Genomic DNA, 227475 nt, shown 5'->3' with positions numbered 1-227475 from the left:
CGCTGTTCACCGCCTTCATCAAGGCGGCGATCGACCAGAGCCGTCTGGTCTGATCCCAAGCCTCGTGCAAAAAGCCCCGCCTCCCGCCGGAGGCGGGGCTTTTTGCGTCCTGCCCCCCGGCCGCAAGCGATGCGGGGGGTGAACGGGGCCGACTCCGCTCCATATCAGGGGCGGATTTGCCAAAGGAAGGATGAGGACGCCATGTCCGAGGTGATGATCGATGCTGCCGACGGCGGCCGTTTTTCCGCTTATGTCGCCAAGCCGGCGATGACCCCGGCCGGCGGGCTGGTGGTGATCCAGGAGATCTTCGGCATCAACGCGGTGATGCGCGAGCTGTGCGACTGGTACGCCGCCCAGGGCTTCCTGGCCGTGTGCCCGGACCTGTTCTGGCGGCAGCAGCCTGGGGTGCAGCTGACCGACAAGACCGAAGCGGAATGGAACCAGGCCTTCGCCCTGATGAACGGCATGGACCAGGACAAGGCGGTCGACGACCTGAAGGCGACGCTGGCCTGGGTGCGCGGGCAGGACGATTGCACCGGCAAGGCCGGCAGCGTCGGCTATTGCCTGGGCGGCCGCCTCGCCTTCCTGATGGCGGCGCGCTCGGATGCCGACGCCAATGTCGGCTATTACGGCGTCGGGCTGGAAGGACTGCTGGGGGAGGCGCCGAAGATCGGCAAGCCCCTTCTGCTCCATGTCGCCGAGGACGACAAATTCTCCAGCCCCGACAAGCGCGACGCGCTGCTGGCCGGGGTGAAGGACCACACATGGGTGACGGCCAAGCTCTATCCCGGCATGGACCATGCCTTCGCCCGGCCCGGCGGCGAGCATTATGACAAGGACGCCGCCGACGAGGCCAACCGCCTGACCGTCGAGTTCTTCCGCACGCATCTGGCCTGACGCCGGGGCTGTTGACGCAATTGTGGACAAGCCTCCTGCCCCCTCTCCCGCCCAAGGCGGGGGAGGGAGGGGGCATTCGTCGGGCGCCTGAGTGGCTTGCAGATCTCCATGCCGCCCGCCATTGACCATCCGCCCTGTTTAATGGGATGCAAAGGTCCACGGGCGCCCTCTCGCCCGTTTTCGTTTTGGAGCACTCCGATGACCACGCCGCGCGCCGTCCAGATCGGCGACCTGACCATTGCCAACGACCGTCCTTTCGTCCTGATCGCCGGTCCCTGCCAGATGGAGAGCCGCGACCACGCGCTGGAGACCGCGTCCGCGCTGGTGGAGATCACCAAGGGTCTCGGCATCGGGCTGATCTACAAGTCGAGCTTCGACAAGGCCAACCGCACCTCGATCACCACGGCGCGCGGCCTCGGCATGGACAAGGCGCTGCCGATCTTCGCGGAAATCCGCGAGCGCTTCGGCTGTCCGGTCATCACCGACGTCCATGATTCCGGCCAGTGCGCTCCCGTCGCCGAGGCGGTGGACGTGCTGCAGATCCCGGCCTTCCTGTGCCGCCAGACCGACCTGCTGATCGCCGCCGCCGAGACCGGCCGGGCGGTGAACGTCAAGAAGGGCCAGTTCCTGGCGCCGTGGGACATGAAGAACGTCGCCGCCAAGCTGGTGGCGTCGGGCAACGAGCGCGTGCTGCTGTGCGAGCGCGGCGCCAGCTTCGGCTACAACACGCTGGTATCGGACATGCGCTCCCTGCCGATCATGGCGGAGACGGGATTCCCGGTGGTGTTCGACGCCACCCATTCGGTCCAGCAGCCGGGCGGGCAGGGCACCACCTCGGGCGGCCAGCGCGAGTTCGTGCCGGTGCTGGCCCGGGCCGCCATCGCGGTCGGCGTCGCCGCCGTCTTCATGGAGACGCACGAGAATCCCGACTGCGCCCCCAGCGACGGCCCGAACATGGTCCCGCTCTCTGAGATGCCGGCGCTGCTGGCGAAGCTCCAGGCCTTCGACCGTCTGGCGAAGGCCTGACGCCGTTCCATTCCGCTTCAGCCGTGACGGACATGACATGATGATTGGACGGATGTTGATCGGGCGGATGTTCAGGGGCGTGGCGGTCGCGCTCCTGCTTCTGGTCGCCGCCTTCCCGGCGGCGGCGCTGGAGAGCTTCCAGAAGTCGAAGCTGACCGTCGAGACGGCGGGCGGCGGCAAGTTCCGCTTCGACGTCGAACTGGCGCTGACCCCCGGCCAGCAGGCGCAGGGGCTGATGTACCGCCGGACGATGGCGGCCGATGCCGGGATGCTGTTCATCTACGACCGGGTGCAGGCGGCCAGCTTCTGGATGAAGAACACGCTGATCCCGCTGGACATGCTGTTCATCGCCGCCGACGGGCGCATCGTGAACATCCACGAGCGCGCGGTGCCGGAATCGCTGGACTCGGTCAACTCCGACGGCCCGGTCAAGGCGATCCTGGAGCTGAACGGCGGCATGGCGGCGCGGCTGGGCATCCGCCCCGGCGACCGCGTGGTCTCCGCCGACCTTCCGAAGCCGTAAGCGGAATGACCGACCGCCCCCCCGTGACTTTGGCGTAATCTCCCCCAGATTCAGTGCGCGGGGACAATGCGGCGCGGAGGGCAGGGATGGGCAGGCGGGCGGCGATCATCGTCGGGGCGGCGCTCTGCGCCGTTGCCGGCCTGTCCGCCTATATCATGCTGGCGCGGGCGGAGCCGGGGCCGGCCTATCGCCTCGCCCGCGTGGAGCAGGGGCCGCTGGTCAGCGCCATCACCGCCACCGGCACGATGAGCGCCCTGGTGACGGTCGAGGTCAGCTCCCAGCTGTCCGGCCAGATCGCCGAGCTTTACGCCGATTTCAACAGCCGGGTCAGCAGCGGCCAGATCCTCGCCCGGCTGAACGGCGACCAGCTGGCGGCCCGGCTGGCCCAGGCCGGCGCCGACGTCGACTCATCCCGGGCCTCGCTGGTGCAGCAGCAGGCGCTGCTCGACAAGGCGCGCGCCGACCTTGCGAGCGCCAAGGCGAGCGTCGCCAACACCGATGCCCAGATCCTGCTTGCCGACCTCGCCCAGCGCGACGCCGAGCGCGACCTGCGGCGCCGGCGCGACCTGCAGGGCCGCGGCGTGGTCGCCGCCGCTGATCTGGAGAAGACGGAAACCGCTGCCCACAGCGCCCAGGCGCAGCTGGTCGCATCCCGTGCGCAGAAGCGGCAGGCGGAAGCGGCGGAGGCCTCGGCCGCCGCGTCGCTTGCGGTCGCCGCCGCCCAGGTCGACGTCGCCCGCGCCCAGGTGGCACAGCGCGAGGCGGCCCTGCAGCTGGTCCGCGTCGACCTGAACCGCTCCGTCATCCGCTCCCCCATCGACGGCGTCGTCGTCAACCGGGCGGTCAGCACCGGCCAGACGGTCGCCGCCAGCCTGTCGGCCCCGACCCTGTTCACCATCGCCCAGGATCTGCGGCAGATGGAGGTTCTCGCCAACATCGACGAGGCCGACATCGGCCGGGTGAAGGAGGGGATGCCGGTGCGTTTCACCGTCAACGCCTTCCCCGGCGACAGCTTCAGCGGGCGCGTCGCGCAGGTGCGGCTGGCGCCGAAGGAGGATTTGACCGTCGTCACTTACATTGTCGTCATCACGGTGGAGAATCCCGACCTGCGGCTGCTGCCGGGCATGACCGCCAACCTGCGCATCACGGTGGACGAGCGGTCGGCGGCGGTGAAGCTGCCCAACGCCGCGCTGCGCTTCCGCCCGCCGAGCGCCGGGCCGGGCATGGACGCCCCGGCGCCGACCACCGGCGGTGCCGACGGCGGGCGCGGTGCCGCGGCGCTGGAGGCCGCCGCGAAGCGGGTGATCGACGGGCTCGCTCTCGACGAGGGCAGGCGCCGCGACATCGCCGCACTGGTGGCCGAGGCACGGGAGCGCTTCGCCGCGCTCGATGCCGAAGGGGGCGATCCGGAGCGCCGCCGGGCAGAGGCGAACGCCATCCGCATGGCGGCGCTGGAGCGGATGGCGGCCCTGCTCGACCCGGCGCAGCGCGACCGCTTCGACGCGCTGGCCGAGCCCGGCCGGAGCGCCGACGCCACGCGTACGGTGTGGGTGCCCGCTCCCGGCACCGGCAGTCCGGTCGGCGTGCCGGTGCGGCTCGGCATCGGCGACGGCAGCTTCACCGAGCTGGTGTCCGGCGATCTGCACGCCGGCCAGGAGGTCATCACCGGCATCCTGCCGCCCGACCGCGACAGCCGCCGGGGGCCGCGCCTTGGCTTCTGAAGGGCATGGCGGCCCGCCCCTCATCGCCGTGGACACCCTCAGCCGCCGCTACCGCATGGGGCCGCAGACCGTCCATGCGCTGGACGGCGTCACCGTCGCCATCGGCCGCGGCGAGTTCGTGGCGGTCATGGGGCCGTCCGGCTCGGGCAAATCGACCTTCATGAACCTGCTGGGCTGCCTGGACCGCCCCGATTCCGGCCGCTACCGGCTGGACGGGCAGGAGGTCGCCGGCCTGTCGTCCGACGCGCTGGCGGCCTTGCGGAACCGCAGCATCGGCTTCGTCTTCCAGTCCTTCAACCTGCTCGCGCGCCAGACCGCGCTCGCCAACGTGATGCTGCCGATGGTCTATGCCGGCGTCGGCCCTGCGACACGGGCGGAACGGGCGCTGGCCGCGCTGGAGTCGGTGGGCTTGCGCGAACGGGCCGGGCACCGGCCGACCCAGCTCTCGGGCGGCCAGCAGCAGCGCGTCGCCATCGCCCGCGCGCTGGTCAACGAGCCGCTGCTGCTGCTGGCCGACGAGCCGACGGGCGCGCTCGACAGCGCCACCAGCCTGGAGATCATCGCCCTGTTCCAGCGGCTGAACCGCCGCGGCATCACCGTGGTGCTGGTGACGCACGAGCCGGAGGTGGCACGCTTCGCCGGCCGCGTCCTGCATTTCCGCGACGGCCGCCTGATCGGCGACGTCAGCCAAGCCCCGGAGATTGCGGTATGACCGATCCGGAGATGGCGGTATGACCGCCTGGGACGCCTTCCGCGCTGCGCTGGAGTCGCTGCGCGCCAACCCGCTGCGCAGCGCGCTGACCATGCTCGGCATCGTCATCGGCGTCGCCGCGGTGATCGCCATGGTCGCGGTCGGTGCCGGCGCGCGCGATCAGGTGCTGCGCCAGATCGCCAGCCTGGGCACCAACCTGATCATGGTCGGGCAGGGCAGCATCGTCCGCAGCGGGGTGAAGCTCGGTGCCGGCACCGCATCGTCGCTGACCGAGGACGACGCGCTGGCGGTGTCGGCGGAGATCCCCGGCGTGGTGGTGACGGCGCCGTCGGTGCGCTGGGGCCTGCAGATCGTCGCCGGCAACCAGAATTGGGGCAGCGTGCTGTTCGGCGTCACCCCCGACTACATGGACGCCCGCGACTGGACGCTGGCGATGGGCCGCGGCCTGTCGGATGAAGATGTCGCGCAGGCCAACAAGGTGGTGGTGCTGGGCCGGACGGTGGTGCGCACTCTGTTCGGCGGCGGCGACCCCATCGGCGAGCCGGTGCGCATCTTCTCCACGCCGCTGACCGTCGTCGGCGTGCTGGAGGAGAAGGGCCAGAACACCCAGGGACAGGACCAGGACGATGTCGTCTTCGTGCCGCTGTCGACCGCCAAGCGCAACATCCCCGGCATGGCCAAGAGCAACCCGCGCTTCATCCATACCATGGTGGTGAAGATGCGCGACGGTGCCGACATGGCCGAGGTCCAGATCCAGATCCGCGACCTGCTGCGCCAGCGCCACCGGCTGATCCCCGGCCAGGACGATGATTTCTGGATGCGCGACCTGTCGGAGGTTTCGGCGACGCGCGACGCCTCCTCCCGCGCACTGTCCTTCCTGCTGGCGGCGGTGGCGGCGGTGTCGCTGCTGGTCGGCGGCATCGGCATCATGAACATCATGCTGGTCTCGGTGACCGAGCGGACGCGGGAGATCGGCCTGCGGCTCGCCGTCGGGGCCCGGCGGCGCGACATCCTGGTGCAGTTCCTGATCGAATCGACCACCCTGTCGCTGATCGGCGCCGCGGTGGGCGTGGCCCTGGGCATCGCCGCCGCGATGGGGGTGGCGATGCTGGCCGGCTGGCCGACGCTGATCCGGATCGATTCGGTGGTGCTTGCGGTTGTGGTCAGCGGGCTGGTCGGCGTGTTCTTCGGCCTCTACCCGGCGCGGCGGGCGGCGCAGCTCAACCCGATCGAGGCATTGCGGCACGAATAGCCGTCCGGTCGGCGCCGGCGTCGCCATCCAGCAGCACGAGCGTCGCACCGCTGCGCGCCAGCCGCAGCGCCAGCCGCCCCACCCAGGCGGCCTCCCGCGGCACGGCGAGCAGCAACGGCTGCCGCTCCGTCAGCACCCGGGCCAGCGCCAGGAACGAGGTCGCGGCATGCCGCTTGCCGAGATCGATCTGCCCGACAGCGGGGTCGAGCGCCGCCCGCAGCGGCCCGCCGCCCGTCGGCGCCACGACATCGACCGCAGCACCCGCGCGCAGCAGGTCATTGGCGAGCCCGACCGCAGCGACCCGGTCGGGCCGGTCGCCGAGATCGGGCAGGAAGAGGGCGATGCGGAGCGGAGCGGCGGCGAGGGACGGCAACGGACGGACCTTGTTGGATGGTGAAACCGGATGGGGTGAGCGACCGAACGCCGCATGGCGGCAGGCAGGATGGAGAAAGACCGGAAAACCGGTGCGCCGTTCGCTTGCCGTGGGCGTGGCGTTCGTGTATCTCACAACGCGGCGACGGGGCGTAGCGCAGTCTGGTCAGCGCGCCAGTTTTGGGTACTGGAGGCCCCCGGTTCGAATCCGGGCGTCCCGACCATCGCCGAGGCCAAGAACCGTGTCCCAGCCGGAGCGCCGGGACGCATGGGCAGACATTTGGGGGAGACGAGCGAGCCATGAACGTCCGGATCTATCAGCCGAGCAAGACGGCCATGCAGTCCGGTCGCGCCAAGACTCACCGCTGGATTCTGGACTACGAGATCGAGACCCCGCGCCGTCCGGAGCCTCTGATGGGCTGGACCAGTTCGGGCGACACGCTGAACCAGGTGCGCCTGTCCTTCGAGACGCGTGAGGAGGCCATCGCCTTCGCGGAGCGCAAGGGCTTCGACTACACCGTGCAGGATGCTCCCGTCCGCCGTGTCCGTCCGCGCAACTACGCCGACAATTTCCGCACCGACCGCCCGCGCTTCTGAGCGTGGCCGGGGATCGGGATAAGGCCCCATAGCTCAGTTGGATAGAGCAGCCGCCTTCTAAGCGGCAGGTCGTTGGTTCGAATCCAACTGGGGTCGCCATCTCGGAAAATGACTGAAATTTTAAGCGTTTAGAGACCTTCAGCACACATATTTTGCATACACATCGAAGGCGCCGCGGATAGTGACCGCGGCGCCTTTTCTGTTTGGCTAGCGGTTCCGGTTGAACCGGTTAAAGCCGTTCGCGATGATTGCTCCCCACAACACCCCGCCATGAAGGCGGAAATAGGGCTTTGAAGCAGGGCGTTGTCAGGTAGTGGCTCACAGCTGCATTCACCAGCGCTACTGTCAGCGTCGCGACAAAGCCGCCGCTGGACGCAAATCTATATGGACTTGTGACGTTGCGTATAATTCTCCCCGGTTGCGCATTGCGCACGCTGGCGAACTGTAGATTAGTTCGCTCCATGGATGCATAATTTGAGCAGTACAATCTGCCTTGAGGAAGCTGTGACAGGAGCGAAAACGTGTCGGAGAACCAACCAGTAGACCCCACAGGCGGTTGGGCTAGAGCTACTCACGCTTTGGCCGTGTTCGGTAAAGAGGCACTAGACACCGGCCGGGCTATTGGTCGCTTTGTGGCGGCCCCTACAGGTGAAGTGGTGGGGATGCTTCATGACCACCTGAAAGTCGTTCGGTTCGAGCGTCAAGTTCGGCTCTTGGATCGAGCAGCCGAATTTATGGCTGAACGTGGGAAGGCTGGGCCAGATAGAAAGATACCGTTGAATGTAGCACTTCCTTTGCTCGAGGCGGCTACACTTGAAGAGGATAATGACCTGCAGGATTTGTGGGTACGCCTGTTAGTTAATGGCACTGACGGCGATCGGCCCGATGAGATTGAGCGCTCCTTTGTCTCTATCTTGCGCGATATGTCCCGGTTAGACGCTGAAATCCTACAGAAGATTGGAGACGCGGATAATGGGACGGGCGTCTGGACGGCGGAGCTTCCAGAACTCGCTATCTCTTATCGGAGAGGGAGTGAAAGGCCGGCGGAGAAGCAAGAGCCGAGTGACGATGTCAACATCAGCTTAAGCAATCTCACGCGCCTGGGTGTGATTGACCCCACCGCAGGGTTTGGCGGTCCAATGTCCCGTGGATTGGTGCGGCTAACGCCGCTAGGCCGTGCGCTCTTGCGAGCAGTGTCGGCCTAAATCTGAACTTTTCAGCCACAGCGCATTTAGCAAAACGGCTTCCCGGGTTTGAGATCACCGCGTCGGTCCCCTCCAACGGGGGCGCCATCTCGGCAAGCCATTGCAGAACAAGGCGAAGCCCGCTTCGGCGGGGCTTATTGATCATGCCCCGAGGAGTGGTGTAGGATCTGGGTCGCTCATCAGGTTCTCCGGCCGGTCTGGCCGGATGGTCAGGCGGCCACAGCGGGCAGGCTGACGATGGGATCATCGCCGAGCGGGGCGATGGTTTCCAGCGTCATGTAGCGTGCCCGCTGAACGGCCCATTCATCGTTTTGCTCCAAGAGGATGGCGCCGATGAGCCTCGTAATCGCTTCCTCGTTGGGAAATATGCCGACAACCTCGGTGCGCCGCTTGATCTCGCCGTTGAGACGTTCAATCGGGTTTGTCGAGTGGAGCTTGGCCCGATGCTCCCTGGGAAAGGTCATGTAGGCCAGGACGTCTTCTTCCGCCTCGTCCATCAGGGTGGCCAGCTTCGGCAGCTTGGCCCGGACCTGATCGGCCACTTGCCGCCACTGCGTGCGAGCAGATGCCGCATCGTCCTGGGCGAAGGCCGTGGCGATGAAGGCCGCCACGACACGGCGTCCGCTCTTGCCGGCGTGGGTGAGCGCTGTCCTGGAGAAATGGACCCGGCACCTTTGCCACGTCGCCTGGAAGACCCGGGTGACGGCGGCCTTGATGCCGCCATGGGCGTCGGAGATCACCAGCTTGACGCCGCTCAGACCACGGCGCTTGAGCTTGCGTAGGAACTCGATCCAGAAGGTTTCCGCCTCGGACGGGCCGATGTCCATGCCCAGCACCTCGCGCCGGCCGTCGGTGTTGACCGCCACCGCGATGGTCACGGCGACCGAAACGATGCGTCCGTTCTGGCGCACCTTCACGTAGGTGGCATCCAGCCACAGGTAGGGCCAGTCGCCCTCGATGGGACGGCCGAGAAAGGTCTTAACCCGCTCGTCGATCTCGGCGCACAACCGACTGACCTGGCTCTTGGAGATGCCAGACATTCCCATGGCCTGGACCAGATCGTCCACCGAGCGCGTCGAGATGCCCTGGATGTAGGCCTCCTGGATCACCGCCGTCAGCGCCTTCTCAGCCATCCGCCGCGGCTCCAGAAAGCCGGGGAAGTAGGAGCCCTTGCGCAGTTTGGGAATGCGCAGCTCGACGGTGCCGGCTCGAGTTTCCCAGTCGCGATCGCGATAGCCGTTGCGCTGAACCAGTCGCTCGGCCGACCGTTCGCCATGACCGGCGCCGGTCAGGCCCTGCACCTCCAACTCCATCAGCCGCTCGGCAGCAAAGCCGATCATCTCGCGCAGAACATCGGCATCCGCGCCCTTCTCAAGCATCGCGCGAAGCGCCATCATCTCGTCGGTCATCGTGGTCACCCTTCGGTCGGGTTGAGGTGTGGTGACCAGACTCTATCGAAGAACCGCGATGACCGCCCCGCTATGGATAACCGGCCCGCCTACGCCAGCCATCGGAGGGCGCTACGGCGGGCCGGTTCCCCACAGCTCCTACACCACCCCGTGGGGCACGACCGGCTTATTGCGTTGACGTGATTAAATTCTGGATTCCTGGTCCATTTTTTTGGCGGGTTGACGCTGGAATTTACGCTAACGGTTGGCATGACGTGATGTTGGCGTACTCCCAAGCCGCCATATGCGGCCCGTAGAGCCGCCTGAAGCATTCAGGTGCCCCGTCCTAAACACCTCGGAGATCCTGATCTACGGGGCCTCCCAGACCCTTCGCCTGTGGCTGTGGTGCCGCGTCCCGGGCAGGCGTGCGGCTTTGCCCCAAAACGTTCCCCGGAACGCCGAAGGGGTCGCGGAAGCGACCCCTTGAGGAAGGCTAAGACCTTGAATTGGTTGGTGATCCGGGTGGGATTCGAACCCACGGCCACATGATTAAAAGTCACGTGCTCTACCGACTGAGCTACCGGATCATCCTTGCAAGGCGGTGGGGCAACCGACCCCCGCCGAAGGTGGGCGCACCATAGAAAGACGCGCGCGAAAGGTCAACCATGGGCTTGATGGCAAAGGCAGGAAATCGCCATCAAGCCCAACACCGGGCCACTCAGGTCTGGTTGGTGATCAGTGCCGTGCCGTTGCCGGCTTCCAGCGCAAAGCGTTCGGCCAAGCGTTCCGCCACACGGGCCGAAACGAAATGGCGGATGTCACCACCGAGCCGACCGATCTCCTTTACGAATCGAGACGAGATGAACTGATGCTTTTCCGACGACATCAGGAAGATCGTCTCGACCTTCGGGTTCAGACGCGCGTTCATCCCCGCCATCTGGAATTCATATTCGAAGTCCGAGACGGCGCGCAGGCCGCGGATGATGACCCTGGCATTCATCTCGATGGCGAAATGCATCAGCAGATTGTCGAACGCCCGGACCTCGATGCTCGCGCCGGCGGCATTCAGCCCTGCCACATCCTCGCGGACCATGGCGACCCGCTCGTCGGTGGAGTAGAGCGGGCCCTTGCCGGCATTCCGCGCGACGCCGACGATCAGGTGGTCGACCTGACGGGCGGCGCGCTGGATGATGTCCATGTGACCGTTGGTGATCGGATCGAAGGTGCCGGGATAGACACCGATTCGACGACCCGTGCTGGTCTCGGTCTGGCTGGTCGCCATGGAGATATTCCTTTACGCCTGTCCGTTACTCGTTCGGCACGGCCGGGCCGCCGGCATCGCCGCCGGTCCCGACACCGCTTTCACCGGTACCGTTCTCGGTCATGCCGCTCTCGCCCACGCCGTTTTCACCGGCACTGTTCTCGCTGCCGGGTTCGGCGTCTTCCTCGGCGATGGTGGCGACGGACACCACGCGTTCGTCCGCGCCGACGCGGAACAGCGTGACGCCCAGCGTCTTGCGGCCGGCCACCCGCACATCATGCAGCGGCATGCGGATCACCTGGCCGCCATTGGTCACCATCATCACCTGATGGGTCGATTCGACCGGGAAGGCGGCGACGATCGAGCCGTTGCGCTCGCCCATCTCCATGTTCCAGATGCCCTGGCCACCGCGGCCGGTCACCCGGTACTCATAGGAGGAACTGCGCTTGCCATAGCCCTTGTCCGAAACGGTCAGGATATATTGCTCCAGCCGCTTCAGCTCCTCGTACCTCTCCGGCGTCAGGGTGACGGATTCGGCGGACACCTCGTCGGCTTCCGGCGCTGCCTCGCCCTCCATCTCCAGACCTTCGTCGCGCTTCATCTTGAAGAAGGCGGCGCGCTCGGCAGCGTCGGCCTCGACATGGCCGAGGATCGACAGCGAGACGACCTCGTCCCCGTCGGCGAGCCGGATGCCGCGCACACCGGTCGAGGTGCGGCCGGCGAAGACGCGCACGTCGTCCACCGCGAAGCGGATGCATTTGCCGCCGCGGGTCGCCAGCAGCACGTCGTCGGTTTCCGAGCAGGTGTGGACGCCGATCAGCCGCTCGCCCTCCTCCTCCAGCTTCATCGCGATCAGGCCGTTGGACCTGATGTTGGCGAAGTCCGACATCCGGTTGCGGCGGATGTTGCCCTTGGAGGTGGCGAAGACGACATGCAGGTCGGCCCAGGCCGCCTCGTCCTCCGGCAACGGCAGGACGGTGGTGATGGTATCGCCGTCGACCAGCGGCAGCAGGTTGACGAAGGCCTTGCCGCGCGCCTGCGGGTTGCCCAGCGGCAGGCGGTAGACCTTCAGCTTGTAGACCATGCCGCGGTTCGAGAACAGCAGCAGCGGCGTGTGGGTGTTGGCGACGAACAGGTCGCTGACCGCATCCTCCGCCTTCATCGACATGCCGGACCGGCCCTTGCCGCCGCGCTTCTGCGCCCGGTACGTGGACAGCGGCACGCGCTTCACATAGCCGGACTGGCTGACGGTGACGACCATGTCCTCGCGCTGGATTAGGTCCTCGATGTCGGCCTCGAACTCCAGATCCTGGATTTCGGTGCGGCGCGGGTTGCCGAACCGCTCCTTCATCTCGACCAGTTCGTCGCGCAGGATCCCCAGCAGCTTCGGCCGGTTGGCGAGCGTGGCGAGGAAATCGGCGATCTGGTCGGTGACGTCGGTCAGCTCGGCGCCGATCTTGTCGCGCTCCAGCCCGGTCAGCCGGTGCAGGCGCAGATCGAGGATGGCGCGAGCCTGGACCTCCGACAGGCGGTAGGTGTTCTGTGGGCTGACGCCGCGGCCCGGCTCGTCGATCAGCTCGATCAGCGGGCCGACGTCGTGGACCGGCCATTCGCGGGTCATGATCTCCTCGCGCGCCCACACCGGATCGGGGGCGCTGCGGATCAGCTCGATCATCGCGTCGAGGTTGGCGACTGCCACGGCCAGACCGACCAAGGTGTGCGCCCGCTCGCGTGCCTTGCCCAGCAGGAACTCGGTCCGCCGGGTGATGACCTGCTCGCGGAAGCGGACGAAGGCCTCGATGATCTGCTTCAGCGTCATCAGCACCGGCCGGCCGCCGTTCAGCGCCAGCATGTTGACCCCGAAGGAGGTCTGGAGCTGGGTATGGCGGAACAGCTGGGCCAGCACGACGTCGGGCACGGCGTCGCGCTTCAGCTCGACCACCACGCGCACGCCGTCGCGGTCGGATTCGTCGCGCAGGTCAGAAATGCCCTCGATGATCTTGTCGTTCACGACCTCGCCGATGCGTTCCATCAGCTTGGCCTTGTTGACCTGATAGGGGATCTCGGTCGCGATGATGGCGGTGCGGTCCTTGCGCACCTCTTCGAAATGGGTCTTGGCGCGCAGGATGACCGAACCGCGCCCCTGCATCAGCGCCGCCCGGCTGCCCGACCGGCCCAGGATCAGGCCGCCCGTCGGGAAATCGGGGCCGGGGACGATCTCCAGCAGTTCCTCGTCCGAGACGTAGGGGTTGTCGATGTAGGCGCAGCAGGCGTCGATCACCTCGCCCAGATTGTGGGGCGGGATATTGGTCGCCATGCCGACGGCGATGCCGCCGGCGCCGTTCACCAGCAGGTTCGGGAAGCGGGCCGGGACGACGGTCGGCTCGCGGCCCGAATCGTCGTAGCTTGCCTGGAAGTCGATGGTGTCCTTGTCGATGTCGTCCAGCAGCGCTTCCGCCGCCTTGGCCAGACGCGCCTCGGTATAGCGCATCGCCGCCGCCGGATCGCCGTCCATCGAGCCGAAATTGCCCTGGCCGTCGATCAGCGGCAGGCGCATCGAGAAGTCCTGCGCCATGCGGACCATGGCGTCGTAGATCGCGCTGTCGCCGTGCGGGTGGTATTTACCCATCACGTCACCGACGATGCGCGCCGACTTCTTGTAGGGCTTGGTCGAGTCGTACCCGCCCTCCTTCATCGCGTAGAGGATGCGCCGGTGAACCGGCTTCAGCCCGTCGCGGACGTCGGGCAGGGCACGGCTCACGATCACGCTCATCGCGTAGTCGAGATACGATTTCCGCATCTCGTCTTCGATGTTGATCGGCGCGATGTCGGAGGCGGGAGGAAGGGGCGTATTGATCAAGCAGGACACTCGTTCTTCAGTTGCGCCGCACCGGATAGCCCGGGGGCCTCAAGCGGCGGACGCTGGCCTGGACGGCCGAAGGTTTTGCCCAGAAAATATAGCAACTCTCGCAATTGCACACAACGATTCGGGCCGGAAGAGCCTGGTCAAGACGTTGGTCAGTGCCGGCTCAGACGTGCGAAGCGCAGCGACAGGATCGTCACCGATACCACACTGGCGATCAGAATCCCCTCGAAAAGCCCGTGCGGGCCGTGGCCGAGGCCGAAGACCAGGAACGCCGACACCGGAATCATCACCACCGCATAGGAGAAGAAGTGCAGGGCGGTCGGAACCCAGGCGTCGTGCCGGCCGCGCAGCGCGTTGGCCATCACCGTCTGGCCGCCGTCGGCGATCAGGATCCAGGCGGCGAAGGCGATCAGCGGCACCACCGCTTCCAGCAGCTCCGGATCGTTGGTGTAGATGGCGCCCAGCGCTTCCGGCAGGCTGCGGTAGAGGATGCCGACGCCGGCCAGGATGGCGCTGGTGACGCCCAGCCCGGTCCAGCCGGCCAGCGCCATGTCGCGGCGGTCGCCGCGGCCATAGGCCACACCCACCCGGACCGCCGTCGCCGACGCCAGCCCGACCGCCGCCATGAAGGGCAGGGCGGTCAGGTTCAGCCCGACGGTGTAGGCGCCCAGCGCCAGCGGCGAGATCATGCCGGCGAACAGGCCGAGCGCGGCGAAGGCGCCGCTCTCCACCCCGATGCTGAGCCCGGCGGCATAGCCGAGATTGCGCTGGCGCCGCGCGCCGCTCCACCAGCCGGCCACCGGCCGGCGCAGCTCCCACCGGTCATGGTCGCGCATCCACCAGACATAGGCGACCAGACCCAGCCCCATGCCCCAGCGGACGATGGTGGTCGCCCAGGCGGAGCCGACTGCGCCCAGCGGTTCCAGCCCCATATGCCCCCACACCAGCGCCCAGGCCAGCGCGGCATTGACCAGGTTGCCGATCACCATCGCGACCATGCCGGGCAGCGGGCGCTTGACCCCCTCCAGGAAGAAGCCGGTGGTGATGTAGAGCATCATGCCCGGCGCGCCGAGCCCCAGCACCGCCAGCACATGGGCGCCGCCCGCTGCCATGTCCGGCGTCTGCCCGCCGGCCTGGAACAGCGGGTCGCCCAGCAGCGAAACCAGCGCGAACAGCACGCCCAGCAGCAGCGCGTAGGGCACCGACCGCCGCCACGCCCGGCCGCATTCCGCGTCGGAGCCGGCGCCGAAGGCATGGGCGGTTATCATCACCGTGCCCATCAGCAGCCCGACTCCGGTGCCGACCATGATGTTCCCGGGCAGGTGGGCCAGCCCGTAATAGGCCAGCTCCTGCGCCGAGAATCGGCCGACGATGGCGGTATCGACCGCCATCATCACCATCAACCCGGCGCGCGAGACGATGACCGGCGCCGCCAGCCGCAGCAGCTCGCCGATATGGACGGCAAGGCGCGCGCGCAGCGGCTCGGGGGCGGGCAGGGTGGCGGTGCTCATGGGACTGGACCGTGGGGCAGCTATGGAGACGGATGGCGACCGGTGGATTTGGCGCCGCCGGAGCGTAGTGCCTGACCGGAAATCAGGCAGGCTGCGCAAAAGCCGGTCATCTTGACCGGTCGGCGTACCGCGTCAAGGCTTTCGCAGCGCCTGAATGGACGGTTGCGCTCCACGCATGGCCCGTTGCCGCCAGGCGGAACCAACCCGCCGCCGCCCCGTTGTCAGAAAACAGCCCCGTTGTTGGTAACGGAAGCGAACGACGCACGGACCGGTACGCACCCACCTCACCCCCTTGACCGGAGAGACACCATGCAAAACGCCAAGCACCGTGCCCGGCAGCGCGCTGCCGCCCGCGCCGTTCCGTTTCCCGCGCGTGAGATGGTGCTCCTGACTTTCCTGGCCGCCCTCGCGGCGATGCTGGCCGGCTGCAACACCGTGGAGGGCGCCGGGCAGGATGTCCGTGCCGGCGGCCGCGCCATCGAACGGGCGGCCGATTGAGCGCCATCCGACTGACCGCCATCCGACCGGGGCTCTCTTCCCAGAATCTTCGGACCAGCAGGAGTTTCCGCATGAGCGAACCGCAGAAGCCGTCCACCCCCGGCGAGATCCCGCCGCCGTCGAACCCTAATCCGCCGCAGCCCGACCGCCCGACCACGCCGGATCCCTATCCGGTGCCCGAGAATCCCGGCATCCTCCCGGAAGTGCCGCCGCCGGCCGACGAGCCGATGCCCGGCATGCCGAATCCGACGACGGCATGAAAGCCACGGCATAAGCTGCGGGGCGGGGGAGCGGCTGCGAAGCCGCCCCCTCAAACCGCCTCGGGCGCCGCCTCCACCGTCGCGACCGTCGCCAGGATCCAGCTCTCGATCCGTTCCGCCACCGCTTGCCAGTCCCGTTCCAGCATCATCGCATGGCCCATGCCGGGCATGAACACCGGCTGGGTGCCCAGCGCCATGGCGGTGGCGACCACCTCGGCATGCGGAAACAGCATGTCCTCCGCGGCCCCCAGCACCAGCACCGGGGTTTCGCGCGGGGGCAGAACGGGGAAGGGGATCCAGCCGCCGATGTCCATCAGGACGCGGCGCGATTCCTCCTGCAGATAGGATTCGTATTGCGCGGCCTCGGCCGCCGGCATCGCGTCGGAGAACATGGCCCGGCGAATCGCCGCCGGGTCGATGGCCTTCTCGCCGAAGCTGGTCAGCATCGCCATCTGCTGGAACACGTAGGGCGAGCGCCAGGCCAGCCCCATGGTCGAGGACCACAGCCCATGGGGCGGGGCGGACGCCATCAGCACGCCGCCCGGAAAGCGCCGCTTCGCCAGCGCGCGCTGCACCACCATGCCGCCCATCGAATGGCCGATCAGCAGCGGCGGGGCCGACAGCCGGTCCGCCGCCTCCAGCACGTCCTCCACATAGTCGGCGATGCCGAAGCCGTGCAGCCGGTCGCGCCCTTCGCTGCCGCCATGGCCGCGCAGCGAGACGGCATGCGCCTCCCACCCCCGTTCGGCAAACCAGGGCAGGAACTTGGCGTCCCAGATCCAGGCCCCGCTGAAGGCGCCATGGACGAACAGCAGCGGCGGAGCCTTCGGCGTGCCGGCGGGACGGCGGCTGATGATTTCCAGGTTCGACATCGGATCGCCGATTGTGATTGTGCGTTGCGGCAAGGATGGGTCGCCGGTCCGCGCCTGTCCAGCCGCGGCGGCGGCATCCCTGCCACTCGTCTGGATTCGCCGCCTGGACTTGCATCATTTGACGCCACCGGCCCGGTTTGCGACAGTCCGCCCGCGCAAGCGCCCTCAACGCCACTCCGGAGACGGCCCGTGCCGAAACAGCCGCCAAATCCGACCGTGCCGAATCCGCCAATCATCGACCCCGCGGCCCTGACCGCCGAGACCGGCGCCACCGACTATCCGCAGCCCTTCCGGGCGCAGGTCGCCGGGCGGCACCGGGTGGCGCTGGGCGATCCGCTGGGGCTGACCAATTTCGGCGTCAACCTGACCCGGCTGGCGCCCGGCGCGTCCTCCGCCCTGCGCCACTGGCACAGCCGGCAGGATGAGTTCGTCTATGTCGTCGAGGGTGAGCTGACCCTGGTCACCGATGCGGGCGAGACGCCGCTGACCGCCGGCATGTGCGCCGGTTTCCCGGCGGGGGTTGCCGACGGCCACCGGCTGGTCAACCGCGGCGACCGCCCGGCCAGCTATCTGGAGGTCGGCGACCGCAGCCCCGGCGACGCCATCGACTATTCCGACGAGGACATGGTCTGGCGCGACGGCGCCTATGTCCACCGCGACGGGACGCCCTGGTGATGGCGGGAGTGATGGCGGGGCTGATGGCCGGCGACCTCACGCTGGTGCTGGGCGGCGCCCGCTCCGGCAAGAGCCGCTATGCCGAGGGGCTGGTCACCGCGCTCGGCGGCCCGCGAGTCTACATCGCCACCTCCCAGATCTGGGATGCCGAGATGGCCGAGCGGGTGGCGGCGCATCGCGACGACCGCGGCCCCGGCTGGACGACGGTGGAGGAGCCGCAGGACCTGACCGGCGCGCTCCGCCGCCACGCCGCCGAGGGCACCGGCCTGCTGGTCGACTGCCTGACCCTGTGGCTGACCAACCTGATGATGGCGGAGGCCGACATCGCGGCGGAGACGGCGGCGCTGGTGGCGCTGCTGCCGGAGTTGCCCGGCCGGGTGGTCCTGGTCTCCAACGAGGTCGGGCTCGGCATCGTGCCCGACAACGCGCTGGCGCGCCGTTTCCGCGACCATGCCGGCCGCCTGCATCAATCCATCGCGGCCGTCGCGCCGCGCGTCGTGCTGACCGTCGCCGGTCTGCCGATGTACGTGAAGGGAACCCCCGCATGACCGACACCCCGGCCGCAGACGACACCGGAGACGATTTCGAGGCCAACCGCCGCCATGCCGAGAAGATGAAGCGGCGCAAGGCGTTGCAGGAGCGGACCCTTGCTTCCAAGACGCTGGAGAAGGGCCTGCTGATGGTCCACACCGGCAAGGGCAAGGGCAAGTCGACCGCCGCCTTCGGGCTGATGATGCGCGCGGTCGGCCACGGCATGCGCGTCGGCATGGTGCAGTTCGTCAAGGGTGCCTGGTCCACCGGGGAGACGGTGGCGCTGGAGCGCTTCGAGGATCTGGTCGATTTCCACACGATGGGCGAGGGCTTCACCTGGGACACCCAGGATCGCGCCCGCGACATCGCCGCCGCCGAGGCTGCCTGGGCCAAGGCCAAGGAGCTGATGGACGACCCGCGCTATCGCCTGATCGTGCTGGACGAGCTGAACATCGTCCTGCGCATGGAGTATCTGCCGCTCGACGAGGTGCTGGCGACGCTGGCCGCCCGCCGGCCCGACCTGCATGTCTGCGTCACCGGCCGCAACGCCAAGCCCGAGCTGATCGCCGCCGCCGATCTCGTCACCGAGATGACCCCGGTCAAGCACCCGTTCGAGGCCGGGGTGAAGGCCCAGGCCGGCATCGAGTTCTAAAGCCGTGCGGTCGCGGGCGATCATGCTGCAGGGCACCGGCTCCGACGTCGGCAAGTCGCTGCTGGTGGCCGGGCTGTGCCGGGCGCTGGTGCGGCGCGGGCTGGCCGTCCGGCCCTTCAAGCCGCAGAACATGTCCAACAACGCCGCGGTCACGGCCGACGGCGGCGAGATCGGCCGCGCCCAGGCGCTCCAGGCCCGTGCCTGCGGCGTGGCGCCCAGCGTCCACATGAACCCGGTGCTGCTGAAGCCGCAATCCGACCTCGGATCCCAGGTGGTGGTGCGCGGCGTCGTGGTCGGCACCGCCCGGGCCGCCGACTATCAGGCACGCAAGCGCGAGCTGCTCGGCACCGTGCTGGACAGTTTCGGGCGGCTGAGGGCCGAGGCGGACATCGTGGTGGTGGAGGGGGCCGGCAGCCCGGCGGAGGTCAATCTGCGGGCCGGCGACATCGCCAACATGGGTTTCGCCACTGCCGCCGACGTGCCGGTGATCCTGGTCGGCGACATCGACCGCGGCGGCGTGATCGCCAGTCTGGTCGGCACGCACGCCCTTCTTCCAAAGGATGAACAGCAGCGGATTCATGGCTTTCTCATCAACAAGTTCCGAGGCGATGTTCGCCTGTTCGATGAAGGGCTGCGGGTGATCGAGAGGCACACCGCATGGCGCGGATATGGCGTGGTGCCCTGGCTTGGCGAGGCGGCGACCCTGCCGGCGGAGGATGCGGTGGCGCTTGACCGTCCGCGCCTTGCCGGCGGCGGCGCCTTGCGGGTCGCGGTGACGATGCTGCCGCACATCGCCAATTTCGACGATTTCGACCCGCTGTCGCAGGAGCCGGGGGTTGCCCTGACCATGGTGCGTCCGGGGCAGCCGCTGCCGGGCGATGCCGATCTGGTGATTCTGCCTGGCACCAAGACGACGATTGCCGACCTCGCCTTCCTGCGGGCGCAGGGTTGGGACATCGACCTGCTGGCCCACTGGCGCCGCAGCGGCCGGGTGCTCGGCATCTGCGGCGGCTACCAGATGCTGGGCCGCCGCATCGCCGACCCCGACGGCATCGAGGGGCCGCCGGGCGAGGCCGCCGGGCTCGGCCTGCTCGACGTCGAGACGGTGCTGAAAGGCCCGAAGGTGCTGGAGGAGGCCCGCGGCAGTGACCGCCGCACCGGCGAGCCGGTCGCCGGCTACGAGATGCACATGGGCCGCACCGAGGGACCGGACCGGGCGCGTCCGGTGCTGGAACTGGCGGGCGGCATCACCGACGGCGCCGAGTCGGCGGATGGGCGGGTCGCCGGCTGCTATCTGCATGGGCTGTTCGGCGCCGACGGCTTCCGCGCGGCCTATCTGCGCGGTCTGGGCGGCCGGTCGGACCTCGCCTATGGCGTCGCGGTGGAACGGGCGCTGGACGCCATCGCCGAACGGCTGGAAGGCGTGGTCGATGTGGACGGGCTGCTGGCGGTGGCGGAGGGGGCGTAGCCGGGCGACCGTAGCCGGGCGACCGATGCCCCCTCCCTAACCCTCCCCCGCCTTTGGCGGGAGAGGGAACTCCGCTGCTCCGACGCCTACCCCCTCTCCCGCGTTAGCGGGGGAGGGTTGGGGAGGGGGCAAGCGCATGCGCCTTCCCTCAAACCCCCTCCCGCTCCTCCGTCAGGGCGCGGGGCAGCTTGAAGACGATGTTCTCGGTCGCGGTGCGCAGCTCCTCGACCGTCACGTCGAAGCGGGCGCGGGCGGCCTCGATCACCTCCTCGACCAGCACCTCCGGGGCCGACGCTCCGGCGGTGATGCCGAGCCGACGCACGCCGTCCAATGCGCTCCAGTCGATGTCGGCGGCGCGCTGTACCAGCTGGGCGGCCGGGCAGCCATGGGTCTTCGCCACCTCGACCAGCCGCTTGGAGTTGGAGGAGTTCGGCGCCCCCAGCACCAGCAGCGCCTCCACCTTCGGCGCGATGGCCTTCACCGCCGCCTGCCGGTTGGTGGTGGCATAGCAGATGTCCTCCTTCTTCGGCCCGGCGATGGCGGGGAAGCGGGCCTGGAGCGCGGCCAGGATCTCCGTCGTCTCGTCGACCGACAGGGTGGTCTGGGTGGCGAAGGCGAGGTTCTCGGGATCGCGCACCTCGACGGCCGCCACGTCGGCCACGGTCTCCACCAGGACGACCGCGCCTTCCGGCAACTGGCCCATGGTGCCGACCACCTCGGGATGGCCGGCATGGCCGATCAGGACGATCTGGCGGCCGTCTTCGAAATGGCGCTCGGCCTCGCGATGGACCTTGCTGACCAGCGGGCAGGTGGCGTCGAGATAGAACAGCCCGCGCGCCTCGGCCGCCTGCGGCACCGATTTCGGCACGCCATGGGCGGAGAACACCACCGGCCGGCCGTCCGGAACCTCGCTCAGCTCGTCGACGAAGACGGCGCCCTTGGCCTCCAGGCTTTCGACCACGAAACGGTTGTGGACGATCTCGTGCCGGACATAGACCGGCGCGCCATAGCGGTCGAGCGCCGTCTCGACGATCTGGATCGCCCGGTCCACCCCGGCGCAGAATCCGCGCGGGGCCGCGAGGAGGATGGTCAGGGGAGTGGTCGTGGTCATATGCGCTGCGCAGCCCTTAGGTGGATGAGGTCGCCCTTAGGTGGTCCTGTGCCGAACGGCCGCAAGGGATAGAACCGCCGCGCGGTCTTGTGCCGGTCAAGCTGGGACACTAAAGTCGCGGTCCAACAGCCCGTTAACCGATCAGGCCGAACCGATGGACCGCCGCGACCGTAATATAGGATCCCCCGCCCGGAAAAGCCCGCCGGCGTCCCTCCTGCGGATGGGCCGCCCTGCGTTGCTCGCGGCCGGGGCCGTGCTGGCTTTGTCCGGATGCTCCGGCATGGGGCCGACCAACCCATCGGACGCGGCGCTGGCCTGCCCGAAGGTCAACATCGTCCGCGACCTGCAGGAAGTCACCGTCTTCCGCCCCGGCGGCAAGGACCTGACCGACCTGGAGTCGCGCGCAGCATTGACCGACTACACTGGCAACTGCGAATACACCAGTGCCGGCGTCACCGTGAACGTGAACGTCTATCTGGTGGCCGAGCGCGGCCCGGCGCTGAAGGGCGACGTCGCCAAGTACCAGTATTTCGTCGCGCTGGCCCAGCCGGATGATACGCTGGTGTCGAAGGCCTATTTCGACACCGACGTCACCTTCGTCCCCGGCCAGCCGCGCGCCGGCAGCAAGGAGGAGCTGGCCCCGCGGATCCCGCTGCCCAAGGATGGCAACGCCAAGGACTGGAAGGTCTATCTCGGCTTCCAGCTGACGCCGGAGCAGCTGGAGTTCAACCGGACGCAGGTGAAGAAGTAAGGTGCGCTGCCGGCGCGCCGCACGCCATTCCCAAGCCATCCGCCAGGGAGAGTACGATCATGGTCCAACCCGTCGCGGCGTCCAAGGAACCCATCACCATCGAGATGGAGGCCGGCAAGACCTATTGGTGGTGCCGCTGCGGCCGCAGCGCCAAGCAGCCTTTCTGCGACGGCAGCCACGCCGGTACCGGGCTCGAACCGATGAAGTTCTCGCCGACCACGACGATGAAGGCGCGCTTCTGCGGTTGCAAGGCGACCAAGAAGCCGCCGTTTTGTGACGGCAGCCATCTGGATTTGTGAGGATGCCGGTGGAGGGCCACTGAAACATGAAGCCGGACAAAGGTCCGGCTTCATGCATTTCAGGTCAGGGCAAGCGGGTGGCGGTGAAGAAGGTTGCGGTCGGCGTTCCATCCAGGATGCCGTCGGTGATGATGGTGTTGAGCACTTTCATCTCGACATAGTCGGTCGTGCCGTTGAGGTAGCAGATGGAGCTTGTCGCGGCGTAGGTCGGCGTCGCGATAGGCGTCAGCGACCGGCACAGGGAAAGGTTGGTGCCGTTGACGTAGAGGCCGGCATAGATGGATCCATTCACACCGCAGTTCATCATCACCTGGGCATGAAGCAGATACTTGCCGGCAACCAGCGGCAAGAAGCGGGACGTGGACGTATCGAACGCGTTCCCGACATTGATATCCGTCGTCGTCAGCAGGGCCTTGGCCCAGGCGTTGTTGGTGACCCCGCTCTGGCCGACGTTGTTCCGATGCGCACGAACCACCACGGAATTCTGGGTCGCCGGTGTTTGATCGACGAGCGTCCGCTCGTCCACGATCAGATCGTTGCCGATAGCGTCCGTCGTCGGCAGCAGCATGACACGCGCCACCGGCAGCGTGCCGGTCGGGATCGCCGGCGGGGTCAGGTTGTTGACGGTGCCGGTGACGATGGTCGCGGCGCCGGTGCTGCGGTCGATCACCACGCGGTCGATGCGGAAGCCGTTGGATGGCGGGGTGAAGGGGCCGACGGACTGGGCGTTCACCTCGGTCAGGGTGGTGCCGTTCAGCAGGTTGCCGGGGTCGAGCGCCACCGTCGGGTTCGGCACGATCTGCGCATGGGGCGCGAAGGCGCCGACGATGCGCTGGGAAACCGCCCAGTTGGCGGTGGACTGCGACAGATCGGTCGGGTTGAAGGTCTGCACGGTCATGGATGGGGCTCCGCTGCATCGGTGATTGGAAGGGCACGCGACGTACGAAGGCTGGCCAGCTCGGCGAAACGCGCGGCGCCACCATGGTCGGCTTATAAGCCTGTAGTAAAGATAAAAATCCTAAAACAAGGAATATAAACAGAATGCGGCTGTAGCTCTGCCGTGTGCCGCCGTCCGATACCCCGATTGACAATCGCCCCCATCCGCGACAGTGTGCCGCCATCACGCCGATGATCCCTCGCGGGAGAGATCACCCACGGACGCGCCGGTAACGGCAGGTCCGCAGGTGGCGCCGAAGGAGCAACCGCCCCCGGAAACTCTCAGGCAAAAGGACCGCAAGGGGATAAGGCAACTCTGGAAAGCAGCCTCGGCGCTCATCCGCCGCGACTCACCGAAGGAGTAAACCGGCTGCCCGGCTCGACCCGGCGGCGGTGAATCTCTCAGGTCCAAGACAGAGGGGGCAGCTCACCCGTGCCGATCCCGGCGCGGGGGCGAACCCCTGTCGGAGGACCCGCAGCGTGACCGAGGCCGCAACCGCTCTCAAGACCACCCCGCTGCACGCGCTCCATGTCGAGCTTGGCGCCCGCATGGTTCCCTTCGCCGGCTACGACATGCCGGTGCAGTATCCGCTCGGCATCCTCAAGGAACACCAGCACACCCGCGAGAAGGCCGGGCTGTTCGACGTGTCCCACATGGGGCAGGTCCGCCTGACCGGCGCCGATCCGGCCGGAGCCTTGGAAACGCTGGTTCCCGGCGACATCAAGGGTCTTGCCCAGGGCCGCATGCGCTACACGCTGTTCCTGAACGACCAGGGCGGCATCCTCGACGACCTGATGGTGACCAATGCCGGCGACCATCTGTTCCTGGTGGTCAATGCCGCCTGCAAGGAGCAGGACGTCGCCCATCTGCGCGAAAAGCTGGCCGGCAAGGCCGAGGTCGAACTGCTGGACGATCTCGCCCTGATGGCGCTGCAGGGCCCGGCGGCGGCCGGGGTGATGGCCCGCTTCGTGCCGGAAGCCGCCACCATGAAGTTCATGACCTGCCTGTCCGCCACCTTCAAGGGCGTGCCGGTGATCCTCACCCGCTCCGGTTATACCGGGGAGGATGGCTACGAGATCTCCTGCGACAAGGCCGATGCGGAGATGATCGCCCGCGCCCTGCTCGCCGAATCGGAGGTCGAGGCGATCGGGCTGGGCGCCCGCGACTCGCTGCGGCTGGAGGCGGGGCTGTGCCTCTACGGCCATGACATCGACACCACCACCACCCCGGTCGAAGCCGCGCTGGAATGGACCCTGCCCAAGCGCCGCCGCGCCGAGGGCGGGTTCCCCGGCTACGACATCATCCACCGGCAGCTGACCGAGGGGGCGTCGCGCCGCCGCGTCGGCATCCAGCCCGACGGCCGCCAGCCGGCCCGTGAGCACACCGAAATCCAGGATACCGCAGGCGCGACGCTCGGCGAGATCACCAGCGGCGGCTTCGGCCCGACTGCCGGTGCGCCGGTCGCCATGGGCTATGTCGACACCGCCAATTCCGCGGTCGGCACCGCGCTGACGCTGGTCGTCCGCGGCAAGCCGCTGCCCGCCCGCGTCGCCGCCACGCCCTTCGTGCCGCAGCGTTATTACCGGGGCTGATGCTCCGGGGCCGCAAACCAATCAACCGTTCCGAACAGGGAAACTTTCAGATGACCAGGAAATTTACCAAGGACCATGAGTGGGTTCTCGTCGAGGGTGATGTCGCCACCGTCGGCGTCTCCGACTTCGCCCAGAGCCAGTTGGGCGACGTGGTGTTCGTCGAGCTGCCCGAGGCCGGCCGCGTGCTGGAGCAGGGCAAGGAAGCCGCCGTCGTCGAATCGGTGAAGGCCGCCAGCGACGTCTATGCCCCGGTGTCGGGCACCGTCCTGGAATCGAACCAGGCGCTGGTCGATGACCCGTCCAAGGTCAACGGCGATGCCGAGGGCGAGGGCTGGTTCTTCAAGCTCCAGCTGAGCGACGCCGCCGAACTCGATGATCTGATGGACGAAGCGGCCTACAAGGCCTTCGTGGAGGCGTCGCACTGACATGCGGTATCTGCCCCTGACCGAGGCCGACCGGCAATCGATGCTGGAGGCCATCCGCGCGAAAACGGTGGACGACCTGTTCCGCGACGTGCCCGAGGCGGCCCGGCTGGCCGGCCCGATCGGGGGCTTGCCCAACCATATGGGTGAGCTCGAGGTCGAACGGCTGCTGGGCGCCATGGCGGCGAAGAACATCCCGGCGGGCGCGGTGCCGAGCTTCCTCGGCGCCGGCGCCTACCGCCACCATGTTCCGGCCACCGTCGACCATCTGGTCCAGCGCGGCGAGTTCCTGACCGCCTACACCCCCTATCAGCCGGAGGTGAGCCAGGGCACGCTGCAGGTACTGTTCGAATTCCAGACCCAGGTCGCGCTGCTGACCGGCATGGATGTGGCCAACGCCTCGATGTATGACGGCGCCACCTCCTGCGCCGAGGCGGTGATGATGGCCAACCGCATCACCAGGCGGAAGAAGGCGATCCTGTCCGGCGGCCTGCACCCGCATTACCGCGACGTGACCACCACCGACGCCCGCTTCATCGGTTTCGAGGCGGTGGCCCTGCCGCCGGCCCCGACCGGCGGCGAGGATCTGCTGGCGCTGGTCGATGACCGGACGTCCTGCGTCGTCGTGCAGAATCCGGACGTCTTCGGCCATGTCCGCGACTACACCGACCTTGCCGCCGCCTGCCAGGCCAAGGGCGCGCTGCTGGTCGTCGTGGTGACGGAGGCGCTGTCGCTCGGCCTGCTGACCCCGCCGGGCGACATGGGCGCCGACATCGTCGCCGCGGAAGGCCAGTCCTTCGGCAACGCGCTGAATTTCGGCGGCCCCTATGTCGGGCTGTTCGCGGTGAAGGACAAATATGTCCGTCAGATGCCGGGCCGCCTGTGCGGCGAGACGGTGGACGCCGACGGCCGCCGCGGCTTCGTGCTGACGCTCTCCACCCGCGAGCAGCACATCCGCCGCGAGAAGGCGACGTCCAACATCTGCACCAACTCCGGCCTGTGCGCGCTGGCCTTCTCGATCCATGTCAGCCTGCTGGGCGAGGCCGGGATCACGCAGCTGGCCCAGCTGAACCACGCCAAGGCGGTGCAGATGGCCGACCGGCTGGCCGCCATCCCCGGCGTTGAGATCCTGAATGACGGCTTCTTCAACGAATTCACCGTGAAGCTGCCGAAGCCGGCCGCCGCGGTGGTCGAGGAGCTTGCCGGGCGCCGCATCCTCGCCGGCGTCCCGGTGTCGCGACTCTATCCCGGCCAGGGGATGGACGACCTGCTGCTGGTCGCCGTCACCGAGACCAACACCGACGCCGACATGGACGCCTTCGCGGCAGCCTTGACCGAGGTTCTGGCATGAGCATGAACACCCAGGGCCGTCCCTCGGCCATTCCCGCCGGCAGCGCCGGGTTCGACGGCGTGACCGGCACCGTCACCGGCAACCGCGGCCTGCAGATCGAAGAGCCGCTGATCTTCGAACAGGACAGCGCCGGCCGCACCGGCGTCGACCTGCCCGACGTGCCGAAGGTGGCCAGCCGTCTCGGCGCGGTGAAGCCGCGCGCCCGGGTCGGGCTGCCCGGCCTCGCCGAGCCGCAGGTGGTCCGCCACTACACCCGGCTGTCGCAGAAGAACTACGCCATCGACAGCGGCTTCTACCCGCTGGGCTCCTGCACGATGAAGCACAACCCGCGCCTGAACGAGAAGATGGCGCGGCTCCCCGGCTTCTCCGACGTGCATCCGCTCCAGCCGGTCAGCACGGTGCAGGGCGCGCTGGAACTGATGGACCAGCTTGCCCACTGGCTGAAGACGCTGACCGGCATGGCCGCGGTGACGCTGGTGCCGGCTGCCGGTGCCCATGGCGAGATGTGCGGCATCATGGCGATCCGCGCCGCCCATGAGGCCAACGGCGACAGCGGCCGCACCAAGATCCTGGTGCCGGAGAGCGCCCACGGCACCAACCCGGCGACCGCCGCCGCCTGCGGCTACGGCGTCGATGCGATCCCGGCGACCGCCGACGGCCGCGTCGACCTGGAGGCGCTGAAGGCCAAGCTCGGCCCCGACGTCGCCGGGCTGATGCTGACCAACCCCAACACCTGCGGCCTGTTCGAGCGCGACATCATCGAGATCGCCGAGGCGGTGCATGCGGCCGGCGCCTATTTCTACTGCGACGGCGCCAACTTCAACGCCATCGTCGGTCGGGTGCGTCCGGCCGACCTCGGCATCGACGTCATGCACATCAACCTGCACAAGACCTTCTCCACCCCGCATGGCGGCGGCGGGCCGGGGTCGGGTCCGGTGGTGTTCGCCCAGTCGCTGGCGCCCTACATCCCGGTGCCCTATGTCACCCACGGGGCGGAGGGCTTTGCGCTGGTGGAAGCCGCCGGCGACGGTCCGGCCTTCGGCCGCATGAAGGCCTTCCACGGCCAGATGGGCATGTTCGTCCGCGCGCTGTCCTACATGCTGAGCCACGGTGCCGACGGGCTGCGGCAGGCGTCGTCCGACGCGGTGCTGAACGCCAACTACGTGATGGCGCGGCTGGAGGACGTGATGACGGCGTCCTTCGAGGGGCCGTGCATGCACGAGTGCCTGTTCGACGACCGTTTCCTGAAGGGAACCGGCGTCACCACGCTCGACATGGCGAAGGCCCTGATCGACGAGGGCTTCCACCCGATGACCATGTATTTCCCGCTGGTCGTCCATGGTGCCCTGCTGATCGAGCCGACCGAGACGGAAAGCAAGGCCAGCCTCGACCAGTTCGTCGATGCGTTGCGCGCGCTGGCCGAGCGGGCGAAGTCGGGCGACGCCGCCTATTTCCAGGCGGCTCCGCGCCTGACCCCGCGCCGCCGCCTGGACGAGACTGCCGCCGCCCGCAAGCCGGTGCTGCGCTGGACCCCGCCGGTCACGGTCGAGGCCGTGGCGGCGGAGTAGGGGCCGCGGCGGTTGCCCCCTCCCTGACCCTTCCCCGCCCTCGGCCGGCCGAAGGCCGGTCCGATCGCGGGAGAGGGGGACTCCGCTGTAATCCCGCAAAGCTCCTGCCCCCTCTCCCGCGGAACGCGGGGGAGGGGTGGGGAGGGGGCCATCACTCACTTGTCGGATTTGTCGACGTAACGGTCTGCCTGTTTCTGCTCCTCGGCGGCCTCGCGCGACATTTCCTCGCCGATCTTCGGGTCGAGGCGCTTGGCCTCTTCGATCAGCTCGCGCGCCTTGCGGGGATCGCCTTCGGCGGCCCGGTCCAGCGCCTCCTCGGCGATCTCATGGGCCTTCTTGTGCTCCGGGGTCTGTTCGTGGCGGGTTGCCATCGCTGCGTCTCCTGGACATTGCGGAAATCCGTTCGGACGTCCTCCAACAGCCCGCGGCCGCCCGGGTTCCAGCCGCCGCAGCGCACAAAATTTTTTTGGAAGCGACGGAATAGGGAAGGCGGGCTGCCCGTTTGTGCGGGTGTCCGGTGGCACACGGCCACCCTGCAACAGGGCACGCGAACTCCCCATGAGCAACCCGAAGAACCCGATCCGGCGCGCAGCCATCGTCGCCGCTCTGCTGGCCGTGACTGCCGGCCACGCGTCCTTCTGGTCCTGGCGCAACGCGCCGACGCCGGTGGAGGCGGAGCCCGGACGCATCGAATCCGTGTCCTACTCGCCCTCGGGGCGCAGCTACGATCCCAACCACCAGCCGGTGGTGCCGCGCCGGGAGATCGAGAAGGACATGACCGCCATCGCCGGCTTCGCCGACGGCGTGCGCACCTATTCCACGCTCGGCTCGCAGGGCGAGGTGCCTGAGATCGCGGTGTCCAAGGGGCTGGACGTCACGCTCGGCATCTGGCTGAGCAAGGACAAGGCCCGCAACGAGCGCGAGGTGCTGCACGGCATCGCGCTTGCCAAGGAGTTCCGCGGCATCAAGCGCATCGTCGTCGGCAACGAGACGCTGCTGCGCGCCGAGCTGACCGACGCCGAGCTGGCGTCCTACATCCGCCGCGTGCGCGCCGCCGTGCCCCCCGGCATCAAGGTCGGCACCGCCGATGTCTGGTCGGAGATGATCAAGGCCGACGCCACCGTGAAGGCCTCGGACTTCATGGGCGTCCACGTCCTGCCCTACTGGGAGGGCGTGCCGGTGGCGGACGCGCTGACCTGGATTCGCGACCGGCTCGACACCGTGCGCAAGGCGCATCCGGGCAAGCCGCTGTTCGTCGGCGAGGTTGGCTGGCCGTCGGGTGGCGAGAACTTCCATGACGCCTACCCGACGCCTGAGGCCCAGGCCGCCGTCGTCCGCGGATTCGCGGCGGAGGCCAACGCGCTAGGCATCCATTACAACGTGGTCGAGGCGTTCGACGGCATCTGGAAATCGACCATCGAAGGCTCGCCCGGCCCGACCTGGGGCGTGCTCGACGCCGACCGTGCGCCGAAATGGGCGATGACCGGCGCGGTCGCCGCCCCCTATGGCGAGCGGGTCGGCGCCGGGGTGGCGCTGGCCGTCGGCCTCGCCCTGTCGGCCTTCGCCGTGTTCCGCCGCCGCACCAATGTCGGCTTCGCGCTGGCCGCCGCGCTCGGCGCCAACGTCATCGGCTTCGCCATCGGTTCCGCCGTCGCCGGCGCTTTCGCCGAGTATCTGACCTTCGGCGCCGTCACCACCTGGGGCTCCGCCTTCGCGCTCGGCGCCCTGATGATGAGCGTCGCCTTCGCCGATCTGGTCGACGTCGCCCGCCGCCTGCTGACCGGCCGCGCCCCGGCGCTGCTGCCGCAAGCCGTGCCTGAGGTCGGACACCAGCCGGCCGGGCACACGCCCATGGTCTCCATCCACGTCGCCGCCTGCCGCGAGCAGCCGGACGTCCTCAACGCCACGCTTGCCTCGCTGTCGCGGCTAGACTACCCGAACTACGAGGTTGTCGTCCTGATCAACAACACCGAGGAGGAGCATCTTGTCCGCCCGGTGGAGGAGATGTGCCGGGCGCTCGGGTCCAAGTTCAAGTTCCACTGGTACAAGAAGATCTCCGGCTTCAAGGCCGGCGCGCTGAACGCCGCCCTGCGCCACACCGATCCGTCTGCCGGGATCGTCGCCGTGCTCGATGCCGACTATACCGTATCGCCCGACTGGCTGTCGAAGCTGGCCCCGGCCTTCGCCGATCCGTCCGTCGGCATCGTCCAGGCCCCGCAGGAGCACCGTGACGGCGACGAGACCGCGTTGAAGGCGGCGATGACCGCCGAATACCGCCCCTTCTTCGACGTCGGCATGCAGGAAGGCGTCTCCAGCCAGGCCTTCATCTGCCACGGCACCATGATCATGCTGCGCCGCTCCGCCATGGACCAGGTCGGCGGCTGGTCGGAAGCCGGCATCTGCGAGGACACCGAGCTGGGCCTGCGCATCCTGTCGGCCGGCTACCGCGCCGCCTACACCGACGAGCGACTCGGCGCCGGCCTCGCCCCGGACAACTTCATGCAGTTCCGCAAGCAGCGTGACCGCTGGGTGTTCGGCTCGACCCAGATCGTCCGCGCCCATTGGAAGAAGTTCCTGCCGGGCTCGGCCGAGCTGAACGCGCGGCAGAAGCTGGGCTACGTCACCAACTGGATCCGCTGGTGGTCCGACGCCGTCGGCCTGTTCGCAGCCGCCGCCGCCGTGGTCTGGACCTTCGCCTCGCTGGTCCTGCCGCTCCACCTGCCGCCGGTCGCCGCGACCGCCGCCGTGCTGGGTGCCCTGGTCTTGCGTGCCGGCTCCAGCCTGCTGGCCTCGCGCTACGCCTCGGGCAACAGCTGGAGCCACAGCCTGGGTGCCTGCGCAGTCGGCATGGCGCTGTCGACCACGGTGGCGCTGGCCGTCGTCCGCGGCCTGTTCCGCAAGCAGGACGCCTTCCGGGTGACCGCCAAGGGCGGCAAGCGCGCCGCCGGCCGCTTCTGTGCCAAGCCGGAGGCGATTCTGTCCGGCGCCCTGGTCGCCGCCTCGACCACCGCCGCGCTGGTCAACCCGCTGGGCACCCTGTCGCTGGAGCTGTGGTCTATCCTGCTCGCCGCCATGGCGGTGCCGAACCTGATGGCCGTCGCCTTCGGCATCGGCGACATGCTGCCGGTCCGCGAGAGCAAGCCGGCCCCGGTACCGGCGGTCCAGCAGAACGCCCCGGCCGGTCAGGAGCAGGGGGCGAACCGTCCGATCGCCGCGTAACTCCCGCCCTTCTCCCGCCCGTTTCATCCCCATGGCCCCTTTCCCGCCCGCCCGGCGGGGGAGGGGCCGGCTTTTTTGGGGGAGGGTACGCATGTCCCACCAAGGTCAAACTTGTGAGCGGCGGCGCTTCGTGCCTACCATCTGCGCGTCAACACCGCGCGAACCAATGCGCCCCCGCACTCCATGCTGCGCTTCACGCCCTGGGAGAACGCCATGCACGTCGTCACCGCGTCCGACCAATCGCCGCGCTCGCTCCTGGCCGATGACGACCGGGTGCGGCTGGAACGCTTCCTGGCCGATCAGGCCGGTGCGGCCCGGGTCACGGTGATCGAGGACGGGCGGCTCGGCGGTGGCGCCATCTCCCTAAATCTGGCGGTGACGCTGGACATCGACGGCGGCCGGCTGGCCGGGCGTCACGCCTGCGTGCTGCGGATGGAGGGGGCCGGCCGCATCTCCGCCAGCATCGGCAAGCTGCGCGAGTTCGTGGTGCTGCGCGCGGCGTTCGCCGGTGGCGTGGCGGCGCCGGAACCGCTGTTCGCCTGTGACGATCCGGCGGTGCTGGGGCCCGACTTCTACATCATGCGCCGGGCCGAGGGGCTGGGCGCCGGCCATGCCGTCACCCGGTCCGACGCGCCGCAGCCGGACTTGGCGCGCGAGCTCGGCCGGCAGCTCGGCCTGTTGCACCGGGTGTCGCCGGACACCGACGGGCTGGAGCGGCTGGGCGACCTGCCGGACTGCCCGGCGCAGGAGACGCTGGCGCAGCTCCGCCGCTGGTTCGGCGATCTGGCGCGGCGCGATCCGGTGATCGCCTGGGGGCTGCGCTGGATGGAGATCAATGCTCCGTTGCCGGGGGCCGTGGTGCTGTGCCACCGCGATTTCCGCACCGGCAACTATCTGGTCAAGGACGGTGCCCTGACCGCGATCCTTGATTGGGAGTTCGCCGGGTTCAGCGACCCCATGGAGGATCTCGGCTGGTTTTGCGCCCGGTCCTGGCGCTTCCGCCGCACGGACCGCGAGGCCGGCGGCATCGCCGATCGTGCGGATTTCTATGCCGGCTACGAGGAGACCGCCGGCCGCCGCGTCGATCCCGCCCGCGTGGCCTATTGGGAGACGGCGGCCTATCTCCGCTGGGCGGCGGTCGCGCTGGAACAGGGGCGCCGCCACAGCTCGGGCGCCGAACCGTCGCTGGAGCTGGCCCTGACCGGCCGCATGCTGCCGGAGATCGAGATGGACCTGCTGCGCCATCTGCGCTCGACCGGCGCGGTGATGGCTAGCGCCGTGGACAAGGTGGCCTGATGCTGAGCGATGCCGATGCCCGCGGCTTGCTGGAGATCGCCGCCGCGACCTTCCGCACCGACGTCCTTCCCCATGTGGCCCCGGAGGCGCGCTTCAAGGCGCTGATGGTCGCCAATGCACTGGAGGTCGCCCAGCGCGAGTTGAAGGGCCTCGATGCCGCCGGCCATTCCGTGCTGGGGGCGCTCGCGCTGCTCTATGGCGAGGACGCCGACGATGGTCTGGCCGGCGACGAACTGCGCCACCGGGTCGAGGCGTTGGAACACCGTTTGTGCATCGAGATCGCCGCCGGCGACTTCGATCATGACGGCCAGGAGGTGCTGATGGACTCGCTGGATGCAATCGTCAGGGCGCGGCTCGGCATTACCAATCCGAAGGCGCTGGGGTAGGGCGATCCGGCGGAGACCCCGATGCCGGCACTTGGGCGCCGCCTATGGCGACGGACCCCGAAGTCGCTCGCAAGTTTCTCGACTGCCTTCCACCTACGACCGCCTTCGGCATTTATCCGGCCTATGGGCGACGGCTTCATGCCCTCTTCCGGGGCGGGAGGGGGAGCAATTTGCGATTGCCCTCGCCCCGTCCGAAGGCAGCTTGACTTTCGCGCCCGTCCGGTGTGGTGTGTCGAACCGTTTTTTTCGCCGGAATCCGACCTTTTCAAGGTGTTTCGACCCATGCACCCCTACCGCACGCACACCTGCGGCCAGCTTCGTGAAGAGAATGCCGGTGAGACCGTCCGCCTGTCGGGCTGGATGAACCGGAAGCGCGACCATGGACAGCTGCTGTTCATCGACCTGCGCGACCATTACGGCCTGACGCAGTGCGTGGTCGATACCTCCAATCCGGCCTTCGAGGTCGCGAACCGGCTGAAGCTCGAATCGGTCGTCACCGTCACCGGCAAGGTGGTCAAGCGCACCGCCGAGACCATCAACGACAGGCTGCCCACCGGCCGCATCGAACTACAGATCGCCGAGTTGACGGTCGAGGGCGAGGCGGAGCAGATCCCGCTGCAGGTCAACCAGGACACCGACGCCGGCGAGGATGTGCGCCTGCGCTACCGCTTCCTCGACCTGCGCCGCGAGCGCATCCACGAGAACATCATGCTGCGCTCGCGCGTGATCGCCTCGGCGCGCCGCCGCATGATCGACCAGGGCTTCACCGAGTTCCAGACGCCGATCCTCACCGCCTCCTCGCCGGAAGGTGCCCGCGACTATCTGGTGCCGAGCCGCAACCATCCCGGCAAGTTCTACGCGCTGCCGCAGGCGCCGCAGCAGTTCAAGCAGCTGCTGATGGTGGCCGGCTTCGACCGCTACTTCCAGATCGCCCCCTGCTTCCGCGACGAGGATGCGCGTGCCGACCGCAGCCCGGGCGAGTTCTACCAGCTCGACTTCGAGATGTCGTTCGTCACCCAGGAAGACGTCTTCGCCGCGATCGAGCCGGTGCTGCACGGCATCTTCGACGAGTTCGGCGGCTTCCGCCGCGACTCGAAGCCGGCGATCGACCAACTGCCGTTCCGCCGCATCTCCTTCGCCGAATCGATGCTGAAGTACGGCAACGACAAGCCGGACCTGCGCAACCCGCTCGTCATCACAGACGTGACCGAGGTGTTCAAGCGCGACGACGTCGAGTTCCGCGCCTTCAAGCAGACGCTGGAGAAGGGCGGCGTCGTCCGCGCCATCCGCGCCCCGAAGGTCTCCGACCGTCCGCGCAGCTTCTTCGACAAGCTGAACGACTGGGCGCGCGGACTAGGCGCTCCCGGCCTCGGCTACATCGTTATGGAAGCGGGCGGCGGCAAGGGGCCGATCGCCAAGTTCGTGCCGGAGGCGGCGCAAGCCCAACTGCGCGAGCTGGCCGGCATGGAAGACGGCGATGCGATCTTCTTCGTCTGCGACCAGCCCGGCCCGGCGGCCAAGCTGGCCGGCTTCGCCCGCACCCGCATCGGCGAGGAACTGGACCTGATCGAGAAGAACGCCTTCCGCTTCTGCTGGATCGTCGACTTCCCGATGTACGAAATGGATGAAGAGACCAACAAGGTCATCTTCAGCCACAACCCGTTCTCCATGCCCCAGGGCGGCCTGAAGGCTTTGGAGACGATGAACCCGCTCGACATCAAGGCCTACCAGTACGACATCGTCTGCAATGGCGTGGAGCTGTCGTCCGGCGCCATCCGCAACCATCTGCCGGAAGTGATGTACAAGGCCTTCGAGATCGCCGGCTACCCGCCGGAGGAGCTGGAAGCCCGATTCGGCGGCATGCTGAGCGCGTTCAAGCTGGGCGCCCCGCCGCATGGCGGCTCGGCTCCCGGCATCGACCGCATCGTCATGCTGCTGGCCGACGAGCCGAACATCCGCGAGGTGATCGCCTTCCCGCTGAACCAGCGGGCCGAGGATCTGCTGATGCAGGCTCCGGCGCCGGTCGATACGGCACGCCTGCGCGAGCTGCACTTGAAGCTCGACCTTCCCAAGCCGAAGGTCGCCGCGCCGGCGGCGCCCCAGGCCTAATTAAGCCGGACCCGATCAGGACTTCCGAACCGCTTCCGGTTCAAGGAAAAAAGGCCGCGCGGACAGGGCTCCGCGTGGCCTTTTTTCTTGTCAACACAGGTTCGCGGGGCTATGTAAGCGCCGTCGTCAAAACCTCACGCGGGCTGGCGGACCGTCGGTTTCGTCCGATGGCCCGATCCGGTGTCGTAGGCCATGGTTTTCATGCGCCCGACAACGCCCGCGGCGGAGCAACCGGAAAAAGGGATTTTTTCCACATGACCATGCCCACCTTCACCATGCGCCAGCTGCTGGAAGCCGGTGTCCACTTCGGCCACCACACCCGCCGCTGGAACCCGAAGATGAACCAGTACATCTTCGGCGTCCGCAACGGCGTGCACATCATCGATCTCGAGCAGACCGTCCCGATGCTGCACCGCGCCCTCCAGGCCGTGCGCGACGTCGTCGCCGGCGGTGGCCGCGTCCTGTTCGTCGGCACCAAGCGCCAGGCCCAGGAGCGGATCGCCGAAGCCGCCGCCAAGTGCGGCCAGTACTACGTCAACCACCGCTGGCTCGGCGGTATGCTGACCAACTGGAAGACCATCTCCCAGTCGATCAAGCGCCTGCGCGAGATGGAAGAGCGTCTGGGCGGCGACACCTCGGGCCTGACCAAGCGCGAAGTGCTCGAGCTGACCCGTGAGCGCGATAAGCTTGAGCGTGCGCTGGGCGGCATCAAGGAGATGGGCGGCCTGCCGGACGTCATCTTCATCATCGACACCAACAAGGAGTCGATCGCGGTCAAGGAAGCCAACAAGCTGGGCATCCCGGTCATCGCGGTCCTCGACAGCAACTCCGATCCGGACGGCGTGGCCTTCCCGATTCCCGGCAATGACGACGCGCTGCGCGCCATCGAGATGTACTGCGACCTGACGGTCGGCGCCGTGCTCGACGGCCTGCAGGCCGAGATGAGCGCCGCCGGCATCGACGTCGGTGCCGCCGAGGACGCCCCGGCCGAGCAGCTGCCGGAGGAAGAGACCGCAGAGACCGCCGCCCAGGCCTGACCCTGACGGTTGAAGGGCAGCCGGGCCTTATGACCTATGGCCCGGCTGCCTTTTTTATGGCTTGCCACCCGTTTTGACTTTGTGACTCAATCCGATCCGCTTGCCGGATCGCTTGGAAGGAAGAGGGCGCAACATGGCCGAGATTACCGCCTCGCTCGTCAAGGAACTGCGCGAGAAGACCGGCGCGGGCATGATGGACTGCAAGAAGGCGCTGAACGAGACGCAGGGCGACCTCGAGGGCGCCGTCGACTGGCTGCGCAAGAAGGGCCTTGCCGCTGCCGCCAAGAAGTCGGGCCGCGTCGCCGCCGAAGGTCTGGTCGCCGTCGCCACCGCCGGTACCAAGGGTGCCGTCGTCGAGGTGAATGCCGAGACCGACTTCGTTGCCCGCAATGACCGGTTCCAGGCGTTCGCCGCCACGACCGCCGAGCTGGCCCTGGCCACCGGTGGCGATGTCGAGGCGCTCAAGGCCGCCACCTATCCGGGCACCTCGCACACCGCCCAGGACGAGCTGACCAGCCTGATCGCCACCGTCGGCGAGAACATGAACCTGCGCCGCAGCGTCACCCTGTCGGTCTCGGCCGGCGTGGTTGTCAGCTACGTCCATTCGGCCATCGCGCCGGGCCTGGGCAAGATCGGCGTCCTGGTCGCCCTCGAGTCGACCGGCGATGCCGCCAAACTGGCCGATCTCGGCAAGCAGATCGCCATGCACATCGCCGCCGCCCGTCCGGATGCGCTCGACATCGCCGATGTCGACACCTCGTCGCTGGAGCGTGAGCGCAGCGTGCTGGCCGAACAGGCCCGTGCGTCCGGCAAGCCGGAAAACATCATCGAGAAGATGGTGGAAGGCCGCGTTCGCAAGTACTACGAGGAGGTCTGCCTGCTGGAGCAGACCTACGTGATCGACGGCGAGACCAAGGTCCGCAAGGTGGTCGAGAACGCCGCCAAGGACATCGGTGCACCGGTCAAGGTCACGGGCTTCACACGCTACGCGCTGGGCGAGGGCATCGAGAAGGCCCAGTCGGACTTCGCTGCCGAAGTCGCCGCCGCCGCCGGCGTCCAGGGCTAAGCAAGGTTCGACCGTCAGCCGCATTCCGAAACAACAAGGGAGCGTTCCCCCAATGGTCGAGACCACCGGGACCACCGCGTCGGCCGCGAGCCCCCGTTACAAGCGGGTTCTCCTCAAGGTGTCGGGCGAAGCGCTGATGGGTCAGCGCGACTACGGACTGGACCCCGAGATGGTCAACCGCATCGCCAATGAGGTGAAGGCGGTCATCGCGCTCGGTGTCCAGGTTTGCCTGGTCATCGGCGGGGGGAACATCTTCCGGGGTGTGAAGGGTGCGGCCGGCGGCATGGAACGTGCCTCGGCCGACTATATCGGCATGCTCGCCACTGTGATGAACGCGCTCTCGATGCAGAGCGCGCTCGAGCGGATGGGCGTCATCACCCGGGTGCAGTCGGCTATCCCCATGTCCTCGGTCTGCGAGCCCTACATCCGGCGCCGTGCAGTCCGTCACATGGAAAAGGGCAGGGTAGTGATCTTCGCCGCCGGTACCGGCAACCCCTTCTTCACCACCGACACCGCCGCCGCTCTGCGCGCGTCGGAAATGGGGTGCGACGGCCTGCTGAAGGGCACGCAGGTGGACGGCGTCTACACCGCCGATCCGAAGAAGGATCCGGCTGCGACCCGCTATGAGCGCCTCACCTACATGGATGTCCTGACCAAGGACCTGCAGGTGATGGACGCGTCGGCCATCGCGCTTGCGCGTGAGAACCACATCCCCATCCTCGTCTTCTCCATCCACACGCCCGGCGCCTTCGCAGAAGTGATGCAGGGCCGTGGCAAGCACACCATCATAACGGAAGAAAGGGAGTAGGCCCGTGGCTGCGCCCGACCTATCGGATCTGAAGCGCCGCATGGAAGGCGCGCTCGAATCGTTTCGCAAGGAACTGAGTGGCCTGCGTACCGGCCGCGCTTCGTCCAACCTGCTTGAGCCGGTGATGGTCGAAGCCTACGGCAGCCGCATGCATCTGCGTGAGGTCGCCACGGTGTCCGTTCCGGAACCTCGCCTGATCTCCGTGCAGGTGTGGGACCGCGGCATGATCAAGGCGGTGGAGAAAGCCATCCGCGACAGTGGTCTGGGGCTCAATCCCCAGTCCGAAGGCCAGGTCATCCGCGTGCCGCTGCCCGATCTGACGCAGGAGCGCCGCGCCGAACTGGCGAAGGTCGCCCACAAATATGCCGAGCAGGCCCGCGTCGCCATCCGCAACATCCGTCGTGACGGCATGGATGCGCTGAAGAAGGCGGAGAAGGCCAGCGAGATCACCCAGGACGAGCACAAGGTCCAGGCCGACAAGGTGCAGACGTTGACCGACCAGCACATCAAGCTGGCCGACGATGCGCTTGCACAAAAAGAAAAGGAAATCATGCAGGTCTGATCCGGAATGCGCGACGCGGACGACAACCGGTCCCAGAAGGCCCCGGCACACGTCGCCATCATCATGGATGGCAACGGGCGTTGGGCAAAGGCGCGCGGCCTGCCGCGCACCGCCGGTCACAAGAAGGGCGTGGACGCCGTCCGCCGCACCGTGGAAGCGGCGCGCGAGCTTGGCATCGGCACTCTGACGATCTTCAGCTTCTCTTCGGAGAACTGGCGCCGGCCGGAGGAGGAGGTCAGCGACCTGATGGGTCTGCTGCGCTTCTACCTGCGCAGCGAGGTCGCCGAACTGCACAAGGCGGGTATCCGACTTCGGGTGATCGGTGATCGCGCCCGGCTGTCGGACGACATCAACCGCCTGATCGTCAATGCCGAGGACCTGACCGCCGCCAACCGGGTCATGACCCTGGTGGTGGCGCTCAGCTATGGTTCGCGGCTGGAAATCGTGCAGGCGGCGCGGCAGCTTGTCGAGGATGTCGCGGCAGGGCGTCTGTCGCCCGGCGCCATCGACGAGGGTGCGCTATCGGCCCGGCTCTATACGGCCGACATTCCCGACCCCGACCTGATTATTCGCACCAGTGGCGAGAAGCGGATCAGCAATTTCCTGCTGTGGCAGGCCGCTTACGCGGAGTTCGTCTTCGTGGACACCCTCTGGCCCGATTTCACCAAGTGCGACCTGGAGGCGGCTATTGAAGAGTTCCACCGACGGGAACGCCGCTTCGGCGCCACCACCGCCGGGACCCGCTGAGGCGCCGGAGGCTGCGTCGCCACCGCTGCCGGTGAAGGCGTCCAGGGCGGGGGACCTCAAGGTTCGCGTCCTGTCGGCCGTCGTCCTGGCACCGGTCGTGCTGGGAGCTGTCTGGATGGGCGGCTGGGTGTTCCACGCCCTGATGGCGTTCAGCGCGGTGGTAGCCGTTTCCGAATGGACGAACATGGTTCCCAGCGCCCGGCGCCTGCCGGCGCGGCTGATGGCGGCCATCGGCATTATGATCGCCGTGATGGCGCAGATCGCCGCCGGCCCCGCCGCGGCATTGGGGGTTGCGGCGGCTTTCGCGGTCCTGACCGGTATTGTCGGCGGCGGTAAGGATCGCGGCCTGCTGGGATTCGGCGTGCTCTATGTCGCGGTCGGAATGGCCGGGCTGATGTGGCTGCGCGACCTTCCCACTGTCGGGCTTTCTCTTTTCCTCTATGTGATGCTCGCCATATGGGCGACCGACATCGGCGCCTATGCTGCCGGCCGGAGCATCGGCGGACCGAAGCTGGCGCCGCGCATCAGCCCCAAGAAGACCTGGGCCGGCCTGCTCGGCGGCATGGTTTCCGCTTCGCTGTTCGGCTGGCTGGTGGCACTGGCCTTTGGTGCCGCAAGGCCGGATGTCGCGCTGGCAGTCGGAGCAGTCGTCGCGGTGGTCGGACAGGCCGGCGATCTCTTCGAGTCGGCGGTCAAACGGCGCTACAATGTGAAGGATAGCGGCCAGCTCATCCCCGGGCACGGCGGCATCCTCGACCGCATCGACGGGCTTCTGGCCGCAGCCCCGGTGTTGGCCTTGTTCCATGCGGCCGCTGGATCGGTTCTCTCATGGTGGTGATGGCGGGAGCGGTGTCCGATACGCCGCGCAGGGTGACGATCCTCGGATCGACCGGTTCTGTCGGTACCCAGACTGTGGATCTCGTCGCCCGCGATCCGGATCGCTTCCCGGTAGAGGCGCTGACCGCCAACCGCAACGTCGATCTGCTGGCCCGGCAGGCCCGGCAACTGAACGCAAGACTGGCGGTCGTCGCCGATCCCGCCAGCTACGCCGGATTGAAGGAACGGCTGTCCGGAACCGGGATCGAGGCCGCGGCCGGGGCCGATGCCGTCATCGCCGCCGCCGAACGGCCGACCGACTGGGTGATGGCCGCCATCGTCGGCGCGGCCGGGTTGGGGCCGACATTGGCCGCAGTGCGCCGTGGCGCCATCGTCGCCTTCGCCAACAAGGAGGTGCTGGTCTGTGCCGGCGCCCTGATGATGGAAGAGGTGAAGGCGCACGGCGCCACGCTGCTACCGGTCGACAGCGAGCATTCCGCCATCTACCAGGTCTTCGACTTCGAGCGGACCTCCAGCGTCTCACGTCTGATCCTGACCGCTTCCGGCGGCCCCTTCCGCAGCCGGGACCGTGCCTTCATGGCGACGGCGACGCGGGAGCAGGCGGTGGCACACCCGACCTGGGAGATGGGCGCCAAGATCTCCGTCGACAGCGCCACGATGATGAACAAGGGACTGGAGCTTATCGAGGCCCATTTCCTGTTCGGCATCCCGGAAGAGCGGATCGACGTCCTGGTCCATCCGCAGTCGGTCATCCATTCCCTGGTGGAGTATGTCGACGGTTCGGTCCTGGCCCAACTCGGCACGCCGGACATGCGCACCCCAATTGCCTACGCGCTCGGCTGGCCGGCACGCATCGCCACTCCGGCGGAGAGGCTCGACCTGGTCAAAGCCTCGACCCTGACCTTCGAGGCACCTGATCCCGTGCGTTTTCCGGCTCTCCGGCTGGCCCGCGCCGCCTTGCAAAGCGGGGGTGCCGCCCCTACTATTCTCAGTGCCGCCAACGAGGTGGCCGTCCAGGCGTTTCTCGACCGCCGGATAGGCTTCCTCGACATCGAAAGGATCGTCGAGGAGACGTTGGCGGCGTTGCCCCACCGCCCGCTGAGCGATCTCGCCGCCGTGCGGGACGCCGACGCGGACGCCAGGCGTGATGCCGCCGGACGCGTGACGGCCAGCGGTGCGATGGCGGTTGGCAGCCGATGATCCGCGTTCGAGGCGCTGGAAGGCGCAAGGGTTGAAATGGACGTTATCGGCGGTTTCTGGACTTCGGTGCTGGCCTTTTTGCTGGTTCTCACCGTGCTCGTCTTCGTGCATGAGCTTGGGCACTATCTGGTCGCCCGACGCAATGGCGTAAGGATCGAGACCTTCTCCATCGGATTCGGACCCGAGCTGTTCGGGTTCACCGACCGCGTGGGCACACGCTGGAAATTCAGCGCGCTCCCGCTCGGCGGCTACGTCAAGATGTTCGGCGACGCGGATCCGGCCAGCACCCCCGGCGCGCATCTGACGGCCATGTCGGCGGACGAGCGTGCGGTTTCGTTCCATCACAAGCGGCTGGGTCAGCGTGCCGCCATTGTCGCCGCCGGCCCGATCGCTAATTTCGTCTTTTCCATCGTCGTGCTGGCCCTGCTGTTCATGACGGCCGGCCAGTCCTTCACTCCACCCGACGTCGGCGGGATCCAGCCCGGCAGTGCGGCGGAACGCGCCGGCATCCAACCGGGCGACCTGATCCTGGCGGTCGATGGGACCGGAGTGCAGCGGTTCGAGGAAATCCGGCAGATCGTCTCCATCCGCCCCGGGCAGCCGCTTGCCATCGAGTTGAAGCGCGACGGCCGGGTGATGACCGTTACTGCGACGCCTGATTCCCAGTCCGTCACCGACCGACTCGGCAACAGCCATCAGATCGGATTGCTCGGCATCAGCCGTGGCAGCGTCGGAATGATGCGCCACGACCCGCTGACGGCCGTCTGGCAGGCGGGGCGAGAAGTCGCAGGCATGATCACCGGTACCTTCACCGCGCTGGGCCAGATGGTCCAGGGGTCGCGCGGAACCGAGGAACTCGGCGGGCCGTTGCGCATCGCCCAGATGTCGGGCGAAGTGGCTCAATCCGGCTGGTATCCGCTGGTCTGGTTCATGACCTTCCTGTCGGTGAACCTGGGGCTGATCAACCTCTTCCCGGTGCCGATGCTGGACGGCGGCCACCTGCTGTTCTACGGCATCGAAAAGCTGCTCGGCCGACCCCTTGGAGCGCGAGCGCAAGAATACGGTTTCCGAATTGGATTGGCCTTGGTATTAACGCTCATGGTCTTCGCCACGTGGAACGACCTTGTTCAATTGCGCGTGGTCGATTTCTTCCGGGGACTGGTCTCCTGAGTCCAGCCCCTTGCCAGGGAGCGTGATTTGCCGGTGTCGAGCAAAGTTCTGGTGGCGGGCCTGCTGGCCGGCTGCGCCATGACGACGGTGTCTGTCGCCCACGCCCAAACCGCCGCCTCGCCCGGGCGGGCGCCGGCGGGATCCGGGTCCATGGTCGCCCAGGTTTTCAGCGGCGGCACGGTGCGTGACATCCGGGTCGAAGGCACTCAGCGAATCGAGCCGTCCACGGTCCGCTCCTACCTCACCATTCAGCCGGGCGACCCGTTCGATCCCGATCGGATCGACCAGTCGCTCAAGGCACTGTTCAACACCGGCCTGTTCGCCGATGTCGTGCTGAAGCGCGAAGGCGATGCGCTGGTGGTGACGGTGGCAGAGAACCCGATCATCAACCGCATCGCGTTCGAGGGGAACCGGCGCATCGACAAGGAGACGCTGGAGAAGGAAATCCAGCTGCGTCCCCGGGTCGTCTATACGCGCACCCGGGTTCAGACCGACGTCCAGCGCATCCAGGAAATCTACCGGCGCCAGGGCCGTTTCGCGGCGACGGTGGAACCGAAGATCATTCAGCTCGACCAGAATCGCGTCGATCTGGTCTATGAGATCAACGAGGGTGTGCGCACGGGCGTGCGGGGAATCACCTTCATCGGCAACGAACATTTCTCGGACGGGACGCTGCGCGAGTCGGTCCAGACCAAGGAATCGGCATGGTGGCGTTTCCTGTCGTCCGACGACAACTATGATCCGGACCGTCTGAATTACGACCGCGATCTGCTGCGCCGTTTCTACTTGAAGGAAGGCTACGCAGATTTCCGCGTGGTATCCGCCGTGGCGGAACTGACGCCTGACAAGGAAGACTTCTTCATCACCTTCACCATCGAGGAAGGCGAGCGCTACAAGTTCGGTAAGGTCGATATCAAGACCTCGTTGAAGCAGCTCGATCCCACGGTGCTGCAGAACAGCGTCACGACCGGCGAGGGCGACTGGTACAACGCGCAGAAGGTGGAAGACAGCATCACGAAACTGACGAACGCCGTCGGTGATCTGCAATACGCCTTCGTCGACGTGCGGCCGCGCATCACGCGCAACCGTGAAAACCATACCATTGACATCACATACGAGATCAACGAGGGACCTCGCACCTTCGTCGACCGGATCGACATCACCGGCAACGTCCGCACGCTGGACAAGGTTGTGCGGCGCGAGATGCTGCTTTCGGAAGGAGATCCGTTCAACTCTTCCAAGTTGAAGCGGTCCGAACAGCGCATCAAAGATCTGGGCTTCTTCGAGCGCGTGAACATCACGACCGCGGAGAGCAGTGCACCTGATCGCACCGTCGTGAACGTCGATGTGGCTGAGCAGTCCACCGGTGAAATCTCCATCGGTGCCGGCTTCTCCACCTCCGATGGTCCGTTGGGTGACTTCTCGATCCGTGAGCGCAATTTGCTCGGCCGCGGTCAGGACCTGCGTCTGGGGGCGACGCTGTCCGGCCGGCGCCAACTGTACGACCTCTCCTTTACGGAGCCGTACTTCATGGACCGCGACCTGTCGGCCGGCGTCGATATTTTCCGGACGCGGTACAATTACCAGGATGAGAGCTCGTTCAACGAGAAGAATACCGGCTTTGCCCTGCGTCTGGGCTATCCGCTGACCGAGACTCTGCGGCAGCGTGTGTATTACCAGCTCCAGGACACCTTGATCGAGGAAGTGCCGACCACTGCGTCGAAATACATCCAGGAGCAGCGTGGCGAACGCTTGACGTCGTTGATCGGCCAGGAACTGACCTACGACGTCCGAAACAGCAAGCTGACTCCGACAGAGGGGTACTTCGTCCGCTTGACGAACGATATCGCCGGTCTGGGCGGTTCGGTGCGCTTCCTGCGCAACAAGCTGGCAGGTGGTTACTATCTTCCGCTTGGCGAGGACCAGTGGGTCCTGAGCACGACGGGCGAAATCGGCTATATCCATGGCATCGGCAAGAAGGTCGATCTCGGGGACCGCTTCTTTATCGGCGGTGATACGTTGCGCGGCTTCAACACCGCCGGCATCGGTCCGCGCGACGTTTCGACCGGTGACGCGCTGGGCGGCACGCGCTATGCCCGCGCATCGGTCGAGATGAGCTTCCCCTTTGGTCTGCCTGAGGAATTCGGTCTGCTCGGCCATGCCTTCACAGATGTCGGCACATTGGGCAAGGTCGATATCAACGATCCGAACGTGAAGGACGAGGAGTCCATCCGTGTATCCATCGGCACCGGTGTGTCGTGGAAGTCTCCGTTCGGCCCGATCCGGCTCGACGTGGCGTTGCCGATCCGCAAGGAAGGCTACGACAAGAAAGAGCTCATCCGCTTCAGCTTCGGAACCAGGTTCTAAGATGCAACCCATCCTATCGAAGGCGCCTTTCCGCGTCGCCGTTCTATCGGCTGTCACGGCCGCCGGTTTCCTGTTCGCCATGACCTCGGTCCAGGCGCAGACCACGCCCAAGGCGGAGGCTCCGAAGGCTGACGCTGCCAAGCCCCCGGCGCCGGGGGCGGAGCTCAAGGCTCCCGTGATCGCCGTGATCGACGTCCAGAAGATCATGCAGGAATCCAGTGCATCGAAGGGTATCACCAAGTCCTTCGAGACGCTGCGCGACTCCTATCAGAAGGAAATCTCCGCTCTGGAGGACAAGCTTCGGAAGAACGAGGACGAGTTGCGCAAGCAGCAGACGGTCCTGTCGCCGGAAGCTCTTGCCAACAAGCGCCGCGACTTCGAAAAGCAAGTCGCCGAGGTGCAGAAGACCGTCCAGAACCGCAAGCGGGCTCTGGAAACCGGGTTGAACGAGGCGATGGCTGTTGTCCACAAGACGATGGTCGAGGTGGTCGCCGACATCTCTCGTGAACGTGGCGCCAATCTGGTGTTGGCGCGTCAGCAATTCGTGCTGGTGGACACCCAGCTCGACGTCACCGATACGGTGATGGAGCGGGTTAACAAGAAGCTGCCTCAGGTTGCTCTGAACGTTCCGAAACAGTGAACCATGCTTGAGCAGGGCCGCTGCCGTCCTTGGAGGGCGGTGGCGGCCCTGTCCCGTTTCCAGGTTGCCGCGGTTGCGGTCGCCGCGGAAATGGGGCAAGAAGGCGGAACATGCGATATGGCGCCGTGCCCCTGATCGGGGCGGCGGTGCCCGTTCCCTTCGAAGACGGGAACATCGAACCCTATAGGTTGGTGGAAAGGCGGGCGGCCGGGCAATGGACGTGACGGCGGACAACAACGCACAGAGCATGAAGATCGACGACATCGACATTGGGCGGATCATGCAGATGATTCCGCACCGTTACCCGATCCTCATGATCGACCGGGTGATCGATGTGACGCTGGGCGAAGGCGCCACCGGCGTTAAGAACGTCACGATCAACGAGCCCTTCTTCCAGGGTCATTTCCCGTCACGCCCCGTCATGCCCGGCGTGCTGATCATCGAAGCGATGGCCCAGACATCGGCTGTCCTGGTGGTTGCAACGCTTGGGTCGGACGCTGAAGGCAAGCTCGTCTATTTCATGACCGTGGACGAGGCACGTTTCCGTAGACCGGTAACGCCCGGCGACACCATCCATATCCACGTCACCAAGCAGCGTAAGCGCGCCAACGTGTGGAAATTCAAGGGCGAGGCCAAGGTCAACGGCGTCCTTGTCGCCGAAGCCATCTATTCCGCCATGATTTTGGACGAAAAATGACCGTCACCATCCATCCGTCCGCCATCGTCGATCCCGCGGCCAAACTGGGGGAGGGGGTCGGCATCGGCCCCTTCTGTGTCGTCGGTCCCGACGTCACGCTGGGCGACGGCGTTCGGCTGGTGTCGCATGTGGCGGTCGACGGGCGGACCAGCATCGGCGCAGGCACCGTCATCTACCCGTTCGCCTCCATTGGCCATCGTCCGCAGGACCTCAAGTTCCACGGTGAACCGTCCGAACTGGTCATCGGTGCCCGCAACCAGATCCGTGAGCATGTGACGATGAACCCCGGCACGGAAGGCGGCGGCATGATCACCCGCGTCGGCGACGATGGGTTGTTCATGATGGGATCGCACGTGGCGCACGACTGCATTGTCGGTGACCACGTCATCATGGCGAACAATGCCACCCTGGGAGGCCACGTCACCCTGGGCGATTACGTCATCATCGGTGGTCTTTCGGCGGTCCGGCAGTTTGTCCGCATCGGTTCCCACGCCATGATCGGCGGAATGTCGGGCGTCGAGAACGATGTCATCCCCTTTGGGCTGGTGATGGGGGACCGCGCACGGCTGGCCGGCCTGAATCTGGTGGGGCTTGAGCGGCGTGGTTTCAAGAAGGATGATATCCACGCCCTTCGTGCGGCCTATCGTATGCTGTTCGGTTCGGAGGGAACCTTTGCGGAGCGTGTGGAGGAGGTCGGACGAGATTTCGGCGAGAGTGCGCTGATTTCCGACGTGCTCACCTTCATCCGCGCCAAGGAGGCACGATCCCTCTGCCAGCCGCGCGAGAGCTGAGGGAGGCGGCCGATGGCCGATTCCGGGCAAATGGACTCTTGCGATTCGCTCGGCCCAAAACTGGCGATCCTGGCCGGCGGCGGCACGCTGCCGGCCAGGATCGCCAGCGCGGTGCGCGGCCAAGGTCGTGAGGTCTTCGTGGTCGCATTCGACGGCCATACAGATCCGGAGACGGTCGCCGGACTACCGCATCTGTGGAGCCGATTCGGTGCCGCGGGCACCATCCTACGACGCCTGCATGACGAGGGCGTTGGCGAGGTCGTTCTCGCCGGTCCGGTCAAGCGTCCCTCCTTCACTGAATTGATGCCGGATTGGCGAACCGCGCGCTTCCTCGCCCGCGTTGGAACCCGGGCGCTCGGTGACGACGGGTTGCTCCGCGCGGTGATCCGCGAGATGGAGGAGGATGGTTTCCGTGTCATCGGGTTGCAAGAATTGCTCAAGGACCTGCTGACGACGCTGGGGCCGGTCGGGCGTCGGATACCGGATGCCGAGGCCGAGCGCGACATCGCCCGTGCGGTCGAAGTCGCCCGTGCTCTGGGCGCTCTCGATGTCGGACAGGGTGCTGTGGTTCAGCAGGGCATCGTCCTGGCGGTGGAGGCGATCGAGGGCACCGACGAAATGCTGGCACGCTGTGCCGGGCTTGCGCGGCCCGGCCCCGGCGGTGTGCTGGTCAAGGTCAAAAAGCCGAGACAGGACCGACGCATCGACCTGCCGACCATGGGCGTCACCACGGTGGAGAAGGCAGCCTCCGCGGGTTTGCGCGGTATCGCGGTGGAGGCGGGCGGCAGCCTGCTGGTCGACCGTACCGCCGTGGCGGAGGCGGCCGACCGGCTCGGTCTGTTCGTGGTGGGCATCGAGGCTCCCCAATGACGCTGATCGACACGGCCGATGATGGGCCAACCCTGTTCCTGATTGCAGGCGAGCCGTCTGGCGATGCGCTGGGCGCCCGTTTGATGGCGGCGGCACGGAACCTCACTGGCGACAAGGTGCGGTTCGTCGGAATCGGCGGCGAAAAGATGATCGCCGAAGGGTTGGTCAGTCTGTTCCCAATGGGGGAGTTGACGCTGTTCGGCGTTTTTGAGCTGTTGCCGCACCTGCCCAATTTGATTCGCCGCATCGACCAGACAGTATCGGAAATCACACGGCTGCGTCCTGACGCGGTGGTCGGCATCGATTCTCCGGGCTTCACGGTTCGCGTTGCCAGGAAGGTCCGCGCCGCGTCCCCGGATATTCCGTTGATCCATTACGTAGCCCCGACCGTATGGGCCTGGAAGCCGAAACGGGCGGCGAAATACGCGGCAATCTACGATCATCTACTGGCCGTGCTTCCCTTCGAGCCTCCCTATTTCCTGCGGGAGGGATTGCCTTGTACATTCGTCGGCCATTCCGTGGTCGAGGGTGGCGCGGGAAAAGGCGATGGCACCCGGTTCCGTGAGAGGCATGGGCTGGCGCCTACCGACCGGGTCGTCGCAATGTTGCCGGGTAGCCGTAAGGGCGAAGTATCACGCCTGTTGCCGGATTTCCGCGCCACGCTCGAGGTTCTTCGCCCAACCCATCCCGATCTCGTGGCGGTCGTCCCCACCGTGGCCACGGTGCGCGACCGGGTCGCCGCTGCGGTTGCGGATTGGCCGGTGCGCACCCTGCTTCTCGAGGGTGATGCTGACAAATATGATGCCTTTGATGCTGCAGAAGCGGCGCTTGCTGCATCGGGGACCGTGGCGCTGGAATTGGCGCTCGCGGGGCTGCCGACGGTGATTGCCTATCGACTGAACCCGGTGACAGTCGCCCTGTATCGCCGGCTGATCCGAGTGAAGTACGTCAATCTCGTCAACCTGATGCTTGATCGGATGCTGGTGCCGGAACTGCTGCAGCAGGACTGCCGACCCGATAGACTGGCTGCCGAGTTAGGCCGCCTGCTTGACGAGCCGGAAGCGCGCCAGATGCAGATCGATGGCGTCGCCGAGGTCGCGCGCTGGCTGGGGCAGGGCGGTACGCCGCCCAGCGAACGCGCGGCCCGCACCATTCTGGACGTCATCGCCGACCATCGACCAAACGACCGCCAAGCGGGAGAACAGAGACCATGAGCGAATTCCGTCTGCTGCATACGATGTTGCGGGTGCTGGATCTGGAGAAGTCTTTGGACTTCTACACCCGGCTTCTCGGCATGAAGCTGCTGCGCCGCAGCGATTACGAGGGGGGGCGCTTCACGCTGGCTTTTGTCGGCTATGGCGATGAAGCCGATACCGCAGTTCTGGAACTGACTCACAATTGGGATCAGAAGGAGCCGTACGAGATCGGAACCGCCTACGGCCACATCGCGCTCGGTGTTCCCGACATTTATTCCACCTGCGAAACGCTGGCGGCTGAAGGTGTCAAGATCCCGCGTCCGCCGGGGCCGATGAAGCACGGCTCCACCGTAATCGCCTTCATCGAGGATCCCGACGGTTACAAGGTCGAACTGATCGAGGCCAAGTAGGCGTTCCAATCGATGTTCTTTGCGTGACGCATTTCGGCAGCGGTTTGGTCGGTGGTTATTTTTCACACCGCTGCCGCTCGTGCGTCACGTCCTGCCAGAAAAATATACTGTAGAACGCCCGCGCCCTCCGCATGGCGATCAAACGCGACCAGAGAGATCGGGAGTGCGACCGCTCCTATGGATGGCTGCGCGACATTTCGTCGAATTTATCCCGGACGCAGGCGGAAATAGAAGCGACCAGCGGTCACACGTCGCTCGTTGTCGTGGCAGGCTCCTGGACGCGCTTCAGGCCGAGCAGCTTGAGCACATAGCGCTCGTACCCCGGCTCGCTGAGGCCTTTGCGGACCTTGCGCAGGAAATAGCGCTCGAACCCCACTTTGGCGAGATGCACCCAGCGTCCGTGCGACGACCAGTTGATGTTGCGTGGCGGAATCTGCGGCATGGCGACGAAGGCGACGCCGCTGTCCCCGAAATCGGCCAAGCATAGCGCATTCCAGGTCGGTTCCTCGGTTGGCTCCGTTCCATCGAGCAGGGCGCGGATGTTGCGCGCGGTGGCGGTGACCATGGTCTCGATCATGTAGCCGGTCTTGGGCACGCCGACCGGCACCAGCGTCTTCTCGACCGGCGGGATGGCGATGCACACGCCAACGCCGAAGACGTTTCGGTATGTCGGGTTGCGCTGATGCTTGTCGGTCAGCACGAAGCCGCGCGGGTTTACCAGCCCCTCCGCGCCACGCAGGGCGTCGATCCCACGGAAGGCGGGGAGCATCATCGTCAGACTGCTGTCGAGAACGTGCCTGGCCTTCTCCTGGCCGTCTTCGCCGATCTCGGTGACATGCACCGCCTGCGGCTCGAATCTGTCGGTACGGGCGTTGACGATCCACTTGATGTGACGCTCACGCAGAGCCGATTCCAGCAGCCCCTTGGTGTCGCCTACGCCGCCCAGGCCGAGATGGCCGATGTAAGGCTCGGAAGAGACGAAGGTGATGGGTACCTTGTGCCGGATCTTCCGGCGCCGCAGGTCTGAGTCGACGATCATCGCGAACTCATAGGCCGGGCCGAAGCAAGAGGCACCCTGCACGGCGCCGATCACCAGCGGGCCGGGGGCGCGGCAGAACGCTTCCCACCGTTCGGCCGCCTCCACCGCATGGTCTACGTGGCAGATGGAGATCGTGTTGGCCTGCGGTCCGAATCCGTCGATCTCGTCGAAGGCAAGTTCGGGGCCGGTGGCGATCACCAGATGGTCGTAGTCGAGGCTGGTGCCGTCATTCAGTTCCAGTCTGTTCTCCTCCGGGCGCACCCGACGGCAGCCGACCGGCTTGAAGGCGATGCCTTTGCGGGCGAAGGGTTCGCTGAGCGGGATCGTGATGTCTTTCCGCTTGCGCCATCCCACGGCGACCCAAGGATTGGACGGCACGAACTGGAAGCTGTCGCTATTCGACACGACGGTGATCCGGTCCTCCGCCCGTGCCAGATCCTTCATCTCGTAGGCCATCGGAATGCCACCGATGCCCGCCCCGAGGACGACGATGTGTGCCATGATGGTTTCCTCTCCATGGTAGGGCCTTGTTCTCGGATGCCGTTCTCGGATACCCGGCGGCCCTTGGGTTGTTTGATGGGGAATGCGCGAAGACGGACGTTTCCCGGTCCGCCCTGACCGGAGGGCATACCTCCGGTATTGATGATTGCCGCATTACATTAGAATAATCTAAAACGCCAAAACGAGCAGCGCTTCGATGCGCCTCGACACCTTCGATCACCCGGCTAGATCTCCGCCTTGCGGCCATGCCGCTGTCCACCGGATCGAACTCCGAGGTGAGGATTGACATGGTTGTCGGGTATGGCGGCCACCCAAATCATTCATTGACACTAATTTAGCATATTCTAAATTACAGATCAAGAGGTGCTCACTCACCCCATCCAAGGTGGCCTGTCATGTCCCGTCGACACACCCCTCTCGCACTGATCGCGATGCTCCTGCTCTCCACTGCTCCACTGTATGGCGCACAGGCCCAGATGAAGGCAGATGCCGACCGCATCACCGTGCAGCCCCGGCCGGTCGAAGATCTGAAGGCCGTCTTCGCCACTGTGGAAAGCGTCCATGAGACGCTGGCCCGTACGCGCATCGGCGGCACGCTCGCTGGTCTGAAGGTCAAGGAGGGGGACAAGGTGACCATGGGCCAAGTCGTTGCCACCGTGCGTGATCCGAAGCTGCCGCTGCAATTGGTAGCGCTGGACGCACGCATCCAGGCACTCCAGGCACAGCAGCACCAAGCTGAACTCGAACTAGACCGGGCGCGGCAACTGCGTGCCAGCGGCACCGGCACACAGCAGCGGCTTGACGATGCGCAGGCCGCGATGGACGTGGCACGGGCTAAGATCGCTGCCATGAGGGCCGAGCGCGCGGTAGTGGACCAGCAGCTGCGCGAGGGCGACGTGTCCGCTCCCGCCAACGGCCGCATCCTCCAGGTCAAGGTAATCGACGGCGCGGTGGTGCTGCCTGGCGAGCCTGTGGCGAGCATCGCCGTCGAGACCTACGTGCTGCGCCTGCATCTGCCCGAGCGGCACGCCCGCTTCATGCATGAGGGTGACCCGGTGCTGGTCGGCGACCGTGGGCTTGGGCCGGTCACTCCGTCCGGCGGAGGGGCGGCCCAGGAACCGAAGGCTCCAAACCTGAAGCGCGGCACCGTTCGCCTAGTTTATCCCGAGATGGCGAATGGCCAAGTGGTCGCCGACGCCACGGTCACCGGGCTCGGCGACTTCTTCGTGGGCGAACGGGTGCGCGTCTATGTGGCCACCGGCACGCGGGATGCCGTCATGGTGCCCCCCGACTGGATCATCCGCCGCTTCGGAACCGATTTCGTCCGCCTGACCGATGGTACGGAGACACCGGTGCAGGTCGGCAACACGATTCCCACGATCGGCGACCAGCCCGGCGGGCTGGAGGTGCTGTCCGGCCTTAGGCCCGGGGACGTCATCGTCAGGCCGGAGGGTGTGTGATGAAGCTCGGCATTTCCGGGGTGCTGACGCGGACCTTCATCCGCTCGCCCCTGACCCCGCTGCTGCTGCTCGCCTCCCTGGTGGTCGGGACGGTGGCCCTGCTTTCGCTGCCACGCGAGGAGGAGCCGCAGATCAGCGTGCCCATGGTGGACATCCTGGTCCACGCGGATGGGCTGAAGGCGGACGACGCCGTCGAACTCATCACCAAACCGTTGGAGGAGATCGTCAAAGGTATCGACGCGGTCGAGCACACCTACAGCCAGACCAGCGACGACCGCGTTGTCGTCACCGCCCGCTTTCTGGTCGGCACCTCGCCCGACGACGCGATCCTGCGCGTGCATGAGAAGGTGCGGGCCAACATGAACCGCATTCCGCTCGGCATTCCAGAGCCTCTGATCGTCGGACGCGGCATCAACGACGTGGCGATCCTGACCCTGACGCTGGCACCGAAGCCGGAGGCCGCCGGGCGCTGGGCCGACAATGCTCTTCATGGTGTGGCGGACGATCTGCTGGCGCAGCTGGTGGCGGTGGAGGACGTCGGCCTGACCTTCCTGGTTGGCGGTCGGCCAGACCAAATCCGCGTGGAACCGGATCCGGAGCGGCTGGCACTCTACGGGGTGACGCTCAACCAGCTCGTCGACAAGGTCAAGAATGCCAATCGCTCCTTCATCGTCGGGCAACTGCGCTCGCAGGGCGGCAGCCTGCCCGTCGTGGCCGGGCAGACGCTTCAGGGAACGACGGACATCGGCCTCTTGTTGGTGACCACTCAGGACGGCCGCCCGGTCTACGTGAAGGATGTTGCCAACGTGGTGGTCGGCGCCCGACCTGACGAGAGCAGTGCATGGCACCTGGTGCCGGATGGCAAGGGGGGGCTCATCCGCTTGCCGGCGGTCACCATCGCCGTCGCCAAGCGTGCCGGGGCCAACGCCGTGACCATCGCCGAACATGTGCTGGAGCGCGTCCACGCCATTGAGGCTGCCGGACTGCCCAAGGATCTGACGGTCACCGTCACCCGCGACTACGGCGAGACGGCGAACGAGAAGGTCAACGAACTCCTGTTCCATCTGGCGCTCGCCACCGTGACCATCGTCGGGCTGATCGTGCTGGCGATCGGCTGGCGCGAGGGGGTGGTGACCTTCATCGTCATCCCGACGACGATCCTGCTGACCATGTTCGCGTCCTGGCTGATGGGCTACACCATCAACCGCGTCAGCCTGTTCGCGTTGATCTTCTCCATCGGCATCCTGGTGGACGACGCCATCGTCGTGGTGGAGAACATCGACCGTCATTGGTCCATGCGCGATGGCCGCACCAAGGTCCAGGCCGCCATCGAGGCGGTGGCGGAGGTCGGCAACCCCACCATCATCGCCACCCTGACGGTGATCGCGGCGCTGTTGCCGATGATGTTCGTCTCCGGCCTGATGGGGCCCTACATGAGCCCGATCCCGGCCAACGCTTCCGCCGCCATGCTGTTCAGCTTCTTCGTCGCCATGGTGCTGACGCCCTGGCTCATGGTGAAGCTGCGTCCCGGCGATGCGCATGCCGGGCATGGCACCGGGCAAGGTAATGGCGACCATGGCCACGGTGGTGTGCTTGGGCGGATGTACCTGGCGGTCGCCCGGCCGGTCATCCGGAGCAAACGGACCGCCTGGATCTTCCTGCTGGCCATCGGGGTGGCGACGCTGGCGTCCACGGCGCTGTTCTACACCAAGGACGTGACGGTCAAGCTGCTGCCCTTCGACAACAAGTCGGAGCTTCAAATTGTCGTGGATCTGCCGCGGGGGGCTTCGGCGGAGGATACCGAGCGCATCCTGCTTGCTGCCGCCCGCAAGATTGGCGATCTGCCGGAACTGGCGAACATTCAGGCCTACAGTGGCACGGCGTCACCCTTCAACTTCAACGGTCTGGTCCGGCACTACTACCTGCGCGACCAGCCGGAGCAGGGCGACCTCCAGGTCAACCTTGCCCCCAAGGAGAAGCGCCGGCGGGCCAGCCACGACATCGCGTTGGACATCCGCGAGCGCCTGACCGACCTGCCTGTGCTCCCCGGGACCTCCATCAAGGTGGTCGAGGTGCCGCCCGGTCCGCCGGTTCTCTCCACGCTGCTGGTGGAAGTTTACGGCCCCGACGCCGAAACCCGCCGCAAGGTCGCCATCCTGGTCGGGGGCGTCTTCCGCCAAGTGGACTTCATCGTGGACGTGGACAACAGCTTTCGCGAAGCGGGCGAACGCCTGCGCTTCGCGCTGGACCGCGAAAGTCTGGAGTTCCACGGGGTAGAGGAACAGGCTGTCTACGATACCTTGCAGGCGCTGATGGGTGGCGTGCCGGTTGGCTACTCGCACCGGGGGGCCGGCCGTAACCCGATCGAGATCGCGATCCGCCTGCCCAAGTCCGGCCTGTTCCTGTCGGAACGCATCCTCGCCACGCCGGTTCCGGGTGCGCGGGGCACGGTGGAATTGGGCGACCTCGTCACCATGACGCGGGAGGCTGCCTCCTACCCGCTGTTCCGCCGCAATGGCCGCTTTGCCGAGATGGTAACGGCCGATCTCGCCGGGCGGTTCGAGGCGCCGATCTACGGCATGCTGGCCGTTGAGGAGCGCTTGAAGGAAGTCGACTGGAAAGCTGCCGGTTTGCCGGGTGAACCCGAGATCCTTCTGCACGGCCAGCCCGACGACCAGAGTGCGCCCAAGCTGCTGTGGGAGGGCGAGTGGGAGATCACCTACGTCACCTTCCGTGACATGGGGGCGGCGTTCGCTGTGGCGATCCTGGGCATCTACCTGCTGGTGGTCGGTCAGTTCGGCAGCTTCAAGCTGCCGCTGGTGATCCTGGTCCCGGTGCCGCTGACGTTGATCGGCATCGTGCTGGGCCACTGGCTGTTCGGCGCAGCCTTCACGGCGACCTCGATGATCGGCTTCATCGCATTGGCAGGCATCATCGTGCGCAACTCCATTCTGCTGGTGGACTTCATACGCCATCTGCGAGAACGGGGGATGGGCGTTCGCGAGGCCGTGCTGGAGGCAGGAGCGATTCGCTTCAAGCCGATCCTGCTGACTGCCGTTGCAGCGATGATCGGGGCGGCATTCATCCTGACCGACCCGATCTTCCAGGGATTGGCCATCTCGTTGCTGTTCGGACTGTTCAGTTCCACGCTGCTGACCGTGCTGGTAATTCCGGCAATCTATATCGTCCTGCGCGGTGACTCTCCCCTCCCGCGGCGTGCAGAGGGCCAGGGTCGATCGTATGGTGCAGAGGATGTCTGAATCCGTTTCGGGAAGTTCCGGCCGGTGATCGGGACTTCCCGGAAATGATGCCCAGTCTCGTCACCGAAATTCAGGCGGCTCCGTCGGCAGAAGCCGCCGATCATTTTGCGAGACGCCTGTCGTTCGAAACGGATTGCTGGGTGTCCATGAGTCCCTGAAATCCGGCTCACTGGATTTCATGCTGCTCGATGTGCGCGGGCCGGCGGCGTTTGCGCACGGACATGTCCTGGGCGCGATCAATCTGCCGGACGGCAAGATTACAGAGCGCAGGATGGCGGATTGGCCGGAGGGAACGCTGTTCGTCGTCTATTGTGCCGGGCCCCATTGCAACGGGGCGGATCGCGCTGCGTTGCGGCTGGTGCGGATCGGGCGGCCGGTCAAGCTGATGATCGGCGGCGTGATGGGCTGGATCGATGAAGGGTCTACGCTGGCATCAGGCAACGGCCAGGACTGAGTCCAATCGTCAGATGAAGACGATTCCGGCGATCAGCGCCAGGATGAGCAGATAGACGATCATTCGGCGGACCCGCCAGGCGAACGGCGCTTTGTTGTCGTTCGCCGGCGAGCGCAGACGCACCCGCCGGACCGGAACGATGTACGCAGTCGGGTCCTGGGCGGCTCCGTTGGAGCCGCCCATTCCCTTATGGGCTGTGGGCCGGTTAGCCACGCTCGTTCAGCGGCACGAAGGGCCGCTTGGTGTGGCCGGTGTAGAGCTGACGCGGACGGCCGATCTTCTGCACCGGATCCTCGATCATCTCCTTCCACTGGCTGATCCAGCCGACGGTGCGGGCCAGCGCGAACAGCACGGTGAACATGCTGGTCGGGAAGCCCATCGCCTTCAGGATGATGCCCGAGTAGAAATCGACGTTCGGATAGAGCTTCTTCTCGATGAAGTACTCGTCCGACAGGGCGATCCTCTCCAGCTCCATCGCGATGTCGAGCAGCGGCTCGTCCTTGATGCCCAGTTCGCCGAGCACCTCGTGGCAGGTCTGGCGCATCACCTGGGCGCGCGGGTCGTAGTTCTTGTAGACCCGATGGCCGAAGCCCATCAGGCGGAAGTTGTCGTTCTTGTCCTTGGCGCGGCGGACGAACTCGGGGATGCGATCGACCGAGCCGATCTCCTCCAGCATCTTCAGCACGGCCTCGTTCGCACCGCCATGGGCCGGCCCCCACAGCGAGGCGATGCCGGCGGCAATGCAGGCGAACGGGTTGGCACCCGACGAGCCGGCCAGACGGACGGTCGAGGTCGAGGCGTTCTGCTCGTGATCAGCGTGCAGGATGAAGATCTTGTCCATCGCCTTGGACAGGATCGGGTTGACCTTGTAAGGCTCGCACGGCGTGCCGAAGGTCATGTAGAGGAAGTTTTCCGCATACGACAGGTCGTTGCGCGGATACATGAAGGGCTGGCCCGTCGAATACTTGTAGGCCATCGCGGCGATCGTCGGCATCTTGGCGATCAGGCGGTGCGCAGCGATCTTGCGCGCCTGCGGATCGTTGATGTCCAGCGAGTCGTGGTAGAAGGCGGACAGGGCGCCGACGACGCCGCACATGATCGCCATCGGATGCGCGTCGCGGCGGAAGCCGCTGTAGAACTTGGTCAGCTGCTCATGCACCATCGAGTGGCGGCGCAGGATGTTCTCGAAATCCGTGCGCTCGGCGGCAGTCGGCAGGTGGTTGTTGAGCAGGAGGAAGCACACTTCCGGGAAGGTCGAATGCTCGGCCAGTTCGTCGATGGCGTAACCGCGGTGCAGCAGGACACCCTCGTCGCCGTCGATGTAGGTGATGCCGGATTCGCAGCTGCCGGTCGAGGTGAAGCCCGGATCGTAGGTGAAATAGCCGGTCGCGGCGTAGAGCTTGCGGATGTCGATCACGCTCGGCCCGACGGCGCCGTGCAGGACCGGCATCGTGACCTGGCTGCCCGTTTTGTTGTCGATGAGGGTAACGGTATCCTTGCCGTCCTCAGTCTGGGTCATCTCGGCACGTCCTTATCGTTGAGGGTCGGGCTTGGCGCCCTTTTTTCGTCGGCGCAGCATAGTTCCATGGCAGCCTGATGGCAACGCACGGAAATGACCTTCATGCTGCACCCGCTGCATCGCGGATGCGAGAAAGAGTCGCTTCCCTGCCCAACAGTTCAGCCACTTCGAAGATCGGCGGCGACACCGTCGATCCGGTCAGTGCGGCGCGCAGCGGCTGTGCCACTTTGCCGAGTTTTTCCCCCCGCGCCTCGGCGAAGGTGCGGACCCGTGCTTCCAGAGCCGTGGCGGTGAATTCCGGCTCCTCGGCGAAGGCGGCAGCCAACTCCGTCAACAGGCCACGGCCCTTCTCGTCGAGCAGAGCAGACGCCTTTTCATCATAGCCGAGCGGCTGCGCCGCGACATAGAATCGAGCACTCTGCGCCAGGTCGACGACGGTCCGGGCGCGCTGCTTCAGCCCGCTCATCGCCCGCGTCAGAAGGTCGCGGTCGGCGTCGGTCAGGCCGCGGCCCAACTCGGCCTCCAGCCGCGGCGCGATGAGCCCGACCAGTCGCCCGTCGTCGGCCAGACGCATGTAATGGGCGTTCAGATTTTCCAGCTTGGCGAAGTCGAAGCGCGACGGTGAGCGGCCAATGCTCTCCAGGTTGAACCACTCGATCGCCTGTTCGGTCGAGATGATCTCGTCGTCGCCATGCGACCAGCCGAGCCGCAGCAGGTAATTGCGCACAGCCTCCGGCAGATAGCCCATGTCGCGGTAGGCGTCGACGCCGAGCGCGCCGTGGCGCTTGGACAGCTTGGCTCCGTCGGAGCCGTGGATCAGCGGGATGTGGCCGAAGCGCGGCAGGTCCCATCCCATCGCATTGAAGATCTGGATCTGGCGGAAGGTGTTGGTCAGATGGTCGTCACCGCGGATGACATGGGTCACGCCCATGTCGTGGTCGTCCACCACCACGGCCAGCAGATAGGTCGGCGTACCGTCGGCCCGCAGCAGGATCAGGTCGTCCAGCTGTGCGTTCTGAACCGTGACCTCGCCCTGGACCAGATCGTCGAGGACGGTCTGGCCTTCCTGCGGAGCCTTGAGGCGGATGACGGGCGCCACGCCCTCAGGCGCGTCGGACTCCGGGCGGTCGCGCCAGCGGCCGTCATAGCGCATCGGCTGGCCGGCAGCCTTCTGGGCGGCGCGCATCTCCTCCAGTTCTTCCGGGCTGCAATAGCAACGATAAGCCTTGCCGGCGGCCAGCATCCGGTGCGCCACCTCGGCATGGCGGTCCTTCCGCCCGAACTGGCTCACCGCCTCGCCATCCCAATCCAGGCCCAGCCACTTCAGCCCGTCGAGGATGGCGTCGACCGCCGCCTCGGTAGACCGTTGCCGGTCGGTGTCTTCGATCCGCAGCAGGAAGGTGCCGCCCATCCGGCGGGCGTACAGCCAGTTGAACAGCGCGGTACGGCCGCCGCCGATGTGAAGAAATCCGGTGGGCGACGGAGCGAAGCGGGTGACGACGGTCATCGGTCTCTCAATTTCCGGTTCGGCGCTGGTATGATGCGCCGGTGTAACGACACTGTGGTTTAACACAGCCACCCGGTTCGGAGGCAATGCGATGCGCGCATGGAGGATGGCGGAGAGGCTTGCGGGCGGCATTGCTGCGGTTGGAATCCGTTACCGGTGACGGCCGCGGGCTGGCCGGAGGAGGAGACCGATGGTCCGCCGTCATTCGGCGGGCGTTGGCGTCGTGCGCTCGCGTGGATCCGGGGCCGACTCGCGGCACTTGCGGAGGCGGAAAGCGAGCGCTGGGTGCTGTGGTTGCCGGTCGCCTTCGGCTCGGGGGCATCGCTCTATTTCGGGCTGATGCAGGAACCGCCCTGGTGGATCGGATTGGTAACGGCGGGTGGCGCTGGAATTCTGCTGCTGATCGTGCGTCGGCGGTTCGTGCCGGCGGCGGTGACGGTGGCCCTGTTGACGGCGGTGGGCGGGTTCCTGGTGGCGCAGGGTCATGCGGCGCGCGTCGCAGCGCCGGTACTGACCCGTGGCATAACGGCGGCGACCGTCACCGGTCGGGTGATGGCGGTGGAGCGGCGACCGGGTGCGGTGCGGCTGACCCTGCATGCACCGTCGATCAGCCGGCTGTCGCCCGAGCAGACGCCGGCCACCCTGCGAATCCGCCTGTCCGACCGTCACCCGCCGCCCGCTCCGGGATCGGTTGTGCGGCTGCGTGCAACCCTGTCGCCGCCGCAGGCGCCGGCCGAACCTGGGGCTTTCGACTTCCAGCGCCGCGCCTGGTTCATGGGACTGGGAGGAGTCGGCTTCGCGACCAGCGCGGTCGAAGCCATGGAAGCCCCGCCCGTCACCGGATGGAGCACCGTCGCCCTTGCCTTCGAACGGGCGCGCGGCGTCATCGCAGAGCGGGTCGCCGCCACCATCGGCGATCCGGTCGAGGCCAGCGTCACCACGGCCCTGCTGAACGGCGAAGAGTTCGGCATCCCCGAAGAGACATTGGAAGACTTCCGCAACAGCGGGCTGGCGCATCTGCTGTCGATCTCCGGCCTGCATGTGGGGATCGCTGCCGGCATCCTGTTCTATGTGGTGCGGGCCATGCTGGCGACGGTGCCCTACATCGCGCTGCGCTGGCCGATCAAGAAGATCGCGGCGCTGTTCGGCATCCTGTCGGCGCTGGCCTATACCATGCTGGTCGGTGCGCCGCTGCCGACGGTGCGGTCGGTGCTGATGACCGGGCTGGTGATGGGAGCGATCATGCTGGACCGCGACCCGCTGAGCATGCGGCTGGTCGCATTCGCCGGGCTGGTCACCATTGCCCTGGATCCGGAAGGGATGCTCGGACCCAGCTTCCAGATGTCCTTTGCGGCGGTGGTGGCGCTGATCGCCGCCTTTGAGCGCGGCAGCCTGCGGCTGGCGGCGATACGGCGCGATGCCGGATGGCTTGTGCGCAGCCTGCTCTATGTCGGCGGCATCCTGCTGACCAGCGTGGTCGCCACACTGGCGACCCTGCCGTTCTCGCTTTTCCATTTTCAGCAGATCGCCTTCTACGGCGTGCTGTCGAACCTGATCGCGATCCCCATCACGTCTTTCTGGGTGATGCCCTGGAGCCTGATCGCCTATGCGCTGATGCCCTTCGGGGCGGAGGCGCCGGCATTGATCGCCATGAACTGGGGCGACAGGGCAGTGATCTGGACGGCGGAGCTGTTCGGCCGGTTGCCCTGGGCCTCCCTGACCGTACCGGCGATGCCGGTGGAAGGGTTCGCTGTGTTGGTGGCGGGCGGGCTGTGGCTCTGCATCTGGACGCGGCGCTGGCGCTGGCTCGGGCTGGTGCCCATCCTGGCCGGCCTCGCCTCGCCGGCACTGGTGACGAGGCCGGATGTGCTGGTCGCCGGGGACGGGGCGGTGGTGGCTGTGCGCATGGCGGATGGACGTCTCAGCGCGTCGGGCAAGGGCGGCGGACGTATCGTCGAGACCTGGAGGGAGCGGGACGGCGACCGGACGGCGGCCGATCCCTGGCCGGCGGCGGGCGGATGGGCCGACGGCGCAGGAAGGTCGTCGATGGCGTGCGACGACTGGGGCTGCCTGTACCAGCTGCGAGGGAAGATCATCGCCCTACCGCGATTGGCGGATGCGCTGGACGAGGATTGCGGCGTCGCCGACGCAGTGGTAACGGCGGCGGTGGCGCGCGGATGCCGGGCCGGACTGGTGATCGACCGCTGGGCGCTGCGGCACGGAGGCGCGCACACGCTGACGGTCACGGGCGAGGGAATTCGGATCGAGACATCCAACGGTCGGCAGGGAGAGCGGCCCTGGTCAGGACCTGGACGGTGAGTCAGAGTCACTGGCCCCCCCCTTCGGCGGGGGAGGGGCCAGGGCGGCTTGATGACGAGCCGTCAGCACTTCCGCAGTCAGTACTTCCTTACCAGCCCGACCAGCTTGCCCTGCACGCGGACGCGGTCGGCACCGAAGATGCGGGTCTCATAGGCTGAGTTGGCCGGCTCCAGGGCGATGGTGTTGCCCTTGCGGCGCAGACGCTTGAGCGTCACCTCGCCCTCGTCGACCAGGGCCACCACGATGGCGCCGTTGTCCGCAGCGTCACAGCGTTGGATGATGACGGTGTCGTGGTCGAGGATGCCGGCCTCCACCATCGAATCGCCGGACACCTCGAGGGCGTAATGGTCGCCGGCGGTGAGCATCGAGACCGGGATGTCGACGAAGGCGCTGTTGTCGCGCAACGCCTCGATCGGCGTTCCGGCGGCGATGCGGCCGTAGAGCGGCAACTGCACCGTTTCCGGCGCGGCAGTCGGGGAGGGTGGAGCCACATCGCGACCGACGAAGGCGAAATCGCCCCTGATGACGTTGGGATGGAATTTCGGCTTGGACGCCGTACGGGACCGGGCGGTATCCAGCCCCTCGGGCAGCCGCAGAACCTCCAGCGCGCGGGCGCGGTGGGGCAGGCGGCGGATGAAACCGCGTTCCTCGAGGCCGGTGATAAGGCGGTGGATGCCCGACTTCGATTTCAGGCCCAGGGCGTCCTTCATCTCGTCGAACGACGGCGAAACGCCGCCCTGGCCGAGCCGCTCGTGGATGAACAGCAGCAATTCGTGCTGCTTGCGCGTGAGCATGGATGCCTCCCGGCGGTCGCCAGACTGAAGATGGAACAAATACAAAACGTTGCTCCATGTTCTAGTTTGGTTCCCGCTGCGCGTCAAGCCCCTGTCATCTTCGCGGCGACGGGAAATGGAACATTTCGCCACTCGTCTCAGCAATTGGATGCGGTCAAGGTCTCGACAGACGGCAGGGCGGCGGCCATATAATCGGTTCCTGTTCCGTACCCCTTTCCCGATCCGGATCGCCGCCCCATGGCAAGCCCAGTCCTCTCCGCCATTCCCGCCAAGCCGCTTGCGAAGCTGGAAGCCGGGAAGCAATTCGTCCTCTCGTCGGAGTTCAAGCCGTCGGGCGACCAGCCGAACGCGATCGAGGAGCTGACCGCCGGCCTGCGCCAGGGTGAGCGCGACCAGGTCCTGCTGGGCGTCACCGGGTCGGGCAAGACCTTCACCATGGCGCACGTCATCCAGCTGCTGCAGCGCCCGACGCTGGTCCTGGCGCCGAACAAGACGCTGGCGGCGCAGCTCTATGGCGAGATGAAATCCTTCTTTCCGAACAACGCGGTGGAGTATTTCGTCTCCTACTACGACTATTACCAGCCGGAAGCCTACGTCGCGCGGACCGACACCTACATCGAGAAGGAATCCTCGATCAACGAGCAGATCGACCGCATGCGCCACGCGGCGACGCGGTCGCTGCTGGAGCGCGACGACGTCATCATCGTCGCCTCGGTGTCCTGCATCTACGGCATCGGCTCGGTCGAGACCTATTCCGAAATGACCGTCGACCTGCGCAAGGGCGAGATCATTTCCCAGCCGGAACTGTTGCGCAAGCTGACCGAGCTGCAATACAAGCGCAACGACGCCGCCTTCGGCCGCGGCCTGTTCCGCGTGCGCGGCGATACGGTGGAACTGTTTCCCGCCCACATGGAAGACCGGGCGTGGCGCATCTCGCTGTTCGGCGACGAGATCGAGGCGATCCACGAGGTCGATCCGCTGACCGGCGAGAAGCTGGCGGCGCTGGAGGCGGTGCGCGTCTACCCCAACAGCCACCACGTCATCCCCAAGCCGACGCTCCATCAGGCGATCGGTCAGATCAAGAAGGATCTCAAGGTTCGGCTGGAGGAGTTCGCCGCCGAGGGCAAGCTGCTGGAGGCCCAGCGGCTGGAGCAGCGAGTCACCTTCGATATCGAGATGATGGCGGCGACCGGCGCCTGTGCCGGGATCGAGAACTACTCGCGCTATCTGACCGGACGCGCACCCGGCGAGCCGCCGCCGACGCTGTTCGAGTATCTGCCGAAGGATGCCCTGCTGATCGTCGACGAGAGCCACGTCATGGTGCCGCAGATCGGCGGCATGTACCGCGGCGATCTGGCGCGCAAGACCATCCTGTCCGATTACGGGTTCCGTCTGCCGAGCTGCAAGGACAACCGCCCGCTGAAATTCGAGGAATGGGAGGGGATGCGGCCGCAGACCGTCTTCGTCTCCGCCACCCCCGGCCCGTGGGAGATGGAGCGCACCGGCGGCGTCTTCACCGAGCAGCTGGTCCGCCCGACCGGCCTGATCGACCCACCGGTGATCATCCGCCCGACCGAGACCCAGGTCGACGACCTGATCGGCGAGTGCAAGGAGGTGGTCGCCAAGGGCTATCGCATCCTGGTCACCACCCTGACCAAGAAGATGGCCGAGGCGCTGACCGAATACATGCACGAGGCCGGCCTGCGCGTCCGCTACATCCACTCCGACGTGGAGACGCTGGAGCGCATCGAGATCATCCGCGACCTGCGGCTCGGTGCCTACGACGTGCTGGTTGGCATCAACCTGCTGCGCGAGGGGCTGGACATTCCGGAATGCGCGCTGGTGGCGATCCTCGACGCCGACAAGGAGGGCTATCTGCGCTCGAAGACGTCGCTGATCCAGACCATCGGCCGCGCCGCGCGCAATGTCGACGGCCGTGCCCTGCTCTATGCCGACAAGATCACCGACAGCATGAAGTACGCCATCGACGAGACGGCGCGCCGCCGCGAAAAGCAGATGGCCTACAATCTGGAGCACGGCATCACCCCGGAATCGATCAAGAAGGCGATCGGCGACATCATGGAAAGCGTTTACGAACGCGCCGACCATGTGACGGTGAAGACCGGGCTGAACACCACCGAGCTGGTCGGCCACAATCTCAAGACCGTCATCGCCGACCTGGAAAAGCGCATGCGCGCCGCCGCCGCCGACCTCGAATTCGAGGAGGCCGCGCGCCTGCGCGACGAGCTGCGCCGGCTGGAGGCGATGGATCTCGGGTTGGAGACTCCCGGCAGCATCGGCATCAGCAGCGCCCGCCAGGGGCGCGGCATCCCGGAGGGTGCCCCGAAGAAGCAGGGCCGCCGCCGCCGCGGGCCATAGGCGGCAAGGGGTTGGCGGCCTTGTCGGCGGCAGGTTGCATCACCATACTCCGGGTTCCCGCGGGATGACACCGGGGCAGGAGGAGGACAGGGGGTTGCGGTTTCGTTGGGTCGTCATGGGATCGCTGGCAGCATCGGCGCTGTGGGGTGCCGGGCTGGGACCGGTCCCCATGGCTGCGGCGGCTGCAACCAAGCCGGCCGAAAAGCCCGCCGCGGTGGCCGAACTGCCGCTGCCCTCCCTGAAGACGAAATCCACCGACTGCGAATTGGCCGAGCAGGGCGATGCCAACGCCGCCTATCGGCTGGCCCGCCGTTACCTGTTCGGCAAGGGCGTGGCGAAGAACCGGCGGCTCGGCACCGCCTGGCTGCGGGCCGCCGCCTCGCGCGGGCATCCGGAGGCGCGGCGGCTGGTCAGCTATGTCCCCGGCCGCATGGGGCGCATCCGTCCCTGGTGCCGGCCCGGCGCCGGGCCGGTGCGCGAGGTCGGCCCGCCGCCGGCCGAGGTGGTGGCGCTGGTAAAATCCATCGCTCCGAAATACGGCATCGACCCGGCGCTGGTGTTGGCGGTGATCCAGGCGGAAAGCGCCTTCCGGACCGACGCAGTGTCGCCCAAGGATGCGTCCGGGCTGATGCAGCTGATCCCCGACACGGCGGACCGCTTCGGCGTCGGCGACATCTTCGACCCGCGCGAGAACATCACCGGCGGGGTGAAGTACCTGCGCTGGCTGCTGGCCTATTTCCAGGGCGACGTGACGCTGGCGCTGGCCGGCTACAATGCCGGGGAAAAGGCGGTCGACCGTCACAAGGGCGTACCGCCCTATGAGGAGACGCGCAATTACGTGCGCATCATCCGACGCAGCTACGACACCGTCCGCCACCCCTTCGACCGCTCGGCGGCCGAGCCGTCGCCGGCCCTGGCCGCCATCCGCCGTGCCACGGCGGCGGATGTGGAGGCGGAGTTGCCACGCGCCGCCGAATCGCCGAAAAAGGGGTGACGGAAGCCCTTCCCGGAACAGGAGTATACCGCCCGTGCCGATGTCCGAACGCAGCGTCCTCGGCCTCAGTGCCGCCGGTTTCCACAAGATCGCCTACACCCAATGGGGACGTGACGACGCGGCCCGGACCGCGGTCTGCGTCCATGGGCTGACCCGCAATGGCCGGGATTTCGACCGGCTGGCGCTGGCACTGGCCGACCGCTGGAGGATCGCCTGCCCCGACGTGGTGGGGCGCGGCCGCAGCGACTGGCTGCCGGTGCCGGCGCTCTACGGCTATCCGCAATATTGCGCCGACATGGTGGCGCTGATCGCCCGGATGGGGGCGGAGACGGTCGACTGGGTCGGCACCTCGATGGGCGGGCTGATCGGCATGACGCTGGCGGCCCAGGCCAACAGCCCGATCCGCCGCATGGTGATCAACGATGTCGGCCCCTTCATCGCCCAGGCCGGCTTGCAGCGCATCGCCGACTATGTCGGCAAGGATCCGGTGTTCGAGGATTTGGCGGCGCTTGAATCCTACCTGCGCTTCGTCCTGATGGGCTTCGGGACGATCGGTGACGAATGCTGGCGCCACATGGCGCAGCACAGCGCCCGCCCGCTGCCCGACGGCCGCTTCCGCCTCGCCTATGATCCCGGCATCGGCGATGCGTTCAAGACCGCGCCCATCGGCGATGTCGATTTGTGGGCCTTGTGGGACCGCATACGCTGTCCGGTGCTGGTGCTGCGCGGTGCCGAGTCCGACCTGCTGAGCGCCGAGACGGCCGAACGGATGGCCGCGCGCGGTCCGGGGGCCGCCGGCCTGGTACGGGTGGTGGAGATCCCCAACACCGGCCATGCCCCATCCCTGATGACCGACGACCAGATCGCCATCGTCCGCAGCTTCCTGGCGGAGGACTGATTTTTTGGGGGAGAGGGCCTCAATTCACCCGGCGCAGCACCGTATCGAGCCGGCCGCGGCCGTCCTTGTCCAGCCAGGTGGCGGCGACACGGCCGTCGGGACGCAGGCGGTAGCGCAGGAGGTTGCGGCCCTTCTCGTCGAACACCAGCTCACCATTCTCGATCCGGCCCTTCCGGCGCACCCGCTCGAAGGGCTGGTCGGCCTCCATTCCGGCGCCCAGCAGGTAATCGGCATAGACGGCGTCGCCCTCGGCCTTCTCCACCGACAGGGCGACCTCGCGGCCGTTGATGTAGCTGCCGTACCACATCCCCATATAGGGCCGCAGGGCGGAGATGGTGTCGGTGTCGCCCTTGCCGGAGCCGGACCCGTTGGCGGGCAGGGCGGCCTGGAGCAGCTCGGCGCTCGGGTTGCGGCCCCAGGATTCGTCGCAGGGCGGATCGTTCGCGGCCGGCGGTGCCTCGGCGAAGCGGACGATGCAGGCGCCGAACCGGCGGACGAACAGCCCGGTGTTGGCGGCGCCATGGCCGGTCAGCAGCGACGGCTGGTCGACGATCAGGCTGTTCAGGCCGCGCTGGGCCAGGATGCTGCGCGCCGGCTCGGCCCGTCCGCCGGGATCGAAATCGTCGCCATGGAAGAGGAACATCATGACCCGTGCCCGCCGCACCTCGCGCAGGATCGGCCAGAGCTGGGCCGCGTTCTCGCGATAGCTGTCATAGGCCTCGGTGAAGTTGCCGAAGGCGGCCGGAGCGGTTGCAATGACGGCATCGATGGCAGTGGACTGGCCGGCGGCGATCAGCGAGATGAAGGCGCCGAACGATTGGCCGGTCAACGCCACGCGGCGGTAGCCCTTGCCCTTCAGCATCTCCGAATAGCCGGCGAGTGCGCGCGCGCTGTTGGGCAGGGTGTCGCTGACACGCATGCGGTCCAGCCGGTAGACGTCCCAACCGGCAGCGCGCAACGCCTTCATGTAGAGCGGGGTAGGCGCTTCGGAATCCTCGGAATCCACCGAGCGGCCATGGCTCCACACCACTGCGCCCCGTGCCCGCGCCGGACCGGCCAGCGACGCCTCGCCATAGGCCGGTTTCAGAACGATCTGAGCGGTCGCCGGTCGGGCCGTCGCCAGGCCACCCGCCACGGCCAGTCCGATCATCGCAGCCAGTCCGAGAACCACTCCCCGAAGCGTCAGCATCATCCCCACCGATCCCCGTTGTGCTGCGATGTCGGTTCAGGATTGGCTGCGGTGGTTAACGCGCCCTTTCCTTTGTTCCACCGAGATTACCGAAGCCACATTTTGTCACAGGGCAGCGATCGCAAATAAGAATGACTCGCAATTGATCGCGGGTGACGCTAGGATGCTTCCGCAACCGAACGAAGGAGCATCGGCATGTGCGAGACGGTGGGAGAAGGGCGGCCGTCGCCCTGGACGGTGACGGACCTGACGACGGCCGAACGCGCGCTGTTGACCGGTGTCCGCCAGTGGTTCCGCGCCGGAACCGCTGGGGCAATGGCCTCCATGCGGATCGGGCTGAACGTCGCAGGCGTGCCGAACACGGCGCTGCTTCCGCTGTTCGCGTTGCTCGGCACCTTTGCGGTGGCCGGTGTCCGCAAGCCGGAAATCCGCTGCCCGGCTTGCAGCCGGATCAGTGCCGATGAGGCTGCCCTGCTGGACTCCCTGGCCGCCGTGCAGAGCGGGGATGCGGAGGTGGCGGCCCAGTTGCTGGATCGCTGGCTGCCGCTCGTGGCGCTTTGCATGGCCACCGATGCGATGCGGGAGTTGTCCGGCGTCCTGGACGGTGCGCGCATTTATCTGCCGCGGCGCCGTGCCGCCCGGCTGGTGCCGCTTCCGGCCGGGACGGCGCTGGCGGCCGAATGACCGTTATCCCCGGTTAACCGCTATTCCGCGGCGAGGCGCAGGCCGGAACCGCTATCCGGCTCCTCTTTTTCCGGAAGCTGCTTGCACAGCAGCCATTGGTCGATGGCGACGCGGATCAGCTTTCCTTCCGGCGTGTGGTAGAGGAACTGGCCGCGTTCCCGGCCGCAATGCTCGTAACCCAGCCGTTCGTAGAAAGGCAACACTCCGGAATTGTCGCGGTCGACGCCCAGTTCCGCGACGGTGACGCCGCGCCTTATTACAATCTGCTCCGCGGCCCGCACCAGCATGGCACCGAGCCCCAGTCCACGGAAGGGCTGGAACACTCGCAACGCCCATAGGGTGGCGCGACCGCTCGGCCGTTTGCGCAAAAAATCGATGCAGATCTGGCCGACGGGAAAGCCGTTTACGTCGGCCAGGAGCATCGTGCCGTCGCCACGCTCCTGGAGCCGATAGGCGTCGGCGATGATTTCCCGGTGGGGAGTGTGCAGGCCGTACCATTCCAGTGTCGGCAAATCCTCTCGCTTGGCCCGGCGTATTGTCACCGCCATCGCCAGGGTCGTGTGGTCAACCCTATCTCTATCCGTTTCTGATCCGAACCGGCTTTTTCCAGCCATTCCGCCCGCGCCGGTGTGCCGGTGTGCAGTTGCCATGATGCCGATGCCTCGCAGGTGTCTCCCGCCCGCCTTGCCACAGGGGGCGGCTGCCGATGACAACCCTACACGGAGCGCGGCCGTTCCGACGCTATGCGGTCGGGATAGTGCTTTCGGTCGGATAGAGTGCCGATAAAATAAATAAAATTTAGCGCTAAAAATAAGATAATCATATATTTATATGAATAAAATTCGCGCAACATTTCTTTTGGTTGAATTTATCTTATGAGACTGAAGTGATGTTGCCTGACGGAAGCGTTATTGACATCTATTTTAAGTGTTTGATATGCAGTCTTCTCGAAGAGAGTGCATGCTCTGTCGATGAATAAAACTAATTTTCTTTAAAATGCGAACAATTTGGTGGGGGATCCAAGCATGATGAGGATAGTCAATCTGGGGCGTACAGGGTTGTTCGTGGCAATACGTGGCGGAATTGTGACCAGCCTCGGTGGGCGCAGCCACTGGCGCACGGCGGATGAAGTGCGCCGTGCAGCGCAAGCGGAAAGCATTCCAGTCAGCGACTACGTGATTCGGACGCATCCCTGAATTGTCGCGACGGGCAGCCGGGCATGGAGCTACCGAATGGGCGCATTTCTACGAACGCGCCCTTATTTCGGCGTGAGGGAGGGTGTTTCCAAAAAGCCTCCATACTTATGGATCGAATTGGTCAGCCGGCTCGGACACGGGTTAGAAAACGCTCCACCTCGGCGCGAAGTGTGGCGGATTGGCGCGACAACTCATTCGTAGCATCCAGCACATGGCGAGCCTCCTCACCGGCATTGTTGGCCGAAGCGTTCACCGCAACGATGGTTTCGCTGACCTCGCGCGTACCGATTGAGGCCTGCTGAACGTTGCGGGCGATCTCCGTGGTGGCCGCGCCCTGTTCTTCCATGGCGGTGGCAATGGACGTTGAGATCTCGTTGATGCGGGCGATGGTGCCGGAGATGGATCGGATCGCCCCTACCGCTTCCTGCGTGGCACTCTGAACTGCACCGATCTGGGAGTTGATCTCCTCCGTCGCCTTGGCTGTCTGGTTGGCGAGGCTCTTGACCTCGCTGGCGACCACGGCGAACCCCTTGCCGGCTTCGCCCGCGCGCGCCGCTTCGATGGTGGCGTTCAGGGCCAGTAGGTTGGTCTGGCTGGCAATATCGTGGATCAGCTTCACCACTTGGCCGATGCGGCTGGCGGCGTCGGCAAGTCCCTGTACCGTGGCGTTGGTCCGTTCGGCTTCCGTCATCGCTGCATTGGCGATGGCGGCGGACCGGGTCACCTGATGGCTGATCTCGCCGATGGAGGCGGTCAATTCCTCTGCCGCAGCGGCGACCGTCTGGATGTTGACGGAGGCCTCCTCGGCGGCGGCAGCGACCTGCGTCGACTGTTCGCTTGTGATTTCAGCGGTGCGGCTCATTGCCTGGGCCGTACCCTGAAGCTGATGGGCCGCTGATGCCACCGCCTGGACCACGCCCTTCACTTCCCGTTCGAAACCATCTGCTGTGCTGCCCAATTCGCGTGCGATGATCGCTGCGGTGTTCAAGTCGATATAGACCGACGTAGCGAGGTCCATGTCGAGGAAGACCGCCTTGTTGATGGCCTGGAGCAATTGCGAGAGCTTCTCCGGCTTCTTGCGGTGGATCTGGCTCGCCAACTCGATCAATTTGTTCAGCGTGAAGCAGTAGGCGCCGGTATACCAGCGCGGTTCCAGCCCGATGCGTTGATGGGTCTGGCCGATCTTCAGCACCTGATTGACATAGGCCTCATCGAAGGTGCCAGTGAAGACATTCCGCAGCCAATGCTGTTTTTGCAGGTCGCGCGCTCGACCGGTCACGGCCAGATCGGTCAGCATGGGGGCAACGTCGGGTACCGAACGCAGATAACCGTAAAACTCTTCAAGTATCTGATCGATCCGCTGCGTCAGATGGGGCTGGAATTCCCGCAGAGTTGCCTTTGTCGCGTCATCGATGCGCAGGAAGTTGATACGGCTGACAATCGATTGAGTCTGGGCAGCGTTCGACATGGAGCCCCTCTCCCATTTGAGATATGATTAGCGTACTAAGAATTGACGAAAATGCAAACTTTACAGAGAGCGGCACATCATGCTCAAGCAGTGACATCTTTAAACATGTCACTTTGTCGCAGAACGTTTTTGAGAGGGTCGCAAGGAAAGCAATAAAAGGACTAATAAAGCGAAATAAAAAATGTGGTTCCCAATGAAAAGTACCGGCGGAGCCTGGGGCGCCGCCGGCTGACAGTTGACAGGTTTGGAGGCAACAAGCGGAGCCGCGGCCCGCGGAAGCTATGCGGCAGTGGGCAATGACCGTCCGGTGCCGCATATGGCCTCATCCAGAGCGTAGCTGCACCGGACGGGGCGATAGAGTTCCTTTAGGCCACCATCGGAGTGACCGGACGGCGCAAGGCCTGCGCAGCGCTGAGCACTGCCTTCTGGAGTTTCTCGAAGGCCCGAACCTCGATCTGGCGCACGCGCTCGCGCGATACCGAGAATTGCTGGCTCAGTGCCTCCAAGGTGGATGGGTCGTCCTTCATCCGGCGCTCGAACAGGATACGCCGTTCGCGAGCGTCCAACCGGTCCAATGCCTGCCCGACCAAACGGCGGCGCAGCGCCAGTTCGTCAGCTTCGGCCAGCATGGTATCCTGGGTGGGGCGGTCGTCGGCCAGGAGCTCCAGCCAGTTTGTCTCTCCGTCGCTCGAGAGCGTGGCATCAAGCGAACTGTCGTTGGCGGCAAGCCGGCGGTTCATCTCAACCACCTCGGTCTCCGGCACATCCAGTTCCGCGGCGATGGTCGCCACAGTCTCCGGCGAGAGGTCGCCCTGTTCCAACTCGGCCATCTGGCTCTTCAGACGGCGCAGATTGAAGAAGAGCTTCTTCTGCGCAGCGGTCGTGCCCATCTTCACCAAGGACCAGCTATGCAGGATATATTCCTGGATCGCGGCCCGGATCCACCAAGTGGCGTAGGTGGCGAAGCGGAAGCCGCGCTGCGGATCGAATTTCTGAGCTGCCTGCATCAGGCCGACATTGCCTTCCGCCACAAGGTCGACCAGCGGGAGGCCATAACCGCCAAAGCCGCGGGCGATCTTGATGACGAGGCGCAGATGGCTGCCTACGAGCTGTTCCAGCGCCTGCGGACTTCCACGCTCCCGCCATGCGATGGCAAGATCGCGCTCGACATCCGGTGCGAGGATGGGGAAGCGCTTGGATTCTTCAATGTAGCGGGTCAGGCTGGCGTTTTCACCGGTCAGCAGTTTCTTCAGCACGCGAATGCCTCCTCTCCAACGCTTCCTGGGGCGGCCCGCGACAGGGGCCGGCCCCTTGTCGGGGCCCATGGCGGAGATCGCCTGAGAGGCGATGATCCATTGGCGGACGCAGGAATTTCGTCCGTCTCTGCGGCTTTGGCTGTTGTAGGGTTTGTATTTTTCCGGGTGTCGCCAAGGAACTGCGTCCTTTCGACACTGTAAATGTGGCCGCGCAAACCAAATGGATCAAGCCTGTAAAGGGCGTGTCCCGGCAGTTTTTCGGCGTATACCCAGGCTCTTCCTCCACCCACACCGGCGGACCGGGAGGGGGGATGATCCTATGACCTCTGACCTTCCGCCGATGATCGTTTGGGCAGGTGGCGGCCCCGGGGCTTCCCTTATTTTTCTCCGCCGGTCCGTTGTCCGGTGCCGCACCCGCGAACTGCATTGGCCGAATGTCGGCCCGGGTGAGGAGAGGTTACTATGCCTCTGCTGCGAAGTAGGGGATAGGACCTCCCCTGAACCAGGAACCCTAGATGGGAAGGCCGAACCGCTTCGCCACCTGAACCTTGGTCATAGGCTAGTGAACCGGTTTGGAGGTAATCCGAGATGACGGCGTGCTGATCGAAGTAGCATGTCGGCCGCGTTGCTTTTAAAGGTCGCCGTGGCACACCAAACGGAAAAGGGCACACCCACCGGGGTGCGCCCTTTCCAGTCGAGGTTGAAAGTTGAGGCGGGTTACTCGGCCGCCGCGCGCTTGCGGCCAAGGCCGAGCTTGGTCGCCATCTCCGAACGCGCCTTGGCGTAGTTCGGCGCAACCATCGGATATTCCGGCGGAAGCGCCCACTTGGCGCGATATTCGTCCGGCGTCATGTCATAGACGGTCTTCAGATGCCGTTTCAGCATCTTCAGCTTCTTCCCATCTTCCAGACAGACGATGTATTCCGGGGTAACCGACTTCTTGATGGCAACGGCCGGAACCAGTTCGGCCTTGGCCTGAACGGGCTTGTCGTCGCCCAGGCCACGGAAGGCAGCCTGCACGCTGTTGATCAGCGTGGGCAGGTCCTGGACCGGCACCGAGTTGTTGCCGACATAGGCGGCGACGACCCTGGCGGTCAACGATTGCAGTTCAGTTTGATCGATGCTCATGGCGGCGCTCCCCAACGGCAATGGTGGCGTGCGGGTCAGCCGTTCACCAGATCGCGCAGCTGCTTGGCCGGCTTGAATTTCGGAGCCTTCGACGCGGCGATGGCAACGACCTCGCCGGTACGCGGGTTGCGGCCTTCGCGGGCGGCACGCTCGGCCACCTCGAAAATCCCGAAACCGGCCAGACGCACGTCCTCGCCCCGGCCCAGCGCGCCGGAGATGCCCTCGAACACCGCCTGAACGACCTTGGCCGCGTCGGCCTTCTTGATGCCGGCATTGGTGGCGACGGTTTCGATCAGTTCGGCCTGGTTCATGCAAAACTCCATTTGGTCGGTTTGGTTTCGGTTTTTCGGAGTTATTGGCAGAACGGCACCATCCGCACAAGAGCGAACACAGATTGGGCAACCGCCGGTGTTTTTCTTGCCCGCTCTTCGTTCCCCATCTGTGGCGGCGTTGCATCAAGACCCGAGTCCCGAAGCCCGCGAAGCACCTCAGGCCGCGGTTTTCCTGGCTTCGGCGGAGAAGTGCGCTGCGACTCGCAAAGATGCGGCGGTTGACTGGATGTATTTTGATTGGAAAGACGCGGTGGCGGTCTTCGGGCATCTTGACCCGATCCAAGCCGACACCATCTGCCGGAAAGTACGGGTCCGGGCCCCTCTGGCGACCGAGGCGTCGGTCGTGATGTCGGAACCGCTTGATCACTCCGCTGACGCAGCGTCATCAAGTGGATCTTGCGATGGACGGTATAATGACAATGGTTTTCCTCGAATTTTTGGGAAAACCGATCTGGATTTGGCTGATTTTCGTTGGTGTTGTCCTGTCGCTGCTGGTTCTCGATCTGGGTGTTCTGAACCGGCGCGACCGTGTCATCGGGGTTGGCGAAAGTTTGAAGCTGTCGGCCTTCTACATTGCCGTCGCCATGTTGTTCGGCGGCTGGATCTGGTGGTCGATGGGGGGCGAAGCCGGGCTGCAATATTATACGGGATTCTTCGTCGAAAAGAGCCTGTCGCTCGACAACGTCTTCGTCATATCGCTGATCTTCAGCTACTTCGCAGTCCCGCGCGAATTGCAGCACAGGGTGCTGTTCTGGGGCATCCTGGGCGTCATCGTGCTGCGCGGCCTGATGATCGGCGCCGGCGCCGCCCTGGTCGCCGAATTCCACTGGATCCTTTACGTGTTCGGTGCATTCCTGCTGCTGACCGGCATCAAGATGCTGTTCGCGTCGGATGAGGAAATGAACATCGGCGACAATGCGGTGCTGCGCTTCCTGAAGAGACGCATCCGTGTCACCGACCGTTTCCACGGCCACCACTTCGTGGTGAAGGAGCCGGCGGGCGAGGGCGGTGCGATGCGCTGGACGGCGACTCCCCTCCTGCTGGCGCTGGTCATGGTGGAACTTGCCGATCTGGTCTTTGCGGTCGACAGCGTTCCGGCGATCTTCGCCATCACCACCGACCCTTATCTGGTCTACACCAGCAATATCTTCGCGATCCTGGGACTGCGCGCGCTCTATTTCGCGCTCGCCGCCATGGTCCACCGCTTCCGCTATCTCAAATACGCTCTGGCACTGGTACTGGTCTTCATCGGCGGCAAGATCTTCTATACCCAGCTGGTCGCCAAGCCGGATCCGCTGATCGCACTGGGCGTGACCTTCGCCCTGATCGCAGGCGGCGTTCTGGTGTCCCTGTGGAAAACCAGTCGCGAGGATAGGACCGCCGAGGCTGGGTGACGCTATGGCCTGCAAGGGCAGCGGCCGTGCGCGATGCAAGTGCGATCGCATCGCCGCCGCCCTTCAGAAGCCCAGCTTCGTCAGTTCGGCGATGCTTTCGGCGGCGTTGCGATGAAGGACGAAATGGCCGCCCGCCGCCTCCCAGGGGGTGCGGGCCTTCTCGCGGTCGTCGACAAGAACCGCACCGGGGGTGGCGTGCCGGGCCTTGTCGCGGGCCATGCAGGTGATGACCGGCACGTCCGCGCCCAGCATCCGGGCGACCCAGCGCATCTTCTGGTCGGGTGCCCAACTGCCGAGCGGGAGCCCGGTCAGGATGGCCGGCCGGTGCTGCGCGCAGAAGCTCCACAGTTCCTGCGCGTCGTGCATGAACTCCAAGGTGCCGAAGAAGTCGGCGTGGCGGGACAGGGCCCGCCACATCTCCTTCACCGCCAGCTGCTCCGGGCGCCTGCCGGTAACCGCGACGACGCCGCGGTCGAAGTCGGCCAGCACTCCGTCGAGATCCAGGAACAGCGGCGGCGCCACATCAAGCACCACTCAATTCGGACCGTTCGCGGAACTCGTCGAGGGCCTGCGGATTGGACAGCGCCTCGGTGTTCTTGATCGAGCGGCCGTGGACGGCATCGCGCACCGCCAGTTCGGTGATCTTGCCGGAGCGCGTGCGCGGGATGTCGGTGACCTGCACGATCTTCGCCGGGACGTGGCGGGGAGAGCAATTGTCCTTGATCCGCTTGCGGATGGCTGCGGCAAGGCTCTCGTCAAGCGTCATGCCCTCGCGCAAGACGACGAACAGCACGACGCGGACGTCGCCGTCCCATTCCTGTCCGATGCAGACCGCCTCCATGATCTCCGGCAGCTGTTCGACCTGACGGTAGATCTCAGCCGTGCCGATGCGCACGCCGCCGGGGTTCAGCACCGTGTCCGACCGGCCGTAGATTACCCAGCCGCCATGTTCGGTCTGCTCTATGAAGTCGCCATGGACCCAGATGTCGGGGAAGCGGTCGAAATAGGCGGTGCGGTATTTCGATCCGTCGGGATCGGCCCAGAAGCCGATCGGCATGCTGGGGAAGGGACGGGTGCAGACCAGTTCACCTTTTTCGCCGCGCACCGCCATGCCGTTGTCGTCGAAGGCTTCCACCGCCATGCCAAGTCCACGAGTCTGGATCTCGCCCTTCCAGACCGGAGCGATGGGGTTGCCCAGCACGAAGCACGACATGATGTCGGTTCCGCCGCTGATCGAGGCGAGATGGACATCCTGTTTGATCGCGCGGTAGACGAACTCGAAATTCTCCGGCATCAGCGGCGAGCCGGTAGAGGTCAGTGTCCGCAAGCTTGTCAGCGGGTGGGTCCTGATCGGCTCCAACCCTGACTTCTCCAGCGACTGGATGAACTTGGCAGAGGTACCGAACAGGGTCACCTTCGTGGCTTCGGCATAGTCGAACAGGATGTTGCCGTTCGGCGCGAAGGGCGATCCGTCATAGAGGACCAGCGTCGTGCCGCTGGCCAGCCCGGTCACCAGCCAGTTCCACATCATCCAGCCGCAGGTGGTGAAGTAGAACAGCCGGTCGCCGGGCTTCAGGTCGCAGTGCAGCCGGTGTTCCTTCACATGCTGCAGGATGGTGCCGCCGGTGCCATGGACGATGCATTTCGGCTTTCCGGTGGTGCCGGAGGAATAGAGAATGAACAGCGGGTGGTCGAAGGCGACCCGTTCGAAGACCGGTTCGGCCGCCGGATGGGGCGCCATGAAGTCCTGGAATCCGACGGCACCCGGAATCATCGACACATCGGGCGTCTGTTCGACATAGGGAACGATGACGGTGGCGATGACGGTCGGCAGGTCCTTCAGCACCTCGACCAGCTTGGCGCGGACGTCGTGGCTCTTGCCATTGTACCAGTAGGCATCGGGGGCGAAGACCACCTTTGGCTCGATCTGGCCGAAGCGGTCGGTGATGCCCTGGATGCCGAAATCCGGCGAGCAGGATGACCAGACCGCGCCCAGGCTGGTGGTGGCGATCATCGCCGCGAGTGTTTCCGGCATGTTGGGCATGATGGCCGCGACGCGGTCGCCCTTGCCGACTCCCTTCGCCTTCAGCGCTTGCTGGAGCCGGGAGACGGTGGCCCTCAACTCGGTGCCGCTCCAGCGGTATTTCACCTTGTCCTCGCCCCAGAAGACCACGGCATCGTCGGCGGGCGCCCCGGCCAGCAGGTTTTCGGCATAGCTGAGGCGCGCTTCCGGGAACCAGCGGGCGCCCGGCATCCTGTTGCCGTCCAGCAGGTCGACAGTACCCAGGTCGCCGGTCAGTCCCGCCCACTCCCACAGGAAACGCCAGAACCGTTCCTTCTCGGCGATGGACCAGTTGTAGAGCGCTTCGTAACCGTCGAGCCGCAATCCGAAACGCGCGTTCGCCGCTTCCCGGAAGGCGGTCAGGTTGGCCTGCGCGATGCGTTCCTCACTCGGGCTCCACAGCGGAGTGTCCATTCTCGATTCCCTCAGCGTCTGGTTTCCAGCCGGCATCAAGCCGCCGGCTCATCTGCCGGGTTGCTTGTTCGTACCCCGGATTGCCGTGCAGCATAGCGCATGGCTGCACCGGTTGTCTTTCCCCCGGTGGGTGAGATGCTGCCGGGCGTGGTTCGCGGAACGCAGAATGAAATCAAGCTGATGCAAATGCAAACAGCGGGGAGGGGCCTCCCCGCCGCACGGGCTTGCCACCGTCGGCGTGGGGGGATGCTCGGTCAGGCCGCCCGGATCGTCGCCACGAAATTCTGAACTTCCTGACGCAGCCGCTCGGCTTTGCGAGCGAGGCCGCCGGCCGCGTGCAGGACCTGACCCGCCACCGATCCGGTTTCCGATGCCGTCTGATTGACGCCCAGGATGTTGGAGGACACCTCGCCGGTGCCGCGTGCAGCCATGCCAGCAGGATAGCCAGCCTCGGCCATGGCGGTCCTATGGCCTTCCATCGCCTTCAACCCGGCCGCGAATTTTGCAAACAGTGCGCGGGCAGCGTCGATCCGCGCCGGCTGACCGTCCGCCAGCGGCATGCTTCGGAACCCAGCCGGCGCATCCGACCACTGCATGACCGCCCACCGCATAATGCATGCGACGGGAACTTTGCCTGTGCGCAAGCGGTTTTCCCGGCAGCGCTTCCGCATGGCCGGGCGCCTCCCAGCGGGATCGGGGGTGGAGCACAATGAAAGTGATCGGGATTTCCGGGTCTTATGGTGGTCTGAACCTGGGAGATGAGGCGATCCTCACCGCCGCCGTCGAGCAATTGCGGGCGACCGTACCGGAGGTCGAGATCGTCGTCTTCACCCGCGATGCGGAACACACCCGCGCCAACCACGCGGTCGACCGTGTGTTGAATCCTCGTGAAGCGACACGGGATGAGATCATGCCGGAGGTCGAGCGGCTGGACCTGCTGCTGCTGGGCGGCGGCGGCATCCTCTATGACAGCGAGGCCCAAACCTATCTGCGCGAAGTCGTCATCGCCCAGCGCTTCGGCATACCGACCCGCACCTTCGCCATCGGGGTCGGCCCGTTGAAACATCAGGTCGAGCGCGATGCGGTGCGCGACGGACTCGACCGCATGGATGGTATCACGGTGCGTGAACAGAGCGCCAAGCGCCTGATCGAGGAGATCGGTGTCCGCGTCCCGGTCGAGGTTACCGCCGACCCGGCCCTGCTGCTGACCCCCGAACCCTTCGGCGTCGAAATGCTGGCTGAAGCCGGCGTTCCCCGCGACCGGCCGCTGATCGGCCTGTCGGTGCGCGAACGCGGGGGGGCTGCACCGGATCTGTCGGAGGCCGCCTACCACCAGTTGTTGGCCGAGGCTGCCGATTTCATGACCGAACGGTTCGAGGCCGACGTGCTGTTCGTACCGATGGAGCGCGCCGATGTGCGCGAGGCTCACCGGGTGATGGGGCGAATGAGCCTGCCGGAGCGGGCCCATCTGCTGAAATACCGGTACGGACCGCGGCAGATCCTCGGATTGATGGAGCATCTGCATCTCGCCGTGGGGATGCGGCTGCATTTTCTGATCTTCGCGGCCATATCCGGCACACCGGTGATGGCTTTGCCTTATGCCTCCAAGGTGGCGGACTTCCTGACTTCGCTGGGGCTGGAACCGCGCTCCACCGTCGCCCATACGACGGCCGGCACCTTCCTGGCCGATCTCGACCGGCTGTGGGATCACCGCGCCGACCAGGAGGCGTTGCTGCGCGAAAATATACCGCGCCTGCAGGAACTCGCCAGTCGCACGGCGCCGCTGGCCACGCGCGGAGAGGAGTGATGCCGCTCAGACGGTATTGAACGAACCGAAAAACCCCAGGGAGATCGAACCGTGCCCGTCCTGACACTGCCCGCCGACCCGGCCACAGTCACCCTGCCGCCGCGCATCGCCACGCGGGTCGGCCGTTGCGACGTGCTGGTCGTCGGTGGAGGTCCGGCGGGAATGGCCGCGGCGATGGGTGCATCGCAGGCGGGGGCCGACACCATCCTGGTCGAGCGCTACGGCTTTCTGGGCGGCAATGCCACGGTGGCTTTGGTCATGCCCTGGATGAGTTTCTATACCCAGCGCGGATCGGTCGCCGTCGTCGACAACACCAAGCTGATGCCGCAGGACCACGGTCCCGGCGAGCCGGTGGTCGGCGGGGCGCTGGCGGCGTTCCTCGGCCGGCTTTATGCCGCGCATGGCGCCATCGCTCCGTCGTCCGATACCGGTTTCACCGTGCCCTTCGACCCGGAAGTCCTGAAGGCGGTGTCGCAGGAGATCCTGGACGAGGCCGGGGTGCGGGTGCTGTTGCATGCCTTCGCGTCCGGCATCGTGGGGGAGCGTGGTCGGCCGACCGGCGTCGTTTTCGAAACGAAGTCCGGCCCGTTGGTGATCGAGGCCGGAACCATCGTCGACGGTACCGGCGACGGCGATATCGCCGCCCTGTCCGGTGCCGAATATGAGATCGGCCGTGACGAGGACGGGCTGACCCAGCCGATGACGCTGATGTTCCGCATGGCCGGCTTCGACCATGGCCGGTTTTCCGGATTCGTGCATGAGAATCCGACCCAGTGGCGGGGCGTGCATGGATTGTGGGATCTGGTGTCGAAGGCCACCGCCAACGGCGATCTGTCCCTGACGCGCGAGGACATCCTGTTCTTCGGCACCACCCATCCGGACGAGGTGGCGCTGAACTGCACACGGGTGACCGGCGTGCTGGGCACGGACGTCTTCGACCTGACCCGCGCCGAATGGGAAAGCCGGCGGCAGGCGGCGCAGATCGCGGCGTTCATGAAGAAATACGTGCCGGGTTTCGCCGATTCCCATATCTGCCAGACCGGCGTTGCCGCCGGCGTGCGCGAGACGCGGCGGATCGTCGGCCGTTACCGCATGAGCGCCGACGATGTGCTGGGCGCGGCCAAGTTCGACGATGCGGTGGCCCGCGGAACCTATCCCGTCGACATCCACAGCCCGACCGGCAAGGGCACGACCCTGAAGCGCGTGCCGACCGGCGAATGGTACGAAGTGCCGTTGCGTGCCCTGCTGCCGGTCGGCATGGACAATCTGCTGGTGGCCGGGCGCTGCATCTCCGGCAGCCACGAGGCCCATTCTTCCTATCGCGTCACTCCCACCTGCATGGCAACCGGACAGGCCGCCGGCGTCTGTGCCGCCTTTGCGGCCAAGCGAGGCGAACAGCCGCGCGACATGCATCATCGCGTGGTGCAGACGGAGCTGCTGCGCCAGGGTGCCTTGCTGCGGCCGGTGGAGTAGGGCATCCGGAGCCGGAAGCCAGGGGGGCCGGAAAATCCCGCCGTCATAGCCCGCTGTTACCTGCCGGGCCGTTCGGCGCCCTACAATCCGTCCCGCAAATGGATTTCCACCGATCACGGGAGGATGCGATGGCGGCGAAGACCATTCTGATGCTGGTGGGCGATTATGCCGAGGATTACGAGACCATGGTGCCGTTCCAGACCCTGCTGGCGATCGGCCATGTGGTCCATGCGGTCTGCCCCGGCAAGGTGGCGGGCGACCGCGTGGCCACCGCGATCCATGATTTCGAGGGGGACCAGACCTATAGCGAGAAGCGCGGCCATAACTTCACGCTCAACGCCAGCTTCGAGACGGTGTCCGCGGACTCCTACGACGCCCTGGTGATTCCGGGCGGCCGGGCTCCGGAATATCTGCGGCTCAATCCTGCGGTGCTGGCGCTCGTCAGGGAGTTCGATGCCGCCGGCAAGCCCATCGCCGCGGTCTGCCATGGCGCCCAGCTGCTGGCTGCGGCCGGCGTGTTGAAAGGGCGGCGGGTCTCGGCCTATCCCGCCTGCCGGCCGGAGGTGGAGCTTGCCGGCGGCGAGTATGCCGACATCGCCATCGACGATGCGGTGACCGAGGGGAACCTGATCACCGCCCCGGCTTGGCCGGCCCATCCCGCCTGGATGTCGCGCTTCATCGCCGCGCTGGGAACCCGCATCGAACTGTGATGTGATCGTGGTGCATGGTCAGGGGCGGCCGCAATCCTGCCGCTGCCCCTTCCGCTTGACCGGGAGGATTCCGGCGATGTGCGAGATCTACGTCAAGGCCGACCCGATCCTGTACGAGCCGCGCTCGCGTTCGGTCAGGATTCATGGTGTCGTCACCACGATCCGGCTCGAAGCGCTGTTCTGGGATGTGCTGGCCGAGATCGCCGCGCGAGACGGCATGACCACCAACCAGCTGATCGCCAAGCTCTACGACGAGATCGTCGAATTCCGCGGCGAGGTGCCCAATCTGGCGTCCTTCCTGCGGGTGAGCTGCCTGCGCTACCTGTCGCTGGTGGTGAATGCCGGTGAAGACCGCATGCCGGCGCAGCGGCGAGGCGGCACGGTGGTGAGCCTGCACGCCACTGCCGCCGGGATGTGATAGGGGCTTAGGCTGCCTTCTTCTTGCCGGCGCCGATCTTCGGTTCCTCGCCCTTCAGCAGGCGGCGAATGTTCGCCTCGTGGCGGATGAAGACCAGGATTGCGATGAACAGGCACAGGCCTGCCACCAGTGGTCCGCCGAAATACCAGCCTGTCAACGGGCTGATGCCCAGTGCCGTCAGTGCCGACAGCGACGAGATGCGGAACAGCGCCGCCATGACCAGCCAGGTCAGGCAGGCCAGCAGGCCGACCGGCCAGGACACGGCCAGCAGCACGCCGAGCGCCGTCGCCACACCCTTGCCGCCCTTGAAGCCGAGCCACACCGGGAAGCTGTGGCCCAGCATGGCGCCGCCCGCGGCCAGCACCGCCGCTTCGGGGCCGCTCCACCACAGCGCCAGCAGCGCGGCGATGGCGCCCTTGCCGCTGTCCAGCAGCAGGGTCGCCAGCGCCAGCGGCTTGTTGCCGGTACGTAGCACGTTGGTGGCGCCGATATTGCCGGAGCCGATCTGACGGATGTCGCCCAGCCCGGCCAGACGGGTCAGCACCAGACCGAACGGGATCGAACCCAGCAGGTAACCCAGCAGGGCGGACAGGAGCAGGGGCAGCACCGGATCAATCCTCCGCCTGCCAGACCGTGCGGCCGTCGACGACGGTGCGCAACGGCCGGCCTTGGACTGGACGGTTCTCGAAGGGTGAGTTCTTCGACTTCGACTTGAAGCGGCTGACGTCGATCTGCCACGGCACGTCCAGGTCGAAGGCGACCAGGTCGGCCGCTCCCCCCTTGACGATCCGGCCGAGCGGCAGGTCGAGAATCCGGGCAGGGTTCGAGGTGACGCAAGCCAGGGCCTTCAGCAGCGGCATCCTGCCCTTGTGCACAAGTTCCAGCGTCAGCGGGAACAGGGTCTCCAGCCCGATCACGCCGCAGGCGGCCTGTGCGAAGGGCAGGCGCTTCTGGTCCTGGTCCTGCGGCACATGGTCGGACGCGATGGCGTCGATGGTGCCGTCGGCCAGCCCCTCCACCACCGCCCGGCGGTCCATCTCGCCGCGCAGCGGCGGCGAGACCTTGGCATAGGTGCGGTAATCGCCGACGTCGGTCTCGGTCAGGGCGAAGTAATGCGGGGCGGTGTCGCAGGTCACCGTCAGCCCGCGCGCCTTGGCCCGGCGGATCAGGTCGACCGACTCGGATGTGGTGACATGTGCGAAATGCAGGCGCCCGCCGGTCAGCTCGGCCAGCCGCAGGTCGCGCTCGATCATGATGATCTCGGCCTCGCGCGGGATGCCGACCAGGCCGAGGCGGGTGGCAATCTCGCCGGAATTCATCATGCCGCCCGATGCCAGCGACGGCTCCTCGGGGTGCTGGACGATCAGCTTGCCGAAGGTCTTGGCATAGCTCAGGGCCCGGCGCATCGTCTTGGCGCTGACGATGGTCTTGGTGCCGTCGGTGAAGGCGACCGCACCGGCATGGCTCAGCAGGCCCATCTCGGTGATTTCGTTGCCTTCGGTGCCGCGGGTGGCCGAGCCATAGGCGAACACCTTGACCAGCTTCACCTCGCGGGCGCGCCGCGCGATGAACTCCAGCCCGGCGACCTCGTCCAGGACCGGGTCGGTGTTCGGCAGCAGCGCCATGGCGGTGATGCCGCCGGCAGCCGCGGCGCGCGACGCGCTCTTGATCGTGTCCTTTTCCTCCTCGCCCGGCTCGCCGATCAGCACGCGCATGTCGACGAGTCCGGGGGCGAGGCACCGGCCGGCAAGGTCGATCACCTCCGCACCCTCGGGCGTGGAATCGTTGAACAGGCCGGGGCCGAAATCGGCGATCCTCTCGCCGTCGATCAGCAGGTCGCCGCGCTGGTCGAGGCCAGTCGCCGGATCGAGCAGGCGGGCGTTGCGATAGACGGTACGGGTATTCATCGGAGCACTCATCGGGCGGCTCCCGCGGAATCGGACTGGCGGCGTTCACGGGTCAGCAGGTCGAGCACGGCCATGCGGACGGCCACGCCCAATTCCACCTGATCGAGGATCATCGAGCGCTTGAGGTCGTCGGCGACCTCCGAGTCGATCTCCACGCCGCGGTTCATCGGGCCGGGATGCATGATGACCGCGTCGGGCTTCGCCACCTCCAGCTTCTCGTAATCGAGGCCGTAGAAGTAGAAATACTCGCGGGTCGAGGGGACATACTGGCCGCTCATCCGCTCGGTCTGCAGGCGCAGCATCATCACGACGTCGGCGTCGCGCAGGCCGGTCTTCATCGAGTGATGGACCTCGACGCCCAGCCGCTCGATCTGCGAGGGCAGCAGCGTCGGCGGCGCGACGCAGCGCACCCGGGCGCCCATCGCATTCAGCAGGTGGATGTTGGAACGCGCGACGCGGCTGTGCAGGATGTCGCCGCAGATCGCCACGATCAGCCCGTCCAGCCGGCCGAGGCGGCGGCGGATCGCCAGCGCGTCGAGCAACGCCTGGGTCGGGTGCTCGTGGTGGCCGTCGCCTGCATTGATGACCGAGCAGTTGACCTTGTCGGCCAGCAGCTTGACCGCGCCCGAATCGGCATGGCGCACCACCAGCGCATCCAGGTGCATGGCGTTCAACGTCATCGCCGTGTCGATCAGGGTCTCGCCCTTCTTCACCGAACTGCTGTCGGTCGACATGTTGATCACGTCGGCACCCAGCCGCATGCCGGCCAGCTCGAAGCTGGTACGCGTGCGGGTGGAGTTCTCGAAGAACAGGTTCACCTGCGTGCGGCCGTCCAACAGGTTGGACTTCTTCACGGGACGGCGGTTCTGCTCGACATAGCCGTCGGCAAGGTCGAGGATCTGGGTGATCTCGCCGGCCCGCAGTCCCTCGATACCGAGGAGATGGCGGTGCGGGAAGACCGTGTCGGGGGACGGGTTCGCGCTCATGGGCGCGGACTATAGGAGCGCGCATGGGCGCCCGCAAGCCGTTCAAGGCATCGGCCACGGCAAGGCTTCGCCGACGCTTTTCAGGTCGCTCCCGCCTCGTCGAACAGCCAGTCGCGGAAGGCCTTCACCTTCGGCCGGGAAAAGTAATGCTGCGGCGCCACAACATAATAGGCCAGGCTGCCGGGCAGCCGCACCTCGAACAGCCGCACAAGCCGTCCGGCGGCGATGTCGTCGGCGACCAGCACGCCGCGGGCGAGCGCGATCCCGTGGCCGTTGATCGCTGCCTGCAGGGTGAAGGAGGAGTCGTCGAACTGCAGGCCGCGCTCGGTGTCCACCCCCTCGATTCCCGCCGCCCGGCACCACACGGTCCAGGAGATATTGTAATCGTCATGCAGCAGCGTGTGGTGCCGTAGATCGTCCGGGTTGACCAGCGGACGGTCGCCGGCCAGCAGCGAGGGGTGGCCGACCGGAAAGATCTCTTCCGTCAACAGCCGCTCCACGCGCAGGTCCGGCCACAGGCCATTGCCGAAGCGGATGGCGAGGTCGACGTCGTGGCGGGCGAAATCCACCACCTGTGCCGTGCTGTGGACCCGCACGTCCATTTCGGGATGGCGTTTCTGGAAGCGCATCAGGCGCGGCACCAGCCATTTCGACGCGAAGCTGGGCATGGTGGAAATGGTCAGCGTGCCGCTGCTGTCGGCGCGGATCAGCCGGTCGGTCGCCTGGGACAGCGTGTCCATCGCCTCACGCACCGGCGGCAGATAGCTCTGACCGGCCTCCGTCAGGGCGAGCGCGCGGTTCATTCGACGAAACAGCGGTAATCCGAGCCATTCCTCCAGCGCCTTGATCTGGTGGCTGACCGCTGCCTGCGTCACATGCAGCTCGTCGGCGGCTTTGGTGAAGGAAAGATGACGTGCAGCGGCTTCGAAGGCGCGCAGCGCGTTCAGCGGAGGCAGGCGGCGTGACATGCGGGGGCGTACCGGAGGAAGGGAATCGGATTAGGAGAGCTAATCGATTCTATGAGAAACCGTCGTTTGTCGGCAAGCGGCGTCTGCCCCATCCTCGCTTTCACAAACGATCACATGAACCGGAGCGACGAGGCCGAAGCCCCGCTCCCCATCTGTCGGAGGAGACCCGATCATGGCTCACGGAACGCAGTCGTCCCTCTCCAGCGCCACGCTGTCCGCCCGTACCCCGGTCCGCTCCGGCACCGGCATGGGGGACTGGCTGGTCTCCCTGTTCGACCGCTTCGCAACCTGGAGCGAGCGGCGCCGGCAGCGCCGGGCGCTGGAGGCTCTGCCCGACCACCTGCTGTCCGACATCGGCATTTCCCGTGCCGATGCGGAACAGGAATCCCACAAGCCCTTCTGGCAGGGCTGAGCGATGGCCGGCGGTCGTCAGGATGGCTTCGAGGAAGACCGGGCGTGGACCGGCGGCTGTCTGTGCGGCGGTGTGCGCTATGCCCTCGACACCCGGCCGGAGCCAATCTCCTTCTGTCATTGTGCCCAGTGCAGGCGTCAGCACAGCCATGTCGGCGCCTACACCGCCTTGCCGCGTGCGGCATTGCGTCTTCTCTCGCAGGACACGCTGACGTGGTACGCGTCCTCCGACCGGGCACGCCGCGGCTTTTGCGTGCGGTGCGGTGCGGGCCTGTTCTGGGAGATGCTGGAGCAGGCTCCGGCAGACGGCGGACCGCGCATCACCGTGACCGCCGGCAGCCTGGACGATGCGACGGGGCTTTGGGTCGAGCGCCACATCTTCGTCGACCACAAGGGCGGCTATTACGACATCGGCGACGATGGCGTCGAGCGCCGGGCCAGCACGGGAGAGGTCGTGGCATGAGTATCGGTTCGAAGGGGCTGGGGATCGAGTCAGGATTTGGGCCGGGGCCCGGATTGTCGGGCGGCTGCCTGTGCGGTGGCGTCCGCTTCCTGCTGGCCGAGCGACCGGATGGCGTCATCACCTGTCACTGCGGGCAATGCCGGCGCTTTCACGGCCATATCGGTGCCTACGTCACGGTCCCGCGCGACACCGTCGTCTTCGAGGCCGACGCGACATTGTCCTGGTATCGCTCTTCAGACATTGCGGAGCGGGGGTTCTGTGGCCGTTGCGGCTCGTCGCTGTTCTGGAAAGGCGACCGCAGCACGGAGATCGAGATCGCCGCGGGCAGCCTCGACCAGCCCACCGGCCTGACGACGCTGAAGCACGGCTATGTCGCTGACAAGGCCGATTATTACGAGATCACCGACGGGCTGGAGCAGTTTCCCGGGTCGTCGGAGCCGACGTAACGGCAAACGGGCGCCGCGCGCAGGTATCTGCGCTCACTCATCGGGTTTCGAAGACGGCCGCATTCCTGCCGGGTGCGCGTTTCCGTCGCATGTGCGTTGCGGTGCGTGCGGGGGCCTTTTCATTTGACCGTGGGTGTCCGGGGTGAGAGTGATTTTCAGAAGCAAACGCTCATCCAGTCCCGAGGTTTTCCGCGAATGCGCTGTTTTTCGTTGCTTTCCGCCGTCTGCGCCGTCGCCCTGACCGGCCTGGCCCTGGTCGAGGTGGCTCCCGCCCGTGCCGATGACATGGTGACCATCGTCATCAAGGAGCACCGGTTCGACCCCGCCGAGGTGAAGATTACCGCCAACAAGCGGGTGACCCTGCTGGTCGACAACCAGGACGCCACGTCGGAAGAGTTCGAGAGCGGCGAGATGAAGGTCGAGAAGATCGTCGGCGGGCGCAAGCAGATCAAGGTCATGGTCGGTCCGCTGAAGCCGGGGCGCTATCCCTTCTTCGGTGAGTTCCACGAGGCAACGGCGCAGGGCGCCGTGATCGCCGAGTGATGCGGTCCTGACCGCCTGCACATACCGGAGACGACCATGCTCGCCAGTCTGATCATCGTCTTTCGCGAGGTCCTCGAAGCGGGCCTCATCGTCGGCATCGTCCTGGCTGCCACGCAAGGCGTTGTCGGGCGGGGCCGCTGGGTCGCGCTGGGGATCGCCGCCGGCATCGTCGGCTCCTGCATCGTCGCCGCCTTCGCCGACGGCATCAGCTCGCTGTTCGCCGATACCGGGCAGGAATTGTTCAATGCCGGCGTGCTGCTGGTCGCGGTGGTCATGCTGGCTTGGCACAATGCCTGGATGGCGCAGCACGGCCGGGAACTGGCCCGCGACATGAAGGCGGTCGGCCGGGCGGTCAAGAGCGGCGAGAAGTCGTTGGCGGCGCTGGCGATCGTCATCGGCGTGGCGGTGCTGCGCGAAGGGTCGGAGGTCGTGCTGTTCCTGACCGGCATCCTGGCGTCGGAGGAGGGCGGTCTCGCCACCGTCGCTGCCGGCGGGCTGGGCGGCATGGCGCTGGGTGCGCTGGTGTCGGTTCTGCTCTATGCCGGGCTGGTGCAGATTCCGACGCGGCACCTGTTCGCCACCACCACCTGGCTGCTGACCCTGCTGGCTGCCGGCATGGCCTCCACCGCGGTCAACTTCCTCGCCCAGGCCGGCATACTGATGTCCGGCGGCACCGTGCTGTGGGACACCTCCGGGTTCCTGCGCGACAACAGCCTGATCGGGCAGGCGCTGCACATCATGGTCGGCTACACCGACCGTCCGACCGAGGCGCAACTGGTCGCCTATGTCGCGGTGGTCGCAGGCATCCTGCTGCTGACCCGCTGGGCCGCGCGCAGCGTTCCGCGCATGGTCGGCGCTGCCGAGTGAGGCAATAACATCAAGGTATAGGGCCGCGCTGACGGTCAAGTGTCTGGCCTTGCCCCTTGAATTCACGCCATAGTCCTTCCGCGGCAAGCGGAGCGGCGGGGGACATGGCAGAGTTGGTGACGTTGGTGGTGCTGCTGGCGGCGATGGTGGTCGCGGTGCCGGTGGCGAAGCGGTTCGGATTCGGTGCGCCGCTCGGCTATCTTGCCGCAGGGCTGATCGTCGGGCCGGCTGGACTGGGGCTGGTGACCAATGTCGGGTCGATCGCCCATGCCTCCGAACTCGGCGTGGTGATGCTGCTGTTCCTGATCGGGCTGGAGCTGCGGCCGGCCCGCCTGTGGGTCATGCGCAAATCGGTACTGGGGCTGGGCGGGGCGCAGGTCGCGGCGACCGGCGCGATCATCGCCGCGCTGTGCGGCTGGGGGCTCGGGCTGGCCTGGCCGACCGCGGTGGTGCTGGGCTTCGGCTTCGCCCTGTCCTCCACCGCCATGGCGCTGCCGATGATGGCGGAGCGCGGGCTGCTCGCCAACCAGTCCGGGCGCAATGCCTTTTCCGTCCTGCTGTTCCAGGACCTTGCGATCATTCCGGCGGTGGCGCTGCTGCCCTTGCTCGGCAACGGCGCGGTGCCGCAGTCCGACGGCGCGTGGCTGGCCGTCGCCAAGGCGGCGGTCGTGGTGGTGGGGGTGCTGATCGGCGGCCGCTACCTGCTGCGCCCGATCTTCCGCGCCGTCGACCGTGCGGGCGCGCCGGAGATATTCACTGCGACCGCCCTGCTGATCGTGATCGGCACCGCCGTGCTGATCGAGGAGGCCGGGCTGTCGATGTCGCTGGGCGCCTTCATGGCCGGCGTCCTGCTGTCGGATTCCGAATACCGGCACGAGGTGCAGGCCGATATCGAACCGTTCGAGGGCTTGCTGCTCGGCCTGTTCTTCGTCTCGGTCGGGATGGCGGCGGACATCCCGGCGCTGCTGGACCATCCCGTCCGCTTCCTCGGTCTCGCCATCGTCCTGCTTGCGGCGAAGGCGCTGGTGATGCTGGTGCTTGCCCGCGTCGCCGGCGTGCCCTGGGCCGGGGCGATGCGGATGGCAACGGTGCTGAGTCAGGGCGGCGAGTTCGGCTTCGTCCTGTTCGGGCTGGCCGTCGACGGCGGGTCGATGGGGCGGGAGCAGGCATCGGCGGCCATGCTGGTGGTGACCCTGTCGATGCTGGCCACCCCCTTCCTGTTCGCGGCGGTGGAGCGCTGGCTCGTCCCGCGGCTGATGTCGGCCAAGCCCAAGCGACCCTTCGACGCGATGCCGGACGACAACCCGCAGGTCATCATCTGCGGCTTCGGCCGGGTCGGGCAGGTGGTCGGCCGTGTCCTGCGCATGCGCGGCATCCCCTTCACCGCGCTGGAGCAGAGCGCCGCCCAGGTCGACTTCGTCCGCAAGTTCGGCAGCAAGGCCTATTACGGCGATCCGACCCGCGTGGAGCTCCTGCGCGCCGCCGGGGCTGAGAAGGCCAGCGTGCTGGTGGTGGCGCTTGACGACATGGAGCAGTCGCTGCGCGTGGTGGAGCTGGCGACGCGCCATTTCCCCAACCTGACCATCTTCGCCCGCGCCCGCAACCGCCGTCATGTCCACCATCTGATGGACCGTGGCGTCTCCCACATCGTGCGCGAGACCTTCGATTCCAGCATCAGCCTGACCGGCGACGTGCTGCGCCGGATGGGGCTGCCGGAAGGGGAGGTCGTCCGGACGCTCGACACCTTCCGCGCCCATGACGAGCGCACCCTGATCCGGCAGCACGCGGTCCACAATGACGAGACCAAGCTGATCCAGACATCGCGCGACGCCGCGGACGAGCTTCAGGCACTGTTCGAGGCGGATCGCGAGGATGTGGTCGGCGGAGAGAAAGCCAGGGCGTGAGGCGCCTCAGCCGATCAGCAGGCTGTCGTCGCTGATCTCCGCCCCGCCGCGCTGCCTGGCGAACAGAGCCAGCAGATGCGGCACGTCGAGGCCGGCGCGCTCGTCGCCGGCAACGTCCAGCACGACGCGGCCCTCGTGCAGCATCAGCGTGCGGTCGCCATAGTCGAGCGCCTGCCGCATCGAGTGGGTGACCATCAGCGTGGTCAGCCGGTTGTCGCGGACGATGCGCCGGGTCAAATCCAGCACGAAGTCGGCGGTGGCGGGATCGAGCGCCGCCGTGTGCTCGTCCAGCAGCAGGATCTTGGAACCGGCCAGCGTCGCCATCAGCAGGCTCACCGCCTGCCGCTGGCCGCCGGACAGCAGCCCCATGCGGTCATGCAGGCGGTTTTCCAGCCCAAGCCCGAGGGCGGCGATGCGGTCGCGGAAGCCCTTGCGGCGGTCGCCTCCCAGCGCGAGGCCAAGGCCGCGGCGGCGGCCGCGGGCGGCGGCCAGCGCCATGTTCTCCTCGATCGTCAGGGCGGCGCAACTGCCGGCCATCGGATCCTGGAAGACGCGGGCGACCAGCCCGGCGCGGCGCGGCGTGTCCCATCGGGTGACGTCGGTGCCGTCGATCGAGATGCGCCCCTGCTCCGCCAGCACGTCGCCGGCCAGCGACCCGAGGAAGGTCGATTTGCCGGCGCCGTTGGAGCCGATGACGGTGACGAACTGGCCTTCGGGAATGGTCAGGCCGATGCCGCGCAGCGCGTGCTTCTCCAGCGGCGTGCCGCGCCCGAAGGTGACGTGGATGTCCTCGACGGCGATCATTCGGCGGCTCTCGCGCTGCGGGCGGTCCTGGACTTCGCCCTGGATTTGAGGCGCGGCAGGATCAGGGCGACGGCGACCAGCACCGCTGTCACCAGATTGAGGTCGGAGGCCTGGAGGCCGATGCTGTCGGCCGACAGCGCCACCTGTACCGCCAGCCGGTAGAGGATGGAGCCGGCGACGCAGCCGATCAGCGCCAGCGCCAGGGCGCGGGCCGGCAGCACGGTCTCGCCGACGATGACCGCGGCAAGCCCGACGACGATGGTGCCGATGCCGGTGGTGACGTCGGCGAAGCCGTTGGTCTGGGCGAACAGCGCGCCGGCCAGCCCGGTCAGCCCGTTGGACAGCGCGATGCCGGCATAGACATGGGCATCGGTGTTCACGCCCTGGGCGCGGGCCATCCGGGCGTTCACCCCGGTCGCCCGCATCGCCAGCCCGAACTCGCTGGCCAGGAAACGGGCGAGCAGGGCGACCACCGCCGCGACGATGATCCCGACCACCAGCGGCCGGACGATGTGCTCCGGCAGCCCCAGCCCGTAGAAGGGAGTCAGCACCGTGTCCTGCATCAGCAGCGCCACGTTCGGCCGGCCCATGACCCGCAGGTTGACGGAGAACAGCGCGATCATCGTCAGGATGCTGGCGAGCAGATGCAGGATCTTGAAGCGCACGTTCAGCGTCGCCGTCACCAGCCCGGCAGCGGCGCCGGCCAGCCCGGCGGCGAGGCTGGCGAGCCACGGGTTGACGCCCGAGATCAGCAGCACCGCGCAGACGGCCGCTCCCAGCGGGAAGCTTCCGTCGACCGTCAGGTCGGGGAAGTCCAGGATGCGGAAGGACAGATAGACGCCGATGGCGACCAGCGCATAGACGAGGCCGATCTCGATGGCGCCGAAGAGGGCGATTTCGGTCATGGGGAGCTTTTGCCTTCGAGGGGACGGGCCCCCTTACTCCCCGACCACCTTGGTCGCGCGCTTCACCACCGCGTCGGGCAGGGTGATGCCCATGGCGGCGGCGGATTTGGGATTGACGAACAGGTCGGTGCCCTTGGCAAGCGCCACCGGGACGTCGCCCGGCTTCTCGCCCTTCAGGACGCGGGCGACGATGGCGCCGGTCTGCTTGCCGACCTGGAAATAATCGAAGCCGATTGAGGCCGCGGTGCCGCGCGCCACGCTGTCGGTGTCGGCGGAGAAGATCGGCAGCTTGGCCTGCCGGCCCACCGCGATGACGCTCTCCAGTGCCGATACCACGGTGTTGTCGAGCGGGATGTAGACGGCGTCGGCCTTGCCGACCAGGCTGCGCACCGCCGGCTGGGCGTCGGACGATTTCGGCACGGAGGCCTCGACCACGGTCAGACCGGCCTTGGCGGCCTCGTCCTTCAGCGCCTTGACCAGCACGACGGAATTCGGCTCGCCCGGGTTGTAGAGCACGCCGATGCGCCTGGCCTGCGGCAGGATCTCGCGGATCAGGGCGACATGCTCGGCCACCGGGGCCATGTCGGACAGGCCGGTGATGTTGGCGCCGGGCTTGTCCATCGACCTGACCAGCTGGGCGGACACAGGGTCGGTCACCGCGGTGAAGACGACCGGGAGGTCGCGGGTCGCCGCAGCCACCGCCTGGGCCGAGGGAGTGGAGATCGGCACGATCACGTCGGGACGCGAGCCGGCGAACTGGCGGGCGATCTGGGCGGCGGTGGCCGGGTTGCCCTGCGCGCTCTGGTACTCGACCTTCAGGTTCCGGCCCTGCACGAAGCCGGCATCCTTCAGCGCCTCCACCACGCCGTCGCGGGTCGCGTCGAGCGCGGGGTGCTGGACGATCGCGGTGATGGCGACGGTCTTGCCTTGCGCCAGCGCCGGAACCGGTGCGGCGAGCGGACCGACGAAGGCGGCGAGGGCCGCCGCGGCGCACAACAGACGGGTGAAGGACATGGCTGGCTGGTCTCCGGAACGCAAAGGTCTTCCCCTAGACCGGGCGGGCTGCGGCGTCAACTCGGCAGCAGCGGCGGCAGGCCGGGAGAAGGAGGGCGAATGGAACGTTTGAAACCGTATGAAACATTTTCCGGGCGGCGTTCCATTGTTCCATTCGAGGCTTCATCCGCCGGACCGGCGTCCGGAACCCCGCGAATCCAAGGCTGTAACGCCGCGGCGGGGGAAGGCGGAGCGGATGGCCGTGGAACATCGGGCATGCGGAATCCTCCGGTATCGGGACGAGGATGGTCCTTCCTACCACGGACGCCGTGGCCGGGTAAGCGCGGCCGGCAAATCCAGGGTTTAGGCGGGCAATCGGGGCGGGTATGTCGGGCGCCGGCGCATGGCGGACCCGGCCGCAAGCGGGGATGCGGAGGAACCGGAAAGAGCCTATATTGTGGGCAACACTGAAGGAGTGGTCATGATCGCTGGAACCGAAGCGGCTCCGTCGAGGGTACTCGCCTCGTTCCGTGGCCTGATCGGCTGCTGCCCCAACTGCGGGCGCGGTCGGCTTCTGCGGAACTTCCTGAAGCCGGTGGACCAATGTTCGGCCTGCGGCGAGGCCTATGGCCACCTGCGTGCCGACGACGCACCGCCCTGGATGACGATCCTGATCGTCGGGCATATCGTGATCCCGGCCCTGCTGGCGGTGGAACAGTCCTACGAGCCGCCGACCTGGGTGCATCTGACGATCTGGCCGCTGCTGACCCTGGTGCTGACGCTGATCCTGTTGCCGCGCTGCAAGGGGCTGGTGCTTGGCCTGCTGTGGAGCACGGGTGCGCCCGGATCGGAACGGGGGTAGCAGGTGCCGGCTGGTTACGCCAGCCGCCGGGAATAAACGGAAAGGGGCGCCGCACTGTCGCGTGCGGCGCCCCTTTTGTCATCCGGACCGGTTCCGCCGCCGGGCGGGGACGTCCCTTGGAGACGCGTGGGGTCGGCGTCGGTTCAGCGCGCGCTCGGGCTCAGGACCGGGCCGTGGCTGGCGGTTTGGCCGCCGCGGGTGCCGGCCAGGGCGGCGCGCAGCTTGCCGAACAGTTCGCGCAGATACTCGGCGCGCATCCGGCGGGCGACCAGAATGATCTCTTGATGGCTGCGGGGATCGCGGATGTCGTCGAAATTCGTGTTCATGGCTCTGGGAATCTCCACTTGAGGTGAGAGACGTCCACTCCCTGTGCTTTATTTGCCTTGTGAGGATCAAGATAGGGCAGAAAAGCTGCCCTAAGAAGCGCGGCCAACGCAATGCCGCCCGACGTTTTCCGTATCAGCTGTCCCAATCAACGGAGGTGCGAACTATTGTCGCAGGCTACGGTCGGCAGGCCGATAATAGTTCGCATGGCAAATTGCTTTCTATCGCATTATTCGCGATCGCGGGCGCCATCCACCGCGACATTGCGGTCCGTGACGATCCGATCCACCGGGCGATCCTCTGGCCGACACTCTTCCAGCCCCTCCGTCTCCCGGGGCTGGGGCGGAACGGGCTGGTGCGGTGGCGGTGCCTCGGTTCCGAGGACGCCGGCCTCCTCGCTGCCTGGAATGCCGAACTCCTGGTCCGGCCGGCCGCCGGTGTCGCGGTCGTTGGCTGCCATGGGCGCTCTCCCGTCCTGAATGTTTCGGTGGTGGTTCCCGATCCTTCCTCAACAGGGCGGGACGGCACTCGTCACCTTGCGGACGTCGAACCAGCCGCCGACGCCGTGGCGCAGGTCGTGCCGTCGGTCCTGCTCCGGCGCAGGCGCGATGTCCCACAGCCAAGACATGTCGGGGGCGGGCAGGGCGAGGCCCCAGGTCGAGTCGTCGGCCTCCAGCACGTCGCCGCCGCGCAGCCAGCAGCTGTCGGTGTCGGTGAACAGGGCCGCCCGTTCGGCGACGCGGGACAGCCAGCCGAGATGGTCGCGGACCAGCCGGCGGGCGAAGGCCATTCGCTCGGCTTCCGGCATGTCGGGGGCGTGGCGCTCCAGCGCCTCCAGCGGCAGCAGCGGCAACTGTGACAGCAGGTTGCAGGACAGGGCGAAGCGGAAGGGCTCGCCGTCCAGCACCGGCGGGGCGAAGGCCGTCGGCAGCGGACCGCCGCGGTCGAGCGCCGTGGCCAGCGGCGCCAGCGCACCGCTGACATCCAGTTCGAGCAGGCGGACGTTCGGCAGCCGTGCCGCGCGGCGGCGCACCGGGCGGGCATGCAGCATGTCGACGAGAACCACCTGGTCGAAGCGGGCGGTCAGCGATTCGAGCGGGATTTCGATCAGCAGCCCCGATCCGGCGACCAGAGCCCGCCCGCCCGGCTCGACCCGCTGGATCGCCTGGTCGACGAAGCGGCGGCAGGCCGCGACATGCGGCGCCCAGGCCAGCCGCTGGCGCCGGTGGCGGGCGCCGAGCGCCACCATCTCCGCCAGATAGCCGAATCGCCGGGCCAGCGGGGGGCAGGGCGTGGTCAGGTATTCGAAGGCTTCGCGCAGCATCGCCGGATCCTCTTCCCCTTCGGCCCTCTCGCCCCTTGACCCGCGGTGGTGGCAGGGTACCAATGGCGGCATGGTCGAGATCAAGAGGAAAACGGCCCTGGTGACAGGGGCCGGCAAGCGCATCGGGCGGGCCATCGCGCTCGATCTGGCGGGGCAGGGCTGGGACGTGGCCGTGCATTACCGCAGGTCCCGCAGGGAGGCCGACGCCGTCGTCGCCGAGATCGGGCGGGCCGGCGGCCGGGCCATGGCCTTCGCCGCGGACCTCGACCGCGAGGCGGAGGTGAAGGCATTGGTGCCGGCGGTGACCGAAGGGCTGGGGCCGCTGACCCTGCTGGTCAACAACGCCTCCCGCTTCGAGCGCGACGAGGTCGGCGATGTCACTCGGGAATCGTGGGACGCCCATATGGAGGCGAACCTGCGCGCCCCCTTCGTGCTGTCGCAGGATTTCGCGTCACGGTTGCCGGAGGGCGAACAGGGGCTGATCGTCAACCTGATCGACCAGCGGGTATGGAACCCGACGCCGCACTTCGTGTCCTACACCCTGTCGAAGATGGGGCTGTGGGCGCTGACCCGCACGCTGGCGCTGGCGCTGGCCCCGCGCATCCGCGTCAACGGCATCGGCCCCGGCCCCACCCTGCGCAACGATCGCCAGACCGAGGTGGAGTTCGCCGCCCAGTGGGACTCGACCCCGCTGCATCGCGGCACCACGCCCGAAGAGGTCTGCGCGGCGATCCGCTTCCTGATCGCTGCCCCGGCAATGACCGGGCAGATGATCGCGCTGGACGGCGGGGAGCATCTGGGATGGGCGCAACCGGCGCATGGCTTCGTGCCGACCGAATAGCCGGTTGTTACAGCAGGGCAATAAGGGTGGATGTGGCGGCACGATCCCGGCGACGGGGCCGGGCGGGTGCGCTGCGGTGAAAATGACCGCGCGTTTTACACAGGTGCCCCACCCCGCGCAAGAGGCGCCTGCGACCCCGCGACAATTTTGTGTCTACACGGCAATAGCCGTCCTTGACTCCAAGCTGACCTAGCAAAATCAATGAGTTAGCAAAAATGCCTAAAAAATAGGCGGAGGCCTGCGATCCGTTGCGGCGCTTGGCTCCGGACGGGCTACCCCCTCCGTTATCGACAAACTTATCCACAGGATTCGTGGATAGTCTTCCGGAGGGGTGAGTCGATCCGCATGCGTCCTTGGCGTGCCCGACGGTTGACCCGCGACGGCCTCTCGACGACATTCTGGTCATGTCCGAAACGCAATCCTCCGCCCCTCCGGCGCCTGTCGCCGAAATGACAGCAGACGGGACCGCCGGCGGCGCAGTGCTGGCCGGTGAGGCCGCAGCGCGCCCGAAGCGGCGGCCGGCCGACATCGGCCGCGGCGTCGAGATCATCCGCGAGCATCTGAAGACCCTGCCGCAGACGCCCGGCGTCTACCGCATGCTGGCGGGCGACGGGGCGGTGCTCTATGTCGGCAAGGCGCGCAACCTGAAGCGCCGGGTGACCAACTACACCCAGGTCGGCAAGCTGCCGGTCAGGCTCCAGCGCATGGTCGCCGAGACCGAGACGATGGAGTTCGTCAACACTCACACCGAAGTTGAGGCACTGCTTCTCGAATCGAACCTGATCAAGAAGCTGATGCCCAGGTACAACGTGTTGTTGCGGGATGACAAGACCTTTCCGCACATCATGATCACCAAGGACCACGATTATCCGCAGCTGACCAAGCACCGGGGCGCGCGTGGGCGGGACGCCGACTATTTCGGGCCCTTCGCTTCGGCCGGCGCCGTGAACCGCACCATCACGGCGCTGCAGCGCGCCTTCCTGCTGCGCAACTGCGCCGACACCGTCTTTGCCAGCCGCACCCGGCCCTGCCTGCAATACCAGATCAAGCGCTGCACCGCGCCCTGCGTCGGCCGTGTCACCCCGGCGGAATACCAGGCGCAGGTCGGCGAGGCGCGCGCCTTCCTGTCGGGCAAGAGCCGCGACATCCAGACTGAATTCGCCGGGAAGATGATGGCGGCCTCCGACGCCATGGATTTCGAGGCGGCGGCGCGCTACCGCGACCGGATCCGGGCGCTGACGGCGATCCAGGCACACCAGGACATCAATGTCGAGGGGGTGGTGGAGGATGCCGACGTCATTGCCGCCTATGCCGAGGGCGGCGTGACCTGCATCCAGGTCTTCTTCTTCCGCGGCGGGCGCAACTACGGCAACCGCGCCTATTTCCCCAGCCACGACAAGTCGGCGGAGACCGACGAGGTGCTGTCGGCCTTCATCGCCCAGTTCTACGAGAACAAGGCCGCCCCGCCGCTGGTGCTGGTCAGCCACGCCCTGCCGGAGCTGGAGCTGCTGACCGAGGCGCTGGCGGTGCGTGCCGGCCAAAAGGTGGAGCTGGCCGAGCCCAAGCGCGGCGAGAAGCGCCGGCTGATCGAGCATGCGCTGACCAACGCGCGCGAGGCGCATGGCCGGCGGCTGGCCGAAAGCTCGTCGCAGGCGCGGCTGCTGGAGGGGGTGGCGGCGGCCTTCGGCATGGACGCGGCACCGGAACGGGTGGAGGTCTACGACAACTCCCACATCCAGGGGGCGCACGCGATCGGTGGGATGATCGTCGCCGGGCCGGACGGCTTCATCAAGAACGCCTACCGCAAGTTCAACATCCGCACCGAGGGGGCGGCCGGCGACGATTTCGCCATGATGCGCGAGGTGCTGACCCGCCGATTCGGCCGCGCGGTGAAGGAGGATCCGGAACGCAGCCTGGGCAGCTGGCCCGATCTGGTGCTGATCGACGGCGGGCTGGGCCAGCTGAACGTCGCGCTGGAGGTGTTCGCCGAGCTGGGGATCGATGACGTGACGCTGGTCGGCATCGCCAAGGGACCGGACCGCGACGCCGGCCGCGAGCATTTCCTCATGGAGAACCGGCCGCCCTTCCAGATGGAGCCGCGCGACCCGGTGCTGTATTTCCTGCAGCGGCTGCGCGACGAGGCCCACCGCTTCGCCATCGGCACCCACCGGGCCAAGCGAACCAAGGCCATCGGCAAGTCACCGGTCGACGAGATCGCCGGAATCGGGCCGGCGCGGAAGAAGGCGCTGCTGCATCATTTCGGCAGCGGGGCGGCGGTGGCGCGCGCCGGGCTGGCCGATCTGGAATCGGTGGAAGGGATCAATCGCACCGTTGCGAAAAAGATATACGATCACTTCCATCCCGATGGTTAGAATGCAGGCACCGGCAATCGGGCGGGGTCCCCAGGGGCGCCGCGCAGCGACATCCTCAAGCGGTTCGAGTTTCCCGTCATGCTGACCAGTCTGCCCAACCTGCTGACCCTGTCGCGCATCGCGGTGATCCCGCTGGTCGTCGGGCTGTTCTATGTGCCGGAAGCCTGGGCCGCCTATACGGCCTGCGCGCTCTATGCCGCGGCCTGCATCACCGACTGGTTCGACGGCTATCTGGCGCGCGCCTGGGCGCAGGAAAGCGTGATCGGCAAGTTCCTCGACCCGATCGCCGACAAGCTGCTGGTGGCGGCGACGCTGATCATGCTGGCGGGCTTCCACCGGCTGACCGGCCTGTCGATCCTGCCGGCGGTGGTGATCCTGCTGCGCGAGGTGCTGGTGTCCGGCCTGCGCGAGTATCTGGCCGGCCTGCATGTCGGGGTGCCGGTGACCTGGCTGGCGAAATGGAAGACGACGATCCAGATGATCGCGCTGGGCTTTCTGATCGTCGGCGATTATGGTCCGCCGAACCTGCCGGTGACCTTCATCGGCATCGTCGGGTTGTGGATCGCCGCGGCCCTGACCTTCTACACCGGGTGGGATTACATGCGCGCCGGGTTGACCCACATGATGGCCGAACAGCCGGCGAAGCCGCCTGCCGCCCGGTCCGCCCGCAGCGCCGGCTGAGAGTTTCCGACATGAAGATATTCGGGCTGACCGGCTGGAGCGGCAGCGGCAAGACCTCGCTGCTGGTCCGTTTGATTCCGGCCCTGACCTCCCGCGGCCTGCGGGTGTCGACGGTGAAGCACGCCCACAAGGGCTTCGACATCGACCATCCCGGCAAGGACAGCCACAACCACCGTCTGGCCGGCGCCACCGAGGTGCTGGTCAGCTCGCCGCTGCGCTGGGCCCTGATGCATGAGCTGCGCGACGGTGAGCCGGAGCTGACGCTGGACCAGTTGCTGACCAGGGTCGCGCCTGTCGACCTGCTGCTGATCGAGGGGTTCAAGCGCGAGCCCCACGAGAAGATCGAGGTCTGGCGCGCCGAGGTCGGCAAGTCGCTGATCGCCCCCGACGACCCGACCATCGTCGCGGTGGCCAGCGACGGGCCGGTGCCCGGCTGCCCGGTTCCGCTGTTCGACCTGAACGACGCGGAGGCGGTGGCGGCCTTCATCGTGGAGCGCTGCGGGCTGGGGTGAGGCGGTGTCGCCCGGTAAACCGTCCATCAGGCTCGCCATCTTCGATTTCGACGGTACGCTTGCCGACTCGTTTCCCTGGTTCATGGCGGTGCTGAACGGCGTCGCCGACCGCTACGGCTTCGACCGGGTGCGGGCGGAGGAGGTGGAGCGGCTGCGCGGCTACGACGCCCGGCAGATCATGCGGCACCTGCGGGTTCCCGGCTGGAAGCTGCCCTTCATCGCCGGCCACATGCGGCGGCTGATGGCGCGCGACATCGACGGCATCCGGCCGTTCGACGGGGTGCCGGAGATGCTGCGGGCGCTGGACGGGAGCGGCGTCACCATCGCCATCGTCAGTTCCAACTCGGCCGCCAACGTCCGGCGGGTGCTGGGCCCGGAGGCGGCGGGGCTGGTCGCCCACTATGGTTGCGGGTCGTCGCTGTTCGGCAAGGCCGCCAAGTTCCGCCGGATGCTGCGGCTGACCGGTATCCCGGCGGCTGAGACCATCGGCATCGGCGACGAGGTGCGCGACATCGACGCAGCCCGTGCCGCAGGCATCGGCTGCGCGGCGGTCACCTGGGGCTATGCGCGGGCGGATGCGCTGGCGGCGCGGAACCCCGACCGGCTGTTGACCCGCGTCGAGGACATCGCCGGGCTGTTCGGCGGTTAGAGGGCCGTTCCTTTTCCCTCTTCGCAGCCGGCGCCGCGACGGACTAGAGTGCGGCCATGGTGCAACTCGACAACGACTGCTTTGCCTTCGGCGGGCCGATGATGGCGCTGGATCCGGCGCTGGCGTTGCTGGCCGGCCGGATCGCCGCGGTGACGGCGACCGGGACGGTGCCGCTGACCGGGGCGCTGGGCCGCGTGCTGGCCGCCAATCTGGTGGCGCCCTTCAATGTGCCGCCGCACGACAATGCCGCGGTGGACGGCTATGCGGTCGCCTTCGACGACCTCGCCGCCGGCGGGGCGACGATCCTGCCGGTCACGGCGCGGGTCGCCGCCGGCCGGTCGCTCGGCCGCCCGGCGGTGCGGGGGGAGGCGGTGCGCATCTTCACCGGTGCGCCGATGCCGGCCGGGATGGACACCGTGTTCATGCAGGAGGACTGCCGGAGCGACGGCGCATCCGTCACCCTGCCGGCCGGCATCCGGCGCGGGGGGAACCGCCGGCTGGCCGGCGAGGATGTCCGCGAGGGTTCCATCGTGCTGACCGCCGGGCGTCGCCTGCGACCGGAGGACATCGCGCTGGCCGCCTCGCTCGGCCATGCGGCGCTGGCGGTGCGCGAGCGCCTGCGCGTCGCCGTCTTCTCGACCGGCGACGAGTTGCGGCAGCCGGGGCAGCCGCTGGAGCCCGGCGCCGTCTATGACGCCAACCGCTACGCCTTGGTCGCGCTGCTGACCCGGCTGGGCTGCGCCGTCACCGACCTCGGCATCCTGCCCGACCGGTTCGAGACGATCCGCGATGCGCTGGCGTCGGCGGCGGAGGACCATGACGCGATCATCACCTCCGGCGGCATGTCGACCGGGGAGGAGGACCACGTCAAGCCGGCGGTCGAGGCCAATGGACGGCTCGATTTCTGGCGGCTGGCGATCAAGCCCGGCCGTCCGGTGGCGCTGGGGCGCGTGCGCGACGCCGTCTTCGTCGGGCTGCCCGGCAACCCGGTGGCGGTGGTGGTGACTTTCCTGCGCATCGCCCGGCCGATCCTGCTGCGGCTGATGGGGGCGCTGGAGGAGGCGCCGCGGCCAGTCCCGGTCCGCGCCGGCTTCGCCCACAAGAAGAAGTCCGGCCGGCGCGAGTTCCTGCGCGGGTCGCTGACGCGCGACGGGGACGGTGCGCTGGTCGCCAGCAAATACCCGCGGGACGGGGCGGGCGTCCTGTCGTCGCTGGTCGACTCCGAGGGACTGATCGAGCTGCCGGAGGATCTGGCCCATGTCGAGCCCGGCATGACCGTCGATTTCCTGCCCTTCAAAGAATTCCTGTAGCAGAGGTCGCGTGATGAAGATTCTCTATTTCGCCTGGCTGCGCAGCAAGATCGGCGTGCCGACCGAGACGGTCGAGCTGCCGGCGGAGGTCGACACGGTGGGCGCGCTTGTCGACTGGCTGAAGACCCGCAGCCCCCGCCATGCCGACGCGCTGGCGAACAGCAAGGTGGTCAAGGTGGCGGTCAATCAGGAGCATGTCCCCTACGACCATCCGATCTCCGCGACCGACGAGATCGCGCTGTTCCCGCCGGTGACGGGGGGCTGAGACCATGACGATCCGCGTCCAGGCCGGGGATTTCGACGTCGGCGCCGAATATGCCGCCTTCACCGCCGGCCGCACCGGCGTCGGCGGCGTGACGATGTTCGTCGGGCTGGTGCGCGACATCGCGGGCGGCGAGGCGGTCAGCGCGATGACGCTGGAGCATTATCCCGGCATGACCGAACGGCAGCTGGAGGCGATCGAGGAGGAGGCGCGGCGGCGCTGGCCGCTGGACGACGTGCTGGTGATCCACCGCCATGGCCGGCTGGAGCCGGGCGACCGCATCGTCATGGTCGCCACCGCGTCGGCCCACCGTGACGCCGCCTTCGATTCCTGCCGCTTCCTGATCGACTGGCTGAAGACGAAGGCGCCCTTCTGGAAGCTGGAAGCGACGCCCGACGGCGAGCGCTGGGTCGAGGCGAAGGACAGCGACGATGCCGCGGCGGCGCGGTGGGCGGAGTAGGGCTGCGCTGCCGTCCGTTTCTGGCTGTGCCCTCAGGCGTGGCCGGCTTCGCCTGACAGCATGGAGACGCTGACCCCGAGCTTGCCGATGGCGCGTTCCCACTTGGCGTCGAGCTCGGTGTCGAACAGCAGCTTCTCGTCGCAGGGAACGTTCAGCCAGCCGTTGGCCTGGAATTCGGCGTCGAGCTGGCCCGGCCCCCAGCCGGCATAGCCGAGCAGGAGCAGGGTGCGGCGCGGGCCGCGGTCCTCGGAAATGGCGCGCAGGATGTCGATGGTCGCGGTCAGCGCCACCTCGTCGTCCACCAGCAGCGTGCCGTCGCGCACATAATCGGTGGAGTGCAGGACGAAACCGCGGCCCGATTCGACCGGGCCGCCGTAATGGACCGGCAGGTTGTTGGACGGCTGCGGGATGTTCATGTCGAGCTGTTCCAGCAGATCCTCGAAGGTGATCGAGCCGAACAGCCGGTTCACCACCAGCCCCATCGCGCCATCCTCGCTGTGGGCGCAGACGTAGATGACCGTGCGCTGGAAACGCGGATCCTCCATGCCCGGCATGGCGATCAGCAGCTGGCCGGTCAGCGATTCCGAGGCCTTGGAGACCGGAGACTTGGTCAGGCGCGGCATGGGCGAGTATCCTTGTCGTCGGTCCGGTGCGGATGCCCGCCTCCGGCCCTACGGTCGGTTGTGGTTGGCGTTCTGGCGACGCTTTTGCCGGAGTGTGACAGCACCGGCCGAGTTTTGTCACCTGGATATGAGCTATCATATAGGATGCCGGGGACACGGATGCGCCCCTTCCAGGGATAGAGAACAGTGCGCGCGATGAAAAGACATGCCTTCGTCCTTGTGTTGTTGCTGACCGTCCTGGCCGGCGGCACGAGCCCCGTCCTGGCGCAGGATGGCGTCGGGGCCTGGACCAAGGCCGGGCCGGTCGAGGCGCGGCTGGTCTCCGCAGTGCGCGGCACCGGCGAACTGGCGGCGCTGCCGCTCGGGCTGGAACTGCGGCTGGAGCCGGGATGGAAGACCTATTGGCGTTCCCCCGGCGATGCCGGATTCGCGCCGCGCCTGGACTGGAGCCGGTCGGCCAACCTGACCGGGGCGACCCTGTCCTATCCGGCGCCGCACCGCTTTTCCGTGCTGGGATTCGAGACGGCCGGCTATGACGGCGCGGTGCTGTTCCCGCTCCAGGGCGTGCCGGCCGCGGCAGGCAAGCCGGTCGATCTGGCGCTGACCGCGGAACTGCTGGTCTGTTCGGACATCTGCGTGCCGCAGACGCTCGATCTGGCGCTGGCGCTGCCGGCCGGGCCGGCGGACCCGTCGGACGCCGCGAACGACATCGCCCGCGCCCAGGCCCTGGTGCCGAAGGGGCCGAACGGGCTGCTGCGGATCGACGCGGTGCGGGCGACGGGCGGCACGCTGGAGGTCGAGGCGACCGCGGTCGACGGCTTCGTCACGCCGGACCTGTTCGTCGAGACCGAGCCGCCGCTGACCTTCTCCGCCCCCAAGACGGTCTTTTCCGACGACGACCGTCATGTCCGCCTGACGCTGACGGTGACCGATCCGCAGCCGGGCCTCGATCTGGCCGGAAGCGCGATGACGCTGACCCTGGTCGACGGCGACAAGGCGGTCGAGGTGCCAGCAACCGCGACGGCATCCCCGGCGGCCGGCAGCGGTGCGGCGGTTCCCGCCGGTGCCGGGCTGGCGGCGATGCTGGGGGTGGCGCTGCTGGGCGGGCTGATCCTGAACCTGATGCCCTGCGTGCTGCCGGTGCTGTCGCTGAAGCTGATGTCGGTGGTCAAGCAGGGCGGCCGCGCTCCCGCCGCGGTGAGGGCCGGTTTCCTGGCAAGCGCCGCTGGTATCCTCGCCTCCTTCCTGCTGATGGCGTCGGTGCTGGTCGGGGTGAAGGCGGCCGGCGGGGCGGTCGGCTGGGGCATCCAGTTCCAGCAGCCGCTGTTCCTGGTCTTCATGGTCGTGCTGGTCACCCTGTTCTCGGCCAACCTGTGGGGGCTGTTCGAGGTTCCGCTGCCGCGGTCGCTGGCCGACCGGCTGGGCGGCGAGGGGCTGGCCGGGCCGTTCGCCACCGGCATGTTCGCCACGCTGCTGGCGACCCCCTGTTCGGCGCCATTCCTCGGCACCGCGGTCGGCTTCGCGCTGTCGAAGGGGCCGGTCGAGGTCTATGCGATCTTTGCGGCGCTGGGCGTCGGGCTGGCTCTGCCCTATCTGGCGGTGGCGGCGTGGCCGCGGGTCGCCGGCTGGCTGCCGCGGCCGGGACGCTGGATGGCGACGCTGAAGACCGTCCTGGGCGTCGCGCTGATGCTGACGGCGCTGTGGCTGCTGTCGGTGCTGACGGTGCAGATCGGCGAGGTGGCCGCCGCCACGGTCGGGCTGCTGATGGCGGCGCTGGTGCTGGCGCTGTGGATCGGGCGGAGCGCCAGCGGCGCGGCGGGCAAGGCCGGTCCGGTCCTGGCCGGCGCGCTGGCCGTCGTGGCCTTCGCCATGCCGGCGGTCGTCGGCCCGCCCGCCGGTGCGGCGCCGGTGGCGGATGCGTCCAAGGCGCGCTGGGTGCCGTTCGTCGAGGCGACCATCCGCGAGCATGTCGCCGCCGGGCGCACCGTTTTCGTCGACGTGACCGCCGACTGGTGCATCACCTGTCAGGCGAACAAGAAACTGGTGCTGAACCGTGGCGCGGTGGCGACGCGGATGGAGGATGCGGCGGTGGTCCCGATGCGTGCCGACTGGACCCGCCCGGACGCTGCCATCGCCAAGTTCCTGGCCGATCATGGCCGCTACGGCATCCCCTTCAACATCGTCTACGGCCCCGGTGCGCCGGAGGGCATCGCCCTGCCGGAACTGCTGAGCGACGGCGCGGTGCTGGAGGCCCTGGACAGGGCGGCGGGGAAGGTGGCGGGCAAGGGAGCGAATGGGGCGTCCTGACCGGCGATCCGGCCCGGCCAGGCACGGCCCGGTGCGGTTTCGGGGAAAAGTCCTATGGTCGTTCCGGCTATTCTGCGCTAACAGGGCGCCTCCGGGAGACCCTCCCGCGCGACGAGGACGATGATGGACGATCAGATGAACTGCCCGCAGTGCAACTCCGAACATGCCTACAATGACGGAAGCCTGTGGAACTGCCCGGAATGCGGCCACGAGTGGAATCCCGAAGCCGCCGGTGCGGCCGGGACGGAGGCCGCCGCCGAGCCGGGCGTGCGCGATGCCAACGGCAACATGCTGAGCGACGGCGACAGCGTGACGGTGATCAAGGATCTGAAGGTCAAGGGGTCGTCGCTGGTGGTCAAGGGCGGGACCAAGGTGAAGAACATCCGTCTGGTGGACGGGGCCGACGGCCACAACATCGCCTGCAAGATCGACGGCATCGGCGCCATGAACCTGAAGTCGGAGTTCGTGAAGAAGGCCTGACCCGTTCGCCGGGGCCAACCGTATGGGGCACCAACCGTGCCTTGCGGCCATCCGCCGCGGGGGATAGAAGGGTGACAGGGCCGGGCTCCGCGACGGGGGCCGGCCCGACCCAAAAGACAGCCCCCAAAAAAACGGGAAGGGTTTAGAGACGATGAGCATCCAGGTTGGCGATACCATTCCGTCCGTCACGCTGAAGCGGCTGACCGACAACGGCATGCAGGAAGTGACCACGGACGAGCTGTTCAAGGGCAAGAAGGTCGTCCTGTTCTCCGTCCCCGGCGCCTTCACCCCGACCTGCTCGGCCAAGCACCTGCCGGGCTTCGTCCAGCAGGCCGACGCGCTGAAGGCCAAGGGCGTCGACAGCATCATCTGCCTCGCCGTCAACGACCCGTTCGTGATGCGCGCCTGGGGTGAGAAGGGCGGCGTCGGCGACAAGGTCGTCATGCTGCCGGACGGCAACGCCACCTTCACCGCGGCGCTCGGCCTGACCATGGACGGCTCCGCCCACGGCCTGGGCACCCGCGGCCAGCGCTTCGCCCTGGTGGCGGAAGACGGCAAGGTCACCCATGTCGCCGTCGAGGCCCCGGGCAAGTTCGAGGTGTCGTCGGCCGAAGCGGTGCTCGAGCAGGTTTGAGGTCAGATCTCTCCCTCTCCCGTTCCGGCTGGAGAGGGAAGGGAGATTACGTCCGCGCCCGCACGTCGGCCACGCCGCGCCGCGCCAACTCGTCGGCGCGTTCGTTCTCGGGGTGGCCGGCGTGGCCCCGGACCCAGTGGAATTCGATCTCGTGCTGTCTCTTCGCCTCTTCCAGGCGCTGCCACAGATCGACGTTCTTCACCGGTTTCCGGTCGGCGGTCAGCCAGCCCTTGGCCTTCCAGCCATGGATCCATTTGGTGATGCCGTTCTTCACATATTCGCTATCGGTGAACAGCCGGACCACGACCGGCTTCTTCAACGCCTCCAGCGCCATGATGGCGGCCATCAGTTCCATGCGGTTGTTGGTGGTCGCCGGCTCCCCGCCATACAGCTCCTTCTCGACCTCGCCATAGCGCAGGATGGCGCCCCAACCGCCGGGACCGGGATTGCCGCTGCAGGCGCCGTCGGTGAAGATGTCCACTGTCCGGCGGCCGGGCATGTCGTCCGTCATCGGGTCAGGCTCCGGCCGCGTCTGAATCGTCGAGGAAATAATCGCCGAGCCCGCGCACCGTCTGGTGGAAACGCAGCTTGCGCAGATATTCCAACGGATCCTTCGGCCGGACGAAGGCGCCCGGCGGATGGTTCAGCCAGTCGTAGAGGCGGGTCAGCAGGAAGCGCATCGCGCTGCCGCGGCAGAGCCAGGGCAAAGCGTCCAGCTCGGCCCGCGACAGCGGCCGGACCTTGCGGTAGTTGGACAGCAGCAGCCGCGCCTTGGTGGCGTTGAACGACCCGTCGATCTCGAAGCACCAGGCGTTGATGCAGATCGCCACGTCGTAGGCCAGGAAGTCGTTGCAGGCGAAATAGAAATCGATCAGGCCGGACAGGCTGTCGCCGCGGAAGAAGACATTGTCCGGGAACAGGTCGGCATGGATGACGCCCGCCGGAAGGCCGGCCGGCCAGTTGGCTTCCAGTGCCGCCAGCTCGGTTTCCAGCGTCTCGCGCAGGCCCGGCGCCACCTCGTCGGCACGGGGCGCCGACCTGGCGAAGAGATCCTTCCAGCCGGGCAGGGCCAGCGCGTTCGGCCGCTCCATGCGGAAATCGCCGACCGCCAGATGCAGGCGGGCCAGCGCCTCGCCAAGCTGGGCGCAATGCTGCGGCGTGATGCGGCGCGGCCACATGCCGGCCAGGAAGGTGACGATCACCGCCGGACGACCGCACAGCTCGCGCAGGGCCACGCCGTCGCGCGCCGCCACCGGCAGCGGACAGGCGATGCCCTTCTCCGCCAGATGCTCCATCAGGCCGAGGAAGAAGGGCAGATCCTCCTTGCGCGTGCGCTTCTCGTAGAGGGTCAGGATGTAGGGGCCGCGTTCGGTCACCAGCAGGAAGTTGGAATTCTCCACCCCCTCCGCGATGCCCTTGCACGACAGCACGGCGCCCAGATCGTACTGGGCGGCGAAGCTGCTGAGATCCTCGTCGGTGACTTCGGTATAAACGGCCATGATGTCCTGCGCCTTACCGGGATTCTGCCCGGCGGTCAATTTCTGGGGTGATCGGCTCGTAATATTCCGGGCCGAACCCGGCCAGCCGGCGGCTGGCGACGTTGAAGGGGCGCTTCAGCCCGCCGCGGAAATGGCGGCCGACCAGCTCCTGCCACAGCGCCACCGGCTCCGCCCCGCGTTCGGCGCAGAGATGGACGAACCAGCGTCGGCCGGCGGCGACATGGCCGATCTCCTCGTCATGGATGGTCTGGAGCAGGTCGGCGCTCTCCCCGTCGCCGAAGTCGCGCAGGCGGCGCACGGTGTCGGGGGTGACGTCGAGCCCGCGTGCCTCCAGCACCATCGGCACCACCGCCAGCCGGGCGGCGAGGTCGTGCGCGGTCTCCGTCGCCGCCTGCCACAGCCCGTCATGGGCCGGCAGCTCGCCGTAGGAGGAGCCCAGCGCGTTCAGCCGCGTCTCCAGCATGCGGAAATGCCGCGCCTCGTCGTCGGCGACCTGGACCCAATCGTCGGTGAAGCCCCTGGGCAGGCCGAGCGGGGCGAAGCGGGCGACGATGTCCCAGGCGAGGTCGATGGCGTTCAGTTCGATATGGGCCAGCGCGTGCAGCAGGGCGATGCGGTTCTGCGCGCTGCCGCCGCGCCCGCGCTTGGGCATGTCGCGCGGCAGCTTCAGCTCCGGCCGGTCGGGCCGGGCCGGGCGGTCGGGGGGCGGGGCGGGCACGTCGGGCGCCAGCAGGCCGTCGCGCCACGCGGCGGCGAAGCCATGGGTCAGGCGCACCTTCTCCAGCGGCGCCGCGGCGGCCAGGACCACGGTCGCCGCATCGCCGAGGCAGGAAACGGCAGGCGTCATTTCCAGCCGTAGGCCACGAAGTTCGGGTTCAGGATGTCGGCCTTGCCGTAGACGAGCGGCGTTCCGTCCGGCTGCTCCACCCGGCCGCCGGCACCGATCAGCACGGCATGGCCGGCGGCGGTGTCCCATTCGCTGGTCGGGCCGAAGCGGGGATAGAGGTCGGCCTTGCCGCTGGCGACCGTGCAGAATTTCAGCGAGCTGCCGCAGGACACCCGGTCCTTGACCGTGTACTTGGCCAGGAAATCCTCAAGCACCGACCCGCTGCCGTGCGAGCGGCTGGCGACGACGGTCAGCCCGTCGGCCGGCGGGTTGCGGACGCCGATGGCGTGGTCGTGACGCCCCTCCGCGCAATGCACGGCGGTGCCGGGGCCGGCGGCGGCATAGAGGTCGCCGGTGGCCGGCGCATAGACGACGCCCAGCACCGGTACGCCGTTTTCGATCAGGGCGATGTTCACCGTGAACTCGCCGTTGCGCGAGATGAACTCCTTGGTGCCGTCGAGCGGATCGACCAGCCAGAACCGGCCGCCGGAGATGTCCGGCCGATGTCCGGCCGCCGCAGCCTCCTCCGCGACCACCGGCACGCCGGGCATCAGGTGGTGCAGCGCCGGCAGGATCACCGCTTCGGCGGCATGGTCGGCCTGCGTCACCGGGCTGCCGTCGACCTTGGTGGCGACGTCGATGCCGTCGTTGTAGAAGCGCAGGATGACCTGACCGGCCTCATGGGCGATGGTGCGGACCGTCGGCAGCAGGCTCGCCACAGCGGCGTCGGGCATGGGGTCGTCTCCTATGGTATGAGGAGGCAGCATATCGTGCCCGGTGGCGGGCCGGAAGCTTTTGAACGGGTGTGGAAGGGAGAAGGCGGATGACGGGTGAGCTTCGTGATGCGCGATGGCGTGCGATGACCGCGGCCGATCTGGACCGGGTGCTCGCCATCGCGGACATCGTGCATCCGGACTATCCGGAGGACCGTGCCGTCTTCGAGGAGCGTCTGGCGCTCTATCCCGCCGGCTGCCGTGTGGCCGAATGCCGCGGGGAGGCGATCGGCTACGGCGTGATGCATCCGGGGCGGCTGGGTGTCCCGCCGCCGCTCGACTCGCCGCTGGGGGATGTGCCGGCGGATGCAGACTGCCTCTATCTGCACGACATCGCGCTGCTCCCCGCGGCCCGCGGCAGCGGGGCGGGGGCGGCGGTGCTGGCCTACGCCCACGGGCTGGCGGCACGGGAGGGCTGGCGGTGGCTGGCCCTGACTTCGACGCCGGCGGCACGGAGCTATTGGGACCGGGCGGGGTTCACGCCCTACCGTGACGGCGGCGCGGCGCTGGCGGCCAAGCTGGCGAGCTATGGCGGCGGCATGAGCTACATGACGGCGGCGGTGACGTCCGGATGATGCCCGCGGAGACGCTTCAGGCCACCAGCCCGGCGAAATCCGGCTCGCTCACCACCGCCCGGAAGGCCGGTCTGGCGAACAGGTAGCCCTGCATCAGGGTGACGCCGAGGTCGCGCAGGGTCTTCGCCTCGTCCACCGTTTCGATGCCCTCGGCGATGGGCGTGATGCCCAGGTCGCCGCACACCGCGAGGATCGCCTTGACGATGCTGCGCCGGGCACGGTTGGCGTCGATTCCGCGGGTCAGCTCCATGTCCAGCTTGATGATGTCGGGCTGGAATTCGGCGAGCAGGTTGAGGCCGGAATAGCCGGAGCCGAAATCGTCGATGGCGGTCAGGAAGCCCTGGCGCCTGTATTCGGTGAAGATGCCTTTCAGATGGTCATGGTCGACCACCCGCTCGTTCTCCGTCACCTCGAAGATGATGCGATCGGTGGGAAAACCGGTGCGGCGGGCGGCGGCGAGCGTCGCCCGGATGCAGGCCTCCGCCTTGTAGACGGCGTTGGGCAGGAAGTTGATCGACAGGCGGGCACCGCCCATCGGCAGCTCCGATGCCAGTTCGATGGCCTTGATCCGGCAGGACTGGTCGAAGGCATAGCGGTTGGCGTCGGTCACCTGTCCCAGCACCCAGCCGGCACCCTGGCCTTCGGTTCCGCGCACCAGCGCCTCATGCGCCCACACCTGCCCGGCCGCGATGTCGACGATGGGCTGGAAGGCCATCGTGAAGTCCATATCCAGCCGCTCTGCACATTGTCCGCCACACCCACCGTCACCGAACGCCATCACCTTGCCTCTGTCCGCTAAGATCGCTGCCTTCAGATAATGATAACATGCACTGGTTTAACCCGACGGAGGTGAGGCAAATGCCGCACCGTCGGGTTAAGGCTTCTTTCTATGCCACCAGCCGGCTTTCGGCATCGCGGATCGCCGTCCACACCGCCTCGGGCGTCGCCGGCATGTCGATGTGGGTGATGCCGAGATGCGACAGCGCATCGACCACCGCGTTGATGATGGCTGGCGGCGCGCCGATGGCTCCGGCCTCGCCGGCGCCCTTCATGCCCAGCATGTTGGTGGTGCTGGGCACGCTGTTCAGCTTCACCTCGATCGGCGGCATGTCGACCGCGCGCGGCATCTGGTAGTCCATGAAGGATGCCGTCAGCAGCTGCCCGCTGTCGGGATCGAACACCACGCGTTCCTGAAGCGCCTGACCCAGCCCCTGGGCGACACCGCCATGGATCTGGCCGATCACCAGCATCGGGTTGATCACGGTGCCGAAATCGTCGACGACGCTGTAGCGCAGCACCTCGATCACGCCGGTGGCGGGGTCGACCTCCACCTCGGCGACATGGCAGCCGTTGGGGAAGGTGCTGGCCGGCGGCGTCCAGCGCGCCATTTCCGAGAAGGCGATGCCACCGGTCCCGCTTTCCGCGGCCTTGGCGGCGACCTCCTTCAGCGTCACCGCGCGGTCGGTGCCGACGACGGCGAAGCGGCCGTCGGTGAACTCGATGTCGATTTCGGCGGTTTCCAGCAGGTCGGCGGCGACGGTCGTCGCGGCCTTCACCACCTTGGCCGCTCCCTCCGCCAGCGCCGAGCCGCCGACCGGGACGGAGCGGGAACCGCCGGTGCCGGAGCCCCAGCTGACGCGGTCGGTGTCGCCCTGGACCACCTCGACATCCTCCGGCGGCACCCCCAGCCGGTCGGCGAGGATCTGCTTGTAGGCGGTCTCGTGGCCCTGGCCGTTGGTCTGGGTGCCGATCATCAGCACGACCTTGCCGTCGCCATTGACCTGGACGGTCGCCTGCTCCGGCCCGCCGCCCGAACAGGCCTCGATATAGGTGGCGAGCCCGGCGCCGCGCAGCTTGCCGCGGGCCTTCGCCGCCTCCTTGCGGGCCGGCAGTCCGGCCATGTCGGACAGCAGCAGGCCGTCCTCCAGATTCTGCGCGAACTCGCCGGTGTCATAGACCTGGCCCATCGGCGTGGCGTAGGGCATGGCGGTCGGCGGGATGAAGTTGCGCCGCCGGATCTCCGCCGGGCCGAGCCCGGTGACGCGGCCGGCATGGTCGATCAGCCGTTCCAGCAGATAGGCCGCCTCCGGCCGGCCGGCGCCGCGATAGGCGTCCACCGGCTGGGTATTGGTGAAGACACCCTTCACCCGCACATAGACCGCAGGGGTCCGGTAGGATCCCACGAGCATCGCCGATCCGGCATCGGTCGGGATGAAGGGGCCGTAGTTGGACAGGTAGGCGCCCAGGTTGGCGACGGTATCGACCCGCAGCCCGAGGAAACGGCCGTCGGCGTCGAGCGCGAGACGCGCCTTGCTGACATGGTCGCGGCCATGGTCGTCGCTGATGAAACCCTCGATGCGGTCGGCGGCCCATTTGACGGCGCGGTTCAGCCGGCGCGCGGCGAACAGGCAGGCGACATATTCCGGGTAGTTGAACAGCTTCATGCCGAAGCCGCCGCCGACGTCGGTGGTCAGTACGCGGATGCGCTCCTCCGGCTCGTTGAGCATCTTGGCGAACTGCTTCTGCAGGCCGTGGACGCCCTGGCTGGTCACATAGATCAGCAGGCGGCCGGGAGCGCCGTCCGCACCGGATTCGACGCCGGCGAGGCAGGCGCGGCCCTCCATCGGGTTGGCGACGACGCGGTTGTTGACCAGCTCCAGCTCGACCACGCGGTGGGCGGCGGCAAATGCTGCGTCCACTGCCGCCTCGTCGCCGGTGTCCCAATCGAAGCAGAGGTTGTCCGGGGCCTCGTCCCACACCAGCGGGCGGCCGGGCTCCAGCGCCGCGAGCGTACCGGTGACGGGCTCACGGTCCTGGTAATCGACCATCACCAGTTCGGCAGCCTCGCGCGCGGCTTCCAGCGTTTCCGCCACCACCATGGCGACCGGGTCGCCGACATGGCGGACGAAGCCGCGCGCCAGCACCGGACGCGGGGTGCGGACATAGCGCGAGCCGTCGCGCTGTTTCAGCGCCGCCTGGCAGGGGATCATGCCGATCGTCTCGGCATCGAGGTCGGCGACGGTGTAGATCGCCAGCACGCCGGGCTGGGCGAGCGCATCCGACGCATCGACCGATCCGATGGCGGCGAAGGCGTGCGGAGAACGGACGAAGGCCGCATAGGCCTGGCCGGGCAGCGACACGTCGTCGGTATAACGGCCGCCGCCGGTCAGCAGCCGGGCGTCTTCGGTGCGCGGAACCGCCTGTCCGATGCCGAACTTCATGGGTGAACTCCCGCCTTCCGGTTCGATGCGTGCTCGATTGAGTGGGTGCCCTGCGAAGATAGGCTGGCCGGTGCCCCAGGGAAACCCCGACGGGCAGCATGGGTGACGGTTGTCCGCCGCAACGATGGTCCGGCCACCGGAATGGTCGGGCCTGTCGATGGTTCGCCGAAGCGGCTGGCGCAGCCGGCATGCAGGGGCCATATTGGGGGGCATGTGTGGACGCATGCTACTAACCACCCCAGTCAGCGAAATCCAGCGCCTGTTCGGCGTGCCGGAACGGCCGAACCTGATGCCGCGCTGGAACGTCGCCCCGACCCAGGACATCCCCGTCATCCGCCGCGAGGAGGAGGAAGGCCTGCCCGGCCGCCATCTGGCGCTGCTGCGCTGGGGGCTGGTGCCGCCCTGGGCCGACGACCCGTCCATCGGCTCGCGGATGATCAATGCGCGCGGCGAATCGGTCGCCGACAAGCCGGCCTTCCGCGACGCCTTCCGCAAGCGTCGCTGTCTGGTGCCGCTCGACGGATTCTATGAATGGACCAGTGTGGGGGAGGGGGCGAAGCCGCGCAAGCAAGGCCACATCATCCGCCGCCGCGACCGTGGCCTGTTCGCGCTGGCCGGACTGTGGGAGTGCTGGCGCGGTCCGAAGGGGGCGCCGCCCCTGGAGCCGCCGCTGGAAAGCGTGACGGTGGTGACGACGGCGACCAATGCCACCCTGTCCTTCCTGCACGACCGCATGCCGGTGGTGCTCGACCCCGCCGACTGGGACGCCTGGCTCGATCCGGCCACCCCGCTGCCGGTGGTGGAGGGGCTGATCCGCTCGGCTCCGGAGGATTGGCTCGACGTCGTGCCGGTGGGACCGAAAGTGAACAGCGTGCGCAACGACGACGCCTCCTGCCTCGACCCGCCCCAGGAGGTGGAGCGGGCCGAGGCAAAGCGGAAAAAGGCCGATGACCAGCCTAGCCTGTTCTGACGGGTGGACGCCGGTCGTGATGCTGGCGCTGTGTATCGCCTGGGCGGGACCGGCGGCGGCCCAGGGAAACCGGCCGACCAATCAGGCGGCGACCAATCAGGCTGCAAAAGGGCGCGGCCCGATCGCCAACACCCCGGACCAGACGATCAAGGGGGCGGCGATGGCGGTGGAGGGCGACCTGCTGACCGTCAACGGCACCCCCGTGCGGCTGATGGGCATCGACGCTCCCGATCCCGGGCAAAAATGCAAGAACCGCTACGGCCACGAACTGGATTGCTTCAAGGTCGCCACCGCGGTGCTCGCCAACATGGTGAAGGGCGAGGAGGTGACCTGCATCGTCACCGAGCAGGACCGGACCGGTGAGTTGAAGGGCGAATGCCGGGTGCGCGGCGTCGATCTGGGCGCGGCGATGGTGGCGCGCGGCTGGGCCTTCCAATATGCCAGCTTGTCGCCCGCCTATCAGAGAGGCGAGGCCTACGCCCAGAGCAAGCGGATGGGGCTGTGGGCCGGGCAGGTGGAGAAGCCCTGGCAATGGCGGTCGCGGCAAATCCGGGAGACGGCGCGCTGACGCCCAAAGACCGCAAGCTGACCGGCCGCCACCCCCATTTCCCATTCGCCGGATCCGCCGGCCGTGATAGGATCCGAACAGGAGGAAGAATCAAGAAAAACGATCCGAATCGGCAACTCCCCCCGGGGAGCCCATGGGGAGCAGAGTCACGGGCATGCTGGTTTACGAATGTGAACTGTTCGAGCTGGTTCCGGTCCTGCGCCGCTATGCGCGGGCGTTGACCGGCGCGACCGACCGCGGCGACGCGCTGGTGACGCGGTGCGTCGAGGCGGCGACGATGGCTCCGTCCCATTTCGGCTTCGACCGCGGCGGCGACAACGCGCGCCTGCCGCTTTATGCCCTGCTGAACCTGCTGTTCGACCGCTCGCCGGAAGAGTTCGGCCCGCCCGGCCGGCCACTGCCGTCCCCCCACCCGATCGAACGCGCGCTGGCGGAACTGGCCGAGCCGGACCGCCGCCTCTATCTGCTGACGGCACTGGAAGGGCTGAGCCCGCCGCAGGCGGCCAAGGTGCTGCAACTGCCGCGCGCCGAAGCGGTGGCGCGGCTGAAGACGGCCCGCGACCGTGTGCGCGCCGCCATGGTGCAGCGGGTGATGGTGGTAGAGGACAACGCCCTGCTGGCGATGGAGTTGGGCGAATTGGTGGCCGACATGGGCCATGTCGTCTGCGGCACCGCCGGCAACGAGCCGGAGGCGCTGGCCCTCTTGAAGGCGCAGAAGCCGACGCTGGCCCTGCTGGACGTCCGGCTGGCCGACGGCGGCAGCGGGATCGAGATCGCCCGCCGGCTGAAGCGCGTCCGCGACCTGCGCACCATCTTCGTCACCGCCTTCGACGACGACATCCTTGCGCTCGACGCCCGCCATCTCGGCCAGATCGTCCGCAAGCCCTTCACCAATGCCGGCCTCCAGGCCGCCATCTCTCGCGCCATCTTCATGCCGCAGCCGGTGGCGCTGGGCTGATAGTCCCGGCCTGATCCCAGGCATGTTCGATGAAAAAGGGACCGGCCGGCGTCCGGCGGTCCCTTTTTCAATGCGCAGCCTCGATGCAGCCGGTCAGACAGTGGTGCGGCGGCCGACGATCATGCGGTAGATGGCCAGGATGATGATTGCACCGACGATCGCGCCGATGAAACCCGCCCCCTCGCCCGGACGATACCAGCCGACGGCGGCGCCCAGATAGGTTGCGATGAAGGCACCGGCGATGCCGAGCAGGGTGGTGATGATGAAGCCGCCCGGATCGCGACCCGGCATCAGGAACTTGGCGACGATGCCGGCGAGAAAGCCGATGATGATCGTCCAGAGAATGCCCATGGTTGTCTTCCCTTCCGTTGCGGGACCGTCTTCCCATGCCCAATAACGGGCAAGGAGGCGTTTGGTTCTCCGCAACGGCGGATCTTTTGGGACGATGCTCCTTTCGAACGTCCGGACAAATCGGCCCGGAAGCGGTTTCAGCGCAGCGCGCGGATGTTGGCGGCGTACCGCTCCGGCCCGCCGGTGAAGGTGGCGGTGCCGGCGACCAGCACGTCGGCGCCCGCCTCCACCGCCAGCTTGGCGGTCTCGGGGTTGATGCCGCCGTCGATCTCCAGGTCGATCGGCTTGCCGATGGCGTCGATGCGGGCGCGCAGGTCGCGGATCTTCGGCAACTGGCTCATGATGAAGCTCTGGCCGCCGAAGCCGGGGTTGACCGTCATCACCAGCACGAGGTCGATGTCCTCCAGCACATGCTGGATGGCGTCGACCGGCGTGGCCGGGTTGAGCGAGACGCCGGCCTTCTTGCCCAGCGACTTGATCAGCTGGATCGTGCGGTGCAGGTGCGGCCCGGCTTCCGGATGGACGGTGATGATGTCGGCGCCCGCCTTGGCGAATTCCGGCACGAAGGCGTCCACCGGCGAGATCATCAGATGGACGTCGAAGATCTTGGCCGTGTGCGGCCGCAACGCCTTTACCACGCCGGGGCCGATGGTGAGATTCGGCACGAAATGGCCGTCCATCACGTCGATGTGGATGTAGTCGGCGCCGGCGGCGTCGACCGCGCGGACCTCCTCGCCCAGCCGGGCGAAATCGGCGGAGAGAATCGAGGGGGAAATCTTGACGGCGCGCATGTGGATGTCCTGGGGCAGAGGATGACGGGCGGCGATGCCTGGTTCCGCGCCATTCCTACCATGGGGCGGCGGCGCAAGTCATGGGATGAAGTGCGGTACCGACGGGACCGCCATCCTCCCCAAAGCGGCAGCCAGGGCATTTCCGCTTTACCGCAATCGCGAAGCGCTGTATCCGTAGAGATATAGATCAGGGCGTTGAACTTGCTGGAGGTGACGATGTTCGGTTTGCGTTTGGCCTTGGGTCGCCGGGATGGGTGCCGCGCGGTGGCGCGGGCGGTTTCGGTGGCCGTCCTGGGCTTCGGACTGACGCTGGCCGCCCCGGCGGCGATGGCGCAGGATGTGCTGGTGCTCGCCGCCGCCTCCACCAAGAACGCGGTCGAGAAGCTGGCTTCCCAGTTCAAGGCAAAGACCGGCATGTCAGTGACCTCGTCCTTCGCCGCGTCGTCGGCCTTGGCCAAGCAGATCGAGAATGGGGCGCCGGCCGACATCTTCATTTCCGCCGATCTCGACTGGATGGATTACCTGCAGCAGCGCAACCTGATCAAGGCCGACAGCCGCGTCAACCTGCTCGGCAACGAGCTGGTGGTGGTCGCGCCGAAGGGGTCGCCGATCAAGCCCGACCTGTCCAAGGGTGGCACGCTGGCGGCCCAGCTGGGCGACGGCCGGCTCGCCACCGGCGACCCGTCGAACGTTCCGGTCGGGAAGTACGCCAAGGCGGCGCTGGAGAAGTTGGGGCAGTGGACGGCCGTCGAGCCGAAGCTGGCGCGGGCGGACAGCGTACGCGCGGCGCTGGTGCTGGTCAGCCGCGGCGAGGTGCCGCTGGGCATCGTCTATCGCACCGACGCCGCCATCGATCCGGGTGTCGAGGTTGCCGCGGTCTTCCCGCCGGACAGCTATCCGGCCATCGTCTATCCGGCGGCGCTGACCGCCATCTCGAAGAGCAGCCACGCCGCCGCCTTCCTGGACTACATCAAATCGCCGGACGGCATGGCGGTTTGGAAGGAATTCGGCTTCGTTCCGGCGCCCAAGGCACCGTAAGCTCGGCGGCATGGATATCCTGACGCCGATGGAGACCACCGCGTTGCTGCTGAGCCTGCGTGTCGCGGGCGTCGCCATCGCGTTCGGGTTGCCGGTCGCCGTGCTCGCCGCCTGGGTGCTGGGGCGCTATTCCTTCCCCGGCAAGACCCTGTTCGACGGGCTGGTCCATCTGCCGCTGGTCCTGCCGCCGGTGGTCACCGGCTACATCCTGCTGGTGACCATGGGCACCAAGGGCGTGGTCGGCGGCTGGCTGTACCAGAGCTTCGGCATCAAGCTGATCTTCACCGCGGAAGGGGCGTCGCTGGCGGTGGCCGTGACCTCCTTCCCGCTGATGGTGCGGGCGATCCGGCTGTCGGTGGAGGCGATCGATGGCGGGCTGGAGGCGGCGGCGCGCACGCTGGGCGCCGGCCCGGTCGACCGCTTCTTCAGCATCCTGTTGCCGCTGATGGCGCCCGGGCTGCTGTCCGGCGCCATCGTCGCCTTCGCCGCGGCGATGGGCGAGTTCGGCGCGGTCATCACCTTCGTTTCCAACATTCCCGGACAGACCCAGACTCTGCCGCTGGCGATCTATGCCGCGACGCAGGAACCCGGCGGCGACGCGGTGGCGGCGCGGCTGGCGGCGATCTCCTTCTCGGTTGCCCTGGTGGCGCTGATGCTGTCGGAAGTCCTGGCGGGCCGGCTGCGCCGCCTGATCGGGCAAACCTGATGGAATGGCAGCCCGACCATGCTTGACCTGTCGATCCGCCAGACGCTGGGCGCCTTCACGCTCGACGTCGCCTTCACCGCCGAGGGAAGCGGGGTCACCGCGCTGTTCGGCCGCTCCGGCTCGGGCAAGACCACGGTCATCAACGCCATCGCCGGGCTGACCCGGCCGGATGCGGGGCATATCCGCATCGGCGATACGGTGTTCTTCGACAGCGCCCGGCGCATCGACGTCCCGGTGGAGAAGCGGCGCATCGGCTACGTCTTCCAGGACGCGCGGCTGTTCCCGCACATGACCGTGCGCAGCAACCTGGAATACGGTTTGCGCCGGGTGCCTGCCGCCGAGCGGCGCATTGCCTTCGCCCCGGTGGTCGAGCTGCTGGGGCTGGGGCATCTGCTGGACCGCCGGCCGCGCGGCCTGTCCGGCGGCGAGAAGCAGCGCGTCGCCTTTGGCCGCGCCCTGCTGGCGCAGCCGCGCCTGCTGCTGATGGACGAGCCGATGGCCTCGCTCGACGCCGCCCGCAAGGCCGAGATCATGCCCTACATCGAGCGGCTGCGCGACGAGATGAACATCCCCATCGTCATGGTCAGCCACGCGCTGGACGAGGTGGTGCGGCTCGCCACGACGATGGTGCTGATCGGCGAGGGCAGGGTGCGGGCCGTCGGTCCGGTCGGCACGGTGATGGGCAGGCTCGACCTGTCCGCGGTCACGGGCGCGCAGGATGCCGGCGCCGTGCTGGACCTGACCGTCGAGCGTCATGTCGAGGGGGACGGGCTGACCGTGCTGGCCTTCGACGGCGGGCATCTGACCGTGCCGCGGATCGACCGGCCGCCAGGAGCGGCGGTGCGCCTGCACATCCACGCGCGCGACGTCATCGTCGCGCTGCAGCCGCCGGCCGGAGTCAGCGTGCGCAACGCGCTCGCCGCCGAGGTGGTCGAGGTGGCGGAGGCCGGGCCGTCGTCGGCCGACCTGCGGCTTGCGGTGGGCGGTTCCTTCCTGATCGCGCGCATCACCCGGGCGGCGGTGCGCGAACTCGAACTGGCGCCCGGCCGCAAGGTGGTGGCGCTGGTCAAGGGCATCGCCTTCGAACCGGAGACCGGCGGGGCGGCGAATGGCGGCCGGGGCCGCGTCGTCGACGTCTGACGCGGCCCCGGCTGCAACAGGGCGGTTACTGGCCGCCCGACGGCGTTGGGGCCGCTCCGCTGTTGGCGCCGCCGCCGGCCGAACCGCCGGCGGTCGAGCCGCCCGGCACCGTGGTGGTGGAGCCGGTGGTCTCGTTCATCGAGTTGCCCGAGGTGCCGCCATTCATCGGAACACCGGTGGAGGGCGGCGGGACCGTGGTCGATTCGGTGCTGGACCCACTGCTGGTGGTCGGGCTCGTCTGGTTCGCCGCGTTGGAGTTCTGGGCGTTCTGGTCGTCGCAGGCTGCCAGACCCAGGAGTAGGGCGGGCAGGGCCGCGATCAGAAATTTGCTGCGCATGGCGTTGTGTCTCCTCAGCCATTGGGCGGCGTCACCCGTGGAACGCAGCGGTGAACTGCCCCCGGAGGACGCTGTGCGAACCCGTCGAGGTTCCGGTAACGCCGTGAGGGTCAGAACACGCTGCCGCGGGTTTCATTCCATCCGCCATCGGCACTATACCGGGTGGATGTCCGGATTTCGGCGGGGGCCGGCCGGGGTGAGGCCGGATTGACGGCGGAATGGACTTTCACGAAACGTTCCAAAAACATGTGGCGCCTGCGTGATCGATGCCCATTACTGGGTTGCGCAAAGATCACGATACTTTTGCGACTTGCCTGTTCCATCTTTTTCGTTTGACCCATGGAAAGCCGCTGTGATTCCATCGGCGGACCATGACGATGATCGCAGACTTCACCGATATTCTCGCCCGCGCCGCCAAGAGCGCGATCCGCCAGGCCATCATGCCGGCGCTGTGCGCCTGCGTGGTCGCCTATTTCGCCTACTACGCGATCCATGGCGACCGCGGGCTGGTGGCGATGAAGCAGATCCAGGGGGAGATCGCCCAGGCCGAAGTGGTCCTCAACCAGCTCCGCACCGAACGGGAGGAGATGGAGCGCCGCGCCCAGCTGCTGCGCGGCGACGGGCTGGACCGCGACATGCTGGAGGAGCGGGCGCGGCTGATGCTGAACTTCTCCAACCCGCGCGACGTCATCGTCAAACTTCCCAAACTGGCCGAGCCGGAAGGGGCGGCCATGCAGAAGTAAGGGTTGAATCAGCCGATTAACCGAAAACCGGTTAATCGAAAATAGCGCTGCAAAAACAGATATTTGCGCGAGCATTCAAGCTCGTGTACTGTGCGCGCCATATTCGCTTCCGGTGCGGGCTTTCGCATGCCCGCAACGCGTGGCGGCACCGGCTGCTTCAAGGCCGTTGCCGCATGAACCCTGGGGAGGAATCATGGCCGCGTCCCGACGCCGTCCGACCAAGGCGCTGACCGACACCGCGCCCGCTCAAGCCGTCTCATCCGAAGAGCTTCTTCATTACTACCGCGAGATGCTGCTGATCCGCCGCTTCGAGGAGAAGGCGGGCCAGCTCTACGGCATGGGCCTGATCGGCGGCTTCTGCCATCTCTACATCGGCCAGGAGGCCGTCGTGGTCGGCGTGCAGGCCGCGCTGAACGAGGGCGACACCGTCATCACCAGCTACCGTGACCATGGCCACATGCTGGCCTGCGGCATGGACGCCAAGGGCGTGATGGCCGAACTGACCGGGCGCCGCGGAGGCTACTCCAAGGGCAAGGGCGGCTCGATGCACATGTTCAGCCGCGAGAAGAACTTCTACGGCGGCCATGGCATCGTCGGCGGCCAGGTTCCGCTGGGCACCGGCCTGGCCTTCGCGCACAAGTACCTCAACGACGGCGGCGTGTCCGCGGTCTATTGCGGCGACGGCGCCATCAACCAGGGCCAGGTGTACGAGAGCTTCAACATGGCGGCGCTGTGGAAGCTGCCGGTGCTGTTCGTCATCGAGAACAACAAGTACGCCATGGGCACCTCGCAGGAGCGCGCCTCGGCCGGCGAGCTGCACCAGCGCGGCGCCGCCTACGGCATCCCCGGCTATCAGGTCAACGGGATGGACGTGCTCGAGGTGAAGGCCGCCGCCGACCAGTGGGTGAAGCACATCCGCGACGGCAACGGCCCGGTCATCCTGGAGATGAAGACCTACCGCTACCGCGGCCACTCCATGTCCGATCCGGCCAAGTACCGGACGAAGGAGGAGGTCGAGAAGATGCGGTCGGAGTCCGATCCCATCGACCAGCTGAAGTCGAAGCTGCTGGCCGGCGGCCACGCCGACGAGGACAAGCTGAAGGAGATCGATCGCGCGGTGAAGGCGATCGTCACCGAATCGGCCGAGTTCGCGCAGCAGAGCCCCGAGCCCGATCCGTCGGAGCTGTGGACCGACATCCTGGTCGAGACCTGATCGTCGAATCCACCGTCTGGTCCTGACGTCAACGATAAGCAGGAGCGGCGCCGGCCGGAACGTGTTGCCCCCGAACAGCTCCCCCCGAGAGGGGAGCGGCAACCGGTTATCCCCCGCGCCGCCGGAGGTTGAGGAATGCCGATCGAAGTGCTGATGCCGGCCCTGTCGCCCACCATGACCGAGGGCAAGCTGGCGAAATGGGTCAAGAAGGAAGGCGACGCGGTGAAGTCCGGCGACGTGCTCGCCGAGATCGAGACCGACAAGGCCACCATGGAAGTCGAAGCGGTCGATGAAGGCCGCGTCGGCAAGATCCTGGTGCCGGAAGGCACCGACAATGTCGCGGTGAACACCCCCATCGCCATCCTGCTGGAAGAGGGCGAGGACGAGAGCGCGCTGTCCAAGGGCGGCAACGCCCCGGTCGCAGCCGCTCCGGCCAACCCGGTCCCGTCCCCGGCGCCCGCCGCCGAAGCGGCTCCCGCCCCGGCGCCGACCGTGCCGGCGGCCCCGGTCGCGGCTCCGGAGTCGGACGAGGACAGGTTCTTCGCCAAGACCGTGAAGAAGACGGTACGCGAGGCCCTGCGCGACGCGATGGCCGAAGAGATGCGCCGCGACGACAAGGTCTTCGTCATGGGCGAGGAGGTCGCGCAGTACCAGGGCGCCTACAAGGTGACCCAGGGCCTGCTGCAGGAGTTCGGCGAGCGCCGCGTCATCGACACGCCCATCACCGAGATCGGCTTCGCCGGTCTGGGCGTCGGCGCCTCCTTCAAGGGGCTTAAGCCGATCGTCGAGTTCATGACCTTCAACTTCGCCATGCAGGCGATCGACCACATCATCAACTCCGCCGCCAAGACGCTCTACATGTCCGGCGGCCAGATGGGCAGCCCGATCGTCTTCCGCGGCCCGAACGGCGCCGCCGCCCGCGTGGGCGCCCAGCATTCGCAGTGCTACGCCTCCTGGTACGCCCACTGCCCGGGCCTGAAGGTCGTCTCGCCCTGGTCGGCGGCCGATGCCAAGGGCCTGCTGAAGGCGGCGATCCGCGATCCGAACCCGGTGGTCTTCCTGGAGAACGAGATTCTCTACGGCCAGAGCTTCGAGGTTCCGGAGGACGAGGAGTTCGTGCTGCCGATCGGCAAGGCCAAGATCGAGCGTCAGGGCAAGGACGTGACGATCACCGCCTTCTCGATCATGGTCGGCCATGCGCTGGCCGCCGCCGAGGAGCTGGCGAAGGAAGGCATCGACGCGGAGGTCATCAACCTGCGCTCGATCCGTCCGCTCGACACCGCGACCATCGTCAACAGCGTCAAGAAGACCAACCGCCTCGTCTCCGTCGAGGAGGGCTGGCCCTTCGCCGGCATCGGGTCGGAGATGTGCGCGCTGATGATGGAACAGGCGTTCGACTATCTCGACGCGCCGGTTGCCCGCGTGGCCGGCCTGGACGTGCCGATGCCCTACGCCGCCAATCTGGAAAAGATGGCGCTGCCGCAGATCGCCGACATCGTCAAGGCCGCCAAGCAAGCCTGCTATCGTTGAGAGGAGGGCTGATAGGATGACCGTTCAGATTCTGATGCCCGCCCTCTCGCCCACGATGACCGAGGGCAACCTCGCCAAGTGGCTGAAGAAGGAAGGCGACACGGTGAAGTCCGGCGACGTGCTCGCCGAGATCGAGACCGACAAGGCCACCATGGAAGTCGAAGCGGTCGATGAAGGCCGCATCGGCAAGATCCTGATCCCGGCCGGCAGCCAGGGCGTCGCGGTGAACACCCCGATCGCCATCCTGCTTGAAGAGGGCGAGGACGAGAGCGCGCTGGCTTCGGCCGGTTCCGCTCCCCCCCCGGCCCCCGTGGCGGCTCCGGCTGCTGCGGCTCCGGCCGCCGCCCCGGCGCCTGCAGCCGCTCCGGCCGCCGCAGCTCCGGCTCCGGCGGCTGCCGGCGGCGCACGCGTGTTCGCCAGCCCGCTGGCGCGCCGCATCGCCGAACAGGCCGGCGTCGACCTGAAGTCGGTCAAGGGCAGCGGCCCGCACGGCCGCATCGTCAAGGCCGACGTCGAGGCCGCCAAGGCCGCCGGCCCGGCCAAGGCTGCACCCGCCGCCGCTCCGGCTCCGGCCGCCGCCCCGGCCGCTCCCGCCGCGGCGCCAGCTCCGGCCGCCAAGCCGGAGGGTATCGACGCCAAGGCGCTGGCCGACAAGCTGGGCATGGCCTACACCGCCCTACCCAACAGCGGCATGCGCAAGACCATCGCCAAGCGCCTGGGCGAGGTGAAGCGCACCGTTCCCGACTATTACCTGACGGTGGATGTCGAGATCGACGCGCTGATGAAGATCCGCGCCGATCTGAATGGCCGGTCCGACGCCTACAAGCTGTCGGTCAACGACTTCATCATCCGGGCGGTCGCCCTGGCGCTGAAGAAGGTGCCGGCGCTGAACGCCGCCTGGACCGACGAGGCGATGCTGCAGTTCAAGCATGCCGACGTGTCGGTCGCGGTGGCGACCCCGACCGGCCTGATCACGCCGATCGTCAAGAAGGCGGAGACCAAGGGGCTGGCCGACATCTCCAACGAGATGAAGGCGCTGGCCAAGAAGGCGCGCGACAACGCGCTGAAGCCGGAAGAGTATCAGGGCGGCACCATCTCCATCTCCAACCTGGGCATGATGGGGGTGAAGCAGTTCGCGGCGATCATCAATCCCCCGCAGGCCTGCATCCTGGCGGTCGGCGCCAGCGAGCAGCGCCCGGTGGTCAAGGACGGCGCGCTGGCCATCGCCACGGTGATGAGCCTGACCGGCACCTTCGACCATCGCGTCGCCGACGGCGCGGTCGGTGCGGAATTCCTTGCGGCGGTGAAGAAGCTGCTCGAGGATCCGCTCTCGATGCTGCTCTGACGACCGAAGGAACCGGATCTTGTCCAAAAGCCTTGCCCCGCTCCGCGCCGAGATCGACGCCATCGACGACGAGATCGTCGCGTTGCTGGGCAAGCGCCTGTCCGTCGTCCACCGCGTCGCAGCGGTGAAGATGGCGGAGGGTCTGCCGGCCGTCCTACCCGACCGCGTCGAAGCGGTGAAACGGCGGGCGGCCGAAGCGGGCCTGGCTTATGGCCTCGATCCGGCCTTCATGGCCACCCTGTACCAGACGATCATCGACGAGGCGTGCCGGGTCGAGGATGGCATCTTTGCCGCCGGCCGCGGGGAAACGCCTCGCTCCTGAATGGGGAGAACACCCTTGGCCGACATGAATTACGACGTCATCGTCATCGGCGGCGGGCCGGGCGGCTATGTGGCGGCGATCCGCGCCGCCCAGCTCGGCCTGCACACCGCGGTCATCGAGCGTGAAAACCTGGGCGGCATCTGCCTGAACTGGGGCTGCATCCCGACCAAGGCGCTGCTGCGCTCGGCCGAGGTGCTGCATCTCGCCAAGCACGCGGCCGACTACGGCCTCGTCATCCAGAACCCGTCCTTCGACCTCGACAAGGTCGTCGCCCGGTCGCGCAAGGTCGCCGGCCAGCTGAACGGCGGCGTCAAGCACCTGCTGAAGAAGAACAAGGTCGCGGTGATCGAGGGCTCGGCCAAGCTGGCCGGCAAGGGCACGGTGGCGGTGAGCAAGGGCGAGGCCCCGGTCGGCACCTTCGGCGCCAAGCACATCATCATCGCCACCGGCGCCCGCGCCCGCACGCTGCCGGGGCTGGAGGATGACGGCAAGCTGGTCTGGACCTACCGCAAGGCGATGACGCCGGACCGCATGCCGAAGTCGCTGCTGGTCATCGGCTCGGGCGCCATCGGCATCGAGTTCGCCAGCTTCTACAACGCGCTCGGCGCCAAGGTCACCGTGGTCGAGGTGATGGACCGCATCCTCCCGGTGGAGGATGAGGAGATCTCCGGCATGGCCCGCAAGGCCTTCGAGAAGCAGGGCATGCGCATCATCACCGGCGGCAAGGCCGGCAACCTGCGCAAGGCCGCCGACAGCGTCACCGTGGCCGTCGAGGCCGGCGGCAAGACCGAGGACATCACGGTCGACCGCGTCATCGTCGCCGTCGGCATCAGCCCGAACACCGAGAATCTCGGGCTGGAGAACACCAAGGTCAAGATGGACCGCGGCCACATCCAGACCAACGGCATGTGCCAGACCGACGAGCCGGGCGTCTACGCCATCGGCGACGTGACCGGCGCTCCCTGGCTCGCCCACAAGGCCAGCCACGAGGGCGTGATCGTCGCCGAGCACATCGCCGGCAAGCACCCGCATGCGCTGGACGTCCGCAACATCCCGGGCTGCACCTATTCGCACCCGCAGGTGGCCTCGGTCGGCCTGACGGAGAAGAAGGCCAAGGAGGCCGGCTATGAGGTCAAGGTCGGCCGCTTCCCCTTCGTCGGCAACGGCAAGGCGATCGCGCTCGGCGAACCGGAAGGCCTGATCAAGACCATCTTCGACGCCAAGACCGGCGAGATGCTGGGCGCCCACATGATCGGCGCGGAAGTGACCGAGTTGATCCAGGGCTACGGCATCGCCAAGACGTCGGAGCTGACCGAGGCCGAACTGATGCATACGGTGTTCCCGCATCCCACCCTGTCGGAAATGATGCATGAGTCGGTCCTTGATGCCTATGGCCGGGCGATCCACTTTTAACTAGGATTTTCCGAGGTGACGTTTTTCCCCTTTGGACGGAGCCATGGACCGCAGCAGCGCCGCGTATGACGAGGATTTCTACGCCTGGACGCAAGCCCAGGCGCAGGAACTTCGCCGTGCCGGCGCCGAGCGGAACAATGCCCCGGTCGACTGGGAGAATGTCGCCGAGGAGATCGAAGGCATGGGCCGCAGCCAGAAATCCGAGATCGACAGCCACTTGCGGGTTCTGCTGACCCATCTGCTGAAGTGGCTGTTCTGCCCGGACCTGCGTGAGCGGTGCGAACGCGGCTGGCAGCGAACGATCCGCGAGCAGCGTGACCGGCTGGTGGATGAGATCGCCGCCAGTCCCAGCTTGCGGCCCTACATCGCCGCAGTGTTCGACAGGACCTACCGAAAGGCCCGGCTGGATGCCGCCGACGAGGCGGATACCCCGGACGGCCATTTCCCGGCCGAGCCGGCTTTCACGCTTGACCAGGCGCTCGATCCGGCCTATCCGGCCGAGCTGTTTCCGCCGGAATGGCGGGTTTGACCATCCTCATCGCATCTACAAGTCGGGGCCGGGGCATCGCGTCGGCCGTCGGGAGCTTTAGACCATGACCCTCGTCGACCAGACCGAGAAGCTGCGCCACCCCGAAAAGGCCCACAAGCCCGACAACCCCATCCAGCGCAAACCGGCCTGGATCCGGGTCAAGGCGCCGATGAGCCAGGAATACAACGAAACCCGCCAGCTGATGCGCGGGCTGAAGCTGAACACCGTCTGCGAAGAGGCTGCCTGCCCCAACATCGGGGAGTGCTGGAAGCACAAGCACGCGACCTTCATGATCCTGGGGTCGATCTGCACCCGCGGCTGCGCCTTCTGCAACGTCGAGACCGGCCGCCCGGACCGGCTCGACCCGCATGAGCCGGACAATGTGGCCGAGGCGGTCGGCAAGCTGAAGCTGTCCCACGTCGTCATCACCTCGGTCGACCGCGACGACCTGGAGGATGGCGGGGCGGAGCATTTCGCCCGCACCATCCGTGCCGTGCGCGCCGCGTCGCCCACCACCACCATCGAGATCCTGACCCCCGACTTCCAGAAGAAGAAGGGCGCGGTCGAGATCGTGGTCGAGTCGAAGCCCGACGTGTTCAACCACAACCTCGAGACGGCGCCGCGGCTCTACCCGACCATCCGGCCGGGTGCGCGCTACTTCGCCTCGCTGCAGCTGCTGGCGCGGGTGAAGGAACTGGACCCGACGATCTTCACCAAGTCCGGCCTGATGGTCGGTCTGGGCGAGACGAAGGAGGAGATCGGGCAGGTGATGGACGATCTGCGCTCCGCCGATGTGGACTTTCTGACGATCGGGCAGTATCTCCAGCCGACGCCCAAGCATGCGGCGGTGGATCGCTTCGTGACTCCCGAGGAGTTCGACGGTTATACCACCGTCGGCCGCGGCAAGGGCTTCCTGCTGGTGGCGTCGTCGCCGCTGACGCGCTCGTCCTACCATGCGGGTGCGGATTTCGAGAAGCTGCGCGAGGCCCGGCTGCGCAAGCTGGGGGTTGCGGCCGCCTGATGCGGGCGGTTCACTGACAAGGATGTGGTAACGGCATGCCGACGCACGCGGAAAAGAAGGTTCTTCCCTACACGCCCCGGCAAATGTACGACCTGGTCGCCGATGTGGAGAAGTATCCGGAGTTTCTGCCCTGGTGCCTGGCGGCCCGGATCCGCAAGCGCGAAGGCGAGGTGATGTTCGCGGACCTGATCATCGGATTCAAGATGGTCCGCGAACGCTTCACCTCGAGGGTGGAGTTGGACGAACCCGGCAGCCGCATCAATGTGCAGTATACCGACGGGCCGTTCCAGTACCTGAACAACCACTGGATCTTCAACGACCATCCCGGCGGCTGCTGCGTCGACTTCTTCGTCGATTTCGAGTTCCGCTCGAAGATGCTGCAGAAGATCATGGGGCTGCTGTTCAACGAGGCGGTGCGCCGGATGGTGCAGGCCTTCGAAACGCGCGCCGCGCAGCTCTACGGGCCGGCCGGGGCGACGCAATCGGCGTGACGCCCCGGCCGGTGCCGGTGTGGCGGTGGCCGGTCAGGTCTTGTCGGACCACAGCTCGCCACCGCTGGCCCAGTCGCTCTTCTTCACATCCTGGAAGATGATCTCCACCGCCGACGGCGAGCAGCCGAGCACCGCCACGGTCGTCTCGGTCAGCGCCTTGGCGTAGGCGCGCTTCTGTTCGACGGTGCGGCCTTCGAAAAGCTGGATGTTGATGGTCGGCATCGCGGGTCTTCCTGTTTTCAGTGAAGGTCTTGTCGGGAGGTCTTCAGCGCAGGCTCGTCGCGGGCCGGGCCAGCCGCAGCCGCTCCAGCGCCGCCTGGACGGTCGCCATCCGCACGGCGTCGCGGTCGCCGGGGAAGGTGTATTCCTTGGCCTTGGCCGAGCCGCCGCGCACCGCGGTGGCGACATAGACCCGGCCCACCGGCTTGGTTTCCGTCGCCCCGCCGGGGCCGGCGATCCCGGTCACAGCAACCGTCACGTCGGCCCGCGACCGCGACAGCGCGCCCACCGCCATGGCGACGGCGACCTCCGGGCTGACGGCGCCATGGGCATGCAGCAGGCTGGCCGGCACGCCCAGCAATTCGGTCTTGGCGATGTTGGTGTAGGTGACGAAGCCGCGGTCCACCACCTTGGAGGAACCGGCGATGTCGGTCAGCGCCCCGGCGATCAGCCCGCCGGTGCAGGATTCGGCGGTCGCCAGCATGTAGCCGGCAAGGCCGTATTCAGCCAGCGTCTGGGCGGCGAGTTCGCGGATGGTGTCGGGAAACATGACGGCCTCTCCCGGTTTTCGTAGGTGGAGTTGGAGCTTAGCCGGGAAGCCGGATGGTCGCCACGGCTTGCGCTGCGATGCCCTCGCGCCGGCCGGTGAATCCGAGCTGTTCGGTGGTGGTGGCCTTCACGCCGACCCGCCCGGTCTCGATGCCCAATATTTGGGCGATGCGCTCGGCCATCGCGGCGCGGTGCGGGCCGACCTTGGGCCGCTCGCAGATGATGGTGACGTCGGCATGGGCGATGACGCCGCCGCGCTCCGCCACCAGATCGGCGGCGTGGCGCAGGAACCGGGCGCTGTCAGCCCCGCGCCAGCGCGGATCGGTCGGCGGGAAATGGCTGCCGATGTCGCCGGCGGCCAGCGCGCCGAGGATGGCGTCGGTCAGCGCATGCAGCCCGACATCGGCGTCCGAATGCCCCTCCAGCCCATGGCTGTGCGGCACCCGCAGGCCGCAGAGCGTCACGAAATCGCCGTCGGTGAAACGGTGGACGTCGAAGCCGCTGCCGGTCCGCACGTCCCAGAGGTCGCTCATCAGCTTGCGGGTGGCGCGGGCCAGATCGTCGGGGGTTGTCACCTTGAAATTGTCCTCCTTGGACGGCACCAGGGCGACGGCCAGCCCGGCGCGTTCGGCCACCGCGGCATCGTCGGTCAGCGACAGGCCGGCGGCGGCACGGTGGGCCTCCAGAATGGCGGGGAAGCGGAAGCCCTGCGGAGTCTGCGCCCGCCACAGCCCGTCGCGGTCGACCGTGCCGGTTATGGTGCTCCCCGCCCCGCGCTTGAGGGTGTCGGCGACCGGCACCGCGGCGATGGCGCCCTGGGCCGTCTCCAGCGCCGCGATCACCGTGCCGATGGTGGCATTGGCGATCAGCGGACGGGCGGCGTCGTGGATCAGCACGAGATCGGGAGCACCTGCGGATGCCAGCGCCTCCAGCCCGTTGCGCACCGAGTCCTGGCGACAGGAACCGCCGGCCACCGGATCGGGCAGGCCGAGGCCGGCGACGGCGGCGTCATAGGCGTTGCGCCAGGCCGGATCGATCACCACGCGCACGCCGCCGACCTGCGGATGGTTCAGGAAGGCCTCCACCGTCCGGCGCAGCACCGGCTTGCCGGCGAGGTCGAGATACTGCTTCGGCCGTTCGGCTCCGAACCGCTGGCCGGAGCCGCCGGCGACGATCAGGGCGATGCAGGTGGGCGCGATGCAGGTGGGCATGGGACAAACCGTAAGATATGATAGCCACTTGACGGAAACGTCGCGGAGCCTAGCCTGTCGCCGTGGTTCCGCCAAGTGCCGAGCCTTGCCGTTTTGCCGGGGACGATGCCCCCCGAAAGGCTGCGGCCGGCATGACGTGGCGGGAAGACGGGAGCGCGTTCGGGTCCATGTCGCAGAACATCCTTTTGAGCCTGACGGCGCTGGTGGCCCTGTTGCCGGCGGCCTTCTATCCCTATCGCCGCATCGCCGGGCAGGGGGGGGAGGGGCGCGGCTGGTCCTTCTGGGGCGCCCTGCTGCTCGCCGCTGCAGGGCCGGGCATGTGGGCGATCCTCCAGGTCGCCGGACAGTGGCAGACCGGCTTCTCCACCGCCCTGTGGGTGACGACCGCCGCCTGCATGATGCTGTTCATCGGCCTCAGCCTGTTCCACCGCACGGCGTGGCGGCTGGCGCCGCTGCTGCTGCCCTATCTGCTGGTGGTCTGCCTGTTCGCCACCCTGACGGAGGATGCGCCGGCCCCGGTCCTGCGCGGCAACGCGCCCGGCGTATGGATCGACCTGCACATTGCGGTGTCGGTCTTCACCTATGCCCTGCTGACGTTGAGCGCGGTCGCCTCGCTTGCCGCCGTGCTGCAGACGCGGGCGCTGAAGACCAAGCGGCCGACGCCGCTCAGCCGCTTCCTGCCGCCGGTGGCGGAGAGCGAGCGGCTGCAGCTGCGGCTGCTGATCGCGTCGGAGGTGGTGCTGGGTGCCGGCCTCGCCACCGGCATGGCGGTGCTGTTCTTCGAGCAGGGGCGGCTGTTCCGCACCGATCACAAGAGCCTGCTGTCGGTCGCGACCTTCGTGGTGATCGGCATCCTGTTGCTGGCGGAATACCGGACCGGCGTGCGGGGGAAGACGGCGGCGCGGACCATGCTGATCGTCTATCTGCTGGCAACGCTCGCCTATCCCGGTGTCAAATTCGTCTCCAACGTGCTGATCGGGCAATGGAGCTGGGGGTGACAGGGGAGGGGAGGCGCAAGAGGACTGGGACGGACCGAAGGCGCGGTTGACGAAGAATTGGTCATGCTGCGGCTTGAATTGGCGGCGAGGATCGGGGTTTCGCCGGATTTGGCCTTTCCGCGCGCCTCGCGCCGGGCTTCGCGCTTGCACACCGCCACATCAGCGTGATAACTTGCTTAAAATGTTGGCACTTTGTTGTTTTGCCCATCAATCGGGCAGGTGAGAATGACCATACAAATCGGCCCAATCACGCTCGCCGGACCGGTGATCCTGGCGCCCATGTCGGGCGTGTCCGACCTGCCGTTCCGCCGTCTGGTGAAGCGCGCCGGCTGCGGCCTCGTGGTGTCGGAGATGATCGCCAGCCAGGCGATGATCCGCGAGAACCGCCAGACCCTGCGCATGGTGGAGACCGAACCGGAAGAATTCCCGATGGCCGTCCAGCTCGCCGGCTGCGAGCCCGAGGTGATGGCCGAGGCGGCGAAGCTGAACGAGGACCGCGGCGCCGCAATCGTCGACATCAATTTCGGCTGCCCGGTCAAGAAGGTGGTCAACGGCCATGCCGGCTCGTCGCTGATGCGGGACGAGGCGCTGGCCGGCCGCATCCTGGAGGCGGTGGTGAAGGCCGTCAGCATTCCGGTGACGCTGAAGATGCGCCTGGGTTGGGACGAGACCAACCTCAACGCCCCGCGGCTCGCCCGGATCGCCGAGGAGGCCGGCATCAGGATGGTGACGGTCCATGGCCGCACCCGCATGCAGTTCTACACCGGCACCGCCGACTGGACCGCCGTCCGTCCTGTGAAGGAGGCGGTGTCGATCCCCGTGGTGGTGAACGGCGACATCGACAGCTTCGAGGCGGTGGACCGCGCGCGCATCGAATCCGGCGCCGACGGCGTGATGATCGGCCGCGGCAGCTATGGCCGGCCCTGGTTCCCGTCGCAGGTCATGCATTACCTGCGCACCGGGGAGAGGCTGCCCGACCCGCCGCTGCACGAGCGGATGGACATCCTGCTGGAGCATTTCGACGGCATGCTGAGCCATTACGGCAGCGACGGCGGCATCAAGGTCGCCCGCAAGCATGTCTCCTGGTATTCGACCGGCCTCCGCGGCTCCAACGAGTTCCGGCAGGAGGTCAACCGGCTGGGCGATCCCGACGCGGTGCGCGCGTGCATCCGTGCCTTCTACGAACCGGCAATCGAAAGGATGGCCGCCTGATGGAACCAGTTCCCATGACCGCCCGGACCCAGCGCGGCCGGACCCGGTCAGCCGCTGCGCGGTCGCCCCGGCTGGAGTCCCTGGTGGTGCTGAACAGCCTGCCTGATCCGGTTCTCGTGGTCGATGGAAACGGCGAAATCCGTTTCGTCAACCTGGAGGGCCAGGAGTTCTTCGACCTGTCCGCCAACGCCATGGAGGGCATGCCGCTGCCCGACCTGCTGCCGCCCGACAGCCCGGTGATGGGCCTGATCGAGCAGGTGCGCCGCGGCAGCCGGCGCGTGTCGCAGGACGCCGTCATCATCGACACGCCGCGCATCGGCCCGCACCATGTGACGGTCCAGGTGGCGACCATGGGCGACCCGGCCGACCATGTGGTGCTGACCATCCATGAGCGGTCGCTGGCCCGCAAGATCGACCATTCGCTGACTCACCGGCACGCCGCGCGCTCGGTCACCGCCATGGCGGCGATGCTGGCGCACGAGGTGAAGAACCCGCTGTCGGGCATCCGCGGCGCTGCCCAGTTGCTGGAGGAGAATGCCAGCGACCAGGACCGCATGCTGACCCGCCTGATCTGCGACGAGGCCGACCGCATCGTGGCGCTGGTCAACCGGATGGAGGTGTTCTCCGACGAACGGCCGCTGGAGCGCGCCGCGGTGAACATCCACACCGTGCTCGAGCATGTCCGCAAGGTCGCCCAGAGCGGCTTTGCCCGAAAAATACGCTTTGTTGAGCGCTACGACCCGTCGTTGCCTCCTGTTTACGGCAATCGCGACCAACTTGTGCAGGTTTTCCTGAATCTGGTTAAAAATGCGGCAGAGGCTGCACCGGAATCGGGCGGCGAGATCACGCTGACCACCTCCTATCAGCATGGGGTGCGGATGGCGCTGCCGGGCGGCGACGTGCGCCGGCACCTGCCGCTGCTGGTGACGGTGCAGGATAATGGCGACGGGATTCCGGAAGACCTGCAGTCGAACCTGTTCGATCCCTTCGTGACCAGCAAGGTGAACGGGACTGGCCTTGGTCTTGCATTGGTGGCGAAACTCATAGGCGACCATGGCGGAACCATAGAGTTCGACAGCCAGCCTCGCCGGACTGTCTTCAAGGTGTCGCTGCCGATGTATGATGATTCCAAGTTCGACGACCCGAAGATTTCCGAGGACGCTACGATCTCCGAGGACCGGGCGATCTTCGACGCTGGCCCGCAGACCAGAGGCGGCCGGGGGAATCGTTGATGAGCGCGGCGACCATTCTCATCGCGGATGACGATCGCGCCATCCGCACCGTCCTGACGCAAGCGCTGGCCCGCCTCGGACACGAGGTGCGCACCACCGGCAACGCCTCGACCCTGTGGCGCTGGGTGGCCGACGGGCAGGGGGATCTGGTCATCACCGACGTGGTGATGCCCGACGAAAACGGCCTGGACCTGATCCCGCGCATCAAGAAGCTGCGGCCCGAACTGCGCGTCATCGTGATGAGCGCGCAGAACACGCTGATCACCGCGGTCAAGGCGGCGGAACGCGGGGCCTTCGAGTACCTGCCCAAGCCCTTCGACCTGAAGGAACTGGTGTCGGTCGTCGAACGGGCGCTGAACGCCAACAATCCGCCGGCGGCGATGCCCGGAGGCGATCAGGAGAGCGAGGAACAGCTTCCCCTGATCGGCCGGTCGCCGGCGATGCAGGAAATCTACCGCGTTCTCGCCCGCCTGATGGGGACAGACCTGACGGTGATGATCACCGGCGAGTCCGGCACCGGCAAGGAACTGGTGGCGCGTGCGCTGCACGATTACGGCAAGCGGCGGAACGGCGCCTTCGTCGCCATCAACATGGCGGCCATCCCGCGCGAACTGATCGAATCCGAACTGTTCGGCCATGAGAAGGGCGCCTTCACCGGCGCCACCAACCGGTCGACCGGCCGGTTCGAGCAGGCGCAGGGCGGCACCCTGTTCCTGGACGAGATCGGCGACATGCCGCTGGATGCCCAGACCCGGCTGTTGCGCGTGCTGCAGGAGGGCGAATACACCACGGTCGGCGGCCGCACCGCGATCAAAACCGACGTGCGCATCATCGCCGCCACCCACCGCGACCTGCGCACCCTGATCCGCCAGGGCCTTTTCCGCGAGGATCTGTTCTACCGGCTGTGCGTGGTGCCGATCCGCCTGCCGCCGCTGCGCGAGCGGACGGAGGACATCCCGCTGCTGGTCCGCCATTTCCTCAACATCGGCATCAACCAGGGGCTTCCGGCCAAGAGCATCGACCAGGCGGCGATGGACCGGCTGAAGCGCTATCGCTGGCCAGGCAATGTCCGCGAGCTGGAAAACCTCGTCCGCCGGCTGGCTGCGCTCTATTCGCAGGAGGTCATCGGGCTGGACGTGATCGAGGCCGAGCTGGCCGACGCCGCCCCCGCTGCCCAACCGGTGGAGGAACCGCAGAGCGAGGGGCTGTCCTCGGCCGTCGAGCGGCACCTGCGCGACTATTTCGCCGCGCACAAGGACGGCATGCCGTCCAACGGCCTCTATGACCGGGTGTTGCGCGAGATCGAGCGGCCGCTGATCTCGCTCAGCCTGTCGGCGACCCGCGGCAACCAGATCAAGGCGGCGCAACTGCTGGGTCTGAACCGCAACACCCTGCGCAAGAAGATCCGCGATCTCGACATCCAGGTGATGCGCGGGATCAAATAGCGGCGGCATCGCGCCCGTCCGCCTGTTCTGCTGCAACCCGTCCGTGCCAAAATTGTGACACAGCCCTGGCGCGGACGGGGCGGGCGGCGGCGTGCACGGCGTCCAACGGCCGGCATAGCGGTCCCTGTCCGAAAGGCAGAGCCATTGCGGCTTGGCAGAGCCGCAACAGAGGTGTATCTTTCCGGCAACAGATCAGCGCCGGACCATGCCCTCGATTTCCGACAACGCACCGCCCGGCCTCGTGCCGGTTTGGCAGAAGATTTTCCTATGGTCCCGGCGGGTCGGCCTGGGCAAGCGGCTCGCCTTTGCCCTGTCGCTGGCCGCACTGGCCGCGGGCTTCGCCACCTATGCGGCGATGACCGAAAGCGCGCCCTTCGGACAGGCAAACCCGCGCACCGTCACGCTGCTGCTGACGCTCGACCTCGCCATCCTGCTGACGCTGGGCGTGCTGATCGCCCGGCGCATCGTGGCGATCCTGATCGGGCGGCGCCGCGGGCTGGCGGGGTCGCGGCTGCACACCCGGCTGGTGCTGGTGTTCAGCCTGCTGGCGGTGGCGCCGGCAATCATCATGACGGTCTTCTCCACCCTGTTCTTCTATGTCGGCGTGCAGAGCTGGTTCAGCGAACGCGTGCGCACCGCGGTGAACGAATCCCTGGTGGTCGCCAGCGCCTATCTGCACGAGCATCAGCAGAACATCCGGGCCGACGCGCTGGCGATGGCCAACGACCTGTCGCAGGAGGCGCGTTTCTCCAGCGATCCCGAGCGGTTCGAGCAGGTCGTCGCCACCCAGGCGATGCTGCGCACCCTGTCGGAAGCCATCGTCTTCAACGGCACCACCGGTGCAATCGTCGCCCGCGCCGGCTATACCTTCACCCTGGAGTTCGAGCCGATCCCGGAGGAGAAGGTCCAGCAGGCCCGCAACGGCGAGGTCGCGCTGATCGTCAAGGAGACCGACGACCGTGTCCGCGCGCTGGTCAGCCTGGACCGGGTCTCCGACACCTTCCTCTATGTCGGCCGCATGGTCGAGCCGCGGGTGCTGCAGCACATGGCCTCGGCGGAAGGGGCGGTCAAGGAATACACGGCGCTGGAGAACCAGCGCGGCAGCCTCCAGGTCACCTTCACCCTGATCTTCCTGGTGGTGGCGATGCTGCTGCTGCTGGCGGCGGTGTGGGCCGGACTGAACTTCGCCACCCGGCTGGTCCGTCCGATCAGCGCGCTGATCGGCGCGGCGGAGCGGGTGCGGGCCGGCGACCTGACCGTCCGTGTCTCCGAGCCGCCGGGCGAGGACGAGTTCGTCCTGCTGTCGCGCGCCTTCAACCGCATGACCACCGAGATCGAGGGCCAGCGCCGGGAGCTGCTGTCGACCAACCGTCTGCTCGACGAGCGGCGCCGCTTCACCGAGACGGTGCTGTCCGGCGTATCGGCCGGCGTGCTCGGGTTGGACGCCGACGGGGTCATCAACCTGCCCAACCTGTCCGCCGCCCGCCTGCTGGACGAGGAGGATCCCGACCGGATGGTCGGGATGCCGCTGGTCGAGCTGCTGCCCGACATGGGCGACCTGCTGGAGAACGCGCCGAAGAGGCCGGGCCGGGTCGTGCAGGACCAGATCCAGATCCGCCGGCCGGGCAAGCCGACGCTGACCCTGCTGGTCCGCATCGCGGCGGAGGTGCGCGGCGGCGACGTCCGCGGCTATGTCGTCACCTTCGACGACATCACCGAGCTGGTCTCGGCGCAGCGTAAGGCGGCCTGGGCCGACGTGGCCCGCCGCATCGCGCACGAGATCAAGAATCCGCTGACGCCGATCCAGCTCTCGGCCGAACGGCTGCGCCGCAAGTACCTGAAGGAGATCTCCAGCGACACGGAGGTCTTCACCATGTGCACCGACACCATCGTGCGGCAGGTCGACGATATCCGCCGCATGGTGGACGAGTTCTCCGCCTTCGCGCGGATGCCGCAACCGGTGATGAAGCCGGTCAACATCAACGATCTGGTCCGCCAGGCAGTGTTCCTGCAATCGAGCGCGCACAGCGGGAAGATCCGCTTCGAGACGCGATTGCCGCAGGGGCCGCTGACGGTGGCCTGCGACAGCCGCCAGATCTCGCAGGCGCTGACCAATCTGCTGCAGAACGCCGCCGATGCCATCGAGGGCCGGACGCCTCCCGCCGAGGGCGGCGAGCTGCCGCCCGGCGAGGTGTCGATCGCGGTGGAGGATGACGGCGAGAGGGTCGTCGTCACCGTCGAGGACAATGGCAGGGGGCTGCCCGGCGGCGAGCAGCGCGACCGGCTGACCGAACCCTATGTGACGACGCGGGCCAAGGGCACCGGCCTGGGGCTCGCCATCGTCAAGAAGATCATGGAGGACCATGGCGGCATGCTGACCCTGGAGGACCGCGAAGGCGGGACCGGGGCGCGGGTGACGCTGGTCGTTCCACACCCGGTTGCGGCCGTGGCGGACGTGAAGGCGGACGCGGGCGGACGCGATGACAGGCCGGCGGAGACCGGCGGAGAGATGAGGCACGAAGCCCATGGCGCATGACATTCTGATCGTCGACGACGAAGCTGATATCCGGATGCTGATCGCCGGCATCCTGAACGACGAAGGCATCAAGACCCGCGAGGCCGCCGACGCCGATCAGGCCTTCGCCCAAGTGGCGGCTCGCCGGCCGAGCCTCGTCGTGCTCGACATCTGGTTGCAGGGCAGCCGGCTGGACGGCCTGCAGATCCTGGAACAGCTGATGCGGGACCATGGCAACCTGCCGGTCATCATGATCTCGGGCCATGGCAACATCGAGACCGCGGTCCAGGCGATCAAGGTCGGCGCCTACGACTTCATCGAGAAGCCGTTCAAGGCCGACCGGCTGCTGCTGATGGTCGACCGCGCCATCGAGTCGGCCCGGCTGAAGCGCGAGAACCAGGAGCTGAAGCTGCGCGCCGGTGGCGACGCCGAACTGATCGGCCGGTCCTCGGCGGTCAATCAGGTCAAGCAGTCGATCGACAAGGTGGCGCCCACCGGCAGCCGGGTGCTGATCTCCGGCCCTCCCGGCGCCGGCAAGGAGGTGGTCGCCCGCCTGATCCATGCCCGCTCGCGCCGGGCCGGCGGTCCCTTCGTCGGGCTGAACTGCGCCACCATGCGGCCGGAGCGGCTGGAGATGGAGCTGTTCGGCACCGAGGCCGGTGTCGACGGTCCCGGCCGCAAGATCGGCACCTTCGAGCAGGCCCATGGCGGCACGTTGCTGCTGGACGAGGTCGCCGACATGCCGCTGGAAACCCAGGGCAAGATCGTGCGCGCCCTGCAGGAGCAGGTGTTCGAGCGGGTCGGCGGCGGCCAGCGGGTCGAGGTCGACGTCCGGGTGATCGCGACCTCCAACCGCGACCTCCAGGCCGAGATCGAGCAGGGACGCTTCCGCCAGGATCTGTTCTACCGCCTGTCGGTGGTGCCGATCCGCGTGCCGTCGCTGGCCGAACGGCGCGAGGACATTCCCGTCCTGGCCCGCCATTTCATGCAGCGGTCCGCCGAGGCGTCGGGCCTGCCGGTCCGCGAGTTCGGCGAGGATGCGATGGCGGCGCTCCAGGCCTATGACTGGCCGGGCAATGTGCGCCAGCTGCGCAACGTGGTCGACTGGCTGCTGATCATGGCCCATGGCGACCCCAAGGAGCCGATCCGCGCCGACACCCTGCCGCCCGAAATCGGCGCCATCACCCCGACCGTGCTGAAATGGGACAAGGGCGGCGAGATCATGGGCCTGCCGCTGCGCGAGGCGCGCGAGGTGTTCGAGCGCGAATATCTGCTGGCCCAGGTCACCCGCTTCGGCGGCAACATCTCGCGCACCGCGTCCTTCGTCGGGATGGAGCGCTCCGCCCTGCACCGCAAGCTGAAGTCGCTCGGCGTGCATGGCAGCGAGAAGGGGAAGATGTTCATCGAGTGAGTACGGCTTGAATCCCTCCGCAAAACTGGTCATATGAGAATGACCAGTTTTGCGGAGGGGCTTGGGATGAGCTTGCCCGTGGTTACGGTCAGCGTGACCGAGTTCAAGGCGAAATGCCTGTCGCTGTTCGACGATCTTGAGGATCGCCGCGTCGGCAAGATCGTGGTGACCCGCCATGGGCGGCCGGTTGCGGAATTGAATCCCCCCGACCGGACATTGCCGCCGCTGTTCGGTGCCCATCCGGGGTCCGCCGCGGTGGTGGGAGATTACGATCTGACGCGCCCCACATCCGAAGACGAGATCTTCGATGCCGAAGGCGGGATCCTGCATCGGTGACCGCAACATGATCCTGCTCGACACCCATGCAATCCTCTGGCTCGATGCCGGGATCGAGATCATTCCGGCGGCTCGCGAGCGGATCGAGGAGGAGAGGATGGCGGGCGGAGTTCTGGTCTCCACCATTTCGGCGTGGGAGATCGGGACGCTGGTCCGCAAAGGCCGGATCCGTCTGGACCTCGATCCGTCCGCCTGGATGCAGCGCTTCCTCGCCGGCGCCGGGCTGCGCAGCGTGCCGCTGTCGGTCGCCGCCGCGCTCGGTGCATCGAGCTTGCCGGAACCGCTGCATGGCGATCCGGCGGACCGGATGCTGATCGCCACCGCGCGGGAACTCGCCATTCCGCTGATGACCCGGGACAGGCTGATCCATGACTTCGCCGCCTCGACGGATGCCGTTCAGGTGGTCGCCTGCTGACACCCATCCTCCAATCCGCGACATCGCCGGAGTATCGTCTTGTCTGTCCCCATCACCCTGCCGCGCGCCGTCCTCTATGATTGGGACAACACCCTGGTCAGCAACTGGGACACCGTGCGCGCGGCGCTGAACCATGCGCTGGTGTCGTTCGGCCTGGATCCCTGGACCGCCGAGGAGGCGAGGGAGCGGATCAAGCAGTCGTTGCGCGACAGCTTCCCGCGCATCTTCGGCGAGCGCTGGACCGACGCACGTGATCTCTTCTACGGCTATTTCGCCGAACACCATCTGGAGGGGCTTCGGCCGCTGCCCGGCGCCGAGGCGCTGCTGGCCCATTTCCACGAGCGCGGCGTCTATCAGGCGGTGGTCTCCAACAAGAACGGCAAGTTCCTGCGGACCGAGGCCGAGGCGCTGGGCTGGACCCGCTATTTCTCCCGTCTGGTCGGCGCGCAGGACGCCGAGTTCGACAAGCCGCACCCGGCCCCGGTGCGGATGGCGCTGGCACCGGGGGGGATCGAACCCGGGCCGGATGTCTGGTTTCTCGGCGACGCCGACATCGACATGGAATGCGCCCATGGCGCCGGTCTCGTTCCGGTGCTAATAGGGCTTGGCGAGGGGAGCGGCTTCGACCGGTTTCCCCCCGTCCATCGCCACACCGACTGTACGGCGCTGCACGGCGTCCTGTATGGCTTGGTTGACGGCAATGGTGATACCATATCCCTTCAAACGGCTGTCGAGACGGTACCTGCGCGCACCAAACCTACACCGTGAAACGGGGAGCGGACCGCCTGAAGACAAGGGGTCCCAAGAACATTGAAGAAGGGGGCATGAAAAATGTCTGAAAAAAGCCAAAATGTGCAGGACGTGTTTCTGAACCACGTCCGTAAGAACAAGACTCCCGTAACCGTCTTTCTCGTGAACGGCGTGAAACTCCAGGGCATCATCACTTGGTTCGACAACTTCTCGGTACTTCTGCGGCGCGACGCGCATTCCCAGCTCGTCTACAAGCACGCGATCTCGACGGTCATGCCAGCCCATCCCATTCAACTTTTCGAGCCGCCCAAGGAAGGTGAAAGCGTCTGATCCCTTGACCAATGGCAACGGCGCGGCCCCGGAAGGCGCCGCGCGGGCCATCGTGGTCCACCCCGTCCTCCGCAACGAGGCGGACGGGGACATGCGTCCTCCCGAATCCCGGCTCGAGGAAGCGGTCGGTCTTGCCCAGGCGATCGAGCTGGACGTCGTCCATGCCGAATGCGCCAAGGTGAACCGGCCGCAGCCATCGACCCTGCTCGGTTCCGGCACGGTGGAGCAGCTGGCCCAAGTGGTGGAGGAGACCGAGGCGACGCTGGTCGTCCTCGACCACGCCCTGTCGCCGGTGCAGCAGCGCAACCTGGAACGGGCGCTGAAGGCGAAGGTCATCGACCGCACCGGCCTGATCCTGGAGATCTTCGGCGCCCGCGCCCGCACGCGGGAAGGCATGCTCCAGGTCGAGCTGGCGTCGCTGACTTACCAGAAATCGCGGCTCGTGCGATCCTGGACCCACCTTGAACGCCAGCGTGGCGGCTTCGGCTTCCTCGGCGGCCCCGGCGAATCCCAGCTTGAGCTTGACCGCCGCCTGATCGGCGACCGCATCATCAAGATCAAGAAGGAACTGGAAGAGGTGCGGCGCACCCGCGGCCTGCACCGCAAGGCGCGGGCCAAGGTGCCTTACCCGGTGGTGGCGCTGGTCGGCTATACCAATGCCGGCAAATCGACGCTGTTCAACCGGTTGGCGAACGCCGACGTCTTCGCCCAGAACCTGCTGTTCGCCACGCTCGACCCCACCATGCGGCAGGTGACGCTGCCGTCTGGGCGCAAGGTGATCCTGTCGGACACGGTCGGCTTCATCTCCGATCTGCCGCACGGCCTCGTAGCCGCCTTCCGCGCCACGCTGGAGGAGGTGGACGCCGCCGACATCATCCTGCATGTCCGCGACATCGCCCACATCGACAGCGAGGCCCAGAAGGCCGACGTCCATGAGGTGCTGTCCGACATGGGCATCGACCCGGAAACCGACGACCGGGTGATCGAGGTGCTGAACAAGATCGACGCGCTGGACGGCGAAAGCCGCGCGGCGGTGATGGCCCAGACCGGGCGCAATCCGCGTGCGGTCGCGGTGTCCGCCCTGTCCGGCGAGGGGATCGACGACCTCGACCGCCTGCTGGACCAGCGGATGAACGTCAACCGGCAGGTGGTCGACCTGTCGGTCGAGCTTGGCGACGGTGCGGCGCTCGCCTGGCTCTACGACAAGGGCGAGGTGCTGGAGCGCCGGGACGACGAGGAGCGGGCGCATCTGCACGTCTCCCTCGACCCGGCCGACCTTGCGCGGTTCGAGAAGCGGTTCCAGCCGCCCCCGGACTCCGCGGCGCCCTCCTCGGCGGCGCATTAGACGGTCCGCCGAACGGAAAGGGGTGCAACTCAAGGCTATGACCTGTTGCACCCCACTCCCGTCTTACGACGAATGCGGCGTGGTGATTTCCTTCTTGGCGCCCGATTATGGGAACGGAGCGATGCGCTCCCGTCAGGAGGACTGCCAATGCGGTTGCAAACCGACCCATCGTGCTTTTCGATCACGGCCTTCCTCGCCGATCAGGTTACCCTGGTGGCCCGCCAGGAGAAGTTGCCGCCGGGGGCCGCCCTGCTGAGGTTGCAGGAGCTTTCGCGCACGCCGGATGGACGGGCGGCCCTGATGCACCTGATCGAAGCCGCGGCGGAGCAGGAAGCCAATCCCGACGAAGCGGCGAAGATCGGCGCGATCTGCCATGAGCTCGCCGCCTGGGGCTATGGCGAAGGCCGCCGCGGCTGCGGTGCCTACAGCGGCGATACCCACCGTGCCGCAGCCTGACCGCCAGACGGGATGGTGATTTGACACATGCTTGATTGATGACGGCACAGGCGTCGGCGGCCATAATGGGCCGTTCGTCATCGCCGCGGTTCCGTCTTGCTCCGTTTCCCCCTTCGTTCCGTCCTCACCGGTGCCGGCCGCCTGTTGCCGGCGCTGCCGGTGTTGCTGGCATTTGCATTGCCGGCGGGGGCCGAACCGCCGCATCCGGGAATGCCGCTTCCGCCCGGCTATGTCGAGGAGCCCGACGTTCCGCCGGAAGACCCCCTGCCGCCGCCGCCCGAACCGTTGCCGGTGGCGCCCGACGAGCCGGTGGTCGTGGCGCCGGACGCTGCCGAGTTGCTGAAGGAGTGCAAGCAGCAGGCCTTCACCGACTGCTTCCGGCTGTGGCAGCCGCCCCCGCCGCCACCTCCCCCGCCGGAGCCGGAAAAGGACACAGCCACCGCCCCGCCGCCCCCGCCGCCTTTCGACCCGAAGGCCCCGCGCGAGCCGGCGCAGGGCGGTCCGGTGCCGCCCCCGCCGTCCGATCCGGCCAAGGAGGCCGCCGCGGCAGCCGCCGACCGCGCCACCTTCGACGCGCTGTCGAAGGCGCTGAAGGACAGCGGCCTCGACGGCAAGGTGATGCTGACCAACCCCGGCGGCGGTGATCCGACGCTGAAGCTGGACAGCACGACGGGCAAGCCGGCGACCGCCACCAAGCGCTGAGCGTCAGCCCGGCCCGACACCGGGCTTCGATGGCCGGCTTCCGGTCAATCCGGGGTAGCCCGCCGGCCGGTCCGCGGGCAAAATGCCGACGACCCCCCAGCTTCGCGAGCGCATACCATGACGGGCTTCACCCTTCCCGACATCGACCGGGTTTCCGACCTGATCCGATCCGTCGCCCAAACGGAAATCATGCCCTATTTCCAGAGGCTCGACGCGTCCGGCATCCGGGAGAAGACCGGGCCGACCGATCTCGTCACCCTGGCGGACGAGGCTGCGGAACGGGCGCTGACCCCGGCACTGTCGGCACTGCTGCCCGGCAGCCGGGTGATCGGCGAGGAGGCGGCATCGGAGGACGAACGCGTGCTCGACCGCATCCATGGCGACGACCCGGTCTGGATCGTCGACCCGGTGGACGGCACCATCAATTTCGCCCAGGGACGGCCGATGTTCGCGGTGATCGTCGCCCTCGCCTGCAAGGGCGAGACGCTGGCCGGCTGGATTCACGATCCGGTCGACGGGCGGATGGCGACCGCGGTGAAGGGGCAGGGCGCCTTGCTCGACGGACGCCGGGTCCATGTTGCGCCCGCGGTGCCGCTGCCGCAGATGACCGGCGCGCTGTCCACCCGCTTCTGCGGCGAGGAGATGGGGCGGCGGCTGGAGGAGCGCAGCAGCGGGCTGGGCGAGCGTGTCTGCCTGTCGAGCGCCGCGCAGGAGTATCTGCGGCTGCTGGACGGCCGGGCGCACTACTCGCTCTATCACCGGCTGATGCCGTGGGATCATGCGGCCGGCGTGCTGATGCATGCCGAGGCCGGCGGCCATTCGGCACTGATCGACGGGACGCCTTACCGGCCCGGCCTGCTGAAGGGCAGCATCCTGCTGGCGCCCGACCGGGACAGTTGGCAGGCACTGCACGGGCAGCTGTTCGGTTGAGCAAAGGCCGGAGGGGGCGGTCGCCCCACTGGCCCTCTTGCCCTCTTGCTCCCTCGCCCGGTTCGTCAGTGAGACAGCAGCGCCGGCAGTGACAGCCCTTCCAGCACGGAGCGGGTGGCGCCGCCCAGAACCAGTTCGCGCAGACGGGAATGGCCGTAGGCGCCCATCACCAGCAGGTCGGCGCCCTGGTCGGCGCAGCAGGACAGGATCATGTCGCCGACCTCGCCGCCGGACGCGATGACCGATTGCGGTCGGGCGGTGATGCCGTGTCGGTGCAGCCACTCGACGAGGGCCGCCGCTTCGCTGGTGCGCTGGCCGGGCGGGTCGACGCAGAGGACGATGACGGACTCGGCCGTCTCCAGGAAGGGCATGGCGGCGCGAACGGCGCAGGCCGATTCGCGGCTGTTCTTCCAGGCGATCAGGGCATTGCGGCCGATCGGGGCGGTGGCCGGCAGGCCGGGCGGCAGGACCAGCACCGGGGTGCCGGTCTCCAGCGGCAGGCGGTCGGGGATGTGGTGCAGCGACACCCGCTCCCCCGCGCGCACGGCGGCCGATTGCGCCACCACGACCAGATCGGCGTAGGAGGCCCGTTCCGTCAGCAACTCGACATGGTCGCCCTCCTCGACCGACCAATCATAGGACAGGCCGTCCAACGCCTGGCGCACTTCCCGCTCGATCCGTTCGGCATTCTCATGGGCGATGGCGGTGGCCTCCGCCATGAAGCCGTAGGAGGCGGCGCGGCCGGTGGCGCCCGCCGGCATCGACACCGGGGTGGCGATGTAGAGCGCCTGGATATGCGCGGAAAAGCGCTTGGCCAGCGCCACGGCGACGGCAAGGCGGCCGGCGTGGGCGTCGTCGTTGGCCATGTGCAGCAGGATGGTCTTGATCTGCATTTCCCGGCGTCTCCCGTCTTTTTCCGGCCGTCTTTTCCGACCGCCTGCCGTCCTTTGCCCCATGGCTGCCATGCGGCAGCGGAGCGGTTGCCTTCTAGGTAACGCTCCGCCGGGCCGGTTGGCAACGCCGCAGGGTGCGGCTTACTTCACCACGACCGCATATTGGTCGACCGGGGCCACCGTCTTGATCAGGCCGCGTGCCTTGAGGAACTCGGCGAAGCGGGTATAGCGCTCGGCATCCAGGGCGGCCGGGCTATGGGCAAAGCGCGGCAGCGTGTCGGCCCAGGCGCGGCGGTTCAGCTCGTCGTTCAGCTCCGGCCGGTCCTTGACGAAGGCGGCCTGCGCCTCCTCCGGATGGTTGAGGATGTAGAGCGTCGCCCGCTCCACCGCCGACAGGAAGCGCTTGAAGCGCGGATCGTCGGTCTTGCCCTTCTGCGCGACCAGGATCAGCTCGTCATAGGGCGGGACGCCCTCCTCCTCGGGATAGAAGGCGCGGCCGGGATGCTTCTCGATCTCCATCTGGTTCAGCTCGAAGTTCCGGAAGGCGCCGACCACCGCGTCGACCTGCCCCGACAGCAGCGATGGCGACAGCGAGAAGTTGACGTTCACCAGCTCGACGTCCTTCAGGCTCAGCCCGTGCTTCTCCAGCATGGCGCCGAGCAGCGCGTCCTCGAATCCGGCGATGGAGAAGCCGATCTTGCGGCCCTTCAGGTCCTTCAGCGTCTTCACCGGCCCGTCGCGCAGCACGACGACCGAGTTCAGCGGCGTGGAGACCAGCGTGCCGACGCGGACCAGCGGCAGCCCCTCTGCCACATGCAGGATCAGCTGCGGCTGGTAGGACACGGCGAGGTCGGTCTTGCCGGCGGCGACCAGCTTGGGCGGGTCGTTGGGATCGGCCGGCGCGGTCAGCGTCACGTCGAGCCCGGCATCCTTGAAGAAGCCCTTTTCCTGGGCGACGACCAGCGGCGCATGGTCCGGGTTGACGAACCAGTCCAGCATCACGGACAGCTTGTCCTGAGCCAGCGCCGGCAGCGACGTCATCAGGCTGGCGGCCATCAGGCCGGCGGCGAACAGGTGCTTCATCGGGCGTCTCTTCCCTTCGGGGGTTGAATCATGATTCGGCGTCATCGGCCGGCTGGGTGTCGGATTGCCAGGGCAGCGCGCGCCGGGCGAGGGCGTCGACCGCGGCATAGAGCGTCACCGCGAACAGCCCCAGCACCAGCACGGCGGCGAACAGAAGGTCGATCTGCATGCGGGCGTTGGCATGCAGCATCAGGTAACCGAGGCCGGAGGAGGAGCCGACCCATTCGCCGATCACCGCCCCGATGGGGGCGACGGCGGCGGCCACCCGCACGCCGGACCAGAAGGCGGGCAGGGCGGCCGGCAGGCGGATGGTCCACAGGATGGCGGCGGGCGAGGCGCCCATGGTGCGGGCAAGGTCGAGCCAGCCCGGATCGGTGCGGCGCAGCCCGTCGAACAGCGCCGTCGTCACCGGGAAATAGATGACCAGCACCGCCATGGCGATTTTGGACGCCATGCCGTAGCCCAGCCACAGCACCAGCAGCGGCGCCAGCGCGAAGACCGGGATCGCCTGGCTGACCAGCAGCAGCGGCATCAGCCAGCGCCGGGCGGTGCGGAAGCGCGCCAGCAACAGCGCGCTGACCGTGCCCAACGCCACGCCGGCGACCAGCCCGATCAGGATCTCGGCCAGCGTGGTCAGCCCGTGGTTCAGCAGCAGCGGCGCCTGCCGTCGCATGGCGTCGGCCACCGCCAGCGGCCCGGGCAGCAGGTAGCGCGGCAGGCCGGTGGCCCAGACCAGCGCCTGCCAGCCGGCGGCCAGCACGGCGAGGGTGACCGCGGCGCGCAGCAGCGCCTTCATTCGGCCAGCCTCCGCAACAGCTCGGCCTGGAGCGCCAGCAGGGCGGGATCGTCGACGCGGCGCGGGACCGCGCCGGCAGGCTCCAGCGCCGGCCCCATGGTGGCGGGGCGGCCGGTCATCACATGCAGGCGGTCGCCGAGCCGCAGCGCCTCCAGCGGGTCGTGGGTGACCATCAGCACGGTGCGGCCGGCCAGCGTCTCCGCCGCCGTCTCCTGGAGGCGCAGGCGGGTGATGGCGTCGAGCGCCGAGAAGGGCTCGTCCATCAGGACCAGCGGCTTGTCCTCCATCAGCGTGCGGGCGAGCGCCACGCGCTGCCGCTGGCCACCGGACAGGGCGGCGGGCCGGTCGCGCTCGCGGCCCGCCAGCCCGACGCGCTCCAGCAGGGCGCGGGCGCGCTCCACCCGCGCGGCATCGGGTCGGCGGTGGCGCAGCCGGTCGCCCAGCAGCACATTGTCCAGGACCGTCAGCCAGGGCAGCAGCAGATCCTGCTGCGCCATGTAGGCGATGCGGCCGGCCAGCGGCCGGCGGTCGCCGGTGACGACGGCGGTGGGCGGCTCCGGCTCGGCCAGCCCGGCGAGGATGCGCAGCAGCGTGGTCTTGCCGACGCCGCTCGGCCCCAGCAGGCAGGTGGTCTTCCCCGCCGGCAACTCCAGCGTCAGGTCGGAGAACAGCAGCGTGCCGCCATAGGTCAGCCGTGCCCCGGCGATGGTGACCGACAGCGGGGTCATCGCGGACACGGGCGCGGACACGGGCGCGGGGAGGTGGGGCAGGTCCGGGGATGCGTCTTGTCTGGCATCACTGATCCCTACGCCGGCATGAACCGGATCAGGTTCCAGGGGTCGTTCCGCAACGGAACCTCTCAGCCGCCCATCGGCTCCCCCCAGTGAAGGCGGCGACTATAGGCGCGGACGATCCGTGACCGCAAGCATCGCCGGCACCGGCTCCCGTCCTGCGGAAGCGCCTTCAGCGCTTGAGCCATCAGCGCTTGACCGGGCCGCGGCGCCGCCTAGTTTGTGGCGGACATGACGGAGTCCCTCCCCTGACCACGCCGTTCCGCACCCCGCTGTTCATCGGCGGCGAGATCTATCGCGGCTCGACCTATGGGCCGAAGCACCCGCTGGCGATCCCGCGCGTCTCGACCGCCATCGACCTCAGCCGCGCCATGGGATGGCTGCCGGATCAGGTCTATCTCGAAACCCATGTCGCCAGCGAACGCGAACTGGCGCGCTTCCATACCCTCGACTACATCGCGGCGCTGAAGCGGGCCGAGGCCGAGCAGCGGGTGGACGAGGCGACGGCGGCCCGCCACAATCTCGGCAAGCTGGAAAACCCGGTCTTCGCCGAGATGTACCGGCGGCCGGCCCACAGCAGCGGCTCGGCGCTCCAGGCGGCGCGGCTGCTGGGGGACCGGCCGGCCGGTCTGGTCTATGCCCCGGCCGCCGGCACCCATCATGCGCGCCGCGACCGGGCCAGCGGCTTCTGCTACTTCAACGCGCCGGTTCTCGGAATCCTGGAACTGCTCGACCATGGGCTGGAGCGGGTGTTGTATGTCGATCTCGACGCCCATCACGGCGACGGGGTGGAGGAGGCGTTCGCCGACGACGACCGGGTGTTGACCGTCTCGGTCCACGAGGATGGGCGCTGGCCCTACACCGGCAAGGCGGAGGACCGGGCCGGCGGCTTGGCCCGCAACCTGCCGGTGCCGCCCGGCTTCAACGACAGCGAGATGGTGCATGTGATGGAGGCGGCGGTCCTGCCGCTGGCCCGTGCCTTCCGCCCGCAGGCGATGGTGATCCAGACCGGGGCCGATGCTCTGGCCGAGGATCCGCTGAGCCGGCTGGAGCTGTCCAACCGCGCGCTGTGGGAGGCGGTGGCGGCGCTGCTGCCGCTGGCGCCGCGGGTGCTGGTGGTCGGCGGCGGCGGCTACAATCCCTGGTCGGTCGGGCGCTGCTGGGCCGGGATCTGGGCGGTGATGAACGGCATCGACCCGGCGCAGCCGCCCACGCCGGAGGCGGAGGCGGTGCTGCGGTCATTGACCTGGAGCCGCGCCGCCGGCCGCAATCCGCCCGGCCATTGGTTCACCACCATCGCCGACGTTCCGCGGCCGGGGCCGGTGCGCGACGCGGTGAAGCGAGTGGCGGAGATGGCGCTGTCCTGAGCCTGTGCGGACGCCCGCGCCGCGTCCGGGTCTTGTGGGACGAAATCCGGACCGAACCGTGACGATTCGTTGACGAACGCGGATTGTTCGTTGATTCTCGTTCACCTGTGGCGATGCCTGTTCCACCGCGTCCGGCGGACGGAACGGCACCGGTTTCAGGGAGGAGAACGGGCGGGCGGATGTCGAACACGACGCTGTTCCTGATCGCCATCGTCGTCATCATGCTGGCCGCCGTCCCGGTCGCCATGATGCTGAAGGATTTCCTGCCGAACATCCTGGAAAAGAGCAGCGGCCTGGAGCAGATCGAGAACCGCATCTATGTGCTGCATGCCGAGGCGCACGAGTTGCAGAACCGCGTCAACCAGCTGGTCCAGCGCCGCAACAGCCAGTCGTCGGACCGCCACCGGCTGGAAACCGACATCCGCAAGGCCGAGAAGCTGATCAAGGATCTGGCCGAACAGCCGCCGCTGTTCGTGCACGAGGTCGGCGACCCGCAGGCCGGACTGATGAAGTTCGCCGCAACGGTCACCCAGGAGAAGGCTTCCTCCGCGGCGGGAGCGGGCGGGGAACGGGCGGCGCTCAACCCGATCTGGCGCTGCGCCAATGTGGCGGAGGTCTGGGCCTCCAGCTTCGACGAGGCCCGGCAGATGGTCGAGGTCGCCTTTCCCTTCAAGATGGGGTTCCAGAAGAGCTTCATGCGCGGCGACGCGCGCAAGGGTGGGGTGCCATCCGCCCCGGCGACCGTGCGGACGAAGGCCGGTGCCCACACATGATGATCAACTTCATCATCGTCCTGGCGATCGTCGCCATCGGGGCGTGGCTCGGCAACGTGCTGCTGGCGGTGGAGCAGCGGGTATCGCAGTCCCGCCAGCGCGTCCGTGGCGTGCGGTCCAACCTGGACAAGCTGGATGCCACCATCCACCGCCTGCACCGCGAGGAAGAGGCGCTCCATGCCGAGATCGGCGAGTTGGTGCGTGGCATGGTGGAATTGCGCGGCAAGCAGGCCGAAGTGCAACAGCGCCTGACGGAGGCGCAGTCCAAGCGCCGCCCGCAGATCCTGATCCTGACCGACCGCCGCAATCCGGGCGACAAGGAATGGCTGGTCACCGTGGTGAACCAGCAGATCGGCGAGATCGATGCCGTCCATCCGCTGGCCACCGAATGGGCGCGCGGTCGCACCTATCTGGTGTGGGCGGAGTCGGACCGCGAGGCCGCAGAGCGCGCCAACCGACGCTTCAGCGCCCGGCCGGGCTATCATGTGCGCTCGGTGACACCGGTCAAGGAAAACCTGTACAGCGCCAGCCCGGCCCGCAGCGCCGCTTGAGGTCCAGAAACGCAAACGGAAACGGAAAAGGGCAGGGGCGCCCCGCAGGACGCCCCTGTTCGTTTCGTAACGCCTGAACGCTGGCGCCTGGAACCGTCAGCGGCCCTTGGTCGCGGTCGCGGTCTGGCGGAAGGCGTCGTGCAGATAGGGTGACAGCGCCTGGCGCATGTTGCGCAGCCATTCGTGGATGATGATCAGCGAACGAGAGGCGACCGGCGGGGTCATGCCCAGCTTCACCAGATCCTCACGCGTCATCGTCGCAACCTGATCCAGCCGGTGGCCGGTCAGGCGCGCCCAGGCCGGGGCGGTGCAGGGCGGCATCGAGATGACATGCAGCCCCTCGCGTTCCACCATCTCGGCCTTGCGGCGGGCATACTGGCTGTCCTCCAGCTGCGAGAAGGGGCCGGAGAAGCCGTTTTCCACCAGGACGCGCTTGGCCTTCGGGGCGATGGTCGCCACCCGCTCCAGCGTGGTCATGCCGGTGGACAGCGAGGCGAGGTCGACGGTCACCGGCACCATGAAGGTCAGCCGCTCGCCGTCGCCGACGTAATAGTCGAAGCCCGACACCTCGGCCCAGTTGAAGAACCATTGCGAGATGTTGCCGCCGAAATCGAACAGGCGGCCGCCGCGCTGCAGTTCCGGCCCGATCAGGTCCCAGAACTCGTAGAAGCCGTCGGCCGACCCCATCATGTTCATGAAGTCCTGCGTGATGCGGCGATGTTCGACCACGTCCGGGCCGAACAGTCGGGCGAGACGCTCGTTCACCTCGTACTCGACGACCTTCAATTGCAGGCCTTCGAGCATGGCGGTCGCCATCAGGTGATGGGACAGCAGCGTCTTGCCGACGCCGCCGCGGTCATTGAGGACGAAGATCGTGCCCAGCATGCGATCGCCTTTCCAGTGTACGTTTGTTGGTTTGTCGTGGGACATTTTATCGGGAGACGCCAAGGAGCGGGTGCTTTGTGCGACCGCCGCGGATGCCGGTTCCGGCTTGGGTGTCGATTCGGATGACGGCCCTGCATCGTCGGCGGCCGGCGCTTCGGCCAGCGGCCCGGCGGAGGGCGAGTCGTCCGTAACGGGATCGAGCACAGGTTCGTCTGCAATGGGGATGGCAACGGACTCGGCGGCCGGGTCGAGCGCGGGTGCCAGCAGGTTGGGGGCAGGGGAGGCGGGTTTCGGCGCCTCATGATGGGGTGGTTCCTGACCGGCTTCTACCTGAGTGCCGTCAGGTGCCTCCGGCACAGGAGAGTCGACTGCCGTTTCGGGCTGTTGGACTTCGGGTTGTTCGGCCGGGGTCGGGGCTTCGGTGGCGGACGCCTCCTCCGCCATGTCGTCCGGATCGTTCGCCGCAGGGGCTTCATCGTCCGCCGGGGGATCGTCCGCCGGGGGAATTGCCTCAGAGAGATCGGTCGCAATCGGCTCGGCGGCGGAAGCGGTTGCTGTCGCGGGCTCGGCCGCGGGGGCTTCGAGCTGAGGTGCGTCTTGGTTGACGTCTGGGGTGTCGGGACTTCCGGCCATCCCTGCGCCGGCATCCTCCCCCTCCATCTCCTCCTTCGTGCCGGCGGACAGTGCCGCTTCATGGACGGCGGCCAGGGTTTCCGCAGGCGTGGCGACGGTCGGGCGGGCAGTGTCGCCGGCCTGCTCGCCACGCCCCTCGTTGCCGACCAGGAAGAAGGCGGAGCGCAGGGTAACCGGCGAGATCGGCTGGTTGTCGCGGGCGGTTACGCCCAGCGTGGCCAGCAGGTCGGAGATTTCCGCCCATGACAGGCCGCGTTCGCGCATCAGCCCGATGTCGCCATAGCTTTCGCGAACCGCCTGCATGGCGCTGCGGCTGCCAGCCGGGCGATCGGCAAGGAGCCGTTCAAGTTCCGAGCGGTCGATCGACACCGTATGGGATTCCGGCAAGATGAAAAGGCGGCGGGGAGACGCCTGGATGTTGGATCGCAAGGAATCCATTCCCCCGGGGCCGAAAAAATAGTACAAGCGGCCATCACGCGCAAACGGTTTCCAAACGACTTCAACAGCGCTAAACATCGGTCCCGGTCCGGGGGCGTCGGTCGTGACGCCCAGCGACTTCGCCGACGTTCCAGCACCGGCGCCCGACGTTCGCTTTTGGAACCGTGGTCCGGTTGCGTGGTTTGCAACACAACTGCCCGATCCGTTTCGGGCTGGGCTTGGAATCGGGGTTGGGCAGGATGCCTCACGATTTTGGTTCGTCACGGGACCGGCGATCCGCATCCGCGCCGGGGGCTGGGATCGTCGGCTTCCACGAGTTGCGGCAGGCTTGCGAGATATCGGCCCTGCGCGAGGATCTGGAACGGCTCGCGCATGAGGCCGGTGCGCTGCGCGACGGCGTCGAGCGGGCGGTGGAGGAGGTTCGCGACCGCTTCGCCGCGCTGAGCGCGGAGCAGATGGCCGATCCCATGGCTCTGGCTCCGCTTCTGCAACTCGCGGTGACCACCCTTCTGGAGATTCGCGAACAGGCGCGGCGGCTCGACACCCAGACCGGCGCGCTCGCGGATGATGAACGCCCGTCCCGGCTGGGCGCCGCCGATGCCCCCCGCCTGCGTCCGGCGGCAGCCTGGGACGAGCTTGCCGAGCCGCCGCCGCGCCAATCGGAGCCGCCCCGGCCGTTCGCGGCGGAGCCGGCGCCCCAGGTGCAGCCGCCCGCCATCCCGTTCCGCTCCGCTGCGATCACCGAACGGCCGCTGCCGGCGGCGATCAAGCCTTTGATTCAGCCCGCGGCCGTGTCTGCGGACCCGGCGCCGGAACCTGCGCGATCCGCTCCCGATCCCCTGTCGGAGGCACGGTCGGCGGCGCGGCCGGCGGACGGCCAAGCCTCTTGGCTCGCCAGCGAACCGGCGCCGGTCCCGCCGCCGTCGCGCGCGGCGACGGTGCGCAACGGCGGGACCGGCGGCCCCCGCCCCGCTGGTGGAATCGACTGGCTGGGTCCGGCCGGACGTTGACGGTTTGCGGTCGCAAGGACGGCTGTCGACGGATATTTCCCGACCCGAACCGGGACGGGTTGCCTGAACTGCGCTCTTTCTGCATCGAGTCGAGCGAAAGGTCAGGATCTGAACGATTGAGCTTGCAAATTCGGGGGAGTGTTAGTACAAACGGCCTATTGGTAAACGGAATTTTACCAATATTCGCCGCCTGCCGCTTCAACGTCGTGATGCCCCGAGGTCGGTCGCATGCTCAGGATCGACGCCGTCGTCAAGCCGAATGCGTCCCAGCGCACCCGTGTGCCAGGACAGCCCCTGCGTCTGATCGTGGTGGAGGATGACGGTGCCGCCGCCGACATGCTGGCGGTCGTGGTGACGGATCTGGGCCATACCCTGTGCGGCGTCGCGCGGACCGAGGATGAAGCGGTCGAACTGGCCACGCGGGAGCGTCCCGACCTTGCGTTGATGGATGTGCGGCTGGGCGGTGGCGACGGCATCGCCGTGGCGCGGCGGTTGAACCTCGGCCATGGCGTCCGCTCCATCTACCTGTCGGGCAACAGCGACCACGGCACCATGGCCCGCATCACCGAGACCTATCCGCTCGGCGTGGTGCACAAGCCTTTTTCGCATGCCCAGCTGAAGGTCGCGCTCGATTTGGCGGCACGCCGCCTGCGCTGAGCGGAGTCACGCGCTCCCCCTTCCATGCTCGAAGGAAACGGTTTTCCCGCAACCGTTCCTCTGCTATATTTGTTCATGGAGTGTTCTGGTGCGGAACGGCGGGGCGAGTGCGTCGGTCCGTGTATCGCCAGGGCGTGTCCGACGGCGGTTGACCGGCGTCGGTCCATCGTGCTTCGTTGCGCGGGACCGGGGGGATGGTCGCCATTTTGAACAGCCGGCCCTGCGAATGGGAACCCTCGGCATCTGGGTGCCTCCGCCAGGCATCCTGACGGGTCGGCATGGATGCTGGGACACTCGCGCTTAGGAGCAACGAGCGATGAATGTTTGGACGTTTACGGGACGCCTGGGCGCGGACGGCGAATTGCGCACGACCCAGAGCGGCGAGAAGGTGCTGGGTTTCCGCGTCGCCAACGATGTCGGTTTCGGCGAACGCAAGACGACCCAGTGGGTCGATTGCTCGATCTGGGGCCGGCGCGCCGAGTCGCTCGCGCCGCACCTGACCAAGGGCAAGAGCGTCGTCGTGTCGGGCGAAGTCACCCTGCGCGAGTATGAGAAGCGCGACGGCACCCGCGGCGCCGGCCTGTCCGTCCGCGTGGCCGAGATCGACTTCACCGGCGGTGCCCGCGAAGAGGGCGGCGGCAGCTTCGGTGGCGGCAGCAGCAGCGGCGGCTACGAGTCGCGCGGCGGTGGGAGTGGCGGCGGCTACGGCGGCGGCGGCAATTATGGCGGTGGCCAGTCCGGTGGCGGCCAGTCGGGTGGCGGCCGCAGCGGTGGTGGCGCCCCGCCCCGTCACGAGGATCTCGACGACGAGATCCCCTTCTGACCGCGTTCTGACCGACGAGCGGGTCAATTGCGATCGATCGGCCGGATGCCTCGTCATCCGGCCGATGTCGTTTCAGGATGCGCTTTCCCGGACGGGTCGGTCTGGAAAGCCTTGCCCCGCCAGCCGGGCGCGCAGGCGCGGGGTCATGAAATCCAGGAAGGCGCGTACACGACGCGGCACCCGCTCGCGGCCGGTATAGACCGCGTGGATTTCCTCGGTATCGACCAGCACCCCGTCCAGCACCGTCCGCAGCCGCCCGTCCCGCAGATCGTCGCGGACATGGTACTCGGCAAGCCGCCCCAGCCCGAGCCCCAGCAGGGCCATGTGGCGCACGGTCTCGCCATTGTTGGCGAGCACGCGGGTGGGCACCTCGCGGTCGACCAGCCGGCCGCCGGACTTCAGCGGCCAGACCGCGGCGGCACGGCGGAAATTGAACCCCAGGCAGTCGTGCGTCTCCAGGTCGGCGGCGGTCAACGGCACGCCCTTGCGCTCCAGATAGCCGGGCGATGCGACGATCCGCCGGCGCACCGTGCCCAGCCGCTGCGCCAGCAGGGCCGAATCGCTCAAGGGGCCGGCGCGGAACGCGATGTCGACGCGGGCGGCGTAGAGATCCACCACCTCGTCCGTCATGGTAACGTCCAGCGTGATGCCGGGATGGTCGCGCAGGAATTCCGGCAGCAGCGGCAGCAGGCAGTGATGGCCGAAGGGAACCGAGGCGTTGATGCGGACCGGCCCGGTCGGGGTCCGGGCACCGCCGGCGATCTCCGCATCCAGCGCATCCATGTCCCCCAGCAGGGCTTCGGCCCGTTCGCGGTACAGGTCCCCCTCCGCGGTCAGCCGCAGCCTGCGGGTCGAACGTTCGACCAGACGCACCCCCAGCCGCTCCTCCAGCCGGCCGACCAGCTTGGCGGTCGAGGACGGGGTCATCCCGACGTCGCGGCCGGCGGCGCTGAAGCTGCCGTGGCTCGCGACACGCAGGAACACCCGCATTTCCCAGGCGCGTGGATCGCTCATGCCGTCACCTCGTCCTTGCCTTGTCCTTGAATGACAAAATCATGGGAATATGGCAGGCATTCCCGTTCTCCACCTTATGGCGCACATGGTCTCCCCTGCACAGTCCGCAGACAATGGAGCCAATGAAATGCCTCTCGCACTGCTGGCGCTGGCGATCAGCGCCTATGCGATCGGGACGACGGAGTTCGTCGTCGTCGGTCTTCTGCCCACCGTGGCGAGCGATCTGGATGTCAGCCTGCCGCTGGCGGGGATGGTGGTCAGCGTCTATGCCCTCGGCGTCACCTTTGGCGCCCCGGTGCTGACCGCGCTGACCGGCCGGCTGCGGCGCAAGCCGCTGCTGCTGGGCCTGATGGGTATCTTCGTTGCCGGCAACCTGCTGGCCGGCGTCAGCCCTAATTACGAGACGCTGCTGGTTGCCCGCGTGCTGAGCGCCTTCGCCCATGGCGTCTTCTTCTCGGTCGGCTCAACCATCGCCGCCGATCTGGTGCCGGAGGACAAGCGGGCATCGGCCATCGCCATGATGTTCTCCGGCCTGACCATCGCCATCGTAACCGGCGTACCGCTGGGCACCTGGATCGGCCAGACCTATGGCTGGCGCGCCACCTTCCTGGCGGTTTCGGCACTGGGCGTAGTCGGCGGATTGGGAGTGGCGGCGCTGGTGCCGGCGCGGCTGAGCCAGCCGCCGGCCGCCGGTTTCGGCACACAGCTGGGCGTCCTGGCCAATCCGCGGCTGCTCCTGGCCTTCGCCATCACCGCGCTCGGCTATGGCGGCACCTTCGTCGCCTTCACCTTCCTGGCGCCGATCCTGGAGACGATCACCGGCTTCTCGAATTCGACCGTCAGCCTTGTGCTGGTGCTGTATGGCGCGGCGATCGCGGTCGGCAACGTCGTCGGCGGCAGGTTGGCGAACCGCCGGCCGGTGCGGGCGCTGGCCTGGCTGTTCGCCCTGCAGGCGGTGGTCCTGATTGTCTTCACCTTCACCGCCGATGCCAAGATTCCGGCTTTGATCACGCTGGCCGGCATGGGGGCGCTGGCCTTCGCCAACGTCCCCGGTCTTCAGCTCTACGTCGTCCAACTGGCAGAGCGCCATGCGCCGGGGGCGGTCGACGTCGCCTCCGCCCTCAACATCGCCGCCTTCAACCTGGGCATCGCGGTGGGGGCCTTCTTCGGCGGGCAGGTGGTGTCCTCCCCGCTCGGCCTCGGCGCCACGCCCTGGGTCGGCGGGCTGTTCGTGCTGGGCGGCCTTGCCCTGACCCTGGCGAGCGGTGTGCTGGACCGGCGCGAGCGGGTCGCGGCGGTAGCCGGCTAGATCGGATCGACCTCCAGCGTCAGGGTGTCGAGCAGAAAGCTGCCATCCTCGGCGATGTCGAAATACTGTTTCACCTCTGCCGCGGCGTTGCGCTGGATGGAGCGGATTGCCTGGGCGTGGAGGTCCGGCGTGCAGGTGCGGGCGGTCCAGACCGCGAACTCCATCCGCAGGCGCCGGGGCGTCAGCGAGCGGACGGCGAATCCCGCCCGCGCCAATGCAGCCATCCATTCCGCCGTGGTGTAGTTGCGGACATGGGAGGTGTCGCGCAGCACCTCCACCACCTGGAGGTAGGTGTCGAGCACGGCGGGGGCGGGGGCGACACAATCGATGAAGATCGCCGTGCCGCCGGGCGCCAGCACCCGCCGCGCCTCGCGCAGTCCGGCCTCGAAATCCCGCCAATGGTGGGCGGTGAAGCGGCAGAGCACCATGTCGAACCAGCCATCCTCGAAGGGCAGCCGTTCGGCCGGGGCCTGACGGGTGACGATGTTGGTCAGGCCGCGCTCCGCCGCGGTGCGGGCCACCGCTTCCAGCATCTCCGGTGTGACGTCGACGGCGACGACCTCCGTCACATGGGGCGCGGCGCGGTAGCTGACATGGCCGCCGCCGCAGCCCAGATCCAGCACGCGGGTGCCGGACCGGCCGGTCTTCCAGTCGGCCTCCCGGTTGGCCCCCCAGGTGGCCAGGACGGTTTCGATCTGGTCCAGGTCGGCGCCGCCGGCATGGACGGCGCTGGTGACGTAGGCATCGGCGCGCGGGCCGTAGCTGTCGGCGACGAAGCTGTGGTGACTGGTGGTCATGGGGTGGCTTCCCGTCTGGCGGTGTGGCTGGTGAGGGCAGGGTCGTCGCTTCTGCAAACGGGTACAAGGCTGGTACTTATCCTGGTATAACGAGTGCCACTATGCCGACCTCGCCAGCCGATTCCGATCCGGCCGCTGACCGCCGCCGCCTGCTCGGCGCCTTCCTGCGCCGCCACCGCGAGCGGCTGACCCCCGCAGAGGCCGGCTTCGCCGCCAAAGGCGGGTCCGCCCGCCGCCGCACACCAGGCCTGCGCCGTGAGGAACTGGCGCAGCTCTGCGGCATCAGCCCGACCTGGTACACCTGGCTGGAACAGGGGCGCGACGTCTCGGTCTCCCCCAGCGCGCTGGCCCGGGTGGCGGAAGCCCTGCATCTGACCACGGCGGAGCGTGCCTATCTGTTCGAACTGACGCGCAAGCGCGATCCGGATGCTCCGGCGGTCGGGGCGGCGGATAGCCCGCCGCCGGTGTTGCTGGCAGCACTGTCGGCCATGGCGGCGCCAGCCTATCTGCTCGACCGGCTGTGGACCGCCGTCGGCTGGAACCCGGCGGCGGAGCGGCTGTTCGGCGGTTGGCTGGGCGGGGCAGAGCCGAACCTGCTGCGCTATGTCTTCCTCGATCACAGCGCACGCAGCTTCATCCAGGATTGGGAGAACCGGGCCCGCCGGCTGCTGGCGGAGTTCCGGGCCGACACGGCCGGCCACCCAGACGATCCGGCGGTGCGTGCGCTGGTCGATGGGTTGCGGCAGGCCAGCCCGCTGTTTGCCCGGCTGTGGGAGGACCATGGCGTGCTGGAGCGCGAAGGAGGGATGCGCCGCTTCAACCACCCGCTGGACGGAACGCTGATGCTGGAACAGCTGACCCTGCGTCCCGGCGGACGATCCGGCCATACTCTGGTCATGCTGGTTGCATTGTCCGATCGTGTGGCCGCGGAACACCGCGAAACAGGCGATTGACCCTCAAGTCCTCTTCTGTTTGGCAGCCTCACCCAATTATCCACCTAAAGTAGAAATTTTGAGCAGAAAATTGACCTGCGTCCGACAGTTGGTGTGTTCAATTTGTAATATTATGATGCAATCCGTTTCGTAAAAATACGCTTGTCAGTTTCCGAAAGCTTATGGTTGTGCTATCGTTGAATCAAGTTCCTCAGACTTGAGGAATGCTCACGGTCTGCGCACGAATAGCTCGTAAAGAGCGAAACTGAACGCAATGCAGAATTAGGGGAAGGCCTATGGCTCGCTTCGTTGCAGGTGGATCGACCGCGATCAACACAGATTACATCCAGATATCAGACCTCTTGTTCGGGCGAATTACCCAAGCAAACAGCAGCTTCATTTCTGTGGATTACGGCGGTGGTACATCCACCGAGTTTTATGGAAGTTTCTCATTCAACGCGACGAATTCCGCCGTGGTGGGAGGAACGATCGGTGCGATCCGTTCGATATCGAATGGTGCGGTATCCTATACCGTCGATGGCATGTCGCTCTCTGCGACAACTTTCCTTGGATGGTTGTCGAGCGGCCAAAGCAGCTCCGCTGTTTCGGCGATCCTTTCGGGTTCGGACACGATGTACGGGTCGGAGTTCGACGATACGATTCGTGGCTACACCGGGAACGACACCATTTTCGGTGGCGGCGGCTCCGATCAATTGGATGGCGGGACGGGAAACAATTATATCGACGGCGGTGCCGGGACCGACACCGTCAGACGCTATTCGACTGCGGCGGCCAGCACGGCCTTCAGCCATGGCGGGAACGTTTATGTGTACGATTCCAGCGGCTACGACCAGTTGACCGGCGTCGAATATATTCGCTACACGGATCAGACCGTGGCCACAACCAGCCTGGGAGCGTTCGATCCCATGTCTTATCTGGCGGCCAACAGGGATCTTGCCGCTGCGTTCGGAAGCAACACGACTGCGGCACTAAGCCATTATCTGAGCAACGGCATCCGTGAACGCCGCTCGACGACGTTCGATGCCGCAAGCTACATCGCGGCGAATGCCGATCTCGCCGTCGCCTTCGGTACGGACACCGTGGCCGCCACCCAGCATTATATCACCTTCGGACGGCTGGAAGGACGCAGCACCACGTTCGACGCGATGAGTTACATCGCTGCGAACTCCGATCTCATCCAGGCGTTCGGAACGAACACCACCGCGGCGGCACTCCACTACGCCGTCAACGGGCGGCTGGAAGGCCGGACGACGACCTTCAACGCTTCGGCTTATCTCGCCCGATACGCCGATCTCCAGCGCGCATTCGGCAGCAACGAGTTGGCTGCCGCGACGCATTACGTGACGTCGGGTTATCGCGAAGGCCGTTCGGCCGCGCCCTTGACGTCCACCTCTGCCGCGGCGCCGCTCGTTTCGAACGAGTCCCCGGCGACACTTGCCGCGGCTTGGCAAGGGTAGAAGCAGTGACATCAGGTTGCGGTATCACCGTCATGACAAGGTTGTCTTTGTGAATGACCCTCACGGTCGGCTTACGTTTTCCAGCACAGGCGTCGTTTCACTCTCGGCATTTCCGGGGAGCACGCTGAAAGAACCGTCGGTCTCCAACACGACGGCCAGCACATCGCGGAGATCGGTACGCCCCTGGGCGCGCAGGACCGCCATCACCTCCTCGCGGGTGACGCGCTGATCCATCAATGCAGCCGGCAAAAAATCGCCTCGATAGACGAGCATTGCCGGCTGCGCCTTGATCAGTGCCTGAAAGCGCGGCGAGCGCACCGACAGCCATGTGATGGCATATTGCAAAACGATGAGCAGTGTCAGCGCCAGAACGCCTTCCGCCAGCGCCACCGATTTGCTGAGCAGCACAGTGGCGAGCGTCGAACCCAGCGCCACCGTCACCACGAGATCGAAGGCGTTCATCTTGGTCAGGGTGCGTTTGCCGGACACCCGCAGCAGCAACACCAATGCCGTATAGGCCAGAAACCTAACCACCAGCACGCGTCCCAATCCGATCCAGCTGTCGAAGAACATGGAATTTCCTCCGCACGGTTTGCCGATTTGCCGCGTCGAACGGACCGGCGACATCGCCGCAACCATGGAAGCAGCGTGCAAGGTGAACAAAGCCGGTGGGCATCCGTTGCGAGACGGCGAGGAACGCACTGTTCGTCCCGTCACCGATCGGATGATTGAGCCATGCAAGACCGTTTGCGTCACTATTGGATGATTTTGCGCGGAAACCTCTGGTTCGTGCCGATGCTGATGAGCATCGCCGCCGTGGCTTTGGCGGTTCTCCTGCTTACGCATCGTGATTTGTTGCCAGATGGGGCGGTGGAACTGTGGCTCGTGTACAGCGGCGACCCGGAAAGCGCACGCCAACTTCTGGGGGCGCTTCTGTCGGGCATCATCACCATGACCTCGTTGGTCGTTTCGATCACGGTCGTGGTGCTGACGCTCGCCGCCGGTCAACTCGGTCCGCGGCTGGTCCGCAATTTCATCAGCGATCCGCAGACGCAGGCGGTGCTTGGCCTGTTCGTGGCGACGATCCTCTATCTGCTGGTCGTCTTCCGCAGCATCGGCGGCCTTTCCTCCGGTGGTATCCCGCATCTGGCGGTCAGTGTGGGTACGGCGATGTCGGCGCTGTGCCTGTTCGTGCTGCTGTTCTTCGTACACAAGCTCGCCCGCTCGATCATGTACGACAACGTGGTCCGCGACGTGACGCGGGAATTGCGGACCGCCATCGACCATCTGCTGCCCGAGGCTGAGGCATCGCAATTGACAGCGGAGCCGGCGCCGGAAAACACGGTGTGGATCGGGCTTGGGCATGACGGCTATATCGAGGCCATCGACTTCGACATGCTGGTCGGCGAGGCGCGGAAAAGGGGTGCAGTGTTGTGGATCAAGGTGCGTCCAGGGCACTTCGTCCTCGCCCGCGGTGCCCATGTCGGCGTTCATCCGCCGAATTGCTGTTCTGAAGAATTGGTGCGGGCCATCCGCAACGCCTTCATCATCGGCGCCGAGCGAACGCCGACCCAGGATCTCGAATATGGGATCCGCCAGATGGTGGAGATCGCACTTCGTGCATTGTCGCCCGGCATCAATGACGTCTTCACCGCGCTTGCCGTGATCGACAATTTGTCGTCAGGTCTCTCGCTGATCTTCGATCGACAACTTGAAATTGCGGCTCATGGCGATCAGGACGGGAAACTTCGGGTGGTCCGGAGCGTGACCGATTACGACGGAATTGTCCGTGCGGCATTCGACCAGATCAGGCAGGCCGGGCAGGCGATGCCGGCGGTCCTGATCCGGCTTGCGGAAGGGGTGGCCCGGCTGGCGCCGTATGTTCGTTTGGACGAGCAACGGCGCTCGCTGCTGAGGCAGCTCACACTCGTTCAGGAGGCGGGAGACCGGTTCATTTCCCAGGATCGAGACCGGGCGATGCTGCAGCAGAGCTGCCAGGAGGCGCGGCAACTCATGATCCGCCTGGACAGGTCCATGGCTGATTTCGCCCCGATGGCGACGCGATGAATGCGTGCAGGGAGAGAATGGGAAAAGTTGGCTGGGGCGGCAGGATTCGAACCTGCGGATGGCGGTACCAAAAACCGCTGCCTTACCGCTTGGCGACGCCCCAACCGGCGCGGCGAACTCTCGTATCGCCGGAAGGAGCGGCACCTTAATCGGAAGCCCGGCCGAACGCAACAGGCTGTTTTCAGAAAATTTTTGCTGCGGAATCAGACTTCCCGCCGGCGGCTCATCGCCCCTCCCGCCGCCATGCCATCAGCAGGCCGCCGAACACCAGCGCCAGCACCGCGCCGACCGGAAGCAGCGGGACGTCGGTCACGCCGGTCACGGTGTAGTCGCCGTTCGCGCGCAGGCCGATCCAGCCGGAACCGGTCTGGCTGCGGTCGGGTTGGGTGCGGCGCACCTCCACGCCCGGGTTTGGACCTGTGTCGCTGTCGGTCACCCATTGGATGCCGCCGCCTGTCGCCTCGGCCACCGGCTGCATGCGGTCGCCGGTTGAACGCACGTCGGCCAGTTCGGGCGTGTTCACCGCGCCAACCACCGCCAGGGTCGTCCGCTCCCCATCGGAGATCCGGTAGATGCCGGGGGCCCCGGCGGTCACCGTGGCGACGGCGCGTCCGCTCCGGTCGTCGGCCAGCTGCAGCGTGCTGGTGCGGTCCGATGGGTCGGTCAGGGTGACGGCGCGCGGGTCGGGGGTGAGGGAGCGGCGCTCGACCGTGATGCGGTTTCCGTCGACATGGGCGCGAAGGTCGTTCTCCTCCAGCTCCGGCTCCTTCATCAGCCAGTGGGCGAGGCGGCGCAGCAGCTCCGCCTGCGGGCCACCACCCTCGAAGCCGCGGCTCCACAGCCAGATCTGGTCGGAGGCGAGCTGCGCCACCCGGCCCTTGCCGACCCGGTCCAGCACCAGCAGCGGGCGGTTCTCGGCGCCCTGCATCACCACCGTGCCGCCGTTGGGCGTCACGTCCACCTGATGGAACCAGCGGCCCCAGGTCGGCGGCGCATCCAGCCGATCGCCGGGCAGGCCGGCGGTCACCGGATGGCGGCGGCCGACATCGGTCACCGTCGGCAGGAAGGGGCGGTCCACCGTCTGTCCGCTGGGCGCCGCCGGCAGGATCGCGCCCAGCGGCGTCCGGTAGAGCGACAGCGGCGAGGCATAGCCCTGGCCCGAGGTCTCCAGCAGGGCACCGCCCTTGCGGACATAATCGGCGATGTTCTCCAGATACATCTGCGGCAGCACGCCGCGGCGGCGGTAGCGGTCGAAGATGATCAGGTCGAACTCATCCAGCTTCACCTCGAACAGCTCGCGGATCGGGAAGGCGATCAGCGACAGCTCGCGGATCGGCGTGCCGTCCTGTTTTTCTGGCGGGCGCAGGATGGTGAAATGGACCAGATCGACCGCCGGGTCGGCCTTCAGCAGGTTGCGCCAGGTGCGCTCGCCGGCATGGGGCTCGCCGGACACCAGCAGGACGCGCAGCCGGTCGCGCACGCCGTTCACCACCACCGCGGCGCGGTTGTTGGCGAGCGTCAGTTCCTGCTTCGCCGGCTCCACTTCCAACTCCAGGACATTCTGGCCGCCATGGGCGATCGGCAGGTCGACCCGGACATCCTGCCCCACCGGGACACGGATGGTTCCCGGCGGGCCGCCGTCCTGGCGCAGCGTCACCGCGGCGTCGGCAGACTGGCGGCCGGGCATGTCGTCGATGCGGATGGTCAGCTCGACCGGCTTGCCGACGATGCCGTAGTTCGGCGCCTGCACGATTGCGATCCGCCGGTCGCCCTCGTTGCGGTCACCGGTCAGCAAGGTGTGGATCGGGCCGATGTCGGCCAGCTTCGACGGCACCTGCGGCACGTCGTGAACCTGCCCGTCGGTGATGAAGACGGCGCCCGCCATGCGGCGGCGCGGCACGTCGGCCATGGCGCGGTTCAGGGCGTCGAACAGGTGGGTCTCGTTGATGGCGCCGCCGCCCTCCGCACCCTCGCCGGTGCGGGCGATGCGGACCTCCAGGTCGTCGAAGCCCTTCATGCGCTGGATCAGCTGCTCCGCCGCCCGTTCGGTGCGGGCACGCCGGTCGCCGATGGCCTGGCTCGGCGACTCGTCGACCACCACGACGGCGACGTCCTTGATCGGGTCGCGTTTTTCCTGGACCAGCGACGGGTTGATCAGCGCCAGCGCCAGCACGAGCACCGCCAGCAGGCGCAACAGCGTGCCGCGGGCCCGGCGCAGGGCCGCGACCAGCACCACCAGCAGGGCGAAGCCGATCAGCACGCCCAGCACCGGCCAGGGCAGCAGCGGCGCCAGCGCCACGGAAATTCCGGAGAGCAGATCGACGGGCATCACTGGCCGAGCCTTTCCAGGATGGCGGGCACATGGACCTGATCGGCCTTGTAGTTGCCGGTCAGCGCGTACATCACGAGATTGACGCCGAAACGGTAGGCCATCTCGCGCTGGCGCTCGCCGCCGGGGATCACCGCAAAGAGAGGTTGGCCGCCGCGGCCGACCGCCCAGGCCGCCGCCCAGTCGTTGCCGCCGATCACCACCGAGGACACGCCGTCGTTCGCCACCCCTTCGCGCGCTTCGATCCACAGCTGGCCGCCGGCCTGCCGGCCGGGAAAGTCGGTTAGCAGATAGAAGGACTTGCGCAGCACATGGTCCTGCGGCACCGGGGCCAGCGGCGGGATGTCCAGCCCCTGCGTCAGCCGTTGCAGCACGGCCGGTCCGCCGCCCGGCGACTGGTCGCGGGTGTCGAACAGGATGGTGCCGCCGTTGCGCATGTACTCGTTCACCCGCTGGCGGGCCTGATCGGACAAGGGCCTCTGCCGGTCAGACACCGGCCAGTAGAGCAGGGGATAGAAGGCGAGCTCGTCCTGTTCGGGATCGATGCCGACGGCGCCTGCCGCCTCGACCGCCGTGCGCAGGCCGAGCACGCTGACCAGCCCCTCCAGCCCGGCGCGCGAGGTGTCGTCGATCGTGCCGTCACCGGTCTGGACATAGGCGAGGTAGGTTTCCTCCGTCACCTTGACCGCCCGATCCTGGTCCAGCGCCCGGGCGGGCTGCGGCGTGGACATGAGCGCCGCAGCGAACAGCAGGCCGGCGGTGGCGCCACCGGCGCTCCGGCGCAGGCGGGGCGGGCGCAGCAGGCCGCGGAGCGCCAGCGCGATCAGCAGGTCGATGGACAGCAGCGCGAGCGCAGCCGCCAGCAGCGACGGCTTCAGCGGCACCTCGCCCCGGCTGCCGTAGCCGGCGCGGCCGATGCCGGCGGGCAGGGGTGGCAGCGGGTCGATGCGGCTCACCGCGGCCGACAGGTTCAGGGCGCGGCGGGCATCATCGGTTCCATAGAAGCCCGGCGGATGGCGCGGCCCGATGACGTCGGCGGTGGCGTTGCCGGGGATGGGGAAGGCGGTCGGCGGCGGCGGCACCAGCCGGCCGGTGCCGTCCAGCAGTTCGACCGGGTCGAGCGAGGCGGTGCCGGCGGCGCCGGTCACGCCGCCGCTGAGCGCCACCAGCCGGCGCAGCATGTCGACGAACAGGCCGGACAGCGGCAGGTTCGACCAGTCGGGGCTGGCGGTGGTGTGGACCAGCACGATCCAGCCGTCGCCGCGCTTCTGCGAGGTCACCAGCGGCGTGCCGTCGGCCAGCCGCGCCCAGCTGCGCTCGGCCAGATCGAGCGCCGGCTCGGCCAGGACCTGCCGGTTGACCTGGACGTCGGCAGGGATCGCCAACCCCTCGAACGGCGACTTGGCCGGAAAGGGCTGGAGCCGTGCCGGCTCGGACCAGGACAAGGCCCCGCCCAGCGCACGGTCGCCGATGCGCAGCCGTACTGGCACCAGCGTATCGGCGTTCTGGGCCAGCCGCGGCCCGGCGAAGCGCAGCAGGACGCCGCCCTTCTTCACCCAATCCTCGATGTCCTGCACCTCGCTGCCGGTCAGGGCGCCGATGTCGGACAGGATCAGCACGGCGAGATCGCGTTTCAGCAGATCCTCCGTCTCGCCCCGGCGTACCTCGTTGTAGGGCGACAGCGCGCGTTCGAGATAATAGAGGTCGGACAGCAGCGGCTGGCTTTCCCCCTCCGACCGGCCGGACACGAGGCCGACGGGACGGCGGCGCCAGCGCTCGTCCAGCAGCACGGTGGCGCCGGCGGTGGTGTCACCCTCCACCCGCAGGCTGGCGGCGTCGTTGCGCAGTTCGGTCGGGATATCCAGGCGGACCTCGCGCGTCTTCTGGCCGGGCTCGAACGCCACGGTCTGACGGGTCAGCAGACGGCCGTCGGTGGCGGCAAGCCGCACCGTCACCGGCTCCGGCTTCGACGGGTCGGCGCGGACGATCCTGGCGGTGAGCGCCGTGCCCTCGCTGGAGGGCGGCAGCAGCAGGTGCGGCGGCCGTTCGGACGAATCGTCCAGCACGTCAGCGGAGCCCAGCCGCTGCAGCCCCTCGGCGAGTGCCGCAGCGCTGCGGTCGCCCACCCCGTCGCTGAGCCACACCGCGTGGATCGAGCCGCGGCCGTTCGCCTGCGCCGTCGCCGTCTTCAGCGCGTCCAGCGCGGCGGCGCGGTCGGTCGGCCAGGGCAGGGGGACGAGCGCCTGGGCCAGACGGCGCGCTTCCGGTGCCGGCAGGATGGCGCTGGCATGGATCGGCTGCCCGTCCGCGGGCGGGGCGGTCGGCAGCAGGATCACCGAGCGCTGCTGGCGGTCTGCCTGTGCGATCAATTCGTCCATCACGCGCTTGCGCGCCGGCCAGTCGCGCCCGGCCGCCCAACCATTGTCCACGACCAGCAGCAGCGGCCCGCCGCCCGGCAGCGCCGCGCGCGGGTTCAGCAGCGGCCCGGCCAGCGCCAGGATGATCAGCGCCGCGACGATCAGGCGCAGCAGCAGCAGCCACCAGGGCGTGCGGGCCGGCGTCTCCTCCCGCGCGGTCAGGTCGCGCAACAGGCGGATGGCGGGAAACAGCACGGTGCGCGGTGCCGGCGGCGTGACGCGCAGCAGCCACCACAGCACCGGCAATGCCGCCAGTGCGGTCAAGACCCAGGGGGCGGCGAAGGCGATCGGTCCTAGACCCAGCATTGGCGCGTCTTCACGAGGGGGAGGAGAAATGCGGCCGGCGTGCTCACACCGCCTCCATCGCCATCGCACCCCAGAGGGTGAGCAGGGCCGATTGCGGCGAGCGGTCGGTGCGGTGGACGGCGAAGCTCCAGCCGGCGGTGCGGGCCAGCGCCGCGAGCCCGTCCTGCTGCGCCTTCAGGCGCTCGCGGTAGGCTTCGCGCACGGCTTCGACACGGGGGACCAGCAGGGGTTGCTCACCTTCCAGCCCCTGGAAGTCGACGCGGCCGTCATAGGGCAGCGTCTCCTCCGCGGGGTCGAGAATCTGGACCAGATGGCCGCGCAGGCCGCGGCCGGTCAGGCCGGACACGGTGGCGTGGATGTCCGGCAGCGGCGACAGCAGGTCGCCGAACAGGACGACCTGGGCATGGCGCGGTAAGAGCTCCACCTTCGGCAGCGGGTCCGGCGCCGCGGCGGCGCGCGGGTCGGTCATCAGCCGGGCGAGCCGGTCGATCGCGGTCTTGCCATGGTCGGGACGGACACCGCTGTTCAGCAGCGCCACCCGCTCGCCGCCGCGGGCCAGCAGCACGGCGGTGGCGAGCGTCAGCAGGTCGGCACGCTCGCGCTTGGTCGGCAGGCCGGCGGCGGAGCGGAAATCCATCGAGGCCGAGCGGTCGCGCCACAGCCAGACGCTTTGCGCCGCCTCCCACTCGTTCTCGCGGACATAGACCGGCTGGGTCTTGGCCGACTGGCGCCAGTCGATCATCGACGGTGCGTCGCCGGGCTGGTAGCGGCGGAACTGCCAGAAGGTCTCGCCCAGCCCAACCCTGCGGCGGCCGTGGACGCCTTGGGCGACGGTGGCGGCGACCCGTTCCGCCGCGACCAGCAGCGGCGGCAGGGCCGACGCCAGTTCCTCCGCACGATGCCGGGCCAGCAGGGTGCCGGCCGGCTGGGATGGGGAGGTGGGGCCTGGGCTTGGCGGCATCGCGGCTCCGCTGGGATGGTGGTGAACCGGGCGGCTCACATCAGGGGCGCGCAGAGGCGGCCGATGACGTCGTCCAGCGTCACCCCGTCGGCCCGCGCGGCGAAATTCAGCGCCATGCGGTGCTTCAGGATCGGCCGGGCCAGCGCCACCACGTCGTCCAGCGACGGCGACAGCCGGCCGTCGAGCACGGCGCGGGCGCGGGCGGCCAGCATCAGCGCCTGGCTGGCGCGCGGGCCGGGGCCCCAGGCGACATGCCGGCGCACCTCCAGCAGGTCGGAGCTTTCCGGCCGGCCCCGGCGCACGAGGTCGAGGATGCCGTCCACCACCCCTTCGCCGACCGGCACGCGGCGGACCAGCCGCTGCGCCGTCTGAAGGTCGGCGGCGGACAGCACCGTCACCGCACGTTCGTCGGTGGAGCCGGTGGTGGCGATCATCATCCGCCGTTCCGCCTCGCGGTCGGGATACTCGACGTCGATCTGCATCAGGAAACGGTCGAGCTGGGCCTCCGGCAGCGGGTAGGTGCCTTCCTGCTCCAGCGGATTCTGGGTGGCCAGGACGTGGAAGGGCTGGGGCAGGGGATGATACTGGCCGGCGACCGAGACGCGGTGCTCCTGCATCGCCTGCAAGAGGGCGGACTGGGTGCGCGGGCTGGCGCGGTTGATCTCATCGGCCATCAGCAGCTGGCTGAACACCGGGCCGGGGATGAAGCGGAAGGAGCGGCGGCCGCTCTCCCCCTCCTCCAGCACCTCGGAGCCCAGGATGTCGGCGGGCATCAGGTCGGGGGTGCACTGGATGCGCTTTTCGGCGAGGCCGAGCACGATGCCCAGCGTCTCCACCAGCCGCGTCTTGGCGAGACCGGGGACGCCGATCAGCAGGACATGCCCGCCCGCCAGCAGCGTGACCAGCGTGCGGTCGACGACCTCCTGCTGGCCGAAGATCACCCGGCCGATGCGGTCGCGGACCGAGGCCAGCCGGTCGCCCAGCGCCTCGATCTCCTCCATCAGCCGTTGCGGATCCTCCGGCACGGGAGGCTGTCCCCTCAGGATGTCCTGTGCGCTCAAGGTGTGCTGCTCCCCGGATGGTGGGCATGCCCGATGGCGGGCCGGTTCGGTGTGGCGGTTGCGGTCACCCGCAACGCGAAACACGGGATCCGCATGGTCGGCCCTGTTCCCGTACGTTGTCGACACCCATTTTCCAGATGGTGTCACCGGACCGGCCCACCGGAGCGGGTAAGGTCGGGGAGCCATAGGAGTGGACCTAACGGTCGAGTGTGGCGAAAATACGCATGTCCAGGGACAAAACGGTTCCCAATTCCATGAAGGTCGGTAACGCGATGGCGAATGACAAGCGCGCAGATGGGCAAACCGGATCGGAAACGTCCTCGGGCATTGCCGCGGCCGGCATTCCCGTGGTGTTGGGCCGGACGCCGACCGAGGAGAGTTACGACATCCGCATTGCGCGCGACGGCACCTGGTTCCACAATGGCGACCCGATCCGGCGCATCGAACTGGCGAAGCTGTTCTCCACCGTCCTGAGGCGTGACGACGACGGCGACTACTGGCTGGTCACGCCGGTCGAACGCGGCCGTATCCAGGTGGAGGATGCGCCGTTCGTCGCGGTCGAGATGATCGTGGCTGGCAGCGGGGCCGATCAGGTCCTGTCCTTCCGCACCAACCTGGACCATTGGGTGGAGGCCGGGGCCGAGCATCCGATCCGCGTCGCCGTCGACCCTGAAACCGGGGAGCCGGCACCCTACATCGAAATCAGAAGCCGGCTGGAGGCGCTGATCCTGCGGTCCGTGTTTTACGACATGGTCGAGCGCAGCGAGACGCGCCGCACCGAAACCGGCGAGTCCGAGGTGGGTCTATGGAGCAAGAAGGTCTTCTTCGCGCTGGGCAGGCTGCCTGGCGATTGAGCCTGGACGATGTCCGCCGGCGCTTTCCGGCACTCGGCGAGGGCAGTGCCGGCACGGACTGGGCGGTGGAAAACGCGGTGCAATCGAACCGCGCCCCGCTCAAGATCCGTGGCGACCACGACCTGAACCCGGGGTTCGGGCCGCCCGGCGCTCTGCGTGAGGCCGCGGTGCTGGTGCCGCTGGTCGACCGGGCGGAGGAACTGACCGTCATCTTCACCCAGCGCACCGCGACGCTGAGCGCCCATGCTGGCCAGATCAGCTTTCCCGGCGGCCGGATGGAGCCCGAGGACGGCAGCCCGGAGGAAACCGCCCTGCGCGAGACCGCCGAGGAGATCGGGCTGGAACGCGCCCGGATCGAGATCGTCGGCCGGCTGGACACCTATGTCACGCGCACCGGATTCCGGGTGACGCCGGTGGTCGGGGTGGTGACGCCGCCCTTCATCCTGACCCCCGATCCGATCGAGGTGGCCGAAGTGTTCGAGGTGCCGCTGTCCTTCATCCTCGATCCGGCCAACCCGGAACGCCACAGCCGCGAATTCCTGGGCAAGCCGCGCTGGTTCTACGCCTTCCCCTATCCCCAGCGCTACATCTGGGGGGCGACCGCCGGCATGCTGGTGAACCTGCGCGATGTTCTCGGCGCGGCGGGGGAGGGTGGGCAGTCGCAGGAATCGGCCTGACGAGGATGGATCGCGTCTCCGGAATCGGCTAGCGTCGCGGCGCCATGACCGTCGCCGCCCGCCTGTCCCCTCAGCCCTGGATGACCGCTCCCGAAAGCCGGGCGGTGTTCGCCGCCCTTGCAGCCGGCGGCGCCGACGCGCGCTTCGTCGGCGGCTGCGTGCGCGATGCGTGGCTCGGCCGGCCGGTGAAGGACATCGACATCGCCACCCACGCTCCGCCGGAGCGGGTGATGGAACTGCTGACCGCCGCCGGCATCCGCGTCATCCCGACCGGCATCGCCCATGGCACCGTCACCGCGCTGTGCGGCTCCAAGCCCTATGAGATCACCACGCTGCGCCGCGACGTCGAGACCTTCGGCCGGCATGCCCGGGTCGAGTTCACCGACGATTGGGTCGAGGACGCCGCCCGCCGCGACCTGACCATGAACGCGCTGAGCTGCACGCCCGACGGCGAGATGTTCGACCCGTTCGGCGGCCTTGCCGACCTTGCCGCCGGCCGCGTGCGCTTCGTCGGCGAAGCGTGGCGGCGGATCGACGAGGATGTGCTGCGCCTGCTGCGTTTCTTCCGCTTCCATGCCCATTACGGCCGCGGCGAGCCCGACAGGGAAGCGCTGGAGGCCTGCCGCGACCTGGCGCCGCGCCTGCCGACCCTGTCGGGCGAGCGGGTGCGCGGCGAACTGTTCCGCCTGCTGACCGCTCCCTGCGCCGCGGCGGTCTGGCGGCTGATGATGGGGCAGGGGATCATGGTCCATCTGCTGCCGGAGGCGATGGACACCGACCGCCTGGAGCGGCTGATCGTCGTCGAACGCGACCTGGGGCTGGTTCCCGATCCCACGCGCCGGCTCGCCGCCGTGCTGGACAGCGACCGGCCGGGAGCGCTCCGGGCTGCCGATGCCTTGCGCCTGTCCAACCACGAGCGCGACCGTCTGCTGGCGCTGGTCGAACCGCCGGTCGTCCTGGCGCCGGCCGATGACCGCAGGGCGCTGCGCCAGGGACTTTACCGTGTCGGCGATGCCGAGCTGTTCGCCGACCTGCTGCTGATCGCCGTCGCCATCCATGACGGTCCGCTCGACCTGACGATGCTGCGCGCGGCGCTGGCCGTAGCTGCAGATCTGCCGCGCTTGCGCCTGCCCATTGCCGGGCGCGACCTGCTGGCGCTCGGCGTGCCACGCGGCCCGGCCGTCGGCATGACGCTGAAGCGCATCGAGGGCTGGTGGATCGCCGAGGATTTCCAGCCCGACCACGCCTCCTGTCTGGAGATGGCGCGCGGAATGATGGGCAGCGATTCTGCAAGTGCGACCTTGCTGACCGGCCGGGAGTAGGCACGCCGAAGAGTCAACCTTCGCTTACAAATCATGTTGCGACCGGGTAGAAGTGTCAGTGGATTGCGCAAAATAGGAATGTCAGAGAGGTAGCTTCGGCTTGGCCGTGTAGTTTGGCTGTCGGGCTTCTTCGGCATATCTGGCATGGATGCGTTGGGGTTCGGCTCGGCGGCGCGGTCAAGCCCCGGAGCCGCTTTGCGGTGCGCCGCAGGCGCAGGGCTTGACGGCAACGCCGATCGCCGAGCCATCATCCTGCTGCCAGACATGCCGGCCGCACCGGGGCTTTGCGGATAGGAGGCAAGTGCCTGCGGTCAATCAGCCGCGCAGGCGCCATCGGGAAGCCCGCTGTCCCGCTTGCGCCGGCCTGTTTTGCGGTAGCCGTTCTTCTCGCTGTTGGTCTTCACCCGCGGTGGCGGCCGGCTCTCCTGCATCTCTTTCACCTGGGCCAGCACCGCACTCAGCCGCTTGTTCTCCACGACGTCGCCCTGGGTGACCCGCTGGTCCTTGTCGAAGGCCCGATAAGGCAGCGCCACCCCTTTCCATCGCACCTCCAGACGGCCGTCGGCGAAGGCGTAGGTGTCGACATACTGGCCAACCAGTCCCCGCGTCAGCTCCGTCTCCTCCAGCATGATAAGCTTGCGTTCGTAGGACAGCGTCAACTGCTGCCCGACATGGCGCTGTTCGCGCCAGCACAGCACCTGGCGCAACCGATCCGGCGCGATGTTCAACGGCCGGTGCAGATCGTCCGGCCGGGCAGGGGGCAGGGCAAAGCGGGCGTTGAAGCGCTCGATGAAGCCGGGCAGGAAAGCATTGCCCGCTTCGATGCCGGTGATGCCGGCCAGCCGCAATTCCTTCACTAGCCGGTCCTGCAACGTCCGGTTCACCCGTTCGACCCGCCCTTTGGCCTGACTGGAGTTGGCGCACAGGATCTCGATGTTCAATTCCGCCAAGGCCCGGCCGAACTGCGTCATGCCCTGGCCGCCCTTCGCCTCGCGCTGCGAAACCCGGAACACCGAGTATTTGTCCGAGTAGAAGGACAGCGGCCGGCCATGGGCATTCAGATAGCCCTCCAACGCCTCGAAGTAGGAAAAGGCGCTCTCCGAGACGGCGAAGCGAAGCTGCATCAGCCGGCCCGTCGCATCGTCGATGAACACCAGAAGCGTGCAGGGATCGCCGCGATCCTCGAACCAGCGGTGCTCGCTGCCGTCGATCTGGATCAACTCGCCGAACCGCTCGCGGCGCAGCCGGGGAGGGTGGAACTGCCGGCGCTGCCGGCGCGACAGCCAAAGGCCAGCGTCCGCCATCCACTGGCGCAACGTCTCGCGCGACACCGTCAGCCCATGCGTGTCCCGCAGCATCTCCGCCGCAAGGGTCGGGCCGAAATCGCCGTACCGGCTGCGAACCAGCTCCAACGCCTGCTCCCGCACCTCATCGCCAAGCCGCCGGTTCGACGGACGGCCGCGCCCCCGGTGAACCAAAGCGCCGCCGCCACCAGCCTTGTAGCGCGCCAGAAGTCGCCACACCTGACGCTCGCTCAAAGCCAGAACCGACGCCGCCGATCCGATCCCACGGCGACCGCTCAGCACCTCGCCGAGAACCTCGACCCGTTGCAAGTCCTGTTCGCTCATCGTGATCCAGCCCATCGCCAGCCTCCCAGCCGTCGAAAACCTGACGGAAGACTGACGCTTCTATGTTGCGAGGGACTGACATTTTAGCTTTGCGCTTACACAGAAATAGCACATAAGGAAGATTATGGAAAATTAAATAGGCAATCTATCGGACCGGAACAATCCTGTTGATCGATCCCTGCTGGTCTATGACGGCATCTCCGTCATCCGATCTGACTATGGTGAGCTGTCGGCCACCCGACCGGGCGTTGCGGGTGGCCGGCTGCCTTACTCCGCCGCCTGCGGCCGCAACGGTTGCGCCACGTCGCCCCTGAGATTCATCGCCTTGGCGAGCGTGTCGATCCGGCGCTGGACCGCTTCGCCCGAAGGAACGCTGCCGTCGTCGGGCAGGGTCAGCACGACGCGGCCATCGCCGACCTTCAGGCTGGTGCGCTCCAGCAGCGCCGTGGCGCCGCCCGACAAGGTGTGGGCGAGGCGGAGAGCCAGGCCCAGCACCAGCGCCTTCATGCCCTGCCCTTCCGTCACCAGCGTCCGGACCGGAGCGGTCAGCGGCACGTCGATGGTGCCGGCATAGCGGGCATGGGCGGCGAGCGCCAGGAAGGCGCGCTCGTCATGGTCGAGCGCCGGGAACGGATAGCGCAGCACCCGCAGGAAGGCATGTTCGGCCCGGTAGTCGGGATGGTCGGCCCAGCCGACATCGCTCAGCAGACAGGCGGCATGACGCAGGCGGATGGCGTTGTCGTCCTCCCCGGCGAACAGGCCGGCGGTCCAGGACATCAGCAATGCCGGATCGCCCATCCGAACGAAGCGGCGGGCCCAGTCGGACGCCGATGCCATCAGCGGATCCTCGCGGCGGCCCTCCGGCGACAGCAACGAATAGAGATGTCCTTCGCGCAGGCCATAGGCCGAGAAGACCAGTTTCGACGGCTGGGCCATGCGCAGCAGCCGCTCCAGCACCAGCCCGGCAAGCGGCAGCGTGTCGAGGCGGCGGCGCGAACCCGCCATCTTTTCGAGGGATGAGCGGCTTTGCCGGCCGATCAGCCCGGTGAACTCGCGGGCCTCGCCCGACGGGATGGTGTAATGGTGGATGATGTGCAGCGGATGGCCGGACTGCTCCATATGCAGCTTGGCGATGGCGCGCCAGCTGCCGCCGACCGGGTAGAAGGGCCGCCCCTTCATTGCCGGCAACCAGGGCAGCGATTCCAGATGCTGGTCGATCAGCTTGGCCGGTCCGCCCTTGGCCGAACCGACCTCCATCAGCCGCAGCGGGCCCAGCGGCAGGGTGAGCTGCTTGCCGATGATGCCGCGGTCCAGCGTCACCAGCTCCAGGCTGCCGCCGCCGAGGTCGCCGACCAGCCCGTCGGCACCTGGCGTGCCCGACAGCACGCCCATGGCGGACAGCCGCGCCTCCTCCTCGCCGCTGATGACGCGGACGGTCAGGCCGGCGCGCCGGCGGATCGCGTCGACGAAGGCCGCGCCGTCCCGGGCGTCGCGCACCGCCGCGGTGGCGATCACGTCCAGCCGGCCGACCCGCATCCCCTGGGCCAGCGTCGCGAAGCGTTCCAGCGCCGCCAGCCCCTGGGCGACGCCGTCCGGGTTCAGCAGGCCGGCCTTCTCCACGCCGCGGCCCAGCCCGCACAGCACCTTCTCGTTGAACAGGGCCAGCGGCGAGCGGGTCAGCCCGTCATAGACGACCAGACGGATCGAGTTGGATCCGATGTCGATGACGCCGACGCGCTCGGCTGTTCCCGGGGTGGAAAAAATCCCAGGGGCGGAAGGATCGCCGCCCGCCTGCCCGCCTTCGCCGAGGCCGGCGGTCGCGCGATTGTCCATGCTCATGCTCCGACTCCCGTCCCGGCCTTCAAGGCACCGTGTGCAGCATCAGCCGCGGCGGCGTGCGCTTGCTGGCGAGCGCGCTGCCCCGGCCCGACAGGCTGGGGTTGGTCATGAAGTAATTATGGGCGCTGAACGCGTCCGGGCCAGCCTTGATCCGATGGTACACGCCATCGGGGCCGAGCTTCCAGGTGCTCGCGTCGTCCTTCATGTTGGCGACCATGATCTGGTCCAGCACCTGTTCATGCACGGTCGGGTTCTCGATGGGCACCAGCGTCTCGATGCGGCGGTCAAGGTTGCGGGTCATCCAGTCGGCCGAGGAGATGAAGATCTTCGCCTGGTTGCCGGGCAGGCCATGGCCGTTGCCGAAGCAGATGACGCGGCCATGCTCCAGGAAACGGCCGACGATGCTGCGCACCCGGATATTCTCCGACAGCCCCTTCACCCCCGGCCGCAGGCAGCAGATGCCGCGGATGACCATGTCGATCTGTACGCCGGCCTGCGACGCCTTGTACAGCTTGTCGATGATGACCGGATCGACCAGCGAGTTCAGCTTCACCCAGATCGCGGCAGGGCGGCCGGCGGCGGCGTGGGCGATCTCCGCCTCGATCAGGTCGGACAGGCGCTGGCGCAGGGTGATCGGCGCGATGGCGATCTTCTCCAGCACCTTGGGCGTGGCGTAGCCGGTCATGAAGTTGAACATGACGGCGGCGTCGTGGCACAGCGCCGGGTCGCAGGTGAAGAAGGACAGGTCGGTGTAGATCTTGGCGGTGATCGGGTGGTAGTTGCCGGTCCCGAAATGGACGTAGCTGCGCAGGGCCTTCTTCTCGCGCCGCACCACAAGCGACACCTTGGCGTGGGTCTTCAGGTCGACGAAGCCGTAGACCACCTGGGCACCGGCACGCTCCAGGTCGCGCGCCCAGCGGATGTTGGCCTCCTCGTCGAAGCGGGCCTTCAGCTCCACCAGCGCCGTCACCGATTTGCCGGCCTCGGCCGCCTCGATCAGCGCGGCGACGATCGGGCTGTCCTTGCTGGTGCGGTAGAGCGTCTGCTTGATGGCGACGACCTGCGGGTCGCGCGCAGCCTGCCGGATGAACTGCACCACCACGTCGAAGGATTCATAGGGGTGGTGGACGACGATGTCCTTGTGGCGGATCGCGGCGAAGCAGTCGCCGCCGAAATCGCGGATCCGCTCGGGGAAACGGGCGTTGAAGGGGCGGAAGACCAGATCCGGCCGCTCGTCGACGATCAGCTGCTTGGTGTCGGTCAGGCCAATCAGCCCGTCGAGGATGAAGACGTCGTCCGACACCACGTTCAGCTCGTGGCGCAGGAACTCGCGCAGGTCGGGGGCCATGCCGCTGTCGGTAGCGAGCCGGATGACGCTGCCGCGGCGGCGGCGCTTCAGCGCGCTTTCGAAGGTGCGGACCAGATCCTCCGCCTCCTCCTCGATCTCCATCTCGCTGTCGCGCAGGACGCGGAAGACGCCGTGGGCCTTGACCTGGAAGGGCGGGAACAGGCGGTCGATGAACAGCATCACCACCTTTTCGAGCTGGATGAAGCGGATGTCCGAGCCCGGCAGGCGCAGGAACCGCTCCAGCTGCGAGGGCAGCGGCACCAGCGCGTCGATGTGCCGGCCCTTGACCGGGTCGTGCAGTTGCAGCGCCAGCGAGAATCCCAGATTCGGCAGGAACGGGAAGGGGTGGGCCGGGTCCACCGCGATGGGGGTCAGGATCGGGAAGATGTCGTCGAGGAACCGGGCCTCCAGCCAGTCCTTCTCCCCCTCGCTGAGGTCGGCGGGATCGGCGACGGTGATGCCGGCCTCGCGCAGTTCACCCTTCAGCGTGCGCCACATGGTCTGCTGGCTGTCCATCAGCGCGGCGATCCGCTGCTTGACCGCAGCCAGCTGCTGGGCGGGCGTGAGGTTTTCCGGGCTGGGCGCCTTCACGCCCGCGGCCACCTGCCCTTTCAGGCCGGCGACGCGGACCATGTAGAATTCGTCCAGGTTGCTGGCGGAGATCGACAGGAAGCGCAGCCGCTCCAGCAACGGATGGTTCGGGTTGGCGGCCTCGTCCAGGACGCGCTGGTTGAAGGCCAGCCACGACAGCTCCCGATTGATGAAGCGTTCCGGAGCGTCCGGCTCGATGCCGACCGACTCGAGTTCCTGGAGATGGGTCACGTCAACCTCTGAAATCTTGGGGCCCCGAAGGTCTAGAGCCGGCGGCTTCGTGCCGCCTGCTGCCCTTATATGGTGGGCAGACAGAGTATCCCATATGCGTTACGGTTTCAGGACTCCCAATCGGCGATATGCCGAGCCGTTTTCCGTCCCCCGCCCCTTCCGGACCGATCCTGCCGCCATGAAGACGTTGTTTCTGTTGCGTCATGCCAAATCGGCCTGGGACGATCCGTCGCTGGCCGACCACGACCGTCCCCTCAACGCCCGCGGCGAGCGGGCGGCGACGCTGGTCGGCGCCTATCTGGCGCGGCACCATGCCCGCATCGACCTCGTCCTGTGTTCGACTGCCGTCCGGGCGGTGGAGACGCGCAAGCGGACGATGGCGGCGATGGGCGCGCCCTACCCGCCGGTCGAGCATGAGCGCGGCCTGTATCTCTGCGGCGCCCGCACCCTGCTGGAGCGGCTGCGCGACACGCCGGACACGGCGACCGGGCTGATGCTGGTGGCGCACAACCCGGACCTGCACGAGCTGGCCAACGCGCTGACCGGCAGCGGCGACCATGGGCTGCGCCATGCGCTGACCGACAAGTTCCCGACCGCCGCCTGCGCCGTCCTGGTGTTCGAGACGCTGCACTGGGCCGACCTGGAACTGGGGGCCGGCCGGCTGGCGGATTTTGTGCAGCCGCGTAAACTCTCTTAACCTGCGGCGGAGGTTGGGGTATCCACGGGTCCACCGGTTCGTTCCATGCCGGTTCATTCCAGGCCGCCCCGGCCGGATTCGGGAGGACGCAGAGCCTTGTCACCCGCCATTCCGCCCGCCGCCCCGCCCGCCGGCCCCGACACCCAACCATCGAGTGCGGGATTTCGCGAGGTGGAACTGAAGCTCCACGCCGCTCCGGCCGATCTGGCGCGGGTGACGGCGCTGCCGGCGATGCTGGCGCTGGCCGACGGCCCCCCGGTGACGCAGCGGCTGCGCACCGCCTATTTCGACACGCCCGACCTGCGGCTGGCCGCCAACGGCGTGGCGTTGCGGGTGCGGCAGGAGGGCGACCGCTTCGTCCAGACGCTGAAGACCGTCAACAGCGCCAGCCCTGGCGATTCGGCGGCGGTCGCGGTGCGGCGGGAGTGGGATTGGCCGGTGGCGGGCGAGGCGGTGGAGCGTGGCCTGCTGGCCGATCCCGCCGTCGCCGGGCTTGTGCCGGCGGCGGCACTCGACGCGCTCGACTGCCTGTTCGTGACGGATTTCCGCCGCACCACCCTGCTGCTCCGCCCCGATCCGCTGACCGCGGTCGAACTGGCGGTCGACGATGGCGGCATCTATGCCGGCGGCCGGTCCCTGCCCCTGAGCGAGGTGGAACTGGAGTTGAAGGCCGGCAAGGTCGCCAGCCTGTTCGACCTTGCCCTCACCCTGCAGAACGCGGTGCCCATGCGCATCGGCACCGAAAGCAAGGCGGAGGCCGGGTTGCGGCTGGTGACCGGCAGGGCGCCGGGACCGGTGGAGGCCGAGGCGCTCGGCCTGTCGCCGCTGACCACGGTGGCGGAGGCCTATCGCCACATCCTGCGCCAAGCGCTCCGGCAATTCCTCGCCAACGAGGCCTGCGCGCTCGGCGGTGCCGACGTCGAGGGGCTGCACCGCATGCGCATCGCGTTGCGCCGGCTGCGCATTGCCCACCGCATCTTCGCGCCGCTGGTCGCCTCGCCCGAGGCGGACCGGCTGGTGGAGGAGAGCCGGGCGCTGGCCAAGCGGCTGGGGCCGGCCCGCGGCTGGGACGTGCTGATGTCCGGCGCCCTCGATCCATTGCTGGCCGATCCGAAGGGATTGCCCGGAATCAGCCGCGAGGCGCTGGAGAGGCTGGCCGCCCTGGCCCGTACGGCCGGAGCCGGCCCGGCGCGGGAGGCGATGGCGGCGATCCTTGCGCCCGGCTGCACCACCATGGTGCTGGCGCTGGCCGCCTGGCTGGAGCATGGCCGCTGGGTGTCGGAGGCCGAGGGCGACCGGCGGGCGGCGCTGGCGGCCCCGGTCTCGACGCTCGCCGGCGGCTGGCTGTCGGCGCGGCTGGCCAAGCTCGGCAAGGCCGCCCGGCTGCCGGAGGATGCCAAGGCGCGCGACAAGCTGCGGCGGCGGCTGCGCACGCTGCGCTATACCGCCGACTTCTTCCGGGGGCTCTATCCGGAGGCCGCCGCCCTGCCCTTCTTCGCGGTGCTGGAGCCGTTGCAGGCGGCGCTGGACGCCGAACAGGACGCGATCACCGGTGCCCGGATGCTGGGCGGGCTGAAGGGCGCCGACCCGCAGGCGGTCGCCGCCGTCGCCGCCTGGATCGACCGCCAGTCCGAAAAGCGGCGCAAGGCGCTGCCCGACCTGTGGAAGCGCTTCCGCGCCGTGCCGCCCTTCTGGTCATGACCGACCCGCGCGGCGCGCCGCTGGCAATGCGGACCCACGCGCATATATCGTCAACCCGGCCGGTGCCTTTGGGCCGGCGTCACTGGGTCGGCGCCCCGCGGTCCGATTTTCGTCTCGCGGCGCTGCAGCTTGCCGCTTTCCATCCGGCTGGTCTTCGGGTAAAAAGAACGCACCATGAACAAATACATCAGCGTCCGCGGCGCGCGGGAACACAACCTGAAGAACGTCGATGTCGATCTGCCGCGCGACGAGTTGATCGTCATCACCGGCCTGTCGGGATCGGGCAAATCCTCGCTCGCCTTCGACACCATCTATGCCGAGGGGCAGCGGCGCTACGTGGAGAGCCTGTCGGCCTACGCGCGCCAGTTCCTGGAACTGATGCAGAAGCCCGACGTCGATTCGATCGAGGGGCTGTCGCCGGCCATCTCGATCGAACAGAAGACGACGTCGAAGAATCCGCGCTCCACCGTCGGCACGGTGACGGAGATCTACGACTACATGCGCCTGCTGTGGGCGCGCGTCGGCATCCCCTATTCGCCGGCCACCGGCCTGCCGATCGAAAGCCAGACGATCAGCCAGATGGTCGACCGCATCACGGGCATGCCGGAGGGCACCCGCCTGCTGCTGCTCGCCCCCTTCGTACGTGGCCGCAAGGGCGAGTACAGGAAGGAGATGCAGGATCTGCGCAAGCGCGGCTTCCAGCGCCTGCGGGTCGACGGCACCATGTACGAGATCGACGAGGTGCCGGCGCTCAACAAGAAGCTGAAGCATGATATCGAGGTGGTGGTCGACCGCATCGTGGTGCGCGAGGGGCTGGGCAACCGTCTGGCCGATTCGCTGGAGACCGCGCTGGGGCTGGCCGACGGCATCGTCTGGGTCGAGAATGCCGAGACCAACGAGCAGACCGTCTTCTCGCAGAAATTCGCCTGCCCGGTCAGCGGCTTCACCATCCCTGAGATCGAGCCGCGGCTGTTCTCCTTCAACAACCCGTTTGGCGCCTGCCCGGCCTGCGACGGGCTGGGCAGCAAGATCTATTTCGACCCGATGCTGGTGGTCCCGGACGAACGGCTGACCCTGGCCAAGGGGGCGGTGGCGCCGTGGGCCGGATCGACCTCCAAATATTACGACCAGACATTGGAGAGCATCTGCCAGCATTTCGGCGCGTCGATGACGACGCCCTGGCAGGATCTGCCGGATACGGTGCGGCAGACCATCCTGTTCGGCTCGGGCGGGTCGGCCATCACCATGACCTATGACGACGGCCTGCGCAGCTACCAGACCAACAAGCCGTTCGAGGGCATCGTCAACAATCTGGAACGGCGCTACCGCGAGACGGAAAGCGCCTGGATGCGCGACGAGCTGTCGAAATACCAGTCCTCCCAGCCCTGCGAGGTCTGCAAGGGCGCGCGGCTGAAGCCGGAGGCGCTGGCGGTCAAGATCCGCGGGTGCAACATCTCGGAAGCGGCCGAGCTGTCCATCGCCGGTGCCGGAGCCTGGTTCAGTGAATTGAACGAGCATCTGCGCCCGAAGGACCGGGAGATCGCCTACCGCATCCTCAAGGAGATCAACGAGCGGCTCGGATTCCTCAATGCCGTCGGCCTCGAATATCTCACGCTGAGCCGCGGCTCCGGCACGTTGTCTGGCGGCGAGAGTCAGCGGATCCGGCTGGCCTCGCAGATCGGCTCCGGCCTGACCGGCGTTCTCTATGTGCTGGACGAGCCGTCGATCGGCCTGCATCAGCGCGACAATGACCGGTTGCTGGAGACGCTGAAGCGCCTGCGCGACATCGGCAACACCGTCATCGTGGTCGAGCATGACGAGGACGCCATCCGCAGCGCCGACTATCTGGTCGACATGGGGCCCGGCGCCGGCCAGCATGGCGGCACCGTGATCGCCCAGGGCCGGCCGGAGGAGGTCCAGAAGAACCCGGACAGCATCACCGCCCAGTATCTGAACGGGACCCGCTTCGTTCCGGTGCCCGACACGCGCCGGCCCGGCCATCCCGGCCAGTTCCTGGAGGTGCAGGGCGCCCGCGCCAACAATTTGCAGAATGTCTCGACCAGGATCCCGCTCGGCACCTTCACCTGCGTGACCGGCGTGTCGGGCGGCGGCAAGTCGACGCTGATCATCGAGACGCTCTACAAGGCGGTCGCGCGCAAGCTGATGGGCGCGCGCGAGCATCCGGCGGAGCATGACGCGGTGCTCGGGCTGGAGTATCTCGACAAGGTCATCGACATCGACCAGTCGCCGATCGGCCGCACCCCGCGCTCCAACCCTGCGACCTACACCGGCGCCTTCACCCCGATCCGCGACTGGTTCGCCGGCCTGCCGGAATCGAAGGCGCGCGGCTACGGCCCCGGCCGCTTCTCCTTCAACGTCAAGGGCGGCCGCTGCGAGGCCTGCCAGGGCGACGGCGTCATCAAGATCGAGATGCATTTCCTGCCCGACGTCTACGTCACCTGCGACGTCTGCCACGGCAAGCGCTACAACCGCGAGACGCTGGAGGTCACCTACCGCGACAAGACCATCGCCGACGTGCTCGACATGACGGTCGAGGAGGGCAAGGAGTTCTTCAAGGCCGTGCCCGGCATCCGCGACAAGATGGACACGCTGGAACGGGTCGGCCTTGGCTACATCCACATCGGCCAGGCGGCGACGACGCTGTCGGGCGGCGAGGCGCAGCGCGTCAAGCTGTCCAAGGAGTTGAGCCGCCGCGCCACCGGCCGCACGCTCTACATCCTGGATGAGCCGACCACCGGCCTGCATTTCGCCGATGTCGAGAAGCTGATGGAGGTGCTGCATGCGCTGGTCGACCAGGGCAACACGGTGCTGGTGATCGAACACAATCTGGAGGTCATCAAGACCGCCGACTGGATCATCGACCTGGGGCCGGAGGGCGGCACCGGCGGTGGCGAGATCGTCGCGGAAGGTACCCCGGAAGACGTCGCGACGGTGGAGCGCAGCTATACCGGCCGCTACCTCGCCCCCTACCTGAAGGCGAAGCCGGCGGTGCGGAAATCGGCAACCCGAAAGAGGGCGTGAACAAACGCGGCCTTCACCGTGTTCCCCCGGGCAGAATCCTCAACGCACGGGAGAACACGGCCATGACCAGGACTTTTCTGACCGGTGTGGGCGCCGCGCTCGGCGGCGCTCTGCTGCTGGCCGCCTGCGGCTCTGACGGCAGCACCACCAGCACGACGACGACCACCACCACCACGCCCGGCTACGGTTCGAGCAGCGCGGCCCCGGCGCCGACCGGCTCCACCACCGTCGAGCGCAGCACGACCACCAAGAGCGAGTGAGTCCCGCCCGCCTCCGCGGTTCTGACTGACCCTGATCCACTTGCAGCCGGCCTTCGCCATGGAGGCCGGCTGACTTGTGTTTGGACGTTGCCGTTTGAGGACTGTCGTTTTTGGAGCGGACCGCCTAGATTGCGCGCAAATCCTCCGCAGTCTTGCCTGGAAAATTGCCTTCATGACCGACACCATTCGTCCCGTCCACGTCATCGGCGGCGGCCTCGCCGGCACCGAAGCCGCCTGGCAGCTCGCCACCCGCGGCGTGCCCGTCGTGCTGCACGAGATGCGGCCGGTCCGCAAGACCGAGGCGCACGACACCGACAAGCTGGCGGAACTGGTCTGCTCCAACTCCTTCCGCTCGGACGATGCCGAATACAATGCGGTCGGGCTGTTGCACGAGGAGATGCGGCGCAGCGGTTCGCTGATCCTGCGCTGCGCCGATGCGCACAAGGTGCCGGCCGGCGGCGCGCTCGCCATGGACCGCGACGGCTTCGCCGATGCGGTGACAGAGGCGATCTCGGGCCACCCGCTCATCACCCTGGAGCGCGGCGAGGTCGCCGGCCTGCCTCCCGACGCGTGGGACAGCGTCATCGTCGCCACCGGCCCGCTGACCTCCCCCGCCCTGGCGGACGCGGTGCGCACCCACACCGGCGAGGAGTCACTGGCCTTCTTCGACGCCATCGCCCCGATCGTCTATCTGGAGAGCGTCGACCTGTCGAAGGCGTGGTTCCAGTCGCGCTACGACAAGCCCGGGCCCGGCGGCACCGGCAAGGACTACATCAACTGCGCCTTCGAGAAGGACGACTACCGTGCCTTCATCGATGCGCTGATCGGCGGCGAGAAGCTGGACTTCAAGGAGTGGGAGAAGAACACCCCCTACTTCGAAGGCTGCCTTCCCATCGAGGTGATGGCGGAGCGCGGGGTCGACACGCTGCGCTACGGCCCGATGAAGCCGGTCGGACTGACCAACCCGCACAAGCCAGAACGCCGCCCCTACGCCGTGGTCCAGCTGCGCCAGGACAATGCGCTCGGTACGCTCTACAACCTCGTCGGCTTCCAGACCAAGCTGCGCCACGCCGAACAGGCGCGCATCTTCCGCATGATCCCCGGCCTGGAGAATGCCGAGTTCGCCCGGCTGGGCGGCATGCACCGCAACACCTTCCTGAACAGCCCGCGCCTGCTGGACGGCGCGCTGCGGCTGAAATCGCTGCCCCGCCTGCGCTTCGCCGGGCAGGTCACCGGCTGCGAGGGCTATGTCGAGAGCGCCGCCGTCGGTCTGCTCGCTGGTCGATTCGCCGCGGCGGAGCGCCAGGGCCGCGAGATCGTCACGCCGCCGGTCACAACCGCGCTCGGCGCCATCCTGGGCCACATCACCGGCGGGGCGGAGGCCGAGACCTACCAGCCGATGAACGTCAATTTCGGCCTGTTCCCGCCGGTGGACGACAAGATCCGCGGCCGCGACCGCAAGCTGGCCTACACCCGCCGCGCGCTCGCCGACCTGGACGGCTGGCTGAAGGGGTGATCGGCCGTCTTGGCTGTGCGGATATGCTCAGTAGCGTCCGCGCAGCGCCGCCCAGCCCAGCCTGATCTGCCGGAACGGGTTCGGCAGCAGCACGCGCGGGGCGAAGACGTCGTTGCCCTCCCGGGCGATCACGCCCAGATGCAGGTCGGCCAGCGTCGCCGGCAGCAGGGCCGGGATGGCCGCCTTCGGCACCTGCCGGCGCAAGGCGCGCGCCTCGCCCAGATGCTTGCGGGCCACCGCCGTGATCTCTCCCACCACCGGCCGCAGTTCGGGCGTGGAGCGGCCGGCGAACAGATCCTCGCTCTTCGCGCCATGGCGCCGCATCAGGTCGTCCGGCAGGAGCTGGCGGCGCTGACGGGCCAGGAAGGGAGCGGCGCGCAGGATGCCGGCCAGGGCATAGGCGATGCCGGCGTGGCGCCCGGCAGCCATCGCCGCCCCGTCGCGCACGCCCAGTATCTCCAGCGCCAGCTGCACCAGCGGCGCGCCGGTCACCTCGGCGTAATTGACCAGACAGGCCAGATCGGCCGGCGGTGTGTCGTCCAGGTCGGCCTCGCGCGCGTCGATCAGCCGGTCGAACAGGGAGCGGCTCAGCCCGAGCCCGCGGGCGGCCTCGACCAGCGGATCCATCACGCCATGACGGGGTACGGGTCCGTCCCCATAGACGGACTCGATGCCGTCGCGCCAGAATTGAAGTCGCATCTGGCCCAGGATCGGTTCGCTAACGACCTCCCGGGTCTTCGCGATCTCAAGGTTGAAGGCGTAGAGTGCGAATATCGCCTCCCGTCTTTCGGCCGGAGAGAACAGACCTGTCAGAAAGTGGTCGTTGTCATATTTCCGAACCTCCCGTCCGCAATAGGACAGGTCGGTCGCAGCCTTCACCATGGGATGCCCGATTGGAAAAAGAGGAGAGGAGCCATCGAAGGACGGGCCAAAGCCGATTGCCACGCCTATATGAAGCACACACGCTCGCACCGCCAGCCCCGACGCGCAGCAGGCAGGGATCCCATGACGGATTTCAACATCGCTCCGACCAAACCCCGCAAGACCGGCCCGGTCGCCCGCAAGGACGAGACGGGAGAGAATTTTCCGGTCGCCTCCCGCCTGATCCCCAAACACCTGCGCCCGCATGTGATAGCCTTCTACCGGTTCGTCCGCCTTGCCGACGACATCGCGGACGACCCCGATCTCGAACCGGAGACCAAGCTGGCCTACCTGGAGGCGCTCGAGCGCGCGCTGACCTCCGGACAGGCCAAGCATGCCTACCTGAAGCCGGCCGTCGACCTGCGCGAGAGCCTGCAGACGACCGGTGTCAGCGACCGCCATGCCCGGCAGGTCCTGCGCGCCTTCCGCCGCGATGCGGTCGGCGCCCGCTGCCACAGCTGGAGCGACCTGCTGCTTTACTGCCGCTTCTCCGCCAACCCGGTCGGCCGCTACCTGCTGGATCTGCATGGCGAGGGCGTGGCGGCCGGTCCCGCTTCGGATGCGCTGTGTTCCGCCTTGCAGGTGTTGAACCACCTGCAGGACGCGCGGGAGGACTGGACCCAGCTCGGCCGCTGCTACATCCCGCTCGGCTGGTTCGACGAGTCGGGTGTCAGCGTCGAACGGCTTGTGGAGGCCGAGAGCGATCCGCGCATGCGCGCGATCTTCGACCAGGCGCTCGAGCATACCGACCGGCTGCTGGAACGTGCCGCCGCCCTGCCCGGCCTGATCCGGCATCGCGGCCTGCGGATGGAGGCGGCGGTCATCCTCAGCCTTGCCGAATCGCTCTCGCGCCGGCTGAAGGCGCGCGACCCGATGAAGGCGCGGGTGACGCTTGGAACCGGCCACAAGCTGGCGGCGGTGGCGCGGGGGCTGGCGCGGAGCTTCTCCGCCGCATAAACTCCCGGGCCGCACGCCGCGACGTGCACCGCCCAGGAAGCGACAGATGCCCCCTGCCCCGCTGGAGACGGCCCCGCTGGAACCGGTATCCAGCGCAGTGCCGGACAAGGTGCCCGACACGGCAGCGGCCGTGACTGCCGGTTCGGGCAGCACCTTCTATTGGCCGATGCGCCTGCTGCCCGCGTCCAAGCGGGCGGCGATGTTCGCCATCTACGCCTTCTGCCGCCGCATCGACGACATCGCCGACGAACCGGGCGAACCCGCCGCCAAGCGTGCCGCGCTGGACGTCTGGCGGCGCGACATCCGCGACCTGTATGCCGGCGGAGCGCCGGGCGACCCGCTGACCGCCGCCCTGAAGGGAGCCATCGACCGCTACGGCCTGCCGCGTGTCGAGCTTGAGGCGCTGATCGACGGCATGGCGATGGATGTCGCCGCCGAGGCGGAAGGCTGCCGGGACGGGGGCGGCCCCGGCGGCATGCGCGCTCCCGACCTCGATACGCTGCGCCTCTATTGCCGCCGCGTCGCCGGTGCGGTCGGCATGCTGGCGATCCGCGTCTTCGACCGTGCCGATCCAGCTACCGAGCGGTTCGCGCTGGCACTCGGCGAGGCTCTGCAACTGACCAACATCCTGCGCGATCTGGCCGAGGATGCCGAGATGGGGCGCCTCTACCTGCCGCGCGAGCTGCTGCAGGCTGCCGGCATCACCGCCGACATCGCTGCAGTTCGCCCCGCCGAGGTTCTGGCCCATCCCACCCTGCCCCGCGCCTGCGAGGCGCTGGCCGCGCTGGCCGAGGCCCGCTTCGCCGAGGCGAGGGCGGCGTTGGATGGACGGGCACGCGGCTCGCTGTGGGCGGCGACGGCGATGATGGTGCTGTATCACCGGCTGCTGCGGCGCCTGCGTGCAGCCGGTTGGCGCGACCTGACCGTCCGATCGCGGGTCGGGCGGCGTGAAAGCGCCTGGGTGGCGGTACGTTGCATGTTCGGCCTGCCGCCGGCCGCTTGAGAATGAGCGGAACCCCGACCGTCCACATCGTCGGCGCCGGTCTCGCCGGACTGGCCGCCGCCGTCAGGCTGGTGGAGGGTGGGCGGCGTGTCGTCGTCCATGAGCAGGCGCCGCAGGCCGGCGGGCGATGCCGCAGCTTCCACGACGCCACGCTTGGCCGCTCCATCGACAACGGCAGCCATATGGTGCTCAGCGGCAACCGGGCGCTGCTGGACTATGCCCGGCGCATCGGCGGTGGTGACGCGCTGGAGGAATTGCGGCCGGCGGCCTTCCCCTTCCTCGACCTGCGCGACGACCGGAGCTGGATCCTGCGGCCCGGCGGCTTTTGGTTGTTCGACCAAGCGCGGCGGGTGCCGGGCAGTCGTCCCCGCGATTATCTCGCCGCCCTGCGTGTGCTGACCGCCGGCGGGGACGAGACCGTCGCCGACTGCCTGCCGCCCGGCAATGCCCTCTACGAGCCGCTGTGGCGACCGCTGGCGGTATCGGCGCTCAACGGGCCGGTGAACCGTGTCTCCGCCCGGCTGTTCGGCGCGGTGCTGCGCGAGACGCTGCTACGGGGCGAGGCCGCCTGCCGGCCGGTGCTGGCGCCGCGTGGCCTGTCCGCCGCCTTCGTCGATCCGGCGCTGGCACGGCTGGAGGCCGCCGGGGCGGCGCTGCATCTTGGGTCGCGAATCGACGGGCTGCGCTTCGACGGCGACCGCGTCGCCAGCCTGTCTGTGGCCGGTGCCGAGGTGATGCTCGGGCCGGCGGACGGCGTGCTGCTGGCGACGCCGGCCTGGGTCGCGGAGCGGCTGGTGCCCTGCCTGACGGTGCCGCCGCCGGGGCCGGCCATCGTCAATCTCCATGTCCGGCTGGACGAGCCGGTGCGGCTGCCGGGCGGCCTGCCCTTCCTGGGGCTGGTCGGCGGGACGGCGGAATGGCTGTTCGCCCGCGACGACCTGCTGTCGGTCACCGTCAGCGATGCCGACGCGCTGGCCGGTCTGCCGGCCGAGGAGATCGCCGCGAGGCTGTGGGCGGAGATCGCTCCCCACCTGAATGCCGAAGCGGGCCGACTCGGGGAGCCGAGTCGGCCGTTCCGGGTGGTGAAGGAGCGGCGGGCGACCCCCGACCAGTCTCCCGACTCGGTCGCACGGCGGCCGGGCACGCGAACCCGCTGGCGCAACCTGCTGCTGGCCGGCGACTGGACGGAAACGGGGCTTCCCGCCACGTTGGAGGCGGCGGTGCGTTCGGGAAACCGGGCTGCCGAGGCGGCTTTGTCCAACGGAAATAACCCTATACGGCGCTTCAACCCTTTTCCGGCCTTCACAAGCTTCGGCCTTCGGCCTATTTGGACGGACGGAGGTGCCGTGTCCGCAAGGCGCGGCCCGGAAGGACAATCAAAGAAGAGAGGGTAAATCCAAATGGCGTTCGAACTTCCGCCGCTTCCGTATGCATATGACGCTCTGGCTCCGTACATCTCGTCGGAGACGCTGCACCTGCATCACGACAAGCATCATCAGACCTACGTCACCAACCTGAACAACCTGACCAAGGACACCCCGCTGGCCGACGCCAGCCTGGAGGAGGTCATCAAGGCTTCGGTCGGCGACGCTTCCAAGGTCGGCATCTTCAACAACGCCGCCCAGGTGTGGAACCACACCTTCTTCTGGCAGTGCCTGCAGAAGGACGGCGGCAAGATGCCGGCGGCCCTGGAGCAGCGCATCGTCGCCGATTTCGGCAGCGTCGAGAAGTTCAAGGAAGAGCTGACCCAGGCCGCCCTGACCCAGTTCGGTTCCGGCTGGGCTTGGCTGTACCTGGATGGCGACAAGCTGAAGATCGGCAAGACCGGCAACGCCGACACCCCGCTGGCGCACGGCCACAAGCCGCTGTTCACCATCGACGTGTGGGAGCACGCCTATTACGTCGATTTCCAGAACCGCCGCGCCGATTTCGTCAAGGCGGTGATCGACAACCTCGCCAACTGGGACTTCGCCGCCGAGCAGCTGGCCGCGTAAGCATCCGGCCGGCGCTTCCCCATTTTCCCCTCCTCCGCAGTCGCGCGGGGGAGGGTCGGGGTTGGGGTAGGCGCCGCGAGTGTCCGTAAAAAGCAAAGGCGCTCCGATCCGGAGCGCCTTTGTCGTTTTCGGCACTATATCCCAGCTACACCGGCAGCATCGCCGCCGCCACCCGCCGGCCTTCGGACAGCAGGACATTGTAGGTGCGGCAGACGGCACGGCTGTCCATCGGCTCCACCACCACGCCCTGGTCGCGCAGGGCCTTGCGCAGCTCCTTCGGGATCATCCGCATGGTTGGACCGGTGCCGAGCAGCAGGATCTCCACCTTGGGCTCGGCCGCCAGGACCGGGGCGAAATCATCCAGCGTCAGGGACGCGGCGTCGGTCGCCGCCCAGGCCTGGGTGCGGTCGGGCAGCACCACCACCGCGCCGACCCGCCATTGGCCGGAAATGCAGAACTGCCCAGGACCGAATCCGTCGATGACCTGACGGTCAGACGGGATCATCGGCGTGATGTCCATGCTGCCCTCTCCTTCCCTGTAGGCGCCGGCCTTACGGCGTGGCCGCCGGCGTGCTCGCCGCCGCTTCGGGGCTGCCGCGGCGCAGACGGTTCTCGCCCAGGAACAACAGGATCGGGGCGGCGATGAACACCGACGAGCTGGTCGCCAGGATGACGCCGAAGATCAGCACGATGCCGAAATCCTGCAACGCCTCGCCGCCGAACAGGGCGAGCGGGATGATCGACAGCAGGGTGCAGACCGAGGTGCCGACGGTGCGGTTCAGCGTCTCGTTGATCGACAGGTCGATCAGGTCGCGCAGTGGCATCTTCTTGTAGATGCGCAGATTCTCGCGCATGCGGTCATAGACGACCACCTTGTCGTTCACCGAATAGCCCATGACGGTCAGGATCGCTGCCACCGCCGTCAGGTTGAACTGGATATCGGTGATCGCGTAGAATCCGACGATCTTGGTGATGTCCAGCAGCAGAGTCACCACGGCGCCGGCGCCGAACTGCCATTCGAAGCGGAACCAGATGTAGACGAGCATCGCCAGCATCGCGAGGCCCAGCGCCAGCATGCCGTTGGCGAACAACTCGCCGCTGACCGACGCGCCGACGGCCTCGACGCGGCGCACCTGGGTGCCGGGCACCGCCTGCGCCAAGGTGCCGCGCACCTTGTCGGCGGCCACCTGCTGGGCGGCGTCGTCGCCGGGCTGCCGTTCCAGCCGGATCAGCACGTCCTGGGGCGACCCGAACTCCTGCAGCGCCACCTGCCCCATGCCGAGACCCGACAGGGTATGGCGCAGCGAGGCGAAGTCGGCCGCCTGCGGCGTCCGCGCCTCGATGACGATGCCGCCGCGGAAGTCGATGCCGTAGTTGAGGCCGGGGTGGAAGAACAGGACCAGCGAGGCGATGGACAGGACCGCCGACACGACGAGGCCGGTGATGCGGCCGTTCATGAACGGGATCTTGGTGTTGTCGGGGACGAGGCGGAGATGGAACATCGGAGGACCTCTCAGACGGGCAACGCGGCCGGACGCGTCCGGCGCAGCCACGTCACCATCATCAGGCGCACCAGCACCGTGGCGGTGAACATGGAGATGAGGATGCCGAAGGTGATGGTGACGGCGAAACCCTTGATGGCACCGGTGCCGAAGATGAACAGCAGCGCCATCTTGATCGCCGTCGTCAGGTTGCTGTCGACGATGGTGCTGTAGGCGCGGCTGAAACCGGCTTCCATCGAGGCGAAGACGCCGCGGCCCTTCTTCGTCTCCTCGCGGATGCGCTCGTTGATCAGGATGTTGGCGTCGACCGCCAGACCCAGCGACAGCAGGACGCCGGCGATGCCCGGCAGCGTCAGGGTGGCCTGCAGCAGCGACAGCGCCGCCAGTGTCAGCACCAGGTTGATCAGCAGCGCGAAGCAGGCGAAGGAACCGAACAGCCCGTAGCACGCGATCATGTAGATGCAGACCATGACGAAGCCGACGAGTACGGCGGTCAGGCCGGCGCGGATCGAATCGGCGCCCAGGTCGGGACCGACCGTGCGTTCCTCGATCACCTTCAGCGGCGCCGGCAGGGCGCCGGCACGCAGCAGGACGGAGAGGTCGTTGGCGTTGGCGGCGGTGAAGTTGCCGCTGATCTGGCCACGGCCGCCGGTGATCGGCTCGCGGATCACGGGGGCGCTGATGACCTTGTTGTCGAGCACGATGGCGAAGGGCCGGCCGACATTCTGCTTGGTCACTTCGGCGAAGCGATTGGCGCCAGCGGTGTTGAACTCGAAGTTCACCACCCATTCGCCGGTCTGCGGGTTGGTCCCGGCGGTGGCGTTCTGCAGCGTCGCGCCGTCGACCTCGACCTTCTTGCGGATGACGTATTTCGACTGATAGCGGTCGCCTTCGGTCGAGGGCAGGATCTCCGACCCCGGAGGGGCGCGGCCGCTGTTGGGGTCGGCGTTCATGTCGACCAGCCGGAAGGTCATCTTGGCCGTGGTGCCGAGCAGCCGCTTGACGCGGTCGGGATCCTCGACGCCGGGCAGCTGGACCAGGATGCGGTCATTGCCCTGGCGGGCGATGGTCGGCTCGTTCACGCCGGTCTCGTCGATGCGGCGGCGGACGATCTCGATCGACTGTTCGATGGCCTGGGTGGCGCGGTCGCGCAGGGCGACCTCGCTCAGCGCCACGGTCACGGTGGAGCCGTCGACGGACACGGTCAGGTCCGGCACGCCGCCGCCGAGAGCGGAGGCACCGATCGGGCTCGCCAACTGGCGCAACGCCTTGACCGCATCGTCGGCCTGGGCGGGATCGCGTAGCTGGACGGTCACGGCGCGGTCGCCGGCATTCAGCGCGGTGTAGCCGACATTGGCGGTGCGCAGCTGCTGCCGGGCGCCGTCGACCAGACCTTCGACCCGGTCACGGATGACGGTGGCCATGTCGACCTCGAGCAACAGATGCGATCCGCCGCGCAGGTCGAGACCCAGCGAAACCCGGGTGTTGGCGTACCAGGACGGCAGTGCCGCCAGCGTGCCGCGGCCCATGAAGTTGGGCAGCATCAGGATGACCCCGGCGACGCAGATCGCCACGATCATGTAAATCTTCCAGCGCGAAAAATAGAGCATGCGTCACTCGAATCCGATTCCACACCCGGTCCGGGAAACCGGTCCGCCGCTTTGGCACGGCAGCCGGCCTCCCGGACGGGAAGCGCCTTCGGGCTGGCCCGCGGGGAAGGAGGAGCCCGGTCGCGGCTTACTTGCGGCCGAACAGCTTGCCGATGCCGCCGGCTGCCGGCGTCTCGACCGGCTTGGCCTCGCCTTCGGCGGCCGGGGCGGCGTCGCCGCCAGACTTGCCGGCCGGTTCGGTCTTGGCTAGCACCAGATTCACGGTGGAGCGCAGGCAGCGCACGCGCACATTCTCCGCGATCTCCACGGTGATCTCCTCGTCGGCGCCGACCTTGGTGACGATGCCGATGATGCCGCCGCCGGTCACGACGCGGTCGCCGCGGCGGATCGCCGACAGCATGGCCTTATGCTCCTTCATCTTCTTCTGCTGCGGACGGATCAGCAGGAAGTAGAAGACGATGAAGATCAGGATCAGCGGCAGAAACTGGACGAGCATGTCACCGCCGCCGCCAGCCGGCGCCGCCGTCTGTGCATAAGCCGTCGAAACGAACATCTGGAAGCTCCTTTGAGTTTTGGTCTCGCGCGGGATCGGCGTTCCGCCGGGACGCCGCGACTATAGCCGCCCATGACCGGGATGCAATGGTGATGCGGCACAATCCGCGGGGCGGCCACAGCTTGTGCGCTTGCCCTGCTGTGTTACCGTGCGAAGGCGTCGGAAAGATGGCTGCGCGGTCGCGCACTTTCCATGGAACATCCAGAAAAAAGTCCGGAGAATAATGTCGCAGTTCAACACCGAGCACGCGCTGGTCCCCCTGCTGACCCGCATCGCGGAGGCTCTGGAGCGTATCGCCCCGCCGAAGGCGCAGCCGCTGGACTTCACCGCGGCCGACGCCTTCGTCTGGCATCCCGACCCCGACCGGCTGGAGCCGGTACCGGCGGTCAACCGGGTCGACATCCTGCTGCTGCAGGGCATCGAGTGGCAGCGCGGGATCCTGCTGGACAACACCCGCCGTTTCACCGCTGGCCTGCCGGCCAACAACGCCCTGCTGTGGGGCGCGCGCGGCACCGGCAAGAGCTCGTTGGTCAAGGCCGTCCATGCGGCGATCTGCGCCGAGCGGCCGGGCGAACTGGCGCTGGTGGAAATCCACCGCGAGGACATCCCCACCCTGCCCCGCCTGCTGGCCCGGCTGAAGGGCGAAGCACGCCGCTTCATCCTGTTCTGCGACGACCTGTCCTTCGACCATGACGACGCACATTACAAGTCGCTGAAGGCGGTGCTGGACGGCGGCATCGAGGGGCGCCCGGACAATGTGGTGTTCTACGCGACGTCGAACCGCCGCCACCTGATGCCGCGCGACATGATCGAGAACGAGCGGTCCACCGCCATCAACCCGGCGGAGGCGGTGGAGGAGAAGGTGTCGTTGTCCGACCGTTTCGGGCTGTGGCTCGGCTTCCACAACTGCGACCAGGACACCTATTTCGCGATGATCGAGGGCTATGCCCGCCATTACGGCCTGGACGTTCCGGTCGACCGGCTGCGCGCGGAGGCCGTGGAGTGGTCGGTCACGCGCGGAAGCCGGTCCGGCCGGGTGGCCTGGCAGTTCATCCAGGACCTGGCCGGTCGCCTCGGGCAGCCCCTTCGCTGACCTTACGGTCCATCTGGTCGGACGGGTCGACCGCCTGGCTTCCCTTGCGCAGCTCGAAATGGAGCTGCGGCGAGGTGACGCTGCCGGTCTGGCCCACCCGGGCGATGGTCTGGCCACGCTTCACCGTGGCGCCGCGCTCCACCTCGATCTTGTCGAGGTGGGCGTAGGCGGTGATCCAGCCGTCGGCATGTTTCAGCAGCAGCAGGTTGCCGAAGCCGCGCAGCTCGTTGCCGGCATAGGCGACCACGCCATTGTCGGCGGCGACCACCGCGGTGCCCTTGGCCGCCGCGATGTTCAGCCCGTCATTGTGCAGGCCATCGGGCTTCGGCCCATAGCCGGAGATCAGCTTGCCCTTCACCGGCCACAGGAACCGGGCGCTTCCGCGCGGCGGCGGGGCGTCGACCTCGGCCTTCGGATCCGGTTTCGGCGGCGGGGTCGCCGCGGCGACCTCCTGCGGCGGGGCGGCGGGAGCCGGGATCGGCGCGGGGGACGGCTTGGCGCCCGGCGGCCGCAGCAGGGTCGGCCCCTGCCCCGGCTGATAGGTCACGTCCCCGGCCGCAGCCGGTGCCGGCTGGACCGGCGCGGGCTCCGGCGCGGCGCCGGCCTTCGGTGGCGGCGGCAGCGGCGTGGCGGAAATGGCGCCGGCCGAGGGAGCGTTCGAGGGACCGTTAGAGGATCCGTTCGAGGACGGCGGCGGCAGTTCGGCGGCCTGGATCGACCCGCGCCCGGCGGCCGCTCCCTGCGGGCTTCCCTGCTGCCCCCCTTGCGGCGTCAGTGGAACGGCGCCGCCGGAAGCCACCATGGTCCCGCCGGTGTCGTTGCTGCCCGGCAGGCGCAGCGGCTGGCCGACCTGCACCGCATAGGGCGGGCTGAGGTTGTTCAGCCGCGTCAGTTCGCTGACATCGACATTGTGCATCCGCGAGATGCTGTAGAGGCTGTCGCCCTTCTGCACGATGTATTGGCGCGAGGTGGGCAGCACCAGCCGCTGTCCGATATCCAGCCGGTAGGGCGGCGCCAGCCGGTTCGCCTCGATCAGGTCGCGCAACGGCACATTGTAGCGGCGCGACAGGCTGTAGGCGCTGTCCCCCTTCTGCACGGTGATTGCGCCGCCGGCCGACTCCGGCACCTCGGCGACATGGGTGAAGGGCGCCAGCCCGCCGATGCGCTCGCAGGCGCCGAGCGCCAGCACCGCGGTGGACAGGACCAGGGCGGAGAGGACGGGTTTCATGCGGAACGGACCTGTTGCGGCGGGTCGGACAGCAGCGGAACGAAACGGACGGGCCACAGGTCCTCCCGGATAAGGCCAGCTTCGGAGCGCCGGAAACGCACGACCCTTTGGCCGCGGTGGTCGTCCCCGAGCGGAATGAGCATGACACCACCAACGGCGAGTTGATCCGTCAAGTCTTTTGGCGGCTCCGGCCCGCCCGCCGCCGTGACCAGTATGCGCGCGAAGGGCGCCTGCTCCGGCCAGCCGCGCGTCCCGTCGCCGAGCCGCGTGGTGATGTTGCCGATATCTAGCGCCCGGAACCGGGCCTCCGCCTCGCGCAGCAGCGGCTCCAGCCGCTCGATGGTGAAGACCCGGCGGCAGAGCCGGGCCAGCACCGCCGCCTGATAGCCGGAGCCTGTGCCGACCTCCAGCACCAGATGCCGCGGCTGCAGCTCCAGCGCCTGGGTCATCAGCCCGACGACCAGCGGCTGGCTGATGGTCTGGCCCTGGTCGATCGGCAGAGCCACATCCTCCCACGCCCGGTCCTGGAAGGCCTCCGGGACGAACAGCTCGCGCGGCACCCGCTCGATCGCCGCCAGCACCTTGGTGTCGGTGACGCCGGCCCCGCGAAGGGCCATCAGCAAGCGGATCCTGCGCGGGTTGTAGGTCACACGAAAGCCTGCCTCAATGTCTGCAGCGTCGGGGTGTGGGTGAGGTCGAGATAGACCGGCGTCACCGAGATGCCGCCGTTGAAGACGACATGGATGTCGGTATCGTCCGCAACGTCGGCCTCGCCGCGCAGCGTGCCGATCCAGATATAGGGCTTGCCGCGCGGGTCGACGCGTTCCAGAAGCTCGTCGCCGATCTTGCGCTTGCCGTGGCGGACCACCCGGATGCCGGTCACTTCCGCCGCCGGGCAGGACGGGAAGTTGACGTTCAGCAGGACGTTCTTCGGCCAGGCCACCGTCACCGCCTTGCGGACCACGTCGGCGCCATGGGCGGCGGCGGCGGACCAGTCGATCGGCTGGCCCTGCTCGTAATGCTGGCTCATGGCGATGGCCGGGACGTTCAGCAGCGTCGCCTCCATCGCCGCGGCGATGGTGCCGGAATAGGTCACGTCCTCGCCGATGTTGGAGCCCTGGTTGACGCCGGACAGGACCAGCGTCGGCCGGGACTCCTTCATCACATGGTTGACCGCCAGCAGCACGCAGTCGGTCGGCGTGCCGTCGACGGTGAAGCGGCGGTCGTCCAGCTTGCGCAGGCGCAGCGGCCGGTTGATGGTCAGCGAATGGCTGGCCGCCGACTGCTCCATCTCCGGCGCGACGACCCAGACGTCGTCGGACAACTCGCGCGCGATGGCTTCCAGGACCTTCAATCCCTGGGCATGGATGCCGTCGTCGTTGGTGACGAGGATGCGGGTCCGGGACAGGTCGAGCGGCAGGTCGAACATCAGATGGAAATCCTCTCCACTCCGCGCATGTAGGGGCGGAGCGCTTCCGGAACCAGGATCGAACCGTCGGGCTGCTGGTAGTTCTCCAGCACCGCGATCAGGCAGCGCCCGACCGCCACACCCGATCCGTTCAGGGTGTGGACGAACTGAGTTTGCTTCTCGCCCTTCGGCCGGCAACGGGCCTTCATCCGCCGCGCCTGGAAATCGCCGCAATTGGAAATGCTGGAGATCTCGCGGTAGGCGTTCTGGCCGGGCAGCCACACCTCGACGTCAAAGGTCTTGCGCGAGGAGAAGCCCATGTCGCCGGTGCACAGCACGATGGTGCGGTAGGCGAGCCCCAGCCGCTCCAGGATCGTCTCGGCACAGCGGGTCATGCGCTGGTGTTCGTCCTCCGACTGCTCCGGCGTGGTGATGGCGACCATCTCCACCTTCCAGAACTGGTGCTGGCGGATCATGCCGCGGGTGTCGCGCCCGGCCGACCCCGCCTCGGCGCGGAAGCACGGCGTCAGTGCGGTGTAGCGCAGCGGCAGTTCCTCCGACGCGACGATCTGGTCGTTGACCAGATTGGTCAGCGGCACCTCGCTGGTCGGGATCAGGTAATGGTCGGACGAGGTGGTCTTGAACAGATCCTCCTCGAACTTCGGCAACTGGCCGGTGCCGAACAGCGCATTGTCGCGCACCATCAGCGGCGGTGCGATCTCGGTGAAGCCATGCTCGCCGGTGTGAATGTCCAGCATGAAGTCGGCGAGCGCCCGTTCAAGCCGGGCAAGTCCGCCCTTCAGCACGGTGAAGCGGGCGCCGGACATGCGGGCCGCCGCCTCGAAATCCATCAGGCCGAGCGCTTCGCCCAGCTCGTAATGCTGCTTGGGATTGGCGATGTCCGGCGGGGTGCCCCAGCGGCGGACCTCGACGTTGGCGCTCTCGTCCGGGCCGTCCGGCACGTCGTCGGCCGGGATGTTGGGCACTCCCGCCAGCAGCGTGTCCAACTCGGCGCCGAGCGCACGTTCCTCCTCCTCCACCTGGGGCAGGCGGTCCTTCAGGGCCGCCATCTCGTCCAGGATCGGCTGGGCGTCGCGGCCCTCGCGCTTGGCGAGGCCGATCTCCTTCGCCGCCTCGTTCCGGCGGGCCTGCATCTCCTGCATCTGGGTCTGCGCGGCGCGGCGGCGGCCGTCGAGGTCGAGCAGCGACGACGACATCGGCGCCAATCCCCGGCGGCCAAGGCCGCGGTCGAAGGCTTCGGGATTCTCACGGATGGCGCGAAGGTCGTGCATGGCTCGGGACATCGACGAATTGTGTGGGGCACTGGTTATACGGCGGCCCCCGTCGAAGGTCCAGTGCAAGGCCGTCGCCCCATCCTTCCGGCTGCGCCCTGCACGGGCGGCATGGCCGCTCCGTCCCCCGGCCGTTGGACGGGACGGCCGGCGCAAGGCAATGTCCGGTTTGCGCCGCACAAATGACCGGTGCGCCAATTTTGCCGAGGAGCCGAGGGCGTGCGCGACGAGATCGAGACCGGTGCCGACACCGCCTATCTGCAGGCCGGCACCCCCGCCTATCGCCGCGCCAGCCGAATCCTGTTCGTCGCCGGCTTCTCCACCTTCGCCACGCTCTATTGCGTGCAGCCGCTGCTGCCCGACTTCGTGCGCGAGTTCGGGGTGACGCCGGCCGAATCCAGCCTATCGCTGTCGCTGACCACCGGCGTCCTTGCCGGGGCGCTGCTGGTGGCCGGCGCCATTTCCGACGGGATCGGGCGCAAGCCGGTGATGGTGGCGGCCCTGCTCGCCGCCGGCCTGCTCGGCATCGTCGGGGCGCTGATGCCGGACTGGCATGGCTTCCTGGCGGTGCGGGCGATCGAAGGGCTGGCGCTGAGCGGCCTGCCCGCCGTCGCCATGGCCTATGTCTCCGAAGAGGTCGACCCCAAATCGGCCGGCGTCGCCATGGGGCTCTATATCGGCGGCACCGCCATCGGCGGCATGTCGGGCCGGGTGCTGACCGCCGTCGTCACCGACCTCGGCACCTGGAGGCTCGCGGTCGGGGTGGTGGGCGCGCTGGCGGTGGCGGCCGGGATCACCGTCTGGCTGGCCCTGCCGCCGTCGCGCCATTTCATCCGCCGGGCCGCCGGATTGCGCGGGCTCGCGCGGGCATGGCGCGGGTTGCTGACCGATCCGGCGCTGCTTGGGCTGTTCTCGCTGGGCTTCCTGCTGATGGGTGGCTTCGTCACGGTCTTCAACTATATCGGCTTCCGCCTGAGCGAATCGCCGTTCGAGCTGCGGCCGGCCATCGTCGGCGCGGTGTTCCTGGTCTACAGCTTCGGCGTCGTCAGCTCGCCGCTGTTCGGCGGCTGGTCGGGGCGCATCGGCTCCAACCGCACGCTGGCCGCGGCGGTGGCCCTGATGGTGGCCGGGCTGGCGCTGCTGGAGATCGACAGCCTGTTCGCCATCGCCCCCGGCATCGCCCTGTTCACCTTCGCCTTCTTCGGCGCCCATTCCATCGTCTCGGCCTGGATCGGCCGGCGGGCCGCGGTGGCGCGCGGACAGGCGTCATCGATCTATCTGTTCTGCTATTATGTCGGCTCCACGCTCGCCGGGACGCTGGGCGGGTTGTTCTGGCACGACCATGGCTGGACCGGAGTCGCGCTCTTCGTCGGCTTGCTGCTTGTGATTGCGGTTGCGGTCACGGCTGGGCTCCAGCGCAGCCGCTGATATTGCGGCGAACGGTCACACACGTCCTTCGGCTCGTTGCATCACGAACAATCTCGCGTCACGCTCTGCCGGATTGATGCGGCTGGAGTGCGCAGGGTTGAGTCACCTGACCGTCTATCTGGAAAGCGATGCCCGCCGGCCGGAGTTGAGCACCGCCGATCCGGACCTGATGGCCGGGCATCTCGCCCACATCGGCATCCTGTTCGAGCGCTGGGCGATCGACGCATCCCTGCCCGCTTCCGCTGACGCTGACGCCGACGCCAACGCCGATGCCGGCGCGGTGCTGCTGGACTATGCCGGCCCCATCGCCCGGATGAAGGCGGGACGCCGCTTCGGCTCGGTCGACGTCGTGCGCATCACCCCGGCGACCGAGGGCTCGGCCGCCCTCCGGGCCAAGTTCATGGAGGAGCATACCCACGGCGAGGACGAGGCCCGCGCCTTCGTCGAAGGGGCCGGCGCCTTCTACATCCATCTCGACCGCCGCGTATTCCGCGTCGTGTGCGAGGCCGGCGACCTGCTGAGCATCCCCGCCGGGACGCCGCACTGGTTCGACATGGGGGCGCGGCCGCGCTTCACCGCCATCCGGTTCTTCACCCGTCCCGATGGCTGGGTCGCCGTCCCGACCGGCGATCCCATCGCCGCGCGCTTTCCCCTGTTCGAGCCCCCTGTTCGAGCCTGACATCGCGGCGATGCCCTGACGTCCTCCGGTCCGCCCCATTCTCGCCTTAAAAATTTCACTTGAATCGCGGGCCGAATAGCGTAAATCAATCGGCACGACGCACCCGCACGTGCCTATGGCCCTCTGTGGTTATGCTACGACGTACCGCGTCCTTTTTGGAAGAACCGGCCATTCCAGTGGGTCGGTCCCGAGAGGGAGGTCAGTATGTACGCTGCCCACGGTGGGGCTGTGAGACGGTAGCCCTATAGCCGGTAAACGACGCGCCGTTGCCTGGAGCTTCACAGCCCGGGGCCGCTGCTCGCACCGGCTTTTTCCGTCTCCCCCCTTCCCAAATTCGAACGATCGACGATCCTGCTGCCCAACCAGCGCTCCAGCCTTGTGCTGTGCGTTGCCTGCGTGGCCTGGGGTCGCCGTCTGCTCACCGGGCCGGCTTGCATGCCGCGGCCCGGGGATAGGAGTGCGCCATGGGTTTCCTGCGTTCCCGTTCCGCCGTCACCCCGCTCCGCCGCGTCGGCATGAACGACAGCAGCGCCGTTTCGCTGTCCGGCAGCGGCCGCCGCTCGACCGTCGCCCAGGCGGTCGCCCTGCACCGGCCGGAAGAGCCGATGCACTGCATCCGCCCCGGCGTGCTGGCTGACACCGCCGGCAGCTTCCTCGCCGCCTTCGGCGAGGCGACCGACGCGTCGGCCCGCGGCGGCGACGTGCTCTATGCCGTGAAGTGCAATCCGGAACCGGCGGTGCTGCGCGCGCTGTGGGCCGGCGGCGTGCGCCATTTCGACGTCGCCTCGCCCGGCGAGATCCGGCTGATCCGCCAGATGTTTCCCGACGCCGTGCTGCATTACATGCATCCGGTGAAGGGCCGGCAGGCGATCCGCAACGCCTATCGTCAATATGGCGTGCGTGACTTCGTGCTCGACAGCCGCGAGGAGCTGGCCAAGATCCTGGAGGAGACGGACAACGCCGCCAACCTCGGCCTCGTCGTGCGTCTGGCACTGCCGAAGGGCAATGCCGTCTACGACCTGTCCGGCAAGTTCGGCGCCGCCATGGCCGACGCGGCGGACCTGCTGCGCGAGGTCCGCGCGGTGGCGCCGAAGGTCGGGCTGTCCTTCCATGTCGGCTCGCAGATGCTCGATCCGTCGGCCTACGAGCGCGCCATCGCGCTGGCCGGCCGGGTCATCGCCGACAGCGGCGTCGCCATCGACGTGCTGGATGTCGGCGGCGGCTTCCCGGTGTCCTATCCGGGTGTCACCCCGCCGCCGCTCGGTGACTTCATGGCCGCCATCGCCCGCGGCGTCTCGGCGCTCGACCTGCCCGCAAGCTGCCGCCTGTGGTGCGAGCCGGGCCGCGCCCTGGTCGCCCCCGGCGTCTCGCTGGTGGTGCAGGTGGTCAAGCGGCGGGGCGGCGAACTGTTCATCAACGACGGCGTCTATGGTGGGCTGTCGGACGCTGGCGTGCCGGGATTCCGCTTCCCGGCGCGGCTGATCCGTCCGTTCGAGGCGATGTCCGACGCTGGCGAGGAGGCGTTCAGCTTCTACGGCCCGACCTGCGACAGCGCCGATCGGATGAACGGCCCGTTCCACCTGCCGGCCGACATCAAGGCCGGCGACTGGATCGAGCTAGGGCAGCTCGGCGCCTACGGCTCCTGTCTGCGCACCGCCTTCAACGGCTTCGATCAGGCGCGCATCGTCGAGGTGTCGGACGCGCCGCTGTTGGCCACGCCCGGCTACCGTCTGCAGTCCTGCGCCGCCTGAGCGGAAAAGCCGGAGTCAGCGGAAAAGCCGGAATCTGTGGATAAAGCGTAAAGACACCCGTAACATTCACCGGCCCGGCGCAGCTCGCCCCCTTTTTATCGAAGAGGCGAGTGCGTCGGCTTATGTCGTTGGCCTAAACTACCTCGGGGAGACAAAACATCATGGCCCTGGACACGAAGCTCTGTACGTTCACAGGCCGCATGGTCATCATTGGATTCGGTTCGATCGGCCAGGGTGTCTTGCCACTGCTGTTGCGTCACATCGACGGACTTACCGCCGACCGGATCACCATCGTCACCGCCGAGGAGCGCGGGCGGGAGGAGGCGGAGCTGTATGGCGTCGCCTTCCACAACAACCCGCTCGACAACGATAATTTCTTCCAGGTGCTGAAGCCGCTGATCGACCGTGGCGATTTCCTGGTCAACCTGTCGGTCGACGTGTCGTCGATCGCGCTGATCGAATTCTGCCAGCGGGTCGGCGCCTTCTACACCGACACCTGCACCGAGCCGTGGGCCGGCGGCTACACCGATTCCAGCCTGTCGCCGTCGCTGCGCTCGAACTATGCGCTGCGCGAAACGGCGCTGGCCCTGCGCCGCCGTTTCGAAGGCGGGCCGACCGCGCTGATCACCCATGGAGCGAATCCAGGGCTGGTGTCGCATTTCGTCAAGCAGGCGCTGCTGAACGTCGCCGCCGACACCGGGGTCGTGACCGACGTGCCGACCGACCGCGACGGCTGGGCACGGCTGGCGCAGCGGCTCGGCGTCAAGACCATCCATGTCGCCGAGCGCGACACCCAGGTCTCGAACCAGCCCAAGCGCATCGGCGAGTTCGTCAACACCTGGTCGATCGACGGATTCGTCAGCGAAGGCTGCCAGCCGGCCGAACTTGGCTGGGGCACGCACGAGAAGCAGCTGCCCGACGACGGCCGCCGGCACGAGTTCGGCTGCGGCTCCGCCATCTATCTGATGCGGCCGGGCGCCGCCACCCGCGTGCGCACCTGGACTCCGCTGGAGGGGCCGTTCCACGGCTTCCTGATCACCCACAGCGAAGCGATCTCGATCTCCGACTATTTCACGGTGCGCGAGGGCGACCGCGTCGTCTACCGCCCGACCTGCCACTATGCCTATCACCCCTGCGACGACGCGGTGATGTCGCTGCACGAACTGGCCGGCAAGAACTTCAACATCCAGGCCGAACAGCGGCTGATGATGCACGAGATCACCGACGGCATGGACGAGCTCGGCGTGCTGCTGATGGGCCACGAGAAGGGCGCCTACTGGTACGGCTCGCGCCTGGCGATCGACGAGGCGCGGGGGCTGGCGCCCTACAACAACGCCACCTCGATGCAGGTGACCTCCACCGTCCTGGGCGGCATCGTCTGGGTGCTGGAGAATCCGAATCGGGGCGTGGTCGAGCCGGACGAGGTCGATTTCCGCAGGGTGTTGGACATCGCCGAACCCTATCTCGGCGAGGTGATCGGCGCCTATGGCGACTGGACTCCGCTGCAGGACCGCAACGTCCTGTTCCCCGAGGACATCGACGAGGACGATCCGTGGCAGTTCAAGAACTTCCGGGTCGTTTGAGAGAGTTTGGATGACGTATCGCAGCCCGCGCCACCGCATGCGGGGCGCGGGCTGCGGCTGCGGTGCCACAGGGCGGACGGCGACAGGATGACATTGCCGGCCGACGCTCTGCGAAACCGTTGACTTGGGCTTGCGCTTCCCCCAATCGTTCAGCCATGTCCAAGCACGTCTCCCGGCGCGCCCGCGCCAAAGCTCCGACCGCCGCCAACCCCATCCTGCGCTCCGGCATCGTCGGGCTGATGGTGGCGTGCGGGGTCGCCGCCGTGGATCTGGCCCTTCCGGACACGGCGAATGCCCAATCGTCGAACGGCCAGCCGTCCAACGGCCAGGCCCCTGGCGCCAAGCCCGCCGCCGCCCCGGCGGCGAACGGAACCGGCTCGCCGCGCGCGTCGCAGGATCCCGTCCTGCTGACCGCCGATCAGGTGACGTTCGACGAGGTGAACAGCCTCGTCACGGCCAGCGGCAACGTCGAACTGGCGCAAGGCAAGCGCAGCGTCCGTGCCGACAAGATCACCTACGACCAGAAGACCAAGATCGTCACCGCCACCGGCAAGATCCGGCTGGTGGAGCCGTCCGGCGACATCATCTTCGCCGACTACGCCGAACTCACCGACGACATGAAGGACGTGTTCATCGAGAACATCCGCGTCCTGATGACCGACAACGGCCGTGTCGCCGGCAACGAGGGTGAACGGCGCGAGGGCCGGCTGACGCGCATCAACCGCGGCGTCTACAGCCCCTGCGACCTGTGCAAGGAGGACCCGACCCGGCCGCCGCTGTGGCAGATCCGCGCCGTGCGCATCGTGCACGACAACGAGGAGCACGAGGTCCGCTACAAGGACGCGACGATGGAGATCTTCGGGATCCCCGTCGGCTACACCCCCTACCTGTCGCATCCCGATCCGTCGGTCGACCGCAAGAGCGGCTTCCTGACGCCGTCCTTCGGCAACGACTCCAACATGGGCGCGATCCTCAAGACCCATTATTACTGGGACATCGCACCGGACCAGGATGCGACCTTCGACCTGCATTATTACTCGCAGGAGGGACCGCTGCTCGGCGGCCAGTACCGCAAGCGGTTCGAGAACGGCCGGCTGGAACTGGAGGGCGCGATCACCCGCGGCGACGTCGCCAACTCGACGACCGTCCCGAAGGAAACGCGCAACCGCGGCTACATCGCAGCGCGCGGGCTGTTCGACATCGACGAGACGTGGCGCGCCGGCTTCGACATCAAGCGGGCGAGCGATCCGACCTTCCTGCGGCGCTATTACGGCTTCCGCGAGGATTATCTGACCAGCAAAGCCTATGTCGAGGGCTTCCGCGGCCGGAATTATGCGGCGGTCACCGCCTACAGCTTCCAGGACATGCGCTACGGGAACACGATTCCCGAACCGGTCACCCTGCCCTACGCCCAGTACAATGCGCTGGGCGAACCGGGGAGCCTGCTCGGCGGTCGCTGGTCCTTCGATACCAGCCTGCTGGCGGTCTCCCGCCTCAAGAATGGCGGACCCGACACCCAGCGCATCATGGCGCAGCCGGGTTGGGAACGGAACATCGTCTCCAATGCCGGCTTCGTCACCAACCTGTCGGGCAGCGTGCTGATCGCCGGCTACACGGCGCAGCAGTTCAACACCGCCGACCCGTCATCGCGCGGCGACGACAACGCCAGCCGCTTCCGCTTCTTCCCGCAAGGGCAGGCGACTGTGCGCTATCCGTTCGTCCGCTACGGCGAAAGCTCGTCGCAGCTGGTCGAGCCGATCGGGCAGCTGACCGTCGCGCCCAAGTTGTCCAACTCCAAGGTCTTCCCGAACGAAGACAGCCTGGACATCGAGTTCGACGACGTGAACCTGCTGCAGCCGAACCGCTTCACCGGCATCGACCGGCTGGACGACGGCATGCGCTTCACCTACGGCATCCGTACCGCCATCTATGGCAATAGCCAAGGCTCGGCCAGCCTGTTCCTGGGCCAGAGCCATCGCCTGACCGACAGCAGCGTCGGCTTCACCGGCGGGTCGGGTCTCGAGGACCGCGTGTCCGACTATGTCGGGCGGCTGGACCTGCAGCCGGCCGACTGGCTGGATGTGAATTACGGCTTCCGCATCGACCACGAAACCTTGAAGCCGCGCCGCCACTCGCTGAACGCGTCGGCCGGCGTGCCGCTGCTGCGGCTGTCAACCGCCTACACCTATGTCGATCAGACCACGTCGCGCACAGCGGTCACCCGCAACCGGGTGGAGCAGGCGAACTTCGGCCTGTCGTCGCAGCTTACCAACTACTGGAACCTGGGAATCGGCCATACCCAGGCGATGGAACCGCAGCCGGGGCCGCGCTCCAGCGTGGCGATTCTCACCTATTCGGACGAATGCCTGATCTTCCAGACCGTGGCGCAGCGCGATTACACGATCAGCACCACCGGGGAAAAGGACGGGAACACGATCTTCTTCCGTCTGGTCTTCAAGAATGTCGGCGAGTTCAAGAGCCCCGGCCTGAACGCCAGCTTCCTCGGCGGCGGATCGTCCAACCAGTAATCGCGATCCGCAACCGGAGCGACGGCAGGATGCGGCAGAAACGGACGGCCAGGGGGGTTGCATCCCTTCGCCGTTGCCGTTAGCCATTAACGCCCCGACCTGACAGCCTGCCGCGACGCATCATGACCCTGGGACGTTACGACTACGAAAGACGGTATCGCCGACGGCTGAGGGCCGGCGTGATCAAGTACGGACTGCTGGCAACGCTCGTGCTCGGTGTCGGGCTCTTCTCCTACCAGATGGGCATCGAGCAGTTGAAGGGCCGCGACGTGACCCTACGCGAGGAAATCGCGACGCTGTCCCGCCAGAAGGCGGAGCTCGAGCTGCTGGCCAGCCAGATGCAACATGCCGCCCGTACCGCCGAGGCGCGCGTCGCCGAGTTGGAGGGCCGCCTGCAGCGCGAGGTGCCGACCGGCGACCTCGCCAAGCTGGCCCAGCTGGTGGCCGAACGGCTGAAGGGTGGACTGGATGCCAACCGCCTGGCCTTCGTCATTTCCCAGGCCCAGGTTCCGCGCAACTGCCAGCCGACCGATACCAAGCGCTTCACGCTCAGCACCCCGCTGCTGAAGGGCGGTGCCCGCGGCGTGACCTTCGGCAACGGCACCATCACCGTGTCGGGCGAGGGCCAGTCGGCCCACAATGCCCAGGGCAACCCCGAAAGCTGGTTCGATCCGGGCCAGCCCGTGACGATCCGCATCACCGGCATCGGCGGCAAGGGCACCACGATCAGCGGCGTGCTGCCGCTGCATCAGTCGCTGGTGGTCGACAACAGCGAATACCGCTTCAGCATCGCTGCCTCGCAGCGCTCCTTCGTCGAGGTCACGGCTGACCGCTGCGCCTATCCCTGACTTGCCCCATCCCGTGCGGGCACCGCGAAGCCGCGCGGCGGAGCTCCCGCCGCATGGATGTCCCACATGGTGGCATAGGCCGTCTCGATGGAGCTGGCGAAGCGGTCGGTGTCGAACAGCGGGGCGGTGAGGCGTCCCTCCTCCAGTCGCCGTTTCAGCGCCGACAGTTCCGCCGGATCGGTGGCGAGGCGGCATGCGGCCGCTTCGTAGGCGTCCCAATCCGCCACCGCCAGCTCCGGCAGCCCGACTGCATGCAGCAGGCTGGCGGCGACCCGTCCGGCGAAGGAACGTCCGAGCACGCTCAGCACCGGCAATCCGGCCCACAGCGCGTCGCTGGCGGTGGTGTGGGCGCCGACGGGGCCTGAATCCAGGAACAGGTTGGCCAAGCGGTGCCGCGCGAGATGCGCCGGACCCGGCAGGCGCGGGGCGAAGACCAGCCGATCGGGTGCGACCCCGTTCGCCACCGCGGCGCGGCGCAGGTTGACCGCGACTTCCGGCGCTCCGTGCAGCAGCCAGAGCACCGATCCGGGCACCCGGTCCAGCAGGCGGCACCAGCGGCCGAACAGCACCGGGCCGATCTTGTAGGGCGCGTTGAAGGCGCAGAAAACCACGCCCTCCTCCGGCAGGCCGCAGGATGCGCGGCTCGGCACCGGTCCGATGATGCGCTTGCGGTCGTTGGGCTGGTAGCTGTCGGGCAGATGGACGATGCGCTCGCTGTAGAAAGGCTGGTGGGCGGCGGGGGCGACCACCGGGTCGGCGATGACGTAGTCGATGGCCGGGTTGCCGAGCGTTCCCGGATAGCCGAGCCATTGGGCCTGAACCGGTGCGGGGCGATAGGCGGCGATGCCGGGGCGGGCATTCTGGGTGTGCCCCTTCAAGTCGACCAGGATGTCGATGCCGGCCCCGTGGATCGCGCGGGCGGCGGATTGGTCCGGCAGGGCCGACAGGTCGAGGAAGCGGTCGAAGTCGGCGACGAGCCGCCCCCGCAACGGCCCGCCGTCATCGGGGCCGGTCGAGCAGCCGACGATCTCGAACCGGCCGCGGTCGTGCCGCTCGACCAGTTCGGCGATCAGCATTGCGGTGGCGTGCTCATGGAAGTCGGCGGAGAGATAGCCGATGCGCAGTCTTGGACCGCGGCTGCGGCGTTGCGGAAAGGCCGGCCGGATGCCACCGGTCTTCCAGGCGGCGTAGCGCTCGGCGCAGGTCCGCTCCAACTCCGGCCCGGCGCCCTCGCCCAGGAAGATCCAGGGATGCCCCTGCCGCGTCCGCCCGTCGCGCACCAGGGCGACGAGCTGGTCGGACAACGGCCCCAACCCGTCCCAGCGGCAGAGATGCCGGCGCTGCTGCACCAGTTGGGCAAGCACGCCGCCGGGGTCGGGCAGGCCGATGCGCAGCGCGCGCTCGAAGCCGGCGATGGCGCTGCCGCCGTCTTCAGGCGCTCCACCAGCCTGCTGCGCCCGCTCCTTCAAGGCCAAGGCGAGATTGGCCTGCCCCTCGGCCAGATCGGGGCGCAGACACAGGCAGGTACGGAAACCGGCGACTGCACGCTCCAGGTCGCCGCGGTCGCGGTACAGCGCAGCAAGCGCCAGCCGGGCGGGCACCAATGTCGGATCGAGGCCGAGCGACCGGCGCAACGGCTCCTCCGCCTCATCCAGGCGGCCGAGGTCGCGCAGCAGGACGCCCTGGTTGCAGGCGGCGGGGGCGAAGCCGGGCATCAGGCGGGCCGCTTCGCCATAGGCGTCCGCAGCCTCCGCCAAGCGGCCGAGCGCCTGCAGGGTGACGCCCCAATTGTAATGGTTGCCGCCGAACTCCGGCAGCCAGGCCAGCGCGATGCGATGATGCGCCTCCGCCTCCGCCAGCCGGCCCTGGCGGCGCAGCGCCTCGCCGAGATTGGAGCGGGCGACCGCCTCCTCCGGCGTGCCGGCCTGCCCTGCCCGGTCGAGCGCGCCGAACAGTGCGGACAGCAGCGCGCCGTCGCCCGGCCTTCCGGCCAGACGACGGCGCAGGTCGGCGATGCCGGACCCTTCGGTCACTTGCCCGGTCACTTGCGTTGCCACTGGCCCGCAGCGGTCATCACGAACTGGCCGGCCGGCGTGCGCTCGATCAACTGCTGCCCGGCAACCGCCTGGACCTTGTCGAGCGCGGTGCCGTTGCCCTGGGCGATCTCCCGGTAGCGGGCGAGCCGCTGGGCGTTCACCTGCGCCGCCAGCGCCTGGGCTGTGGCGGGAGCGCCGGGGACGGTGCCGACCAGCCCGTCGGGACGCTCGCCGATCTGGCCGGCGGCCTTTGCGGCGGCCAGCGCGTCCTGGGCCAGCGCCAGCGTCGGCAGGGACGATGCCAGCAGCCCGGCGGCAAGGATGGACAGGGTCAGCCGGGTGAAGCGGCGGCGGGTCATGAGATGGCTGGTCATGGCTTTTTCCCCTTCGCAGAGGAGGGAGCGGAATCGGTGGGAAGGCCGAACAGGGCGGGGTCGTTGCGGATGGCGTCGTCTACGTCGCGTTCCAGCTTGACCCGCACCTCCTGCTCGATGCGGACGTTCAGGTTGATCTCGATGGGCTTGTCGGGCGCTTCGATCTTCACCGTGGGGGAGCAGGCCGCCGCGGCCGGGATCAGCAGCGCGGCCAGCAGGCGCAGGGATAGGGGAATGGTCACCATGGTGGCGGTCAGGGGTCCTTCTGGTCGAAGCCGGTCATGCGGTCCCGCACCGTGTCGGGAATCCGGTAGACGTCGAGGTTCTGGCGCAGAATCCGGTCGAGCGCGCCCGACAGCTTAAGGTTAAGCGCAACCGGATAGCCATCGTAGAATGACGGGTTGGCACCGCGCAGCGACAGGCCGGCGCTGAGTTCGCCGCCGGCCTCCCCGTCGATGGTGATTCGCAGGGTCTCATACCGGAAGTCGGTCAGTGCCCCCATCAGCATGGCGGTCGGGCTGCCCTCCTCTCCCTTCATCGCGGCCGGCGGGTTGGCGGGGTCGTAGCGCAGGGTGCCCGGAGCGGTGGATTCCAGCACGCCGCCATCCAGCGTCACGCGGTCGCCGGCGAAGACCACCGGCAGGGTGCCGGAGAGCGTGCCGCTGGCCTCCAGCCCGTCGACGGCGATCAACTCCAGCAGCCGGGCGGCGTCGATGCCGTCGGCATGCAGGGTGACGGCGCCCTTGGGCTTGTCGGGTGCCAGTTTGAACGGATCGGCGCGCAGCGTGCCGCCGGCCCAGCGCCATTGCGCCCGGTCGACATCCAGCCGTCCGTCGCGCTCATAGCCGAACAGCAGGGTGCCGTCGGTCAGCGGGATGCCGACATCGAGCAGGCCGATCGTCAGCTTCTGGCCGGCTGGGATCACCGGCGGCGACAGGCTCGACAATGCCACCGTGCCGCTCACCCCGGCAACGGTCACCGGGCCGGCATTGCCGGCCAGATCCTTGAGCACCACCTGCCCGCCGGTCGTCATGCCCTTGGCGCCCCAGGCGACCGTCGCCTTGCCGGACAGGGTGCCGGACGTCTTCTGAAACAGGCCGGCGGCGAGCGGCGAGACGGCGGCGAGGCCGGGGCCTTTCGGAGCGAGCCGGATCGGCCGGGCCACCGCCTCCAGCGAGCCGGCGCCGGCCGCCTGGTCGTGGTGGCCGGTCAGGGTGACGGCAAGGATGCCCTGCGCATCCCTGGCGGTGCCGTCGATTGTCCAGGGCTCTTCCCCCGTCTGCGCGGCGCGCAGGGTGACGGCCAGCGGCACGACGGGCGCCGGCTTGGCGGTGTTGGTCAGCTTGGCGACGGTGGCCTCGAGGCTGCGCCCGCCTGCCGCCTGCCCCAGCCGCAGTATGACCTGTTCGGCCCGCAGGGTGACGGCGGGCGCATCGAGCCGCGGCGTCCTGACCTCCGCGGCAAGTCCGAGGGCAGCCTGCTCCGCGGTGGCGGGCGACCAGCGCAGCAGCGGCGCATCAGGGACGGCGCACAGGCTTCCCCCCTCCGGCAGGACGAGCGGCTGGCCGCTGACGGCAAGGCGTTCGGCGGTGACGGAGAGGCAGCCGTCGGGGGTGGCCGTCGCCGTTCCGCCGTCCGGTGCCACGACGAGTGCGCCGGACAGTGCGACGCGTCCCGCCATCGGCAGATCCAGTGCCGCGGCGGCGGCCTCCAGCGGGCCGCTGTCGGCGGCGACCTCCAGGCGCAGGCCACGCCAGTCGTCCGCGAGCCGCAGGCCGGTGACCTGGACGGCGGCCCCGGCAAAGCCGGCCTCCCGCATCGCCTCGGTGGCGAGGCCGCCGAGCAGGGTCGGGCCGGCCAGGATCGCGCCGCCGATGGCGGCGATGCCCAGCGTCACCGTGGCCGCCGCCGTTCCCGCCGCCATTCCCGCCAATGCCCGTGCCAGCCTCACCGGAGTCCCCTTCCCCTTTTTCCCGACCCGCTCGCGGCCTCATCCCCCATACACATGTCATGTCCCAGTGCCATGTCCATGCCCGAAAGAACACCCCGGCCGGGCGTTTTCGTCCGTGACCTTTGGTGGATCGCCAACCTCGCCAGCGCGGCTTTGCATTCCCCCGCTTTTCCCCTATGGTCCGCTGCGCGGATTTCAGTTCATCGGAGTGTTTCGCATGAAGCGGTGGACCCGCGCATTGATGGCGGCCCTGTTCGCCACGATTTTCACTGTCTCGTTCTTTACAGTCTCGCAAGGGGAGGCGAAGGCCTTGGATCCGGAAAACACCATTTACCTCGACCTCAAGGATGGTCGCGTGGTGATCGAACTGCGGCCCGACCTGGCGCCGAACCACGTCGCCCGCATCAAGGAACTGACCCGCCAGGGCTTCTATGACGGCGTCGTCTTCCACCGCGTCATCGACGGCTTCATGGCCCAGACCGGCGACCCGACCGGCACCGGCATGGGCGGCTCCGGCAAGAAGCTGAAGGCCGAGTTCTCCAGCGCGCCGCACATCCGCGGCACCCTGTCGATGGCCCGTGCGCAGGATCCGGACAGCGCCGACAGCCAGTTCTTCATCTGCTTCGCGCCCTCCTCCTTCCTGGACCGCCAGTACACCGTCTGGGGCCGCGTGGTCGAGGGCATGGAGTTCGTCGACATGATCAAGAAGGGCAACCAGGGCCGCAACGGTCAGGTCACCGACCCGGACAAGATCGTCAAGATGCAGGTCGCGGCCGACGCGAAGTAATTTCGTCGTCGATACCGATCGTGAAGGGGGACCGGTGCGCCGGTCCCCTTTTCCATGCCCGGATTCCGGCACCGGACACTGGTCAGCCGCCGGTCAAACCTGCGGTCATCCCACGCAGCAGGTCGCGCATCGATTGCGGCCGGTCCTGCCAGCGCATGGCGAGCCCAGCCATCAGCGCCTTCTCGAATCCGGACGGCAGGGTCACGCCCAGTTCGGCCGGCCGCGGCACCTTGTCGTTCATGAAACGGGCGGTGGCGTCGGGCGGGGTGCGGCCGGTCAGCGCCAGATAGAGGGTGGCGCACAGCGCATAGACGTCCGACCAGGGCCCTTGCCGGCCTTCGTTCGAATATTGCTCCGGCGGGGCATAGCCGGGCTTCAGGATGACGGTCAGACCGGCGTCCGTCCGTGCCGATTGCCGGGCCGCGCCGAAATCCAGCAGCTTGCGGTCCCCGGCATTGGTCAGGAAGATGTTGTCCGGGCTGATGTCGCGGTGGATCAGCCCCTGGTCGTGGATAGCCTGCAACGCCTTGGCGATCGGCGTCACCACTGACAGCGCCCGCTTCACGTCGATCCGGCCGCCACAGTCGGCGAGATACTTTTTCATGGTGCGGCCCTCCAGCAGTTCCATCACCAGATAAGCGGTGGCGTTCTCTTCGAAGAAGTCCTGTACGCCGACGATCTCGCGGACGTCGCGCAGGCGGGCCAGGGTCCGCGCCTCTTCCAGGAACTTGGCCAGCCCGGCGGCGAAGGTCTCGCCATGCTCGTCGGAAAAGGGCGAGACAGCGGCGGCGTTGGGAAGGCGGGAGATCAGGTTGGCCGGATAATATTCCTTGATCGCCACCTTCACCCGCAGCCGGTCGTCCCAGCCCAGATAGGTGGCACCGAAGCCGCCCTGGCCCAACACCCGCCCGGCCTTGTAGCGGCCATGCAGCAACGTGCCCGGTGCCAGGTGCACGCCAGGGCGGTTGTCGGACCTGGCCGGGTATCCGCATTCGGCGCAGGGACCGGTGGAGGAAGAGGGTGAGGGCCTGCGGGCAAAACAGCTGGGGCAAGGCTCGGCCCCGGCCGACACCGCAGGCGCCGCAGATTGGACGGCGGACGGGGCGGCTGGCGGGGCCCCGGCGGATGCCGCAGGCGTGGTCACCATGACCGTCTCGACCTGCCGCTGCATCCGGGCAGGCACCACTTGGGCAGGCGCGGTTGGTGCCGGTGCCGTCCGGACCGGCGCCTTGGCCGCTGGATTGGCGGCGATCGGATGGGCGACCGTGTCGGCGCTGCGCGGACCGGGTGGTGTCGTCTGCGCGGCGGGAAGCGGGCCCGGCGGCGGAGAAGCCGCGGTGGCGATCCGGCGCAGGCGGTCCAGCAGCTCCAGCAACCGGCGGACCTCCGCCTGGGCGACGTCGCTGTCTGGCTGGGCCAGCTCCACCTGGAACTGGGGCTGGCGGACGATCTCCAGGATGTGCTGGCGCATCAGCGGCAGCGCCCCATCCTCCCGGACCAGGCCGGAGCAGGCGAATTCGGCCAGACGGATGGTGCGGCGGCGCAGCACCGGCTCCACCTGCTTCAGGCGGGCGGCAAGCTGTCCGGTCTTCACATACTCGTCGACGGCGCGTTCGGCGCGGGTGGCGATGCGCTCGCAGGCATCGGCCGGAAGCGGGGCGGAGCGGATGGCCGCCATCGCACCGGCGAAGGAGCGTTCCAGAAGGGCCGTGTCCGGCGTCTGCACCAGCATGTTTTCGATCAGCAGCTCGTTTCCGGCAGCGGCCTCCAGCGAGGCAACGACCTCGTCGGCATGGCGCTCCCCGGCCGGCACGGCGGCGATGCGGGTCAGGTAATGGATGCGGCAGATCAGGTCCGGCTGGCCTTCGCTGAGCCCGACGATGGAACGGCGGTAGGCGCTGGCCCCACCCTGCTCCAGCCGGCGCGAATAGCGTACGGTCAGCGCGTCCGCCATCGCCGCTCCGCCGATCAGCCCGTCGCGGGTCAGCAGATGGCCGGTCAGGGTCTTCAACTGCTCGGCTTCCTGGTCAAAGGCGCCGCGTCCCAGCGGCTGGGGCGCCTTCAACTGCCGGCGGATGCGGTCCAGAACCGCAGCGCGCGCCTGGGACAGCTTGCCCTGGCGGAACAGGGCGTTCAGCACGCCGACGCGGTTCGGCCCCATGGCCTCCATGCCGATGCGGCCGAACAGCAGGTCGCACAGCATGGTCAGCAGGGTGCCGGGCATCAGGTTGGCGCCGAACAGCTCGGCCCCGGCGGCGGACGAGGCCAGGATGTCGCCGATCACCCCGTCGGCGGCCGCAGCCAGCCGGAGGTCGCGGTCCCACTGGTGCAGCTCCAGCAGGCGGTCGAGCTTGCCGCTCCAGCTCTTGATTTCCACCAGTTCCAGGCTCAACGCCACCCGCAGGTCATAGTCGGCGTCGCCGGTCGGCGTCTTGGTCCCTTGCGTCAGCAGCCAGTCGACCGGCGTGCGTCCGCGCGGCATCGAGGCGAAGGCGATCTGCGCCGCCCGGGCCCGGGCCCAGCTTTCGTCCACCGCGGCGCGGATCGCCTTGCGGCGTGCCTGCTGCTCCTGCCCCGGCATGCGGGCCTGGACCGTCGCGACCTTGGCGATGGCGTTTTCCGCCAACTGTCCCTGGTCGAGACAGGTCTTCAACGGCTTTGCGAGGTGGATCAGTTCGGTGGGAGTGAGGAACAGCGGGTCCAGGTGGGGCCGCAGGACCACGCCGATCACCAGCCGCGACGGCAATGCATGGTAATCGGCCAGGTCGCCGCACAGGTCCGCCTCGTCGACGACGCCGGCCGAGGGGGGCGGTGTCGGCACCGCGCGGCTGAGCAGGGGACTGGACACTCCAAGCCTTTCCTAGCGACGATCCAGGCGGATGATCCGGCCCGCAACCGGTGAAACAAGTCGGCCGGAACGGTGTTGTCCGGTCCAGCCGCAACCGCCCGGCAACCTCCTGACGGCCTCACCGCCGCATGATCGCCCGGCGACGGTAAAGGACGAATGTACGATACCCACATTTTTCGTCAAAGACACACCAACTGTGTCAGCCTTGTGCAGCAGGCGGCGGCCGTTCCCTTCGGTCTTCGCATGTGCGATAAAACCAGTGACGCCGACGATGGGAGAGACGCATGATCCGGACCGCCACCATCATCGCGTTGCGGCACGGGCCGATGACACTCACCGCGGCCCCGCATTGCGGCGGTTCGCTGGCAAGCTGGAGCCTGTCGACCACCGATGGTCCGGTCGAGTTGTTCCGCCGCGCTTCCGACCGCGCATTGGCCGGTGATTTCGCTCCCGACATGGCCTGTTTCCCGCTGGTCCCCTTCTCCAACCGCATCGGCGGCGGCCGGTTCGCGTTCCAGGGACGGGACATCGTCCTGACCCCCGATCCGGGATCACCGCACCGCATCCACGGCCATGGCTGGGCCACCCCCTGGACCGTGGAGGCCGTTGCCGACGACGCCCTGCGCATGGGCTTCGCCCATCGGACGACCCAGCGGACCGGCGACTGGCCCTGGAGCTACCGGGCGGCGCAGACGGTGGCGCTGGATGGCGACGGGCTGACGGTTAGGCTGGATCTCACCAACGACTCGGACAGTGACATGCCGTCCGGGCTCGGCCTGCACCCCTATTTCGTCAAGCCGCCGGGCAGCCGGGTGACCGCCGACGTCCGCGCCGTCTGGGACAATGACGACACCATCCTGCCCCGGCAGCGCCGCCCGCTCCCGCCGGCCTGGGATTTCCGGCATGGCGTGGTGATGGACGATGTGGCGCTCGACAACGGTTTCACCGGCTGGAACGGGACGGCGATCCTAGACCGGCCCCGGGAGCGCTTGCGCCTGACCATGCTGGCCGACGGCCCGTTCGGCCATCTGATCGTCTACGCCCCGCCGGGCGAGCCTTACCTGTGCCTGGAGCCGGTGACCCACATGACCGACGCGCTGAATCGCACCGACGAGCCGGACGCCGGGGTCATCGCCTTACCGCCGGGCGAACGGCTGTCGGTGACGGTGCGCTTCCTGGTGTCGCGACTCTAGACTGTGATCGGTTCAAGCGGAACCGCTCGACCCTAGCGGCAGCGCAGGAACTCGGCCGCGAAGGTCGCGGGCGGCGCCATGCGCAGCACCAGACGGTCGAACCGCGCCGAATCGGCGGGCAGCAGGCGTAGCGTCGCCACCGGCCGGCCGGCGGCATCCGCCGCGGACTGGTCCGCCGCCGGCAGCACGGCCATCTCCCGGGTCGGGTCGGCATCGGCCGCCAGGGTGCCCTCCAGCGGGAACTGCGGCAGCCGGGCGTCCACCGCATGCAGGCTGCGCTCGGCCGAGATCTCCAGATAGGAGCTGCGGCAATCGTCGATGGCGGTGCGGTCGTTCGGATCGGCCTTGGCCCAGCGGCCGGCCAGCGCCGACAGGGTCACCGTCCGGTTGACCGGCGCCACGCGCGGCGGCTGCGCGGCGAACCGGGGGGCGGCGGCCCCGGTGACCGCCAGCGGCAGGTCGGCCACCGGGCGGGAGCGGGCCTGCCGCTCCGCCGCCAGCGCCGTGGTGCGCTGGCGGGTGACGCGCAGCAGGCAGTCGGTGCGGAGCTTGGCGGTCTTGGACTCGGCGAGGTCGGATGCCGTGACAGGGCAGACCTCGTCCCGGCGGGCGCGCCAAACCGTCTGCCCGGCGTCGATGGCGGCCCGGCCGGTGTCGTCGGTGGTGGCGCCCAGCGCCTTCAGTGCGGCGTCCATCTCCGCCGTGGCGGCGGCCAGCCCGGCATCCCGGCAGAGCAGCTGCGCCGACGGCGTTTCGGCGGCCTCGCAACCGGGCGCCGACGCATCGGATGTGGGCGCCTCAGCCGGATTCTGGGCCGGGCTCTCGGTCGGGCTTGGGGCCGGCGTCTCGGCTGGCGCCGCAAGGACCGGAGCGGCGGCCAGCATCGCGAGCAGGGAGCCTGCGGCCAGCAGGCCGCTCACCAGGGTCAGGGCACGCATCGGATCGGGAACCTTGGATGGGAAGCGGGACATCACGAGGCGGGGAAGGCATCCAGGACGGATTTGACCTGACGCTGGAAATCCTGGTCGGTGCGATAGCGCGTCACGACCGTCTTGTCACGTTCCACGAAGAAGAAAAGGTCGTCGCGTCTGGGCATCGACCGCGGATTGGGTTTTTCCAACAGCTCTCCGTTCCAGTCCACGCGCGCCATGAAATAGACCGCCCTGGCGAACAGCATGAACAGCTTGTTGTCGGGCGCCAGCTTCTCCCGCCGCAACAGTGCGAAGTAGTAATAGTTGCGGCCGTGGAAATAAGCGGTGTAGATGGCCTGGAGCGCCGCGAACCGTTCGTCCGGATTGTTGACCTTCTTGATCTGCTTTTCCATGCGGAATCCGGCAAAGAAATATTCCCGCGCCTCGTTCTCGAAGGAGAAGGGACTGCCCTTCATCAGCGCCATCTGTTCGCCATAACGCTTCAGCGCCCGGGTCATCAGCAATTCCAGGAACCGGCGCTCCACCGCCAGCGTATCGGGAATCTGCGGCAGCAACTCGAACACATGGCGCAGGTGATAGGGGTGGCGCACGACGATGACCGGCACGGACAATTTGCGATGCTTCGCTGGTGCCCGTCTTCCCGCCACCGGCGTCACTGCCGGCGACAGCGAGGCCATGGTCGCCTGGATGGTGTCGTGGAGCTTCCAGCGCAGCCGGGTTTCCGCCGACTGGCTGCCCAGGTTCAGCCGGGCGAAGAAGCGCCGCATGCGGCTGCCGAACGTCTCCTTCGGCAGCTTGTGGGTCGGCAGGTTGGGGACGACCAGCGGGTTGCCGAGGATGTCGTCGGGTGGTGGCAATGGCTTGAAATTGAAGTATTTTCCGGTGACGACGCCGCGCCCGGCACCGCCCATCCCGGCGTCGCCGCCCGACATGCGCATGTCGCCTTTCATGGAAGACACGGCTGATGACATCATCCGGACGCCGACCCCTGCCGCAGCCCCTGCCCTGTTCGCTCAGGATATAAAGGGTAACACGAACGGAAGAAAGCCGCAGCGCACGTCCTGCGAAACTTCGTGACTTTTTCGCAACTGCGGTAGCGCCCGGGTCCGGGCGCCCTGTCGGGGCGGGTTTTTCGGTGATACCGTTGCAACGGCGACCCCGGAGCGAACCGGGGCGCGATCATCATCGAACAGGCATGAGGCGGGGTTTTCCATGGCGATCCACGTCGCGCTGAACCACAAGACGATCTATCGCTACGACCGGCTGGTTTCCCTTGGGCCGCAGATCATCCGGCTGCGCCCGGCTCCCCATTGCCGGACGCCGATCCTCAGCTATTCCCTGAAGGTCACGCCGAAGCAGCATTTCCTGAACTGGCAGCAGGACCCGCAGTCCAACTTCCAGGCCCGCTTCGTCTTTCCCGAAAAGACGCGGGAGTTCATCATCGAGGTCGATCTGGTCGCCGAGATAGCCGCGATCAACCCCTTCGACTTCTTCCTGGAGGAAAAGGCGAACCACATCCCCTTCGCCTACGATGACTGGCTGCAGCGCGAGCTGCGCCCCTATCTGGAAACGGAGGAGCCGGGCCCGGAACTCGCAGCCTATCTCCAGGACATCCCGCGGGAGAAGACCCCGACCATCGATTTCCTGGTCGCGGTGAACCAGCGGGTGCAGCAGGACATCGGCTACGTCATCCGCATGGAACCGGGCATCCAGACCTGTGCGGAGACCTTGACCAAGCGCACCGGATCCTGCCGCGATTCGGCGTGGCTGCTGGTGCAGGTCCTGCGCAATCTGGGTCTGGCCGCGCGATTCGTCTCCGGCTACCTGATCCAGCTCACCGCCGACCAGAAGGCGCTGGACGGCCCGTCGGGGCCGGAGAGCGACTTCACCGACCTGCATGCCTGGACGGAGGTGTTCCTGCCCGGCGCCGGCTGGGTCGGGCTCGACCCCACCTCCGGCCTGCTGGCGGGCGAGGGGCACATCCCCCTTGCCTGCACGCCCGACGCCTCCTCCGCCGCCCCGATCTCCGGCATGGTCGACGAGGCCGAGGTCGAATTCGGGCACGAGATGTCGGTCACCCGCATCTACGAAGCGCCGCGCGTCACCAAGCCCTACAGCCAGCAGCAATGGGCGGCCATCGAGGCGCTCGGCCACCGCGTCGACGAGGATCTGAAGGCCGGCGACGTCCGCCTGACCATGGGCGGCGAGCCGACCTTCGTCTCCATCGACGACATGGACGGGGATGAGTGGAACACCACGGCGCTGGGACCGCAGAAGCGGAAGATGGCCGCCGACCTGATCCACCGGCTGATGGCACGCTTCGCACCGGGCGGGCTTCTGCATTTCGGCCAGGGCAAATGGTATCCCGGCGAATCGCTGCCGCGCTGGGCGATGACGGTCTACTGGCGCCGCGACGGCGAAGCGCTGTGGGCCAACAGCGACCTGCTGGCGCGCGAGGACACCGATTACGGCCACACCGCCCAGGATGCCGGCGTCTTCCTGGTGGCGCTGGCCAAGCGGCTGGGCCTCGATCCCAGCCTGGTGCTCGGCGCCTACGAGGATCCCTGGCATTACCTGCGCAAGGAATCGCAGCTTCCCGTCAACGTCGATCCGCTGAACAGCAAGCTGGAGGACAAGGAGGAGCGCGAGCGGCTGACCCGCATCTTCACCCGCGGGCTGGCCGAACCGGTGGGCTTCGCCCTGCCGATCAACCGCCGCATGACCCAGCAGGGGCCGGTCTGGCTGTCCAGCACCTGGCCGCTGCGCCAGGAGAGGCTGCTGCTGATCCCCGGCGACAGCCCGGTCGGCTACCGCCTGCCCATCGGCTCGCTGCCCTGGGTGTCTAAGGCCGATTATCCCTATGCCTGGGAGACCGACCCGTTCGAGGATCGCGGTCCGCTGCCGCCGCACCCGGTCCAGCGCCGGCAGGAAATCCGCGGCGCCGTGCAGGAATCCGACCGCGGTGTCCACACCGACAAGCGGATCGCCCAGCGCCAGCGCATCATGGCCGAGGTCCGCGACGAGATGCCCGAGGAGGGCAAGTCGGCGTGGTGGGTGGTCCGAACCGCCCTGACCTGCGAGGCGCGCAACGGCCGCCTCCATCTGTTCATGCCGCCGATGAGCACGCTGGAGGATTATCTGGCGATGCTGGCCGAGATCGAGGCGACGGCGGTCGAACTTGAGATGCCGGTGGTCATCGAAGGCTACCAGCCGCCGAAGGATCCGCGCCTGAACTCGCTGGCCGTCACCCCGGATCCGGGCGTGATCGAGGTGAACATCCACCCGGCCGCCAGCTGGGACGATCTGGTGCGCAACACCATCACCCTCTACGAGGACGCGCGCCAGTCACGCCTGGGGGCCGAGAAGTTCATGATCGACGGCCGCCATTGCGGCACCGGCGGCGGCAACCATGTGGTGATGGGCGGCGCCACCGCCGCCGACAGCCCCTTCCTGCGGCGGCCCGACCTGCTGCGCAGCCTGATCACCTATTGGCAGAACCACCCTGCCCTCTCCTATGTCTTCTCCGGCATGTTCATCGGGCCGACCAGCCAGGCCCCGCGGGTCGACGAGGCGCGCGACGACCAGCTCTATGAGCTGGAGATCGCCTTCAACCAGATCGACCAGGCGGCGGCGACCGGCAATTGCCCGCCCTGGCTGGTCGACCGGGTGCTGCGCAACCTGCTGGTCGACGTGCAGGGCAACACCCACCGGGCGGAGTTCTGCATCGACAAGCTCTATTCGCCGGACAGCTCGACCGGCCGCCTCGGGCTGGTCGAGTTCCGCGCCTTCGAGATGCCGCCGCATGCGGAGATGAGCCTGACCCAGCAGCTGCTGATGCGGGCGTTGGTCGCGCGCTTCTGGAAGCACCCCTACAAGGGCCGGCTGGTGCGCTGGGGCACCGACCTGCACGACCGCTTCATGCTGCCGCACTTCGTCCAGCAGGACATGGCCGACGTGCTGCAGGATCTGCGCGACCACGGCTATCCGCTGGAGGACAGCTGGTTCGCGCCGCACCTCAACTTCCGCTTCCCGATCTACGGCCATGTCAACCAGCGCGGCATCACCATGGAGCTGCGCATGGCGCTGGAGCCCTGGCATGTGCTAGGCGAGGAGCCGGGCGGCGGCGGGACGGTGCGCTATGTCGACAGCTCGGTCGAGCGGGTTCAGGTCCGCGTCACCGGCCTGACCGACGTCCGCCACGTCATCACCTGCAAAGGCCGGCGGGTGCCGCTGATCCCGACGGGAATCGAGGGCGAGTTCGTCGGGGCCGTGCGCTACCGCGCCTGGCAGCCGCCGTCCTGCCTGCACCCGACCATCCCGGTCCATACCCCGCTGATCTTCGACATCGTCGACAGCTGGGCCGGCCGGTCGATCGGCGGCTGCACCTATCACGTCATGCATCCGGGTGGCCGCAACTACGACACCTTCCCGGTCAATGCCAACGAGGCGGAAGGCCGGCGGCTCGCCCGCTTCTTCCCCTTCGGCCATACCCCCGGCCCGATGGAGGTGCCGGCGGAGGAGCGGAACCCGCAATTCCCGATGACCCTCGACCTGCGGCGCGGCTGAAGACCGGCCGGCGGCCGCCTGACCATCGTCGCATGAGGCCGTCATGATACCGCGAACCCGGAGCGTCGCCTTGGGCGGCGCTCCGGCTTTCTTTACCGCCGGGCGCTCCGGACCGTTCGTGTTCCCAACGCCATAGGCATGGAATCTTTCCACTTTCGGATGGGTTCGCCGGCCACCGGCCTTGCATCGCCGGGCCTGGGCGTTCAGACTGTTGCTCCCTTCATAGGCAAAAAGCATCAGTCAGACCTTGTCCCAGCCCGATCAGCCTTTCCGCCCGCCGGCCTCCGCGTCCCTTTCGGGAATGCCGCCGGTTCCCTTCACCCAGGGGTCGCTGTTCGGCGAGGCCGACGCCATCGGCTACGGTTCCGGCCAGGTCTATGACGAGATGGTGAACGGCCAGGGGCGGCTTCGGCCGCACTGGCAGACCTTCATGAGCACGCTCGGCCCGCTCGAATCCGGGCAGATGGCGGAACGCTGGGAGGAGGCGCGGCGCCTGTTGCACCAGAACGGCGTCACCTACAACATCTACGGCGACCCCAACGGGATGGAGCGGCCATGGCCGCTCGACATGATGCCGCTTCTGCTGCCCGCCCATGAATGGAAGGCCATCGAATCGGGGCTGATCCAGCGGGCGTCGCTGCTGAACGCGATCCTTACCGACCTCTACGGTCCGCAGACCTTGACCCGTTACGGCCGGCTGCCGCCGTCGGTCATCCATGCCGACCCCGGTTTCCGCCGCGCGGTCCATGGCATCCGCGTTCCCAACGACATGCATCTGCATTTCTATGCCGCCGACCTCGCCCGCGCGCCGGACGGGCGCTGGTGGGTGCTGTCCGACCGAACCCAGGCGCCCAGCGGCAGCGGCTACGCGCTCGAAAACCGCGCAGTGATTGCCAAGGTGCTGCCCGACAGCTTCCGCCACTGCCAAGTTGAGCGGCTGACCGGCTTCTTCGACACCTTCAAGGAAACCCTGCTGTCGATCGCGTTGCGGGCTGCCGGCAGCGGCGGCACCCCGCGTGTCGTGCTGATGACCCCGGGCCCCTACAACGAGACCTATTTCGAGCACGTCTATCTCGCCCGCTATCTCGGCATCACGCTGGTGGAGGGCGCCGACCTGACGGTGCGCGACCGGCAGGTGTTCCTGAAGACGCTGTCCGGGCTGGAACGGGTGGACGTCGTCCTGCGCCGGCTCGATGCTGATTTTGCCGACCCGCTGGAGCTGCGCGCCGACAGCTCGCTCGGCGTCGCCGGGCTGATCGAGGCGGTGCGTGCCGGCAATGTGGTGATGGCGAACGCGCTGGGCTCCGGCCTTATGGAATCGATGGCGATGAAGTCGTCGCTGCCGACATTGTGCCGCCATCTGCTGGGCGAGGAACTGCGGCTTCCCGGAGTCGCCAGCTGGTGGTGCGGCAACGATGCGGAGCGGGCGTACGTCATCGACCATCTCGACGGGCTGGTGGTCAAGCCAGCCTTCCCGTCCCTGTCCTTCGAGCCGATCTTCGGCGCCCAGCTGTCGGCCGGCGAGCGGTCGACCCTGATCGACCGGATCAAGCGCCGGCCCTGGTATTTCGTGGCCCAGGAACAGATGGCGCTGTCCACCGCCCCGGTCTGGCAGGACGGCCGGCTGCAGCCGCGCCCGCTGGTGCTGCGCGTCTTCGTCTGCGCCACACCCAGCGGCGGCTATGCGGTGATGCCCGGCGGCCTGACCCGCGTGTCCAGCGAATCGGGGCGTCTGGTGGTGTCGATGCAGAGCGGCGGCGGCAGCAAGGACACCTGGATCCTGGCGGCGCGGCGTGCCGACGTGGCCTCCACCCAGCCGCGCCCGGCGCTGGCGACCGAGCCGACCGCCAGCGGCCTGCGCCTGTCCGCCAACGACCTGCCCAGCCGTGTCGCCGACGGCCTCTATTGGCTCGGCCGCTATGCCGAACGGGCGGAGGGCGTGCTGCGCCTGCTGCGCGCGACGCAGAGCCGCCTGATCGACAGCAACATGCCGGGCGCCACGGCTCAGCTCCGTCCGCTCCTCGACCTGCTCTTTTCGCAAGGCATGATCCCGGCGGAGATGGCGCGGATCACCGAGAGCGGTGCCAACCGGGGTCTGCGCGAGGCCCTGCACGCCGCGGTCGTCGATCCGGACCATCCCAACAGCCTGCGGGCCCAGGTCCTGCGCCTGCACCGCATCGCCTATTCGGTGCGCGACCGCCTGTCGATGGACATGTGGCGCGTGGTGTCGGCCATCGACCGCCAGTCCCAACCCCCCAAGGGGCGGATGGATGCGGCAGGGCTGCTGCTGCGGTTGGACGATGTGATGATCACGCTCGCCGCCTTCTCCGGCATGGAGCAGGAGAGCATGACCCGCGGGGCCGGCTGGCGCTTCCTCGACATCGGCCGGCGCGTCGAGCGGGCGCTGCACATGGTCGGGCTGATGCGTGGGATGCGCGTCGCCGACCTCGATCGCCAGGAGGAGCCGGTGCAGGCGGCGACCCTATCCGTCCTGCTGGAGTTGGGCGAGAGCGTCATGACCTACCGTGCTCGCCACCTGACCAGCGTGCAGCGCACCACGGTGCTCGACCTGCTGCTGGGCGAGGAGGCCAACCCGCGCGCGCTGGCCTTCCAGCTGGCGGTGCTCGACCGGCACATGCGGGCGCTGCCCAACCAGGGCGTCGGCACCGGGACGGATCCGACCGGTGGAGCGCTCGCCATCGTCGCCGCCGCACGCAACAGCCTGGAGCGGAGCGAGGCGATGGCCTCCAGCGATGCCCTGCGTGTCCTGCTCGACACTCTGGCGATGTCGCTGCCGGACGTTTCCAACTTCCTGGCGCATGCCTATTTCAGCCATGCCTTCGCAAGATCGGCCTGACCCGATGACACCCCCCGTCCCCGGCAACGCCAATTCCGCCAGCGGCTCCGCCACGCGCTACCGCGTGCGTCACGCCACCGCCTACGACTATGGCGAGGATGTGCCGATCTCCCACCATCTGCTGCATCTGGCCTTGCGGCCACACCCGCGCCAGCGTATCCGGCGCAGCGTGCTGACCATCGAACCGGTACCGGCGGTGCGGTCGGACCGCGTGGATTATTTCGGCAACACCGTCACCTATATCGCTGTGCAGGAGCCGCACCGCAACTTCTCCGTCATCGCCGAAAGCGAGGTCGATGTGTTCGATCCGCCGGCGTTGACGCCGGACTCCTCACCTGCGTGGGAGCATGTGCGCGACAGCCTGCGCGGCCTGACGGGGCCGGATGACGGGGCCGAGATCACCCAGTACTGCTTCGACAGCGCGCTGGTCGTCTCCAGCCCTGAGCTGCTGGACTATGCCCGCATCAGCTTCACTCCCGGCCGGCCGGCGGTGGTGGCGGCCATCGACCTGATGAACCGGATCAACCAGGATTTCGCCTTCGACCCCGCCGCGACGACAGTCGCGACGCCGCTGGCCGAGGTGATGCGCAATCGCCGCGGCGTCTGCCAGGATTTCGCCCACATCGCCGCCGGCTGCGTTCGCGCCCTCGGGCTGCCGGCACGCTATGTATCGGGTTATCTGCGCACCCTGCCGCCTCCGGGCCGTCCGCGCCTGGTCGGTGCCGACGTCAGCCATGCCTGGACCTCGGTCTGGTGCGGGCCCGACGGATGGCTGGACATC

General features: G+C 67.7%; 212 protein-coding genes, 4 tRNA genes and 2 riboswitches (2 of these 218 only partly in view). Of the genes, 137 read left to right on the top strand and 79 right to left on the bottom strand.

The features are described 5' to 3' along the window. The 7 genes from AL072_RS12895 to AL072_RS12865 form a co-directional block, all read left to right on the top strand. Positions 1-53: the 3' portion of a CTP synthase gene (locus AL072_RS12895; protein ID WP_045582219.1), read on the top strand. Its footprint begins 1579 nt before the window's first position; 53 of the gene's 1632 nt are visible here — the last part of the coding sequence; its start codon lies off the left edge, out of view; the stop codon is at positions 51-53. Between the two features lie 148 nt (positions 54-201). Beyond that, positions 202-897: a dienelactone hydrolase family protein gene (locus tag AL072_RS12890; RefSeq protein WP_045582220.1), complete on the top strand. Its 696-nt coding sequence runs from the start codon at positions 202-204 to the stop codon at positions 895-897. Positions 898-1095: 198 nt separating this feature from the next. Then, on the top strand, positions 1096-1923 hold the full coding sequence (kdsA, locus tag AL072_RS12885; RefSeq protein ID WP_045582221.1) for a 3-deoxy-8-phosphooctulonate synthase: 828 nt from the start codon (positions 1096-1098) through the stop codon (positions 1921-1923). Between the two features lie 79 nt (positions 1924-2002). Continuing rightward, positions 2003-2446 (top strand): DUF192 domain-containing protein, encoded by a 444-nt coding sequence (locus tag AL072_RS12880; RefSeq protein ID WP_425388552.1) that lies wholly within the window; start codon positions 2003-2005, stop codon positions 2444-2446. A gap of 86 nt (positions 2447-2532) precedes the next feature. Further along, a complete protein-coding gene (locus AL072_RS12875; RefSeq protein WP_045582222.1) occupies positions 2533-4167 on the top strand; it encodes an efflux RND transporter periplasmic adaptor subunit in 1635 nt (544 codons plus the stop codon). Then, positions 4157-4879: an ABC transporter ATP-binding protein gene (locus tag AL072_RS12870; RefSeq protein WP_281178639.1), complete on the top strand. Its 723-nt coding sequence runs from the start codon at positions 4157-4159 to the stop codon at positions 4877-4879. The genes AL072_RS12875 and AL072_RS12870 overlap by 11 nt, the downstream gene beginning before the upstream one ends. Positions 4880-4898: 19 nt before the next feature. Beyond that, the gene (locus tag AL072_RS12865) at positions 4899-6131 is read left to right on the top strand and encodes an ABC transporter permease (RefSeq protein ID WP_045582223.1); all 1233 of its coding nucleotides are present in this window, start codon (positions 4899-4901) and stop codon (positions 6129-6131) included. Here the strand turns inward: AL072_RS12865 and AL072_RS12860 are convergent. Then, a complete protein-coding gene (locus AL072_RS12860) occupies positions 6100-6504 on the bottom strand; it encodes a hypothetical protein (protein ID WP_045582224.1) in 405 nt (134 codons plus the stop codon). The genes AL072_RS12865 and AL072_RS12860 overlap by 32 nt on opposite strands. Before the next feature lie 145 nt (positions 6505-6649). Between AL072_RS12860 and AL072_RS12855 the strand changes: the two genes are divergently transcribed. From AL072_RS12855 to AL072_RS36265, 4 genes are all read left to right on the top strand, one after another. Continuing rightward, positions 6650-6727 (top strand) — tRNA-Pro (locus tag AL072_RS12855). Between the two features lie 76 nt (positions 6728-6803). Next, entirely contained in the window at positions 6804-7100 is a 297-nt protein-coding gene (locus tag AL072_RS12850; RefSeq protein ID WP_045582225.1) for an ETC complex I subunit, read from the top strand. A gap of 22 nt (positions 7101-7122) precedes the next feature. Continuing rightward, positions 7123-7199, top strand: a tRNA-Arg gene (locus AL072_RS12845). Positions 7200-7762: 563 nt separating this feature from the next. Next, complete coding sequence (locus AL072_RS36265) at positions 7763-8305, top strand: Abi-alpha family protein (protein WP_082108945.1); 543 nt, start codon at positions 7763-7765, stop codon at positions 8303-8305. Between the two features lie 209 nt (positions 8306-8514). Here AL072_RS36265 and AL072_RS12840 read toward each other — a convergent pair whose 3' ends face one another. From AL072_RS12840 to AL072_RS12820, 5 genes are all read right to left on the bottom strand, one after another. Next, positions 8515-9714 carry an IS256 family transposase gene (locus AL072_RS12840; protein WP_045582226.1) on the bottom strand — a complete coding sequence of 400 codons (1200 nt, stop codon included), beginning with the start codon at positions 9712-9714 and terminating at the stop codon, positions 8515-8517. A 490-nt stretch (positions 9715-10204) separates the two neighbouring features. Next, positions 10205-10280 (bottom strand) — tRNA-Lys (locus tag AL072_RS12835). A gap of 131 nt (positions 10281-10411) precedes the next feature. Further along, positions 10412-10975, bottom strand: coding sequence for a pantetheine-phosphate adenylyltransferase (gene coaD, locus AL072_RS12830; protein WP_045582227.1), 564 nt, complete (start codon positions 10973-10975; stop codon positions 10412-10414). Between the two features lie 25 nt (positions 10976-11000). After that, the gene (gene gyrA, locus AL072_RS12825) at positions 11001-13814 is read right to left on the bottom strand and encodes a DNA gyrase subunit A (protein ID WP_045582228.1); all 2814 of its coding nucleotides are present in this window, start codon (positions 13812-13814) and stop codon (positions 11001-11003) included. 158 nt (positions 13815-13972) lie between these two features. Further along, entirely contained in the window at positions 13973-15331 is a 1359-nt protein-coding gene (locus AL072_RS12820) for an MATE family efflux transporter (protein WP_045582229.1), read from the bottom strand. Between the two features lie 309 nt (positions 15332-15640). Here AL072_RS12820 and AL072_RS35300 point away from each other — a divergent pair, with 309 nt between their 5' ends. Both AL072_RS35300 and AL072_RS12810 read left to right on the top strand, forming a co-directional pair. After that, positions 15641-15829, top strand: a complete 189-nt coding sequence (locus tag AL072_RS35300; RefSeq protein WP_045582230.1) for an entericidin A/B family lipoprotein — start codon at positions 15641-15643, stop codon at positions 15827-15829. A gap of 71 nt (positions 15830-15900) precedes the next feature. After that, a complete protein-coding gene (locus tag AL072_RS12810; RefSeq protein ID WP_045582231.1) occupies positions 15901-16089 on the top strand; it encodes a hypothetical protein in 189 nt (62 codons plus the stop codon). Between the two features lie 50 nt (positions 16090-16139). On the opposite strand, the gene AL072_RS12805 is transcribed toward AL072_RS12810, so the two are convergent. After that, positions 16140-16961 (bottom strand): alpha/beta hydrolase, encoded by an 822-nt coding sequence (locus tag AL072_RS12805; protein WP_045582232.1) that lies wholly within the window; start codon positions 16959-16961, stop codon positions 16140-16142. Between the two features lie 216 nt (positions 16962-17177). Between AL072_RS12805 and AL072_RS12800 the strand changes: the two genes are divergently transcribed. Genes AL072_RS12800 through AL072_RS12785 form a run of 4 tightly spaced genes read left to right on the top strand, consistent with a single transcriptional unit; the run spans position 17178 to position 20287 of the window. After that, positions 17178-17636: a cupin domain-containing protein gene (locus tag AL072_RS12800; protein ID WP_045582698.1), complete on the top strand. Its 459-nt coding sequence runs from the start codon at positions 17178-17180 to the stop codon at positions 17634-17636. Then, on the top strand, positions 17636-18184 hold the full coding sequence (gene cobU / locus AL072_RS12795; protein WP_245636681.1) for a bifunctional adenosylcobinamide kinase/adenosylcobinamide-phosphate guanylyltransferase: 549 nt from the start codon (positions 17636-17638) through the stop codon (positions 18182-18184). Before AL072_RS12800 ends, cobU begins: the two co-directional genes overlap by 1 nt. Continuing rightward, positions 18181-18819 carry a cob(I)yrinic acid a,c-diamide adenosyltransferase gene (gene cobO / locus AL072_RS12790; RefSeq protein WP_045582234.1) on the top strand — a complete coding sequence of 213 codons (639 nt, stop codon included), beginning with the start codon at positions 18181-18183 and terminating at the stop codon, positions 18817-18819. Before cobU ends, cobO begins: the two co-directional genes overlap by 4 nt. Before the next feature lie 22 nt (positions 18820-18841). Then, positions 18842-20287 (top strand): cobyric acid synthase, encoded by a 1446-nt coding sequence (locus tag AL072_RS12785; RefSeq protein ID WP_045582699.1) that lies wholly within the window; start codon positions 18842-18844, stop codon positions 20285-20287. 148 nt (positions 20288-20435) lie between these two features. Here the strand turns inward: AL072_RS12785 and ispH are convergent, their stop codons facing one another. Then, positions 20436-21398, bottom strand: a complete 963-nt coding sequence (gene ispH / locus AL072_RS12780) for a 4-hydroxy-3-methylbut-2-enyl diphosphate reductase (protein ID WP_045582235.1) — start codon at positions 21396-21398, stop codon at positions 20436-20438. A 280-nt stretch (positions 21399-21678) separates the two neighbouring features. Here ispH and AL072_RS12775 point away from each other — a divergent pair, with 280 nt between their 5' ends. Continuing rightward, positions 21679-22149 (top strand): hypothetical protein, encoded by a 471-nt coding sequence (locus AL072_RS12775; RefSeq protein ID WP_245636680.1) that lies wholly within the window; start codon positions 21679-21681, stop codon positions 22147-22149. A 59-nt stretch (positions 22150-22208) separates the two neighbouring features. Beyond that, positions 22209-22448 carry a CDGSH iron-sulfur domain-containing protein gene (locus AL072_RS12770; protein ID WP_045582237.1) on the top strand — a complete coding sequence of 80 codons (240 nt, stop codon included), beginning with the start codon at positions 22209-22211 and terminating at the stop codon, positions 22446-22448. A gap of 64 nt (positions 22449-22512) precedes the next feature. Here AL072_RS12770 and AL072_RS12765 read toward each other — a convergent pair whose 3' ends face one another. Continuing rightward, positions 22513-23346, bottom strand: coding sequence for a hypothetical protein (locus AL072_RS12765; RefSeq protein WP_045582238.1), 834 nt, complete (start codon positions 23344-23346; stop codon positions 22513-22515). Positions 23347-23577: 231 nt separating this feature from the next. Next, a riboswitch (glycine riboswitch) is annotated at positions 23578-23692 on the top strand. A gap of 172 nt (positions 23693-23864) precedes the next feature. On the opposite strand from AL072_RS12765, the gene gcvT reads away from it, so the two are divergent. Genes gcvT through gcvPB form a run of 4 tightly spaced genes read left to right on the top strand, consistent with a single transcriptional unit; the run spans position 23865 to position 28318 of the window. Beyond that, complete coding sequence (gcvT, locus tag AL072_RS12760; RefSeq protein ID WP_045582239.1) at positions 23865-24977, top strand: glycine cleavage system aminomethyltransferase GcvT; 1113 nt, start codon at positions 23865-23867, stop codon at positions 24975-24977. A gap of 50 nt (positions 24978-25027) precedes the next feature. Beyond that, positions 25028-25402: a glycine cleavage system protein GcvH gene (gene gcvH / locus AL072_RS12755; RefSeq protein WP_045582240.1), complete on the top strand. Its 375-nt coding sequence runs from the start codon at positions 25028-25030 to the stop codon at positions 25400-25402. Between the two features lies 1 nt (position 25403). Further along, complete coding sequence (gene gcvPA, locus AL072_RS12750; RefSeq protein ID WP_045582241.1) at positions 25404-26750, top strand: aminomethyl-transferring glycine dehydrogenase subunit GcvPA; 1347 nt, start codon at positions 25404-25406, stop codon at positions 26748-26750. Next, positions 26747-28318 carry an aminomethyl-transferring glycine dehydrogenase subunit GcvPB gene (gene gcvPB / locus AL072_RS12745; protein ID WP_082108946.1) on the top strand — a complete coding sequence of 524 codons (1572 nt, stop codon included), beginning with the start codon at positions 26747-26749 and terminating at the stop codon, positions 28316-28318. Before gcvPA ends, gcvPB begins: the two co-directional genes overlap by 4 nt. A 155-nt stretch (positions 28319-28473) precedes the next feature. Here the strand turns inward: gcvPB and AL072_RS12740 are convergent, their stop codons facing one another. Then, positions 28474-28689, bottom strand: coding sequence for a hypothetical protein (locus AL072_RS12740; RefSeq protein ID WP_045582242.1), 216 nt, complete (start codon positions 28687-28689; stop codon positions 28474-28476). 187 nt (positions 28690-28876) lie between these two features. Here AL072_RS12740 and AL072_RS12735 point away from each other — a divergent pair, with 187 nt between their 5' ends. From AL072_RS12735 to gloA, 19 genes are all read left to right on the top strand, one after another. Further along, on the top strand, positions 28877-31537 hold the full coding sequence (locus tag AL072_RS12735) for a glycosyltransferase (RefSeq protein WP_060721706.1): 2661 nt from the start codon (positions 28877-28879) through the stop codon (positions 31535-31537). Positions 31538-31750: 213 nt separating this feature from the next. Continuing rightward, positions 31751-32833 (top strand): phosphotransferase family protein, encoded by a 1083-nt coding sequence (locus AL072_RS12730; RefSeq protein WP_060721714.1) that lies wholly within the window; start codon positions 31751-31753, stop codon positions 32831-32833. Further along, positions 32833-33219, top strand: a complete 387-nt coding sequence (locus tag AL072_RS12725) for a DUF6285 domain-containing protein (RefSeq protein ID WP_060721705.1) — start codon at positions 32833-32835, stop codon at positions 33217-33219. Before AL072_RS12730 ends, AL072_RS12725 begins: the two co-directional genes overlap by 1 nt. A 282-nt stretch (positions 33220-33501) precedes the next feature. Next, positions 33502-35328 (top strand): aspartate--tRNA ligase, encoded by a 1827-nt coding sequence (gene aspS, locus AL072_RS12720; RefSeq protein WP_045580008.1) that lies wholly within the window; start codon positions 33502-33504, stop codon positions 35326-35328. Positions 35329-35582: 254 nt separating this feature from the next. After that, positions 35583-36365, top strand: coding sequence for a 30S ribosomal protein S2 (gene rpsB / locus AL072_RS12715; protein ID WP_045580009.1), 783 nt, complete (start codon positions 35583-35585; stop codon positions 36363-36365). Between the two features lie 133 nt (positions 36366-36498). Next, positions 36499-37431: a translation elongation factor Ts gene (tsf, locus tag AL072_RS12710; RefSeq protein ID WP_045580010.1), complete on the top strand. Its 933-nt coding sequence runs from the start codon at positions 36499-36501 to the stop codon at positions 37429-37431. Positions 37432-37483: 52 nt separating this feature from the next. Then, positions 37484-38239 (top strand): UMP kinase, encoded by a 756-nt coding sequence (gene pyrH, locus AL072_RS12705; protein ID WP_045580011.1) that lies wholly within the window; start codon positions 37484-37486, stop codon positions 38237-38239. 40 nt (positions 38240-38279) lie between these two features. Beyond that, positions 38280-38801 carry a ribosome recycling factor gene (gene frr / locus AL072_RS12700; RefSeq protein ID WP_045582244.1) on the top strand — a complete coding sequence of 174 codons (522 nt, stop codon included), beginning with the start codon at positions 38280-38282 and terminating at the stop codon, positions 38799-38801. 6 nt (positions 38802-38807) lie between these two features. After that, positions 38808-39548 carry an isoprenyl transferase gene (locus AL072_RS12695; protein ID WP_045580012.1) on the top strand — a complete coding sequence of 247 codons (741 nt, stop codon included), beginning with the start codon at positions 38808-38810 and terminating at the stop codon, positions 39546-39548. Continuing rightward, positions 39490-40386, top strand: coding sequence for a phosphatidate cytidylyltransferase (locus tag AL072_RS12690; RefSeq protein WP_052709847.1), 897 nt, complete (start codon positions 39490-39492; stop codon positions 40384-40386). The genes AL072_RS12695 and AL072_RS12690 overlap by 59 nt, the downstream gene beginning before the upstream one ends. Then, on the top strand, positions 40377-41585 hold the full coding sequence (locus AL072_RS12685) for a 1-deoxy-D-xylulose-5-phosphate reductoisomerase (RefSeq protein WP_082108768.1): 1209 nt from the start codon (positions 40377-40379) through the stop codon (positions 41583-41585). Before AL072_RS12690 ends, AL072_RS12685 begins: the two co-directional genes overlap by 10 nt. A gap of 36 nt (positions 41586-41621) precedes the next feature. Then, positions 41622-42755: an RIP metalloprotease RseP gene (gene rseP, locus AL072_RS12680; RefSeq protein ID WP_045580014.1), complete on the top strand. Its 1134-nt coding sequence runs from the start codon at positions 41622-41624 to the stop codon at positions 42753-42755. A gap of 78 nt (positions 42756-42833) precedes the next feature. After that, entirely contained in the window at positions 42834-45122 is a 2289-nt protein-coding gene (gene bamA / locus AL072_RS12675) for an outer membrane protein assembly factor BamA (protein ID WP_425388587.1), read from the top strand. Positions 45123-45201: 79 nt separating this feature from the next. Then, complete coding sequence (locus tag AL072_RS12670; RefSeq protein WP_245636679.1) at positions 45202-45762, top strand: OmpH/Skp family outer membrane protein; 561 nt, start codon at positions 45202-45204, stop codon at positions 45760-45762. A 214-nt stretch (positions 45763-45976) separates the two neighbouring features. Then, on the top strand, positions 45977-46459 hold the full coding sequence (gene fabZ / locus AL072_RS12665) for a 3-hydroxyacyl-ACP dehydratase FabZ (protein ID WP_045580017.1): 483 nt from the start codon (positions 45977-45979) through the stop codon (positions 46457-46459). Continuing rightward, entirely contained in the window at positions 46456-47250 is a 795-nt protein-coding gene (lpxA, locus tag AL072_RS12660; RefSeq protein WP_045580018.1) for an acyl-ACP--UDP-N-acetylglucosamine O-acyltransferase, read from the top strand. The genes fabZ and lpxA overlap by 4 nt, the downstream gene beginning before the upstream one ends. Before the next feature lie 12 nt (positions 47251-47262). Then, positions 47263-48120: an LpxI family protein gene (locus tag AL072_RS12655; RefSeq protein ID WP_045580019.1), complete on the top strand. Its 858-nt coding sequence runs from the start codon at positions 47263-47265 to the stop codon at positions 48118-48120. Beyond that, a complete protein-coding gene (gene lpxB, locus AL072_RS12650; RefSeq protein WP_045580020.1) occupies positions 48117-49334 on the top strand; it encodes a lipid-A-disaccharide synthase in 1218 nt (405 codons plus the stop codon). Before AL072_RS12655 ends, lpxB begins: the two co-directional genes overlap by 4 nt. Beyond that, entirely contained in the window at positions 49331-49726 is a 396-nt protein-coding gene (gene gloA, locus AL072_RS12645; protein WP_045580021.1) for a lactoylglutathione lyase, read from the top strand. Before lpxB ends, gloA begins: the two co-directional genes overlap by 4 nt. Positions 49727-49970: 244 nt before the next feature. Here gloA and AL072_RS12640 read toward each other — a convergent pair whose 3' ends face one another. Next, complete coding sequence (locus AL072_RS12640) at positions 49971-51266, bottom strand: NAD(P)/FAD-dependent oxidoreductase (RefSeq protein WP_045580022.1); 1296 nt, start codon at positions 51264-51266, stop codon at positions 49971-49973. A gap of 395 nt (positions 51267-51661) precedes the next feature. On the opposite strand from AL072_RS12640, the gene AL072_RS12635 reads away from it, so the two are divergent. The 3 genes from AL072_RS12635 to AL072_RS12625 all read left to right on the top strand — a co-directional run bounded on the left by AL072_RS12635 (position 51662) and on the right by AL072_RS12625 (position 56440). Further along, positions 51662-52726: an efflux RND transporter periplasmic adaptor subunit gene (locus AL072_RS12635; RefSeq protein ID WP_045580023.1), complete on the top strand. Its 1065-nt coding sequence runs from the start codon at positions 51662-51664 to the stop codon at positions 52724-52726. After that, positions 52726-55986, top strand: a complete 3261-nt coding sequence (locus AL072_RS12630) for an efflux RND transporter permease subunit (protein WP_045580024.1) — start codon at positions 52726-52728, stop codon at positions 55984-55986. The genes AL072_RS12635 and AL072_RS12630 overlap by 1 nt, the downstream gene beginning before the upstream one ends. Before the next feature lie 178 nt (positions 55987-56164). Then, complete coding sequence (locus AL072_RS12625; RefSeq protein WP_342669577.1) at positions 56165-56440, top strand: rhodanese-like domain-containing protein; 276 nt, start codon at positions 56165-56167, stop codon at positions 56438-56440. A 9-nt stretch (positions 56441-56449) separates the two neighbouring features. On the opposite strand, the gene AL072_RS34920 is transcribed toward AL072_RS12625, so the two are convergent. From AL072_RS34920 to gltX, 3 genes are all read right to left on the bottom strand, one after another. After that, positions 56450-56623: a hypothetical protein gene (locus tag AL072_RS34920; RefSeq protein WP_158511062.1), complete on the bottom strand. Its 174-nt coding sequence runs from the start codon at positions 56621-56623 to the stop codon at positions 56450-56452. A 22-nt stretch (positions 56624-56645) separates the two neighbouring features. Further along, on the bottom strand, positions 56646-57959 hold the full coding sequence (gene gltA / locus AL072_RS12620; protein ID WP_045580025.1) for a citrate synthase: 1314 nt from the start codon (positions 57957-57959) through the stop codon (positions 56646-56648). 100 nt (positions 57960-58059) lie between these two features. Continuing rightward, positions 58060-59466, bottom strand: coding sequence for a glutamate--tRNA ligase (gene gltX, locus AL072_RS12615; RefSeq protein WP_045580026.1), 1407 nt, complete (start codon positions 59464-59466; stop codon positions 58060-58062). 156 nt (positions 59467-59622) lie between these two features. On the opposite strand from gltX, the gene AL072_RS12610 reads away from it, so the two are divergent. Further along, the gene (locus AL072_RS12610; protein ID WP_045580027.1) at positions 59623-61785 is read left to right on the top strand and encodes a ComEC/Rec2 family competence protein; all 2163 of its coding nucleotides are present in this window, start codon (positions 59623-59625) and stop codon (positions 61783-61785) included. Between the two features lie 77 nt (positions 61786-61862). Here the strand turns inward: AL072_RS12610 and lexA are convergent, their stop codons facing one another. Then, a complete protein-coding gene (gene lexA / locus AL072_RS12605; RefSeq protein ID WP_045582246.1) occupies positions 61863-62579 on the bottom strand; it encodes a transcriptional repressor LexA in 717 nt (238 codons plus the stop codon). A 237-nt stretch (positions 62580-62816) separates the two neighbouring features. Between lexA and uvrB the strand changes: the two genes are divergently transcribed. The 3 genes from uvrB (at position 62817) to AL072_RS12590 (ending at position 66850) form a co-directional block, all read left to right on the top strand. Beyond that, complete coding sequence (uvrB, locus tag AL072_RS12600) at positions 62817-64958, top strand: excinuclease ABC subunit UvrB (protein WP_045580028.1); 2142 nt, start codon at positions 62817-62819, stop codon at positions 64956-64958. Between the two features lie 94 nt (positions 64959-65052). Next, a complete protein-coding gene (locus AL072_RS12595) occupies positions 65053-65952 on the top strand; it encodes a lytic transglycosylase domain-containing protein (RefSeq protein WP_245636678.1) in 900 nt (299 codons plus the stop codon). A gap of 34 nt (positions 65953-65986) precedes the next feature. Beyond that, on the top strand, positions 65987-66850 hold the full coding sequence (locus tag AL072_RS12590; protein ID WP_144428206.1) for an alpha/beta fold hydrolase: 864 nt from the start codon (positions 65987-65989) through the stop codon (positions 66848-66850). Between the two features lie 19 nt (positions 66851-66869). Here the strand turns inward: AL072_RS12590 and AL072_RS12585 are convergent, their stop codons facing one another. Then, positions 66870-68042: an alpha/beta hydrolase gene (locus AL072_RS12585; RefSeq protein WP_045580031.1), complete on the bottom strand. Its 1173-nt coding sequence runs from the start codon at positions 68040-68042 to the stop codon at positions 66870-66872. 192 nt (positions 68043-68234) lie between these two features. On the opposite strand from AL072_RS12585, the gene AL072_RS12580 reads away from it, so the two are divergent. Further along, positions 68235-68723 carry a hypothetical protein gene (locus AL072_RS12580; protein WP_045580032.1) on the top strand — a complete coding sequence of 163 codons (489 nt, stop codon included), beginning with the start codon at positions 68235-68237 and terminating at the stop codon, positions 68721-68723. Between the two features lie 20 nt (positions 68724-68743). On the opposite strand, the gene AL072_RS12575 is transcribed toward AL072_RS12580, so the two are convergent. The 5 genes from AL072_RS12575 to AL072_RS12555 all read right to left on the bottom strand — a co-directional run bounded on the left by AL072_RS12575 (position 68744) and on the right by AL072_RS12555 (position 74082). Then, complete coding sequence (locus AL072_RS12575) at positions 68744-69373, bottom strand: GNAT family N-acetyltransferase (RefSeq protein WP_045580033.1); 630 nt, start codon at positions 69371-69373, stop codon at positions 68744-68746. A gap of 667 nt (positions 69374-70040) precedes the next feature. Continuing rightward, complete coding sequence (locus tag AL072_RS12570; protein ID WP_045580034.1) at positions 70041-71387, bottom strand: globin-coupled sensor protein; 1347 nt, start codon at positions 71385-71387, stop codon at positions 70041-70043. A 365-nt stretch (positions 71388-71752) separates the two neighbouring features. After that, the gene (gene rpoH / locus AL072_RS12565; RefSeq protein WP_045580035.1) at positions 71753-72643 is read right to left on the bottom strand and encodes an RNA polymerase sigma factor RpoH; all 891 of its coding nucleotides are present in this window, start codon (positions 72641-72643) and stop codon (positions 71753-71755) included. Between the two features lie 717 nt (positions 72644-73360). Then, positions 73361-73771 (bottom strand): Ros/MucR family transcriptional regulator, encoded by a 411-nt coding sequence (locus AL072_RS12560; RefSeq protein WP_045580036.1) that lies wholly within the window; start codon positions 73769-73771, stop codon positions 73361-73363. Between the two features lie 35 nt (positions 73772-73806). Beyond that, positions 73807-74082 carry an HU family DNA-binding protein gene (locus AL072_RS12555; RefSeq protein ID WP_012974184.1) on the bottom strand — a complete coding sequence of 92 codons (276 nt, stop codon included), beginning with the start codon at positions 74080-74082 and terminating at the stop codon, positions 73807-73809. 380 nt (positions 74083-74462) lie between these two features. On the opposite strand from AL072_RS12555, the gene AL072_RS12550 reads away from it, so the two are divergent. After that, complete coding sequence (locus AL072_RS12550) at positions 74463-75497, top strand: TerC family protein (RefSeq protein WP_425388550.1); 1035 nt, start codon at positions 74463-74465, stop codon at positions 75495-75497. A gap of 63 nt (positions 75498-75560) precedes the next feature. On the opposite strand, the gene AL072_RS12545 is transcribed toward AL072_RS12550, so the two are convergent. The 3 genes from AL072_RS12545 to AL072_RS12535 form a co-directional block, all read right to left on the bottom strand. Continuing rightward, entirely contained in the window at positions 75561-76028 is a 468-nt protein-coding gene (locus tag AL072_RS12545) for a hypothetical protein (protein ID WP_245636677.1), read from the bottom strand. Next, complete coding sequence (locus tag AL072_RS12540; RefSeq protein WP_045580038.1) at positions 76021-77973, bottom strand: acetoacetate--CoA ligase; 1953 nt, start codon at positions 77971-77973, stop codon at positions 76021-76023. The genes AL072_RS12545 and AL072_RS12540 overlap by 8 nt, the downstream gene beginning before the upstream one ends. Positions 77974-78227: 254 nt before the next feature. Beyond that, on the bottom strand, positions 78228-78533 hold the full coding sequence (locus AL072_RS12535; protein WP_045580039.1) for a hypothetical protein: 306 nt from the start codon (positions 78531-78533) through the stop codon (positions 78228-78230). Between the two features lie 155 nt (positions 78534-78688). On the opposite strand from AL072_RS12535, the gene AL072_RS12530 reads away from it, so the two are divergent. From AL072_RS12530 to AL072_RS12515, 4 genes are all read left to right on the top strand, one after another. Beyond that, entirely contained in the window at positions 78689-79780 is a 1092-nt protein-coding gene (locus AL072_RS12530; RefSeq protein WP_158511061.1) for a polysaccharide pyruvyl transferase family protein, read from the top strand. Between the two features lie 51 nt (positions 79781-79831). Continuing rightward, positions 79832-81253: an FAD-dependent oxidoreductase gene (locus AL072_RS12525; protein ID WP_045580041.1), complete on the top strand. Its 1422-nt coding sequence runs from the start codon at positions 79832-79834 to the stop codon at positions 81251-81253. 128 nt (positions 81254-81381) lie between these two features. Further along, complete coding sequence (locus AL072_RS12520) at positions 81382-81963, top strand: DJ-1/PfpI family protein (RefSeq protein WP_045580042.1); 582 nt, start codon at positions 81382-81384, stop codon at positions 81961-81963. A gap of 76 nt (positions 81964-82039) precedes the next feature. Next, positions 82040-82381 (top strand): ribbon-helix-helix domain-containing protein, encoded by a 342-nt coding sequence (locus AL072_RS12515; RefSeq protein ID WP_045580043.1) that lies wholly within the window; start codon positions 82040-82042, stop codon positions 82379-82381. Positions 82382-82388: 7 nt separating this feature from the next. On the opposite strand, the gene plsY is transcribed toward AL072_RS12515, so the two are convergent. The 4 genes from plsY to AL072_RS12495 form a co-directional block, all read right to left on the bottom strand. Then, positions 82389-82988 (bottom strand): glycerol-3-phosphate 1-O-acyltransferase PlsY, encoded by a 600-nt coding sequence (gene plsY, locus AL072_RS12510; RefSeq protein ID WP_144428204.1) that lies wholly within the window; start codon positions 82986-82988, stop codon positions 82389-82391. 4 nt (positions 82989-82992) lie between these two features. After that, positions 82993-84288 (bottom strand): dihydroorotase, encoded by a 1296-nt coding sequence (locus AL072_RS12505; RefSeq protein WP_245636676.1) that lies wholly within the window; start codon positions 84286-84288, stop codon positions 82993-82995. Between the two features lie 8 nt (positions 84289-84296). After that, positions 84297-85274, bottom strand: coding sequence for an aspartate carbamoyltransferase catalytic subunit (locus AL072_RS12500; RefSeq protein ID WP_045580045.1), 978 nt, complete (start codon positions 85272-85274; stop codon positions 84297-84299). Between the two features lie 80 nt (positions 85275-85354). Next, on the bottom strand, positions 85355-86242 hold the full coding sequence (locus tag AL072_RS12495) for a transcriptional regulator GcvA (protein WP_045580046.1): 888 nt from the start codon (positions 86240-86242) through the stop codon (positions 85355-85357). Positions 86243-86414: 172 nt separating this feature from the next. On the opposite strand from AL072_RS12495, the gene AL072_RS12490 reads away from it, so the two are divergent. The 6 genes from AL072_RS12490 (at position 86415) to AL072_RS12465 (ending at position 90876) form a co-directional block, all read left to right on the top strand. Beyond that, a complete protein-coding gene (locus AL072_RS12490) occupies positions 86415-86654 on the top strand; it encodes a DUF1127 domain-containing protein (protein WP_045580047.1) in 240 nt (79 codons plus the stop codon). A gap of 3 nt (positions 86655-86657) precedes the next feature. Beyond that, a complete protein-coding gene (locus AL072_RS12485; RefSeq protein WP_045580048.1) occupies positions 86658-87116 on the top strand; it encodes a GFA family protein in 459 nt (152 codons plus the stop codon). Next, positions 87113-87562, top strand: coding sequence for a GFA family protein (locus AL072_RS12480; RefSeq protein WP_045580049.1), 450 nt, complete (start codon positions 87113-87115; stop codon positions 87560-87562). The genes AL072_RS12485 and AL072_RS12480 overlap by 4 nt, the downstream gene beginning before the upstream one ends. Positions 87563-87757: 195 nt before the next feature. Beyond that, positions 87758-88105: a cupredoxin domain-containing protein gene (locus AL072_RS12475; protein WP_045580050.1), complete on the top strand. Its 348-nt coding sequence runs from the start codon at positions 87758-87760 to the stop codon at positions 88103-88105. Between the two features lie 36 nt (positions 88106-88141). Then, a complete protein-coding gene (locus tag AL072_RS12470) occupies positions 88142-88972 on the top strand; it encodes an FTR1 family iron permease (protein WP_045580051.1) in 831 nt (276 codons plus the stop codon). A gap of 104 nt (positions 88973-89076) precedes the next feature. Next, on the top strand, positions 89077-90876 hold the full coding sequence (locus tag AL072_RS12465) for a monovalent cation:proton antiporter-2 (CPA2) family protein (RefSeq protein WP_045580052.1): 1800 nt from the start codon (positions 89077-89079) through the stop codon (positions 90874-90876). Positions 90877-90882: 6 nt separating this feature from the next. Here the strand turns inward: AL072_RS12465 and AL072_RS12460 are convergent, their stop codons facing one another. The 3 genes from AL072_RS12460 to AL072_RS12450 are packed head-to-tail and all read right to left on the bottom strand — an operon-like array spanning position 90883 to position 93599. Further along, positions 90883-91680 (bottom strand): ABC transporter ATP-binding protein, encoded by a 798-nt coding sequence (locus tag AL072_RS12460; protein WP_045580053.1) that lies wholly within the window; start codon positions 91678-91680, stop codon positions 90883-90885. Next, on the bottom strand, positions 91677-92585 hold the full coding sequence (locus tag AL072_RS12455) for an ABC transporter permease (protein WP_045580054.1): 909 nt from the start codon (positions 92583-92585) through the stop codon (positions 91677-91679). The genes AL072_RS12460 and AL072_RS12455 overlap by 4 nt, the downstream gene beginning before the upstream one ends. A gap of 33 nt (positions 92586-92618) precedes the next feature. Next, positions 92619-93599 (bottom strand): ABC transporter substrate-binding protein, encoded by a 981-nt coding sequence (locus AL072_RS12450; RefSeq protein ID WP_045580055.1) that lies wholly within the window; start codon positions 93597-93599, stop codon positions 92619-92621. Between the two features lie 460 nt (positions 93600-94059). Here AL072_RS12450 and AL072_RS12445 point away from each other — a divergent pair, with 460 nt between their 5' ends. Continuing rightward, the gene (locus AL072_RS12445) at positions 94060-94440 is read left to right on the top strand and encodes a DUF983 domain-containing protein (protein WP_045580056.1); all 381 of its coding nucleotides are present in this window, start codon (positions 94060-94062) and stop codon (positions 94438-94440) included. A gap of 143 nt (positions 94441-94583) precedes the next feature. On the opposite strand, the gene AL072_RS12440 is transcribed toward AL072_RS12445, so the two are convergent. The 3 genes from AL072_RS12440 to AL072_RS12430 form a co-directional block, all read right to left on the bottom strand. Then, complete coding sequence (locus AL072_RS12440; RefSeq protein ID WP_045580057.1) at positions 94584-94766, bottom strand: RSP_7527 family protein; 183 nt, start codon at positions 94764-94766, stop codon at positions 94584-94586. Between the two features lie 227 nt (positions 94767-94993). Continuing rightward, positions 94994-95224, bottom strand: coding sequence for a hypothetical protein (locus tag AL072_RS12435; protein ID WP_045580058.1), 231 nt, complete (start codon positions 95222-95224; stop codon positions 94994-94996). A gap of 48 nt (positions 95225-95272) precedes the next feature. Beyond that, the gene (locus AL072_RS12430) at positions 95273-96088 is read right to left on the bottom strand and encodes a hypothetical protein (RefSeq protein WP_045580059.1); all 816 of its coding nucleotides are present in this window, start codon (positions 96086-96088) and stop codon (positions 95273-95275) included. A 70-nt stretch (positions 96089-96158) separates the two neighbouring features. On the opposite strand from AL072_RS12430, the gene AL072_RS12425 reads away from it, so the two are divergent. The 8 genes from AL072_RS12425 (at position 96159) to moaE (ending at position 103175) form a co-directional block, all read left to right on the top strand. Then, on the top strand, positions 96159-96929 hold the full coding sequence (locus tag AL072_RS12425) for an SDR family oxidoreductase (protein WP_045580060.1): 771 nt from the start codon (positions 96159-96161) through the stop codon (positions 96927-96929). Between the two features lie 404 nt (positions 96930-97333). After that, complete coding sequence (gene uvrC, locus AL072_RS12420; protein ID WP_425388549.1) at positions 97334-99301, top strand: excinuclease ABC subunit UvrC; 1968 nt, start codon at positions 97334-97336, stop codon at positions 99299-99301. A gap of 78 nt (positions 99302-99379) precedes the next feature. Then, positions 99380-99982, top strand: coding sequence for a CDP-diacylglycerol--glycerol-3-phosphate 3-phosphatidyltransferase (pgsA, locus tag AL072_RS12415; RefSeq protein ID WP_045580062.1), 603 nt, complete (start codon positions 99380-99382; stop codon positions 99980-99982). Positions 99983-99993: 11 nt separating this feature from the next. After that, on the top strand, positions 99994-100494 hold the full coding sequence (mobB, locus tag AL072_RS12410; protein WP_045580063.1) for a molybdopterin-guanine dinucleotide biosynthesis protein B: 501 nt from the start codon (positions 99994-99996) through the stop codon (positions 100492-100494). A gap of 4 nt (positions 100495-100498) precedes the next feature. Then, positions 100499-101143: an HAD hydrolase-like protein gene (locus AL072_RS12405; RefSeq protein ID WP_045580064.1), complete on the top strand. Its 645-nt coding sequence runs from the start codon at positions 100499-100501 to the stop codon at positions 101141-101143. 56 nt (positions 101144-101199) lie between these two features. Then, entirely contained in the window at positions 101200-102453 is a 1254-nt protein-coding gene (locus AL072_RS12400) for a molybdopterin molybdotransferase MoeA (protein WP_045580065.1), read from the top strand. Positions 102454-102466: 13 nt separating this feature from the next. Then, a complete protein-coding gene (gene moaD / locus AL072_RS12395) occupies positions 102467-102718 on the top strand; it encodes a molybdopterin converting factor subunit 1 (RefSeq protein WP_045580066.1) in 252 nt (83 codons plus the stop codon). A 4-nt stretch (positions 102719-102722) separates the two neighbouring features. Further along, complete coding sequence (gene moaE / locus AL072_RS12390; RefSeq protein WP_045580067.1) at positions 102723-103175, top strand: molybdopterin synthase catalytic subunit MoaE; 453 nt, start codon at positions 102723-102725, stop codon at positions 103173-103175. A 32-nt stretch (positions 103176-103207) separates the two neighbouring features. Here moaE and AL072_RS12385 read toward each other — a convergent pair whose 3' ends face one another. Next, a complete protein-coding gene (locus AL072_RS12385) occupies positions 103208-103798 on the bottom strand; it encodes a YqgE/AlgH family protein (RefSeq protein ID WP_045580068.1) in 591 nt (196 codons plus the stop codon). Between the two features lie 195 nt (positions 103799-103993). Between AL072_RS12385 and AL072_RS35985 the strand changes: the two genes are divergently transcribed. The 3 genes from AL072_RS35985 to AL072_RS12370 all read left to right on the top strand — a co-directional run bounded on the left by AL072_RS35985 (position 103994) and on the right by AL072_RS12370 (position 107219). Beyond that, positions 103994-106105 (top strand): protein-disulfide reductase DsbD family protein, encoded by a 2112-nt coding sequence (locus AL072_RS35985; protein WP_045580069.1) that lies wholly within the window; start codon positions 103994-103996, stop codon positions 106103-106105. Positions 106106-106228: 123 nt separating this feature from the next. Next, positions 106229-106585, top strand: coding sequence for a zinc ribbon domain-containing protein YjdM (locus AL072_RS12375; RefSeq protein ID WP_045582249.1), 357 nt, complete (start codon positions 106229-106231; stop codon positions 106583-106585). A 151-nt stretch (positions 106586-106736) separates the two neighbouring features. After that, a complete protein-coding gene (locus tag AL072_RS12370; RefSeq protein ID WP_045580070.1) occupies positions 106737-107219 on the top strand; it encodes a peroxiredoxin in 483 nt (160 codons plus the stop codon). A 46-nt stretch (positions 107220-107265) separates the two neighbouring features. On the opposite strand, the gene rnhA is transcribed toward AL072_RS12370, so the two are convergent. The 4 genes from rnhA to cysQ are packed head-to-tail and all read right to left on the bottom strand — an operon-like array spanning position 107266 to position 110338. Further along, positions 107266-107730 (bottom strand): ribonuclease HI, encoded by a 465-nt coding sequence (gene rnhA, locus AL072_RS12365; protein ID WP_200909758.1) that lies wholly within the window; start codon positions 107728-107730, stop codon positions 107266-107268. Between the two features lie 4 nt (positions 107731-107734). Continuing rightward, positions 107735-108718: a homoserine kinase gene (locus AL072_RS12360; RefSeq protein WP_045582251.1), complete on the bottom strand. Its 984-nt coding sequence runs from the start codon at positions 108716-108718 to the stop codon at positions 107735-107737. Between the two features lie 13 nt (positions 108719-108731). Further along, entirely contained in the window at positions 108732-109565 is an 834-nt protein-coding gene (locus AL072_RS12355) for a ferritin-like domain-containing protein (RefSeq protein WP_045580071.1), read from the bottom strand. Continuing rightward, positions 109562-110338, bottom strand: coding sequence for a 3'(2'),5'-bisphosphate nucleotidase CysQ (gene cysQ, locus AL072_RS12350; RefSeq protein WP_045580072.1), 777 nt, complete (start codon positions 110336-110338; stop codon positions 109562-109564). The genes AL072_RS12355 and cysQ overlap by 4 nt, the downstream gene beginning before the upstream one ends. A gap of 89 nt (positions 110339-110427) precedes the next feature. Between cysQ and AL072_RS12345 the strand changes: the two genes are divergently transcribed. After that, positions 110428-110952 (top strand): GNAT family N-acetyltransferase, encoded by a 525-nt coding sequence (locus tag AL072_RS12345; protein ID WP_045580073.1) that lies wholly within the window; start codon positions 110428-110430, stop codon positions 110950-110952. A gap of 16 nt (positions 110953-110968) precedes the next feature. Here the strand turns inward: AL072_RS12345 and AL072_RS12340 are convergent, their stop codons facing one another. Both AL072_RS12340 and AL072_RS12335 read right to left on the bottom strand, forming a co-directional pair. Beyond that, on the bottom strand, positions 110969-111679 hold the full coding sequence (locus tag AL072_RS12340; RefSeq protein ID WP_082108769.1) for an EAL domain-containing protein: 711 nt from the start codon (positions 111677-111679) through the stop codon (positions 110969-110971). A 160-nt stretch (positions 111680-111839) separates the two neighbouring features. Next, on the bottom strand, positions 111840-114173 hold the full coding sequence (locus AL072_RS12335) for a xanthine dehydrogenase family protein molybdopterin-binding subunit (protein WP_045580075.1): 2334 nt from the start codon (positions 114171-114173) through the stop codon (positions 111840-111842). Between the two features lie 223 nt (positions 114174-114396). On the opposite strand from AL072_RS12335, the gene AL072_RS12330 reads away from it, so the two are divergent. The 3 genes from AL072_RS12330 (at position 114397) to AL072_RS12320 (ending at position 116669) form a co-directional block, all read left to right on the top strand. Then, the gene (locus AL072_RS12330; protein ID WP_052709848.1) at positions 114397-115143 is read left to right on the top strand and encodes an SOS response-associated peptidase; all 747 of its coding nucleotides are present in this window, start codon (positions 114397-114399) and stop codon (positions 115141-115143) included. Then, entirely contained in the window at positions 115121-115711 is a 591-nt protein-coding gene (locus AL072_RS12325; RefSeq protein WP_045580077.1) for a thermonuclease family protein, read from the top strand. Before AL072_RS12330 ends, AL072_RS12325 begins: the two co-directional genes overlap by 23 nt. A gap of 154 nt (positions 115712-115865) precedes the next feature. Then, entirely contained in the window at positions 115866-116669 is an 804-nt protein-coding gene (locus AL072_RS12320) for a PhyR family response regulator anti-anti-sigma factor (RefSeq protein ID WP_045580078.1), read from the top strand. Positions 116670-116762: 93 nt separating this feature from the next. Here the strand turns inward: AL072_RS12320 and AL072_RS12315 are convergent, their stop codons facing one another. Together AL072_RS12315 and rpe are read right to left on the bottom strand one after the other, a co-directional pair. Continuing rightward, positions 116763-117020: a GlsB/YeaQ/YmgE family stress response membrane protein gene (locus tag AL072_RS12315; RefSeq protein WP_045580079.1), complete on the bottom strand. Its 258-nt coding sequence runs from the start codon at positions 117018-117020 to the stop codon at positions 116763-116765. Positions 117021-117157: 137 nt separating this feature from the next. Next, complete coding sequence (rpe, locus tag AL072_RS12310) at positions 117158-117811, bottom strand: ribulose-phosphate 3-epimerase (protein WP_045580080.1); 654 nt, start codon at positions 117809-117811, stop codon at positions 117158-117160. 216 nt (positions 117812-118027) lie between these two features. On the opposite strand from rpe, the gene modA reads away from it, so the two are divergent. The 3 genes from modA to modC are packed head-to-tail and all read left to right on the top strand — an operon-like array spanning position 118028 to position 120695. After that, complete coding sequence (gene modA / locus AL072_RS12305) at positions 118028-118849, top strand: molybdate ABC transporter substrate-binding protein (RefSeq protein WP_045582252.1); 822 nt, start codon at positions 118028-118030, stop codon at positions 118847-118849. Between the two features lie 10 nt (positions 118850-118859). Beyond that, on the top strand, positions 118860-119555 hold the full coding sequence (gene modB, locus AL072_RS12300) for a molybdate ABC transporter permease subunit (protein WP_045580081.1): 696 nt from the start codon (positions 118860-118862) through the stop codon (positions 119553-119555). Positions 119556-119573: 18 nt separating this feature from the next. Further along, on the top strand, positions 119574-120695 hold the full coding sequence (gene modC, locus AL072_RS12295; RefSeq protein WP_045580082.1) for a molybdenum ABC transporter ATP-binding protein: 1122 nt from the start codon (positions 119574-119576) through the stop codon (positions 120693-120695). 25 nt (positions 120696-120720) lie between these two features. Here modC and AL072_RS12290 read toward each other — a convergent pair whose 3' ends face one another. Beyond that, positions 120721-121032, bottom strand: coding sequence for a hypothetical protein (locus AL072_RS12290; RefSeq protein ID WP_045580083.1), 312 nt, complete (start codon positions 121030-121032; stop codon positions 120721-120723). Positions 121033-121409: 377 nt separating this feature from the next. Here AL072_RS12290 and AL072_RS12285 point away from each other — a divergent pair, with 377 nt between their 5' ends. From AL072_RS12285 to AL072_RS12245, 9 genes are all read left to right on the top strand, one after another. Further along, positions 121410-121775 (top strand): FtsB family cell division protein, encoded by a 366-nt coding sequence (locus AL072_RS12285; RefSeq protein WP_342669575.1) that lies wholly within the window; start codon positions 121410-121412, stop codon positions 121773-121775. Positions 121776-121968: 193 nt separating this feature from the next. Continuing rightward, positions 121969-122988: a pyruvate dehydrogenase (acetyl-transferring) E1 component subunit alpha gene (gene pdhA / locus AL072_RS12280; protein ID WP_200909754.1), complete on the top strand. Its 1020-nt coding sequence runs from the start codon at positions 121969-121971 to the stop codon at positions 122986-122988. A 135-nt stretch (positions 122989-123123) separates the two neighbouring features. Then, on the top strand, positions 123124-124518 hold the full coding sequence (locus tag AL072_RS12275; protein ID WP_045580084.1) for a pyruvate dehydrogenase complex E1 component subunit beta: 1395 nt from the start codon (positions 123124-123126) through the stop codon (positions 124516-124518). 16 nt (positions 124519-124534) lie between these two features. Continuing rightward, a complete protein-coding gene (locus AL072_RS12270; protein ID WP_045580085.1) occupies positions 124535-125863 on the top strand; it encodes a pyruvate dehydrogenase complex dihydrolipoamide acetyltransferase in 1329 nt (442 codons plus the stop codon). A 19-nt stretch (positions 125864-125882) separates the two neighbouring features. After that, positions 125883-126185, top strand: a complete 303-nt coding sequence (locus AL072_RS12265; protein ID WP_045580086.1) for a chorismate mutase — start codon at positions 125883-125885, stop codon at positions 126183-126185. A gap of 15 nt (positions 126186-126200) precedes the next feature. After that, positions 126201-127598, top strand: coding sequence for a dihydrolipoyl dehydrogenase (gene lpdA / locus AL072_RS12260; protein ID WP_045580087.1), 1398 nt, complete (start codon positions 126201-126203; stop codon positions 127596-127598). A 43-nt stretch (positions 127599-127641) separates the two neighbouring features. Then, positions 127642-128127: a DUF29 domain-containing protein gene (locus AL072_RS12255; protein WP_045580088.1), complete on the top strand. Its 486-nt coding sequence runs from the start codon at positions 127642-127644 to the stop codon at positions 128125-128127. A 64-nt stretch (positions 128128-128191) separates the two neighbouring features. After that, positions 128192-129148, top strand: a complete 957-nt coding sequence (gene lipA, locus AL072_RS12250) for a lipoyl synthase (RefSeq protein WP_045580089.1) — start codon at positions 128192-128194, stop codon at positions 129146-129148. Between the two features lie 35 nt (positions 129149-129183). Beyond that, entirely contained in the window at positions 129184-129639 is a 456-nt protein-coding gene (locus AL072_RS12245; protein WP_045580090.1) for a type II toxin-antitoxin system RatA family toxin, read from the top strand. A gap of 33 nt (positions 129640-129672) precedes the next feature. Here AL072_RS12245 and AL072_RS12240 read toward each other — a convergent pair whose 3' ends face one another. Genes AL072_RS12240 through AL072_RS12230 form a run of 3 tightly spaced genes read right to left on the bottom strand, consistent with a single transcriptional unit; the run spans position 129673 to position 131618 of the window. Beyond that, the gene (locus tag AL072_RS12240) at positions 129673-129861 is read right to left on the bottom strand and encodes a 4-oxalocrotonate tautomerase (RefSeq protein WP_045580091.1); all 189 of its coding nucleotides are present in this window, start codon (positions 129859-129861) and stop codon (positions 129673-129675) included. Positions 129862-129904: 43 nt separating this feature from the next. Beyond that, positions 129905-130408, bottom strand: a complete 504-nt coding sequence (locus AL072_RS12235) for a CinA family protein (protein WP_045580092.1) — start codon at positions 130406-130408, stop codon at positions 129905-129907. Between the two features lie 37 nt (positions 130409-130445). After that, positions 130446-131618: a bifunctional 2-C-methyl-D-erythritol 4-phosphate cytidylyltransferase/2-C-methyl-D-erythritol 2,4-cyclodiphosphate synthase gene (locus AL072_RS12230; protein ID WP_144428203.1), complete on the bottom strand. Its 1173-nt coding sequence runs from the start codon at positions 131616-131618 to the stop codon at positions 130446-130448. Positions 131619-131785: 167 nt separating this feature from the next. On the opposite strand from AL072_RS12230, the gene AL072_RS12225 reads away from it, so the two are divergent. From AL072_RS12225 to AL072_RS12160, 14 genes are all read left to right on the top strand, one after another. Then, positions 131786-132616, top strand: a complete 831-nt coding sequence (locus AL072_RS12225) for a cytochrome C assembly family protein (protein WP_045580093.1) — start codon at positions 131786-131788, stop codon at positions 132614-132616. A gap of 225 nt (positions 132617-132841) precedes the next feature. Further along, the gene (dusB, locus tag AL072_RS12220) at positions 132842-133828 is read left to right on the top strand and encodes a tRNA dihydrouridine synthase DusB (RefSeq protein ID WP_045580094.1); all 987 of its coding nucleotides are present in this window, start codon (positions 132842-132844) and stop codon (positions 133826-133828) included. Between the two features lie 14 nt (positions 133829-133842). Next, positions 133843-135060: a two-component system sensor histidine kinase NtrB gene (locus tag AL072_RS12215; protein ID WP_045580095.1), complete on the top strand. Its 1218-nt coding sequence runs from the start codon at positions 133843-133845 to the stop codon at positions 135058-135060. Next, positions 135060-136505, top strand: a complete 1446-nt coding sequence (ntrC, locus tag AL072_RS12210; RefSeq protein WP_045580096.1) for a nitrogen regulation protein NR(I) — start codon at positions 135060-135062, stop codon at positions 136503-136505. Before AL072_RS12215 ends, ntrC begins: the two co-directional genes overlap by 1 nt. Positions 136506-136710: 205 nt before the next feature. Beyond that, positions 136711-139041, top strand: a complete 2331-nt coding sequence (locus AL072_RS12205) for a sensor histidine kinase NtrY-like (RefSeq protein ID WP_045580097.1) — start codon at positions 136711-136713, stop codon at positions 139039-139041. Continuing rightward, positions 139031-140431 carry a nitrogen assimilation response regulator NtrX gene (gene ntrX / locus AL072_RS12200; protein WP_045580098.1) on the top strand — a complete coding sequence of 467 codons (1401 nt, stop codon included), beginning with the start codon at positions 139031-139033 and terminating at the stop codon, positions 140429-140431. The genes AL072_RS12205 and ntrX overlap by 11 nt, the downstream gene beginning before the upstream one ends. 66 nt (positions 140432-140497) lie before the next feature. Further along, a complete protein-coding gene (locus AL072_RS12195) occupies positions 140498-140767 on the top strand; it encodes a type II toxin-antitoxin system Phd/YefM family antitoxin (RefSeq protein WP_045580099.1) in 270 nt (89 codons plus the stop codon). Further along, positions 140739-141182: a type II toxin-antitoxin system VapC family toxin gene (locus AL072_RS12190; protein ID WP_245636675.1), complete on the top strand. Its 444-nt coding sequence runs from the start codon at positions 140739-140741 to the stop codon at positions 141180-141182. The genes AL072_RS12195 and AL072_RS12190 overlap by 29 nt, the downstream gene beginning before the upstream one ends. Before the next feature lie 39 nt (positions 141183-141221). After that, on the top strand, positions 141222-141950 hold the full coding sequence (locus tag AL072_RS12185) for an HAD family hydrolase (protein ID WP_045580100.1): 729 nt from the start codon (positions 141222-141224) through the stop codon (positions 141948-141950). A gap of 63 nt (positions 141951-142013) precedes the next feature. Further along, complete coding sequence (gene hfq / locus AL072_RS12180) at positions 142014-142262, top strand: RNA chaperone Hfq (RefSeq protein WP_012974114.1); 249 nt, start codon at positions 142014-142016, stop codon at positions 142260-142262. A 52-nt stretch (positions 142263-142314) separates the two neighbouring features. Beyond that, positions 142315-143607, top strand: coding sequence for a GTPase HflX (gene hflX / locus AL072_RS12175; protein WP_082108947.1), 1293 nt, complete (start codon positions 142315-142317; stop codon positions 143605-143607). Between the two features lie 147 nt (positions 143608-143754). Further along, entirely contained in the window at positions 143755-144063 is a 309-nt protein-coding gene (locus tag AL072_RS12170; protein ID WP_045580102.1) for a hypothetical protein, read from the top strand. A gap of 210 nt (positions 144064-144273) precedes the next feature. Continuing rightward, positions 144274-144765: a hypothetical protein gene (locus AL072_RS35980; protein WP_281178635.1), complete on the top strand. Its 492-nt coding sequence runs from the start codon at positions 144274-144276 to the stop codon at positions 144763-144765. A gap of 117 nt (positions 144766-144882) precedes the next feature. Next, on the top strand, positions 144883-145695 hold the full coding sequence (locus AL072_RS12160; protein ID WP_045580104.1) for an inositol monophosphatase family protein: 813 nt from the start codon (positions 144883-144885) through the stop codon (positions 145693-145695). Positions 145696-145760: 65 nt separating this feature from the next. Here the strand turns inward: AL072_RS12160 and AL072_RS12155 are convergent, their stop codons facing one another. The 4 genes from AL072_RS12155 to AL072_RS12140 form a co-directional block, all read right to left on the bottom strand. Beyond that, complete coding sequence (locus tag AL072_RS12155) at positions 145761-146588, bottom strand: universal stress protein (protein ID WP_045580105.1); 828 nt, start codon at positions 146586-146588, stop codon at positions 145761-145763. 141 nt (positions 146589-146729) lie between these two features. Continuing rightward, complete coding sequence (locus AL072_RS12150; protein ID WP_045580106.1) at positions 146730-147671, bottom strand: ABC transporter substrate-binding protein; 942 nt, start codon at positions 147669-147671, stop codon at positions 146730-146732. A gap of 28 nt (positions 147672-147699) precedes the next feature. Next, positions 147700-148467, bottom strand: a complete 768-nt coding sequence (locus tag AL072_RS12145; RefSeq protein ID WP_045580107.1) for an ABC transporter permease — start codon at positions 148465-148467, stop codon at positions 147700-147702. Beyond that, positions 148464-149195, bottom strand: coding sequence for an ABC transporter ATP-binding protein (locus AL072_RS12140; protein ID WP_045582257.1), 732 nt, complete (start codon positions 149193-149195; stop codon positions 148464-148466). Before AL072_RS12140 ends, AL072_RS12145 begins: the two co-directional genes overlap by 4 nt. Positions 149196-149251: 56 nt before the next feature. Then, positions 149252-149358: riboswitch (TPP riboswitch) on the bottom strand. A gap of 79 nt (positions 149359-149437) precedes the next feature. Here AL072_RS12140 and AL072_RS12135 point away from each other — a divergent pair. From AL072_RS12135 to AL072_RS12125, 3 genes are all read left to right on the top strand, one after another. After that, complete coding sequence (locus AL072_RS12135; protein ID WP_425388548.1) at positions 149438-150625, top strand: acetoin utilization protein AcuC; 1188 nt, start codon at positions 149438-149440, stop codon at positions 150623-150625. Between the two features lie 179 nt (positions 150626-150804). Beyond that, positions 150805-151398 carry a hypothetical protein gene (locus tag AL072_RS12130; protein ID WP_045580108.1) on the top strand — a complete coding sequence of 198 codons (594 nt, stop codon included), beginning with the start codon at positions 150805-150807 and terminating at the stop codon, positions 151396-151398. Beyond that, the gene (locus AL072_RS12125) at positions 151395-151949 is read left to right on the top strand and encodes a hypothetical protein (protein WP_045580109.1); all 555 of its coding nucleotides are present in this window, start codon (positions 151395-151397) and stop codon (positions 151947-151949) included. Before AL072_RS12130 ends, AL072_RS12125 begins: the two co-directional genes overlap by 4 nt. 96 nt (positions 151950-152045) lie before the next feature. Here AL072_RS12125 and AL072_RS12120 read toward each other — a convergent pair whose 3' ends face one another. Then, on the bottom strand, positions 152046-153836 hold the full coding sequence (locus AL072_RS12120; RefSeq protein ID WP_045582259.1) for a hypothetical protein: 1791 nt from the start codon (positions 153834-153836) through the stop codon (positions 152046-152048). 308 nt (positions 153837-154144) lie between these two features. Between AL072_RS12120 and AL072_RS12115 the strand changes: the two genes are divergently transcribed. The 3 genes from AL072_RS12115 (at position 154145) to AL072_RS12105 (ending at position 156395) form a co-directional block, all read left to right on the top strand. Further along, positions 154145-154915: a hypothetical protein gene (locus AL072_RS12115; protein ID WP_245636674.1), complete on the top strand. Its 771-nt coding sequence runs from the start codon at positions 154145-154147 to the stop codon at positions 154913-154915. 228 nt (positions 154916-155143) lie between these two features. Further along, positions 155144-155572, top strand: coding sequence for a response regulator (locus AL072_RS12110; RefSeq protein ID WP_045580111.1), 429 nt, complete (start codon positions 155144-155146; stop codon positions 155570-155572). A gap of 316 nt (positions 155573-155888) precedes the next feature. After that, complete coding sequence (locus tag AL072_RS12105) at positions 155889-156395, top strand: single-stranded DNA-binding protein (protein WP_045580112.1); 507 nt, start codon at positions 155889-155891, stop codon at positions 156393-156395. Between the two features lie 72 nt (positions 156396-156467). Here AL072_RS12105 and AL072_RS12100 read toward each other — a convergent pair whose 3' ends face one another. Then, the gene (locus AL072_RS12100) at positions 156468-157409 is read right to left on the bottom strand and encodes a LysR substrate-binding domain-containing protein (RefSeq protein WP_045580113.1); all 942 of its coding nucleotides are present in this window, start codon (positions 157407-157409) and stop codon (positions 156468-156470) included. 127 nt (positions 157410-157536) lie between these two features. Between AL072_RS12100 and AL072_RS12095 the strand changes: the two genes are divergently transcribed. Further along, positions 157537-158718 (top strand): MFS transporter, encoded by a 1182-nt coding sequence (locus tag AL072_RS12095; protein WP_045580114.1) that lies wholly within the window; start codon positions 157537-157539, stop codon positions 158716-158718. On the opposite strand, the gene AL072_RS12090 is transcribed toward AL072_RS12095, so the two are convergent. Beyond that, entirely contained in the window at positions 158715-159515 is an 801-nt protein-coding gene (locus AL072_RS12090; RefSeq protein ID WP_045580115.1) for a class I SAM-dependent methyltransferase, read from the bottom strand. The two genes, AL072_RS12095 and AL072_RS12090, sit on opposite strands and share 4 nt — an antisense overlap. 101 nt (positions 159516-159616) lie before the next feature. Here AL072_RS12090 and AL072_RS12085 point away from each other — a divergent pair, with 101 nt between their 5' ends. Together AL072_RS12085 and AL072_RS12080 are read left to right on the top strand one after the other, a co-directional pair. Then, positions 159617-160468, top strand: a complete 852-nt coding sequence (locus tag AL072_RS12085; RefSeq protein WP_045580116.1) for a helix-turn-helix transcriptional regulator — start codon at positions 159617-159619, stop codon at positions 160466-160468. A gap of 275 nt (positions 160469-160743) precedes the next feature. Continuing rightward, positions 160744-161925, top strand: coding sequence for a calcium-binding protein (locus AL072_RS12080; protein ID WP_245636673.1), 1182 nt, complete (start codon positions 160744-160746; stop codon positions 161923-161925). 60 nt (positions 161926-161985) lie between these two features. Here AL072_RS12080 and AL072_RS12075 read toward each other — a convergent pair whose 3' ends face one another. Beyond that, positions 161986-162498, bottom strand: a complete 513-nt coding sequence (locus AL072_RS12075) for a DUF421 domain-containing protein (RefSeq protein WP_045580117.1) — start codon at positions 162496-162498, stop codon at positions 161986-161988. A 162-nt stretch (positions 162499-162660) separates the two neighbouring features. Here AL072_RS12075 and AL072_RS12070 point away from each other — a divergent pair, with 162 nt between their 5' ends. Next, the gene (locus AL072_RS12070) at positions 162661-163992 is read left to right on the top strand and encodes a DUF2254 domain-containing protein (protein ID WP_045580118.1); all 1332 of its coding nucleotides are present in this window, start codon (positions 162661-162663) and stop codon (positions 163990-163992) included. Positions 163993-164020: 28 nt separating this feature from the next. On the opposite strand, the gene AL072_RS12065 is transcribed toward AL072_RS12070, so the two are convergent. The 5 genes from AL072_RS12065 to AL072_RS12045 form a co-directional block, all read right to left on the bottom strand. Further along, a tRNA-Gln gene (locus tag AL072_RS12065) sits at positions 164021-164095 on the bottom strand. A 120-nt stretch (positions 164096-164215) separates the two neighbouring features. After that, the gene (locus tag AL072_RS12060) at positions 164216-166321 is read right to left on the bottom strand and encodes a glutamine amidotransferase (protein WP_045580119.1); all 2106 of its coding nucleotides are present in this window, start codon (positions 166319-166321) and stop codon (positions 164216-164218) included. Further along, the gene (locus AL072_RS12055) at positions 166321-169044 is read right to left on the bottom strand and encodes a DUF4159 domain-containing protein (RefSeq protein WP_045580120.1); all 2724 of its coding nucleotides are present in this window, start codon (positions 169042-169044) and stop codon (positions 166321-166323) included. The genes AL072_RS12060 and AL072_RS12055 overlap by 1 nt, the downstream gene beginning before the upstream one ends. Positions 169045-169087: 43 nt before the next feature. Then, a complete protein-coding gene (locus AL072_RS12050; protein ID WP_045580121.1) occupies positions 169088-170005 on the bottom strand; it encodes a DUF58 domain-containing protein in 918 nt (305 codons plus the stop codon). Between the two features lie 35 nt (positions 170006-170040). Then, positions 170041-171006, bottom strand: coding sequence for an AAA family ATPase (locus AL072_RS12045; protein ID WP_045582261.1), 966 nt, complete (start codon positions 171004-171006; stop codon positions 170041-170043). Between the two features lie 284 nt (positions 171007-171290). Between AL072_RS12045 and AL072_RS12040 the strand changes: the two genes are divergently transcribed. Genes AL072_RS12040 through AL072_RS12030 form a run of 3 tightly spaced genes read left to right on the top strand, consistent with a single transcriptional unit; the run spans position 171291 to position 173919 of the window. Then, complete coding sequence (locus AL072_RS12040) at positions 171291-171920, top strand: DUF1285 domain-containing protein (RefSeq protein WP_245636672.1); 630 nt, start codon at positions 171291-171293, stop codon at positions 171918-171920. Then, positions 171917-172597 carry an NUDIX hydrolase gene (locus AL072_RS12035; protein ID WP_082108771.1) on the top strand — a complete coding sequence of 227 codons (681 nt, stop codon included), beginning with the start codon at positions 171917-171919 and terminating at the stop codon, positions 172595-172597. The genes AL072_RS12040 and AL072_RS12035 overlap by 4 nt, the downstream gene beginning before the upstream one ends. A 44-nt stretch (positions 172598-172641) precedes the next feature. Beyond that, a complete protein-coding gene (locus AL072_RS12030) occupies positions 172642-173919 on the top strand; it encodes a CCA tRNA nucleotidyltransferase (RefSeq protein ID WP_045580123.1) in 1278 nt (425 codons plus the stop codon). Between the two features lie 311 nt (positions 173920-174230). On the opposite strand, the gene AL072_RS12025 is transcribed toward AL072_RS12030, so the two are convergent. The 3 genes from AL072_RS12025 to AL072_RS12015 form a co-directional block, all read right to left on the bottom strand. After that, on the bottom strand, positions 174231-175562 hold the full coding sequence (locus AL072_RS12025) for an ISNCY family transposase (protein ID WP_045580124.1): 1332 nt from the start codon (positions 175560-175562) through the stop codon (positions 174231-174233). Between the two features lie 252 nt (positions 175563-175814). Further along, entirely contained in the window at positions 175815-177386 is a 1572-nt protein-coding gene (locus AL072_RS12020) for a Ppx/GppA family phosphatase (protein ID WP_052709851.1), read from the bottom strand. 22 nt (positions 177387-177408) lie between these two features. Beyond that, on the bottom strand, positions 177409-179556 hold the full coding sequence (locus AL072_RS12015; RefSeq protein WP_045580125.1) for an RNA degradosome polyphosphate kinase: 2148 nt from the start codon (positions 179554-179556) through the stop codon (positions 177409-177411). A gap of 178 nt (positions 179557-179734) precedes the next feature. Here AL072_RS12015 and AL072_RS12010 point away from each other — a divergent pair, with 178 nt between their 5' ends. From AL072_RS12010 to trmFO, 5 genes are all read left to right on the top strand, one after another. Beyond that, positions 179735-180253 carry a SixA phosphatase family protein gene (locus AL072_RS12010; protein WP_045580126.1) on the top strand — a complete coding sequence of 173 codons (519 nt, stop codon included), beginning with the start codon at positions 179735-179737 and terminating at the stop codon, positions 180251-180253. A 171-nt stretch (positions 180254-180424) separates the two neighbouring features. Continuing rightward, positions 180425-181954 (top strand): CYTH and CHAD domain-containing protein, encoded by a 1530-nt coding sequence (locus AL072_RS12005; protein ID WP_245636671.1) that lies wholly within the window; start codon positions 180425-180427, stop codon positions 181952-181954. A 174-nt stretch (positions 181955-182128) separates the two neighbouring features. Continuing rightward, entirely contained in the window at positions 182129-184996 is a 2868-nt protein-coding gene (gene uvrA, locus AL072_RS12000) for an excinuclease ABC subunit UvrA (RefSeq protein ID WP_045580128.1), read from the top strand. 62 nt (positions 184997-185058) lie between these two features. Further along, positions 185059-185256, top strand: coding sequence for a hypothetical protein (locus AL072_RS11995; protein ID WP_045580129.1), 198 nt, complete (start codon positions 185059-185061; stop codon positions 185254-185256). 172 nt (positions 185257-185428) lie between these two features. Then, the gene (gene trmFO / locus AL072_RS11990) at positions 185429-186772 is read left to right on the top strand and encodes a methylenetetrahydrofolate--tRNA-(uracil(54)-C(5))-methyltransferase (FADH(2)-oxidizing) TrmFO (protein ID WP_045580130.1); all 1344 of its coding nucleotides are present in this window, start codon (positions 185429-185431) and stop codon (positions 186770-186772) included. Positions 186773-186799: 27 nt separating this feature from the next. On the opposite strand, the gene AL072_RS11985 is transcribed toward trmFO, so the two are convergent. After that, positions 186800-187654, bottom strand: a complete 855-nt coding sequence (locus tag AL072_RS11985) for a phytoene/squalene synthase family protein (protein ID WP_045580131.1) — start codon at positions 187652-187654, stop codon at positions 186800-186802. 123 nt (positions 187655-187777) lie between these two features. On the opposite strand from AL072_RS11985, the gene hpnC reads away from it, so the two are divergent. The 4 genes from hpnC to AL072_RS11965 are packed head-to-tail and all read left to right on the top strand — an operon-like array spanning position 187778 to position 191647. Then, a complete protein-coding gene (hpnC, locus tag AL072_RS11980; RefSeq protein WP_045580132.1) occupies positions 187778-188650 on the top strand; it encodes a squalene synthase HpnC in 873 nt (290 codons plus the stop codon). 46 nt (positions 188651-188696) lie between these two features. Beyond that, positions 188697-189653 carry a presqualene diphosphate synthase HpnD gene (gene hpnD / locus AL072_RS11975; protein ID WP_052709852.1) on the top strand — a complete coding sequence of 319 codons (957 nt, stop codon included), beginning with the start codon at positions 188697-188699 and terminating at the stop codon, positions 189651-189653. A gap of 2 nt (positions 189654-189655) precedes the next feature. Next, the gene (gene hpnE, locus AL072_RS11970; protein ID WP_045580133.1) at positions 189656-191047 is read left to right on the top strand and encodes a hydroxysqualene dehydroxylase HpnE; all 1392 of its coding nucleotides are present in this window, start codon (positions 189656-189658) and stop codon (positions 191045-191047) included. Positions 191048-191053: 6 nt separating this feature from the next. Next, positions 191054-191647 carry a superoxide dismutase gene (locus AL072_RS11965; protein ID WP_045580134.1) on the top strand — a complete coding sequence of 198 codons (594 nt, stop codon included), beginning with the start codon at positions 191054-191056 and terminating at the stop codon, positions 191645-191647. A gap of 145 nt (positions 191648-191792) precedes the next feature. Here AL072_RS11965 and AL072_RS11960 read toward each other — a convergent pair whose 3' ends face one another. From AL072_RS11960 to yajC, 4 genes are all read right to left on the bottom strand, one after another. After that, positions 191793-192167: an Mth938-like domain-containing protein gene (locus AL072_RS11960; protein ID WP_045580135.1), complete on the bottom strand. Its 375-nt coding sequence runs from the start codon at positions 192165-192167 to the stop codon at positions 191793-191795. A 31-nt stretch (positions 192168-192198) separates the two neighbouring features. Then, complete coding sequence (secF, locus tag AL072_RS11955; protein ID WP_045580136.1) at positions 192199-193149, bottom strand: protein translocase subunit SecF; 951 nt, start codon at positions 193147-193149, stop codon at positions 192199-192201. Positions 193150-193160: 11 nt separating this feature from the next. Continuing rightward, positions 193161-194759, bottom strand: coding sequence for a protein translocase subunit SecD (secD, locus tag AL072_RS11950; RefSeq protein ID WP_045580137.1), 1599 nt, complete (start codon positions 194757-194759; stop codon positions 193161-193163). 127 nt (positions 194760-194886) lie between these two features. Beyond that, positions 194887-195312, bottom strand: coding sequence for a preprotein translocase subunit YajC (yajC, locus tag AL072_RS11945; RefSeq protein WP_045580138.1), 426 nt, complete (start codon positions 195310-195312; stop codon positions 194887-194889). 223 nt (positions 195313-195535) lie between these two features. Between yajC and AL072_RS11940 the strand changes: the two genes are divergently transcribed. Then, on the top strand, positions 195536-196405 hold the full coding sequence (locus AL072_RS11940) for an ATP-binding protein (protein WP_045580139.1): 870 nt from the start codon (positions 195536-195538) through the stop codon (positions 196403-196405). Here the strand turns inward: AL072_RS11940 and AL072_RS11935 are convergent. From AL072_RS11935 to serS, 4 genes are read right to left on the bottom strand one after another with little or no spacing between them, the layout of a single operon-like run. Then, entirely contained in the window at positions 196362-197633 is a 1272-nt protein-coding gene (locus tag AL072_RS11935) for a M23 family metallopeptidase (RefSeq protein ID WP_045580140.1), read from the bottom strand. The two genes, AL072_RS11940 and AL072_RS11935, sit on opposite strands and share 44 nt — an antisense overlap. Next, positions 197630-198283: a protein-L-isoaspartate(D-aspartate) O-methyltransferase gene (locus AL072_RS11930; protein WP_045580141.1), complete on the bottom strand. Its 654-nt coding sequence runs from the start codon at positions 198281-198283 to the stop codon at positions 197630-197632. Before AL072_RS11930 ends, AL072_RS11935 begins: the two co-directional genes overlap by 4 nt. Further along, positions 198280-199062, bottom strand: a complete 783-nt coding sequence (surE, locus tag AL072_RS11925) for a 5'/3'-nucleotidase SurE (RefSeq protein ID WP_045580142.1) — start codon at positions 199060-199062, stop codon at positions 198280-198282. The genes AL072_RS11930 and surE overlap by 4 nt, the downstream gene beginning before the upstream one ends. Next, positions 199062-200333 carry a serine--tRNA ligase gene (gene serS / locus AL072_RS11920; RefSeq protein ID WP_045580143.1) on the bottom strand — a complete coding sequence of 424 codons (1272 nt, stop codon included), beginning with the start codon at positions 200331-200333 and terminating at the stop codon, positions 199062-199064. The genes surE and serS overlap by 1 nt, the downstream gene beginning before the upstream one ends. A 219-nt stretch (positions 200334-200552) precedes the next feature. On the opposite strand from serS, the gene AL072_RS11915 reads away from it, so the two are divergent. From AL072_RS11915 to AL072_RS11890, 6 genes are all read left to right on the top strand, one after another. Then, complete coding sequence (locus tag AL072_RS11915; RefSeq protein WP_045580144.1) at positions 200553-201761, top strand: MFS transporter; 1209 nt, start codon at positions 200553-200555, stop codon at positions 201759-201761. Positions 201762-201858: 97 nt separating this feature from the next. After that, positions 201859-202440 (top strand): 1,2-dihydroxy-3-keto-5-methylthiopentene dioxygenase, encoded by a 582-nt coding sequence (locus tag AL072_RS11910; RefSeq protein ID WP_045580145.1) that lies wholly within the window; start codon positions 201859-201861, stop codon positions 202438-202440. 464 nt (positions 202441-202904) lie between these two features. Then, entirely contained in the window at positions 202905-204191 is a 1287-nt protein-coding gene (locus AL072_RS11905) for a type III PLP-dependent enzyme (protein WP_045580146.1), read from the top strand. A 161-nt stretch (positions 204192-204352) separates the two neighbouring features. Next, the gene (locus tag AL072_RS11900) at positions 204353-205774 is read left to right on the top strand and encodes a homospermidine synthase (protein ID WP_082108772.1); all 1422 of its coding nucleotides are present in this window, start codon (positions 204353-204355) and stop codon (positions 205772-205774) included. Between the two features lie 155 nt (positions 205775-205929). Next, a complete protein-coding gene (locus AL072_RS11895; protein WP_045580147.1) occupies positions 205930-208302 on the top strand; it encodes an LPS-assembly protein LptD in 2373 nt (790 codons plus the stop codon). Positions 208303-208481: 179 nt separating this feature from the next. Next, on the top strand, positions 208482-209150 hold the full coding sequence (locus AL072_RS11890) for a hypothetical protein (protein WP_245636670.1): 669 nt from the start codon (positions 208482-208484) through the stop codon (positions 209148-209150). On the opposite strand, the gene AL072_RS11885 is transcribed toward AL072_RS11890, so the two are convergent. Genes AL072_RS11885 through AL072_RS11870 form a run of 4 tightly spaced genes read right to left on the bottom strand, consistent with a single transcriptional unit; the run spans position 209141 to position 213511 of the window. Further along, positions 209141-211183 carry an O-linked N-acetylglucosamine transferase, SPINDLY family protein gene (locus AL072_RS11885; RefSeq protein ID WP_045582266.1) on the bottom strand — a complete coding sequence of 681 codons (2043 nt, stop codon included), beginning with the start codon at positions 211181-211183 and terminating at the stop codon, positions 209141-209143. The two genes, AL072_RS11890 and AL072_RS11885, sit on opposite strands and share 10 nt — an antisense overlap. Before the next feature lie 8 nt (positions 211184-211191). Continuing rightward, positions 211192-211560 carry a YdbL family probable chaperone protein gene (locus AL072_RS11880; protein ID WP_052709853.1) on the bottom strand — a complete coding sequence of 123 codons (369 nt, stop codon included), beginning with the start codon at positions 211558-211560 and terminating at the stop codon, positions 211192-211194. Further along, positions 211557-211805 carry a YnbE family lipoprotein gene (locus tag AL072_RS11875; RefSeq protein ID WP_045580149.1) on the bottom strand — a complete coding sequence of 83 codons (249 nt, stop codon included), beginning with the start codon at positions 211803-211805 and terminating at the stop codon, positions 211557-211559. The genes AL072_RS11880 and AL072_RS11875 overlap by 4 nt, the downstream gene beginning before the upstream one ends. A gap of 8 nt (positions 211806-211813) precedes the next feature. Next, a complete protein-coding gene (locus AL072_RS11870; RefSeq protein WP_045580150.1) occupies positions 211814-213511 on the bottom strand; it encodes an intermembrane phospholipid transport YdbH family protein in 1698 nt (565 codons plus the stop codon). 217 nt (positions 213512-213728) lie between these two features. On the opposite strand from AL072_RS11870, the gene AL072_RS11865 reads away from it, so the two are divergent. Further along, a complete protein-coding gene (locus tag AL072_RS11865; protein WP_045580151.1) occupies positions 213729-214298 on the top strand; it encodes a peptidylprolyl isomerase in 570 nt (189 codons plus the stop codon). Positions 214299-214380: 82 nt separating this feature from the next. Here the strand turns inward: AL072_RS11865 and AL072_RS11860 are convergent, their stop codons facing one another. Beyond that, complete coding sequence (locus AL072_RS11860; RefSeq protein WP_045580152.1) at positions 214381-217146, bottom strand: serine/threonine protein kinase; 2766 nt, start codon at positions 217144-217146, stop codon at positions 214381-214383. A gap of 284 nt (positions 217147-217430) precedes the next feature. Between AL072_RS11860 and AL072_RS11855 the strand changes: the two genes are divergently transcribed. Further along, positions 217431-218339: an aldose 1-epimerase gene (locus tag AL072_RS11855; protein ID WP_045580153.1), complete on the top strand. Its 909-nt coding sequence runs from the start codon at positions 217431-217433 to the stop codon at positions 218337-218339. A 32-nt stretch (positions 218340-218371) separates the two neighbouring features. Here AL072_RS11855 and AL072_RS11850 read toward each other — a convergent pair whose 3' ends face one another. Continuing rightward, complete coding sequence (locus tag AL072_RS11850; protein ID WP_045582268.1) at positions 218372-219277, bottom strand: lysozyme inhibitor LprI family protein; 906 nt, start codon at positions 219275-219277, stop codon at positions 218372-218374. 32 nt (positions 219278-219309) lie between these two features. After that, a complete protein-coding gene (locus tag AL072_RS11845; RefSeq protein WP_245636669.1) occupies positions 219310-220221 on the bottom strand; it encodes a hypothetical protein in 912 nt (303 codons plus the stop codon). Positions 220222-220483: 262 nt separating this feature from the next. Here AL072_RS11845 and AL072_RS11840 point away from each other — a divergent pair, with 262 nt between their 5' ends. The 3 genes from AL072_RS11840 to AL072_RS11830 all read left to right on the top strand — a co-directional run. Beyond that, positions 220484-223837, top strand: coding sequence for a transglutaminase family protein (locus tag AL072_RS11840; RefSeq protein ID WP_045580155.1), 3354 nt, complete (start codon positions 220484-220486; stop codon positions 223835-223837). A 301-nt stretch (positions 223838-224138) separates the two neighbouring features. After that, a complete protein-coding gene (locus tag AL072_RS11835) occupies positions 224139-226694 on the top strand; it encodes a circularly permuted type 2 ATP-grasp protein (RefSeq protein WP_052709854.1) in 2556 nt (851 codons plus the stop codon). 4 nt (positions 226695-226698) lie between these two features. Further along, on the top strand, positions 226699-227475 hold the 5' portion of the coding sequence (locus AL072_RS11830) for a transglutaminase family protein (RefSeq protein ID WP_045580156.1). The gene runs 153 nt beyond the window's last position; the window shows 777 of its 930 coding nt (coding positions 1-777); it begins with the start codon at positions 226699-226701; the stop codon falls past the right edge of the window.

Source organism: Azospirillum thiophilum (assembly GCF_001305595.1).
GTDB classification, from domain to species: Bacteria; Pseudomonadota; Alphaproteobacteria; order Azospirillales; family Azospirillaceae; genus Azospirillum; species Azospirillum thiophilum.
Note: the sequence above shows the minus strand (reverse complement) of the source record. Positions and strands in the feature narration are given on the sequence as shown.

Coding starts and splice junctions, on each gene's coding strand:
- ispH (WP_045582235.1), bottom strand. CDS start 21,398: ATGACCACGACCACTCCCCTGACCATCCTCCTCGCGGCCCCGCGCGGA.
- AL072_RS11900 (WP_082108772.1), top strand. CDS start 204,353: ATGGCCCTGGACACGAAGCTCTGTACGTTCACAGGCCGCATGGTCATC.
- AL072_RS12115 (WP_245636674.1), top strand. CDS start 154,145: ATGCCTCACGATTTTGGTTCGTCACGGGACCGGCGATCCGCATCCGCG.
- AL072_RS11875 (WP_045580149.1), bottom strand. CDS start 211,805: ATGGTGACCATTCCCCTATCCCTGCGCCTGCTGGCCGCGCTGCTGATC.
- AL072_RS12470 (WP_045580051.1), top strand. CDS start 88,142: ATGCTCGCCAGTCTGATCATCGTCTTTCGCGAGGTCCTCGAAGCGGGC.
- AL072_RS12025 (WP_045580124.1), bottom strand. CDS start 175,562: ATGGGCTGGATCACGATGAGCGAACAGGACTTGCAACGGGTCGAGGTT.
- AL072_RS12140 (WP_045582257.1), bottom strand. CDS start 149,195: ATGACCCCGCTGTCGGTCACCATCGCCGGGGCACGGCTGACCTATGGC.
- AL072_RS12850 (WP_045582225.1), top strand. CDS start 6,804: ATGAACGTCCGGATCTATCAGCCGAGCAAGACGGCCATGCAGTCCGGT.
- AL072_RS12865 (WP_045582223.1), top strand. CDS start 4,899: ATGACCGCCTGGGACGCCTTCCGCGCTGCGCTGGAGTCGCTGCGCGCC.
- gcvH (WP_045582240.1), top strand. CDS start 25,028: ATGACCAGGAAATTTACCAAGGACCATGAGTGGGTTCTCGTCGAGGGT.
- AL072_RS12060 (WP_045580119.1), bottom strand. CDS start 166,321: ATGCCCGTCGATCTGCTCTCCGGAATTTCCGTGGCGCTGGCGCCGCTG.
- AL072_RS12455 (WP_045580054.1), bottom strand. CDS start 92,585: ATGACCGAAATCGCCCTCTTCGGCGCCATCGAGATCGGCCTCGTCTAT.
- AL072_RS11935 (WP_045580140.1), bottom strand. CDS start 197,633: ATGAAACCCGTCCTCTCCGCCCTGGTCCTGTCCACCGCGGTGCTGGCG.
- moaE (WP_045580067.1), top strand. CDS start 102,723: ATGACGATCCGCGTCCAGGCCGGGGATTTCGACGTCGGCGCCGAATAT.
- pgsA (WP_045580062.1), top strand. CDS start 99,380: ATGCTGACCAGTCTGCCCAACCTGCTGACCCTGTCGCGCATCGCGGTG.
- AL072_RS12725 (WP_060721705.1), top strand. CDS start 32,833: ATGCTGAGCGATGCCGATGCCCGCGGCTTGCTGGAGATCGCCGCCGCG.
- AL072_RS12440 (WP_045580057.1), bottom strand. CDS start 94,766: ATGAACACGAATTTCGACGACATCCGCGATCCCCGCAGCCATCAAGAG.
- AL072_RS11865 (WP_045580151.1), top strand. CDS start 213,729: ATGAAGCGGTGGACCCGCGCATTGATGGCGGCCCTGTTCGCCACGATT.
- AL072_RS11845 (WP_245636669.1), bottom strand. CDS start 220,221: ATGAAAGGCGACATGCGCATGTCGGGCGGCGACGCCGGGATGGGCGGT.
- gltX (WP_045580026.1), bottom strand. CDS start 59,466: ATGACCGTCGTCACCCGCTTCGCTCCGTCGCCCACCGGATTTCTTCAC.
- AL072_RS12090 (WP_045580115.1), bottom strand. CDS start 159,515: ATGACCACCAGTCACCACAGCTTCGTCGCCGACAGCTACGGCCCGCGC.
- AL072_RS12195 (WP_045580099.1), top strand. CDS start 140,498: ATGAGCTTGCCCGTGGTTACGGTCAGCGTGACCGAGTTCAAGGCGAAA.
- AL072_RS12205 (WP_045580097.1), top strand. CDS start 136,711: ATGCCCTCGATTTCCGACAACGCACCGCCCGGCCTCGTGCCGGTTTGG.
- AL072_RS12695 (WP_045580012.1), top strand. CDS start 38,808: ATGCGCGACGCGGACGACAACCGGTCCCAGAAGGCCCCGGCACACGTC.
- AL072_RS12430 (WP_045580059.1), bottom strand. CDS start 96,088: ATGCTGCGCGAAGCCTTCGAATACCTGACCACGCCCTGCCCCCCGCTG.
- AL072_RS12110 (WP_045580111.1), top strand. CDS start 155,144: ATGCTCAGGATCGACGCCGTCGTCAAGCCGAATGCGTCCCAGCGCACC.
- AL072_RS12580 (WP_045580032.1), top strand. CDS start 68,235: ATGTGCGAGACGGTGGGAGAAGGGCGGCCGTCGCCCTGGACGGTGACG.
- modC (WP_045580082.1), top strand. CDS start 119,574: ATGCTTGACCTGTCGATCCGCCAGACGCTGGGCGCCTTCACGCTCGAC.
- AL072_RS11850 (WP_045582268.1), bottom strand. CDS start 219,277: ATGCGTGCCCTGACCCTGGTGAGCGGCCTGCTGGCCGCAGGCTCCCTG.
- AL072_RS11985 (WP_045580131.1), bottom strand. CDS start 187,654: ATGGTGAAGGCTGCGACCGACCTGTCCTATTGCGGACGGGAGGTTCGG.
- secD (WP_045580137.1), bottom strand. CDS start 194,759: ATGCTCTATTTTTCGCGCTGGAAGATTTACATGATCGTGGCGATCTGC.
- gltA (WP_045580025.1), bottom strand. CDS start 57,959: ATGACCCAGACTGAGGACGGCAAGGATACCGTTACCCTCATCGACAAC.
- AL072_RS12465 (WP_045580052.1), top strand. CDS start 89,077: ATGGCAGAGTTGGTGACGTTGGTGGTGCTGCTGGCGGCGATGGTGGTC.
- AL072_RS12805 (WP_045582232.1), bottom strand. CDS start 16,961: ATGTCGAACCTGGAAATCATCAGCCGCCGTCCCGCCGGCACGCCGAAG.
- hpnE (WP_045580133.1), top strand. CDS start 189,656: ATGAGCGGAACCCCGACCGTCCACATCGTCGGCGCCGGTCTCGCCGGA.
- AL072_RS12215 (WP_045580095.1), top strand. CDS start 133,843: ATGACCGCCCGGACCCAGCGCGGCCGGACCCGGTCAGCCGCTGCGCGG.
- AL072_RS11835 (WP_052709854.1), top strand. CDS start 224,139: ATGCCGCCGGTTCCCTTCACCCAGGGGTCGCTGTTCGGCGAGGCCGAC.
- coaD (WP_045582227.1), bottom strand. CDS start 10,975: ATGGCGACCAGCCAGACCGAGACCAGCACGGGTCGTCGAATCGGTGTC.
- hpnC (WP_045580132.1), top strand. CDS start 187,778: ATGACGGATTTCAACATCGCTCCGACCAAACCCCGCAAGACCGGCCCG.
- AL072_RS12385 (WP_045580068.1), bottom strand. CDS start 103,798: ATGCCGCGCCTGACCAAGTCTCCGGTCTCCAAGGCCTCGGAATCGCTG.
- AL072_RS12785 (WP_045582699.1), top strand. CDS start 18,842: ATGCTGCAGGGCACCGGCTCCGACGTCGGCAAGTCGCTGCTGGTGGCC.
- AL072_RS12355 (WP_045580071.1), bottom strand. CDS start 109,565: ATGACGCCTGCCGTTTCCTGCCTCGGCGATGCGGCGACCGTGGTCCTG.
- AL072_RS12425 (WP_045580060.1), top strand. CDS start 96,159: ATGGTCGAGATCAAGAGGAAAACGGCCCTGGTGACAGGGGCCGGCAAG.
- AL072_RS12435 (WP_045580058.1), bottom strand. CDS start 95,224: ATGGCAGCCAACGACCGCGACACCGGCGGCCGGCCGGACCAGGAGTTC.
- AL072_RS12275 (WP_045580084.1), top strand. CDS start 123,124: ATGCCGATCGAAGTGCTGATGCCGGCCCTGTCGCCCACCATGACCGAG.
- rnhA (WP_200909758.1), bottom strand. CDS start 107,730: ATGACGGACGACATGCCCGGCCGCCGGACAGTGGACATCTTCACCGAC.
- mobB (WP_045580063.1), top strand. CDS start 99,994: ATGAAGATATTCGGGCTGACCGGCTGGAGCGGCAGCGGCAAGACCTCG.
- AL072_RS12400 (WP_045580065.1), top strand. CDS start 101,200: ATGGTGCAACTCGACAACGACTGCTTTGCCTTCGGCGGGCCGATGATG.
- AL072_RS12370 (WP_045580070.1), top strand. CDS start 106,737: ATGAGCATCCAGGTTGGCGATACCATTCCGTCCGTCACGCTGAAGCGG.
- tsf (WP_045580010.1), top strand. CDS start 36,499: ATGGCCGAGATTACCGCCTCGCTCGTCAAGGAACTGCGCGAGAAGACC.
- AL072_RS12890 (WP_045582220.1), top strand. CDS start 202: ATGTCCGAGGTGATGATCGATGCTGCCGACGGCGGCCGTTTTTCCGCT.
- AL072_RS12555 (WP_012974184.1), bottom strand. CDS start 74,082: ATGAACCAGGCCGAACTGATCGAAACCGTCGCCACCAATGCCGGCATC.
- rpe (WP_045580080.1), bottom strand. CDS start 117,811: ATGCGCGCCGTCAAGATTTCCCCCTCGATTCTCTCCGCCGATTTCGCC.
- AL072_RS12625 (WP_342669577.1), top strand. CDS start 56,165: ATGCTGCTCGATGTGCGCGGGCCGGCGGCGTTTGCGCACGGACATGTC.
- AL072_RS12050 (WP_045580121.1), bottom strand. CDS start 170,005: ATGCCGCCAAGCCCAGGCCCCACCTCCCCATCCCAGCCGGCCGGCACC.
- AL072_RS11895 (WP_045580147.1), top strand. CDS start 205,930: ATGTCCAAGCACGTCTCCCGGCGCGCCCGCGCCAAAGCTCCGACCGCC.
- AL072_RS12575 (WP_045580033.1), bottom strand. CDS start 69,373: ATGGCAACTGCACACCGGCACACCGGCGCGGGCGGAATGGCTGGAAAA.
- AL072_RS12150 (WP_045580106.1), bottom strand. CDS start 147,671: ATGAAGCACCTGTTCGCCGCCGGCCTGATGGCCGCCAGCCTGATGACG.
- AL072_RS12100 (WP_045580113.1), bottom strand. CDS start 157,409: ATGAGCGATCCACGCGCCTGGGAAATGCGGGTGTTCCTGCGTGTCGCG.
- AL072_RS12490 (WP_045580047.1), top strand. CDS start 86,415: ATGGCTCACGGAACGCAGTCGTCCCTCTCCAGCGCCACGCTGTCCGCC.
- hpnD (WP_052709852.1), top strand. CDS start 188,697: ATGCCCCCTGCCCCGCTGGAGACGGCCCCGCTGGAACCGGTATCCAGC.
- AL072_RS12360 (WP_045582251.1), bottom strand. CDS start 108,718: ATGGCCGTTTATACCGAAGTCACCGACGAGGATCTCAGCAGCTTCGCC.
- AL072_RS12685 (WP_082108768.1), top strand. CDS start 40,377: ATGGTGGTGATGGCGGGAGCGGTGTCCGATACGCCGCGCAGGGTGACG.
- frr (WP_045582244.1), top strand. CDS start 38,280: ATGGAAGGCGCGCTCGAATCGTTTCGCAAGGAACTGAGTGGCCTGCGT.
- lpxB (WP_045580020.1), top strand. CDS start 48,117: ATGACGCTGATCGACACGGCCGATGATGGGCCAACCCTGTTCCTGATT.
- AL072_RS12445 (WP_045580056.1), top strand. CDS start 94,060: ATGATCGCTGGAACCGAAGCGGCTCCGTCGAGGGTACTCGCCTCGTTC.
- AL072_RS12560 (WP_045580036.1), bottom strand. CDS start 73,771: ATGAGCATCGATCAAACTGAACTGCAATCGTTGACCGCCAGGGTCGTC.
- AL072_RS12520 (WP_045580042.1), top strand. CDS start 81,382: ATGGCGGCGAAGACCATTCTGATGCTGGTGGGCGATTATGCCGAGGAT.
- lpxA (WP_045580018.1), top strand. CDS start 46,456: ATGACCGTCACCATCCATCCGTCCGCCATCGTCGATCCCGCGGCCAAA.
- lipA (WP_045580089.1), top strand. CDS start 128,192: ATGACCCTCGTCGACCAGACCGAGAAGCTGCGCCACCCCGAAAAGGCC.
- AL072_RS12010 (WP_045580126.1), top strand. CDS start 179,735: ATGAAGACGTTGTTTCTGTTGCGTCATGCCAAATCGGCCTGGGACGAT.
- AL072_RS11995 (WP_045580129.1), top strand. CDS start 185,059: ATGACCAGGACTTTTCTGACCGGTGTGGGCGCCGCGCTCGGCGGCGCT.
- AL072_RS12255 (WP_045580088.1), top strand. CDS start 127,642: ATGGACCGCAGCAGCGCCGCGTATGACGAGGATTTCTACGCCTGGACG.
- AL072_RS12095 (WP_045580114.1), top strand. CDS start 157,537: ATGCCTCTCGCACTGCTGGCGCTGGCGATCAGCGCCTATGCGATCGGG.
- AL072_RS11855 (WP_045580153.1), top strand. CDS start 217,431: ATGATCCGGACCGCCACCATCATCGCGTTGCGGCACGGGCCGATGACA.
- AL072_RS12020 (WP_052709851.1), bottom strand. CDS start 177,386: ATGAGCATGGACAATCGCGCGACCGCCGGCCTCGGCGAAGGCGGGCAG.
- AL072_RS11960 (WP_045580135.1), bottom strand. CDS start 192,167: ATGGACATCACGCCGATGATCCCGTCTGACCGTCAGGTCATCGACGGA.
- lexA (WP_045582246.1), bottom strand. CDS start 62,579: ATGCTCACGCGCAAGCAGCACGAATTGCTGCTGTTCATCCACGAGCGG.
- AL072_RS12640 (WP_045580022.1), bottom strand. CDS start 51,266: ATGGCACACATCGTCGTCCTCGGGGCGGGCATCGGTGGCATTCCGATG.
- AL072_RS12055 (WP_045580120.1), bottom strand. CDS start 169,044: ATGCTGGGTCTAGGACCGATCGCCTTCGCCGCCCCCTGGGTCTTGACC.
- AL072_RS12875 (WP_045582222.1), top strand. CDS start 2,533: ATGGGCAGGCGGGCGGCGATCATCGTCGGGGCGGCGCTCTGCGCCGTT.
- AL072_RS12655 (WP_045580019.1), top strand. CDS start 47,263: ATGGCCGATTCCGGGCAAATGGACTCTTGCGATTCGCTCGGCCCAAAA.
- bamA (WP_425388587.1), top strand. CDS start 42,834: ATGACGACGGTGTCTGTCGCCCACGCCCAAACCGCCGCCTCGCCCGGG.
- AL072_RS12840 (WP_045582226.1), bottom strand. CDS start 9,714: ATGACCGACGAGATGATGGCGCTTCGCGCGATGCTTGAGAAGGGCGCG.
- AL072_RS11965 (WP_045580134.1), top strand. CDS start 191,054: ATGGCGTTCGAACTTCCGCCGCTTCCGTATGCATATGACGCTCTGGCT.
- AL072_RS12450 (WP_045580055.1), bottom strand. CDS start 93,599: ATGTCCTTCACCCGTCTGTTGTGCGCCGCGGCGGCCCTCGCCGCCTTC.
- AL072_RS12630 (WP_045580024.1), top strand. CDS start 52,726: ATGAAGCTCGGCATTTCCGGGGTGCTGACGCGGACCTTCATCCGCTCG.
- AL072_RS12285 (WP_342669575.1), top strand. CDS start 121,410: ATGATCGCAGACTTCACCGATATTCTCGCCCGCGCCGCCAAGAGCGCG.
- AL072_RS11905 (WP_045580146.1), top strand. CDS start 202,905: ATGGGTTTCCTGCGTTCCCGTTCCGCCGTCACCCCGCTCCGCCGCGTC.
- AL072_RS12460 (WP_045580053.1), bottom strand. CDS start 91,680: ATGATCGCCGTCGAGGACATCCACGTCACCTTCGGGCGCGGCACGCCG.
- AL072_RS12340 (WP_082108769.1), bottom strand. CDS start 111,679: ATGGACTTCACGATGGCCTTCCAGCCCATCGTCGACATCGCGGCCGGG.
- AL072_RS12740 (WP_045582242.1), bottom strand. CDS start 28,689: ATGGCAACCCGCCACGAACAGACCCCGGAGCACAAGAAGGCCCATGAG.
- AL072_RS12810 (WP_045582231.1), top strand. CDS start 15,901: ATGAGCGAACCGCAGAAGCCGTCCACCCCCGGCGAGATCCCGCCGCCG.
- yajC (WP_045580138.1), bottom strand. CDS start 195,312: ATGTTCGTTTCGACGGCTTATGCACAGACGGCGGCGCCGGCTGGCGGC.
- AL072_RS12515 (WP_045580043.1), top strand. CDS start 82,040: ATGTGCGAGATCTACGTCAAGGCCGACCCGATCCTGTACGAGCCGCGC.
- AL072_RS12045 (WP_045582261.1), bottom strand. CDS start 171,006: ATGGAGGAGATCGAGGCGCTGGGCGACCGGCTGGCCTCGGTCCGCGAC.
- AL072_RS12160 (WP_045580104.1), top strand. CDS start 144,883: ATGACGGGCTTCACCCTTCCCGACATCGACCGGGTTTCCGACCTGATC.
- AL072_RS12290 (WP_045580083.1), bottom strand. CDS start 121,032: ATGCGCAGCAAATTTCTGATCGCGGCCCTGCCCGCCCTACTCCTGGGT.
- AL072_RS12075 (WP_045580117.1), bottom strand. CDS start 162,498: ATGTTCTTCGACAGCTGGATCGGATTGGGACGCGTGCTGGTGGTTAGG.
- ntrX (WP_045580098.1), top strand. CDS start 139,031: ATGGCGCATGACATTCTGATCGTCGACGACGAAGCTGATATCCGGATG.
- AL072_RS12820 (WP_045582229.1), bottom strand. CDS start 15,331: ATGAGCACCGCCACCCTGCCCGCCCCCGAGCCGCTGCGCGCGCGCCTT.
- trmFO (WP_045580130.1), top strand. CDS start 185,429: ATGACCGACACCATTCGTCCCGTCCACGTCATCGGCGGCGGCCTCGCC.
- AL072_RS12505 (WP_245636676.1), bottom strand. CDS start 84,288: ATGAATACCCGTACCGTCTATCGCAACGCCCGCCTGCTCGATCCGGCG.
- AL072_RS12225 (WP_045580093.1), top strand. CDS start 131,786: ATGTCGCAGAACATCCTTTTGAGCCTGACGGCGCTGGTGGCCCTGTTG.
- uvrC (WP_425388549.1), top strand. CDS start 97,334: ATGTCCGAAACGCAATCCTCCGCCCCTCCGGCGCCTGTCGCCGAAATG.
- AL072_RS12480 (WP_045580049.1), top strand. CDS start 87,113: ATGAGTATCGGTTCGAAGGGGCTGGGGATCGAGTCAGGATTTGGGCCG.
- AL072_RS12475 (WP_045580050.1), top strand. CDS start 87,758: ATGCGCTGTTTTTCGTTGCTTTCCGCCGTCTGCGCCGTCGCCCTGACC.
- modB (WP_045580081.1), top strand. CDS start 118,860: ATGGATATCCTGACGCCGATGGAGACCACCGCGTTGCTGCTGAGCCTG.
- AL072_RS12085 (WP_045580116.1), top strand. CDS start 159,617: ATGCCGACCTCGCCAGCCGATTCCGATCCGGCCGCTGACCGCCGCCGC.
- AL072_RS11880 (WP_052709853.1), bottom strand. CDS start 211,560: ATGACCAGCCATCTCATGACCCGCCGCCGCTTCACCCGGCTGACCCTG.
- AL072_RS12080 (WP_245636673.1), top strand. CDS start 160,744: ATGGCTCGCTTCGTTGCAGGTGGATCGACCGCGATCAACACAGATTAC.
- AL072_RS12485 (WP_045580048.1), top strand. CDS start 86,658: ATGGCCGGCGGTCGTCAGGATGGCTTCGAGGAAGACCGGGCGTGGACC.
- uvrA (WP_045580128.1), top strand. CDS start 182,129: ATGAACAAATACATCAGCGTCCGCGGCGCGCGGGAACACAACCTGAAG.
- uvrB (WP_045580028.1), top strand. CDS start 62,817: ATGGCAAGCCCAGTCCTCTCCGCCATTCCCGCCAAGCCGCTTGCGAAG.
- AL072_RS12245 (WP_045580090.1), top strand. CDS start 129,184: ATGCCGACGCACGCGGAAAAGAAGGTTCTTCCCTACACGCCCCGGCAA.
- AL072_RS12145 (WP_045580107.1), bottom strand. CDS start 148,467: ATGAAGGCGCTGCTGCGCGCCGCGGTCACCCTCGCCGTGCTGGCCGCC.
- AL072_RS12320 (WP_045580078.1), top strand. CDS start 115,866: ATGCTGGTTTACGAATGTGAACTGTTCGAGCTGGTTCCGGTCCTGCGC.
- gloA (WP_045580021.1), top strand. CDS start 49,331: ATGAGCGAATTCCGTCTGCTGCATACGATGTTGCGGGTGCTGGATCTG.
- pdhA (WP_200909754.1), top strand. CDS start 121,969: ATGGCCGCGTCCCGACGCCGTCCGACCAAGGCGCTGACCGACACCGCG.
- modA (WP_045582252.1), top strand. CDS start 118,028: ATGTTCGGTTTGCGTTTGGCCTTGGGTCGCCGGGATGGGTGCCGCGCG.
- AL072_RS12235 (WP_045580092.1), bottom strand. CDS start 130,408: ATGTTTCCCGACACCATCCGCGAACTCGCCGCCCAGACGCTGGCTGAA.
- AL072_RS12330 (WP_052709848.1), top strand. CDS start 114,397: ATGCTACTAACCACCCCAGTCAGCGAAATCCAGCGCCTGTTCGGCGTG.
- dusB (WP_045580094.1), top strand. CDS start 132,842: ATGACCATACAAATCGGCCCAATCACGCTCGCCGGACCGGTGATCCTG.
- AL072_RS12125 (WP_045580109.1), top strand. CDS start 151,395: ATGATGATCAACTTCATCATCGTCCTGGCGATCGTCGCCATCGGGGCG.
- serS (WP_045580143.1), bottom strand. CDS start 200,333: ATGCACGACCTTCGCGCCATCCGTGAGAATCCCGAAGCCTTCGACCGC.
- cysQ (WP_045580072.1), bottom strand. CDS start 110,338: ATGCCCGACGCCGCTGTGGCGAGCCTGCTGCCGACGGTCCGCACCATC.
- rseP (WP_045580014.1), top strand. CDS start 41,622: ATGGACGTTATCGGCGGTTTCTGGACTTCGGTGCTGGCCTTTTTGCTG.
- AL072_RS12540 (WP_045580038.1), bottom strand. CDS start 77,973: ATGGACACTCCGCTGTGGAGCCCGAGTGAGGAACGCATCGCGCAGGCC.
- AL072_RS34920 (WP_158511062.1), bottom strand. CDS start 56,623: ATGGGCGGCTCCAACGGAGCCGCCCAGGACCCGACTGCGTACATCGTT.
- surE (WP_045580142.1), bottom strand. CDS start 199,062: ATGTTCGACCTGCCGCTCGACCTGTCCCGGACCCGCATCCTCGTCACC.
- AL072_RS12770 (WP_045582237.1), top strand. CDS start 22,209: ATGGTCCAACCCGTCGCGGCGTCCAAGGAACCCATCACCATCGAGATG.
- AL072_RS12070 (WP_045580118.1), top strand. CDS start 162,661: ATGCAAGACCGTTTGCGTCACTATTGGATGATTTTGCGCGGAAACCTC.
- gcvPA (WP_045582241.1), top strand. CDS start 25,404: ATGCGGTATCTGCCCCTGACCGAGGCCGACCGGCAATCGATGCTGGAG.
- fabZ (WP_045580017.1), top strand. CDS start 45,977: ATGGACGTGACGGCGGACAACAACGCACAGAGCATGAAGATCGACGAC.
- AL072_RS12170 (WP_045580102.1), top strand. CDS start 143,755: ATGCGGTTGCAAACCGACCCATCGTGCTTTTCGATCACGGCCTTCCTC.
- AL072_RS12535 (WP_045580039.1), bottom strand. CDS start 78,533: ATGCCGCTGGCGGACGGTCAGCCGGCGCGGATCGACGCTGCCCGCGCA.
- aspS (WP_045580008.1), top strand. CDS start 33,502: ATGCACCCCTACCGCACGCACACCTGCGGCCAGCTTCGTGAAGAGAAT.
- AL072_RS12500 (WP_045580045.1), bottom strand. CDS start 85,274: ATGAGCGCGAACCCGTCCCCCGACACGGTCTTCCCGCACCGCCATCTC.
- AL072_RS12570 (WP_045580034.1), bottom strand. CDS start 71,387: ATGTCGAACGCTGCCCAGACTCAATCGATTGTCAGCCGTATCAACTTC.
- kdsA (WP_045582221.1), top strand. CDS start 1,096: ATGACCACGCCGCGCGCCGTCCAGATCGGCGACCTGACCATTGCCAAC.
- AL072_RS12040 (WP_245636672.1), top strand. CDS start 171,291: ATGTCCAGGGACAAAACGGTTCCCAATTCCATGAAGGTCGGTAACGCG.
- AL072_RS12230 (WP_144428203.1), bottom strand. CDS start 131,618: ATGCCCACCTGCATCGCGCCCACCTGCATCGCCCTGATCGTCGCCGGC.
- AL072_RS12730 (WP_060721714.1), top strand. CDS start 31,751: ATGCACGTCGTCACCGCGTCCGACCAATCGCCGCGCTCGCTCCTGGCC.
- AL072_RS12670 (WP_245636679.1), top strand. CDS start 45,202: ATGACCTCGGTCCAGGCGCAGACCACGCCCAAGGCGGAGGCTCCGAAG.
- AL072_RS12315 (WP_045580079.1), bottom strand. CDS start 117,020: ATGGGCATTCTCTGGACGATCATCATCGGCTTTCTCGCCGGCATCGTC.
- AL072_RS12325 (WP_045580077.1), top strand. CDS start 115,121: ATGACCAGCCTAGCCTGTTCTGACGGGTGGACGCCGGTCGTGATGCTG.
- AL072_RS12775 (WP_245636680.1), top strand. CDS start 21,679: ATGGGGCCGACCAACCCATCGGACGCGGCGCTGGCCTGCCCGAAGGTC.
- AL072_RS12735 (WP_060721706.1), top strand. CDS start 28,877: ATGAGCAACCCGAAGAACCCGATCCGGCGCGCAGCCATCGTCGCCGCT.
- secF (WP_045580136.1), bottom strand. CDS start 193,149: ATGTTCCATCTCCGCCTCGTCCCCGACAACACCAAGATCCCGTTCATG.
- gcvPB (WP_082108946.1), top strand. CDS start 26,747: ATGAGCATGAACACCCAGGGCCGTCCCTCGGCCATTCCCGCCGGCAGC.
- AL072_RS12375 (WP_045582249.1), top strand. CDS start 106,229: ATGGACGATCAGATGAACTGCCCGCAGTGCAACTCCGAACATGCCTAC.
- AL072_RS12335 (WP_045580075.1), bottom strand. CDS start 114,173: ATGAAGTTCGGCATCGGACAGGCGGTTCCGCGCACCGAAGACGCCCGG.
- AL072_RS12345 (WP_045580073.1), top strand. CDS start 110,428: ATGACGGGTGAGCTTCGTGATGCGCGATGGCGTGCGATGACCGCGGCC.
- AL072_RS12765 (WP_045582238.1), bottom strand. CDS start 23,346: ATGACCGTGCAGACCTTCAACCCGACCGATCTGTCGCAGTCCACCGCC.
- AL072_RS12635 (WP_045580023.1), top strand. CDS start 51,662: ATGTCCCGTCGACACACCCCTCTCGCACTGATCGCGATGCTCCTGCTC.
- cobU (WP_245636681.1), top strand. CDS start 17,636: ATGGCGGGAGTGATGGCGGGGCTGATGGCCGGCGACCTCACGCTGGTG.
- AL072_RS35985 (WP_045580069.1), top strand. CDS start 103,994: ATGAAAAGACATGCCTTCGTCCTTGTGTTGTTGCTGACCGTCCTGGCC.
- AL072_RS11940 (WP_045580139.1), top strand. CDS start 195,536: ATGTCGCAGTTCAACACCGAGCACGCGCTGGTCCCCCTGCTGACCCGC.
- AL072_RS12240 (WP_045580091.1), bottom strand. CDS start 129,861: ATGCCGACCATCAACATCCAGCTTTTCGAAGGCCGCACCGTCGAACAG.
- pyrH (WP_045580011.1), top strand. CDS start 37,484: ATGGTCGAGACCACCGGGACCACCGCGTCGGCCGCGAGCCCCCGTTAC.
- AL072_RS12495 (WP_045580046.1), bottom strand. CDS start 86,242: ATGTCACGCCGCCTGCCTCCGCTGAACGCGCTGCGCGCCTTCGAAGCC.
- cobO (WP_045582234.1), top strand. CDS start 18,181: ATGACCGACACCCCGGCCGCAGACGACACCGGAGACGATTTCGAGGCC.
- AL072_RS12030 (WP_045580123.1), top strand. CDS start 172,642: ATGACCGTCGCCGCCCGCCTGTCCCCTCAGCCCTGGATGACCGCTCCC.
- AL072_RS35980 (WP_281178635.1), top strand. CDS start 144,274: ATGCCGCTTCCGCCCGGCTATGTCGAGGAGCCCGACGTTCCGCCGGAA.
- AL072_RS12155 (WP_045580105.1), bottom strand. CDS start 146,588: ATGCAGATCAAGACCATCCTGCTGCACATGGCCAACGACGACGCCCAC.
- moaD (WP_045580066.1), top strand. CDS start 102,467: ATGAAGATTCTCTATTTCGCCTGGCTGCGCAGCAAGATCGGCGTGCCG.
- rpsB (WP_045580009.1), top strand. CDS start 35,583: ATGACCATGCCCACCTTCACCATGCGCCAGCTGCTGGAAGCCGGTGTC.
- AL072_RS35300 (WP_045582230.1), top strand. CDS start 15,641: ATGCAAAACGCCAAGCACCGTGCCCGGCAGCGCGCTGCCGCCCGCGCC.
- AL072_RS12130 (WP_045580108.1), top strand. CDS start 150,805: ATGTCGAACACGACGCTGTTCCTGATCGCCATCGTCGTCATCATGCTG.
- AL072_RS12585 (WP_045580031.1), bottom strand. CDS start 68,042: ATGATGCTGACGCTTCGGGGAGTGGTTCTCGGACTGGCTGCGATGATC.
- AL072_RS36265 (WP_082108945.1), top strand. CDS start 7,763: ATGCTTCATGACCACCTGAAAGTCGTTCGGTTCGAGCGTCAAGTTCGG.
- hfq (WP_012974114.1), top strand. CDS start 142,014: ATGTCTGAAAAAAGCCAAAATGTGCAGGACGTGTTTCTGAACCACGTC.
- AL072_RS11840 (WP_045580155.1), top strand. CDS start 220,484: ATGGCGATCCACGTCGCGCTGAACCACAAGACGATCTATCGCTACGAC.
- AL072_RS12270 (WP_045580085.1), top strand. CDS start 124,535: ATGACCGTTCAGATTCTGATGCCCGCCCTCTCGCCCACGATGACCGAG.
- AL072_RS12190 (WP_245636675.1), top strand. CDS start 140,739: ATGCCGAAGGCGGGATCCTGCATCGGTGACCGCAACATGATCCTGCTC.
- ntrC (WP_045580096.1), top strand. CDS start 135,060: ATGAGCGCGGCGACCATTCTCATCGCGGATGACGATCGCGCCATCCGC.
- AL072_RS12105 (WP_045580112.1), top strand. CDS start 155,889: ATGAATGTTTGGACGTTTACGGGACGCCTGGGCGCGGACGGCGAATTG.